We start from the raw sequence: 230,686 nt of genomic DNA on the forward strand, positions 1-230,686 counted from the left end.
TGCAGAAAGGAGAGTGTAAGAGCTTGCAGATGAATGAACGGGGGCAGAACTATACCCGTTATGACTTTTCCGGTTTTATGTTGGATGCCCATGTGCCGGATACAGCATTTCAACTTCCATAAGATATGAAGAAAGAGTTGTTGGACATTTGCCAGGTGCAAGTGAAGTTTAGCGAAATCGATTCGATGCGCCGGGTATGGCATGGTTCTTATGTGACATATTTCGAAGACGGACGAGAGTCTTTCGGCAGGCATTATCCGGGCATCGGATATGCCGATATGCAGCGGGAAGGCATTTATGCGCCTGTATATGATTTACGTGTCCGCTATTATGCTCCGCTTTTGCTGAACGATGGTGTTGAAATACATACCCGCTATGTGTACAAGCCCGGTGCAAGATTGGATTATATGTATCAGGTCTTTCGTGCAAGCGACCATACGCTTTGTGCCGAGGGCACCACGGTGCAGTTGTTTATCGATGCACAGGGGGAACTGATGGTGGAAAAGCCTGCTTATTTCGAAGCTTGGCAGGTGAAGTATTTATAATAAGGAGAATATGAAGGAGAAAATTGTCTGGCTTGTAATGATGTTGTGTTTCTCGGTAGTTTCCTACGGGCAACAGACCGTTATCGAAGGAACCGTGCGCGATTCGGTGACCGGAGAAGTATTGCCATACGCTTCGCTGATGCTCGAAGGTACTTCTGCTGGTACACGTACCGGAGATGACGGGCGTTTCCGCTTGGCTACATCTGTATCGGTCAACCGCCTGCAGGTTTCTTATTTGGGATACGATACCCGTAATATTACGGTTCAGCTGGGGAAAATCAACCGGATTGACATAGCCTTGATACCGAGTGGTGTCACATTGAGCGATATCGTGGTGAAGCCGAAACGTGAACGATACAGGAGAAAGGATAATCCTGCAGTGCGGTTTGCCAGACAAGTGATTGACCGGCGCGAGAGCAATGACCCGCGTAATCAAGATTATTTCAGTTATGACCAATATGAGAAAATGGTCTTTGCTATGAATGATTATAAGCCAAAGCCCAAAAAGAGTGGGAAAATAGGAAAATTTGATTTTCTTGCCGAGTTTATTGATACACTTGAAGTAGGGACTACGGTACTTCCTTTGTCAGAAAAAGAGCGCTTGGAGAAGGTATATTACCGGAAGTCCCCCAAGTCGGAGAAACGTTTGCTGATGGGAAGTAAGTCATCGGGAGTAGATGAAGTGTTTTCGCGTGACGGGGTACAGCAGTTCCTGAGCGAAGCTTTTCAGGAAGTGGATATTTTCCAGAATAATGTTTCATTGTTTCTTCAGCGTTTTGTCAGTCCACTATCTACTTTCGGACCGGGATTTTATAAGTATTATTTGCTCGATACGCTTCAGGTGGAAGGTCGTAAATGTGTAGATTTGGGATTTGTGCCCTTCAATTCCGAGTCGTTCGGTTTTACGGGGCATTTGTTCGTTACGCTTGATTCTACCTATTTTGTCAAGAAAGTGATACTTAATGTTCCGAAAGACATCAACCTGAATTTTGTATCAGGTATGACTATTGAGCAGGTGTTCGAACGGGATTCTGCCAATATCCGTATTTTAAAGAAAGATGATATCCGGGTAAACTTTAAACTGAGTGAGAAATCGAAAGGCATGTATGCCCAGCGGCTGATAGTATACGATCATCATTCATTTCTTCCTCCCGATGACAGACAAAGGCAGATTTTTGCTCAAAGTGCACCGGTTATTACGCAAAAAGAGGCTTATAGCCGTTCGGAGGATTATTGGGAAGAACATCGCCCGCAAGTTGCGCGCAAGAAAAATCCCAATTCAGTAGAACAGTTGATGAAGAGGCTTCGGTCGATTCCTGTTTTTTATGTGACCGAAAAGGTGGTGACAACTTTGGTTTCAGGTTATATTCCTACTAATAAAGATTCCCGGAAGAACCGGTTCGATTTAGGACCGATGAACAGTACCATTAACGGCAATGCCATCGAAGGTGCACGTTTTCGTGTAGGTGGAGGTACGACTCCTGTTTTCGACAAGCATTGGTTCTTTGAAGGCTATGCTGCGTATGGCACGCGCGACAAGAAGATAAAATACGATGCCATGGTGGAATATTCGTTCAATCCTCGCCAGACGTACCGCATGGAATATCCCATGCATTCCCTTCGCTTGGAGTATATGTATGATATCAACAAGCTGGGGCAGAATTACATGTATACCAGCAAAGACAATGTGATGCTTGCTATCCGCCGGAAGAAAGACACGCGTGCCACATACTTGCGGAATGCCGAACTGACTTATACACGCGAACATTACAACGGGTTTTCGTATAACGTGATTCTCCGTAACCGGCGTGAATATGCCACGCCATATGCTCCTTTCGATTGCATCGGGACAGACGGAAGCGTAACGCCACGTAATCATTATGACATGACGGAACTGGAAATCAAATTGCGTTATGGTAAGGACGAGAAATATTACCAGACCCGTACGCAGCGCATTCCGATTACGTTTGATGCCTTGATATTCAATTTGAGTCACGTGATGGCAAAGAAAGGGGTACTGGGGTCGTCGTACACTTATCAGCGTACGGATGTCGGCATGCAGAAACGTTTTTGGTTTTCGGCGTTCGGCTATCTGGATGTCATTCTTAAAGCAGGCAAGGTATGGAACAAGGTGCCTTATCCGCTTCTGATATTGCCTAATGCCAACCTTACTTATACCATCCAACCCGAAACTTATACGAACATGAATGCTATGGAGTTTATAAATGATGAGTATGCTTCGTGGGACATTACTTATTATATGAATGGAAATTTGTTCAACCGCATTCCGCTGATTAAGAAATTGAAGTGGCGTGAGGTGTTTTGCTTTCGTGGATTATGGGGACACTTGACAGATAAGAACAATCCTGTAAAAAATGGTGAAGGTCTGTTCCGTTTTCCGGAAGAGACTTCACAGCTGGGGCGTACTCCTTATATGGAAGCCAGTGTAGGTATAGAGAATATCTTCAAGTTTCTCCGTCTGGATTATGTATGGCGTTTGAATTATCGTGATAATCCCGATATACAGACGCATGGTGTGCGTTGTACAATGCGATTGTCATTCTGATGGGAAAAATCCTGCCATGTAAAGTAGGGATTGCAAAATGATATATTCGGAGGTGGAAAGCAGAGCTTTTAAGGAAGAAGTGGTAAAATGTAACTTGTTTTTTTCTTAATTTTAATACTTTTCGTGCTCAACTTATGAAAGAATTGCTTATTTTTGCAACGCAGTCAGAAAGAAAGAACAGACTTCTTGCTGGGGCAACCGAAAACAGAGAGTGTTTATAACATTATTATAAAACCTTTAAAAATTAAGCAAAATGATTAAAGTAGGTATTAACGGTTTCGGTCGTATCGGCCGTTTCGTATTCCGTGCAGCTCAAAAAAGAAACGATATCCAAATCGTAGGTATTAACGACTTGTGCCCGGTAGATTACTTGGCTTACATGTTGAAGTATGATACTATGCACGGTCAGTTCGACGGTACTATCGAAGCTGACGTTGAAAATAGCAAATTGATTGTTAACGGTAAGGAAATCCGCGTAACTGCAGAAAAGAATCCGGCTGACTTGAAATGGAATGAAGTAGAAGCTGAATACGTTGTTGAATCAACTGGTTTGTTCCTGACTCAGGAAAAAGCTCAAGCTCACATTCAGGCTGGTGCTAAATACGTAGTTATGTCTGCTCCTTCTAAGGATGCTACTCCGATGTTCGTTTGCGGTGTAAACGAAAAGACTTACGTTAAGGGTACTCAGTTCGTTTCTAACGCTTCTTGTACTACTAACTGCTTGGCTCCGATTGCTAAGGTATTGAACGACAAGTTCGGTATTGTAAACGGTTTGATGACTACAGTTCACTCTACTACTGCTACTCAGAAGACTGTTGACGGTCCTTCTATGAAAGACTGGCGCGGTGGCCGTGCTGCTTCTGGCAACATCATCCCGTCTTCTACAGGTGCTGCTAAGGCTGTAGGTAAAGTTATTCCTGAACTGAACGGCAAACTGACTGGTATCTCTATGCGTGTGCCGACTTTGGATGTTTCAGTTGTTGACTTGACTGTAAACTTGGCTAAACCGGCTACTAAAGAAGCTATCTGCGCTGCTATGAAGGAAGCTTCTGAAGGCGAATTGAAAGGTGTTCTGGGTTACACTGAAGATGCAGTTGTATCTTCTGACTTCCTGGGCTGCACGTTGACTTCTATCTTCGATGCAAACGCAGGTGTTTACTTGACTGATACTTTCGTTAAAGTTGTTTCTTGGTATGACAACGAAATCGGTTACTCTAACAAAGTATTGGATCTGATTGCTCACATGGCATCAGTAAACGATTAATCATCGGTCATAAGACGTGTTTTGATTAATAAATGATAACAATGGGAGAAGTCACCTTGTAAGGGTGGCTTCTCTTTTTTATGTTTGGCATGTATGATGGAAAAACCTGTAATTCAGCTTCGTCACCTTTCTACCGGTTATACTGGAAAACACAGTGTGATACGTGTGGCATCGGATATTAATGCATCTGTCTATAATGGTGAACTGACTTGTTTGCTGGGGGCGAACGGGGCTGGAAAGTCTACTTTATTGCGCACTTTGTCGGCTTCCCAACCTCCTTTGGCTGGGGAAGTATGGATAGCAGGCAAACGTTTGTCGGATTATGCAGATAAGGAGCTTGCCAGACTGATAGGCATTGTATTGACAGAACGGTGCGAAGTGACCAATCTGAGTGTGGAAGAACTGGTAGGTTTGGGAAGAAGTCCGTATACAGGTTTTTGGGGAACACTGGGCAAAGAAGATAAGCGTATCGTATCAGAGGCGATACAACAGGTAGGTATTGCCGGATTATCTGACCGTATGATACATACTTTGAGCGATGGAGAACGTCAAAAGGTGATGATAGCCAAGGTTTTGGCACAACAGACTCCGGTCATCTTGTTGGATGAGCCGACCGCCTTTCTTGATTTTCCCAGCAAGGTAGAAATGATGCGTTTGCTGCGCACGCTGGCACATGGTTTGGATAAGACCGTATTTCTTTCTACGCACGACCTTGAGCTGGCACTTCAGATAGCTGATAAGCTTTGGTTGATGGACCGGCAGGGGGTAGTTGTCGGGACTCCCGAAGATCTTTCGTTGGACGGTACATTGGAGACTTTCTTTACCCGCGAGGGTATTGCATTCGATCGCCGGAGCGGATTGTTCCGTATTGCGCCCGAATATGTAAGAAGCATCAGGCTGACAGGAGAGGGGTATCGATATGACATGGTGCAGAAAGCTTTACGCCGTTATGCCATTTGTGCCGACCGTGAAGTGGAATCGGAAGCATATATTGATGCCGGTTCTGGAGAAGCAGATTTATTTGTATGGCATCCCGCAGGTAGAGAGCCTGTGGCCTGTGGAAATATCGAAACGTTGATAGCATTTATAAAAGAAAAGTAGTGAGGTAAGAACGGCATAGGGTGGCAGTATCATGAAAAGCAAATTGCTGCTTGGGAAGAGCCTGAAACCTAAAAAAACAGGAGAAATAAGTGAAAAAATGTCTTGCTATTTTTTAGATTCAAATAAAATTCGTACATTTGCACGCAATAAAATCTAAACATAAACCCTATGTCATTTATTGCAGATAAAGTAGTGATGGACGGATTGACTTACGATGATGTATTGTTGATTCCTGCCTATTCAGAAGTTTTACCAAAAACAGTCGATCTCACGACTAAGTTTTCACGCAACATTGAATTGAAGATTCCGTTTGTGACGGCAGCCATGGATACCGTTACCGAAGCGCAGATGGCAATTGCTATTGCCCGCGAAGGAGGTATTGGTGTTATTCACAAAAATATGCCTATTGAAGAGCAGGCACGTCAGGTGGCTATCGTAAAGCGTGCCGAGAATGGTATGATTTACGATCCGGTGACCATTAAACGTGGTTCCACGGTAAAGAATGCGCTGGATATCATGGCAGAATATAAGATTGGCGGCATTCCGGTAGTGGATGACGAAAACTATCTGGTAGGTATCGTGACCAACCGTGACCTTCGTTTTGAGCGTGACATGAATAAGCGTATCGACGAGGTGATGACCAAGGAGAACATTGTGACTACAGCTCCGGGTACGGATATGGAAACGGCATCGGATATCCTTCAGAAGAATAAAATCGAGAAATTACCGGTAGTAGACGAGAATGGTAAACTGATAGGTCTGATTACGTATAAAGACATTACCAAAGCAAAAGATAAACCGATGGCTTGCAAGGATGCTAAAGGTCGCTTGCGTGTGGCTGCGGGTGTAGGTGTAACCAATGATACGTTGCAACGTATGGAAGCGTTGGTAAAGGCTGGTGCCGATGCTATTGTGATTGATACGGCTCACGGACACTCGAAGTATGTTATCGAAAAGTTGAAAGAAGCCAAGAAGGCTTTCCCTGATATTGATATCGTGGTAGGAAACGTGGCTACGGGTGATGCGGCAAAGATGCTGGTGGAGGCTGGTGCTGATGCTGTGAAGGTAGGTATTGGTCCGGGTTCTATCTGTACTACACGTGTGGTTGCTGGTGTAGGTGTACCTCAGTTGTCTGCTGTTTATGATGTGGCAAAAGCATTGGAAGGTACAGGTGTTCCTTTGATTGCTGACGGTGGCTTGCGCTATTCGGGTGATGTAGTCAAAGCATTGGCTGCAGGTGGTTATTGCGTAATGATTGGCTCATTGGTGGCTGGTACCGAAGAGTCACCGGGCGATACCATTATTTTCAACGGACGTAAATTTAAATCTTATCGCGGCATGGGTTCTTTGGAAGCTATGGAAAATGGTTCGAAAGACCGTTATTTCCAGAGTTCGACCACCGATGTAAAAAAACTGGTTCCGGAAGGCATTTCGGCACGTGTTCCTTACAAAGGTACATTGTATGAGGTGATTTATCAGTTAGTAGGCGGTTTGCGTTCAGGAATGGGGTATTGTGGTGCGCATAACATTATGGAATTGCACAATGCGAAATTCACGCGTATTACCAATGCAGGTGTATTGGAAAGTCATCCTCACGATGTGACGATTACCAGCGAGGCTCCTAACTACAGTCGTCCGCAATAAGGATAAGATATTGTTACACAAAGGCACAGAGACACCAAGTTTTTATTTACTGCTTGTTTACGATTTACAGCGGTTGTACTTCGTAGATAGAACTGTAAATATCTTGTGTCTTTGTGTCTTTCGTTTTTATAAGCATATCGTATGAAATTGTCCAGAATCTTGATTCTTTTCATTTGTTTTTTGAAGGCTGCTTCTTTTCTTTATGCCGATAAATTGGATGATGAATTGTTTCTTCTGAAGGTGGCAGATGCCAAACGTTGTGGCTGGGATACCGTGCCTGCTTTCCGTCACCGTTGTAAGGTGGAACAAGGAAAGGCATTGCGGGCGGTGTTGCTTGATGCAGGTCGCCAGGATTCTATATTGCATGCGCTTTACCGTGAAAGTGTGGAACGTTATTCGGCGAAAGGCTGGGTGAAACTGGAAGAAATTGTCCGGTTGCTTCCGCAACGTGCTACCCGGAACGAAGTAGGGCAGGTTTGCCGGCAAATGGATTCGGTGTATGTTTCGTTGCAGGGCGGAATGCCTTTCGAGATATATCTGGAACAAGGATGCGAAGCACAATGGTGTCCGTCGGTGGCTTTGCTGAAGGAGTTCTCTTGTCGTTTGGATACAATGCGGAAGGGAACCTATACGAAACCGTTTTTGTCGCCGTTGGGCGTGCATATTATCAAATTAGTCGACCGGAAGCCGGCTATCAGCTATGAGGAAGCAAGTCCTTTTCTGGAGATTTATCTGGACCGGTTGGGAGAGAAAAATCCGGCACTTAACCGGTCGCGTTATATGCAATGGCAACACGGTGAAAGAAAAGATGTAGCAGTGGAACGTTGTCTGACGGAGGTAAAGAACTGTATGCTGGCGGCATGGTGGGATGTTCGTCATCCTTTGCCTGATGTTAGCGATGAAAATGAATTGAAGCATTTTTTCGAAGCTAACAAGAAGGCTTATGCATGGGAATTTCCACATTACAAAGGGGCTGTAGTGCTTTGCAAAGATAAAAAAAGCACTTCACGCATTCGCAAATGTTTGAAAAAAGTTCCGATGGAGCAGATGGAAGAAGTGTTTCGGATGTGGCAGGCAGAACATCCCGAGGTGGATGCTGTGATACAGGTAGGATTGTTTCAGATAGGAAAGAATCCGTATATCGATAAGTTGGCTTTCAAGTGTGGAGAGATGCCGCATGACCCACGTTATCCGTATGCTATTGTGGTAGGTAAACGGTTGAAGAAGGGACCGGAAAATTATACAGATGTGTATGGACAAGTGAAAAAGGATTTTGTCAGAACTTTGAAAATGAGACAATTGGAAGAATTAAGGACGCGTGTTGGAAAATGAAGAAAATATCAGCTGAATGTCGGCATTTAGCCACCAGGAAGTTAAAGGGGAGTTGTTATGGAATACACACAGCTGGTGTTATTCCTGTTTTCCAGTGTCATGCTGGATAGCCAATCCGTTTCTTCCGTTACGCCGGCTCACATATCCGGCATGACAAGCAAGCTTTGTTCTCTTCGCCATATAGCTGCATCGTTTGTAAGATTATTAATCTTACAGCGTGAAGATTAATAATCTTTCGGCATGAAGATTAATAATCTTACAAGAAAGGCAGCTATGCGGTTCATAAATGTGTAAGTTTCTTCTATGTTTTTTCTAATCGTAAAATGACGAAAAATTGCGTACTTTGATATATAAAAACCGTTAATTGTAGCGGAAGTAATCGATTAAAACTGTATCTTCGTTCGCTCTTTCAGACGAAAAACGTCACAGATGAATAAAGGATGTTTCTTGACCATAGGATTGCTGGTCTTGACTGCTTGCACCAAGACGCTCAACCATCAGGGGAGAACCCCGCTGGTGGAGGTGGGGGATGCGTTTCTGTACAAAGAAGACGTGGATGCGGCGATGCCGATAGGTGTGAAAGGGAAAGACAGCGTAGAATTTGCCGAGGCGTATATCCGTAATTGGGTGGAAGATAACTTGCTTTACCGTAAGGCAGAGGGGAATATTCCCGACAATGTAAAGATAGACCAGCAGGTGGAGGCTTACCGGCGGGCACTGATTATGCATGCTTATCAGGAAGAACTGGTAAGACAGAAGTTGGGCAACGAGGTGAGTGAGGAAGAAATCAGTGCGTATTATGAGCGGCATGCCGGACAATTTCAAGCAGAGCAACCTTACATACAAGGTGTGTTTGTCAAAGTTCCTTTGCATACGCAAAACTTGAATCTGGTGCGGAAATGGTACAAGCAACATACGCAGGAGGCTGTGGACAGGTTGGAAAAGTTCAGCATTGCCCATGCAGTGAGTTATGATTATTTTTACGACCGTTGGCGTCCGGTGTCGGAATTTTCATTGAAACTTCCCCTTGATGCGTTGGATACAGATCCCGATTATTTGAACCGGAACAAGAATGTGGAGGTACGTGATACGGCTTTCTGTTATTTCCTGCATGTGGAAAAGTTTCTTCCGAAGGGTGACCGCCTGCCGCTGGAATATGCCAAGAATGAGATAAAAGAAATGATAATTAATCTGAAGCGTGTGGAATTTATAAATCAGATGAAGCATGATTTATATAAAGAGGCTTCGGAGGCTAATGACATAATTTATTATAAACCTGACAATGAATAAGTTTAGAGTAATCAGATGGTGTGTATGCATGCTGTTGTTGCTGGCAGGGATTTCTGCTTATGCCCAAGACAATGTAATAGATGAGGTCGTCTGGGTAGTGGGTGACGAGGCTATCTTGAAATCAGATGTAGAAAACGAACGTTTGAACGCACAATACGAAAACAGGCATTTCGACGGTGATCCTTATTGTGTGATTCCAGAAGAACTGGCGGTGCAGAAGCTTTTCTTGCATCAGGCAGAACTGGACAGTGTCGTGGTGTCCGACCAGGATGTGATTCAAGAGGTGGAACGACGCATTTCGTGGCTGACTGAACAAATCGGCTCGCGGGAGAAAATGGAAGAATATTATAATAAGACTTACACGCAGATCCGTGAAATGCTTCGTGAGAATGTCCGCGACGGCAAGACCGTGCAAGAAATGCAGATGAAAATCGTGGGCGACATCAAGCTCACTCCTGCCGAGGTGCGTAACTATTTCAACAAACTGCCTCAAGACAGCATTCCGTTCGTACCTACACAGGTAGAGGTGCAGATTATTACGCAGGAGCCCAAAATTTCGGAGCAAGAGATAGAACGGGTGAAAGCACAGTTGCGTGAATATGCCGACCGGGTAAATAAAGGCGAGACTTCTTTTTCTACCTTGGCACGTTTCTATTCGGAAGACCCTGGTACGGCACGCCGTGGTGGTGAAGGTGGATTTACGGGCCGTGGTGCATTGGTTCCCGAATTTGCCAATGTGGTGTTTAACCTTACAGATACCAAAAAGGTGTCGAAGGTGTTCGAAACGGAATTTGGTTTTCACATTGCACAGTTAATAGAAAAACGAGGCGACCGTGTGAACTACCGTCATATCTTGTTGCGTCCCAAAGTAGACCAAAAAGACATTGATGCTGCTTTGGCGCGTCTGGATTCCATTGCCGATGACATCCGGAAAGAAAAATTCTCGTTTGATGATGCCGCCACGTGGATATCGATGGATAAGGATACCCGAAACAATCATGGTTTGCTTGCCAATCCGCAATCGAATACTTCCCGTTTCGAGATGCAGGAACTTGCCGGACTGGTTTCGCAAGATGTAGCGAAAGTTGTGGAAGGCATGCAGATCGGGGAAATCTCAAAACCTTTTACGATGATTAACTCAAGCGGCAAGCAGGTGTGTGCCATTGTGAAACTGAAGAACCGCATTGACGGACATAAGGCTACCATTACGGAAGACTATCAGCGTCTGAAGGCGATGGTAACTTCAAAGAGGAGCGAAGAGAAGCTTCAGAAATGGATTGTTGACAAGCAGAAGAACACTTATGTGCGTATCAGTCCGAAATGGCGCAATTGCGAATTCAAATATCCGGGATGGATTAAGCGATGAACTGAAAAAGTTATGATGCAAAAAGAAAAGAACAGGAAATATAGGATAAACGGGCATAGGGCGCTTTTGGTGAGTGTCCTATGCCTTTTCGGCTTTTGTCTTTTGGCGCAGAAACCGCTCCGTTCGCAGATAGCCGGGACGCAGGAGGATTCGGTGGCGCAAAAGCGGCAAATGCCTCAGAAACAGACAGCTCCCAAAAAACAGCAACCCAAGAGCAAGGTTTATCTGATACATTCGGACTTGTTGCGGAAAGATTCCCGTCATCCTGATGCACAGGTCGTGGTGGGCAATGTCGTTTTCCGGCACGATAGTGTGTATATGTATTGCGACAGTGCTTATTATTATGACAAGATAAGTTCGTTTGAAGCCTTCAGCAATGTCAAGATGAATCAGGGAGATACGCTTTTTCTGTATGGAGACAGATTGTTTTATGACGGGAATACGCAGATTGCTGAAGTACGTATGAACGTACGGATGGAGAATAAGAATACTACGTTGCTGACTGATAGTCTGAACTATGACCGTGTGTACAATCTCGGCTATTTTTTTGACGGAGGAACACTGATGGACGAACAGAACGTCTTGACTTCGGAATGGGGTGAATACAATCCCAGTACGAAACAATCGGTGTTCAATTATAACGTACAGCTGGTTAACCCGCAGTTTACGCTGACTTCGGATACGCTGGAATATAATACGCTGACGAAGATAGCCAACATCGTGGGGCCGTCGGATATAGACAGTGACAATAACCATATTTATTCCGAGCTGGGTACATATAATACGATGACCGGAAAAGCCTATTTGTACAACCGCTCGATTCTGACCAATGACGGGAAACAGCTGACTGGTGATACCTTGTATTATGACCGTGATGCAGGAACGGGCGAAGCATTCCGCAACATGGTGATGACCGATACCATCAACAAGAATATGATGACCGGCGAATATGGCTTTTATAATGAGAAGACCAAGTTTGCCTTTGCTACCGATAAGGCGGTGGGGATTGATTATTCGCAGGGGGACAGTTTGTTTCTTCACGGTGATACGCTGATGATGCGCACTTTCCATCTGGATACGGATACGATGTTCAGGGAGATGCAGGCTTTTCATAAGGTTCGTTTCTATCGTACGGATGTGCAGGGAGTCGCAGATTCGCTGGTATTCTCTACCAAAGACAGTTGTCTGACAATGTACCAGGATCCTATTTTGTGGAACAAGAATCAACAACTGGTAGGAGAGAAGATATGCATTTATATGAATGACAGCACCATTGACTGGGCTCATATCATCAATCAGGCATTGTCGGTAGAAGAATTGGATTCGACAATGTATAATCAGGTGACGGGAAAGGAGATGAAAGCCTATTTCCGCGATGGGGAAATGCATAAGACTGAAGTTATCGGCTCGGTACGCCTGGTCTATTATCCGATGGATTCGGACAGTACGCTGATTGGTATGAATGTGTCTGAGACGAGTAAACTGGAAATCTATCTGGAGCACCAGAAATTGGAACGGATGGTAATGAGCCCCCAGTCGAACGGTACTTTGTATCCGATGTTGATGATTCCGAAAGGGAAAGACAAATTGGAGAACTTTGTGTGGTTCGATTACATCCGTCCGTTGAATAAGGAGGATATTTTCAACTGGCGTGCCAAGAAAGCAGAAGATCAGTTGAAGAAGAATGTACGTGGCCCGATAGAACTTCCGAACCAGCACTTGTTTGACAAGTTGGCCCAACCAGAAAAGAAAGTGGAAGAAAAGGCTCCGTCGGAAAGTGATGCCGGAAATACAGAGGCTGGAAACCAGGAAAAGGAGAATGTGGAGGAAGCCGATTCTTCCATACCAGATAGTTGACAGATGAAATTTCTTTAGGAGTATAGAATATATGAGCGATGTGATACGTTTGTTGCCCGATTCCGTAGCTAATCAGATTGCGGCGGGCGAAGTGATACAGCGTCCTGCATCCGTGGTAAAGGAATTGGTGGAGAATGCAGTGGATGCAGGTGCGCATCATATAGATGTGCTGATAACGGATGCTGGAAAAACGTGTATACAGGTAATTGATGACGGGAAAGGAATGTCGGAAACAGATGCGCGGCTGGCATTCGAGCGGCATGCGACATCGAAGATTCGTGAGGCATCCGACTTGTTTGCCCTCCACACAATGGGATTCAGAGGAGAAGCCTTGGCGTCTATTGCTGCAGTGGCACAGGTGGAATTGCGTACATGTCAGGAAAGGGACGTGCTGGGAACACTGCTGACTATTTCCGGTTCGAAAGTAGAAGGGCAGGAAGCAGTGGCGTGTCCTTGCGGAAGTAATTTCAGTGTGAAGAATCTTTTTTACAACGTGCCGGCACGGCGCAAATTCTTAAAGTCGAACCAGACAGAACTGAGTAATATCCTGACCGAGTTCGAACGCATCGTGTTGGTGAATCCTGACATTTCGTTCACTTTGCATCATAACGGCACGGAAATGTTGAATCTCCCTGTCTTGCCTTTGCGCCAGCGCATTATGGGCGTGTTTGGCAAAAAACTGAATCAGGAATTGCTTTCACTTGACGTTACTACCAGTATGGTGCAAATACACGGGTTTATCGGTAAGCCTGAAACAGCACGTAAGAAAGGCGCCCGCCAGTTCTTCTTTGTCAACGGACGTTTTATGCGCCACCCTTATTTTCATAAAGCATTGGTGGATGCTTACGAACACTTGATACCCGTGGGCGAACAAGTATCTTATTTCATTTATTTTGAGGTGGAACCGGCCAATATTGACGTCAATATCCATCCTACCAAGACTGAAATCAAGTTTGAAAACGAACAGGCTATCTGGCAAATCCTTTCGGCGGCGGTGAAAGAGACACTGGGACGTTTCAATGCTGTTCCTTCCATTGATTTCGATACCGAAGGGATGCCCGATATTCCGGCATTTGAACCCGACCAGCAAGCTGGGGTTGTGCAGCCGTCACTATCGTATGATCCTTCTTACAATCCGTTTGATGTAAAGACTTCAACGGCTCCTCCCTCTTCGTATTCTCCTTCTTCCTCTTGCCAGAAGCATACGCAATGGGAGCCTTTGTTCGAGGGACTGGAGCGGAAAAGCAATGCCTGGCAGCCTGAAGCGGAAACACCCGCTTCTGAGGATAGCTGGCATACGGAAGAAATACAGCCGGCTTCTCCTACACTCTACGATGCACATCCCGAAGCAACCGTGAAAGAGAGCGTTACACAGCATTACCAGTATAAAGGATGTTATATACTGACTTCCGTAAAATCGGGGCTGATGATTATCGACCAGCAACGGGCGCACATCCGCATCTTGTTTGACCGTTATATGAAGCAGATAGCCGACAAGCGGCACGTATCACAACGCATGTTATTCCCTGAGATGGTACATTTCTCTGTCTCCGAAATACCGGTGTTGGAAACGATTATGGACGATTTGAAAGCTTTGGGATTCGATTTGAGCAATTTGGGTGGAGGCTCGTATGCCATCAATGGTGTACCCGCAGGCATCGAAGGACTGAATCCAGAGCGGTTGGTGACCGACTTGGTTCAGACTGCGATGGAGAAAGGTAAGGACGTGAAAGAAGAAATACAGCAGGCGCTGGCCTTATCGCTGGCAAAAGCTTCGGCCATTGTGCCGGGACAAGTCTTGACGGCAGAAGAGATGAATAATCTGGTGGACGAACTTTTTGCCGTTCCTACCCCTAATTATACTCCCGATGGCAAGACCGTACTGGCTGTGCTGAAAGAGGAAGATATAGAGAAGCTTTTTTAAGACTAAGGAGTTAGAAGGAGTTATTTCACAGAGTTAAAAGGAGTTGAAAACCAATAGGCTTTTAACTCCTTCTAACTAACAGGCTCTTAAAAGGTGGAAAGATATCTTTCTCCTGTGTCAGGTAGAAGCACCACAATGTTTTTACCGGTATAAGCCGGTTGTACAGCAAGCTGAAGGGCAGCGCATACGGCGGCTCCAGATGAGATACCTGTCAGCAGACCTTCGGTTATGACAAGTTCTTTTTCGATACGAAAGGCGTCATCATCCTTGATACGGATAATGCGGTCTACTGTTTCCGGATAATAGTTTTTCGGGACAAATCCGGCACCGATGCCCTGAATGCGGTGGCTTCCGGCTTTTTCTCCCGATAATACAGCCGAACTGTCTGGCTCTACGGCGATGATTTCGATGTGGGGATTATGGGTTTTCAGCCCTTTTCCTACTCCGCTTATCGTGCCTCCAGTTCCTGCTCCGGCTATAAACACGTCCACTTTTCCATCGGTATCCTGCCATATTTCTTCAGCCGTTGTATGCAGGTGGGCAAGTGGGTTGGCAGGGTTCTCAAATTGCTTTAAGATAATAGAATTAGGTAGTTCACGGTGCAGTTCTTCTGCTTTTCGGATGGCTCCGCTCATACCCTCTGCTCCTGGTGTGAGTACCAGTTGTGCTCCCATTGTTTTCAGTAGCATCCGTCGTTCCACGCTCATGGTTTCGGGCATGGTGAGGATGGTTTTATACCCTTTGATATTGGCTATCCATGCCATTCCGATACCAGTGTTTCCGCTGGTCGGTTCGATGAGGGTGGCTCCAGATGCGATAAGCCCTTTCTGTTCGGCATCTTCTATCATGGCAAGCGCGGCGCGGTCTTTCACACTTCCACCCGGATTGAAGTATTCCAGTTTTGCCATAATGGAGGCTTGGACATGATGTGCGTTTCCTAATCGGTTCAGCTTTAGAAGAGGGGTGTTGCCGATAAGTTCGGTCAGTTGGTTGTAGATACGTGCCATAGTGTTCAGTTGAAAATTAGACTTCGGTAGGGAAGCAGTAGGGAAAGAGGGGTTTTTGTTTCTTTAGGCATATTCCTATATCCGTATAAAACAAAAAAGAGAAACTTCCGTTCCTCTCCTGCTTCTGGTTGCGGAGGCCTGACTCGAACAGACGACCTTTGGGTTATGAGCCCAACGAGCTACCAACTGCTCCACTCCGCGATGTTAATCAATATTTTAGTTGCGGAGGCCTGACTCGAACAGACGACCTTTGGGTTATGAGCCCAACGAGCTACCAACTGCTCCACTCCGCGATGTTAATCATTGTTTTCTTAAATCGAGTGCAAAGGTAGAGACTTTTTTTTAAATATGCAAATGATTTGCAGATTTTTTTCGCTTGTTCTTCGGATTTGCAGCAGTTTGCAGCAGATTTTATATGGAGCTTGTTTAACTGTTTTGAATTTCTCCAAAAAGTTTTTCTTGGTTTGATGTATTCGTTTTCGTGTGTGCTTTGAGCGGTTTTTTTGTCCTTTCCGCTTCTGTTCTTCGTCAGATAGTCCGCTATCTTTCTCATCACACAAACGGAAATGCCTCAAAAACTCATTTCAAACCAGCACACGATAAATTCAAAACAGTTTCTTTGCCCAGGTTAATTTTGCGAATTGTTTTCGAGGACTATAAAGAGACAATATGCATGTCTGCATTTTTATTTTCCCTCTGGTTCCTTCTGACTTCTTTTAACTCCAAAAAGACAATAAAAAAAATTTGTGTAGTCGGAAGAAAAACTGTACTTTTGCTCACGTTATGTAGATGTTGTGCAATTTTAAGGATTAACGATGACCGTACTGAAGACCCGAGCAAAATTAGTAGACGTAGCCCGACAGCTTTTTGCCAAGAAAGGAGTGGATGCTACGACAATGAACGATATTGCCGTGGCTTCGAAAAAGGGACGCCGTACGCTGTATACTTATTTTAAAAATAAGGAGCAGATTTATATGGCTGTAGTCAAGTCGGAGTTGGAAATGCTTTCCGATACGATGGAGAAAGTTGCCCAGAAAGATATTCCTCCTGATGAAAAGATTCTTCAACTTATTTCCACCCATTTGGATATTGTCAAGCTGGCGGTATATCGCAACGGTACGCTGCGTGCCAATTTCTTTCGCGATATCTGGCGTGTGGAAGCAATGCGCAAGCATTTTGATGCCAATGAAATGAAGCTTTTCCGTACTGTGCTGAAGGAAGGAAAAGAGCAGGGACTGTTTGATATCGACAATGTGGAGATAACTGCCGACATTCTGCATTATTGCATAAAAGGGATTGAGGTGCCCTACATACGCGGTCAGATAGGCGAAGACCTTGACGATGAAATCGGCTGGCGTTACGTAGCAAAGATTGTCTACGGGGCATTGGGAAGAAAATTGTAAAAATGCCAATGAGGAGTTAGATGTCAATGCTTTTAGCATCGGTTTCAGCAGCAGGATTATTGTCCTTTAATACTTGAACGAAGCGGTAACTTCTGTGAGACATAGCTACGTTATAACTTGAAAAAACTAACAAACTAAAAAACTTACAAACCAAAAAACTAAATAACTTAAAGATTATGGGATTATTAACAGGAAAAACAGCTATCATTACCGGTGCTGCACGCGGTATCGGTAAGGCAATTGCATTGAAATTTGCTTCTGAAGGAGCAAACATCGCATTTACAGATTTGGTTATTGATGAAAATGGAAAGAAGACCGAAGCCGAAATCGCCGCTTTGGGAGTCAAGGCAAAAGGCTATGCCTCAAATGCTGCCAATTTCGAAGATACCGCCAAAGTGGTAGAGCAAATTCACGCCGACTTCGGTTCTATTGATATTTTGGTTAACAATGCCGGTATTACCAAAGACGGTCTGATGATGCGTATGAGCGAAGGGCAATGGGACGCTGTTATTAACGTCAATTTGAAATCGGCTTTCAATTTCATTCATGCCTGCACGCCGATTATGATGCGCCAGCGTAGTGGTAATATCATCAATATGGCTTCGGTGGTAGGTGTACATGGCAATGCCGGACAATGTAATTATTCAGCTTCGAAGGCTGGCTTGATTGGTCTTGCCAAGTCTATTGCTCAGGAATTGGGTTCGCGTGGCATCCGTGCCAATGCCATTGCTCCGGGCTTCATCATCACCGATATGACTGCACAATTGTCAGATGAAGTAAAGGCAGAATGGAACAAACGCATTCCGTTGCGCCGTGGCGGTACGCCCGAGGATGTGGCAAACATCGCTTTGTTCCTGGCATCGGATATGTCGTCGTACGTATCGGGTCAGGTGATTCAGGTAGATGGCGGTATGAACATGTAATGTTGCCCCGACCGAGTGTATGACCGTAGTGTACGAAGATAATCATCTCATTATCGTCAATAAGACTGCTTCTGAAATCGTGCAGGGCGACAAAACGGGGGATGTGCCTCTGTCGGAGACGGTAAAGCAATACCTCAAGGAGAAATATGCCAAGCCCGGCAATGTTTTCTTGGGAGTGACACATCGGCTGGATCGTCCTGTGAGCGGATTGGTGGTCTTTGCCAAGACCAGTAAGGCATTGGCGCGTCTGAATGAGATGTTCCGCAAAGGTGAGGTGCAAAAAACTTACTGGGCAGTTGTCAAGACATGTCCTCAGGTCGAAGAAGGTGAATTGGTGCATTATCTGGTGCGCAACGAAAAACAGAACAAGTCGTATGCTTATGATAAAGAGGTGAATGGCTCGAAAAAGGCGGTACTTCATTACCGCCTTATCGGGCATTCGGAAAATTATTACCTGCTGGAAGTTGACCTGAAGACAGGACGTCATCATCAGATAAGGTGTCAGTTGGCAAAAATAGGATGCCCGATAAAGGGTGACTTGAAGTATGGTTTTCCGCGCTCCAATCCCGACGGAAGTATTTGCCTTCATGCCCGAAAGGTATGTTTTGTTCATCCGGTGTCGAAAGAGCAGATAGTGGTTACGGCTCCCGTGCCCGACGGCAATCTGTGGAAAGCCTTTCAGGGATTATAATTATAAGGTGTTAAAGGGGGTAGAAGCCTATGCTTCTATATTATTACTCCTTTTGAATCATTGAAATAACTCTTTTGTTGTAATGCTTCGCATGAAATAGATGTAAGGTCCCAAGTGCGTATGGTATAGATAAAAGAAGCGAGGCTTGTCTCAGTGTGAATTATCCAGATAAGTCTCGCTTCTTCTTTTTCTTTTATAGCTTTGCAATTTCATCAGGTGTGAGACCTGTTATTTTAGCTATGATTTCAGTTGGAATGCCTTCTGCTTTCATGCCGCGTGCATTTTGGATGTTACTCTGTTTTATGCCTTCTTGCATTCCTTCTTGTCTGCCTTTCTCCATTCCTTTTTCCATGCCTTTTTCCATACCTTCGCGTAAGGCATCGCTTATCAGGGTGTTCTCTACCCGTACAGCATCCCAGAAGTCATCGTACCACCAGAGTTGCGCATCGCTGAAGGCGGATTCTTCGATTTCTGTTACGGCTTTGCTGATTTCCGGATTTTCCAGCAGTTCTTTGGGGGCTTGGCGGGTTTGTTCGTTTATTTCCGTGAGGTAGCGCAGCCAGAGCACCGCCATTTTCTTGCCTTTGAAATTTTGTGGCTTGAATTTGGGAAGCTCCACGAAGATAAACCTCAGTCCTTCGATAATCTTGTCTGTATGCTCCACTTGAACGATTTGATAGTCGTGGTAAGCGTCCGGTACATCCGGTAGGAAAATATCGTTTACCAGGTTGAGTGAATAGACGGGCTGTAGCAGTTCGTATTTGCTTTCCCTTCCTCCTAGCTGGCGCACGTATGCTTTCGAGGCGTTGAAGAGCACGCGTTGCATAAAGGCGGTCGACCAAAGCATCTTCATCTCCACCAAGAATTGCCTGCCCGCTTTGTCTTTGCAGCGCACGTCTACGATGCTGTTTTTCTTCAGCGGTGTCTCCGGCACCAGTTCCGGAGTCAGGTATTCGATTTCCTTTATTTCTTCTTCAGGCTTATCGAAAGGCAGCAATGCGTTGAGCAGGCTGATGACCAGGTCGGGATGTTCGCCGAATACTTTCTTGAAAGTCAGGTCGGCCTTAGGGTCTAAGTATCTCATGGGTGTTGTTTATAGGGTTTGATGCAAAGTTAATAAATCTTTGCCGGTATGGCAATCCTTTGGGGCAGGAATAATTTATATGTGCGGTGCGCATTACCACGTCTATCCGTCCTTTCGAGGTGTGCGCTTCTACGTCTACATAATATCCCGTCAAGGTGAAGATGATGTAAAGCACCTGTTGGTAATACCCTTCGTAATCGGTATTGTCGGTATAAGGCATGGTGGAAAGGAAAGTCTGGAGCTATCATCGGACGCAGGCTACACAAGAAAGCAAAAAGAGGATGCTTCACAGCATCCTCTTTCCTTATTAACACATAGGCATCTTCATTTTATCAAAAGATAGTATGTTGAAATACTAATTTTTGACTTGTTTTATTTATGGGGTTGGGTAATAGTTTAGCCTTTGTTTAGTCCAGTTTCCTTTAATTTTTTCTTGTTTCAATTCTCTCTTACACCCAATGTAGGGCAAATGCCGTGCCAGGTCCGTTGAACTTTCCCAGGATGCTGATAATGAGCCTTGTGCCCGGATTTGGCTTGAAGAGGGATGTGGGGAATGTGTGGAAATCTGTCACAATATTGTGGAATTATTCCACACATATGCGGGCTTCAAGTTCATTCATTATTCATCATGTTATACAGTTTCATTTTGTTGTATAACGTTTTCCGGTCTATGCCCAGCAGTTGTGCCGCCTTGCTTTTGTTGTTTCCGGTACGTTGCAGGGCGTGCAGGATGCGCTGTTTTTCCTGTTCCCCATTGTGCAGGCTGAATGGTGTGTCGTTGGTTTCTGCCGGCGGATTCAGTATGTCTTCCCCCAGTTCCAGTGGAGTGATGAAGTTGCCTTGTGCCAGCAGTGTGGCACGTTTTACTACGTTTTTCAGCTGGCGCAGGTTGCCTGGCCATGGATAGCGTTGGAGTGCTTCGCTTGCCGCCGCGTCAAAACCGGTCAGGTTGCGTTCCAGTTCGCGGTTTGCCTGGTCGAGGAAGAAATTGGCAAAGAGCAGGATGTCTTCCCGGCGTTCTTTCAGGTCGGGCATGCGTAGGGTAAACTCGTTGATGCGGTGGTACAGGTCTTCGCGGAAAGTCCCTTTGGCAATGCCCTCTTTCAGGTTTTCGTTGGTGGCACAGATAAGGCGTACGTCCACTTCGATTTCTTTGGTCGAACCGATGCGGCGGATGCGCCGTTCTTGCAGGGCACGCAGCAACTGTATTTGTACTTCGTAGCTCAGGTTTCCTATTTCGTCCAGAAAGAGTGTGCCTCCGTTTGCTTCTTCGAAAGCACCCGCCTTGTCGGTCAGTGCGCCTGTAAATGAGCCTTTTACGTGTCCGAAAAACTCTGATGCTGCCAGGTCTTTGGGGATTGAGCCGCAATCAATGGCGATAAACGGTTTGCCGTTACGTTTGCTCAGTTCGTGGATGCGGTGTGCCACGTATTCTTTGCCCGTTCCGCTTGCGCCGTTTATCAGCACCGACATTTGCGTGGGAGCTACCAGGCGTACATAGTTGAACAGTTGGTGTGCCGCTTCGCTTTCCCCTTCCAGGAAGTTTTGTGTGACAGGTGGAGCCGTTTTTTCACTTCCCGGGGCGGCAGGCGCTTCCGCATTTTCGACAGCTTCTTTTATTTTCTTCAGCAGTTCGTCGGGTTGTACGGGTTTGGCGATGTAGTCGCTTGCTCCTTGCTTCATGGCCTCTACGGCACTTTGTATTTCCGCATAGCTGGTCATGATGATGAGGGGGGTATGGCAAGACCGGTTCCGCAGCCATGCCAGCAGGTGGATGCCGTCTTGGTCGGGTAGTCTCAGGTCGGACAGAATCAGGTCATACTTGTGTTCGGCAAGCAGCTTCCGTGCCCGTGCATTGGTACTTGCCGTGTCTACTTCGAATCCCTTTTTCGTCAGCCATGTTTTCATCATGGTTGAAAAAACCAAATCATCTTCCACTATCAGTATAGACGATGCCATAGATTATAGTTTGCTTTTTGTGAAAAATAAAGATACCTTGATCTTGTGACAAAGATACTATTTTTTCGGAAAGTGGAGAGTCTTTTGCTTGTTTTTTCGTTACCGGGTTATAGGGTTTGTCATATCGCAAAAGCAAAAATGCCTCGGAAACTTATACTTTAAGCGGCATTAAAATGTGTTTTTTGAAAATTTAGTGTCAATAATATCCGCCTCGTTTTCGCACCGCATACAGGTCCATCCACTGTAAGATTATTAATCTTCAGGCTGCAAGATTATTAATCTTACAAGCGGAAGATTATTAATCTTACACCAGACGAAGTTATCTGCACTGAGAGAAGAAGAAATAACAACAACCTTTTAGAACCTGTTTTGAATTTATCGTGCGGCAAATTCAAAACAGGTTCTGAGTGAAACAGAATTTTAACAGAAATGGTGGATTATAGCAATATTGCGGGATTATGGAAGAAATATTTGTAGAGATTTAGACAAGGAATGCTTGATTACTTTCACAAAGATGCTACTGTCCAACTCTTCAGATGCACATCAATTCCTACGTAAATATTTTGTCCTTTAAAATTTAATGTGTTACTTTGTTTCTGCATAAAGTCATAGGTTTTATTAAGTTATTTCTTTCATTTACAAATTTAATAATTCTCTTGGCTTTATGCTATTTTGCTAGCACATTACAAACATAGGAACTAAAGATTTGGATATGCCTTACCAATTCTTTTCTGCCGACAATGTTCCGGCTACGAACAGTGCTTGGATTTCTGATTGTTGGGCGGCTGTGCGCAGCTTGAAGGAAAGCCGGGGATGGGAGAGCGTAATCCTTGTGATTGATGAAATACAGAAGATTGCCGACTGGAGCGAGGTGGTGAAAAAAGAGTGGGACGATGATACATTTCATGACCGTAACATCAAGGTTTTGCTTTTAGGAAGCAGCCGTGTGTTATTGGAAAAAGGATTGTCTGAGTCATTGGCAGGGCGATTCGAGGAAATACGCATGAGCCATTAGAGTTATCAGGAAATGAAGGAGTGTTTAGGCTTTTCACTCGACCAATATATGTTTTATGGAGGCTATCCCGGTGCGGCTACTTTGATAGACGACGAAGACCGCTTCAGCCAATACATCCAGTTGGCTATCATCGAAGCTACCATCAATAAGGACATTCTGATGGATACGCCGATTAGCAAGCCTGCCTTACTTCGCCAGACCTTCGAGCTGGTGGCGGCTTATTTAGGGGAATTGCTTTCATTGAACAAAATGTTGGGTTCGCTTCAAGATGCCGGGAACACAGTAACATTAGTGGGTTATATCAATCTGTTGGATGAAAGCGGATTGCTTTGCGGACTCTAGAAGTTCAGCGTGGATATGGCAAGGCGATGTGCCAGCATCCCTAAGTTACAGGTATATAACAATGCGTTGAAGATGGTGTATAGCCCGTTAACTTTTGAACAAGCCATTCTCAACCGCAAGGCATGGGGATGAATCTTTGAATCGGGTATCGGTGCCTATCTGGTAAGTCAAGCTTTCGTGCATCGTTTTGAAGTATTTTATTGGCGTGAGCGGGATGATGAAGTAGATTTCGTTTTGCGTAAGAAAGGTTCGGTGGTGGCCATTGAGGTGAAAAGCAATGCGGAGAAACGGACAGATGGGGTGGATAAATTTCGCAAATTGTTCAATCCGCAATCGGCGTTTATTGTAGGTGATGGTGGTATTGGTGCGAAGGATTTCCTTTCGATGGATGTGAGGAAGCTCTTTTGAGGAAGTTGAGTCTTCAAGTCAATGAATTAAGAATAATAAAAAGGAATAACTATGGGTACATTAAGTTTCATAAAAGTAAAATCATTGTTCATCCTAACTTTAATACAAAGAGACGATGGACAAAAGAAACAAACTTTGGAGACGCCAACAAATGGCGCGTGTGTTTAAGGCTCGTATGATTCTTTATGCCGCTTACGAGCATCCTATTATTTATGAGGATGGAAGTGTGAATAATCATCCGCATTGGTTCGAGTTGGCAAAGGAAAAATGGGCAAAGGTTTATCAGTCTACAGGTACTCCTTGTAGCTGCTGGATGTGCAGAGGAGAGGAGTATAACCGAAGGGAATACAAGAAAGAAACTTTGCGCATTATTCGGGAATCAATGGAGTAAAAACAGAGGGCCGTTCTTTGCCAGTTTAAGCAAAGAATGGCTTCTTTGTGTGTTTTAGAGGGATGTGTTATGACACATAAGCTTCTCCGCCAACGGCGCATAATACTCCCGTACTTCTTCCGCCGTAGGTGTGTGCCCACCGGGAAAATGATAGGCGTGCGTATAGTGTTGCAGGAACAACGGTTCAAAATGTGCCAGATGGTCATTCTCCCCAAACAATCCCCAAATGCGGTCGGAGAGTTTTGGGTGTGAATTGTCCCACTGGTGAGCTTGTACTTCGGCAAATTCGTCTATTAACAGTTGGTCTATTACGAGTTTCTGGTGCCCATCTGCCCGTAGCGATTTATATTCATGCGCTCCGATGCGTTCAATGAGAAAGCGAGTCATTTCTAAGTAAGGATTGCCCAATAAGGCAGGTATTCCCAAACGTGATGCCACTATCTGTGCTAAGAATGCTCCATTGCTGTTGCCAATCAGCACACATGGCTTTTCTTGCTTACAGATGTTCTCAATAAATGCCAATGCCTCTTTCGGATGCAAGGGTAGGTCAGGCGTGAGGACTTCTGCCTCGCCCGTAAATGCCTGCCGCAATGCTTGGGCAGGTATACAACTGCCCGAAGCGAAGAAACCATGTAAGAAAAGTATTTTCTTGGTCATCATTGTTCTTTTATAAATTTCCAATGCCCGTCTTTGTCCGATCCGATACGTTTGATTATCGTTCCATTCAATTTTTTGATGTGACGTGCCACTGTAGCCCGACCAATGTTCAGTACTTTGGCGTATTCATCGTAGGTGTATTCCGGATGTGCCTTAATCAGGGTAATGAGTCGCGTTGCAGTATCATTTACAGTATCACTTTCACTGTTTACAGTATCATTTATGCTTTGCTGATACTGTAAAATCCTGCTTTCAAGGTTGGTGATATGCTGGGCAAGCATGACATCTTGAATAATCGTACTGTCTTTTTGCTCACGGCTATCAATCAAAGCCTGGATATATTCACCTTTGGCTTCTTTCGTTACGATGGAAGGGATAAGTCCTAACTGTCTTTGTATGATGTTCATCAGAAGCCTTGTGGTGCGCCCATTGCCATCCACCCACGGATGAATGGTTACCAAACGAAAATGAGCTTCGAAGCTCAGACGATAGCAGGTCGCCATATCATTTCTATCTACAGAAACAAGTGCATCGTTTAACCATTGGCAGAAATCAGCGGTGGCTTGTGGAACTTTCTGAAATGCCATATAACTTCTTCCTCCAATGCCTGCACTTACGTTGCACCGACGCAGCTCACCTTTTGAGGAATCAAAGTTGCCGCCCATTGTGGAGTATTCCGAACCAGTGCGTCGCATGACCTTTGCAGCCAATTCGCACAAAAAATCAACCGTATAGGATTTGGATGTTTTTGCCCATTCAAAACCGAAAAGATAAGCATTTTTAAGGTCCACATTCATCATCTGCTCAACAAGGCTTCTGCCTTTGGCAGCAATACCTTCATCGAACAACAATTGGTTTTCCACCTCTGTTACGGTAGAGCCTTCAATGGCGGTTGAGTGCGTGATAAGCGAATAGAGGTAGAATTTTTCATAATCCACCTGTTGCTCAATCCCCGAAGCCGTGTATCGGCTGATGGTTTCTATCAGTTTTTTATCTATTTCTTTCATTGTGTCTTCACTTATTTTGAAAAGTGTGTCAAAACATATTTGAAGTATCATTTTATCATCTCATCCTAAGCGTAGCGAAGGATCTCCTGCACACACTTACTGTCAGTAGATGCTTCACATTCGTTCAGCATGACAATTTAATACTCAAATATCTATTTTGACACACTTTCATATCCGGCTTTAATTCTCCTGATTCGAATATATTCTTTCTATGCTTTTGTCTGTCCGTCCTCGGCCTGATAAAGGAGAATGTAGCCTTTGGATTGATTTGAAGAATCCATTGTTACTCCTCCTCTTCCAGCTTAAGCCCTAATTGTTGGGCAGACTCTTTGACTACCTTATATATTTGTGCCGATTCATCCAAGGGCTTTGTACCTGTGCTTTTCGCTTTGAATGATACCTCAATATCCAAATTGTTTTGACTGAGTGGGACGACAAAGCTGGTAAAGAGTTGTGTCCATTGGTCCCAAGGAATTTTCCCGGATATTCGAATGGATTTGAAATGGCGAACAGATGGCATACTGGGAACATTCGGGTCGTTATCATTTTTCGTTTGTCCGTTACCGTTATCTTCTCCGCTGTTGTTTGCTGGTTGAGGTGTAGGAGTCGAAGGTTCCTCCAGCATAACCGATTTATCAACAAGCCAGAATTGGTTATCGCTGACGTTCAGTCCCCATATATTTTCTTTATGGTAGATACGTGAATAGTTGCCTTTCTCACCAAAAGCCACGTTGAACTCTCCATTAGAGCAGTATTTCTGAATGGAACTGACAACAGCATCTGGTCCGCTAATCATCGGTTTATCGTCATATTGCAGGAATGCTTCGTATAACGCTGTGACGTTGACGGGATTATCAATAGTCGGATATAAACCATTTGATTTCAATGTCCCTATGCCGATGCTTCCGATTAACCATTCTTCTTCTTTAATGAGCTCCAAAAGTTTCTCTGTAAGCTGACTTTGTATATTCTTTGCAAACTCACGGATTTCTATGGTTTCAAGCCCGTCTGTTGCAGAATAACGCATGGCAATGTTGTACACGGATATAAGCTGCTGGTCGGCTTCTGCAGTGGCAACATTTCTCTTATTGGTGACATCTTGTCGCTGGTCAGTGTCCAATTGTCCTTTATATTCGGTTAGCACACGTTCGCAAGCCAGATATTCAATCAGTTTTGACTGAAGTAATCCGAGTTGATTTTCCGAACAGGTCAGGTAGAATATGGTATTGCGGAATACGCGGGGTGAATTGCCTTTTTGGGTGGCTATTTGTTCCACGTAGTTTTGCACTTTCTTGCTGACGTTATGGCTTTGCGTGGCATATTCCGGTTCTAAGATAATTAGAGTCAACGACTTTTGCTCCGGGATGTCATTGGATGGGTTAATCAATACCTTCAACTGGCTGTTGCTGTTAGTTTGGGAATTGAGTCTTTTCAGGATTTCCGTGTTTACCTCCGGTAGTGAAATCTCCGACTTAGTACTGTTAATCAATATATTGACGTTTGGCTTTGCTTGGAACCAGTAGCTGCGTGTGCCTATGTTGGTGGAATAAAGATAATAAGCTACCTGTTCCAATTTGTTCAAGGCATTATTAATCTCACTGTGTTGGAAAGCGACCGGACGGAGCAGGCATAGTTTGAGTTGCTCGATGTTCATTCCCTTGTTTTGAGCCCCACCCACGCTGCTCATCAAGAGGGTGGTGGCTATACCTTCAGCCAGCTTGTACTTACTAATGTTACTATTGGGATCTTCATTGTCTATTTTGTAAGCATTGCTTGATGTTCCGATGATGTCGGCGTGCATCACGGTTTCCCACTGGCTTCCCATTAGGCTGGTGATGGTTCCTGTCAACGTGGGCAAGTTAGATAGGTTCACATCGGAGGTGTGTATCAAAGCCTGCGAACCAGTCAGTGAGCCACGACGTGCCCAAAGGTCTTTCACGATGGATGCAAGCAAGCGTAATACGCCACGAGTTCGTTGGAACCGGGAATCGTTGCCCCATTTCAATCGGAACATATCTATCAATTCCGGGTGGAAAGGATAGGACTTCCGCATTTTGTTGATGTATTCCGTCCGGTTGGCCTCTGGCGGCAAGTCGCGGTATCGGTTATGATAGGTGTTTTTATAGCGTGTCAAGACTTGTTCTATCACTGTCGTATCGCCGATGTTTTCGAAAAGACGGCGACGGACTACTTCAAAGATTTCTTCGTCTTCTACCGGCTTGATGCCCGATCCTACGCGTACTATCCGGTTTTCTAACGAAGATAGGATTTGTTGTCCAATCTCAGACGAAGCTACTTCGGTGGCACTGGCGGGTAGGGTGGCTATGAGTACGCATTGCGGAATGGCAGCTACTGATTCGGTCAGTGTCTGGATAAAACTCAAAGTCTGTGTGTACAGCGTCCCATTGCCCACCGCATAGCCATTGGCTTTGTTGCAATAGTCCGCCAGCTCGTCTATCAATATCAGCGAAGGGTGATTGGCAGACAAAATGGGCTTAAAAATGGAAGAAGTCGGCGCAATGCGTTTCTCGTCATTCGCTTTGATTTGGTTGTATGCTTCTATGCCGCCCAGCTGATAAGCGAGTTCTCCCCATAAGGTGTATATAGTGATTCCTTCATCGGTTATTCTGCCTTGCTCTACATCGTTGGTATTGTTGGTAAATACGGCTACTTTGGCTTTGTCAAATGTGGGCGTGACACCATCTTGCAGGATATGAGTGGTATAGGCAGAGTCAAATAATGACTTTCCCGCCTTGGCGATATGGTAGAGTGAAATCAGTGTATGTGTTTTACCACCGCCGAATCCGGTTTGTAGCGAAATGACCCGGTTCTCACTCTCTTCGCCATTCAGCGCACGTATTACCCGGTTGGCAATGTCACGCAGTCCGGTGGTGATATAGGTTTTCTCGAAGAACGAGGTCGGATTGCTATATACCTCAGGCCCCACGCCCAAAGCTACTTCACTAAGGTTGGCGGCAAAGACGGATTCGTCCAATGATCCGTTGCGTATATCGTAATGCGGATAAACATTGGTGAACCAAGCCGGAATGGGGGTGTCTTCACTCATCGGAACTTGTGTGGTGACAGGAGTTGCTGGCGCAGTGGTTGGTGCGACAATCGGTGCGATGGTCTGGACTTTCACCTTGTTTATTTCTTCCACCAATTCATCCATTTTCATTAGCTTGGCGGCCTGTTTCATGTAGAGATATGCTCCTTCCACTTCGTCTTCGTCCAATGGGGTGAAATGGCTGCATTTGTTTCGGATGTTCTTCAGTTCTTGCAGGTAGCTGATAAAACTGTTGGTTCGATCCGAACTGCCGAACTCTAAGCCCAATTCGCGCTTGTAAGCGATGGCGAAATCGGTCAGGTTGTTATAATCAATCAATACGGCGCACGACGCATTTTCGCCTTGTGAGCGCAAACCTTGATTCCATGTTTCTTGCCTTTTAGGTTTCAAGATAGAGAAGTAACGACCTTCCCATGGTTCATTGGGAAACCTCTGTTGCAGGAAACTGATTATGAAAGGGCGTATGGCATCGAGGAAAATTCCGAGTGCTTTATGTATCTTGTCATTCATATTCTTAAATTGTTTTACTTTTTAGTTCAAAATAATGTTCCTTGCTGATATTCTACTTTATTATGGCAGTGTTGTATCAAGTCGACCGAGTTGGCGATGAGTTCTACTACTTGTGTACGATCATCGCCATCAGGCAGCAACTCTTTGAGCGAAACCAGTACGCGCCAGAAGTTGTTGTTGGCATCGCTGCCCACCGTCGCAATGTGGCGGAGCATCTTTTCCCGGTTGCCCGTTTTCCAGATTGCCAGAGCACGGTGTACTTGGTCTATCAACGGGTCGGCAGGGCTCGTCCCCAATCTGTTGTCGCCATCGGTACGCTCGGTGTATGTGGCCAGATGTTGTTTGTTGCCGGTACGGATAAGGAGTTTGCGGTCAAAGACTTCTTTGATGTCCACGCTGATGCCTACGCGGGCAAACTTGGCAGCATCATCGAAATCTATCTCGCCCATACCGTTCATTTGAAGCCAGGCAATGTAGAAGCGGCTATATTCATCACCGTCAAACCCATGTAGCAAGGCGTTCAGGGCTGTAGTCCGTGCCAGTTCCAGTAATTCGCTAACTTTTACTTCGCTGCCGTCGGCTTTCTCTACGTTTTCATATTTCCCAAACTCACTGACGGCTTGGCCAAAACAAGCGGTCAGCAAGTCGGCACCGCGGAAACCAAGTTGGTATAGTTCGTTGACTTCGTTTGTTACTTTGGTTTCAATGCCTCGTTTAACCCGTTTGTAACTTTCGAATCCTTGCCGTTCGGATGGACGGCAAGAGACGGTGACAGACGATTCAAGAGCGGCACCTACAAGCCCTAAACTACGATTTGCCATTTCCGTATCCATGGGCCAACTGCCTGTGATGTTCATTCTTGCGTCAAGAATGGAATTGCAAAGCGTAGTCCACGCCTCTGTACTTTGATGAGCAAACATTATGCTCACGATGTCAGAAGTTTGATATTCTATGGCATCAAAAATGGCCGTTAGTTTTCGTTCAAAATGCTGTTTGGCTTCTATTTCGCTATTGTGGTGATGATGCTTCAATGCCGTACATTCTTCTGCTTTGGGTGTTTGAGGCGTGGCGAAATTGATAGGATAAATCTCAGCCAATGTCCTCTTCATCCAAACATAGAAAAAGTCAGAAATGTCAGCATACGCGATGGCATCATAATAGGGAGGGTCTGTTACAACTGCAGTCAAAGCCTTGTGGGCAAACTGGTTTTTCTCGCCACTGGATGCGTTGGCAAAAGTTGCTGAAAAAGGACTACCGCTTTCTGACTCTATATATCGTGTAACCCATTCTAACTGATTGAATGCGCTGCCCGAGCTGTTGCAGAAAGGATTGGACTCGGGATAATCGAAAACCATGGCAATGGCTTGACGGCTGAAGGGGTGTTCCAATTTTTCTCCGCTTGTATGCCATCTTCCTAAAGATGTATTTGCTACGGCTATTCTATCAAACCAAAGAGCCAAATAGGTGAAAATAGCAGTACTGTATGCAGATTGACCAAGCCCAGTTTTTAAGGCTTTGAGATTCTTGACGAAGGTAAGGAGGGTGTGGAGTTGGCGGGAGGAAAATAAATCTCCCCACTTGGTAATTCCCCACGTACAGCATGGCAGAGCTTGGGTATAGGTGACAGACATAGGTTCAGATGGACGCTCTGTTTCTGAATTAAATTTGATCTCATCTATATTGACAGAGTTTGCGATATGATATTCTTTACCATTATTGCTTTCAGAGATAATTGCCAAGAGTCGTTCAGAAGTATTTTTCTCCTTAAACTGTTGTTTCACTTGTTCTACTGTTGTCACACTTCCGCAGCAAGGACAAGTCAGATTGCCACGATGGTTCCATCCTGGCAGCTTCTTCTCGTCATACGTGCCCTCTTTGATTTCAAACTGGATATCCGTTCCATTGATAATAGGATGGAGATACATCTTCTTTGCTTTGGTGTTTGCCAAATAGAACTGTTTCAACAGAGGCACTTCTGCTCGACAGGAAGGATTGGAACAGCGGGCGGTACGTGCCCAATAGTAGGCTATGGGTTTGTTCCCCTTTTCATCTGCAGGATAAAGATGACCCACTTCGGCTTCCGTCATCTTCAGGAGTTTCTTGGCATAATACTCCACATCGAAAGCTAAGCGGTTGGGTATTTTCACATTTGCAGCAGGCATCCCTCCAAATTTCTCCTCACAGAGCTTTACACCTTCTTCTCCATAGAGTGACATGAACGCGTCATGCGTATAGGTGATAGGCTTCCCGTATCGTTGCGGAAACTCTATCGAGCCTTTCTCAATGATGTGCGCCACAGGGTTGATGTCGTTGCCAAACGAACGGCAGCCCAAGCGTGCTGCTTCCAAGGGTATGGCTCCACCACCGGTAAAGGGGTCGAACACGCTGGGCATCCGGCATTGGAAGTTTTCAATGGCTATTTGCAGGGCTGCTTCTTTGGCTTCCACTTCATGAGTGGACAAGTGGCGGTCGGGTAGATTATGCAGTGCTTCTTCCGCTTCCTTGATAGCACGATAAGTTCGGTCGAAATCGGCAGTCAGTTCCGCTAATGAACATTCGGGGTGTAGTTCGGCATTGTATGCTACCCATATCAGTTTGCGTGCTAGATTCATTACCGCTTCATCGTTACGGCTTTCCCACTTGATGAGGCATTTCTCTTGAATCTGGTCCTTAGCGGGTGTGCTTTTTCCCGCTAGCATATTTTTCTGACATTCCGGCGAGAACTTGCCGATGAACATCAGCAGGCGGTTGCGCAGCGTGTCGGACATCGGGTCATAGACCGATGTGTAAGGTATGTCCGGATAAGGTGCATAGAGTGGATCGGACAGCAGCCATGCTTCCACAGCTTCACGAAATGCCGTAGGGCAGTTCTCGTCTAACGGGTCGGGAACTAAACTGGCGAAGACCACTGCGCGGCACACTGGTAAGGGGCGCCGAGCCCACCATAGATGCAGGGTGGATATATGTCCGTGGCGGATGGATTTGTCACGCACACTTTCTGCCGATATTTCTTTAATCGGCAGAGCTACTTCTATGAGTTTCTTTGCTTTCGTCATAATTATTCTTCCGTTTCGTTAATGGCTGTTTCGCCTGCTAATTTTGTAATTTCTTGCTGATAAGCCTTGTCAAAAGCCGTACTTTTCAGCAAATTGTCTATATCAGTTTTGTCAATACCTTGTAGGGTGTTATAGAACCGGATGAAGTTGTCAATGCCTTCATCGAAGTGTTGACGGACAGCCACTTCTACTTTCTGCGGAAAGTTTTCACCTCGCAGACGCAGGTCGTTCCCTTGCTCATAAGCATCTTGCATCCGATGGGTGATATCATCAAATACTTCCTTTTCCCAAGCATAGAAATATCCTGCCAGGTAGTAGGCGCTTTTCCGGAATATGGGCAATTGTGCCGTATAGTTCGCATCATTTTCCTGAATGAGCTTCCGGATGCTTTCCAAGATTTGGTTGGCGACAATTAGTTTGAAGCACAGTTCATGGAATGCCGTTTCTTGTCCTTCATCCAATAGTTCAGGCTTGAAAATCTGTTCATATTCCTTTTTCTGGAACACACGCGATTTGCCCAGTCCGGAGCGCAGTGAACGCGCCATACGCAAATAGACCGCGCGATAGGCCAAAGCCACATTGACCATGCTGATAATTAATTGGTCTTTGCCTGCCTCTTTCCCTTCGCCTTTCCGGTCATAAACGATATTAAACCGTTTCAAGACCTCGGAAATAGCCACCTGAATGGGATCATTGGCTACGAGCGAAAAGCTCTTTACCGCATTTTGGTTATTGGTTGCCTTAATAATGTTCATCTTGAAGTCTGTTTGTGCCGCATCTATTTCATAAATGCGTACCATGACGTTGGCTGCCCGGAAGTTGTCCCGGGTATCTTCTCCATATTTGGCACTGTACAAAGCATTGACAGTCTGGCATCCGTTGATGATTTGCATGTTTTTTAGCAAAAGCGGACGGATATGTTTCTTTTCATTAACGCTTCCTAACGTGAGCTCGTCACAAATGATGCTGATGCCATTGTTCATGTACGGGAACCACAGGCTTTCAGCACTTGTGATGGTCCGGATAATGTCTTTATTCACGTTCCCCCTATCCCCTAAGTAAAGGCGGATATTTTCAGAATATAATTGGTTATGGTGGTACTTGTTTTGCAAGCGGATAAATTCATTGACGTTGCACATACCAATAATCACCTTCTTGGGCAGTCCCAAGCTCTCACGTTTGGAATTGTCTTCCAACCGGTAAGAATACATTTCATCGTTGACCATCTCTAAAGATTCACTACCTATTTGAATCTTCCCGTCTTTTGCTAAATCCATGATATCTTTTAACCCGTAAACCTGAACTGAGAACCCGAGTAATTGCCGGTCTCTTTCAAAACGCCCAATGATTCCTTCAATATCTTTGGCATTATCATTATATATACCTTTGGCATTGTTGATGTAATGTGCAAAGGTGGTGATGGAGCGTCCCCGGCGTTTTCCCAAAAACTCATCACACTTGCTTTTGATTTCTTTTACCACCTCATTGTTGCTTGCTTTGTCTTGCCATTCAGGATGTACAAAGCTATTGTTTACAAAGGTAGAGAATTGGAGCAATTCTACAGGTGAAGCACCATGCCTGTCATTATCGTAGAGCTTGTATTGGAAGATGTGCAGCTGCTTTATATTTGAATTGTCTGTTTCAATTAAAGCGTATGCATCAATAAGCATATCGTCTTTTCCTGAAATTTTCTTATCTGTAATGAAGAAGTTCTCGAAGAAGCCTTCTTCATAGCAGTCCATGACCAAAGAGGCAGACATAGCCATGTAGAGCACGTCATCGCTTGCCGCTTCTACCTTACAAGTGGATTTCCCAGCCTCTATTTCAAAGTTTTCGTTGGATCTTCTGAAAAAATCCAGTTCTTTTCGCAGTTCTTCTGTAATATACATATAATATCTTTGTTTTATTTTTCTGATTCACATTTATTTTGCCATTCCTTCAACGGTAGATAGTATTGTACGCCTTTGCTCAATTTCTCGAACGAGAGGCATCCGGCAGGGTTTTGAATCCGATATAACATGGGAGAAGTCTTGCAATTCACCACAATGTAAAGCCATGCCTTATTGCCCAACTGAGCCAAACGGTTCCACTCGTTTTCAGACAACATGACACCATCGGTTTGGCTACGTCCCTTTACTTCTATGTAGCGTTTCATCTCAAATTTATCGATACTTTTGATGTCATACCCCAGATTTTGAGCGGACACGTCCTCCGGTTTCCGGCCTTGGCTGCTTTCGTAATCCATAGACACCCGCATGGCAATGGCTTCCACATCGTTGTCGCGCTGCATGTTGAAATGATGTTCATATTCCATCTGGGTGAGAGGAACTACATAGGCACAGCCGATGATTTCTGGTTCATTGGGCGACACCTCGGTCATTTGTTTCATTTCGAGGATGCGCACTTCGCGTTTTTTCATCAGCTCTTCCTTGCGTTGGGTTTTATAAAGCAGTTTTTCCTGTATCTTCATGTCGCCCATAAAAGCTTTCATTTGCATTTCGTTGATGGCCACATCCAGATCCATGATGATTTGGCTGAAAGCTGTACGCAGATATTCCGTCCTTTTGGTGGCATCTTCTTCCACTTTTTCCCGTGTCTCGTCAAATAATGGCAAGGTGATATGCTCGAAAGCCCATTCCGTCACTTCACCACTGACCATATTTCCCGGTGGCATGACCTGTTTGGCAAATTGGCTAGGTGCATGCAAGTCAAGGAACTTGGCTGGCGATGTATTATGGAAAGTTCCATCGGGTATTTGATAGATGAAACTCAGTCTCTCGTTGGCGATGCTTTCGTGCTCCTTACAAGGACGGTTGTCCGTAATCTGGTTCCTGACAAAGAAGGCAAAGTATTCTTGCGTATCTTCGGGGGACACCAGAATAGTTCCTTTCAACATATCTTCTTTAAATAATGTACAGATGCAGTCAACCAAGGCATCAAACAATGCATTACCCGGATTGATGTAGTGTACTTTGCCCAAGATAGCTGCCGTATTCTGGTAATCCAGGAAAATCTGCTTGTCAAAGCAGAACAACAGTTTATTTAAGTTGTCGGGCAAGATGTTGTAATTCTCTTTCAACTTTTGCGAAAGCACAGGAGGTATCGCAGTAATTTTATAAATACCGTTTTGAACAGGTTCGTACTGACCACCCAGAAACTTGAAAGCACGCTCGAAGAACAATTGGATATAGATGGGTTGCAGGCGTTTCTCATCAGAATCTTCTTTGAGCAGGCGAGCGTCTTTATAGTCAACAGCACTATGTGCAATGGCTTTTTGCTGTTGCTCTATCTGTTCTTTAAACTCATTTTCTATCTGCCGGTTATCCTGATCCAGAAAATGATTCAGGCTAGACTGTTTACCATCAAATACAGAGGAAATGATGTCTTCCAGCCTGACATCTCTCAATACGTCTTGTATCACGTCGTAAACACGGTCATCGCCCATGCTTTCACGTATGACATCGAGTTTCCGGAGTAATTTGGCAAGCACTTGTCCTTCCCGTGTATTGTTTGCCACCATATTAAAAACAAGGACGTCTTGTTTTTGTCCATAGCGGTGAATTCGTCCCATGCGTTGCTCCAAGCGGTTGGGGTTCCATGGTATGTCCCAATTAATCAACAGCCGGCAAAATTGCAGGTTGATGCCTTCACCGGCTGCATCTGTGGCAATGAGTATCTGCGTTTCGGGAGCCATGAATATCCATTGCGCTTCTCTACGCTCATCAACGGACATACCACCATGGATAACAGCAACCTTGTAGCCGTTGTTGGTAAGTCGTTCTTGTAAATAGAGCAATGTATCTTTGTGTTCAGTAAATATCACCAATTTTTGCCCATCAATGACACCCTCACTCTTCAGAAGCTCTTTCAGTTGGATATACTTCTTTTCTTCTTGGTTCTGTGTGTAAAGTTTGTTGGCAATGTCGTACAAACGTTTCACCTCCTTGGCTTCGTTGGCTATTTCGTCAAGGCTTTTTGAGGTAGTAAAAAGCTTGAACTTTTTCGGGTCAGAGAGAATGTTGTCCAAGGCATCTTTTTCGTCATCTTCCAAGTCGTCATATTGGTCGATGTTGTCCACATCGATGGTTTCCAGTCTTTGCCTTTGTTTCCAAATATTGGGATTTTGCCTCACCTCATCTACTATGCCTTGCAATGCATTCCAACGTTTGAAAAGCGTGTTTTTAATGGCAAATATCGAACTGACCAAACGGCGTTGCATCACGGTTAGGGCAAGAGTTACATGTACATTCTTTTCTTCGGTGGCTTCTTCTTTCCTTTGGGTCAGATAGCCTGTCACTTCATCATAGAGATATTTCTCTTCAGGAGTCAGTTGGTATGATATGGTTTTGGTAAACCGTTTTTTGTAGAGCGGCTTTCCGTCCCAGTCTTTCATGTCTTCCTTCAAACGGCGGATGAAGAATTTATTCAAACCGTCTTTACTGAGTTCTTTTACTCGGTCGGCTGCAATATCGTCAGAAGCAAAAATGTCTTCATCAAGTAATTGTAGTAATTTTTTAAACGTATCTGTACGACCTCGGTGAGGTGTGGCAGTGAGTAAAAGTAGATGTTCGCACTGTTTTGAAAGCGTATATGCAGCCTCATACCTTTTGGATTTATATGTTTTTTGACCATATTCATATGCTGATAACTTGTGAGCCTCGTCAATGATTACCATATCCCAACTGGTGTTACTTAATACAGACATGATGTCATCGCGGCTTATAAAGTCGATAGAAGTGACAACTTTATCCGTGGTACGGAAAACCGTTGGGTCGGCAGTAAATATACTGCGGTTGACTAACGTAAACGGTATATTGAATTTCACGCCCATCTCGTCCTCTTGCCATTGTTTGGTCAAGCCACCTGGAGTAACAATCAAGATACGTTCAACAATACCACGCATTAAAAGCTCTTTAAGAAGGAGTCCGGTCATGATGGTTTTTCCTGCACCAGTATCATCAGCCAGCAGGAAACGAATCTTAGGCTGTGGCAAAAGATACTTGTAAACAGCCTCTACCTGATGGGGGAGAGGATCCACAATACTGCAATTGATAGCAAACAATGGATCAAATTGGTAAGCAGAATGGATACGTTCGGCTTCTGCACAAATAACGAACTTATCCGGATTGCCTTGGAAATTAAATTCTCCTTCAGAGGTGAGTATTTCAAGCCCATCGAATTGTTCTTGGGTTACGACTTTCGTACTGCTTTTATGGGAATTAATTCCCGTGTATTTTATGGAATACATATTCCCCAAAGTCTGTATTTTAATTACTGTTACAGGCTCTGTAGGAATGAGATTCTTTATTATTTGGTTTACTTCTATCATTACCTATATCTATCTTAGTCTGATTGATTGTCGTTTCTGATATACCCTTCGTAATAATACGATTGCTCAATTCCTTTAAAGATAACTTCGCGGTCATTGACCTTGTCGGTCAGTGCAGGTTGGAGCAATACGCGAAGTTCCAAATCGTTGATTGGACTTCGCTCCATAGCTTGCAGATAAAGGTCTTTATCCACGGTTTGCCAGTCAACCACTTTGCCCAGATTCTTTTTTAATATCATGTCGAGCCATATCCGGGTGGCACGACCGTTCCCGTCCATGAACGAATGGGCGATGTTCATTTCCACGTATTTGGCGATGATTTCCTCAAAGGTGCTTTCAGGCATTTTTTCGATAACCGGAAGTATCGCTTCCAAGTACAGGCAATTAGCAAAGCGGAATCCGCCTTTGGCTATGTTCAGGTTGCGTATCTTTCCGGCAAAGTCATAAAGTCCGTCAAAAAGATACTTGTGTATGGCACACAGACCTTTTGTGGTGCCAACCTCTATTTTGTCTATATCACCCGACTCAAACAAACGTTGGGCTTTCAAGAGGCTTTGCTCATCTATTTGGTATTGCTTGTTCATGTTCCTATTCCTATGTATATGTATATTAGCAGAGTTACTAATGCTGTTTTTCAAAGTGCCATTTTGGCTCTTTGAAACCACGAAGAATGGCTCTTTGGAAAAACATATCATTTTAAACTCATCTTTTCATCATTTCTTGTCGTTTATTAAATCCTTTACATCCACATTCAGAATCTCTGCTATCTGAAACAGTACCTCCAGACTTGGCTGCCGCCTGTTGCAAACGTATGAGTTAACCATGCAGAAGCTCTTACCGAGTTTCTCTGCCAGCCATGTCTGTTTGATACCACGTTCTTCGAGCACTTCTTTTATTCGGTTCATGGGTTTGTCCATACTTTCTATCTTAGTTTTGTTTACAAAGGTATAAAATATCATGCTATAAAAAGAGTAAAGAGGAAGAAAACTCTCCTCTTTACTCAAATTCATTCAAGGCGTGATTCTTTTGGGTGAGGAAGTCGATTCGGTCTGGAATGGAATGTTGGGCAGGATTCCTGTAGAGAAATTGCAACTCCTGTATATGCTGAAGGATACATACAATTTATATCTTTTGAGCAATACCAATTCTATACATTGGAACACGTTTTCCAAGAAAAGCTTCGATTATAGAGGATTATAGTAAAACAAAATTGGTTTGCGAAAAATTCTTGATGTATTGTCATCTAAGGGAACGAACGTGAAGGATCTCGTGTACATCCACGTGGGCGCATCCGAGATGCTTCACTTCGTTACCAATGACGAATTTACAATTTGTCATAATCGAATGGGTTTTCCGCAGGAAATAGGCACTCAGCATGACAAATGATTTTTTCGCAATTCATTTCTGATTGACTATAAATTACGAAAAGTATTTTTATGCCGGCCGTTCGCTTGCCTTGGAGTCGGAACAGGATAAGCTGGTGGTGGAAATGATGGTGCGTTTCTGATTCGAGGTATTCTGTACCGTGTATAGAAACGACTGGCTCTTTATAAAAGCAGGGCTTTTTCTACGATGTGATGCATGTCGTAATATTTATATTCTGCCAGCCGTCCGCCGAAGATAACGTTGGTTTCCTTGTCTGCCAGCTCTTTGTATTTCAAGTAGAGTGCATTGTTCTTCTCGTCATTCACCGGATAATAAGGTTCGCTTCCCTCGGTCCATTCCGAACTGTATTCGCGTGACACGACGGTCTTAGGACATTGGTACACTTCCGCACCGAACATTTCGAAATGCTTGTGCTCGATGACGCGTGTGTAGGGCACTTCCCGTTCGGTGTAGTTCACCACCGCATTGCCCTGGTAATTCGGCGTGTCCAACGTTTCCGTCTCAAACCGCACCGTGCGGTATTCCAGTTTGCCGAATCTATATCCGTAATACTCATCGATGGCACCGGTAAATACAATCTTGTCTGCCAGTGCTTCCAGTTCTTGCCTGTGGGCGAAGAAATCGCAGTCCAGGCGGGTGTCAGTTCCTTTCAGCAGCCGTTCTATCAGCACGTTGTATCCGCCGATGGGAATGCCTTGGTATTTGTCGTTGAAATAGTTGTTGTCGAAAACCATGCGCACCGGTAGGCGTTTGATGATGAATGCTGGCAGGTCGGTGCATTTCCGTCCCCATTGTTTTTCGGTATAGCCTTTGATAAGTGTTTCGTAAATGTCTTTTCCTATCAGCAGTTGTGCCTGTTCTTCCAGGTTGCGCGGTTCGCTTATGCCTTGTTCTTTCATCCGTGCTACCGCCTCTGCCCGTTGTTCTTCCAGTTTTTCCTGAGCTTCGGCAGGTGTTGTCACTCCCCACATCTGGTAAAACGTGTTCATGTTGAAAGGCAGGTTATAAAGTTTACCTTTATAGTTTGCCACGGGCGAATTGGTATAACGGTTGAACTCTACGATGGAGTTGACAAAATCCCAGACCCGCTTGTTCGAGGTGTGAAAGATATGTGCTCCATATTTGTGTACATTGATTCCTTCAGTGTTTTCACAATATAAGTTTCCTCCCAAATGCGGTCGGCGGTCGATGACCAGGCATTTCTTTCCTTCTTGTGTAGCTTTGTAGGCAAATACGGAGCCGAATAATCCGGCGCCAACTATCAAGTAATCGTAACGTTGCATGAATGTAAATGTCTTTTATGGTTTTGCAGGCAAACTTACAGAAAATCTATGGAAAAACCTCCAAAATTCGGCAGATTAACGCAATGTAATCTGTAAATTAAGTAGTTAGGAGAAAATCGCGGAAGTTGGATAGAGGGCTGAATAGCGTTTCAAAGCGGATTGGAGAAAGAGAACGGTTTCCTAATCGTTACCCGTCAGAAATGCAGATTTAACACTCTCTGTCCCGTTTGCGCCGTTCTGCGTAGATTTGCTTGTCAGGGTTTAACTCGTTGATTTATAGTTTTGCAACCAAAAAAGAACGAGTATGACAAGGAGCACATTTCGCGTGCTGTTCTATGCGAACGGCAGCAAGGAGAAGAATGGAATTGTCCCCATCATGGGACGGGTTACAATCAACGGAACGGTGGCGCAGTTCAGTTGCAAACGGAGCATCGCAAAGGAGCTTTGGGACGCAAAGGGCAACCGTGCCAAGGGCAAGAGTTTAGAGGCAAGGGAAACGAACCTTGCGCTTGACAATATCAAGGCGCAAATCATCAAGCACTACCAGCGCATATCCGACCGTGAGGCGTTTGTGACGGCAGAAATGGTGCGCAACGCCTATCAAGGCATAGGCGGCGAGTATGAAACGCTGCTCAAAGCCTTCGACCGTGAGAACGAGGTGTTCAAGAAGCGTGTCGGCAAGGACAGGAAATTGGCGACCTATCAGTCAAGGGTAGTGGCAAGGAACTATGTGGCGGCATTCATCAAGTCATTCTACAAGCGCAGCGATATGTCGATGCTGGAACTTACTCCCGACTTCATCAAGGAGTTTGCGGTCTATCTCGCCACGGAAGCGGGATTACGCAACGGCACGATATGGGAAAAGTGCATGTGGCTGAAAGGCGTGGTGATGCGTGCGCACTTCAACGGACTGATACCGAGAAACCCGTTTGCGCAATTCCACATCAGCCCGAATGTCAAGGAGCGTGAGTTTCTGACGGAGGATGAGTTGAAGGTGGTGATGACGCACGAGTTCTCAGATCCGAAACTGGCATATATCCGTGACCTGTTCGTGTTTGCGAGTTTCACCGCCCTTTCTTTCGTGGACATCAAGGAACTGACCAACGACCGAATCGTGGAGGTGAACGGCGAGAAGTGGATTATCTCCAAGCGTCACAAGACGGGCGTACCTTTCCAAGTAAAGCTGCTGGACATCCCCTTGCAGATAATCGAGCGTTACCGACCGTTCCAAGAAAACGACTTCGTATTCCCCAATCTGAACTATTGGTCAATCTGCAAGCCGTTGAAGAAGATTATACGGGAATGCGGCGTGAATAAGGACATCAGCTTCCATTGCGCAAGACATATTACTTTGTCTTACTCATTGAAAACAAGGGACTTACAAAGATTGTCAGCTTGACAGGTAACGATTTGGAAACCAGCGGGCTTCTCTATTCTGCAATGTTCTGCATCAATCAAAAGAACGCTTTTCTCATTTGCAAAAATAATGTTTTTCTTCCTTATAACCAAAGCTATTCCTCTGAAAAATAGAGAAAATCAAACATCTTATCATTATTGTACATTTGTTGCACATCTTGCTGATGAAAATCAGTCGCACTGTCCTGCTTTTAATTCCATACCGTTTCCACATTATATTTGAGCCTGCCCATTTGCGAATAGCCTGTTGGTAGGTTTGCCTGTCTGTGTGCCGGCAGGCAGGCACGCCGGCAGACCGGTCGGCAGGCAAGCAGGACGGCAGGCAGGTTGGAGCGCGGGCATGCTTGCAGGCCAGTGTGTGTATGCCATGCCTATACGCTTTTGTTTATTGCACCATTCCTTTGTTGCTTCATTACTACGTTGATAGACGGATGTATTGTACCACCGATTTATATCATTCAAACTCCACCTCTCTAAAGCCACAATCCATTGCTGATACCTTTATTTGAAGTTTCGCTGTTGTAAACCAGCACAACAACACGACAGCAAACCAGCATATCATTGAAACCATGTTGCTTCCTATCTGCATTGAATTACTTTCTTGGTTGTCGGGTTCTGTTCTTCATTGTTTTAGCAAACCATTGGTTTGCTGAATTTGTAAACAAGCGAGGATGTATTTGCTCAAAATAGCATTTCCTTATTGGTCTAATGTCTGTTTTGGCTGTGATTGGCACATATTGACATCCGAATTGGCACTATTGTCTGTTTCTCAGAAGGATGAAAATCCGGCTTTGTTCCCTGTAATCTCAATAAAGTGCAGGCTTGCACACTGCCCTCATTCCCTTTCTTCTTTTGGGCAGTTTGGGCATCGGGAAACGATGCTTTGAAAGCCGAAATTACAACACTTGTTCAAATCCGTTTGCTGACGGATTATTGATTTCACGAGAAATCAGCAAGGTGTCCTTCGAGTTACCCGAAGGCTTTTCGGTTACTGCCGAAAAGTGGTAGCAGCAAGGTATGTTTCGGGTTACTCCCGAAAACTTTGCCGCCGGGTTGCCTCTCCGAAATCGGGCAACCTGTCTTAACCTGCGGTATTTTTATTCTGTTCCTTGCTGTCTATGCCAAACAATTTCATTCTGCTGTACAGAGTAGTGCGCCCGATACCGAGTAGTTCTGCCGCCAGCTTACTGACAACGGGGTTACAATGGCAAGAAAAGGCTGTGGTTTCAACAAGGCCCTTACCAATAGAGTGTTTTTGTGCCGAAGTGATTTGATGGAACAGCATCATTCCACAGCGCTGCTCACATCCACGTAATAATTCGTCGGGTCGTTGCGGTCCACATACACGCGTACCTTCTTTTTCGGGTTTATTTCGTAGCTGTCATACCAGAAGGAACCGCTGTGGAAGAAGTGTACCCGCCCGTCAGGCGCGGTGTAGCGGCATCTGAGCACGATGGGGTGGCGCCTGTTCATCGATTTGCCCGTGTCCTCGCTGATTTCGGTGATTTCCGCTTCCACCACTTTCCCGGTGGCCAACAGGCGGCGGACTTTCCGCTCATGCCTGCGCTTCACCATCCACACAGCCGCCCCCGACCCCACGAACACAAAGCCAACAAACGCGAAAATCAATACCAGCCAGTTGCTTGAATCCAAGTAACGCACTTCCTGCGGATTGCCCTTCTGGTAATAAACGGTAATCCGATTGCCCGGATGCATGGAAGACGTGGCTACGCTGAGCGTGGACGTATACGTTTTGCCGTCCACCGAATATTCCACGACGGGCGTGCCCAGCGATTCGTGGCTCACCCCGCGCATGGCCAGGATGACGGCCTCCACCGGCTCGGCCTTTTGCCGAAAGGAATGGTCGCTGACACTGACGCCGATGCCTGCGATGAGCAGGATGACACCCACTGAAATGAATGCGCCGCAAAATACGTGGATGAAAGTCTTCTCTCTCCGCTTGCCTTTGGCCAATGCCTTTTCTCTGTCGTAATGCATAATGAATATGTTTAAAAGTGAATAGTCATAGAAGCGTTTTGTCGGTATCATCCTTGTCTTTGATAAACTCGTCCAATCGGTCGCGATAGCTTTCGGGGATGAGTAATACCGGCCGACAGCTTGCATCTTGGTGTCCGAATTCCAAGGATGTGTAGCCAATTTCGAGCGGCTCACGGCATTTGCTGTCAAAACGCCAACGCTTTGTCCGCCTCACGCCAAAATCATCCCCATAGTAGCTCCACTCGTTGGTTTCGGGGAAATACTGGTAGACTTCCGCAGTGCCTATGAGGGAGATGAACGTGCCGAAGGGAAGGTCAATGGGGTCGTGGCGCGTATCCCGCCAGTTGTCATACACAAAGAATCCTATGCCCCCAAAAACCGCGATGATGAAGACGGCCGCGATGGCCTTCAATACGCGCCCGGATTCTTTATACGCCCGATAAAGCTCCTTGCTCCCCAGCTTGTCCAAGTTTTTCCCTTGTTTTGAGAGGTATTGCTCCATGATAAGGCTGTCCATGTCCTGAACGGCGGAACTGTCCATGTCTTGAAAGGTTTGCTCCGTGACCTTTGGCTTCACCGGATAGAAATCGTCTGGATGATTCCCGTCCACAAAAACGGGAAACTTGGCGCCCACCCGTATGGCTCCCAAGACCCCGGCCATCGTGTCGGTTGCGGGCGTCTTGATGCGGTGTTTCCGCCCTCCGGGCAAAGAGAATTCACAGACCGCCATTGTTCTCAACCGGTCATCGTCGGGATCCTCCTTCTCCTCCCTCAGCTCCACCACTTCGGCTTCCGTCAAGATGCCTTGGCTGATTATTCCGAGTTCCTTTTTATGCCTTTTCCGAAAGGCACGGACAAAGCAGCCAATCAGCACGATGAAGAGAAGTCCTATCCCGCAGCCTAAGTAAGGAGAAACCGGAGCCATTGCGAATCCGAAAACCAGCCCCATACCCGACAGTAGCGCGATGATAAGAACCATCTCCCACCGTTGGGCTTTTTTGCAGTCATTGTAAGCGGTCTGGCGCAAGTCTCTTTCTATCATCATCCGAATGGTTTAAGGATTTCATAGCAAAAATAGCGGCTTGTTATTTCATTTCTATAACAACGCTATGAAATCCGGCGAAATCCGGTGCTTGACTACACCATAAGACTGACGGCCATGATTAGACAACCGGAAGTTGTTTGTAGTGGTTTTGATGCAGAAGGGAATAATAAATCGCTTTTCGCACAGGGCGGGACATCAACGCCAATCGCTGCCAAATGCTTCCACGAAACTGCCAACCCATTGTTTGACGCGCGATACCCCTTTACTTTGCAGGCAAAACCGAGTATCAACATTAAAAACAGTATCGACAATGGAAGTTTTGATTATTCAGAAAGAGGCGTTCGAGGAAATGGCGGCGAAGTTCAGCCGTTTCACGGAACGGATGGATGCCATCCTCGCCAAGCAGGGCGGCAGGTCTATGAACAGGTGGATGGACAACCAAGAAGTCTGCCGACAGCTTAACATCAGTCCGCGAACCTTGCAGACGCTGCGCGACAACGGCACGTTGGCCTATTCGCAAATCAACCACAAGGTGTTTTACAAGCCGGAGGATGTGATGCGGATTGTCAAACCCGTAGAACGCAACCGGGAGGACAGAGCCGTTTGATTTTGATTGTACCACTAAATCCAATGTAGCTATGAGCGAAATGATTACCAAGAACCATGCGCTGGTCGCCCGATTCGGCGACACGCTTGACCGTCTGCTGGACGGCATCGAGAACTTCGTGGCGAACAACCGTCCTACTTTGGGCGGTGAACGCTTCCTGACGGACAGGGAGGTGTCGGCACGGTTGAAAGTGAGCCGCCGCACTTTGCAGGACTACCGCAACAACGGAATAATATCCTACTACCAGTTGGGCGGCAAGATTCTCTACAAGGAATCGGACATCGAGCGGATGCTTGCCGCCAATTACCGGGAGGCATTCAGATAGGATAAAGACAATGTTACCCTCGGACGGCATTAGAGGCAGTCTCATACGCCGTCTGAGGGTATCTCTTACGCCGTTTGAGGTCGGCTCAATTTCCCGCTCTCTTTCCACGTGACGGGGAGAGCGAAAAGAAAAGGTTGATTGGTTTGCTGCCGTTTGCATTCAGCCTGCCCATGACAAACCGCCTGAAAGCCATGCTTTCCTTAGTCCGCAGCTTGAAAGCAACGGCAATCACCATTTCAAGACTGTACACGTCATAGCTTATCCCGTTGTCCTGCCTGACATAGCGTATGGTGTCGCTTTCCAACAACTCCATATTCTTGTAAATGGCACGGATTGCCCGACGTATGTCACAGCCGAACACATTGAACGCATCGGACATCTCCTGCTGCGTCATCCAAACGGGAACGGTCGGAATAGTGACCGCACCGTTTTCGCTGATTGTAATTATTCCACGTTCCATAATCATTTCCCAATTTGCTCATTATTAAGGTCTGTTTCTTTTGGCAATCCTTGCCTTTTGTACCATTTGCCTGTTCCGTACATCATTCTGACCGCCATCAGGTTGTCCATGTCCTTGGATATCTTCTTGTCCGTAATCTCCGCATACCGTTGGGTGGTTCTTATACCGGAATGCCCCATCATCTTGGCGATGCTTTCGATGGGTATTCCCTCTGAAATTAAGAACGTTCCGAAGGAGTGCCTGCTTTGATGGTAGGACAAGTTTTCTTTCCGCCCTATCGCAACGCCCAGCTCATGTATCTCAAACCACATCTCGTCACGGCTCGGAAGCGGGAACACGGGCTTGGTGTCGTCCGTGGTGTTGTAGAGGTCGAGTATCTGTTCCGCTATCGGGTGCAGGGGGATGAACGCCTCCACATTGGTTTTCTTGCGGTTGATGCGGATGTAACGTCTGCCGTCCGCCGTCCTGCCGATATGGTGCGGATGGAGCAGCATGATGTCCACATACGCCAAGCCCGTGAAGCTCGAAAACAGGAACGCCCTGCGCCCAAGTTCCTGCAACGGGTCGAGCATCGGGGTTTCGAGGATGGCTTTCAGCTCCGCACGGCTGATGTGCCTGTGCTTCGGCGCGGGCTTCTTCTCGTATTCCATGTCCTCCAACGGGTTGGCTCGGAGTATCTCGTAGTCCACTGCGAGGTACACCAGCTTGCTCAGCCAACAAAGGCACTTGTTGATTTGCTGTGTGCTGAAGTTCTTGTTGCGCTTCATGAACGCCTTGTAGGAACTGCCGAAGTCCTCCGTGATGTCGGTGAAGTCAATGTCCTCCTTGCCCAACGAGGTGAGGTAGTCTTTCAGGTACTTCTGGTAATACCCCGAATGGCGGTAGGTGGACGTGGAGTTTATCTCCTTTGAACGGGCAAGCAGCCGTTCGCGTTCCCTTTCGCCCATCTGCAACAGCTTGGTGGGGATGACCGCCCTTTTCGCCAATGTATTTTTGAGCAGTTCGGCGCTCACCACGTTCTGTTTCTTCAAAATCTCATCGTAGGCAAGCCCGACGGACTTGCGGAACTCCTGCAGGCGGTTGTTCTCTCTGACGGTGCGGATGGTTCCTGTCCTGCTGTTCCAATCCTCCGGACGGCAATAGATGCCCGTCGCCATCGTGGAACTCTTGCCGTCTATGGTGATGCGGCACAGGACGGAGGTCGTGCCGTCCGCCTTCACCTTGTTCCGGTTGATATACGGTAATATGGAAAATGTACTGCGCATAATGGTAATGTTTTTAGGATTAAAGGATTAGTTTCAAGTCTTTGGTCGCTTCTATGTACTTGTCCATGTCCTCAAAGAGCTTCTTCGGGGTGACACGGGCATAAACTTGGGTTGTGGTTATATCGGAATGTCCCAGCATCCGGCTGATGGTTTCAATCGGCACTCCGGCCTCCAGAGTAATCAGCGAGGCGAAGGAGTGACGTGCCTGATGGTAGCACAAGGTGCTGCTCACCCCTGCAAGGACGGCAAGTGATTTCATGTGCCGACGGAGGTTCGGATGGTATATCATCGGGAACAGCGTCGGGCGGTTTTCGTCATGGTACTTCTCAATCAGGGCGAGTGCTTCCGGCAGCAGTTTCACGCTCGCCCGAAGCTCGTTCTTCTGGCGGCGGTATTTCAGCCAAAGGCATCCCTCGTCATCGGTGTACAGATTGTCCCTTGTGACGCTCACCGCATCCGCATAGGCGGTTCCCGTATAACAGGCAAACAGGAAGAGGTCACGCACAAGGATGTGCGTGGTGCGCCATGCGGGTATCTCCACATCGCGTATCTTCTCGAAGTCCTCACGGCTCAACGCCCTCGGTGTACGCTCTGTCTTTTGCGGTAAGGTGAAATTGGCGAAATGACATCTTTCGGCATGCCCCTCCTTGTAGGCGATGCGGCATACCTTTTTCAAGATGGCGAGATAGTGGCGCACGGTGTCCACCGCCAAGCCTTTCACGTCCATCACGAAGTTCTGGTAGTCGTGTATGAACTGTTCGGAAAGTTGCCCAAAAGCGATGTCCTTCGTCTTGAACTGCCACTCGATGAATTCGCCCAATGTCCTTCTCATGTAGTAATAGCCGGGGTAGGTTCCTTTGGCACGGTCGATGCCGATACGTGCCTTCAAGTCCTCGCAGATGCGGTCGGTCATTCTCAGCAGGGTCATCTGCGTATCCATACTGCCTTGGAACAAGTCCTTGACTGCCGTAGCGTCAAAGTCCTGCCCACGCTCCACCAACGTATCAAATGCCGCATTGACCGCAAGCAGCAACTTGTCCAATTTCGCGTTGGCCTCCACCGCCTCGCGGCTCTTGCCGTCCAGACGGCTTTCCCTCGCGTTCCACAACTCCGGCCTGCACGACAGCTTGCAGCCGAACTGCGCCATCGTGCGGTTCACCGTTATCCTTCCCATTATCGGGGCTTTGCCCGACTTGTCCGTTCCGCTCTTTTTCAGGTAGAGCAGCACCTTGAATTTCTCGATTTTCATACGCTCACACTTTTTTGTTGCAAAGTTAAGTTGAGTGCAAGCGTTCCTTGATTTGCAGAACAGTGCGTATCGGCGCAATCGGCACGGGCGCACAACAATTTCATTTTCCGTGCGTTACCTGTCCTTACTTCGGTAACAGGCGGCTAACGGCTTGGTAACTGAAATGCCTCAGTATTCCGCACTCCGTTGCGTTTCCGGCATCCGGCAGAATAATGCGAAACCGCTCATTTCAAACGGGTTGCGTTTTATCATCACTTGTTTGCTGACGGCTGCTTTGGGGGTTCTATTTCATTGCTCACGTCATGGATTCGCAACCCTGGCTCTCTGCAAGGGTATGCCGATAGAAAGCGTAAGCCGCATTTTGGGACATACGAACATCGAAACGACCCAAATCTATGCGAAGATAACCGTGGAGAAGCTGGATAACGACCTCACGATGCTGGGCGACAAGTTGAGCAAGTCATTCGGCAACATCAAGGTGGCAGGGATATGAAACGGGCAACAATCACGATGGACGGAAGCGGCAGGGTTGCCGTACCGTCCGATATAGCCAATGTGTGGATGAGCGAAATGGAGTTGGTAACGCTGTTTGATGTAATCGCCCCGACACTCCGTGCCGCCGTCCGAGCCGTGTATAGGAGCGGAGTGTTGCAATCTTGCGAAGTGGAAAGGCGCATCAGGCTGCCAAACGGTTATTATTTGGAAGTGTATGCGCTGCCAATGGTAATGGCACTGGCTTTCCGTATCAACACATCCAATGCCGCAAGAGTGCGTAATGTCTTGCTGGAAAGGCTGTGCTTGCGAAAAGACAGACAAATGCTTTGGCTTTCGTTAGGTAACAGCATATCGTGTAAGTGTTAGCGAGTGCGGTTGCGTGTCACTACGCCCATGCACTCACACAATCCAAGTCTGCCCGAAGAAGTACCATTTTCCGCTTCTTCGGGCTTTTTCTTTTCGCCTTTTGATGACTGATATTGCCCATCTTACTGCATTTTCTTATCCGTCGGTTTCTTTTGCGCCGTTCTGCATCGTTTTACGTATCAAGGTTTTAACCGTCATGCCGTAGCTTTGCACCCATGTTCAACCCGCCTGCCGACAAGGTGTCGGCGGCACAAAAAACTATATTTGAAACATGGAAAAGAAAGAAGAATTTATCCGTGTAGGCACAACGCTCTACAAAATTGTGGACCAGCCCCGAATTGACGGCGGCTATGTGAGGAAGCGCATCGCATGGAACTCCGAGACCCTGCGGCAGGACTACGGCAAGGACTACATGGCAAGTGTTCCGAAGTATGACGGCTTCTGCACCGTACCCGACCATGTGGGCTACAAGCCAGTAGTCGGCAAGTTCCTCAACCTTTACGAGCCGATAAGCCACGTTCCCCGACAAGGCGACTTCCTTTGTATCCGCTCGTTGGTGGAACACATCTTCGGCGAACAGTATGAGTTGGGGATGGATTACCTGCAACTGCTATATCTTTACCCCGTTCAGAAGCTGCCCATCCTGTTGCTCGTGTCCGAAGAGAGGAACACGGGCAAAAGCACGTTCCTGAACTTCCTGAAAGCCGTATTCCAAAACAACGTGACGTTCAACACCAACGAGGATTTCCGCAGCCAGTTCAATTCAGATTGGGCGGGCAAACTGCTCATCATGGTGGACGAAGTGCTGCTCAACCGCCGTGAGGACAGCGAGCGATTGAAGAATCTCAGCACCACACTGTCCTACAAGGTGGAGGCAAAAGGGAAAGACCGTGACGAGATAGGCTTCTTCGCCAAGTTCGTGCTTTGCTCCAACAACGAACACCTGCCTGTCATCATTGACGCTGGCGAGACACGCTATTGGGTGCGGAAGATTGTGCCGCTACGGAGTGATGACACCGACTTCCTGCAAAAGCTGAAAGCGGAAATCCCCGCTTTCCTGCACTTCCTATGCAACCGTACACTCTCCACCGAGAAAGAAAGCCGTATGTGGTTCAATCCGAAGCGGCTGGAAACGGATGCCCTGCGGAAGATAATCCGAAGCAACCGCAACCGTTTGGAGATAGAGATGGCGGAACTGCTGCTCGACATCATGGCAAGCGTGGGCATCAGTTCTGTTTCTTTTTGCCTCAATGACATTATCCCGTTGCTCGTCTGCTCTCAAGTAAAGGTGGAGAAGTCGCAGGTTCGGAAAGTGGTGCAGGAATGCTGGAAGCTGGCTCCTGCATCCAATTCGCTTTCCTATACCACCTACCAATACGATTACAACCGCGAATGCCGCTATTCACCCGTCAGGAGAATTGGACGCTACTACACGGTAAGCAAATCGCAGTTGGAAATGCTTTGATATTTTGATGAAATGATGAAAGCATATATAAACATAAAGAATAACAGCAACTTACATCCTCATCAAACACTCAACAAAAGGATTTGGCTGATGAAAAGAGAAAGGCAGCACAACGCCATTCATCACTTTTCTTTTGGCGAGCGGTTTGATGAAACGCTGATGAAAGGTTATTCCATTAGCTGTCAGAATATTAGACTATCCAATCATCAATTCATCGGATTTTCACCCCTCATCAAGTCCGCCGGAGAAGCAACAGAGGTGAACATCGCTATTCGCAGACAGGTCGGACGGACTTCCGGTTTGCCGACCGACAAGGGGAAACCGATGTCACTGGCGAAAAGAAAAGGCAACCAATGTCCGCCGACATTACCGCTGACGCCGCCGCAGGCTTTTGGGAAACAAAAAGCCATAGCTCATTAGGGCGTTTTCTTCACGCACCGCTGACGCTAATGCTAAAAACGCCCCAATGAGCCAGCGGGGGCGTACCCCTCTGGACACCCCGTTTGCCCCGTGCGGCTATAACCGCAGGCAGGCGGACACCGACAGACAAGTTTGTATAACCTCTAAAACAAGAAACGAACATGGGATACATAAGCATCCAAATCAACAAGGCGAAAGGTTCGGCTGACACGGGCGCATCCGACCACATCGAACGCAAGACTACGCCCAAGAACGCAGACCCCACACGCACCCACCTCAACCGTGAACTGGTAGAGTTTCCCGACGGTGTGGCTGACCGCACCGAGGCTATAAGCCACCGCATCCGCACGGCTGGCATCAAGAGGAAGATAACGCCCGACCAAGTACGGGCAATCCGCATCGTGCTTTCGGGTACGCACGAGGACATGATAAGAGTGCAGGACGAGGGCAGACTGAACGAATGGTGCGATGACAATCTGCAATGGCTACACCGCACGTTCGGAAAGGAGAACACCGTATCGGCAGTGCTGCACATGGACGAGCACACGCCGCATATTCATGCAACGGTTGTGCCGATAGTAACGGGAGAGCGCAGGAAAGCGAGGAAGAAGCAGGCGGAGGGCAAACGCACCTACCGCAAGAAAGCCAACGCCGTGCGTTTGTGTGCTGACGACCTCATGAGCCGTGAAAGGCTTGTTGCCTATCATGACAGCTATGCCGCAGCGATGGCGAAGTACGGATTGCAGCGTGGCATACGAGGTTCGGAAGCACGGCACACAACCACCGCCCAATACTACCGTGACCTGAAACGGCAGACGGGAGAGCTTGAAGCCAACGTGCAGCAGTTGCAGACCGAATGCCAACAGGCAAAGCAGGAACTTGACGAAGTCAAAAAAGAAATCAAGTCGGAGAAGCTGGAAGCCGCCAAGACCGAGGCGAAAGCGGCACTCGTGGCAAAAGTAGGTTCTCTTTTGGGCAGCGGCAAATTGAAAGAGTTGGAAGCCGACAACCGAACCTTGCAAGGCGAGGTTGCCGCCCGTGACGAGAGCATCGAGTTGTTGCAACAACAGATGCAGCGGCAGCAGGATGAACACAGCCGTCAACTGATGGAACTGCAAGCCAAGCACCGCAGAGAAATGGCGGACAAGGAAGCGGAACACCAAAGGGAAGTGTCATTCCTGAAGTCCATTATCCAAAAAGCCAAGAAGTGGTTTCCGCTGTTCCAAGAGTTGGTGTACATGGAGAGGTTCTGTCTGAAAGTCGGCTTCAACGAAAGGCAGACTGCCACGCTCATCAGCGGCAAACCGCTGTTCTACGAGGGCGAGCTCTATTCGGAAGAGCACAGGCGGAAGTTCACGACCGAGGAAGCAGGCTTCCAAGTGGTAAAAGACCCGAAAGACAAGTCCAAGCTTGCACTTGCCATCAACGGGCAAGTGATTGGAGAGTGGTTCAAGGAGCAGTTTGGCAGGCTGTTCTCATCCGTTAAAAGGACGGTTGAACCGCTTAGGAGAGGCAAGGGCATGGGATTATAAACAATACCAACGGAAAAATAGCAAGTTTGTGTTTGGGGCAGACCAAAACCGCTTGCTATCCTCAGTTGGTTGAAACGTCATTTTATTTGTGCCCGAATCCTACTCAAACTTGCCTGTGTGATGCCTAAATAGGTGGCGATACTTCCTAACGGCAACCGCTGTAACAAATCAGGCTCTTTCTCCAACAACTCGTGATACCGTTCCGAGGCGACGGCTGACAACATGGAAATCAGCCGTTCCTCGGCAGCAAGCAGTTCCATTTCCGCATAACGCCGTCCCCAATTGGCTATGTGCAAATCCTCCAAGAATAACTCTTTCAGTTTTTTCCTTTCCAATACATATTAAGACAGAATTTTCCATCAGCTCCATTGTTTCATACCCCGGTTCGTCATTCACATATCCTTTCATGGAAACAATAGTCGCCCCTTCCTTGCCGACCCAAAAGGTAATTTCTTTCCCCTCTACCGAAGTATAGGCGCGGACAATGCCTTTCTTGATGAAAAAGATGTCTTTTTCTATCTTGCCATATTCCAACACTTGGAATCCTTTTGGGTATGAGACTTCCGTCAGGCATTGCCGCAACTTGTCCAAAGACGCATCCGGCATGGCATATCTCTGGTTGATGATTTCCTTTATATCCATAAGTCATTTTGTCGTGGTACAAAATTATAAAATAGCGCACAGAAACAGCTGCTAACGGCTGTTTTTTTTTGTCAAATGCAAAATCCGTTTTTACCAAATGTAAAAAACGGTTAGAAATTACTTGCTTACTTTTGCACCCGAATTTAATAAATCATAGGTATGAATTGGATAATTTTATTTTTGGCAGGATTGTTTGAGGTAAGCCTTACATTCTGCTTGGGAAAAACGAGAGAGGCATCAGGTATTGGTTTTTATCTGTGGGGAAGCGGTTTCTTGGCTTCCACGGTATTGAGTATGGCATTACTTGCCAAAGCGGTTCAGACTTTGCCTTTGGGCACGGCATACGCCATTTGGACGGGTATCGGAGCGGTCGGCACGGTCTTGATTGGGATATTCGTTTTCAAAGAGCCGGCCACTCCCATACGGCTTTTCTTCCTGTTCACGCTCATTGCCTCCTTGATTGGATTGAAAGTTGTGTCATACTGAAAGGAGGAATAAATGATGAAATATGAATTGAGAGAAAACCATGGCATTCCGGCACCTCTGCTGGCTCTGATGGCAGTCGCTACCGGGCTTTCCGTTGCCAACTGCTACTACAACCAGCCTTTGTTGGGCAGCATGGCAAAGGATTTTGGGGTAAGCGACTTTTCTGCCAGCATGGTTGCGACATTGACCCAGATAGGTTATGTAGTCGGACTTGTGTTTGTCATTCCGCTTGGCGATTTGGTTTCACGAAAGCAGCTGATATTGACCAATTATATCATTTCATCGTGCGCATTGCTTGCCATAGCACTTGCCCCTAACATCTATTGGGTGTGGGGCGCATCCTTGCTTGCCGGAGCATCTTCGGTTATGCCGCAGTTCTTCATCCCGTTGGTGTCTTTCCATTCAGCACCCGCACACAAGGTACGCAACGTGGGGATTATACAGTCCTGTCTGCTCATAGGCATTCTTGGCTCACGGGTGTTAAGTGGTTTCCTGGCTGATATGTGGGGATGGCGTTCCGTCTATTTTGTGGCTTGTGTGTTTATGCTCGGATGCTTTCTTATGATTTACAAGATGCTTCCCGTTCTGCCTGCTCATTCACGTGAAAATTATGCGGGTCTGATGAAATCCTTGTTGCGTCTGCTTGCCAAATACCCGTACTTGCGTATCGCTTCGTTGAGGGCGGCATTGGCTTATGGCTCGTTCTTTGCGTTGTGGAGTTGCCTTGCTTTCCGGATGAAGCAAGAGCCATTCTTTGCGGATGACGATATTATCGGGGCACTCGGTTTGTGCGGATTGGCAGGTGCGTCTACGGTTGTATTCATTAGCGGCTATATCCAGAAGTACGGCGTAAGGTTCTTCTCCATTGTCGGGGGATGTGTTATCTTGGCTGCATGGTTGTTGGCATTTTTTGGAAATGACAGCTACTTGTGGATGATAATCGCCATCCTTTTGATTGATGCAGGAATGCAATGCATCCATTTGTCAAATCAGACCAGCGTGGTCTCCCTTGACGCATCCGCTATCAATCGTGTCAATACCGTTTATATGACCATTTACTTCTTGGGTGGCTCTGCTGGTACATTCGTTTCAGGCCTGTTTTGGCAACATTACGGATGGGCAGGTGTGGTTTGGACGGGAATAGCTTTTACCGTGGCTTCCTTGCTCGTTAATTGCTTCAAGCCCAAAACGGCATAAGGGTGGATGCCAAATATCCAGACTGAAATAATTTTTGGAATGATCCTTTCAGTCTGAATATTTTTCATACCTTTGTACCGTAAGAGTTTCCCGAACAAGCAAAGCGATGCAGACCACGGCAATTAGAACGGTTACCAACTCATTACCCGAAAACGAGGTAATTCTTCTAACTCTCTTGATTTCAAAGAGGTATATTCCTTATACAGATTTACGAAAAATCTGTGGAATATCCGCCGGATTTCGTCAGATTAACGAAAATGTGGATGATGCGGGATTGGATAAAATGAACGGATATTCAATAAAAAAATCAGAGACTACCTCGTGAAAATCCGAGATAGTCTCTTTGGAGAGCGGAAGACGGGACTCAAACCCGCGACCCTCAGCTTGGAAGGCTAATGCTCTATCGACTGAGCTACTTCCGCAAATCAGTGGGCAAGGATGGATTCGAACCACCGAAGGCGTAAGCCAGCAGATTTACAGTCTGCCCCATTTGGCCACTCTGGTACTTGCCCGTTTATAAAAGCACTCTTTTCATAGAGCGGAAGACGGGACTCAAACCCGCGACCCTCAGCTTGGAAGGCTAATGCTCTATCGACTGAGCTACTTCCGCAAATCAGTGGGCAAAGATGGATTCGAACCACCGAAGGCGTAAGCCAGCAGATTTACAGTCTGCCCCATTTGGCCACTCTGGTATTTGCCCTTTTTGAGAGGGAATATTTGGCTTATTCCCTCGTTTTCTCAAATGCGTTGCAAAGGTAATGCTATTTTTTTAATTTGCAAGCAAAATCAATCATTTTTATTGCATCGATGGCACATTCATCGCCTTTATTGCCTAATTTTCCACCTGCGCGGTCTTCTGCCTGTTGCATGGTATCGGTTGTAAGCAGGCCGAAGAGTACCGGGATGTCATGGGTTGCATTCAAACAGGTAATACCTTGGGTGGCTCCCATGCATACATAATCGAAATGAGGCGTATCGCCGCGCACTACGCATCCTAGGGCGATAACTGCATCTACTTTGCCGCTTTTGATGAACTGGGAGCATCCGTATGTCAATTCGAAGCTGCCCGGTACGGTTGCGGTCAGGATGTTTTCATCTTTTGCGCCATGTTTTTTTAAAGTAGTTACGGCTCCTTGCAGCAGGGCACCGGTAATGTTAGAGTTCCATTCGGATACAACGATTCCGAAACGCATGTTTGAAGCATCGGGTACGGCATTGGTGTCGTAATCGGAGAGATTGTGGTAAGCTGTTGACATGGCTTTTGAATTTTTGGGTAGATGGTGAGAATTGGTTTAATGAATATCCGCAAACAATCCATGTTTGCGGATATTCAATTTAGTTTATATAATTTGCGTTGGCCTCATGCTGGTAGGAAGATTCCGCTATGGAATGCTTTTCCCACCTTTATTTAATAGAAGCGCGTTCGATATACTTGTCGATATTCATGGCTTGGTAGGAGTTGCCATATTGGGTCTTGATTTCCTTGTAAGCATCTACAGCTTCGGCGTTTTTGCCTTGTTTTTCCAGAATCTGACCTGCCTGTAGCAGATAGATGGGGCTTAAGGTTGTGCTGTTTGCTTTGTGGGCAGCTTTCAGTAGGGTGGCTGCAGCCTTGTCCAGTTGTCCCATCTGTGCATAGCAGTTACCCAAAGTACCGATGATTGCCGGGGCTACCATATAGTCGTCTGCACTGAATTTGTCGAGATAAGTAGTGGCTTCTTCGTATTTGCCTAATTGTGCGTAGCAAAGTCCGGCATAAACATTAGCCAGATTTCCTGCATCTGTTCCGCTGTACTCGTCTGCTATTTTCAGAAAGCCTGCATATCCCAGGCTGTCCCCTTTCAAGGCGGACTCGAAATCGTTGTTTCCGAAATATTGTTCGCCTTTAAACAGTGCTTCGGATGCTTTTACCTCGTTGGGCTCGCCGATAAAGTGGGTATAAGCCTGAAATCCGCATACGATTACTACGATAGCTACTACGATACCTATCAACAGGTTCTTGTACTTAAACAGGAATGCTTCGGAAGTGCTTAATGCTTCATCCACATTCAATGGGTCATGAGTTTGATTTTGTTTTGACATCTTTCTTATTGTTTTTTATTATTTTCCTCACAATGCAATTTCGGTCAGCAAAAGTAATTTATTTATAGTTATAAATGAAATTTGCGGGCATGTTTTTTTATCAATCGTCCTTTTATTCGTATTTTTGTGACTTAAAAGTGGATGAATTATGTGGTTAAAACGCATTTCTATATTAAATTACAAGAATCTGGAACAGGTAGAACTGGGATTTTCCCGAAAGTTGAATTGCATAATCGGTAAGAATGGCATGGGTAAAACGAACCTGATGGATGCGGTGTATTATCTTTCGTTCTGCAAAAGTGCTACCAACCCTATTGATTCGCAGAATATTTTTCATGACCGTGACTTTTTTGTGATACAAGGATTTTACGAGAATGGCCTGGGCGAACCGGAAGAGGTGTATTGTGGGTTGAAACGTAGGCAGAAGAAGCAGTTCAAACGTAATAAGAAGGAATATTCCCGCCTGTCGGACCATATAGGGTTGATTCCTCTGGTTATGGTGTCGCCTGCCGATTCGTGGTTGATAGCAGGAGGGAGCGAGGAAAGGCGCCGGTTTATGGATGTGGTTATTTCGCAGTTCGACCGTGAATACCTGGATGCCCTGATCAGGTATAACAAGGCTTTGCAGCAGCGTAATGCCTTATTGAAATCGGAAATGGAACCGGAAGATGAACTGATGACCTTGTGGGAAGAAGGAATGGCTGCGATGGGAGAAATCGTTTACCGGAAGCGGAAAAGCTTTGTCGATGAATTTGTACCGGTATTCCAGTCGTATTATGCCTATATTTCGCAGGAACGGGAACAGGTAAGTTTGACCTATGAATCGCATGCGGGAGAGGGAGACTTGTTGCAGCTGCTGAAAGAGAGCCGGCAGCGCGACCGTCTTTTGGGGTATTCTACCAAAGGTATGCATAAGGATGATTTGGTTATGAAACTGGGTGATTTCCCCATCAAGCGTGAAGGTTCGCAAGGGCAGAATAAAACCTATCTTATCGCATTGAAACTGGCGCAGTTCGATTTCTTGAAACGGATAGGAAACCATACTGTTCCCATTGTATTGTTGGATGATATATTTGATAAATTGGATGCATCGCGTGTGGAACAGATTGTCAAACTGGTGGCAGGAGACAATTTCGGTCAGATATTTATAACCGATACCAATCGTGAGCATCTGGATAAGATTCTGCGTGAGGTGGGAGAGGATTATAAACTGTTTGAGGTCGTAGACGGATGTGTGTCGGAACGGAAAGGAGAAGATGACGTATGAAACGGAACAATACAGAGCAGGTAGGGGATGTTATCCGGCGTTTGCTCAGGCAGGAAGGTCTGGAGACTCCACTTAATGAATACCGGTTGATAGAGGCATGGAAAGACGTGGTGGGTCCCGTCATTGCGCGTTATACGATGAATCTGTATATCAAGAACCAGGTCTTGTATGTGCATTTGTCGTCGTCGGTCTTGCGGCAGGAGTTGTCAATGAGCCGGACGTTGCTGATACGTAACTTGAATGCTCAAGTCGGTTCGCAGGTAATAGTCAACATTGTCTTCCGGTAGAGGCAACGTTCCCGTTTTCGGTCCATACTTCGTCCATAGGTATGTCAGAGTCTTCTGTCGGAAGTCCTGGCTCGGTCAGTTGGAACTGGAAGCATATACCTATTTTATATACATTCAGTTTGTTGAGCAGACGGTCATAATATCCTTTGCCTCGTCCTAAACGGTTGCCTCTCCGGTCGAAAGATACGCCTGGAATGATGGCAAGGTCGATGGAGGCAGGTGAAGGAAATGCTGTTCCGAGGGGTTCTTGGATGTGGAAGCTACCTGTCTGCAACTGGTCTGCACCTTTATATGTGCGCAATTCAAGTTCGTTGCCCTTTACTACAGGCAGCACAATTACCTTTTGGGAATACCATTTTTCTATGAATGCATGTGTCTGTACTTCATCGGGAAGAGAGTGATAAAGCAAGACGGTTTTAGCCAGTTGGAAGCGCGGATGTGCTTCCAACTGGCTAAACAACCTGGAAGAAAGATTGTGTAATTCTTCTGTCGTATGCTGTTTTTTTTCTTGTGCTATACGGGTTCTGATATCTTTCTTTGACTGCATGTGCTTGATGTGTTGGGTCAATTGGTTGCTTCTTCCGGTGCTTTAGGGAAAGATTCTCCTTTTTCCAATACTTCCAGAGCTTGCAAGACGGTTTTGTCGGTCTTGTTGCTGTATTCAATGTATGCTTCGATGCCCAGAACATTGTATATGATGTTTCCGTACAGGTTTTCGTCGAACAGTTTTTTGGATTTGTACATCAATATATTCCGGCGTTTCAATCCTTTCTTTTCAGCATACGATGCGAATTTTTCCAGCAGGTTCTGGGTTTTCAGGTAGTCGGCCATGCTGTCGGGAGTCGTATACTTCTGGAGCGTGCTTCGGTTCTTGTCTGTATAATCCAGTGTATATCTGATAATCAGTCCCCGTGCAGCGGCCATGCGGAAGTAAGTCGTAATGCCTGTGGTGTCTTGCGGAACGAAGATATCTGGCATAATGCCTCCGCCTCCATAAACAGTCCGTCCCAACCGGGTATGATAGATTTCCTGGGTATTCTGCTTGATGCTGTCTGCCGAGAAAAATTCGCCATGTTCGTAACGGGTAATCAAGTCCATTTCGTATTCTGAATCGTTTCCTTTTACGTATGGCTTTTGGATACAGCGTCCCGAAGGAGTGTAATAGCGGGCAATGGTCAGGCGGATAGCCGAACCGTCGCTGAACTCGATAGGTTGCTGTACAAGCCCTTTGCCAAACGAGCGGCGTCCGATGATGGTACCCCGGTCATTGTCTTGAATGGCTCCGGCAAATATTTCGCTTGCCGATGCCGATCCTTCGTCCATCAGCACGACAAGCGGAATGCTTTGGCTGCTTCCAGTACCGTTGGATGTGTAGTTTTCGCGTGGGGATTTACGTCCTTCTGTATATACTATCAGGCTGTTTCCAGGCAAGAACTCATTAATCATTTGGATAGCTGATGCCATATATCCTCCGGTGTTTCCACGCAGGTCGATAATCAGTCCTTTGTAGTTGGAACGGTTCAGTTTGGCAAGTGCCACCAGCAGTTCCGGATAAGTGGTTTCTCCGAACTTGTTTACTTTGATATAGCCAAACTGGTCATTGACCATATAGGCGGCATCGATACTTTTTACCGGAATGTCGCCACGGACAACTGTAAAGTGTAGTATTTCTTCTTCACCAGGGCGGTAGACACCCAGTTTGACGGTGCTTCCTTTTTCGCCTTTCAAGCGTCGCATGGCTTCGGTATTGGTTACTATTTCACCCACGAAAGCCGAGTCGTCTACTTCAATGATACGGTCGCCTGCCAGCATACCTACTTTTTCCGAAGGTCCACCGGGGATTACATTGTTCACGTGGATGGTATCGTCTTGGATGGTGAACTGTATGCCTACACCGCTGAAGCTGCCTTTCAGGTCGGAATTGACAGTTTCTAAATCTTTGGCAGGGATGTATGCCGAGTGCGGGTCCAATTCGCCGAGTATTTGAGGCATGGCTTCTTCTACCAGGTCGTACATATTTACAGTGTCTACGTACTGGTCATCTATGATACGCAACAGAGCGTTCAGCTTGTTGGATGAAGTGTTGATGATGCCCAGTTTGTTGCCTGAAAAATGGTTGGCATAAAATGTTCCGATTAAGATTCCTATCACTACACAAAAGGCAAGCAGGAAAGGCATCAGCCGGTTTTTGTTGTTATTTGTCATACGCTTCTTCGTTTAAATAAATCACTTCTATATTTGCACGTTTCAAGAGTTCGATACCATCTTCCAACCGGTATTTTTCGGCATACACTACCCGTTTGATGCCGGCTTGGATAATCAGCTTGGCACATTCGATGCAAGGGGATGCGGTGACATAAAGTGTTGCTCCTTCGCTGCTGTTGTTCGAACGGGCTATTTTGGTGATGGCATTAGCTTCGGCATGCAATACGTACGGTTTGGTCAGTCCGTGTTCGTCTTCGCATACGTTTTCAAATCCGGCAGGTGTCCCGTTGTAGCCATCCGAGATTATCATCTTGTTTTTGACAATCAGTGCCCCTACTTTTCTTCGGTTGCAGTAAGAGTTTTCTGCCCAGATAGTAGCCATGCGCATGTATCGCCTGTCTAATGTTTCTTGTTTGGTGTCGCTTGGTTCCATATATATAATAAGGTGTTATTTTAGTTTCTGAATCCGACGGGGTAAAATTGTATATAGTGGTTCTTGTCTGCATTAAATAGTTTAATGAGTTGTGAATCTCCCCGATAAAAATGTGCGTTGCTGATTTCATCATAGAACGTCTTGTCTCGTCCGCTAGGGGTATGGTTGGGAGTCAGCCTCACCGAAAAACTCCGGTCATTTCCGTCTGCACTCCATGTGCCGGTAAACGTAAACGATTCGCCTTGTCCTGTTACGCTCCCGTCTTCAGCAAATTGGATGATGAACTTGTCCGGGTCTTTGTTGATTTGCTCCAAGTCATCTTTCGAGGTTGTCAAGGTGTAGTTATTGTCATCTTGCCAGTTTGTCGTGTCATACGAACCGCTCCAATGCCATGTCTGTCCGCTGGCGAATATTTCAAACACATCATCTTCCTGGTTGCATCCGCAAAGCAGCGTTGCCATGCACAGCCAGATGTATAATCCGTATTTTCTCATTGTTTTTTCATTTTATGATTCCATTCCGTTTCAGTAAAGCATCGATGGCAGGCTCTTGCCCTCGGAAGCGCTTGTATAGTACCATCGGATGCTCAGTTCCTCCTTTCGACAAGATATTGTCGCGGAACGATTGTGCCACTTCGGTATTGAAAATGCCTTTTTCCTTGAATACAGAAAAAGCATCAGCGTCCAGCACTTCTGCCCATTTATAACTATAATATCCGGCGGCATAGCCTCCCGACATAATGTGCCCGAACTGTACGCTCATGCACGTGCCGGCTATTTGCGGCAAGATTTGTGCGCGTTTCCACGCTTCTTTTTCGTATGCACGGACATCTCCGTCGAATGCGGTATGACGTGTATACCATGCCATATCCAGCAATCCGAAGCTGACTTGACGCAGGCAGGCGTAGGCAACGTTGAAATTGGCTGCGTCTATAATTCGCTTAACCAGTTCTTCGGGCAGTGGTTCATGAGTCTGGTAATGACGTGCAAAGGTATTAAGAAATTCTTTTTCAATGGCAAAATTTTCCATGATTTGCGAGGGAAGTTCTACAAAATCCCAATAAACATTTGTTCCGCTCATGCTTTTGAACCGTGTATTGGCGAATGTGCCGTGCAATGCGTGTCCGAATTCATGCAGGAATGTGGTTACTTCCGAGAATGTCAGCAGTGCCGGTTTGTCGGGGGTCGGCTTTGTGAAATTCATCGTGACGGAGACATGTGGACGGCTGTTGGTACCATTGTCGTCTATCCATTGTTCCTTGTAGCTGGTCATCCATGCTCCTGATTTTTTCCCAGCACGTGGATGGAAATCGGTGTAAAGTACGGCCAGAAAACTTCCGTCTTTATCGTATACTTCATATGCTTTGACGTCCGGATGATATACGGGGATGTCTTTGTTTTCTTTAAAAGTTATGCCATACAGGCGTGTAGCCAATCCGAATACACCGCTTTTCACCTGGCTCAGTTCGAAATAAGGCCGGAGGGCTTCTTCGTCAAGGTCGAATTTTTCCTTGCGCAGTTTTTCTGAGTAATACGAGAAATCCCAGGGCATCAGTTCGAAGTGTTTTCCTTCGAGGGCATGTGCCAAGGCTGTAACTTCTTCTATTTCTTTATGGGCTGTAGGGGTATAGGCTTCCAGCAGTTGGTCGAGCAGGCGATAAACGTGCTGGCTGTCTTCTGCCATGCGTTTCCTGAGTACATAGTCGGCAAAGTCGGCGAATCCTAGCAGCTGGGCTATCTGCATGCGCAGGTTTACCAACCGTTTGACGATATCAAGGTTGTTTTGCTCATTATCGTGTGTACATTGGGTATTGTAGGCAAGATATAGCTGACGGCGTAATTGGCGGTTGTCGCAATATTTCATAAACGGCACATAGCTGGGTGCTTGCAGCGTAAATATCCATCCGTTTTTCCCTCTTTCTTTTGCTGTATGTGCAGCTGCTTCGACGGCACTTTCGGGAAGCCCTTTCAGGTCTTCTTCTTGGGTCAGTTGCAATTCGTAATTGTTGGTTTCTTTCAAGTGGTTTTGTGAAAAACGAAGAGTAAGGGTACTCAGCTCTGTACTGAGTTTGCGGAAAGTCTCTTTGTCCGTATCCGAGAGGTTGGCACCGTTGCGCACAAATCCATCATACGTTTTTTCCAGTAACCGGTATTCTTCGTGTGTAAGGTTGATCCGGTCACGTTTTTCATACACATGTTTGATACGTTGGAAAAGCCTTGCGTTCAGATTGATGTCGTTGCTGTGTTCCGACAATTCGGGCATCAGTTTTTCAGCAATGGCTTCCAGGTCATCACTTGTTTCGGCACTCATCAGGTTGAATAGCACCGTGGTGACTCGGTCAAGCAGTTCGCCAGACTGTTCCAATGCTTTTACCGTATTATCGAAGGTAGGTTCTTGTGGATTATCGGTAATGGCTTTGATTTCTTCGTTTTCACGGCGCATGCCTTCGCGGATGGCAGGCTCATAGTCGGCGAGCGTGATTCGGTCGAATGGCACGGTAGCGTGCGGTGTATGGTAGGGGGTGAAAAATGGATTTTCCATAAATGTCATTTTGTTTGTTTATTGGTTTGGTTGTAGGCTATAAGTGCATTCATGTCGGGGATTTCTATTTCTCTCCGGCTGAGTGATACCAGGCCTTCTTGTTTTAGTTCATTTAATATTTTCGAGACGTTGATGCGTGTGTCATCTATCAGGTCGGCAAGGTCCTCCATCCGGATATGCAGCCTTTTGAAGCCGTTGGTGGTGGTGCATCGCAGCAACAGGAAATTGATGATTTTGCTTTGTGTGTCGCCGATGTGGGCGTTCCACAGGCGGCGGTAAATGGTTTGTGCCCGGTTGCTAAGCAGATTCATGAAATTCAGCTGGAAGATGGCATATTTGTTCAGTTCTGTCAGAATGTATGATTTGTCGATACTGATGATGTTTGCGGGCGTCAGGGTGTGATATGACGCATTGTATTGCGGATACATTCCGAACAATGAATAAGGCTCTATTACATACGGTGCTTCCAATGTTTCGTAGAGTGTATAATTATGGGTTGGGTCTGCTGATTCTGACTGTATTTTGCCTTGCAAGACAAAAAACAGGCCCTCGCAAGCATTGTTTTGGCGCACGATGCAACTACCTGCGGGAAGCTTTTGAAAATGTAGTTTTACTTTTTCCAGTATGGCTGTAAAGTCTTCTTTACATAGCCCTTGGAACAAGGGAAGTAGCAAAAGCTTATTGTACATACTATTCTCTTCCATCTGTCTTTAACTTTATTAAGTTATAATTTAACATACAAAATTAAGCAATATTCTGATACATAACATGGCTTTTACCTTTTTTATTGTTTCTTACCGTCTGGTAATGCTTGCTGGGGCAGAGGACGGTTTCGGTCAACATAGATGATACCGGTTGGTCATATAACTAGTCTGGCTTGTGCAGGTATATCCTTTTGTCTTTGAAGATATATTCGGAGAGCGATGGAAATATGTTTTCCGGCTGGGTGGTTCTGTCTTTATTTTTGTGAAATTTGGAGGAATATTGCTTGGTATGCATCTTCATTTCGTTTTTTTATGTTATATTTGTGAACAAAAATTAAACTTATGAGGCTATGGGAGTATTTAGTTTGCAAGAATTGGTAAGTGCGTTTATTGTACTGTTTGCGGTAATTGATATCATTGGTGCTGTTCCCATTATTCTGGATTTGAAGCAAAAGGGACGTTCTGTCAATGCGATAGAGGCTACTTTGATATCGGCTGGACTGTTGCTGGCTTTCTTTTTTGCCGGTGACATGATTCTGAAGCTTTTTCAGGTGGATATCGCTTCGTTCGCGGTGGCGGGTGCGTTTGTCATTTTTTTGATGTCGCTCGAAATGATACTGGACATCGAGATATTCAAGAATATCGGTCCTATCAAGGAGGCTACGTTGGTGCCGTTGGTTTTCCCGTTGCTTGCCGGGGCTGGGTCGTTTACTACTTTGTTGTCTTTGCGGGCGGAATATGCAACGGTTAACATTTTATTGGCTTTGTTGCTGAACATGGTATGGGTGTTTATTGTTTTAAAGATGACCGACCGTATCGAACGCATGCTGGGGAAAGGGGGAATTTATATTATCCGTAAGTTTTTCGGCATTATTTTGCTTGCCATTTCTGCCCGGTTGTTTACGGCAAACCTTACATTGCTGATAGAACAGTTCCAGCACGGTGGCTGATACAGGGTAATTTTTCATTCTTAAATTTTTAATTCTTCATTTAAAAGATGCTTGTAACACTTGTTATTTTGGTCCTGTCTGCCGTTTTCTTTGTTTCGGGAAGGGTGCGGTCGGATATAGTAGCGTTGTGTGCGCTGATAGGCTTGCTGGTTTTTCACGTCTTGACTCCAGAAGAGGCTTTGTCGGGTTTTTCTAATTCTGTAGTGATTATGATGGTAGGACTGTTTGTCGTAGGAGGGGCTATCTTCCAGACCGGATTGGCCAAGATGATCAGTTCACGTATTTTGAAGTTGGCAGGTAAAAGCGAGTTGCGTTTGTTTTTGCTGGTCATGCTGGTGACTTCTGCCATCGGGGCTTTTGTAAGCAATACAGGTACTGTAGCTTTGATGCTGCCTATTGTGGTAAGTCTTGCCAACAACGCTGGTATGAATCCGGCACGTTTGTTGATGCCGTTGGCCTTTGCCAGCAGTATGGGAGGTATGATGACGCTGATTGGTACCCCGCCTAATCTGGTGATACAAGACACACTGGTACATGCGGGATTTGAATCCTTGTCGTTCTTTTCGTTCCTCCCGGTAGGGTTGGTTTGTGTGGCAACAGGCATCGTGGTGTTGTTGCCTCTTACGAAATGGTTTCTATCGAAGAAACGTGAAAAAAACAATGGTGAATCTTCCGGAAAGTCTTTGAATGAACTGGTCAGAGAATATGGTTTGGCACATAACCTGTTTCGTTTACGGGTGGATGCAGCTTCGGGTATTGTCGGTCAAACGGTACAGACATTGGATGTGAGACGGCGCTACGGACTGAATATTCTGGAAGTACGTCGGGGAGAAGCTTCACAGCATCGTTTCCTGAAGACAGTTACGCAAAAGTTGGCATCGGCAGATACGGTTATCCAGGCAAATGATGTCTTGTATGTAAATGGGGATATTTCATCCGTAAACCGTTTTGTCGGGGAATGTAGGTTGGAGATGATGGACGGGCACATTACCGAAGAAGCCGTCAATGGCGAACGTTCGTTGGGATTTTATGATATCGGCATTGCAGAAATAGTGTTGATGCCCACTTCCAACATCCTCAATCAGCGGGTAAAAGAAGCAGGTTTCCGTGATAAGTTCAATGTGAATGTGCTGGGGATACGCCGGAAAAAAGAGTATATATTGCAAGACCTTGGCAATGAACGGATGCACAATGGTGATGTGTTGCTTGTGCAGGGCCAATGGCATGATATAGCCCGGTTGACTAAAGAAGATACCGACTGGGTGGTATTGGGACAACCTTTAGCTGAGGCCGCCAAGGTGACGCTCGACTACAAGGCGCCGGTGGCTGCTGTTATTATGCTATTGATGGTGGCGATGATGGTTTTCGACTTTATTCCGGTGGCTCCGGTTACGGCGGTGATGATTGCCGCTATGCTGATGGTGCTTACGGGATGCTTCCGTAATGTAGAGGCTGCCTATAAGACCATTAATTGGGAAACTATCGTATTGTTTGCAGGTATGCTGCCTATGTCGTTGGCATTGGAGAAGACAGGAGCGTCCGATTATATATCCGGTTCTTTGGTGAACGGGTTGGGGGCATACGGACCATTGGTTTTGATGGCAGGCATTTATTTTACCACTTCTTTGATGACCATGTTTATCAGCAATACGGTGACGGCTGTGTTGATGGCTCCTATAGCCTTGCAGAGTGCTATGCAGATTGGGGTAAGCCCGGTGCCTTTTCTCTTTGCCGTAACAGTAGCTGCAAGTATGTGTTTTGCTTCACCTTTCTCTACTCCTCCTAATGCCTTGGTAATGCCTGCCGGACAGTATACGTTTATGGATTATGTCAAGGTAGGTTTGCCATTGCAGATACTTATGGGGGTAGTGATGATAGTTGTATTGCCGCTATTGTTCCCGTTTTAGTCCTGCAGTTTTTTGTGGGTATGGTTAATTCTTTTCAGTCAAGAATTTCCAATAGCGGACAGGCATGTCTTTTTTATGTTTGACAGGGTTAAGGCGTTCGCGGATACAGATGGAGTGAAAGTAGTTTTTCCAAAGTGTCTGGTATAGTCTTTCTTCCCTGTCAAGTAGATTTTCATCAACTTTTCCGGTCACTAAAGCAGGCTGATGGACATTTGTAAAAGCGATTTCGTTCACTTGTATGCCATCGTAATAGTAACCGAAATGCCGGCGTGCGTCATAGATAATCCAGTGTTGGTCGGCAAAACGGTCTTGAAAATGCCTGATGGTTAATGATAGCACATTATACAGAGGTTCTATTATGCCGAAATATGTGCCATCGGCAAGTTTTTGAAAGCGTATGAATTGTAGGATGCGGTGACGTTCACCGCTTACTTTTCTTCCAAGTTGTGTAACAGCTAATGTTACAGGGTTGGTGAAATCGGTAGTAATGGAGTGTTTTGAATCGAATATTTGTTTCATATATTTCATCAAGAGCATAGGAGCCTCGGAGGATTCAGACAACCAACAGTAGGTGATGAGTGCTGTAGCTTGTTTCGATAGTTTTCTACACAAGGCTTTCCATACCCGTTCCGCTTTTTCAGTACAGGTGGTGACGCGGTAAAGTTCATTATAAAATAAAGGAAGAGGCTCTGTTTCATGCAAAAGTTTGTCGGGAAATGTCCGGCGCACGTATGCATCAAACAAAGCCGTAAGCAAGCCTTCGAATGTATGGTCGTAAACGAAGATAATCATTATAATAAAGAAAAATTTTGATTACTTTATATCTTCCAGTACGATGGAATAGCTGGCATCGAAACTCTTGTCAGGTTCCAGGGTCTGCATCCATTCACGGTCTTTAAACTCTCCTTTGTATCCGACAGAATCACAACGTCCGTACCATGGCTCAATGCAGACAAAAGGAACATCGGGATGGGATACAGAAGGCGACCAGATGGCTACCAGTGGGCTGTCGAATTCTACGCTAAGGTAAGGAGTCTTGGATTTGTCTGTCAGTGTGATTTTTTTCAGTTGGCTATTATCAAACATGTAGGTATCACATTGGAAAGTGGCAGGAGTTAGTTCCAGCATTCCATTGTTTAGTGTCAGGCTTTGTCGTTCGTTTGATGTACAGCCTTTTTCTGTTGGCGAGATATATTCTAATATTTTTTTGTCTTTACCGAAGTCGAGAAACCCTTTTTCTTTGGTAACTGTGTCGAAGTCACGGTAATAAAAAGCAGGGTGTGCGCCTATTTGGAAATACATGTTTTCGTTTCCTGTATTTTGAACACTCCACATTACTTCGATGCGATTCCCTTTTAGCCGGTAGCCAATTTCCAGTACAAATGTGAAGGGGTATTTCTTCAGTGTTTCTTCATTGCTTTCCAGACTGTAAATGAGGGCGTTCTCTTCTTCGTATGTCAGCTGGAAATCCATGTCCCGTGCAAATCCATGCTGCCCTAATTCGTATGATTTTCCCTTGTGGCGGTAAGAATTGTTCCATACCCGTCCTACAATAGGGAATAATATAGGCGAATGACGTCCCCAGAACCGAGGATCTGCCTGCCACAAATATTCTGTTTCATTAGCAACGATGCTTACCAGTTCGGCCCCATGATCGGCTACTTGGATACTGATTTTGTCGTTAGATAGTGTTTTCATATTTCCCGTTATTTATGATGTTTGGATTTTTATTCCAAAAATACGAAATTCCTTGTTTGCTCGTGTAATTTATGCAACTTATTTTTGCTATGTATACTTTTTTTACATACATTTGTCTTGGCAAGACAAGAAAAGATATGAATCGTGAAATAGTGATAGTTTTGATAATAAGTTGCCTTTGGGGAGGATTGGCAGGAAGTTGTGTCAGGAAGAAAAAGGTGGAAAATGTAGATTGCTATGCGCCTTTGTTTGCGCAATGGGAAGATACGTTAAGTGATAATCCTGTTTTTGTATGTGAAAAAGTCGATAGTATCTTGCCTTTGCTGAAGGACAGCATTACGTATTATCAAATGCTTACCCTTAAGGCAAAGGCAAAGATGTTTATATCGGAAACAGATTCGGTAGAATGCCTGTTGCGTTTAGCTACGGATTTCTGCAAAAAAACGAATGTGTCCAGTAAGCGGCATTGGATTTTATCGGCAGAAGTCGCAAATATGAAGGGCAACTTGTATGCACGTACGACTGTTTTTGACTCAGCACGAATGGCGTTTCGGAGAGCGTATGATTTTTGCGAGCGTGTGGATGAGCCTTATAAACTGCTGAATGTTGCGTTGAATTTGGCAGATGCATATAGTGGCGAAGGCAGATATGACTGGAGTTCGTATTGGTACAGAAGGGCTTTGGCATTGGCTGATTCGTTGCGCATGCCCGATGAGGAACGTTTCCCGATTTATTATGGGCTTGCTCAAGTCAATATGAATTTGCGGGATTTCGACCGTTGCGACTATTATTTCGATTTGGCAGGAAAATATTTCGCTCAAATGAAACCTTATGAGAAGCATATTTATTTGAATAACCGGGGAAATTCTTATTATTATCGGCAGGACTATCCGAAAGCATTGGATTATTTCCGCCGGTTGTTGGTGTTTGTCAACCAGTATCCGGATATGAAATTTGAACGGAATATGACAATGGTGAATTTAGGAGAGGTTTTTTTGCTGATGAATCAGACGGATTCGGCAACTTATTACCTGAATCAGTGCTATGCTTATTTCAAGGAGATGGAAAACACTTCCGCTCTTTATTATATAGATACCCAGCTGATTGAACTGGCTTTGAAAAGAGGAGATTTGCCTTTGGCAAGGAAACGTTTGCAAGAAGCTGTAAAACCTGATGTTATCGACCCTAATATGTTGCATATACGGAACCGTTACTTGCAGCATTATTTTGAGGAAAGCGGTAATTTCAGGCAAGCATATTATTATTTGAAGGAAAATAACCGAATAGACGATTCTACCCGTAATGAACGCATCCGGATGAGGGTTGCATCTATAGCATTGCGTTATCAGCGCGATAGTACACTGATGAAGAAAGAAATGTTTATTCAACAAAAAGAAAATGAAGTGTTGCGCCTGAACCAATGGCTTTATGGTGGTTCGCTGGTGGTGCTGCTAGCAGGTATGTGCGGCTTTTTTATTTTCTTGCATCGTAAAAAGAAACGTGCCAAAGTAGAAAGCAACTTGCGTACGGCCATCACTTCGTTGCGTTTGGCGAATATTCGCAACCGTATTTCTCCACATTTTATTTTCAACGTGTTGAATCGGGAAGTGAAGGCGAATCGGGTTGCGGAGTCGGATACTAACCTGAACGGGTTGATTAAACTGATACGTCGTAATTTGGAATTGGCAGATAGCCTTTCTGTTACATTACGTGACGAGTTGGATTTTGTGCAGACTTATGTGGAGTTGGAAAGCAAGACTTTGCAGCCCGATTTTGTCTATACCGTCGAAGTGGATCCCCAAATCAATCAGACCAATGTGAAGATACCTGCTATGCTGCTGCAGATTCCAATAGAAAATGCCATCAAACATGGCTTGCGTACAAAGGTGGGGCCAAAGCGGTTAAGCATACATATTTGTCAACACACCGATGAAATAGAAATATTTATCCGTGACAATGGAGGAGGGTATCGTATCGGAAGTGGTGCCTCTGGAACAGGGACCGGTATGAAAGTTATTACCAGGACACTCCAATTGTTGAACGCTTACAATCGTCGTCCGATTGTGATGCATATAAATAATGTAGAGATGGCATCGCATGAAACCGGATGTGAAGTTTATTTTCGGTTGCCAGTAGATTATTCATTTGAATTGAAGAAACAAAAGAAACCCTTTTATGGAACAGATATTTAGAACAGTCATTGTAGACGATGAGGAAAGTGCCATTGATAATTTGTCGTTCGAATTGCAGCGTTATTCTTACGTGTCGGTAGAAGGGACTGCACGAACGGGAAGTCTCGGATTGAAAGTAATAGAAAAGACAAAACCCGATTTGTTGTTCCTGGATGTGGAATTGCCAGATATGACCGGGATGGATGTACTTGCCCGCTTGCGTGACCGGATTACATGGAATATGCGTGTCGTATTTTATACGGCATATAATAAATATGTGATTGACGCATTGCGTAGTGCTGCTTTTGATTTTCTGCAAAAACCGGTTGATTCGAGTGAATTGCAGATGGTTATGTCACGATTATATGAGCAAAATGTGAAAAGTGATGTAGGCAATGTTGCCGCTTTATTAAAAGACAGGCCGTTTATGGTAATGACTCCTACTGGGGACTTGCGTTTTTTGCGTGCATCCGAAATCGGGTATTTCCGTTATTTATCGAACCGTAAGATATGGGAAGCAGCCTTGACCGATGGTACATTCCTGGCGTTGCGTCGGAGTACGACGGCAGAACAGTTATGTGCTTACGATTCGGTTTTCATACAGATTCATCAATCGTATATCATCAATATGCATTACCTGATTATGGTGCAGGATAACCGTTGTATCATGTATCCGCCTTTTAATGCTGCCGAGGAGTTATTAATATCCCGAAAATATAAGAAAATAATGATCGAACGATTTTATCAGCTATAAGTTTTGACCATATAGTGGCTAATTTTGTGCATTTAGCTCACGAAACAGATAGGATAGTTGTAAAATCCCGTTTTTGTGAAATTGTTGGTAATGGCTATTTTTTTATTTTTGTAGAAACATTTAACGATAGAGCATATTTATGAAGGGATTTTTAAACAGAAGAGTTTGGTTGGTGGCAGGTGGTCTTTTATTGGGTATGACGGTGCATGCCCAGTATTTGCGGACATCCTATTTTATGGAAGGTACTAGCTCAAGGTTGGAATTGAATCCAGGATTACAACCAATGAGAGGATATTTTAATATACCGGTTTTAGGGTCATTCAATGTCGGTACGTCTTCCAATGTGTTGGGCATCAACGATATTATCGATGTACTTGATTCGGGAGAAGATATATTTCTAAATGATGACTTGTACAGCCGGTTGAAATCAGACAACCGTCTGAATGTAAACCTCAAAACCGATGTCCTTTCTTTTGGTTGGTATGCGGGGAAGGGCTTCTGGAATGTAAATGTCGGTTTACGTGCTGATGTAGGAGCATCTATTCCCCAGTCTATGTTTGAATACTTGCGTAGGGTAAATAATACAGAAGATATCAATGGTAGCTTCTCGAATATGAACTTCAATTTGAATGCTTATGCCGAAATCGGCTTGGGATATTCCCGTCAGATAACCGAGAAACTTTCTGTGGGTGGACGTGTGAAAGTGCTGTTGGGGATAGCACGTGCCGAAATGGCTGTTGACAATTTCGATATTTATGTGGATGACGCACTGACAAACGGTGATTATACGGAACTGAATCCTTATCAGACGTATGGTAGTGCCACGGTTAATGCACGTGTCTCCACGACAATGAAAGGTGGAGGCTTGAGTTTTGATGAAACTACGGGGCAGATTGATGGGTTCGATATAGACGGAAGCAATTTTGGCATAGCGGGTGCAGGATTCGGTATTGACCTGGGAGCCAGTTACAAGGTATGGGATAACTTGACCGTATCAGCGGCTGTACTTGATTTAGGATTCATTAAATGGAAAGAAGGCGAAACTACAGTAGCTGCACCTGCTAACGGCTCTTTTGAAGTGACAGGCAGCAATTATCAGGATTTTCTGGATGGAGACTTCTTGAGTATGGATCGTTTCAATTTTGTGCAAGACAAAGAGGCTGCAGAAGATACCAAGACTACGTTGGCGTCTACTATCCTGTTGGCAGGTGAGTATGGTTTGCTGGATAATAAGTTGAGTGTTGGTGCTATATATACCGCACGCTTTGCTGAACCTAAGACCTTGAATGAACTGACATTCTCGGCCACCTACCGGCCGAAAAACTGGTTTAATATTGCTACCAGTTATTCTCCGATTCAGGCGGGAGGAAAGTCTTTTGGTCTTGCCTTGAAATTGGGAGCATTGTTCTTAGGTACTGACTATATGTATTTTGGGAATAGCTCGAAAGCGGTAAATGCCTTCATCGGGTTGTCTATTCCATTGGGAAAGAGCAGAGACTAGAAGATTCTTACGTAAGAATGTTTGTTCGTAATGTGTGTAGGGTGAAATGAATATACTTGCTTTGCTGTTGTAATATATATGCGTTGACAACTACAGATATATAAGCGTTATAAAATATATTAAAGAAAGACTCTCTTACAGAGAAGCAGCATATTTTGTCTTGTCTGTCTTTATTTTCAATGCTGCTCGGTAAGAGATGTCTTTCTTGTCTTTTTCAGATTTCCAGTGATTTTAGTTTTGTACCGTCAAGATGATAGAGAGTGATGACTCCATTTTCATAAGTGGCGAATGTGGGTTGATTCCCTCCTTTGGGGAAGGTTATAGAACCAGTATTGCATATTGTTATGCCATTTTGTTTTTCCAGTCGCCACAGATGGGTGTGCCCGTAGAACAAAGCATCATATTTCCCTTTAGGCAAACGGTTTTCATTGTATAGATGTCCGTGTGTCAGAAGCAGGAATTTTCCGTTGTCTGCTACTAAGGCATAGTCGGAAAGTATCGGAAAATCAAGTAGCATTTGGTCTACTTCCGAATCACAATTGCCTCGGACGGCAATGATTGACCCCGAAAAATGATTGAGGCATTCAGCAATGCCTTTAGGGTCCAGCCCTTCGGGAATCCTGTTGCGTGGACCATAGTTCAGTATGTCACCTAAGATGCAAAGTACGTCGCATTGGTTTGCGTCATAGAATTTCATTACTTGTTGCAGGCAGGGCAAAGAGCCGTGGATGTCGGATACGATTACATATTTCATAAAGTTGGTGTTAATAGTTTGTTATTCGCCTGCAAAAATAGAAAGAATTGGAGAATATTTCTCATTCTCTGGTGAATCCTTCATTCGATTCAAAAAAAATCAATCTGTCTCTCTGTCCGTCAACATACGCTCCTGGTGTTTTATTGGTAGACTGTTGTTACTTTTTTTTTACAGCATAAGTCTGCTTTTCGTCCGTTTGGACTTCTTTTTTGTGTATATAGTGATAAAAGCTGGAAATGAAGGTTTGTATAATATCTTGAATCTCTCTATATTTATAAAAATTATAAAAAGAGAAAGATATGATGAGCAGAAAATTTTTGTTTTTGGCAGTGTTTTCTATCCTAGGCTTATCGGCGTTTTCTCAAATGTCGGCCGATCGGATTTATTTCGGTGTAAAAGGAGGAATGGGGCTTTCGTGGGCTAAGTATTCCGAGTTGAAAAATCGTGACCCGAAAATGCTATTTGGTGGTGTAGGAGGGGTTTTTGCTGAATTTGAGTTCGGTGAGAACCGTTTGTTTTCTATCCGTCCAGAAGTGGACTGGCTTTCGCGAGGGACTAAAATCAGCGACAGTGATTTGGATTATAAATTGAAGGCGAAATATGTAGACGTGCGTCTGCCTTTGATTTTTAATTTTGGTGATTATCAAAGCGTACGTCCGTATGTGTATGTGGCTCCGGTTGTCGGCTTTGTGCGTGGCGGTGATATATCGCTCACCGAACATGGTATGGATTATAAAGTGGATGTTTCTGAAGCCAATATGGCAAACACTTATTTTGCCGGTGCAGTAGGAGCCGGAGTGAAAATACCCATTCATTTGAACGGAGGCAAACGTTTGCAGTTTGCTTTGGAAGCCAATTATCAGTATGGGTTTACCGATACCTACAGTGATATGGAAAAGAGTGGAGAGGCTATTGCTGTTAATCGTTTCTGGTATGACATCCGTGGTAACCGGAAATTGCAGGGACTTGAGATAACCGCTTCGCTTTCTGTGCCGTTGAGTATCTTTAAACGGACACCTAAAAAGAAAGTCGTAGAACCTGTATATGTACCCGAACCGGTAGTAGTGGAAGAAAAACCGGTGGTGGAAGAAAAGCCTTGCTATACATTGGAGGAAATTATGGAATTGCTGGGTAAGGGCGAGTCTATTACAGGTAAGACCATTTGTGCGATAGACATCATTAATTTTGAATTTGATAAGAGTACCATCAAGAAAGAGTCGTATCCGTATCTTGACAAAATTGTGCGCTTGATGAAGAATACGCCGATTCATGTGGTTGTAAGAGGGCATACGGACAATGTTGGTGATGCCGATTACAATATGGAACTTTCGAAAAAACGTGCGGAGGCCGTTTACAATTATTTGTTGAAAGCGGGTGTAGAACCCAGTCATTTGTCGTATGAATATTACGGAATGACGCGTCCTATTTCGACCAATGATACTCCGGAAGGTCGTTTGATGAACCGTCGTGTAGAATTTGAAATTACCGAATAATAAGTTAAGGAGGAAAGATTATGAAAAAGAAAAATGCAATAATAAATAGCTTTGCGTTTTTATTGCTGGCTGTATTGATGTCTGCGTGTAATAAAGACGGCATTGAAACCATTGTGATAGAAGACGGACAGCCGAGCGTGGCACAAATGCTGATTGGTCGTTGGAATCCCACAGGAGGTGAAATGGCAAATCCCAGTACGGGGGAAGTGACAGAAGATATAAATATAAGTGATGTTCCATGGCTGGATTTTGGAGAAAACGGAATAGGTTCATGGGGTAATGGAGGAAGCGGAACCGGTGGAAGTGCCGGAGAAAGCTTCGATTGGAATGCAGATGAGGGGAGTGGACCCATTATCGGCGGTGGAAGCGGTTATGACGGTGAAGGTCCTTCTGTTACTTTGGGAGGCGAACGTTGGTATATCTTCCAGCTTACCGAGCGTATCTTGATCATTTACCGATTTTATGGCGATTATATTATCATTTATTATTATTATCGTGTAGGTGATTATAATGAGCCGGAACCTGAACCGACACCGGAACCGGGAAACGATTGTCCATATCAGCCGCAGTTCTCTGACAATCAACGTATCGTACGGATAGAAGAAACAGGTAATGTCGCAGGGTATCGATTTGAAAATGTTTATCTTTATGAATATGATGATTTGGGACGCATATCTTCTTTTTCTTATGGAGTGAATGAAAATGAATTATATTGGACTTGGAATTATCAATATGATGCGGAGAAAGTTTCTGTAGCTCTTAATGATGCTTCGGATTGGTGTTTTGAAGGTTATTTCAATGAAGATGGTTATATTACACGGACACGTAATGTGTTGGATGATGAAGATTTCGTGTGGTATGATTATAACGATGAGGGTTATCTTATAGGTGGTAAAACGATGGATGATTATATAGATGTGGAATATGATAATAATTGGAATCCTCTTTCTATTCATTATCCTAATGGAATGATTTGGCAGTATACCTATACGCGTGATGATATAAATTCGTATAGTGTGGATTTGAATAAGGTCGTATGTTCTTCCGGCTTCCAATTGGATGCAACACAAACCGATTTCAATGGTTTTTTTGCACAATTTGATTTCTTGGGACATCGTGCTCCATGTTTAGTTGCAACAGAAAACACGTATGGAACTGCTTCAGGAATGGGGGATGTATCTGAATTTAACTATGAGATGGCAAATGGTCGTATAGACCAAATAACTCGTTATCGAGGAAATTATATTTATACGTATAAAATTATTTATGCGAATTAGTTCTCTCTTTCATACATAGATTGTAGTTAATCCAAGGGAAGCGAGGTTGTTTGATAAGCAGCCTCGCTTTAGCTTTCTTATTCATTCTCCTCTTTCAGATCTTGCAGCTGCTGTTTTATATCATCTACAAAATCATTTGCCTGTTCCATAATATCATCGAACTGCTTTTTCAGTTCCTCATGATTGAACTCGGCAGCTTTGTCCGACATCTCTTCTGAGAATTTTTCCAGTTCTTTCCGTTGGTCTTCGGTCATGTTTTCCAGTACTTTTTTGCCTTTTTCATTGATGCTGCGGTATTCTTCGCCTACCCGTTTCCAGTCTTCTTCCGTATAGGTAGATGCATTTTTGAGAGTTTCTTCGGTCAGGTTTTTCATGTCGTTCACGTAATCTTGGGCACTGTAGCTGGTGCATGCGGTGAGGCATATACCGGCAAAGCCGATGGCAAGGGCAAGGTGAGATAGTTTTTTCATAAATAGAAGTTTTTTGATGTGAGTAAATACAAAGGTAAACAAATTCTTGAAATCTGGCGGATATTTTCTTTATTTTTGCAACAGATTCAGAAACCAAAATTGATACCCATGAAAAAACAGATTCTTATGTATGCATTGCTGGTGCTGTGCCTTTCGGTGTCGGCATCTTCCGGAAAACAATTGTTCAATAATGGCTGGCGTTTCCGTTTAGGTGATATCGCAGAAGCAAAAAACGAAGTATTTGATGACGGAGTGTGGAGGGAACTGACGCTTCCGCACGACTGGAGCATCGAAGGACGTTTTGACAAGGATGCACCAGCCGGTAATGATGGAGGCTATTTACCTGCCGGCATCGGATGGTACCGCAAGACGTTTGAACTACCCAAGGCTATTGAGGGCAGGAAATACCAACTTTATTTCGAAGGAATCTATATGAACTCGGAGGTCTATGTCAACGGGCAGCGTGCAGGTGGGCATCCGTATGGCTATTCTTCGTTTTTTGTAGATATTACATCGTATGTGAAAACGGGAAAGAATACGGTGGCGGTCAGAGTTGATAATTCGCAGCAGAAGAATTGCCGTTGGTATACAGGTTCGGGAATTTACCGTAATGTGTGGCTGGTTGAAAGTGAACTGGTGCACATCGCAAATTGGGGTATCCAGGTAACAACTCCCGATTTGCATACAGCAGTCATTAAGACTGACATAGAGAACGAAACGGATGAAAAGAGGACAGTTGAAGTAAAAACAGAAGTATCCGGACAGCATCAGACTGAAACAATCGTGCTGGAGCCGGGTGAGCGGATTGGTGTAACGCATACCTTGGCATTATCCGATGCAAAGCCTTGGTCGCCCGATACCCCGAACTTGTATACCGCCCGCATCACCGTGACCGAAGAAGGGGAAACGGTAGATTGTAAAGAAGAACGCTTCGGTTTCCGTACTTTGGCCTATTCAGCCGAAAAAGGTTTTCTGTTGAATGGAAAGGCTGTCTTATTGAATGGCGGATGCCTGCATCACGACAACGGCATTTTGGGGGCGGCTGCCTACGACCGTGCCGAATGGAGGAAAGCAGAGCTGATGAAACAGGCTGGTTTCAATGCCGTACGTACTTCACACAACATTCCTTCGGAAATTTTTCTTCATGCTTGCGACGAGTTGGGGCTGTTGGTTATCGATGAAGCTTTCGACGGTTGGCGTGATGCCAAAAATACGTATGATTATCATACGTTGTTTGACGAATGGTGGAAACGTGATATTGAAGCGATGGTGCTCCGCGACCGCAATCATCCCAGCATCTTCTGCTGGAGCATCGGTAATGAGGTCATTGAGCGGAAGAAGATAGAGGTCGTGACTACGGCACGCAAACTGGCAGGCCTTTGCCGCAAACTGGATCCGACACGTCCGGTGACATCGGCGCTTGCCGCATGGGACAAAGACTGGGAGATATACGACCCGTTGGCTGAAGCACACGATATTGTAGGATATAATTATATGATTCATAAATCAGAAAGTGATCACCGGCGTGTTCCATCCCGTATCATGATGCAGACCGAATCGTATCCCAACGACGCTTGGAAGAATTTTCGTAAAGTAAAAGACCATGCATACATTATCGGTGATTTTGTATGGACGGCGGTAGACTATATCGGTGAGTCGGGCATTGGACGCTGGTATTACGAAGGCGATGTGCCGGGTGAGCATTACCACCGTCCGCTTTATCCGTGGCATGCTGCTTATTGTGGCGATATCGACCTGACGGGACTGCGCAAACCTATCAGCCATAACCGCTCTATGTTGTGGAATGATGCGGGAGACGAGCATTTGTACATCGCCGTAAAAGAGCCTGATGGCTACAAAGGAAAAATACAGACTACGCAGTGGGGGACGTGGCCTACTTTTGCTTCATGGAATTGGGAAGGGCATGAAGGTAAACCGATAGAAGTGGAAGTATATTCACATTATCCTATGGTACGGCTCTACTTGAATGACCAACTGATAGAGGAAAAGCCGGTAGCGGAAATGAAAGCTGTATTTTCCTTGGCATATACACCGGGTGTGCTGAAAGCTGAAGGCATCCGCAATGGAGAAACTATCGAAACACAGACCTTGCGAACAGCAGGAAAACCTGTTGCTCTGCGCCTTACAGCGGACCGAAGTAAGCTCAATGCCGACGGGCAGGACCTTTCGTTTATAGTAATAGAGGCAATCGATGCGGAAGGGCAGACCGTACCGGTGGCTGATAACCGGTTATCGGTATCTGTCGAGGGGGCGGCTACGTTGCTTGCTTTAGGCAATGCCGACATCAAAGACGAAGACCCGTATTTCGATTCTACGCATCGCTTATGGAAAGGACGTGCATTGCTGGTGGTGCGTTCCAATAAGAAGAGCGGTAAAGCAAGCATACAGGTATCTGTCGGGGATATCGGCGGAAAGGATATGAAGCAGCGTCTTTCTCTTTCGTTCAGGTGACGTTGAAGCATTGGGGGCAGCACACAGAGACTGGCATCATCCGTGTGCTGCCGGTTGGTATTGTTTATTATGAATGTCCACGGTTAGCCAATCCGGCAGAGTTGAAAACGCAGTATATATTCATAGACGTATGCAGTATATATTCAAATGCGTATGCAGTATATATTCATAGACGTATGCAGTATATATTCAAATGCGTATGCAGTATATATTCAACCGCGTATGCAGTATATATTCATTTTTCAGGACTATATATTGGCTGTGGGCGGACATTCATTTTGTCTTATTTGCATCAGAAGGGGTGGCAGGTTTGAACAATTGCTTTTTCAGCCATTCACGTACTGGCAGGTCGTAGAGGCGGTAAGCTCCGTATGCTATCAGAATAGCAAGCAGGAAAGTGCTGACTGCAACGAATATGTGTGTGCCTGTGGGGGCATCTTTGTGGCTGTTTGCCCATGCCATTTGCATATAAATAAGCGGGTAATGGGTGATGTATAGTGGAAAAGATATGTCGCCGAGGAACTTATTGATGCTTCCCGAGGTGCTTCCCTTTACGCTGCTTCCGGCGCCTATGGATACGATAAGCGGAAAGAAAACCAGGATACAGGTAGCTTCGTAAAGCCCGTTTGTCCAGCGTGCGTTTCCTTCCGGACCTAATCCCATCCAGGGCATGCACAGTAATACGACAATCATTGCCGAGCACCACCAGAATCCTCCTTTTACCTTGATAAGTTTTCCGGTGCGCGACAACAGCAGTCCACAGAAGAAAGGATAGAGCAGGCGTGTCAATCCTATCTGTAATTGGTCGGGAGAAAGACACCAGCCTCCTATTACCGTATAGGAAGCCGAAGAGCGTGCAGCCAGGAAACCGAAAATGTCAATGTTCAGGCAAAGCACGAGGGTCATGATACCGAAGAGTACCACACAGCACCCAATGCTTTTCGTGAAAAGTGCCTGAAAAGGACGGCATATAAGAAATTGGCAAGATATTCCCATTGCAATGACCATGCCGGACCGTTCAGGGGATTGGTTTCTCCCCATCCACGGATGTCCATCGATGTGGGTATGGGAATCATGGTAAATGCCCATAGCATAATCAGGGCTGTTTTATACCAAGGCTTGTCTCCGATAAGCGGAAAGCTGGAGCAATCACCGAAATAGAACAGGGCGGCTCCAAACAATGAACCGAATATCACCATCGGATGCAGGCGGATAAGCCGCCGTTTGACAAATCCCCATGTCGACATACGGTCCCATCGGTCATCGTAAGCATACCCTATGACAAATCCCGACAAGACAAAAAAGAAGTCTACAGCAAGATAGCCGTGATTGATGGGCTGGCTGGTACCGCCGTGGTAATAGGTTTCAAACAAATGGTAGGCTACGACAAGCACAGCGGCTACACCGCGTAGTCCGTCCAGTATTTCGTAGCGTGGCTTAGAGGCAAGATATACATTGCTTTTCATGCGTAAAATATTTTAATTTGTGAAACTTACAGGAGGTAAGAAGTCAAGTAGAAGCCAACACCTTTTAGGCTGATAGCATAAGCAGTGCCATTGCCCTTTATTCTTCATTCTTTACTTTCTCTACCTTCTTGTAGTATATGCAAAGATAATGGATAATGCTTGTTTTCGATATTCCGCTATAAAAGTAAAGTCTTCATTAAAAAACTGTTTTGAATTTCTACAAAAAGTTTTTTCTCGTCTTGATGTGTTCGTTTTCGTGTGTGCTTTGGCAGTTTTTGGGGTCTTCAAAACTCATCCTAAATCAGCATACGATAAATTCAAAACAGTTCCTAAAAAAATATTTTATTTTTTGATATAATCTGTGAGGAAAGCGGAATGCCTTTGCGGGAATTGTGCTAATTTTGTCAACGTATTAATAAAACGATAAGTATGAAACAAAGATTATGGATGCTGGCGGCGGGATGCCTGTTCGCACTCGCTGCCCAATCGCAAGAGACCGTTGCGGTAAACACAGGGAACATCGTTTCGCCGGAAGTGGATACGGCGGCGCAGACAGTCACATTCCGCCTGTTGGCACCGGCGGCAAAAGAAGTGACGGTAGAAGCCGACTATTTCGGCAAGGTGCAGAAACAAACTCCGCTGGGGGCGGTAGAGATGCCTCTCCGTCAGGCGATGACGCGCGACACAGCAGGCGTGTGGACGCTGGAGACTCCGATGCCTGCGCCCGAATTGCACACGTATTGTTTCTACGTAGACGGGTTGCGGATGGTGGATCCCAGCAACGTATATATGCTCCGCGACATAGCCACGTATACCAATTATTTTCTGGTCGACGGTGAGCTGTCTGCCAACTATTTTGTGCGCGAAGTGCCTCACGGCACGGTGTCGAAGGTGTGGTATCCCAGTCCGAAGCTGGGGATGGAGCGCCGCCGCATGACGGTTTATACTCCGGCAGGTTACGAGGACGGTACGGAGCGTTACCCTGTGCTCTACCTGCTTCACGGTGCCGGGGGCGACGAGAATGCGTGGAGCGAACTGGGGCGTGCCGTGCAGATACTCGACAACCTGATAGCGCAAGGCAAGGCGAAACCGATGATTGTGGTGATGCCGAACGGGAACGGCGGGCAGGAAGCTGCTCCGGGCGAGTACCCGAACAGCATGTACAAGCCTTCGTTTATGAATCCGAAGACGATGGAAGGTTCGTTCGAGGTGGCATTCCCCGATATCGTGTCGTATGTGGAGTCGCATTACCGCACGGTGGACGACAAGGCGCACCGTGCCATTGCGGGCCTGTCGATGGGCGGATTCCATTCGCTTTACATCTCTGCCAACTATCCCGACCTGTTCGATTATGTAGGTTTGTTTTCGGCAGCCGTCAACCGTGAGGCAAAGGGAGACAATGCTTTTGTCTATGCCGACCTTGACACGAAGCTTGCCCGCCAGTTTGCCGAGGCTCCGAAACTGTATTTCATCGCCATCGGAACTGCCGATTTCCTGTATCAGGACAATGTGGGGCTCCGCAAACGGTTCGATGCCCAGGGCTACCGTTATGAGTACATGGAAACGGATGGCGGGCATATCTGGAGCAACTGGCGCAAGTACCTGAATCATTTCTTGCCGGAGCTGTTCCGGTAGTTTTTCACCACAGATTACACAGATTTTCAATTAAAATTATTTGAATATCCGCAAACAGCCAATGTAGGGGCGTATCGCATACGCCCCTACAGGTTGATTGGCAAGATGCGGGCATTCATATAAAATTATTTTAATCTGTGTAATCTGTGGTGAAAGACAACCTACACGCGGTCGGCTTCCACGTATCCGTGCATCACGGCGTAGATGGCGAGGGCGGACACCGACTTGATGCCCAGCTTTTCGGTAATGTTCTTGCGGTGTGAGATGACCGTGGTGAGGCTGATGTTGAGCCGTTCGGCTATTTCCTTGTTGATGCAGCCTTTGGTAAGGAGCACCAGCACTTCGATTTCGCGGGGCGAAAGGTCGTGCGCGGTGGCGTGCAGGGGAGGTAAGGAGTGATGCCCGTACTGGCGCAGGCGCACGATGGCTTTCAGCAGTTCGTCTTGTGCAAGGGTGCAGTTCAGCGTGGGTACGCCGTTCAGCTGCGGATGTTCCCCGTTCGAAAGCACGATGGTTTTCGGTTGCCGTTCAAGGAAGAATGCGGTATGCATGAAGTAGATTTGTGCCGACACGAAGTAGTGGGCATACATGTCGGGCGTGTCGTCTATCAGTTGTCCGAAAGACGAGAACATACGGATTACGGCATTGGGTATCAGCTCTTCGAGGATGGTCCGCAATCCGAGTGCAGCCAGCGTGTTTTGTTCGAGGATGGCAATTTCAGGTGTATGTGGCATGGTTGATTGATTTTTGAAACGCAGATTAACGCAGATTTTCGCAGATTATTTTATTAGATGATTTACGATTTCATACCAAACCGTTATTGTCAATCGAAAAATTGCGAATAAAAACAATCTGCGAAAATCTGCGTTAATCTGCGTTTAAATTGATAATACATATTCAGCAGCAGCTTCGGCACACCGCTCTCCGTCGATGCCTGCCGAGACGATGCCGCCTGCATAGCCTGCCCCTTCTCCGCAGGGGAAAAGGCCCTTTACGGTTACGTGCTGGAGCGTTTCGGCATCACGCACGATGCGTACGGGGGCGGAAGTGCGGGTCTCTACGGCTATCATCACGGCATCGTTGGTAAGGAAGCCGCGCGAACTTTTCCCGAAAAGCTGGAAACCTTTGCTCAGGCGGTCTCCGATAAACCTCGGGAGCCAGAAGTGCAGGGGCGACGAAATCAGTCCGGGGCTGTACGACGTGGGGGGCAGGTCGAAGCTCAGTTTCTTGCGGGTAAAGTCTGCCATCCGTTGTGCGGGAGCCGTCTGCCGCATGTTTCCCTGTTGCCAGCAGATTTGTTCCAGCTTTTCCTGGAAACGCATCATCGCCAGCGGGTGTACTGTTCCTTCTTCCGTCTTTGCCTGTGCTATCAGGGTTTCGGTCTGTGCTTCCGCCGAGTTGGGGAAAGCTTCGCATGCCTGCAGTTGCAGGTCGGGATGGGCGAGGTCTTCCGTGCGGAGTTCCACCACCATCCCCGAGTTGCTCCATTTCGTACCCCGGTTGCTGGGGCTCATTCCGTTCACCACTATCTGGTGCGGACCGCTTGCCGCCGGCACCACGAATCCTCCGGGGCACATGCAGAAGCTGTATACGCCCCGTCCGTCTACCTGTTGCACGAAGCTGTATTCCGCCGCGGGCAGGTATTTTCCCCGTCCCGCCTTGTTGTGGTATTGGATTTGGTCGATGAGCATCGACGGGTGTTCCAACCTTACTCCTACAGCGATGCCTTTCGGCTCGATGTGTACGTCGTGGGTATAAAGCCAGCGGTACACGTCGCGTGCCGAATGTCCTGTGGCAAGGATGACGGGACCGCGGAACGTCTTGCCTGTATTCGTTTCGATGCCCGCCACTTCATTGTGTTCGATGATGAGCGCGTCCATGCGTGTCTGGAAGTGCACCTCCCCTCCGCAGGCAAGGATGGTGTTGCGCATGTTCTCGATGACGCGCGGCAGTTTGTCCGTCCCGATGTGCGGGTGTGCGTCAATGAGGATGGAGGTGTCCGCTCCGTGCTGGCAGAACACGTTCAGTATCTTTTCCACGTTTCCCCGCTTCTTGCTCCGGGTATAGAGCTTTCCGTCCGAGTAGGCACCTGCTCCGCCTTCGCCGAAGCTGTAGTTCGATTCGGCGTCCACTTTGTGCTCACGGCTGATGCGTGCCAGGTCTTCCTTGCGTTCTCGTACGTTTTTCCCTCGTTCTACCACGATGGGACGCAGTCCCAGTTCTATCAGTTTCAGTGCCGCGAACAGTCCTCCCGGTCCGGCTCCCACGACGATGACGGCAGGTTTCCCGTCCACGTTGCGGTATTCGGTATGTGTAAAAGCTTCTTCTTCGGGCATTTCGTTGATGAACACCCGTACTTTCAGGTTGACGAAGATGGTTCGTTGGCGTGCGTCGATGCTTCGTTTCAGTATGCGTATCGCCTTGATGGTCCGTGCGTCCAGCCCCTTCTCCCGGCTGATGTATTGCTTGATGTTGTCATCGCTTGCTGCCTGTTTGGGCAGTACTCGTAATTGAAGTTCTTGTATCATAGGTATCTTTTTTTCTCACCACAGATTACACAGATTAAACAATTTATTTTACATATCGTTTAATACCGTTCTGTAAGTTTGTGGTATTGAAATTTATTAATAATCCAACGTGTTTGTTCGCAAGTTTCAAGTAAGTGAGCAATTGAGCGGTATGGATAGGCAACAGGTTTTCTACCGATTTTAACTCTACAATGACTTGATTTTCTACGGAAATATCTATTTTGTAAGCATTGGGAATGATTATGCCATTGTAATTGATGTCAATTCCTTTTTGTCGTTCATAATGTAATCCTTTTTGTCCCAGTTCATAGCATAAACACGTTTCGTAAGTGCTTTCAAGAAGTCCGGGGCCCAATGCTTTATGTACTTGATAGGCACAGCCTATAATGTTATATGATAATTGGTTTAATTCTATCGTGTTCATCGGCATGAGAAATAATAAATTAAAATAATCTGTGTAATCTGTGGTGAAGAGAAACACATCATCCGAAGAGCTCCCGGAAGGCTTCTTCTACCTTCCTCACCGGTACCAGTTCGATTTTGATTTTCTTCCGGTCCAGACCTTGCAGATTATGTTTGGGGATGAGCATGCGCTTGAAGCCCAGTTTTTCCGCTTCGCCGATGCGCTGCTCGATGCGGTTCACCGGACGGATTTCACCGCTCAGGCCCACTTCGCCCGCCATGCACACGCCGGTTTCTATTTCCGTGTCCATATTGCTCGAAAGGATGGCGCTGATGACCGCCAGGTCGATGGCAGGGTCGTTCACTTTCAGTCCTCCGGCTATGTTGAGGAACACGTCCTTCTGCGCCAGCTTGAAGCCTACCCGTTTCTCCAGCACGGCGAGCAGCATGTTCATCCGCCGCAGGTCGAATCCCGTGGCGGAACGCTGGGGCATGCCATAGGCTGCCGTGCTCACCAGTGCCTGCACTTCGATGAGGAACGGGCGTATGCCTTCTACGGCGCAGGCGATAGCCACTCCGCTCATTCCCTCGTGGTCTTGCGTGAGCAACAGTTCCGACGGGTTGCTCACTTGCCTCAGCCCGTCCTGCCTCATCTCGTAGATGCCCAGCTCCGCCGTGCTCCCGAAGCGGTTCTTGATGCTCCGCAGGATGCGGTACATGTAGTGCTGGTCGCCCTCGAACTGCAGTACCGTGTCTACGATGTGTTCCAGCACCTTCGGTCCGGCGATGCTTCCTTCCTTGTTGATATGTCCGATGAGGATGACGGGCGTGCCTGTCTCTTTGGCGAACTTGAGGATGGCTGCCGAACATTCGCGCACTTGCACGATGCTTCCCGGCGAAGAATCGATGGTTTCGGTCGATATGGTCTGTATGGAGTCGATGATGACCAGGGCGGGGGCTGTGTTCTTGATGTGGGTGAAGATTTGTTCCAATGACGTTTCGCAGGCTATCAGCAGCTGCGTCGTTTCGGGATGCGGGATGCGGTCGGCACGCAGTTTCAGTTGGCGGGCACTCTCTTCGCCCGAGATGTAAAGCACTTTCAGGCCGGGCAGGCGCAATACCGTCTGAAGGATAAGCGTTGACTTGCCGATGCCCGGCTCGCCTCCTATCAGGGTGAGCGAGCCTTCTACCAGCCCGCCTCCCAGTACCCGGTTCAGCTCGTCATCTCCCATGTCGATGCGCAACTCTTCGCTCGAAGTGATTTCGTGCAGTTGTTGTGGTTTCGAGCGCACGCTTTCGATGCCGTGCGCCGCGTGTTTTGCCACCGGTGTTTCCTTGCGTACCACCTCTTCCGTAAATGTGTTCCATTGTCCGCACGAAGGGCATTTGCCTGCCCATTTGGGCGATTCGTATCCGCAATGGGTGCATACATACACCGTTTTTTCTTTAGCCATATCTTTCCCTTTTCAGTTTCTTTCGGCAAACTTAGGCAAAAATCTGCGAAATTCATGTGTTGAAGAGGTGAAAAAATATGTCGGGTAAGGAATGGGGGACTTCCTTACCCTCTTTGTCTTTATTCTTCCCGTGAGCGATAATCGAATTCAGTCGACTTCTCGCCGCTATATGATTGCCAGATCAGTTTCAGTTTGACGGTATTGCCTTGGGTGTCGGGCAGTGCATCGAGTCTGAATGCCACCATTCCGTCTCCTTGTTCTCCGTAAGTGTCCCCATATGCATTGTGGCGTAGTTCCACTTCATACGGGTTTTCTGGATTATTTGTTGGCAGGAGGCTGACCATGTGTTTGGTTCCAACGTTGCCGAATACCGTCCTGAAATGTAGTGTGAGGTATCCGTCTTCGGCTATGTTCACCCAATCGCGTACGATTTCGATAGGGTCGGTGCCGTACACCGAGTCATTTTTTTCTTCCAGATCGGTTGCCATTGGTTTGGTCAAGACACTGTCCATCCAATAGACTGTGACGGCTTGGTCGTATTTGCCGGCAGATTCTTCCGAAAAATCAAAGTTCATCAGTGCTCTTACTTCCTTGTCGCCGAATGGAGATGTAGCGATGTTGACCGGAAGTACGGTTGTGCTGTCGTCCAACTGCAGGTAGAATGTGCCGTCGGTATCTGTTTTGGCAGTAACGATTGCACCGTTGTAGGCTGTGTAGTAATTGTCATCATCGTCTAGGCACGATGAAAAAGCGAGTGTGCCGCCCATTGCTGTGGCTAGCAGTAACGTCCTGGTCCATTTGTTCATTGCATTCATATTCGTAGGTTCTAATGTGTTACTTTTGTCTATGAAATGCAAGGTAAGCATAAATCATGCATCTTTAGATGTTAAAAATATTGAAACAAATAATGGGCACTTATTTAATGAATATTCTCATTTTTCCCAATAGCCATGTAAGGGCTGACTCCGTCCCTACATAGTACATGGGATGTTTGTAGGATTCATAAAAACTTATCCTAAATCATCGTACGACAAATTCAAAACAGTTACTTATTCAAAAAAGTTCTTTCCATAAATGCACAAGTGCGGAAACAGGGTGATAAAGTAACATCCTTGGTCCGGCATAACGCATGACGGTTCGCATCTGCCCGCGCATCCGAGGGCTGTAACAATGGATGGGGCATTGCTTGCAGGTGGGTTTCTGTTCGCCGTAGCGGCAATGCGAGAGGCGGGCATGGGCATATTCCAAAAGTGCCTGGCAGGCGGGGCAAAGCGTGGCGTTTCCTTCTTTATGGCGGCAATAGAGCCTGATCATTTGCGTTACTACGCGCTTCTCTCGTTCAATGTGTGAGGGGGTGCGGCTCATGGTTTTGATGATGATTTCTTTGATTTGGTATCCGGAAAAGTGTGAATTTTGAAAAGCGAAGATAACGAAAAGCCCGGAAAGCTCAAAATGCTTTTGGGAAAGAGATGTGATTTTACGGCATTTTAAATATTTTATACTTACAGATTGCGCGTTTCGTTATGAATGTCTTACATTTGGGGTGCATTTCCGTAAGGGAAGGCATCAGATTTAACTAACTAACAGATAAGACGGTATGAAACAAATTAAATGTATTGGAATCTTGACTTCGGGAGGTGATGCTTCGGGCATGAATGCGGCTATCCGTGCGGTGACACGCAGCGCTATTTTCAACGGGTATACGGTGAAAGGCATTTACCGAGGTTATGAAGGTTTGATTCGGAATGAAATCAAGGAGTTTACCACGCAAGATGTGAGCAGCATTATCCAGCGTGGAGGTACGATATTGAAAACGGCACGTTCGAAGGACTTCATGACTCCGGAAGGCCGTAAGGTGGCGTATGATAACATGGTGGCGGCAGGCATTGATGCGTTGATTGTCATCGGCGGGAATGGTTCGTTGACGGGTGCGCTGACTTTTGCGCAAGAGTTTAATGTGCCGTGTATCGGTTTGCCCGGAACGATTGACAATGACTTGTACGGAACCGACTCGACCATCGGTTATGACACGGCACTGAATACCATCGTGGAATGTGTGGACAAGATACGTGACACCGCGACTTCGCACGACCGCATCTTCTTTGTGGAAGTAATGGGGCGTGACGCCGGATTCCTTGCCCAGAACAGTGCGATAGCTTCGGGAGCCGAAGCTGCCATTATCCCGGAAGACCAGACCGACGTAGACCAGCTGGAGCAGTTTATCGGGCGCGGCTTCCGCAAGTCGAAGAACAGCAGTATCGTGATTGTGTCCGAATCGCCCAAGGACGGAGGAGCCATGCACTATGCCGAGCGTGTGAAGAAAGAATATCCGCAATACGACGTGCGTGTCACCATTTTGGGGCACTTGCAGCGGGGAGGTTCTCCGAGCGCGTACGACCGTATTTTGGCAAGCCGCCTGGGGGTAGGCGCTATCGAGGCGCTGAAAGAAGACCAGCGGAACGTGATGATAGGTATCCGCAATGATAAGGTGGTGTATGTGCCTTTCTCGGAAGCCATCAAGAAAGACAAGCCGCTCGACAAGTCGCTTATCCAGGTGCTTGACGAGTTGTCTATTTAAGCTTTTAGGGACTAGGAACCAGTTGACTAGGTACTAGGTTTTAAATAGTTTTACTAAGGTATTCAGAACCTAGTCCCTAGCCAACTGGTTCCTAGTTACCTAAAAAAGACAGCAATTCTTCGGGTGTATCGGCGATGAATGCCGGATGGTAGGCTTCCAGTTCGGTGCGCGGACGGAACCCCCAACTTACACCAATGGTTTCTGTTCCGGCATTGATGCCCGTCTGCATGTCTACGCCTGAATCTCCGATGTAAGCTGTGTCTTGAGGAGATACTCCTGCAGCCTGCATGATTTCGAATACTACGGCAGGGTCGGGCTTGGCCGGCACGCCTTCCCGTTGTCCGAAAATACGGACAAAAGAGAGGGTAGGGAAGTATTGGGTGATAAGCTTGGTGGTGGCTTCCTGGTATTTGTTCGATGCTACGGCAAGCTGGCATCCTTTAGCCTGGAGAGTTTCCAATGCGTGTGTGATTCCTGCGTATGGCAGGCTCAGGTCGGCATTGTGCTTATTATAATAAGGTATAAAAACGGAACGGATTTTCATGATATTCGTTTCGTTTCGTTCTGTTTCGGGTAAAGCCCGTTCGAAAAGTTTGTTGATGCCGTTTCCTACGAAGAACCGGTAAGCGTCTGTCTCGTGAATGGGATAACCATAAGTGGCAAGTGCATGGTTAGTGGCTCCAGCCAGGTCGGCTATGGTGTCGAGTAAAGTGCCGTCAAGGTCGAATATAATCAGTTTTTTCATTTCCATGTCATTTTTTGTGTTTCTGCCTGCAAAGATACGATAATTGGCAGAAAAAATGGCATGTCTTCATCGGATAAACAGAAAAGTAACATCATATACATCATATTGTAATATGAAAAGGAGACTTTTGGGAAGTTTAAAAAAATGACGATTATGAATATAGGTACTCCTTTTTCTGAAAATTATGTGTTGGAATGCACAGCCGATGGCGGTTATTATGCTTATCTGTCAGACTATGACCAATGCTGTGCTTACGGCGAGACAGAAGATGACGCGCTTGAAAATCTGATGGAAGTGGCCGAAGAATATTTCCGGGAAATATCCTTGATATACACGCTGGAAGATGTAAGTTGATAAATTATTTTAGTTTTATCTTTTGGATTGTAATAAAAAAGTACTTTCTTTGTATTGATTTAAATCGGACTATATGATGAACATAAGACCTCATTACCGTACGGTAGTGCTTTCGGATATCCATTTGGGTACTTCTCATTCGAAAGTGAATCAGGTGAGTGATTTTTTGAGTGCGGTAGATTGCGACCGTCTTATCCTGAACGGCGATATTATCGATGGCTGGAGTCTGCAGAAGTCGGGTGTGCGGAAATGGAAAGCCGAACATACGCGTTTTTTCAAGATTCTGATGAAGATGATGGAGAATTGGGGGACGGAGATTGTATATGTGAGGGGCAATCACGATGATTTTCTGGAGAGTCTTATCCCTTTGCAGTTTGCCAACCTGACCCTTGTGAAAGACTATGTGCTGGAAAGCAACGGCAAGCATTATTTCGTAACCCATGGGGATGTGTTCGACAAAGTGACATCGGGGATGAAATGGCTGGCGAAGCTGGGTGACATCGGCTATACCTTGTTGCTGGAGATGAACAGTCTTTACAATAAGTACCGCATCAGGCGGGGTAAGCCTTATTACTCGTTGTCGCAGGCTATCAAGCAAAAAGTCAAGCAGGCCGTGAATTATATATCCGATTTCGAAACGGTGCTGGTGGATTTTGCACGCACCCGGAAATGCGATGGGGTGATTTGCGGGCATATTCACCATCCGGAGAACCGGATGATAGATGGCATCCATTACCTGAATTCGGGCGACTGGGTAGAGACGATGTCTGCCTTGACCGAAGACAAGGAAGGCAATTGGAATGTGGTTTATTACACGGAGATGGTTAAACAGAAGGAAATGGAAGAAAAAAAGTCCGTATTATCAATTATACCTGTAGCATCATGAGAGTATTATTCGTAGTCCAAGGAGAGGGAAGGGGACACTTGACCCAAGCGATTTCGCTGGAAAAACTGTTACGTGAGAACGGCCACGATGTGGTGGAAGTGCTGGTAGGCAAGAGTGAGTCACGCCGTTTGCCGGGGTTTTTCATTCGGAACATTCAGGCACCTATCAAACATATTATCAGCCCCAATTTTCTGCCTACGCGCGCCAACAGGCGTGCCAATCTGAGCCGGAGTTTTATGTACAGCTTGCTGAAATTGCCCGAATACTATGAAAGTATGTGCTACGTCAACCGGCGTATCCGTGAAACGGGAGCCGACCTGGTCATCAATTTTTACGAACTGATGACGGGGCTTACTTATTTCTTCTTCCGCCCGTCTGTTCCGATGGTATGTATCGGACATCAGTATCTGTTCCTGCATAAGGATTTCCGGATGCCTAGAAAGAACCGGTGCAGTTCGTTTCTGATGAACCTCTTCACCCGTCTCACTTCGTTAGGTGCATCGCGCAGGCTGGCACTTTCGTTTCGTGCGATGAAAGACGATGAGAAGCATCGTATCAGCATCATTCCTCCCCTGTTGCGTCAGGAAGTGTTCGAGCAGGAGCCGGTGAAAGGCGATTATATTCACGGGTATATGGTCAATTCTGGATTTTCTGATTATGTGCGCCGCTGGCACGAAGAACATCCTCAGGTACCTTTGCGCTTCTTTTGGGACCATTGGGAAGAAGAACCGGTGAAAAAGATAGACGAAACCTTGTCGTTTTATCAGTTGGACGACCGGGAGTTCCTGCGCCAGATGGCAGGTTGCAAGGCATACGCCAGTACGGCAGGTTTCGAGTCGATATGCGAGGCGATGTATCTGGGTAAGCCTATCCTGATGGTACCGGCACATATCGAGCAGGAGTGTAATGCGTACGATGCCACTTTGGACGGAAGTGGGATTGTAGACGAAGGATTCAACCTGGACAAACTGTTGGCATTTGCTGGGACTTACCAGCCTGACCCGACGTTCGGGACATGGGTGCGCTCTTCGCGTTACATCATCCTGAACGAATTGGAAAAACATATCTCGCACGATTACATGCAAGGAATGTATATGGTGGAGGAGTATGTGTGAGGACTTTGTGAGGACTTGTCGCCTTTTTTTTGAGCTGATTAGAATTATTTAGGGATTCTTTTTGGTTTTGCAATCGTAATGTAACAAGAATTGTCTTTCTTTGCAGAAAAATGTTTAGTTATGTTACAGAAGAAAAAGAAGTTCCCCTATTTGGATCGGGATATTAGTTGGATGTTCTTTAATCGGCGTATTCTGCAGGAAGCATGCCGTCCGCATGTGCCTTTGTTGGAGCGTATGTCTTTCTTAGGCATTTATTCGAATAATCTGGATGAGTTTTTCCGTGTGCGCATGGCTTCGCAGAGCCGGATAGCCGAATGTGCGGATAAGTCGGCGGCTTCGGAAAGCGAACATGCTAAGAAACTTATCAAGCAGATATCCCGCCTCAATTCGCGTTATGTGAAGGAGTATGGCGAAGCTGTGGTAGGCATTACCGAAGAGTTGCGCAAAGAAAATATCTTCCTGCTTTCCGATACCGAAATATCTCCCGAACAGAAGGCATTCATATATTCTTTTTATAAGTCGAAGTTGAGCGGCCAGGTTATTCCGATTTGGTTTTCGGAGGTGCGTTCACTCGATTTCGGAAACGATGAAAACATTTACCTCGCCGTAAAGGTGAGCAAAGAGGAAAGCACACGAGTGGCAGATTATGCATTCCTGGAACTGCCGGTAAGCGTATGCGGGCGGTTTGTCCGTCTTCCTAACGAAGGCGAGAAGCGATATCTGATGTATTTGGACGATGTGATCCGGTGCTGCCTCCCTCTGGTGTTCGAGGGATTGGGATATACTCATTTCGAGGCTTATACTTACAAGTTTACCCGTGATGCGGAAATGGAAATCGACAACGATGCCAATAGCGGTACCTTGCAGAAGATATTGAAAGGGGTGAAGAGCCGTAAGCACGGCGAGCCTTTGCGTGTGCTTTACGATAGCAGTATGCCGAAGGACCTGCTGAAACGCGTGCTGAAAAAACTGGATGTGGACAAGAACGATACGGTGATGGCAAGCGGACGTTATCAGAACCATAAGGATTTTATGCGTTTTCCCGATTGCGACCGTGCCGACCTGAAATATCCCGCATGGCCTTGTATCTTGCGTAAGAGCCTGGACGGTCCGGATAGCCTGCTTCAGAAAATACAGAAGAAAGACCGTTTTATCCATGTGCCTTATCATAGCTTTGATTCGTTTATCCGTGTGTTGCAGGAAGCTGCCGTAAGCAAGCAGGTGACCAGTGTAAAGATTACCCTTTACCGTCTGGCAAAAGAGTCGAAAGTGGTAAAGGCGTTGATAGCTGCCGCACGCAACGGAAAGAAGGTGACCGTAGTCATCGAGTTGCTGGCACGCTTTGACGAGGCTTCCAATGTCAACTGGTCGAAGAAGATGCAGGATGCGGGTATCCGCGTTATTTTTGGTGTGGAGGGCTTGAAAGTGCATTCCAAGATTACCCACATCGGGATGAAGACCGGTCCGGACATCGCTTGCATCAGCACCGGAAACTTCCACGAGGGTAACGCCCGTATGTACACCGATTGTATGTTGATGACGGCTTCGCCCAGGCTGGTGAAGGACGTGAATGCCGTATTCGACTTTATCGAGCGTCCGTATGTTCCAATTAAGTTCAAGGAATTGCTGGTTTCGCCCAATGAGATGAAAAACAAGTTCATCGCTTTGATTCGTGATGAAATCAAGAACAAGAAAGCGGGAAAGCCGGCTTATATCAAAATCAAGGTCAATCACATTACCGACCCTATGATGGTGGACAAACTGTATGAAGCTTCTCAAACCGGTGTAGATATCGATTTGGTGGTGCGGGGCAATTGCTCGCTGGTCACTGATGTGCCCGGAGTGAGTGATCATATACGAATTAACGCAATTATTGACCGTTATTTGGAACATTCTCGTATCTTTGTATTCGCTGCGGGCGGTACGGAGAAAGTGTTCATCGGCTCGGCCGACTGGATGCCCCGTAACCTGGATAATCGGGTAGAAGTGGTGACACCTGTTTACGACCCCGATATCAAAGAGGAAATGAAACGTATCGTGGAGTATGGACTGAAGGATACGCTTCAGGGACGTATTGTCGATGGTACGGGCGATAATGAGTTTCACGCCATTGTCGACGAACAACCTTTCCGTTCGCAAGAAGCATTGTATAATTACTATGTAGCTAAAAACGAGAAAGAAGAATGACAGAGATGAATTATGCGGCAATCGACATCGGTTCGAATGCCGCCCGTTTGCTGGTGAAACGGATTGAAGAAAATGAAGGACAGGCGAAGTTCACGAAGGAATTGCTGCTGCGTGTGCCTCTCCGCCTGGGTTTTGATGTGTTCGGCAAGGGAAAGATTTCGGAAAAGCGTGAAAAGAACATGATGCGCCTGATGAAATCGTATGCCTATCTGATGAAGATTTACGATGTACAGAAGTACCGCGCGTGTGCCACTTCGGCAATGCGCGATGCCAAGAACGGTATGGACATCATCAAGGAAATCGAGAAGAAAACCGGTATTCACATTGAGATTATCGGCGGACAGGAAGAGGCGCAAATCGTCTATAACAACCACATTGAATATATGAAAGACCGCACGGGCAATTACCTGTATGTGGATGTAGGGGGAGGTTCGACCGAAATCAACCTGCTTTCGCAAGGAGAATTGCAGTGCAGCCGTTCGTACAACATCGGTACCGTGCGTTTGCTGAACAAGGCGGTAAAGGAAAGCGAGTGGACGCGCCTGAAAGAGGATATGGCGGAACTTGCCCGCCAATATCCCGATACCAACATCATCGGTTCGGGAGGAAACATCAACAAGCTTTACCGGCTGGCGGAGAAGAAAGACAAGAAAGCCCAGCGGATGACGGTAGAAACCCTGCGTGGCTTGTACGACGAATTGAGTGTCTTGTCGGTGGAAGAGCGTATGGATAAGTTTAGCCTGAAGCCCGACCGTGCAGATGTTATCGTGCCTGCAGGCAACATCTTCCTGACTATAGCCGGCATTTTAGGTTCGAAATATGTCTATGTGCCAACCATTGGTCTTGCCGACGGTATCATCGATGGACTTTATGCCGGAAGCAAGGAAGAGCGCGAACACGGGAAATCATTGAAGTCGCTCGATGCGGAAAAATGAGGCTTTTTTTAATGAAGAATGAAGAATTAAGAATGAAGAATTTTCATCCAGCGTGATGAGTTCTTCATTCTTAATTCTTCATTCTTCATTTAATGCTTTTTAATCGTAATCAGCATTACGCCGTTCTTACCTTTTTCCCCGTAGGGAGCAATCTTTTCAGGGTCTTTTATGATTTCTACTTTTTCAACTGTATTCGGGTCAATCGTGAACAAGTCTTTTGTAGGGAATTCTTTCCCATCAACGAGAATCAATACACCTTGCGGTTCAAAAGAAATTATCGTGCTATCGCTTGCTGCACCTTCCTTATCCAGCTTGAACATTACCGGAACCGTATAGAGGGTCGCTACGGCTTTCCCGTTCTGCATGCCCGGTTCCCATTTGGGCATATCCGAAAGCACCCGCACGGCTTCGGCATCGAGGCTGGGGCTTACGCCACGTACGATATTCACGTCTCCGATGCTTCCGTCTTTTTTTACCGTAAAACGGGCGATGACCCTTCCTTCCGTCTTCTGCTGCTTGGCGTCTTCAGGATAGCGCAGGTTTGTGCTGATATACTCCATCAATGCTTTCATGCCGCCCGGGAATTGGGGCATCTGTTCTACCGCCGTATAAGGTTCTTCCTCATTGTCCGGATTGTTTTTGTCCCCCACGATGACTATCGTTTGGGGCTTTCCTTTAAGTGTATCGGCTTTTTCGATACTTTCACTTGTTACGGCATCGGATATTGCCGGAAATTCCGTAACTTTGACACGTGAAATCTCATTCAGCGGTTTCGAGATTTCGGGACGGGCAAAAGCGGCTACAGCTACTGCAGCCAGCGGAAGTACGTAGAGGTACTTGGCGCGTGCCCACGGGTTCGATTTTTTTCTCATCATCATAGTGATACGTTTTTTAAGTGAACTGTGATTTAAGCTGTTGGCGAGAGAGTAGAGCCTTGAGCCAACGGCTTTCTTTATTAATAACAATTGATATTCCTTGGCGTTGACACCGGATGCCAGTACGGCTTCGTCGGCTTCGTATTCGTGGATGTTCTGCAATTCTTGCTTCACCAGCCATGCCGCCGGATTGAACCATTGCACAACGATGCACGCTTGGGCAAGCAGCAGGTCCCACGAGTGCCGGAGGCGGATGTGGGCTTGCTCGTGTGCCACTATCGCCCTGTTGTCTTCTTGCAGGTCTGTGTCCGGCATCACGATGTAATGCATCCAGCTGAACGGGGCGATTTTCCCCGGATAACGTACCAGGATGCTCCCGTCTGCCAGCTTTTCTTTCCGGTTCCTGCGGATGACGGTACATATCCGCCCGATTCCGATAAGGCTCTTGATGCAGCAGCAGAAAGCTCCTATCAGGTAAATGCTTACCATTGTTTCTTGCCATCCGAACCGGGAAACCGTTTCCGCGGCTTCTGTTCCTGCACGAAGTTCAGCCAGCATCAGCAGGCTTTCCAAGTCCGATACGGTCTGGTTCAATGCCGTAGGTTCGCTGATGGCAATCTTCACCGCAGGCAGGAGGCACGACAAGACCAATATGCCCAGCAATGCCAGCCGGTTGAACCGATGAAACGTTTCCTTGCTCAGCAATACCTTATAAAAAAGGTAGAACAAAGCCAGGCAGACCGATGCTTTCAGTATATAGATAAAAAATAGTCCCATATCTTTTTGAGTTTTTAAGTTTTTGAGTTCTTAAGTTTTTAAGTATGTCCGCAGATAGCCAATGTAGGGGCGTATCGCATACGCCCTGAAAAACATCCACGTGGATTAGTTGATGCATTCGGGCGTATGCGATACGCCCCTACAGGCAATTTGGCAAAATGAGGACATTCATATTGAGTTTTTAAGTTTGTTGGTTTTTAAGTTCTTGAGTTTATCTTTTAGTAATTCAATAACTCCAAACTGACAAACTAAAAAACTCAAAAACTAAAAAACTCAAAAACTAACACAACCTTATTTCCCTTCCTCCACTTGCTTGATAAGCTCTTTCAGCTCCTCTATCGAAATCTCCTCTTCCTTTACCAGCGAAGAGACCACCCCTAAGTAGGAATTGTTGAAATACTTGCTGATGACGCTTTTCAGCGTCCCGCGCTTGAACTCGTCTTTCGACACGGCGGCACGGTATTGGTACGTATTGCCGAATGCCGTATGCGCCAGATAGCCTTTCTCTTCCAGTCCGCGCACAATGGTGGAAAGCGTATTGAAGTGCGGACGCGGCTCGGAATAGAACTCCAGCAGCTGCTTGACGAACAAAGGACCTTTCTCCCAGAAAAATCCCATTACTTCTTCTTCTTTTGCGGTCAGTCTTTTCATGCTATTTCCGTTTGTTTTCCGCAAAGTAACTAAAAGTTTTAGTTATTCAACTAATCTTTATAGTTAATAATAGTGAACAGTGGCGAAAGTCTGTGGAGGAAATAGAAAAAAGCATATTTGCGGAAAGCGTATGTTGTAATGCCAATGCTTTTGCGGTAATATAGCAATTTATATCAGTAAGTTTTATGGTTTCCAATTCAAAACCGTACGTTCTCGATATGGAAACCGTACGTTCTCGATATGGAAACCATACGGTTTTGATATGGAAACCATAAAATCTATTTATTTGACTGCATAAAAGAAGTAGTGCTTAAAAGCAAATACAGGCTTGTCTGTTTGATAAGTTACCGTTTCGTTTATTTTTAATGAATTCCGCATTTTGCCCAATTGCTGTAGGGGCGTATCGCATACGCCCTAAAGACATTCGCGTGGATAGGTAGACGTATACGCCCGGAAAACATCCGTATGGATAAGTGGACGCATTCGGGCGTATGCGATACGCCCCTACATGGGATGTTTGCGGAATTCAATTTATTTTTTATTTATTGGGTAGGCTTGGAATGATGTTTTATTTTTATCTTTGCAAAACGAACTTAATAGACTGGCTATGAAATATAAACTCATCTTTTTTGCGGCTTGTTTCTTGTATGCTTTATCGGGCATGGCAGGCGTTATGGAGCTTGACGTGACCCGTCATGGAGCCGTAGGCGACGGGAAGACATTGAACACCGGTAGCCTGCAAGGTGCCATTGACGGACTTCATGCCCGTGGAGGAGGGGTTTTGCGTTTCCCCGCAGGGCGTTATCTGACGGGAAGCTTGCGGCTGAAGTCGGGCGTGACGCTGTATCTGGAAGAGGGGGCTGTGCTGCTGGGGAGCACTTCGCCTTACGATTATCCGAAGTTCAGTACGGAAAAAGAACTGAAGGTGAACAATGACCATTTCGATCAGGCGCTGATTTATGCCGACGGGGCTGAAAATATCGGCATTACAGGAGGCGGATGCGTAGACGGGCAGGGCAGGGAACTGGCTCTGACCATTGATAGCCTGCACCATACGGGGGAGCTGGTCGACCCGCATTACAATACGTATCGCAAGCGTCCCAATACACGTCCCAAGCTGTTGTTCGTCAGGGGATGCCGGAATGTGCGCATACATCGTGCCAGCTTCAGGAGCAGTGCGGCATGGGGGCTTTCGTTCTCGTTGTGTACCGATGTGACGCTGGATAGCCTGCACATCGAAAACCGGGCGTATTGGAACAACGACGGCATAGACATCAGCGATTGCAAGGACGTGCGCATCGCCAATTGTGATGTAAATTCGGCGGACGACGGCATTTGCCTGAAGTCGCACAACCGGGATGCGTGCAACGACCGTGTGTCTATTGCCCATTGCCGGATTATCAGCAGTGCCAGCGCCATTAAGTTCGGGACTGAGTCGGGTGGAGGCTTCAAGAATGTGACGATAGACGATATCCGTGTCAAGGACACCTACCGTTCGGCTATCGCCATTGAATCTGTAGACGGAGCGGCGATAGAGAATATCCGGGTGAGCAACATACATGCTGTCAATACGGGCAATGCCATTTTCATTCGCTTGGGGCACCGGTCTGGCGAGGCGCCGGGCTATGTGCGGAATGTAAGCATCCGCAACCTGTATGCCGAGATTCCTTTCGGGCGTCCGGATATCGATTACGACCTGCGCGGTCCTGCCTTGCCTTTCTTCCACAATCCTTTTCCTGCTTCCATTTCGGGCATACCGGGACATGACGTTGAGAATGTGACGTTGGAGAATATCGAAATCGTTTATCCGGGACGCGCGTCGAAAGGCATGGCGTATATCTCGTTGAGCCGGCTGGCGGATGTGCCCGAAAACGTAGACGGCTATCCCGAGTTCAGCATGTTCGAGGAATTGCCGGCGTGGGGATTTTATGTGCGTCACGTGTCCGGTTTGACCATGAAAGACATTACGTTGCGTTTGCGCGAGGACGATTACCGTCCGGCATTTGTGTTCGACCGCGTAAGCAGGTTGAGCCTTTCGGATATCGTTTTGCCCGAAGGCAAGCAGGCGGGGCAGGTGGTGCTGAGGCAGACCGGCTTGCAACGGAAAGCGAGAGTGCCCGAAAGATGGATTTTTTCAATTGACAATTAACAATTGATAATTGGAAAAACTTTATTATCTTTGCGCCCGAAAAATCAGTTCATTATGGACAGGCAATCACGTTACAAAGACTTTTCGGCTTTTCTGGCAGCACATTTTCCGTTCAAAGTGCAGAAGTTGTCGGTAAATGCAGGATTTACGTGTCCTAATCGTGATGGCACGAAGGGATACGGTGGTTGTACGTACTGCAATAACCAGACATTCAATCCCGAATATTGCCGGACGGAAAAACCAATAGCAGTGCAGTTGGAAGAAGGGAAACAGTTCTTTTCCCGTAAATATCCACAGATGAAATATTTGGCTTATTTTCAGGCATATACCAACACTTATGCCGGATTGGAGCAGCTGGTGCAGATGTACGAGGAAGCTTTGGCTGTGCCGGATGTGGTGGGATTGGTAATCGGGACGCGTCCGGATTGTATGCCGGAGGAATTGTTGGACTATCTGTCTGAATTGAATGAACGGACATTTTTGTTGGTTGAGTATGGGATAGAAAGTACAAACGATGTAATTTTGCAGCGTATCAATCGTGGACATACCTTTGCTTGTACCCAAGAAACTGTACGGCGTACAGCGGAAAGGGGGATACGGACAGGAGGTCATGTCATAGTAGGTCTTCCGGGAGAAGATGGAAAACAAGCACTGCTGGAGCAGACCAAGGCTTTGTCGTTGTTGCCGCTGACTACCTTGAAACTGCACCAGTTGCAGTTGATAAAAGGAACACGGATGGCATACGAGTATGAAAGAAATCCCAGCGATTTTCATTTGTATTCGGTCGATGAATACATCGATGTGGTGATAGATTATGTGGAACATCTGCGTCCAGACCTGGTGTTGGAGCGTTTCATTTCCCAATCTCCCAAAGAGCTGTTGCTTGCTCCCGACTGGGGATTGAAAAATCACGAGTTTACCGCCCGCTTGCAGAAACGTATGTGCGAGCGTGATGCCTGGCAAGGAAAATATTACATATAATAATAGGTAAAAAGGTTAAAGTTTAAAAAGTCACTAATTTGAAACAATCATGAAACTGAAAGGGAATGTACATTATGTAGGTGTGAACGACCGCTCGAAAGCGTTGTTCGAAAATTTATGGCCATTACCATACGGAGTGTCTTATAACTCTTATTTGATAGCCGATGACGAGATGGTGGCATTGGTAGATACGGTTGATGTGGCTTTCTTCGAAGTATATCTGAAGAAAATCAAGTCGGTAATAGGTGACCGTAAAATCAATTACTTGATTATTAACCATATGGAGCCTGACCATTCTGGTTCTATCGCCTTGATCAAGCAATATTATCCCGATATCGTATTGGTGGGCAACAAGAAAACATTCGATATGGTGGAAGGTTTCTATGGTATTGGAGGCGACCGTTATGTAGTGGGTGAAGGTGATTTCCTGAAACTGGGACATCACAATTTGCGTTTCTACTTGATACCAATGGTACATTGGCCCGAGACGATGGTTACGTTCGATGAAACCGAAGGTATCTTGTTTTCGGGAGATGCGTTTGGTTGCTTTGGTGCATTGAACGGTGGCTGTATCGATAAGGATATCAATACCGAAATCTACGAAGGTGAGATGCGTCGGTATTACTCGAACATTGTCGGTAAATTCGGCAATCCGGTACAGAAGGCTTTGCAGAAATGCAAGGGACTTGATATTCAGATGATTTGTTCTACCCACGGACCGGTATGGACGGAGAAGATTCCGCAAGTAGTTGACTTGTATGACCGCCTGAGCCGGTACGAAGGAGAGGAAGGTGTGGTCATTGCATACGGAACGATGTATGGCAATACCGAAGAACTGGCGGAAACCATTGCCGAGGAACTGAGCGCACAGGGTATCAAGAACATCGTGATGCACAACGTATCGAAGACACCGCATTCGTATATTTTGGCAGATATTTTCCGCTACAAAGGTCTGATAGTGGGATGTACTACCTATAATATGCATCTTTATCCCGAAATGGAAGCTTTGCTCAGTAAGGTAGCTGCCCGCGAGATGAAGAACCGTGTGATGGGCTATTTCGGTTCGTATACCTGGGCAAGTGCAGCTGTAAAGAAACTTGCCGAATATGCCGAAAAGTTGAAGTTCGAAATTGTAGGCAATCCGGTTGAGATGAAGCAGAGCATGGGGCAGGACACCGCCCGTCAGGCGAAAGAACTGGCGAAGGCGATGGCAGAACGGCTGAAAGCTGACCGCAAGTGATGTTTTTTTCACCACAGATTACACAGATTAAAAATAAATAAAATAATCTGTGTAATCTGTGGTGAATTTTTAAGAAGCCTATGATACAGAAACTGTACGACAAGCACAATGATCCCGATGTGTTGCAGCATATCGTGGATATCTTGAATGACGGAGGAATTATCATTTATCCTACCGACACGATGTATGCGATGGGATGCCACGCTTTGAAAGAACGTCCTATCGAAAAGATTTGCCGACTGAAGAACCTGAATCCGAAGAAGAACAACCTTTCTATCATTTGCTACGATTTAAGCAATATCAGCGAATATGCGCAAGTAGGGAATGCCACTTTTAAGCTGATGAAACGTAATCTTCCCGGTCCCTTTACCTTTATCTTAAAAGCTGACAGCCGTCTGCCCAAGATATTTCGCAACCGAAAAGAAGTGGGTATCCGTGTGCCCGATAATACTATCATCCGTGAAATTTGCCGTTTGCTTGAAGCTCCGATTCTGACCACTACCTTGCCTTTGCGGGAAGGTGAGGATATAGAATATATAACCGATCCTGAGTTGATTGATGAAAAATTCGGCGAAGAAGTCGATTTGATTATTGACGGAGGTATAGGAGGCATCGAACCTTCTACCGTCATTAATTGTTGTGAAGATATACCCGAAATTGTCCGCCAGGGAAAAGGTGAACTGGAGGTATAAGAAAGAAAATTGAATTCCGCAAAACATCCTATGTAGGGGCAATTAGGTGAAATGCGGACATTCATTAAAAGAAATGTGCAAATAAACGAAGTAATTATGGTATTATCAACTTTATTGAATGTGGTTTTGCTGGCTGCAGAATCGGGAACGAAATTAGTTAATGTAGAAGATTTGCTTGACAAACTGTTGAATTGGAGTATTGATGCAGGAAAAAGTATTTTGGCTGCCTTGATAATCTTCATTATAGGGCGTTTTGTCATCAAGCAGATTAATCGTCTGTTCCGGAAAATACTGGAACGGAGGAAGTTGGAAGTGAGCGTACGGACTTTTTTGGAAAGTCTGGTCAGTTTGTTGCTAAATATTGTACTTGCTTTTGCTGTTATCAGCAAGTTAGGAGTGGAAACTACCAGTCTGGCTGCTTTGCTGGCTTCGGCAGGTGTGGCTATTGGTATGGCATTATCAGGTAATCTGTCTAATTTTGCCGGTGGTCTGATAATTCTGGTGTTCAAGCCTTTTAAGGTGGGAGACTATATTGATGGCCCTGACGATGAAAGCGGCACCGTGAAAGAAATTCAGATATTCCATACAGTGTTGACCACTGTGGATAATCGGATTATTTATGTACCGAATGGATTATTGAGCAGTAATGCCATCACCAATTACAGTAAGCAGGAGACACGTCGTGCCGAATGGGTTTTCGGTGTAGAATATGGTGAAGATTTTGAGCGGGTAAAAGAAGTGCTTCAACGCATTATTGATAATGATCCGCGTATCTTAAAGACTCCGGCACCGATGATTGCTTTAGGGGCTTTGTCTGCAAGTAGTGTGGACATTAAGGTACGTGCATGGGCAAAAACGGCAGACTATTGGGATGTTTATTTCGATATGAACAAGACGGTATATGAAACCTTTAATAAGGAAGGTATCGGTTTCCCATTCCCACAATTGACCGTACATCAGGCGAAAGACTGATAGAGGCGAAACGATGATAAGCCAAGGGGCGAGGCTGTTTTTATAATCTTATCACAGCCTCGCCTTGTTTTTTACATGGGATAAATTCCTGTGGCGTAATGTGTGATATCGGAAATGCAGCGCGTAGCCTGCGTACGGTCTGAGTTCAGGTCGTATATCAGGACATTAGACTGCGGAATGACATTTTCAAAGCATTCTGAATGTGTGGAGATGTAGAGTTTGCCGTTTTGTGCATCAATGGTCATACAGTCGAAACCATTGGCATTCGGGGCATCTTTCCGGATGTCGATGTACGGTTCTATTTTTCCGTTATCGGCTGACAGGCGTGAAATACGAGTTTCACTTTCCGGGAAGTAGATATTGTTTTTATACGAAAAAATACTTGACGAGGCGGTGTTGAAATAATCTGGTGAGATGGTTGTCCTGATTTCTGTTTCTTTTGCGATGTCCCATGATTCGAGGTCGATATAATAAAGGTAGGTTACGTTGTTTCCACGTGTGTATGTGGCTGCTACCAACGTACCGTCGTCTAACAGGCATAGTCCACAGATGAGATTCCCCTTTCCCAAAGCCAACGTGCGGTTAATCTGGTTGCTGTCTTTGCTGAATTCTACCAGTTTTGTCTCCGACCAAAATCCGCCGGCTCCTGCATAGATATGGCCGTCAATAGCCATCATACCGTTGGGAGAGATAATGGATTCGATGGTAACACCTTGATTGCCTAAGGCATAGCTTCCTTCTATCAAATGCAGTTCATCGGTTGTACTGTCGAAACGATATGCAGCTTGTGCGTCTGTGATAAATACATTGTGTTCGTCCAATACGATGATGTTCGATAAATTGGCTTCCACTTCAAGGCGTTCGTTTTCTTGCAAGCAACCCTCCGGTCTGGCAAATGTCATCATTTCACGGGGATAGGCTTTTTCTTTTCTCATGGTTTCTGCATCGGCGATAATCAGGAGTCCGTCTCCTTGTGGGACTTCGTCAAGGTCCAGATAGTCGTCACACAAAATATAAAGTTTGTTACCATGACGGTAGAGGGCATCTGCCTGGTTGCCCAGTTCGGTTCCATTTACTTTTTTGTATACATTTGTTTCTACAGTACCATCAGGAGCAATGTAGGATAAAGAGCCGTTCTCTAGCATGCGTGCCCCTCCGTTCAGTATTAATATGCCGTTTGGTGAAGCATATCCTTCAAGGGTAGGTTGGGATATGCTGTCGGTAGGCTCAGATTCAGGATGGAGAGTTTTGATGTTGTCCGAGCTGCAGGCTGTAAAGCATAAGTAGCCTGCCAATAGGAAGAACGTTGTTTTTCTCATAAAATGTAATTTCTTTTTTATTTCAGTTAGTAATGTCAATCAGGAGTTAAGAAGGAGTTGGAAGAAGTTATCGTCCGCCAGGCGGACTGGAAGTTAGATGCCAATACCTTTTTGTCTCTTTGTGAATGCTATCATAGAACACAGAATGCACAAATCTATACTGCGCATGGTATAAAGAAGAAACCTGCCGGGAAGCGGGTATAGTTTTCAAACTTGAACAGAGGAGTACCGGTGCTTCCTGCAAAGTCGAATACCCAAAGTTGATTGGTGGTATAGAACGGTCCCACTCCTTTCAGGGTATTGGCATATACATATCCTGTGGTGGGATTTACCCCTAGGCCATTGTACATTATTTGGGCTTTTTCATCCAGCAAAGACAAGTCTGTCAATATTTCATCTTGTGGTGTTTTGTTGCCTTGGTCTATGTCTGGACGGAAGTCAAGGCGATAAATAGTTGTTCCACTGGCATAATAAATTGTGTTGCCATGTGTGGCAAAGGCACATCCTGATGACCCGACTGACGGGACTTCGCTGATGTAATTTCGCTCCAGGTCTTCTTGAGTCGCAGGGTTGTACCGGTTCATGGAGATTTCACCTCCAAATTTAGTACTCATTATCCACAGGCAGTTGTCGGGAGCTGAAGCTATGCCTGTAATACCATATAACGAATAGAACGGTACTGAAATGTTTGTAATTTGGTCATTACCTGGAGTGATTTCGTAAAGTCCTGTCATGAAGTTTTGGTTGTAATAGGTGTACACCTTTCCATTGACAATGGCAAACGGTGCTTTGGGGGCTTCTTCCGAACCTTTGATAAAGGTCAGCGATGCATCGTTTTCGTTCATTCGCCATATACCGGCATTGTCACGGATATAAATGTGTTCTTCATCGATAACGGCAATGTGTGTAGGCCAGTCTAGCGGGCTGAGCGTCTCTTTCGGATAACTTTTCAGTTTCTTTAGTGTACGTGTGTCGGTTATGACCAACATGCCGTCATTATCCGATTCTGCTCCCATCGCATTGCCGTTCCCGTTTTGGGAAATGATGTAGGTTTTTCCGTTGTATTGACACATGTCTTGGGGTACATTGCCCAGTTCTGTACCATTTACTCGTTTGTATACATTGTCTACGATGTATCCTTCGGCGGTAATGTAAAGAAGTGAGCCGTTTTCGGAGGTCATATTTCCTTCGTTCAGAACAAATGTTCCTTTCGGGTCATCGAATGTGACAAGATAGAAGTTTATGCTGAGTGTAACGGTTTGTCTGTTTTCACCTTGTGCAGTCAATTGCAAGCTGAAGGTCTTGGAAACATTTTCCGAAGCCGATGGGGCAGTGATACCAATGCAGGTCGTTTCTTCGTTTATATTGACTTGCCATCCCTCGGGTACGTTGTCGGCTGTAATGCTGTTTATATGTTCGGCTAGGTATTTTATCTGGCAGGTCTCTCCCGGAACCACGATGACAGGTTGGTCTTGCCCTATGCTGTCGGTCAATTCGAATACCGGCGCTTGGAGTTCTACTGGAGTGTTGTCGTCTTTACATGCTGTGGTACCGATTAAAATCAGTATCAGCAGCCAATTGCATAAGTTCTTCATTTCCTTTTGGTTTTTTGTTTTGTATATCAATTTGTTATTTATGCGGATCAGGGGAGTTATACTATTATACTATGCGCGGTATGGATTTGTGTATTTTGTTAATGCCACAGTTCCGGCATGCTGTCTACGTTCTGTCCGCTTCGCATTACTGTACTTCATCATACCCAGATTAGTTAAAAAGGATAGCTTCGTCTGGTGTAAGATTAATAATCTTACAGCGAATGACCTATATTTTCACATTAGCATATTGTTTATTGACCTATTCTTCTGTGTATTCTTATGTAGTCTGTGTTCTATATAGCATCAACAAAAATGCACAATTGCATACCGCGATGGTATAACTTCTGATTAGCATTATCAGGCAGTTCTTAAGAAGCTGTTTTGAATTTATCGCCCAAAGCACACACGAAAACAGATACATCAAGCCAAGAAAAACTTTTTGGAGAAATTCAAAACAGCTTCTAAGTTAGCGTGTAGGAATTTCCTCACCCAGCATGTGCAGGTCTTCCACGCCACTCACTTCTGTAGAGCATTCGCCTATCCATCCGTTTTCCTGATTGATTCCGGTATATATTTTAATGAGGTCCACACCAGGTAAATCGACTTTATTACCGTCGCTGTCGGTTGCCCAGTCAATGTCAATAGCAGATTCATCGTTGGTATTCATGGCATTGTCGGCATATCCGTATGTAAACGGATAAAGGACAAAGTAGGTACCGTTTCCACTCTGGTCTATTCCATTTTGCGGAAGTCGTGAACCTTCGAAGCGTAACTCCTTGTCACTAATCCATTGTGGATAATAAGACTGGGTGTTATGGACGTTTTTCCGGATGTATCCTGTTTGTCCTTTGTTGTCTGTCCAGCAGATGTACGTTCGTTGTTCTTCTTCGGTGGCCGGTTCTTCTTCGGGAGCTTGGTAAACAATTTCATAATCGTTGTAAAAAGCCATGTCGCAACCGGCGTTCAGGGCTGTTTCATACCATGTTTCCTGTTGAGGGTCGTGATGGGCACTTCCGGCTATTTCATACCATTGTCCATCGTCTGGCTGTCCGTCTTGATTTTCGTCTAATGCAACTTGGATGATACCCGGTTCGTAACTGCCTCCGCTTGCAGCAGTAGAAGCTCCTTGAAAAGCATTGCCCAGAATACGGAAATCCCGTAGTCCTGCTTTGTTTTCAATCCGATGGTCGAAGCCTACGATGACATAACCTCCATATCCTCCTAGCGAAATCATGCCACGATTGTTATTCCCGATAGCTTCCAAGGCTTTCCGGTTCATGTCTTCCTGTGTGTCGCCTTCTTCGTATTCAGGCATAGCATTGACAAACTGGCCTGGAGCTGGCATGTATTCGATTACTTGGGTGATGTATGCCGAACTGGTTGTTTCTTCCGGAGCATCGTTGTAATAGAAAGGTTCTGTAGCAAAGGCGAAATGTGCCGGAATATCGCCTGTACGTACGCTCCATTGTTTTTTGCCTTCGGAGGTGAAGCAGTAAAGATACCCCGGTGTTACGTAGTCGGTAGCATCGCTTACATAGATTTCCTTGGTTTCAGGGTTGACTGCAATGCCGTATGGAAGTCGGATATCGGCTTCTGTGCCATCGGTAATGAATTTGTCGGAAATCATTTTGCCTTGTGCCGTATCGTAGATGCGGTAACCTACTTCGTTGTTTCCGGCTGTGTAGCTCCATTCGGAAGAGATGATGTAAAGCAGGTCGTCATCCATCCACATTTGGTTGGCAGAGATTCCCAGGTTTCCGGTTACGGTTTCGGTAGTAGGGTCTATGACGTAGATATCCGAGCTTTCTCCATAATAGTCTCCCCGTGAAATAACATACAGGTTTCCTTTCGAGTCTTTTTCCATCTGGTGCAGGTTGATGGCTACATCAATGGTGTTGACCACTTGAAAACTCTCTAAGTCGATGACCGAAATGGTACGGTCATAATTCGGGTAACGGTAACCGCCCGAGTTGGCTACATACAGTCTTCCGTTAACGATAGCCATATCTTCAGGCTGATAACCTACTACCACTTCGCGGGTTATCTGGAAAGTATTCGTATCAAATTCTACCACTTTGCCGGGGCGTGCTTCTGGATCTATCTGAACCGGTCCGGCATACGAACTGACATAGGCTTTGTCATCTTCGAAGGTTATGTAGCGGCAATTAGTAATGTTGACGCTTCCCAGATGTTTGGCTGTGCATGCGTCCATCACTTCTACAAAGTGTGAACAGTTGACCACTACATATAGTTTTCCGTCGTGTATCTGAATGTCGTTGCCTACATCTCCCAGTTCTTTTACGATGTCGGGGTTGCTTTCCGGATAAATGTTGCGAAGGTAATATCCTCCCCGTGCATTGAAAAAGTCAATTGTACATTTGTTGCTTCCCATGTTTCCTTCGTTGAGAAGAAAAAAGCCTTCAATGTCCTTAGGGTCGGTAGGGTAGGTAATGATTTCCTGCTCCGAGTCGAGCACAGGCAGTTCTTCCCTGCATCCCGACAGCAATGCCAGCAGGAGCAGGACAAGCGGATATCTTCTGATTTTCATAAGAGGTATATTTTAAAACATATATTGCACGATGAATTTGAAATTGATGCCGGGCATCGGGTAGCACGATACTACTTCGTATTGTTGGTTCAGCAGATTGTTCACTTCCAAAGTCAGTTTCAACTCTTGCGAACGGATGCGTTGCCGTTTCGAAAGAGAACAGTCGCTGGTGTACCACGACGGTTGATAGTTGACGGGCAGGTTGGCTTGTGAAGAATACCGTTCGCCGGTATAGATAAAACTGTAACTGGCTTCCCACGAACGCCAATTGAAGTTAACCGCTGCCGATCCGCTGTGCCAGGGTATGTAGGGTATTTGTCCGCCATAAAATTCATTATCGGGATCGGTAAAGTCTTGTGCTTTCTGATAAGTGTAATTCAGGCGTCCGCTTAGCAAGGCTTCTTTACCCACTTGCCAGTCGGTTTGTACAGCTACATCTATGCCCCGGATTTCCACTTCACCCAGATTGACCATGGTCCAGCGGAAGAAGTTGGAAGTAGGGGTTGCTACTATCTTGTTCTTTACTTCGTTGTAATATACATCAGCTTGTAGCTCGATGTGTTTCATCCACAGGTTTTTGAAGTCTTTTCTGTAAGTTACACCTATATTATATTGGTGAGTATATTCAGGGTCAAGGTAAGCATTGCCTACGAATGTGTAGTACAGGTCATTCAGGGTAGGCATGCGAAATATCTGTTTGTAGAAGGCACGGAAATTCAGGTCTATCTTTTTAAACGGTCGGTAGCTCAGTATAACCGATGGTGTCCATTCCAGCTTGTCGGATGCCGGTTGTCCGTTTTCTTTCAGACGGTCGGATACAAACGTGCCCAGTACACTTGCCTGCAATTGTATACAGTCGAAATGAAAGGCTGTGGCTGCAGCAAAAAGTCCTGTGTTCCGCCGTGGATAGACAAAGTCTTTCAAGTTTGCATTCAGCAGGTTGAATTGCCAGTCTGCCGACAGGTTCAGGCTCCAGTACGGTGTCAGGTCAAAGCAATTGGCAGTCGAAACATAAAGTTCCTGCTGCCGGTAACGGTTGTTGATGTACATCAACGATTCATCTTTGTTCGGGTCGGCAAGGTAATGCAGGTAATCGTAGGCATACTTGGCACTGGCAAGAAAATGGTAACGTTCCGAGAAATCTTTCCGGAACAGTGCTTGGGCAAAGAAATTGGCATCGTTCTGGCGGTCTTCGTGTGTAAACTTGTTACGCACAATGGCTCCTGGATAACCTCTGTCGGAAAAGTAAGCATACAGTTTGGTACGCCAGTAGCCGTTTTTGATGTTACCGTATAACCCATGCTCGATGCGCAGGGCGTTTACGTCACCATTCTGGCGCACAGCAGTGGTGTCATAGCCTCCTTCAGTGGCATAGCGGAATTTATATTTACCTGTGGTGTACAAATACTCGGCACTGAAGGAACTGCTTAACTTTTCGTTGATTTGCTGTTCCCAAAGGATGGCAGGGTTTACTACTCCGAACGAACCGGTCTTGAATGTAGCCTTGACATTATATTTCTTGTTGTCTTCAAACTTGGGAATACGCGTCTGGAGATAGATGGTACCTGCCGAACCAAAGTCCTTAGCCGACTGGAAAATGGCACTTTTCTGTCCGTTGTAGAGTGTGACGCTTTCCATATTGTCGAGCGAGAAACGCCCCAGGTCTACAGTCCCGTTTTGTGCATTTCCCAGTTCGATGCCATCGTAGAATACCCCTACGTGGTTGGTACCCATACTTCGGATATTGACCGTTTTCAATCCTCCGATGCCTCCATAATCTTTCAGTTGTACACCAGAGAAATAGCGTAACGCGTCAGCAACGTTGTGCGAACCTAGCCTTTGGAGTTGTTCTCCCGACAAGCTCTGTACGGGAATGATGTCTTTCTGCAAGGCACGTGCGGTGACCAGCACTTCATTCAAGTGTTGCAGGCTGTCGGTCGAGTTCTGGGCATACAAAATGCAGGCATGGTTCCATACAGCCCAAAACGATAACAGCCAGACAAGCCGGCTTTTTTGTTTAACCATAAATAAAAAGTGTATTCAATAAACCAATTAACCGTGTTGTCCTCGCACACGGATAACATAAACTCTTGGCAGGTCTTCTGACTGACTTCTCTTCCGGAACCTTCCCAATACGTTTTTCAGATACAACGCATCAGTGGTAATAGCCTTTACCGGAAGATTATTGAAGCTTCACAGCAGCGGGACTGTCCGGGATTTTCACCCGATTCCCTTTTAATCCGCTTGTCTGAACAGACAGGCAGAACCAATTACGATGCAAAAGTAAGGTTTTTATTTTAAATGTGCAATAGGTCTGCAATAAAGCCATCGTGCCTAAATGCTTTCGGAATCAGATTCGCAATGAGAATAAAGAATACTTTTTCTGTCAAAATTACCATAGGCATTTCTTTCGTTTATTTTTTCTTGTTCATCTTGAATTTGTTCTCATTTCATTAAACAGAATTATGGGCATTTTCTTAACATCATTAAACAGATATATTTTCACGACACCCTTCTGTCATTATAAGGAAATCAAACTGATAGGGATCCTTGGTCATTTCTTGCGCCAGTTCGCTTAGCGGAGAAGGAAGTGAAGCCTTGAAGTTACTGATAGCTTTTCCCTGTCGCTCGTACAGGTTTGTATCCATGAAATTCAGCAGAACATTCCTGCTCCACCCGTTCTCCAATGTCTTTTGCACAAAGAACATTGCCTTCTCCGGTTCGTTAAAGAATCTGTCGATGATGTATTTGTGATGTCCCCAAGGGATGTCCCAAATCGCATTCTCCTGAAATTCACCCCCAACTTGGGGTGAATTGTAAAATACTCATTATAAAGCAGATAAAATCTCTTGGCATACCCAATGCTGGTTTCGGATAACCCTTTGATGCCGGGAAGCTTTGCTTTTAAGTCTGCACTTAAATTAGAGATGAACTTATCTCCCCAACGGCTTTCCGCATGGAGCGTTACAATATCACGTCCCAGCGACCAATAGAATTGCAGTATCTCACTGTTTACATGAGTTGTCGCCTTAATCTGGCTCTTTCTATATCTCTGGCTAAGCTCTTCAATCCATGAGGCGTAGTTTTCAACTTCATATTTTAGCCATTGTATTTCTTGAAATTCTCCGCTTGTTCCAAAATCTCCTTAAACACCTCGTCATTCGTTACCGGTGGATAGCCATATTCAGCTAAAACCAAAATCAAATCCATTTTCAGTTCTGCCTTTATGTCATCACGGGTGGACCAGTCTGTGTACTTGGACTTGTCTGCTACAATCTTCTTGATTTCAGCAGCGAGTTTAAGTAGCTTATCTTCAGGATATTCAAAGCCAAACTGTTTGGCGATTGATTTCAGAATATCGTAAAAGGCTTTTTCTTCGTAGCTAATGCCTAAATCAAGGAAAGATTTCTTCTCCTTGTTTAGCTCTTTCAACAAATTAGCCATCTGATTAGCCACTTCCGTCAAGACCTCATCCGCAAAGATAGCACTATCTCTGCGTTCGTTGTATTTGTCAACCAAAGTGCTCAAGCGTTTGGAGAAGTCTACGCCTTTCGCCTTGTTCACCTTCTTGAACTCTGTGATGACGGTTTTCAGCAGGCGTTCCATGAGTTTTACTTTCGTATTGGGCAGTTTCAGTTTGCCAAGGCGTTCCATGTATTCTTCGCTCAGCACATCCAAGTTTTCTTTGTCATTGCCTATCTGGATGATTTCTTCCACGCCTTCTGATTGGATGGCTTCTTCTATCATTTCACTGACACGACGGTTCATCTGAGAGATGTCCGGAGTATCACCTATTGTCAATTTATAAATAATGGAACGTACGCCACAGAAATAATGAATTTCTTCACGCTCGTCGTCGCTTATCTCTTCACTATTGCTGCACAAGTTAAATGCCGATTTTAGTTTCTTGGCGTGTCCCATGAATAAGTTTTCCTGTTCCTTGGTGCGTTGCATAAACTCGGCACCCTTGTTCAGGCAGTCTAATTGTTCCAATGGCGTACCCGTAGAAAATTTTGTATAGTCAAACTCGCCGAACATCCGCCGGATAATATCCAGTTCGTCTTTCACCATCGCAACGGACTGCTCAATGCTTTCCACCGAGTCCAAGTTGGCATCACCTTGCGCATAACGCTTCAATGCCACATTCATGTTGCTTTTGATGCCGATATAATCCACGACCAAGCCTTTCTCCTTTCCCGGATAAACACGGTTCACCCGTGAAATGGTCTGCACCAACGTGTGTTGCTGCAAAGGTTTGTCAATGTACATCGTGTCTAGACAGTCCACATCGAAACCGGTTGTCCACATATCGACCACAATGGCAATCTTGAAGTTTGATTTCGGCTTTTTAAACTCTTCTGCCCAAGCACGGCGGTCTTCATCCGTTCCCAGCAAGTTGTAAAGTTCTGGTTCATCGTCCTTGCTTCGGGTCATTATCAGTTTTATCTTCTCGATAGGTAGTTCCTGATTCCCATATGGGACACGTGGCTCCGCTGCCATCATATAATGGTCCTCATGCGCTTCTTCGCCGGGTATTTTTGCCCATTCGGGACGCAAGGCGATAATCTTTTTATAAAGGTTGAAAGCAATGGTTCGGTTGGAACAAACGAACATTGCCTTGCCCTCTACCGTACTCCCTTCTTCCACCCGTTTCTCATAGTGGGTAATGAAGTCTTCGGCTACAGCTTGCAAGCGGTCGGAGTCTCCCAAAATGCGCTCCATTTTGGTAACGGCTTTCTTGCTTTCCTCTATCTGGTATTCATTGGCACCTTCTTCTGCACATTGCTTATAATAATTTTCTATTTCTTGCAATTTCTTATTGTCAAGCAAAACCTTGGCAGCACGTCCTTCGTACACAATACGCCGTGTGATGCCATCTTCCACCGATTCGGTCATCGTATAGGCATCCACCACCTCACCGAATACGTCAATCGTGGCATCAATCGGAGTACCCGTAAAACCAACATACGTGGCATTGGGCAATGAATCATGCAGGTATTTGGCAAAGCCGTAGTTGCGTTTCACTCCCTTGTCGGTCTGCTTGACTTGCAAAGCTAAGTTCGTTTGGGAGCGGTGTGCCTCGTCGGATATGCAGATGATGTTTGCCCGTTCAGACAATAGCCGTGTGTCTTCGGTAAACTTATGTATGGTGGTCAGGAACACGCCGCCGCTGGTTCGCCCTGCCAAATGTTCCCGAAGTTTATCCCTGCTTTCCACCTCTACTACACATTCATCGCCGATGAACTTCTTAGCCGTTCCAAAAAGTTTGGAAAGTTGGTCATCCAAATCGGTACGGTCAGTTATCAGGACAATCGTAGGGCTGGCAAACTCCCGGCTTCGCATCAACATACGAGTAAGGAACAGCATCGTGATACTTTTGCCACAACCTGTCGCCCCGAAGTAAGTACCTCCTTTTCCATCGCCACCTGCTTGGAGTTTGGAGTGCAGACGGATATTCTTGAACAGCTTATGCGTGGCAAAGAATTGCGGATAGCGGCAAACCACTTTCTTCTCGTTCTTCGACGAATCGGGGAAGAACACGAAATCCTTTATCACGCTCAGCAGCTTCTCTTTCCGGAACAAACCTTTGACCATTGTCAGGAGGGAATTGATACCGTCTGTAGCCTTATCGTTCGCCTCTACTTTCCGCCACGCATAAAAGAAATCGTAAGGCGAAAACAGAGAGCCATACTTGTTGTTCACCCCATCGCTAATCACCACAAAAGCGTTGTATTTGAACAGGTCGGGAATATCACGGCGGTAACGTACGGTGAGTTGGGTATAAGCATCCATGATGGTAGTCTCTTCCTTTACGGCACTCTTGAACTCCAACACCACTACGGGCAGACCATTCACATAAACAATGCCATCGGGAATACGTCGCTCCGCACCTTGTATCTCCAACTGATTGACAATGCGAAACAGATTGTTTTTTATGCCTTCTTTGCTGAAATCTATCGGTTCGATAAACAAATCTGGCAAAGCCGCATCCTCACGCTTCAATGAAAAGCCTTCTGTTATCAGTCGATAGGTATGACGGTTCTCTTCATACAAAGAGAAGCCTGCATTGGCGGTCAGTGTGGCAAGAATTCGCTCTATTTCTAACGGCGTAATGCTTTCGATTTTGTATCGGTTGCGCAGGTATAGGCGCATATCGTCCCGAAGCAAGACGTCGCTTACTTCCTTGTGGATTTCTTCTCCGCTTGTGTATGTGTAACCCTCTTGTTGAAACAGTTCCATGATGGATAGTTCGAGGGCGTGTTCGTTGAAGTGTGGCATAACTATTTCCTTTTTCTCATTCGTTGATTTTTTTCTTTCGTTTCTCTTATGTACTTTTTGTATTTTTCCGTACATTCATTAAGAAATGCCTCTTTTCCGCGTTGCTCCATGAGTTTTTGCACTACAGAAACAACAGATTTTGAATATTTGTGTATGCCATTAGATTTTTCTCCTTGCATTATCAACGTATGCCTTTTGGGTTTGCTCTTTAAGTCCAATGAATATATTACAGCTTGCATTTCATATTGATTTAATCCTAATTCTTTCTGAAGTAATCCTGTTGTTAATGGATATGCAACATTCTGGTCAATAATTGCATTATCAACATCTACTAATCCATCTATTGTTCCAACTAATTTTAATGTAGGCAAGCCTTCACCTTCTTTTTCTGTAAAGTGTCCTTCCTTAATGAACTTAAGTTGGTCAATTAAAGACTTGTCCAATAGTATTTTGCTATCGCCATAAGTGATTTCTCCATTGTATCTATCAAGAAGGTGTATATTTTGCGGACCAACCATTGCTATTTTTTCAATATGCTTAATCCATAATATACGTTCTTTTTCTCGTTCTTTGTCCAAGATCTTTTTTAATTCTGGATATTCAATTTCTTTTGTCTCTCCTCGATAGCGATAATAAATAGCCCCTTCTCGCAATATATCATCTTTGTTTTTCTTACATACCACAGGCTTTTCTTCTGCTTCTTCAACAGATAGTACACCAAACTTTTTACCTTCAAATTCTTGAATTGCAGATTGCCATCTAATATCAGGAGAAAAGTATTCTCTAACCTTAATATCAATAACTTTGGGGTCTGTTTCGGATAATTTGTTGTTAGACATACCTAATAGTATATGAGGAGAATCTTTTATTCCAAATACTATTTGTCCTCCTTTGTTGTTAGCCATTCCAACTAAAGTCTTAATGTATTTGAGCAAATTATCTCCCAACTGGAAATTTTGTTTGTATTCCAGATTGAAACTTTCTCGTTTCTTTATATATCCTTTACTATCTGTTTCAAAAGAAAAAGCCATATATTTTTGTTTTATCTCCCCATCCTCGCTAAAAGCAAAGACTGTAATTCTTTTAATTTATATATTTCTTTAAAATGCAATTCTAGTAGTTTATTAACTGGAGATACTTTTTTGTCAAAACCCACCGTCAAGTTAGAAGTGCAACTCCGCCACCGCCTTCCTCCGTCCTTGGAGCGTAGCGGAAAGGGCGGAGGAAGGCGGTGGAAGCCCGGAATCAGGGTCATCCGGCAATACAAAATAAAAAAGGGAGACCTCTGTCTCCCACGGATTAATTACTTTTGTATTGTCTATGAAGTATAAGCACTTAACCCGTGAGCAAAGGTACGCAATTTACCTGGGACGACAAAAGGGTGAGACTCTGGAAATGATTGCTCGTTCCATAGGAGTCCACAAATCGACGGTAAGCCGTGAGATAAAGCGTAACTCCACGCCGAGCGGCAAGTATGTATGGAACAAGGCGCATGACATGGCAGAATCCCGCCGGTGTCATACGCCCGGCAACAGGGGGCTGGATGATGTGCTGCAATGGCGCATCATTGAGTTCATAAAAAACGAGCAGTGGTCTCCCCGGCAGATATCCGGACGTTTGAAGCTGGAGGGTATAAACGTCTCCCATGAAGCCATTTACGCCCTCATCCGCAAGGACGAAAGCGGGGAACTGGCTTCCCATTGCCGGCATAAGATGAAATACAAGCGCAAGGCCTCACACCGTCATGAGACTAAGGCCACGAACATCCGTAACCGTGTGAGCATACACGAGCGTCCGGCGGAAGCCGACGGCAAACGTTTCGGGGACTGGGAGATGGACCTCATCGTGGACAAGGACAGCAACGCCATCCTCACGCTGACGGAAAGGAGCACGAACTTCCTGTTGATGGAAAGGCTCAAGCACGGGAAGAAAGCGAAGCCTGTGGCAAGAACCGTGTGGAGGTTGCTGCTGCCATACAAGGGAGAGGCCTTGAAGTCCATCACCACGGACAACGGCAGTGAGTTCGCCGAGCATGAATGGATAACCAAGAAGCTCAACGTGCCCGTGTATTTTGCCGATTCCTATTGCGCATGGCAGAAAGGAGCCATAGAAAACGGCAACAAGCTGATACGGCAATATATCCCGAAAGGAACCGACATCAGTACGGTTACAGAAGGAAAAATAACCAAGATCAGGAAGAAAATTAATGCCAGACCGAGAGAAAAACTCAATTTCTTGACTCCGGCTGAGGTCTTTTTCAAAAATATTTCGTAATGTTGCACTCGCTGGTTGACTCTGCCCTTTTTTGTCAAAATCATAAAGACTGTCATTTGCAGGTATTACAATCGCAATTTTCTCAAAATCACTTTTATTTAATAGAGGCATCGTAGAACTACCTAATGCCATTCCTTTTAATTCCTCTTTCATATTTGACAAATAGTAGTACAAATAATTAGAGTAAAACTTTTCTTTAACTACAATTGAGTTCATCTGTTGGTTGGTAACACATTGTTCTGATGCAATAACGACTTTTCCCATATCAGAACCTATACACGTAACAATCACACTTCCATTGGGAAGTATTTTATTCTTTAGACGTTCATATCCAATCGTAGACAACTTCCTTTCTGAACCAATAGCAAATTTATTATAATATTGAAAATCTCCAGGTGTTATAAAAGGCATATCATTCCCAAAATCTTCAGGAGCTTCACTTGATGGAGTTTTTCCCGTAATGACATTACCGAAATCAGAAATTATTCCCATTCTCCACCCTTCCGGCAAATTCTCCTTATCAATCCCATCCACAAACATCTTGCGATAGAGGGTTTGCGCCGTTTCTTCCAGCTTGGCAATGATTTGCTCATTAAGGCGAATGCGACGAGTAACCGTTTCATATTCAGACACAATCTTTTGTTGCAGTTCTATGGGAGGTAAGTATATTGGTGTATCACAAAGTTCTTCCCAATTATAACCACCCCTAACGGCTGCATCTGATTTAAAATCCGCATATCGATCAAATTCGTCACGTGAGAACCACATCATCAAATAGTTAGGATTTAAAATATTTGAATCCTTGCATTCAAACGTAATATAAGCAGGAGAAACTATTATTGGACTCTTTGATAAATTTATTGCAATAGGTACTTTATGAACACGAATAACAGACATTGTATCAAAAGCAAAAACATCTTTATGTACTATCTTGTATTTGCTTAAATCGACACCAACAATATTAGAAGTTGATGGACGGAATTGTTTTGTCATGCTTAGACCTAACAAATTCGTCACCTCCAAATCCCGATTCCTTACATCCACCTCGCAGATATAATCGCCCAATCGTTTCATTTCTCCCTTATTCATAGTTGTTCTTGTTTATCAGGTTCACAACTACTTTTACCATCACATCTTTTTCTTCTGTACGGCTTTCGGCTATCATCAGTGTAAGGGCAACAAGAGTGTTGTCGGCTATACGTTTCGAGCCGTCTGTATTATAAAGGATACCGTTGCCTGCCATAAACCATAAGAATAGCGTGGCGGCTATGCGCTTGTTGCCATCGCTGAACGAATGATTCTTGGTTACGAGATAAAGCAACATGGTAGCTTTTTCTTCTACTGACGGATAGAGGTCTTGTCCGCCGAATGTCTGGTATATCTGCCCGATGGAACTCTTGAATGAATCGTCTTTCTCATGGGCAAACCATTGGCTTCCACCGAACTTGGCTTTCAGTTCATCAATAGCTTGCATGGCTCCTTCGTAGGTGGCATGAAACTTTGCTTCGTTCGTAGTCTGATCTACCGTCAGTTGTTGATAATCGTACTTATCCAATGTATCGAGGGCATAAGCATAATCGGAAACCACTTCTACCAGATTGAGGGCATCATCGGAAGTTAATGCCTCTTGTGCCTTGACAGTCCTGCCCAAGACGGCGACTAACTGTTTCAGTTCCGTGTAGCGTTGTTCTGTCAAAGCCTTATTGACGGCATAACCTTTCACCAGATATTCTTTCAGCACTTTGTTAGCCCACCGACGGAATTCAACACCATTTTTAGACTTCACACGATACCCCACGGATATAATTACATCCAGATTATAGAAGTTCACATCATGAGTTTGGCTTTTTCCAGCTATAGCACCGTGTTGAGTGGTTGTCGCAAATTTTGCGACAACCACTTCGTCAGCCAATTCTTCACGAATAGCGTTGTCGATATGTTTTCGAATGGTCTTAGAATCCCTTCCGAATAACTCCGCCATTTGGCTAACATTCAACCAAACCGTTTCTTTGTCTACCTTAACATCTAATCGCGTTTCTCCATCGGCAGAACGATAGATGGCTATTTTATTCTTCAAGTCCATATCCCAACTCTTTAAAGAGGTTCAACAGTTCCTTTTTGCTTTCATCTTCCTTACGAAGCAGTTCTTGCATCTCACTTTGCAGTTGCGTCATCTTCGTATCGAAGTCGATGCCCTCATCCCGGTTCTTGAACTCGATGTATTTGCTGGGCACGAGCGACCAACCTTTTGCTTCGATTTCTTCAAGCGTAGCGGAATAGCAGTATTCGGGTACGTTGCGATAAGTCTGTTCATGACCTTCGCGTTGCCAGTTATGAAAGTTTTCGGCTATTTGCGTAATCTGTTCCCCAGAGAATTGGATGTATTTCTTCTCGAACGGTTCACCCCATTGACGCAGGTCAATAAACAAAACCTCATTTTCCCGGTTACGGTAGTTCACCAATTCACCGTTCTGTTCTACAGTACGGGCTTTGCGGTTGCCAGCCAATATCCAAAGTGTAACGCTGATATCCGTAGAGTAGAACATATTACGAGGGAGGATTACAATGGCTTCCACCAAATGGTTCTTCAATAGTTGGCGACGTATGTTCAACTCTGTACCATCGCCGCTCAACGCACCGTTGGCAAGCAGAAAGCCTGCCATGCCATTGGCAGACAATTTGGAAACGATGTTCAGAATCCATCCATAGTTGGCGTTACTTGTAGGCGGAACTTCATATCCGTGCCAACGCGGGTCGTTGGTCAGTTCGTTTTCTGCCCGCCATGCCTTCTGATTGAAAGGCGGATTTGCCATGATGAAGTCCGCTTTCAAGTCCTTGTGTTGGTCGTCATGGAACGTATCGGCAGCCTTTTCGCCTAAATTGCAGGCAATGCCACGGATGGCAAGGTTCATCTTCGCTAACTTATACGTGGTGTTGGTATATTCTTGTCCATATACGGAAATGTCTTTCTTGTTGCCGTGGTGTGCTTCAATGAATTTTATGCTTTGCACGAACATGCCGCCGGAACCGCAACAAGGGTCGTAAATCTTGCCCCGGTAAGGCTGTATCATTTCCGCTATCAGGTTGACAATCGTTTTGGGCGTATAATACTCCCCTTTACCTTTTCCTTCGGCTATGGCAAACTTGCCCAAGAAATATTCGTAGACACGTCCAATTAAGTCGTGTTCCTTGTCTTTCTGTGTATCAATCTTGCCGATGACGTCCAGCAGGCTTGCCAATTTGGTGCGGTCAAGCCCCAAGCCGGAATAATAATTGCTTGGCAAAGCTCCTTTCAGTGTCGGGTTGTCTTTCTCCACCTGAGCCAAAGCCGCATCTATCTTGATGGCAATGTCGTTCTGTTTGGCATTTTCTATCAGATAGCCCCAGCGGCTTATTTCGTTTAAATAGAAAACATTCTTGGCGTTATAGAATACAGCCTGTTCGACAAATGCTTCTTTGCCGTCTGCTATCAGCTCGTTGCGGCGTTCCACAAAGCGGTCGTAGGCATATTTCAGGAATATCAGACTCAATACCACATGCTTGTATTCCGAAGGTTCAACCGACCCTCGTAATTTATTCGCCGAATCCCAAAGGGTTTCTTCTATGCTCTTTTCTTTCAGCTGTTTCTTTACCATGTTATTATGTCATTATAAATCATTTTTTTATTTGTTTCTTAAATCTACACTTGACACTTAGCTGTGTTCAACAAAAATAAGCATAATAAACGGAAAAATACAACCTTCTTGAAAGAGAAATGCAGTTAATTGTTTTTGGTCATTAAGTTCATCACTGCTTTCATGTCTTTTATATCGTGCGTTGTATCATGTGTTCCATTAAAATGCACAATTTCATACTGTTCAACGTATCGAGGGCATAGGTATAGTCGGAAACCACTTTCACCAGATACTCTTTCAAAATTCGATTCACTCATATACGAAACTGCGTGCCGCGCTGGCTTTTTACACGATAGCCTACGGAAATGATAACATCAAGAGAATAAAAAGCGACCGGCTGCTTCACTCCATCAACACGCAAAAAATGCGTGTTGTTCTTTTTCTCCAACTCATTTTCAGAAAATGCATTATTGATATGCTTTCTTATGGTCTTTTCATCCCTATCGAATAATGCTGCCATTTGATTGGCAGATAACCATACGGTATCATTTTCTAATTTCACATCAATGGATGTCTTTCCATCTTTCGTCTGGTAGATTACAATCTTATCACTCAAGTTCATAGCTTGATCTTTTTATAGGGGTTAACAATTTTATTTCTTCTTCTTTTTCCGTATTTCTTCCGCCAGCCGGTAATGTATCGCCGCTTCTATCTCTTTGCCGGCTTGCGAAAGGGCATCGGCGAAACATTCTTGGGCACCGGCGTGCTGGGGTTTTAGCGAGGTTGCTTTGTCCAGGTCGGTCATGGCACCCTCGATGTCGCCTGTGTGCAGGCGCAGTTTGCCCCGATTGTATATGGCTTTGAACTCGTTGGGGCGTAGCTTGACGGCTTGGTTCAGGCATTCGCGTGCTTCACTTATCCGGTTGGCATTGAAAAGCGTGACGCCTTTGCGCACCCAGGCATCGACGTATTCGGGGTACAGTTCGATGGCTTTGTCGTAGTTTGCCAGGGCGGCACGTGTGTCGTGGGCTTGGGTGATGCATTCGTTTCCCATCAGGTAATATTCTTCGGCATATTTCTGCAGGCTTTTCTTCGATTTCCGCATTTCTTCTTTCAGGCGGAGATTTTCTGCCTTTAGCCGGTTGATGATGCCTAACTTTTTACGGATAAAGCGTTGTTGCAAGGGCTTTTCGATGTCGTATCGGGCATGGATGGCCTTGAAGAAATGGTCGAGGCAAGTTTCGAAGTCACCTTTGTCGAATGCCTTGACGGCAGCGGTATATTCGATGTCGGCTTGCGCCTGCTTCATGGCACGCTCGATAGCCTGCTGGTCGTTGAAATGGTGGGCGAAGGAAACGATTTCGGGACGTACGAAGATGTCGGCACGACTTATCTCCCGCTTCAGGCAGATGCCGTCCAGTGAGGTGCACCGGCTTAATGCCACGTAGGTTTGTCCTCCGGCAAATACTCCTCCGGTAAAGTCTATGATGGCGCGGCTGAAGGTCAGTCCCTGGCTTTTGTGTACCGTTATTGCCCAGGCAAGCCGGATGGGATATTGCGTGAAGGTGCCCAGTTCTTCCTCTTCTATCTTATTCTCTTCTTCATTATACCGGTAGCGGATGTTGCTCCAGCTTTCGCGGCGCACGTCGAGTTCTTTTCCTTCTTCGGTGGTTACGTAAAGGATACCTTCGGCATCGATGCCTGAAAGGATGCCGATGGTGCCGTTTACCCATCGTTTCTCCGGGTCGTTCTTGATGAAGATGATTTGTGCACCGGGTTTCACGGTCAGTTCCATCAGTGTGGGGAGGCTGCTTTCGGGAAATTCGCCATGGATTTCACCTTTCAGCGTGACAGCATCGCCGGGCAGAGCGGCAAGGCGTTGTTCGTTGATGAAGTCTACGTTGTCGCGCCGGGTAGCCAATGTGATGTAAAGGTCGTTCTCGCCCGAGCCCAGTGGTGCCTGATAACGGGTGTTGAGCAGTTGTAAGTCGGCAGAGCCGACGGTATTGGTGCGGATGTGGTCGAGCACGTTGACAAATACGCGGTCGGTCTGCCTGTAGACCTTGGTCAGCTCTACCGATACCAGTTCCATTTGCTGGAACACCCGTGCCGAGAAGAAATAGGGGTTGGGGTAGAAACGGTTGATGATTTCGCGCTCGTCGTTTTTCACTACCGGTTCCAGCTGGTACACATCGCCTACCAGCAGCAGCTGTTTGCCTCCGAAAGGTTCGCGCATGTTTTGTGAGTATACACGCAATACCTTGTCGATGAAGTCGATGATGTCGGCTCGCACCATCGAAATCTCGTCGATGATGACCAGTTCGATGTTCTTTATCAGCTTGCGCCGGTTGGCGGTATATTTCAGGAAGCTTTGCAGTTTGTTTCCTCTTAGGCTGAAGTTGGGGTCATCGGGCAGCAACGGATGAAAAGGCAGCTTGAAGAAACTGTGCAGGGTGCTGCCTCCGGCGTTGATGGCGGCGATGCCCGTAGGAGCCAGTACCACGTATTTCTTCTTCGTGGTCTGGCAGATGTATTTCAGGAAGGTAGACTTACCTGTTCCTGCTTTTCCCGTAAGGAATACGGATTGGCGGGTATACTGGATGAGTTTCAATGCATTTTGGAACTCGGCGTTGGCGGTATCTATTGTGATATGTCCGGTCATGGCAGCATTTTCTTGTTCGGGTTTCCTTTTCTGGCAAAGGTACGAAAAGCGGAAGAAATATAAAAGTATACTTGGGAAAGACCTCTTCAGGATGAATCATTTTTGTCAGTCAATAGGATTGTAAAACGAATATAACTTCGATGGCAGTTTCATATATACTGAAACTGCTGATGAATATATACTTCATCGGCAAAGTAAGTATATATTCGTTTCTCCAGATGCTATATGACTTTTTGTTGACCCTATATTGGCAAGTGGAAGAATATGATTTTTTTGCCGGAGGGCTTGCATGTTTCACGATAAATACATACTTTTGTAGTGTATTAGTTAAGTAGTACACTATGATACACTGATTATCAGGCAAAGATTTCTGTTGAGGGCCCTGACGGGAAATTTGGCTGAAGATAAAAACACTGATAGATTATGTTGGAAATAAAGAATCTTTCGTTTAATTATGGCAGGCGCAAAAAAGAGGTGCTGAGCCATTTTTCTCTTTCGCTTCGGCAAGGGGGAATCTACGGGTTATTAGGGAAGAACGGAACCGGAAAATCTACTTTACTTGCTTTGATAAGCGGACTGCTTACCCCTTGTCAGGGAGAGATAATATATAAAGGTAAGGATGTGCGCCGCCGTTTGCCCGATACGTTGTGCGACTTGTTTTTAGTGCCCGAAGAGTTTGAATTGCCTTCGCTCACATTGGCACGTTACATAAAGTTGAACAGCTGCTTTTATCCCCGGTTCAGTACAGAAGACATGAGGCGCTATCTCGACCTTTTCGAACTGGATGCCGACCTTAACTTGGGAACCCTTTCGATGGGGCAGAAGAAGAAGGTGTTTATGAGTTTTGCACTGGCGGCAAATACTTCTTTGCTATTGATGGACGAACCTACGAATGGGTTGGATATTCCCGGCAAGAGTCAGTTCCGTAAACTGATAGCTTCGGGAATGAGCGATGAGAAGTGTGTGCTAATTTCTACGCACCAGGTGCGTGATATAGACCGTATGCTCGATCATGTGGTGATTATTGACGGAAGTCGTGTGTTGCTCGACCAGTCGGTGGCGGATATCTGCCGTACTTTGGTTTTCCGGGAGAGCAGTAGCCGCGAACTGGTGGGGCAGGCACTTTATGCTTTGCCTTCGGTAGAGGGGAACAGTCTGATACTGCCTAATGCTGGTGGTGAAGAGACTGAAATCAATTTGGAACTTTTGTTTGGAGCCGTGCTTGCCGAACCCGACAAAATAGCGGCGATGTTTCATGCTTAAAAAGAAAAAGATGAGGACAAATCAGTTTTTTGATGTGCGGCGGTTTGGGATGATGTGCCGCAGGGAGTTACTGGAACCGTGGAAAACACATTTGCTCCGGTTTGTAGCTTGTTATGCCGTATTGGCAGTTATACTGGTAGGATATGGAATGGAGACGTACAACCATTTGTCGCCTGGCACCCCCTTGGAATACAGTCATGCTTTGATGCAGTTTTTTATGGTGATTTTTTATGCGATGGGGATGCTGTTTGCTTCTTCTTTTATGGAGCGGATGAAGACAAAGACAGGCCGTATTGCTTTTTTGATAACTCCGGCTTCGGCTTTCGAGAAGTATCTTTCGCGCTGGTTGCTGGTGACGGTGGTTTTTATCGTTGCATTTGCAATAGCGTTCGGGCTTGCCGACCTGACGAAAGTGTTGGTTTGCAGGATGTTGTACAGCAATGTGGCAGAGCAGATAACCTTTGTTCCCTGGAGTGAAGTGTTTACTCATCCTTATGCTGGCTGGAGGCTGGGCGTAGTGGCAAGTAGTTTCTGCTTTTTACAGTCGTTGTTCGTGTTGGGCAGTGTGATTTGGCCCAAGAATGCGTGGATCAAGACATGTGCTGCCTTGATTGTCATCTTGTTGTTGCATGTGCAGGCAGTTATGGTAGTTTATCAGGTAAGAGGCAGTTTTCACCGCGGATTTTATCTGACGGACGAGGATATGAATCGTCTGGTTATCGGAGTAGGGATTGTCTGGGCAGTGTTCAACTGGACGTTGGCTTATTTTCGGTTTAAAGAGTCGGAAATCATTAATCGCTGGTAACTTATGGATTTTAAGGAAAGTAAAGCCATTTATCTGCAGATTGCCGACCGTATTTGTGATGAAATTCTTCTCGGCGTATATCCCGAAGAAGGGCGTATCCCTTCTGTGCGCGAATATGCGGGCATGGTGGAAGTGAATGCCAATACGGTGGTGCGCTCGTTCGATTACCTGCAGCAGCAGGGCATTATCTACAACAAGCGGGGCATCGGTTATTTTGTGGCTGCAGGTGCCCATCGGGTGATATACGACCTGCGCAAAGAACATTTCTTGCAAGAGGAGTGTGGATATTTTTTCAAACAATGTGTCATGTTGCATATTTCGGCGGATGAACTTGCCGGAATGTACCAGGACTTTATAACTGAATCAGAAAAAAACAAAAGTATATGAAACGTACTACCTATATCATGATAGCCTTGTTGGTAGCTGGATTGCTGCTGACAAGTGGGTTTGCCTTTTATTTGACTCTTGAAACTCCTTCTCCCGAACGGACGGAATTGGGCGAATCGGGTATGGAACAAGTCCGTCCTTTGCCGGTTTGTAAATCGGTTAGGCTGGTGCTGGAGGAAATCGGAGAGCGTCCTGTTGTTATGCCGTTGGAAATATGTCCGGCCGATTCGGCAGGCGGCAGTCTTTCGTATGTTTCAGGTATGGAAAACTGTATGAAGGTTGAAGCACTGGAAGACAGTACATTGTTGCTCAGTTTCAACTTTTCTGAGGATAGCTTTCCGGCTGCGCTTGCATCTGCGTCTGATGGAAGGGTGTATACGCTTTCTTCCATGCGTCTGAAGCTTCCCGATGCGGTAAAGGCTGTAAGTATCGATATGCCATGTGCAGACGTTTCATTCAGAGGTATCGGGCGGGACACTTTTTCCATCCGGACGCAAAGTCCGACGAAACTGGAAGAGTGTACGTTTGATATGCTTTCGGTATCGGGTAATGGACTGGAACTGAGAAGCGGCCGCGCCGAGCATCTGCATGTAGATTTGGATGAAACTTACAACTGGCAGGTTCATGTAGGGTCATTTCATATCGGTACAGAGCATCTCTTTGGTAGTAACAGTCATACTTGTGTGTGGCAAAAGGGTGAAAGCAAGGAGCTGTTATGGGAACCGAAGACAGACTATGCCAAGCTGAATGTGATGCTGGAAGAGGCAAGCCGGATAGTGAAAGAGGAATGAAAGATATTGTCCTCCTTACACTTCCTTGTTTTCCCCTTCCTGCTGGATGCACCAGAACTTAACGCCTTTGGCATCTGCAAATTCTTTCATCCGTCCTGCCGACTGGAATCCGCTGGCTACGAAATGCATAGGTACGAGCAAGCCTACCTGGAAGCGGTCGATGAACTGGCGGGCTCCGCGTGTATAGCCGTTCCCGATACGTCCGTCTATGGGAAACATTACGAGGTCGAAGCCGGCGGTAAGCTTGCGGATGTCTTTCAGTTCGCCCAAGTATTGTTTTTCTTCTTTCTCCGGGTTGATTTCCATACCAAATTCGGGGCTGTATATGGTTCCGCCTGTATAGTCATCGGTCAGGAAGCGGGCGTACCAGTTATTCAGATCGCCTGCGTGGAAGAGGGTTTTGCCTTCGGTGCGCACTATCCACGACACACCGCTATCGTTGCTTCCGGTAGCGGTGACATGGATATGTCTGTCTTGCCAGCTTCCTCCTTTGGCAAGCCAGGCATCGGCTTCGTCACGTCTGGCTCTACGGTGTTTCAAGATGTCTTTCGAAAGGAGATAAGTGATGTCCGCTTTTATTGATTTCCAAGTGAAGATGTCGCGGTTGAAATGGTCTTCGTGGAAATGGCTGGCAAACACGTACATTGGTTTGTTGCATTTCAGCAATCCGTCGATAACATGTGCCGGATCCAGCCAATAGTCGAAGACCAGCATGCAATTTTCGGTTTCTAAGGCAAATCCGCTATGGAAAATGTAGGTTAGTTTCATATATCTTTTGTTATCTTCTATATTTGTTTCGATACTCGGCAGGCGTGATGCCGTATTCTTTCTTGAAACAGCGGTTGAAATAGGGGATGTCGGCAAACCCTACTGAATAAGCTATTTCGGAGATGTTTTGGTCAGTACGGTTGAGCAATGTGGTTGCCATCTGCAGACGGAAATGGTTGAGATATACCGTAAACGGTTCGTTGGTGGACTTTTTGAAGAACAGGCAAAAGGCGTTTTTGTTCATGGCAATGTAGTCTGCTATTTCGTCCAGTGTAATTTTCCGGTGGTAGTTTTCGATGATATATCTGTAGACGGTCTGCAGGCGCTGTTTGTTTTTATGAATGGGCATGCCATTGAAGGCATGATGGCCGATGTATCTGCTGTAGCCTGGGCGGAAAGCAAGTGCAAGGATTTGCAACAATCCTAAAAGTCGTTGTTGTTCGTTGTAATTGTCGAAATCCAGCAGGATGTGACGTATTTCTTTCGCTCCTTCCCCTTGTATCGACAAACATTGTTTCAGATTGGTGTAGAACGAGGCGATATCTTGAAATTCTTTGGCAAAGCTGGCAAGTCGGTTCAGAAAAGCTTGTGGAAACTGGATGAATGCCTCTTCTATCCTTTCGTCTGCCGGACACGCCAGTTTGTCGTATATCCAGCAATGGGGGATGTTGGCAGGTACGATGATGATGTCACCTTCCCGAAAGTTTTCGATGAAATCGTCCGTAATGCGTTGTCCTCCGCCTTTGATGACGAATCCGATTTCCAGTTCCGGATGCTGGTGATAGCCTATCGCACTTTTGTACCACGATGTACAACGGCGGTAGAAGAATGAGTTTTCTGTATTTTGCGCTACTTGTTCGTAAATGACATTGTTCATGGTTTTCTCCCGTTAGCTTTGCGAATATATACAATATTATGGGCAGGTGTATGCTAAAGGGGGAAAAATTTAGATACTTTTGTGAATATACGACAATAGTGCGTGTGTTTTGTTCAATTTTTTTGTAAAAATATCCATTACCTTTGCTATCATAAATTAATAGTTAAGGTTACATTGTCGGTCGGGATGTAGAGAGTACATGTACCGGCCGTTTTTTACCGCTTTAAAACGGAAAAAAGCGATTGCACAATGGTGTAACCGCTTTTTCGATTATTTACAAAAAGCCTTTCGGCATTTATCAGATTCTTTACTAAAAGCTTCTGCTTTTCGGGCTTTAGCTTAATTTGTTTTTTACTTGCTGAGTTTGTCATTCAGCATTACATAACCCCAGATCATCGGATCTGCATTGGCAATCTTGTGAAAAATGTTTTTTACCTTTTTCATAATTGTTATCCTTTCTTTGTTTAGTTAATAATACCTGAAAACTTAATTACTTGTAATACCTAAATCTTGTTATCCTTTCAATCTCGGGCGAACCTCACGGCTGGCCTTTGATGTTTTTTTCTTTTCCAATCTTTACCTTAAAATTACTAGTTAGTTAAGTTCTAGAACTTGTTGTTCTTTAATTACACTGCAAAGATACGACCTTTTTTGATACAAAATATGTTTTATAGCATATATTTTTAGGTTTTGCTTGTTTTGTTGACCTATATCAAAAAAACGGTATGCCTGTAATATCTTTGTCATGCGATGTGAACAATTGTCAGTCGGAGGCTGACAACACGTCATGCCGTTCATTCTGCAACCGAATACTTGAGAAACTGTTTTGAGAAGCTGTTTTGAATTTCTCCAAAAAGTTTTTCTTGGTTTGATGTGTTCGTTTTCAAAACAGTTTCTTCTTGATGTATTGCATGATTTCTTCTTGTTGGTCGGGATGAAACCATTTGATGTCGGTGTCACGTTTGAACCACGTCATTTGCTTGCGTGAGTAGATACGCGAGTTTTGCTTGATTTTTTCAATAGCAAAAGGCAGTTCCCACTCTCCATCGAAGTATTTGAAGAGTTCTTTATAGCCTACGGTATTGAGTGAGTTGAGGTGACGGTAAGGATAGACTTTGCGTGCTTCTTCCAATAATCCTTCTTCCATCATCTGGTCTACACGGTGGTTGATGCGTTCGTAAAGTTCTTCCCGGTCACGTGTTAAACCTATTTTCACGATGTTGAAGGGGCGTTTCTTGCACGTCCGGGTGCGAAAAGATGTGTAGGTCTTTCCTGTCATATAGCAGATTTCGAGAGCATGGATGACCCGTTTGGGGTTTTTGCGGTCTACTATTGCATAATATTCGGGGTCTAAGACTTTCAGTTCGGCACACAATTGCTCCAATCCTTCTTGTTCGTATCTTTCTATCATCAGTTGGCGTGTTTCGGCATCTATCGTGGGGATGTCATCGATACCTTTGCATACGGCATCGACGTACATCATCGAGCCTCCGGTCAGTACTACCACATCGTGTGCTTTAAAAAGTTCGTCCAGTTTTTTGAGCGCATCTGCTTCGTACTGTGCCGCACTGTAATAATCGGTGAGTTGTAATGTGCCTACAAAATAATGAGGAACCCGTGCCAGTTGGTTGGGGGTAGGAGCTGCCGTACCTATTTTCAAATCGGCATAAAGTTGGCGGGAGTCTGCAGAGAGAATAGAAGTATGATAGGTTTCGGCGATGGACAGGCTTAATTCGGTTTTGCCTACGCCGGTAGGACCAATGAGGACGATAAGGGTCATAAAAATGAAGAATTAAAGAATGAAGAATGAAGAATGAAGAATGAGTAAGGTGTTCAACCGATTCTTCATTCTTATTTCTTCATTCTTCATTAAAAAATTAGTATTTATCTTCGTCGTATGGATTTCCTCCGCTTCCTATGTCATAGCCGTCGGGGTCGAAATCCTCCATGTCGTATTCCTGATCACCATAAAAGTTTTCGTCAAGGTCGAGCGATGAATCTGCTTTCATCTGTTCGTCGAAGTCTACGGTTTGTTTGGGTGGATTTCCTTCCTTGCGCGAACAAACTGCATGTTCCAAGTCCTTGCCGGTGATGATTTCCGACAGTTCGATAAAGAATACTCGTTCGGTCAGCGGGTCAAACACGTAAATCAGTTTTTGTTTTTCGTCTTCCAGCAATTCGCTCAGACGGGTATCTTTCATGACGAAAGTGTCTTCTTCCGAACTTCCTGTTCCCATATCTTCGAGGGTGATTTCGATTTCTTTTTCCCAGTCATCATCGCAGATAAAAAAGGAAGTCATCTGGTCGTTCTTGTAGTTTGTACATTTTAATATCGCTTCATGCAGGTCGTAGAATGAAGCATCTGAGTCAATTTTGATTTCTCTTAAGAAATCATCCACTTCATCTGATATGATTCTAAATTTGTATACCATAATTCTGTCGTTAATCTTAGATTGATGCGGTAAAGGTACAAAAATTTTTTATCGGATGATGCCTCTTTCCGAATTTTCGATAAAAGAAACGATGTATTCAATTTCGGGACTCATCGGGACTTCCTCTCTTACCTGTTGCAAGGCATCGGTCACGTTCTTTCCGTTATTGTAGATGATGCGGTAGGCGTTGTGGATATTTTCTATCAGTTCGTTCGAGAATCCGCGCCGGCGCAGGCCTACGATGTTGATGCCACTGTAGGCAATGGGTTCGCGTCCTGCGATAATATAAGGAGGGATGTCTTTGCTGAACCGGCATCCGCCCTGTATCATGACGTATCCTCCCACCCGGCAGAACTGGTGCATCAGTACGTTGGCGCTTACAATGGCATTGTCGTCGATGATGACTTCACCTGCCATTTTCGTGGAGTTTCCGATGATGCATCCGCTTCCGACATGGGTGTCGTGTGCCACATGTACGCCTTCCATGAGGAGGTTGTTGTTTCCTACGATGGTTTTCCCTTTGGCTGCGGTGCCCCGGTTGATAGTCACATTCTCGCGTATGGTGTTGTTGTCGCCTATTTCGGCTGTGGTCTCTTCTCCCCGGAATTTCAGGTCTTGCGGAATAGCTCCGATGACGGCTCCCGGAAAGATACGGTTGTTGTTGCCTATGCGTGAACCGTATAAGATGTTCGCATTAGGCATAATGGTATTGTTGTCGCCAATGACCACGTTCTTGTCGATGTAGACAAAGGGGCCGATTTCTACGTTCTCTCCGATGATTGCTTCGGGGTGTATGTATGCTAATGGACTGATCATGTTATTTGTTTTTTACTATTTGTGCCATAAATTCGGCTTCGCAAACGATTTTTTCTCCTACGAAGATATATCCTTTCATGGTAGAGATGCCGCGCCGAATCGGTGCCAGTAGTTCTACACGGAAGACAAGGGTATCGCCTGGCACTACTTTTTGGCGGAACTTCACATTGTCTATCTTCAGGAAGTAAGTGGAATATCTTTCCGGCTCTGCCAATGAATTGAGCACTAACAAGCCTCCCACTTGTGCCATGGCTTCTACTTGAAGCACGCCCGGCATGACCGGCTCTTGCGGGAAATGCCCTTGGAAGAAAGGTTCGTTCGATGTGACATTCTTCACGCCTACGATGTGGTTGGCTCCGATAGCGATGACCTTATCCACCAATTGGAACGGATAGCGGTGAGGAAGGAGCTCGCGGATGCGGTTCACGTCCATCAAAGGCGGTTCGTTGCAATTATAGATAGGAGCCTGAATCTCGTGCAGGCGGATTTCCTTGCGCAATTGGCGTGCGAATTTATTGTTGATGGTATGTCCCGGACGGGTGGCGATGATGCGTCCTTTGATGGGTTTCCCAATCAGGGCAAGGTCGCCGATGATATCGAGCAACTTATGGCGTGCTGGCTCGTTGGGCCATACCAAAGGGATGTGATTGATATATCCTAAATGGCTTGCGTCCATGTGCGGGACTCCCATGACATCCGCTAATTTATCGAAGTTTTCTTGGGTCATCTGCTTTTCGTAGATAACGATGGCATTGTCCAAATCTCCTCCCTTGATAAGCCCGGCATTCAGCAGAGGTTCGATTTCCCTCACGAATACGAAGGTGCGTGCCGATGCGATTTCGGTAGGAAAGTCTTCCATGTTCTCCAATGTGGCGTATTGGTTGGTCAGAATCTTGGAATCGTAAGAGATTAATACGTTTAAGCTGAATTTATCATCCGGCAAGACGATGATGGAAGACCCTGTTTCTTCATCGCGCACTTCGATTTTCGATTTGATGATGTAATAATCTTTCGGAGCGGTTTGTTCCTCAATGCCTACCCGCTGGATGCATTCTACGTATGCTTTCGAGCTTCCGTCTAAAATCGGAAGTTCGGGACCGTTTACCTGAATCAGGCAATTATCGATACCGGCTGCATAGAGGGCAGCCATGGCGTGCTCTACGGTACTTACTTTTACCCCGTTCTTAGCCAAAACAGTACCACGTGTGGTGTCTACCACATTATCCGCTATGGCATCGATGATGGGCTGGTCATCCAGGTCGATGCGTTGGATTTTATATCCGTGGTGTTCGGGGGCAGGATTGAATGTCACGGTCAGCTTGACTCCGGTATGGAGACCCTTACCGTTCAGTGTAAAACTGCCTTTTAATGTTTTTTGTTTCAACATGGGCTTTATTTATTAAGTTGTTTCTTCAATTCTTCCAGTTCTTTTTGCATGCGTCTCATGTCTTCGTACATGTCGGGCAACTTCTTGTATATAACAGCTGAACGCGCAAAAAGTTTCGGGTCGATGGCGGGATATCCCATCAGGGTGCTGCCCGACTTGGTATTGCCCGGTATGCCCGATTGGGCTCCGATAGTCACGCGGTCGCCCACTTTGATATGTCCGGCTACACCTACTTGTCCGGCAAATACGCACCATTCGCCTATCTTGGCGGAACCCGCCACGCCTCCTTGCGAAGCCATCACCGTGTGGCTTCCTATCTCTACATTGTGGGCAATCTGAATCAGGTTGTCCAGCTTTACGCCCTTATGGATGATGGTGGCGCCCATCGTGGCACGGTCTACGCACGTATTGGCACCGATTTCCACATTGTCCTCAATAACGACGATACCGATTTGGGGAATCTTGTCATAGCCTTCGGCGGAGGGGGCAAACCCGAATCCGTCCGCACCGATGACACATCCGGCATGCAGGATGCAATTGTTTCCCACCCGGCAATCCTGATAAATCGTGACATGGGGATAGAGCGTTGTGTTATTTCCTATTTTGGCATGGCTTCCTACGGTCGCATGCGGGTGGATGCAAGCGTTATCGCCTATCTCCACACCTTCTTCGATGCAGGCAAAGGGACCGATATAGACATCTTTCCCGATTTTAGCGGTCGGAGCAATGGATGCTAACGGGTCGATGCCCGTCTTTTTCGGCTTGCTTTGTTCGTATAAAGTCAGGAGTTGAGCCAGGCTTTCGTATGCGTTGTCTACTTTAATCAAGGTTGCACTTACCGGTTGTTCCGGTTCGAAATCTTTATTGACCAGTACAATCGTTGATTGGGTTGTATATATGTAATGTGTATATTTCGGGTTTGAAAGAAAAGAAATGGCACCCGGCACGCCTTCTTCTATCTTGGCGAATGTATGTACGGTTGCATTCTCATTCCCTACTATTTCTCCGTGGATATATTCCGCAATTTGTTTAGCTGAAAACTCCATAACTTATCGTATCTTTTGGTTTTTCTATTAGTGTCTTTTAGTACGCTCCTTGTTTAATTATGCAAATTACGTATTTTTTTTTTATATAACCGTGCAAAATGTCAATTATTTATCTTTTTAGTGGTCTAAAACTGGTTAACCGATGTTTTTTTTGCTTTAGTCCTGCGGAACACGGCAGGTCTCGGAGGCGTATGCAACCGCTTGCGCATGCCGGTGCAAACGCTTGAGTCGGGGGATGCAGACGCTTGAGTGAGCCGATGCAAGTACATGCGTTTCGAGATGCATAAGCCCTCTCATTGTACCGCACGGGGCAGGTGCAATGAGAGGATGCGTGAGCCGGTTTACTCCTTATTATATTATATGGGCGGCTTTCAATTGTTCCGCCATTTGTTTCTGAACCTTTTCGGCTTCATTCTTGGCGGCTTGGGCGAAGGCTTCGCTCTTGTCGGCATAGATGATGGCACGGCTGGAGTTGACGATAAGTCCGCATTCGGGAGTCATGCCGTAGCGGCACACTTCTTCCAGCGAGCCTCCTTGTGCACCGATGCCCGGAACAAGCAGGAAATGGTTGGGTACAATCTTTCGGATGTCTTCGAACATTTTACCTTGGGTAGCACCCACCACATACATCATGTTCTGGTCGTTTGCCCATTCTTGTGACTTACGCAAGACTTTCTCGAAAAGCCGTTCACCTTCCTTGTCCTCCGTCAGCTGAAAATCGTGCGAACCTTTGTTCGAGGTCAGCGCCAGCAGGATGACCCATTTCTTTTCATAAGTAAGGAAGGGGGTCACACTGTCCTCACCCATGTAAGGAGCCACGGTCACGGCATCAATATCCAGTTCTTCGAAGAAGGTGCGGGCATACATGGCGGAGGTGTTTCCGATGTCACCACGTTTGGCATCGGCGATGATGAACTGGTCGGGATAGTTCTTCTTGATGTATTCCACGGTCTTTTCGAAGGCTATCCAGCCTTTTACGCCCATGCTTTCGTAGAAAGCCAGGTTGGGTTTATAGGCGATGCAATAGGGGGCTGTAGCGTCTATGATGGCTTTGTTGAACGCGAAAATCGGGTCTTCTTCCTTCAACAGGTGTTCAGGGATTTTCTTGATGTCGGTGTCCAGTCCTACGCAGAGGAAGGATTGTTTGCGTTTGATGTTCTCTAAAAGTTGTTGTTTGTTCATGTTGTGATTAAGTTTAGAGTTATTTTATTTTATAAATAAATATCCGTTGAAACTTAGATACGTATCATCAGGCTCTTGCTCGCTGTAGTTCAATGAGAAACGGGTCAGAATGAATGATTTCTCTGGTGAACTGCATCGGAGGACGGTTGGAGGCATTGGCTCTGTTTCGTACTGATTCAGCTCTTTTAGGATACTGAGGTCGAAGTAGAGGGTGTCGTTTGTCCCTTCTATCAATACGGGCAATGTTCCGTTTTTCCACCATGTTTCGGGCAATGCGTTGTCTGTGCCGGAGAATTGTTGTTCGATAGCCGTCAGTTTGTTGTATCCTTGCGGTATATTGACAGAAACTGGCGAAGACGTTTGTCCTCGGTAGGAATGGGATTCCGGTTCGGTTTCGGGTAATGTATAGAGTGAAACGTTTGAGGCAACCAGGTCCTGCAAGCTTTCCCATCCGAACCAGTCGCGCATGTAGCGGATACGGTCGTTCAGGTTTGCTGCCTGCGCATGGGGCATTTCTTTCAGGCAGGTTTCGTAGATGTCTTTCGATAAGGGAAGCGGGTGTGTGGTGGCCTGTTTCAGACTGGTTTCGATGTCCTTGTGTATTTTGTTGCGGGTGATGCTGGCATAATTGACCGGAAGTATCGATACCAGCAAGAAAATGCATGCAAACGATATTGGAATCCAACTGATACGCCGAGCCCGGTTGGTTAGCAGGCCGATGCATACCAGATAGCACCAGAGGTTGAATGTGAGCAGGTAAAGGCGGTTGATGGTGATGCCATAATCCTGCAGGCGGCGTCCGATGCTGACCGTCATCAGTATCAGCAGTGGCAGTGCCAATATGGGTAACCAGCGTGCAATCAGCCGGTCTGCCCGTTTCTCTTTTTCCATGCGTGCAGGATAAAGTCCGAACTCGATGATGATGCATCCTCCCATCATGATGGTCACGAGCCACGACACCCATCCGATAGGCAATTCCCAATTTGCGAGTATGTTGCCTGCATAGATGTACAATACAATCATGTAACCTATTTCCAATGGAAGAAACAGGTAATGGATGATGCTATTGAGGAATGCGTTGGGCAACGGGCGGTCGTTATGTTTTTCTTTCCCTTGGGGTAAAAGTCCCAGGAAGAGGAATAAGGCAAGGCATACGTTGCACAAGGTGAGAATGTAAAGGTAACATTTGTAGCTTACGTCTATGCCGAACAATGTATGAAGGGATAATATCAGCAAGCTGATGCCTCCACTCATGATGCTCCCGATAACCAGCGAAGTGGCTAGTGCGCCAATGCTGGATGTGGCAAAGTTCCAACTGGGAATGTCATTTTTTGCTTGGGTGAATGAGAGAAAAAATACCGATAGTCCCAATGCAAAAAGAGCCGCTGCATGGGCAATGCCGATTTCTGTAAGCGAACGTTCGGGCGAGAGGGAATACAAGAACCATGTGTCAGCAATGAGTAATGCATGCATGGTTATTTGTATCATCCATTTGCGTGAGTTTCGCTTGACCTCTTCACACCACAGATGCAAGGTGAGTGATAAAAGGGTGCCTGTAGAGAGATAATATCCTGTTACCCAAAATAATTTTTCATCACCTTTTGCTTCAATCGAAATAAGATGAAAGAGGTATAAGGTCAAGGCAAGAACAAACACTACCGTGACGGGGAAACGCTTCAAGGTCGTTTGAAACGTTCCGCCCATAGTTTGTAGTGCTTGTCGGAGCCATTGTCGGTTCATTGTTCTGGATAAATATAGATAAAGTTATAGTTCGCTTTCTTTCAATCTTTCGGCGTTTTCCGCCACTATCAGGTGGTCGATACAATCTTGGATGTCACCGTCCATAAAGGCGGCAAGGTTGTAGATGGTATAATTGATGCGGTGGTCGGTGATGCGTCCCTGCGGGTAATTGTAGGTACGGATTTTTGCCGAACGGTCTCCGGTGCTCACCATGGTTTTCCGCTTCGAGGCGATATCGTCGATGTACTTCTGGTGTTCCTTGTCATATATAAAGGTACGCAGGCGCGCGAGAGCCCGTTCCTTGTTTTTCGGCTGGTCGCGCGTTTCGGTACATTCTATCAGGATTTCTTCTACCACGCCCGTATTGGGGTTTTTCCAGTTATAGCGCAGGCGTACGCCCGATTCCACTTTGTTCACATTCTGACCTCCGGCACCAGAGCTTCGGAACGTATCCCATTTGATTTCTCCTTCGTTGATTTCCACATCGAAGGGTTCGGCTTCGGGCAATACGGCGACAGATGCCGCCGAGGTATGTACGCGTCCTTGTGTTTCGGTTGCAGGTACACGCTGTACGCGGTGTACGCCCGATTCGTATTTCAGTGTTCCGTAGACTTTTTCTCCCGTGACGGAGCAGATGATTTCCTTGAATCCGCCCGATGCGCCTTCGCTGGCACTCGATACTTCCAGCTTCCAACCTTTGCGCTCGCAATATTTCGAATACATGCGGAAAAGGTCTCCGGCGAAGATGGCGGCTTCGTCCCCTCCGGTTCCTCCTCGGATTTCGAGGATGGCATTACGGTCGTCCTGCGGGTCGGCAGGGATGAGCAGAAGCTTGATTTCCTCTTCCAGTTCCGGTATGCGTGCCTCGCATGCGGCGGCTTCCTCACGTGCCATTTCCTTCATTTCGGGGTCGCTTTCGTTCATCATCGCTTTGGCTTCCTCCAGCCCGGCAAGGCATTGCATGTATTCCTTGCGTGCCTTCATCAGGTCGCCCAGCTCTTTGTATTCCTTGGTGAGCTTCACGTAGCGTTTCTGGTCGGCAATGACGGACGGGTCGGTTATCAGGGTCGATACTTCTTCAAACCGTGCCACCAGTCCGTCCAGTTTTTCTAATAATGTATTGTTATTCTCTGACATATAAATTAACCTTCAATCAAATTGATGTATGTTTGTAAAGCTTCTATCTCTTTTTCTTCTACCAGTTGGCGGAAAAGAGCCGGATTCTTGTCTACATGCGATGCTTCAAGCGCCTGATAATATGCCAGTTTGCTTTCGGCATCTCCTTTTAGTAACACAAATACATAGCCGTGGCGCAACAGGTAAAGGTTCATCAGCAAACGCGAAGTCCGTCCGTTTCCGTCTATAAAAGGATGGATGCGTACCAACTCGTCATGCAGATAGGCGGCAATGTCTACCGGATGCACGCCTTGGGCTTCCATTTCATGGAAACGGAGCAGGAAGTCTTCCATTTGCTTTTCTATCAAATAAGGTTGGGGAGGAACGTGCCGGCTTCCTGAAATCAGTACAGGCACTGTGCGGTAACGTCCTGCGTTTTGCCGGTCGATACCTCGCAAGATAAGTGCATGAATCTGGAGGATGATACGTTCGGTCAGAGGTTCTTCTTTTTGCGCCAGTTCTTTGATAAATGCGATGGCTTCTTGATGGTTGATGGCTTCCAAGTGTTCGCGCATACTTTTTCCGCTTATCGTGAGCCCTTCTTCTACCACAAGTGCGGTTTCCTGCAAGGTCAACGTATTGCCTTCTATCCGGTTGCTTTCGTAGGTATATTCTATGTCGAGGGCTTCCCTTATTTTTTCCAATGCTTCTTTGGGAAGGGGGCGCAACGAGCCTAAACGCGATTTCATCGCATCCAGTTTCGCTAATAATGTATTGTTCTCTGACATCATAATAGGATTTTATCTCTGTTTCTTTTTTCGGGTTGGCACGTGTCGTGCATTATTCCCAAAGCTTTCTTGAAAAGTCTATTTGCCGGAAGACGATACCCCAACAGATGAGCCACCATACTATGCAGAACAGCAGCTCTTGGAACATTTTTTCCGAGAACGTGTGGTTCATGATGAGGGCAATGCAGGTCAGGGTAGAATCTATGGCTACGATGACACACGCCACGCTGATTAAAATAAAATATCCTCTCCGCACACATTGGTTTACACTGGCTAAACCTTTCCAACGGCTGACAAGGAATGCGGAGAGTATGATAATCAAACAGACTAACCGGATGTATGCCATATCAATACTTGAACTCCCCGAACTCACTCCGGATAATCAGTTCCTTATGGTCGCTTTCCTCGATGCGTCCTACTACTTGCGCGTCGATGTTGAACGATTTCGAGATGGCGATGACTTCTTCGGCATGTTCGGGCGAGAGGTAAACCTCCAGACGGTGTCCCATGTTGAATACCTTGTACATTTCGTCCCAATCTGTTCCGCTCTGTTCCTTGATGGTGCGGAAGAGGGGAGGAACGGGGAAGAGGTTGTCTTTGATTACCCGGCAATTGTCGCCTACGAAGTGGAGCACCTTCGTCTGTGCGCCTCCCGAGCAATGCACCATGCCGTGTATTTCCGGACGGAGTGCATCGAGCAGCTTCTTGACCACCGGCGCATACGTGCGGGTAGGAGAGAGCACCAGCTTGCCAGCATCGATGGGCGAGCCTTCTACCGGGTCGGTCAGCTTCAGGTTTCCGCTGTATACCAGGTCTTCGGGCACGGCGTGGTCGTAGCTTTCAGGATATTTCTCCGCCAGGTATTTGGCGAACACATCGTGGCGTGCCGAGGTCAGCCCGTTGCTTCCCATGCCGCCGTTGTATTCTTTTTCATACGTGGCTTGTCCGTAGGAGGCAAGTCCTACGATGACATCGCCCGGACGGATATTGGCATTGTCTATCACGTCGGCACGCTTCATGCGGCAGGTCACGGTAGAGTCTACGATGATGGTGCGCACCAGGTCGCCCACATCGGCGGTTTCGCCTCCTGTGGCATATACGCCTACACCCATGCCGCGCAGTTCGGCAAGCAGTTCATCCGTACCGTTGATGATGGCGGAGATAACCTCGCCCGGTACCAGCAGTTTGTTGCGTCCGATGGTGGAGGATACCAGTATGTTGTCTACCGCTCCCACACAGAGCAGGTCGTCGATGTTCATAATCAGCGCGTCTTGCGCGATGCCTTTCCATACCGACAAGTCGCCGGTCTCTTTCCAGTACAGGTATGCCAATGACGATTTGGTGCCTGCCCCATCGGCGTGCATGATGTTGCAATATTCAGGGTCACCGCCCAAGATGTCGGGTATGATTTTGCAGAATGCTTTCGGGAAAATACCTTTGTCGATGTTCTTGATGGCGTTGTGTACATCTTCTTTCGATGCCGACACGCCGCGTTGCATATATCGTTGGTTGCTCATAAGAATTTATGTTATGAATTTTGATTTACAAATGCTATAATATTGATTTGCAAAAATAGTGAATATTTCGGAGAATAGGAAACGCAAAGGCGTAAAAACGATGCCGGTAAGCAACTATTCATAATTTGGGCTATTCATAATTTGTCAATTGGAAAAATTCCAGCGGTTCGCTTTCGTTCCCGCACCGGTCTACGGCGGTCACCGCCCAATAGAGGTATTCTTGCCAAGGCACTTCGGGCACATAGGTGTAGCGGGTGTCCTCGATGCGTGGGGCAATCAGGTTGAGGGGGTTCCGCGTGTCTACCGGATAAGTGTCCGACGCATAGAGGCGGTAATATACCGGCGAGAGGTTATCGGTAGAGGCTTCCCAGCGGAAACGGATGCCTCGGTCTAAAAGCGTGAAAGACGGCTCTTGGGGCTTGGCAGGTGCGATGCTGTCCGTCCATGTCATGGGCGGGACGAGTGCTGGAAGCGGGTAGAAATGTTGCCTCAGCTCGTCGAATACGCTTTTGGTATTGTCGAGCAGGAAGCGGGTACGGAAGTAAGCCTGTCCGTCCAGCCCGATGGAACGGATGAAATAGATTTGCCGGATGACTTCGTCCAGTTGCCAGTCCTGTTCTTTGGGGTGCAGGAAGTAGATGCCCAGTCCGGGCACAATCCACCGCCCGTATGCATTCTCTTTCCAGTCGAGGGCAAACGGGTAAAAGTGGTTTCCTTGGAAATACATCATGGGGAAAAGTGCGTCGTGGATGCCTTCTTTCAGCCATTGCTGGGCGTCCTGATACACCTCTTCATAGGCGTTCCAGCCGTGCGAAGAATAGCGTTCCGTATCGCGGTATTTGCCGATGGGCGAGCTGCTTACCTTTACCCACGGTTTCATTGACTTGACTTCGGTATATATCCGGCGCACGATGCGTGTGATGTTGTCCCGCCGCCATTGTGTCAGGCCTTGCCGTTTCCCATACTTGCGGTATGTGTTTTGGTCGGGGAAGCGTTCCCCCTGCTCGGGGTACCGGATGTAATCGAGATGGATGCCGTCCACATCGTATCCGGATACGATTTCGCGCACGATGTTTGCCAGATATTCATCTGTTCCGGGATTGCCCGGGTCCAGGTACCAGCTTCCCTTGAATTGCCTGCAGAGCGAGGGGTGTTTGCGGGTCAGGGCGTTTTTCCCAAGCATCCGTATCTGGCGGGTGTTCCCGATGGGGATAGCCACGAGCCAGGCATGCAGTTCCATGCCCCGCCGGTGGCATTCTTCTATGGCAAATTTCAATGGGTCGTAGCCGGGATGCTTGCCTTCGGTACCCGTCAGCGATTCGGCGAAAGGCTCGAATGCCGAGGGGTAGATTACGTCTCCCCGCAGGCGGGTTTGGAAAAGTACCGTATTGAAGTTGGCTTGTTTCAGCTGGTCAAGGATATGGCATAGTTCGGCCTTCTGGCGTTCGATGCCTTGGGGAGAGACGGCTTTATGGCTAGGCCAGTCCATACCGCCCAGCGTAGTGAGCCACGTGGCGCGTATCTCGTATTTCGGGGCTGTTTGCGCGAAAGCGGTGAGGAAGGGGAAGAGCAGCAGGGCGAGAATCGTATATCGTAGCTTTTGTCTCATGTCGTGATGTTTTTAGGCGGGCAAAGATACAAACATTTTTCTTTTTTATTACTTTTGCGGGCGATGTTTATAAATGTGTTTTTGTTTGAAACGCGGATTAACGCAGATTATTTGATGTATTCTGTAGTCCCAGTGGGGTCGTGGATATTTATTAAATATAATTTGTGTTAATCTGCGCTAATCTGCGTTTCAAAAACGATAAGGATAAGTATGAAAAAGCAAGTTGTATTATTGGCAGCTCTGCTGGGAGGTACACTGGCAGGCAATGCGCAGAAGAAAGGATTCGACTATAAATTTTATGGTCAGGTGCGTACCGATTTGTTCTATAACAGCCGGTCGAATTCGGAAACGGTGGACGGACTGTTCTATATGTATCCGCTGGATAAAGTGGAAGACCCTAACGGAAAAGACCTGAACGACAACGGGAACAGCGATTTCTATACCCTTTATACCCGTTTGGGCGTGGACGTGACGGGACCGATGCTGGGCAAGGCAAAGACTTCGGCAAAGGTGGAAGTGGACTTCCGCGGTTCGGGCACAACGTATTCGCTCTTCCGCATCCGCCACGTGTATTTCAATCTTGACTGGGGCAAGTCGGCGTTGCTGGTGGGGCAGACCTGGCATCCGCTCTATGGCGATGTGGCTCCCGAAATACTGAACCTCAACATGGGTGCTCCTTACCAGCCCTTCAGCCGCGCTCCGCAAATCCGGTACCGCTTCACTTCGGAAAACTTCCGCCTGACCGCCGCCGCTATCTGGCAATCGCAATACCTCTCGGTAGGTCCCAGTTCCAACGAGCCGGGCGCTACCGCTACCCGCAAGCACCAGGATTTCATCAAGTGGAGCAGCATCCCCGAGGTGTATGTGGGCGTGGATTACAAGCGGCCGGGCTTGATAGCCGGTGCCGGCGTACATGTCAGCTCCATTACGCCCCGTACCCAGTCGGAAACCGGGAGCGGCACGTATAAGGTGGACGAACGCATCACCGGCATTTCGGGCGAGGCGCATGTGAAATACACGCGTAACAATTGGCTGGTAGCCGCCAAAACCGTATTGGGCACCAACCTGACGCAAGCCAGCACCGTAGGCGGATACGGCATCCGGAGCATCGACCCCGTGACCGGCGAGCAGGAGTATGCGCCGCTCCGCACTTCTACTACGTGGGTGAACGTGGCATACGGCAAGACGTGGCGTCCGGCATTGTTCTTCGGTTACCTGAAAGGCTTGGGGGCTACGGAAGAAGTGCCCTACGGCACGTTAGGCACAGGAACCACCCTCGACCAGCTTTTCACCGGCACCGCCGAACTGACTTATAACCGCCCGCACTGGAAGTTCGGTGCCGAATATTCGGTGTGCAACGCCTGGTACGGTGATGAATTCGATGCGAAAGCCAAGGCGCTTTCTTCGCATACCGTCTTGAACCACCGCTTGGTAGTGACGGCTATTTTCCAGTTTTAAGGGGAAAAGTGTACCCGATTCCATGGCATCCCCGAAATGCCTATCGGTGACATTACGCCGAAGCATGTCTGTATCCGTGCATGCGAGGACGCTGAGTTCCGCTATTGCAAGAACGTACACCAGGAGGATGTGGAAGTTCAGGTAGTGAAGTAATCGGTTGGTTTCCATAGCGTTTTGTGATTTTGGTTCGAAGGCAAAGGTACGTCTTTTTTCCCGTCCGGCAATGGATTTGAAACGGGTGGGTGTGAAAATCTGTTAACGCTATGCGGCGATTGTTTGTATGATGCTGTAAATGAGTTGTATATGAATTATAAAAAATGAATATCCGCAAACATCCCATGTAGGGGCGTATCGCATACGCCCGAATGCGTCCACTTATCCACGTGGATGTCTTCAGGGCGTATGCGATACGCCCCTACAGCTTGTTTGGCGAAATGCGGTATTCACATAGGGTAATTTGAAATCACGTTATCCTACATTTTTCGCAAGCACAACAAACAATCTAACAGTTCTAACAGATAACAGTTATCTAAATTGAAAATTGAATCGCAGAAAGTGCGCATATAAATATAATATATTATATATATTTATTAACATTCTCTCTACTCGTCGCTCGCTTGCCGTTTTCAAAAAAAAAGAACTGTTATCTGTTAGAACTGTTAGATTTATTGACGGATTGCAAATTCGGCGTAGCAAATTTATATGTTATGCGCATATATATGCATAAGCTATTCCAGTTAAGTGCAGGAGGGGTAGCATATAGCTGCGCCGCGCCCCGGAAAAACTTGCATGATTCAAAACTTTTTCGTAACTTTGTAGCGTAACCAAAACCTGATGCTATGCCGTTTCTACCTTTGTTTTTGCCCTTGTATTTTGCCTCTTGTGTATGTTTTTCCATGTTGATTTTGAGTAAGAAGCCTTATCTTCGCAGCATCAAGATAATCAACGGAAACATTTATTTTAAAAAAGAAAAACGATACATGAAGAAACAGTTACTTTATTCGTTGGCTGCCCTTACGCTGGCAGCATGTGGCGCGGAGAAGCAGGAACCCATCGACCGCCGGGCGTTGGTGGAGCGCAACAATCCGCAAGTGGCGGCGATGGATTCGCTATCGTCGCTCTCGGTGGGGAACGGCGAGTTTGCCTATACCGTAGACGCGACCGGGCTTCAGACTTTCCCCGAAGTGTATAAGAACGGAGTGCCTCTGGGCACACAGAGCCAATGGGGCTGGCACAGCTTTGCCAATACGGGCAACTACAAGCCCGAAGACGCCCAGAAGGAATACGATTTCGGGCGCGGGCACAAGGAGGTGTATGCGTGCCAGTTCAAGGAAGAAGGCCGTCAGAAAGACGCTTCCAACTGGCTTCGCGTCAATCCGCACCGCCTGCATCTGGGCATTGTGGGCCTGGAGCTGGACGAGTCGGTTACGCCCGGCCAGGTGAAGGATATCCGTCAGACGCTGGATATGTGGGACGGAGAAATCACCAGCAGCTTTTCGCTGGACGGAACCCCTTACCGGGTACAGACCGTTTGCCATCCTGAACGCGACATGATAGCCGCACGGGTGTCTTCCACTGCTCCTGCGGGCATCAAGCTCCGTTTCCCTTACCCTACGGGCAAGCATTGCGACGATGCGTGCGACTGGGAAGCGAACGACAAGCATTCGACTACGGTGGTGGAACAAGACGGGCAGAGCGCCGTGCTGAAACGCCAGCTGGACGCCACGACCTATTATGTGACGGTGCGTTGGGAAGGCGATGCTACCCTGAAGGAGAAAGAAAAGAACTATTTCGTCCTGACTCCGGCAGACACGGCTTTTGCCTTTACCTGCCAGTTTACGCCCGAGCCGTCTGACGCGCCTGCCGTGACGTTTGCCCAGTCGGAACAGGCTGCATCGGCGTATTGGAACACGTATTGGACGAAAGGCGGGGCGGTGGACTTCTCGCTTTGCACCGACCCGCGCGCCAAGGAACTGGAACGCCGCGTGGTGCTGAGCCAGTACCTGATGGCTATCCAGTGCGCAGGCTCTACGCCTCCGCAGGAAACGGGCCTGACGTATAACTCGTGGTTCGGAAAGTTCCATTTGGAAATGATTTGGTGGCATCAGGCGCATTTCGCCTTGTGGGGACACCCCGAAATGATGGGACGCACCTTGGGCTGGTATGAAAAGGCGGAACCCGTAGCCCGCCAGATTGCCGAACGTCAGGGATTCGAAGGCGTGCGCTGGATGAAGATGACCGACCCGAGCGGCATCGAGGCACCGTCGAACGTGGGAAGCTTCCTCATCTGGCAGCAGCCCCACCTGATTTACCTTGCCGAACTGCTTTACCGTGCCGAGCCGTCGGACTCGATTATTCAGAAATATAACAAGCTGGTACAGGAAACCGCCGAGTTTATGTACTCGTTCGCTACCTACGACAAGGAAAACGACCGCTATATCCTGAAGGGCGCCATTCCGGCTCAGGAAACCTTGCGTGCCGCCGATACGGTAAATCCTCCTTTCGAGCTTTCTTACTGGCATTATGCCATGGGCGTGGCTCAGGAGTGGCGCGAACGTGCCGGCATGGAGCGTGTGCCCGAATGGGACGTGCTGATAGAGAAACTCTCTCCGCTGGCATACAACGAAGACCACCTGTATCTTGCCGCCGAGACCGCTACGGATACGTATAAGGACATCCGTTTCACCTCCGACCACATGGCGGTGCTGGGTGCCGTGGGCATTCTTCCGATGAACAAGCTCATCCATGCCGACTATATGCGCAACACTCTCGACTGGGTATGGGACAACTGGAACTGGAACAAGACCTGGGGCTGGGATTACCCGATGACCGCCATGGACGCGGCACGCCTGGGCGAGCCTGAAAAGGCGGTGGGAGCCTTGCTGATGGACAAGCGCACCAACACGTATCTGGTGAACGGGCACAACTATCAGGACGGACGCCTGCGCGTGTACCTGCCGGGTAATGGCGGCTTGCTTACCGCCGTGGCGATGATGTGTGCAGGCTGGGACGGTTCGGAAGGCGTGAACCCCGGATTCCCGAAAGACGGTACGTGGAACGTGCGTTGGAAAGGCTTGAAGCCGATGCCGTGAGTGTGATTTACGATTTGGCGATTTACTATTTTACTATTTTGGTAGAGACGTCACATTTATGAGGGGGTATCAAAATAAAAACACTATCAAAAAAGTAATGTCATCCTAGACAAAGTGCAGGATCTCGTATGCATAGTTTTCTGTTTCCGGGATCCTGCGCTCATGCTAGGATGACAAAATGAGGGTTGATTTCAATTTCAATTTCAATACACCCTCAGGTTATTTCTTTATTGGAAATTTAAACGGCTCTAAATATTCCTATTCGCTCAGGCTCAATGTGAGTGCTTCCTGCTGGGGTACATAGTCGTTCTGGAAGAAACGGCTTGCACGGAGCAAGTGGCGCCAGATGCTTACTAACTCTTGTGTTTCCTGTAAGATATTCAGGTACACCATGGCAGCTTTCAGGTTTGTGTTGTCTGTCTCCTGCAGGCGGTTCATCTGTGCCTTACGCAGAGCTGAAATCTTGTTTTTCAAGGCATCACCTTTCACCAGAATTTCATCAGTGTCGGCGTAGTTGTTATTCTCGATATCGGCCCGGGTACTTTCCATCAGTTTGCAGAGTTCTTCCCGGATGGGCAGGAAGTCGGCTATGCTTTCTTTCGAGATGGGGTTGAAGTTGTTGTCAACGTGTTCCTTGCAAGGCTCGCAGATACGCTTCAGGCAGTAAAGCATCTGTTCGCAGCTGTTGCTTCCAAGGTGGAACCATGTGTTTTTTTCGATGGCAATGGCGATGGGGATGCGGCGCAGGCCGAGGATTTCCTTGCGGCGGCGTTTTTTCAGCATCTTGCGTTTTTCTTCTGCCGAGTTCATTCCCTTCTTCAAGCTCTTCAGGTCTTCGTTGATGAAACCATCGGTTACCTGTACGTAGGTTTTCTCTGTATAGTCGATGTATTCCGACAACGTTTCTCTGACGTGCTGGCGCAGGAGGGTAAAGGTTTCGTTTTTATCTTTGGTAGACATCATGCGCTTGAAGATGTCATCTTGTTTTTCTGCTTTTTGCTTTTCGCTGAACTTGATGTTGCTTCTTACCAGCAGGAATACAGCCACGCAGATGAAAATGAACATGCCCACAAAGCTGGTGTAATACATCAAGACGGTGACGATGGCACAGATAGTAAATGCCACAAACGCGGTGATGAACCATCCGCCGATGACGGAGAACATTCCGGTGATGCGATAGACTGCACTTTCGCGTCCCCAAGCGCGGTCGGCTAATGATGAGCCCATGGCTACAATGAAAGTGACGTAAGTGGTAGAAAGGGGTAATTTCATCGTAGTACCGATGATGATGAGCAATCCCGAGAGAACAAGGTTGACCGAAGCACGCACCATATCAAATGCTGCGCCGTTTGCCAGAATTACTTCATCTTTGTTGAAACGGCTGTCAATCCACTTGCGTACGTTGGCAGGGATGACACGTACAAGGAACTCATTGGTAGCGGTAGCACGGCGTACGATGGTTCTCGCTATGGCCGATGAGCCGAACATTTCGTCGCCTTCTTCCTGACGCGAGAGGTCGACCGAAGTCTTGATAACGTTTTGTGCTTTCTTCGAAGTGGCAAGTGCGTAAACCATTACCAATCCCGATAGAAAAAGGAAGATCATTGGTGTTTTGGCGGATGACATCAGCGAGTTCATCATGAAATCGTGTATGCCCGCTCCGTTGGCATTTGCCACATAGTCCATATAGGAAGAATAACCTGCGAGTGGCACACCGATGAAGTTCACCAGGTCATTGCCTGCAAAGGCGAGTGCCAGTGAGAAAGTACCTAACAAGACAATGATGCGGAACACATTCACCTTGCACCAGTGCAGGATTTGCATCAGCAGGGTGAAGAAGACGAAACATCCTAAAATCAGCATGGAATTATGGTTGTTGATCCACTCAAGCGTTTCGGGAGAAATATAAGGTGAACTTTTCAGTCCTTGAATAAGGATGAAGTAGGCAAGTGCCGTAGTAGAGAGGCCACCGAAAATGCCGATGGTCCACGAGAGGTTTTTCTTGTAGTTGAAGCTGAAAATGAGTCGGGAGATGTATTGCACCACCGTACCGGCTATGAAGGCGATGGCAACGGAGAGGAAGATTGCCATGATGACCGAGAATGCTTTTTCGGTGTTCATCATGTCTCCTAATGAATACATGCCTGTTTCATCGCCTATGATTTTCAGTATTGCCAGAATGAACGTACCTCCCAGCAGTTCGAACACCATGGAAACTGTGGTGGAAGTGGGAAGCCCTAACGTGTTGAACACATCGAGCAGCACCACGTCGGTGACCATTACCGCCAGCAAGATGCACATGATTTCGTAAAAACTGAAATTGGAAGGTTGGAAGATACCGTGTCGGGCGATATCCATCATGCCATTACTCATAATGGCTCCTAAGAAGACTCCTGCGGCTGCTACGATAATGATAGTGCGAAACTTGGCGACTTTTGCGCCTACAGCCGAATTCATAAAGTTCACGGCGTCGTTGCTGACACCCACCAGCAAGTCAAATACCGCCAGCATGAAAAGGAATATTACAATTCCTAGATAAACAGTTTCCATATTGTTGTTAGCTTGTTTTTCGGGTACAAAATTAGGTAAAATTCGCTTAATACATATTACAAAACTGTTACAAAATAAAAGAAAGATAATTTCATGCCCGGTTATTATGTTTATAAACAGATATTTCGTACCTTTGTACCCAAATACAGAAATATTCACTTTTTAAAAAGTAGTAGTATGTCAGAAGTAAAGAAGATAAAAAGAGCTTTGGTGTCCGTTTACCATAAAGACGGACTGGACGAGATAATCCGCCTGTTGGCGAATGACGGTGTGGAATTCCTTTCTACGGGCGGTACGCGCCATTTTATCGAAGGATTGGGATATAAGTGTGAAGCTGTGGAAGATGTGACGGGATATCCTTCCATTTTAGGCGGCCGTGTGAAGACTTTGCATCCGAAAGTATTCGGAGGTATCTTATGCCGTCGTAGCCTGGAAGACGACCAGAAGCAGGTACAGCAATATGAAATACCGGAAATCGACCTTGTGATTGTTGATTTGTATCCATTCGAGGATACCGTGGCATCGGGTGCCGGTGAACAAGATATTATTGAGAAAATCGATATAGGCGGCATCTCGTTGATTCGTGCTGCAGCAAAAAATTTCAATGATGTGGTTATCGTGGCGAGCAAGGCACAATACGCGACCTTACTGGATATTTTGAAGCAGAGAGGTGCGGAGACCACGCGTGAGGAACGCCGTCAGTTGGCTTGTGAAGCGTTTGGGGTGTCTTCTTCGTATGATACTGCTATCCATAATTGGTTTGAGGGTAAATAATCGGAAGCGGTTCCGGCTTGGAGTGTCCGACATTTCAATCTTGAATTTTTAATTTTGAATTTTAACCATGGGACTGTTCTCTTTTACACAGGAAATAGCGATGGATTTGGGTACGGCGAACACCATCATCCTGAGCAATGATAAAATAGTAGTAGACGAGCCGTCGGTAGTGGCGCTGGACCGCCGTACGGACAAGATGATAGCTGTGGGCGAGCGTGCGAAGCTGATGTACGAGAAAGAAAACCCGAATATCCGCACTGTGCGTCCGCTACGCGATGGAGTGATAGCCGACTTTAATGCATGTGAGCAAATGATGCGCGGGCTGATAAAGAAGGTGAATCCGGGACGCCGTCTGTTTACCCCCTCGTTGCGGATGGTGATTGGAGTTCCTTCAGGTTCTACCGAGGTGGAACTGCGTGCTGTGCGTGATAGTGCCGAACATGCAGGAGGGCGCGATGTTTATTTGATTTTTGAACCGATGGCGGCTGCTATCGGCATCGGGCTGGACGTGGAGGCACCCGAAGGCAATATGATTGTGGATATAGGTGGTGGCTCAACCGAAATTGCCGTTATTTCATTGGGAGGTATCGTATCGAATAATTCCATTCGTATTGCAGGCGATGACCTGACAGCAGACATTCAGGAGTATATGAGCCGTCAGCATAACGTGAAAGTGAGCGAGCGTATGGCTGAACGTATCAAGATACACGTGGGAGCGGCATTGACCGACTTGGGTGACGATGCTCCGGAGGATTACGTTGTACGGGGTCCTAATCGCATTACGGCTTTGCCGATGGAGGTACCGGTCTGCTATCAGGAAATAGCCCATTGTCTGGAAAAGAGCATTGCCAAGATAGAAACCGCCGTGCTGAATGCACTGGAGAACACTCCGCCGGAATTGTATGCCGATATCGTGAGCAACGGCATTTATTTGGCGGGTGGAGGAGCTTTGTTGCGTGGGCTTGACAAGCGTCTGACCGACAAGATAAACATTCCGTTCCACATTGCCGAGGATCCTTTACTGAGTGTGGCAAAGGGTACGGGCATCGCATTGAAGAATGTAGATCGCTTTTCGTTCCTGATGCGATGACGGGGGTATGCGGAACCTGCTGAATTTTTTGCTGAAATATGATTACTGGCTGCTTTTCATTGTATTGGAAGTAGTCAGTTTCACTTTGTTGTTCCGTTTTAACAATTACCAGGGAAGCGTGTATTTCACATCTGCTAACGGGATTGTGACATGGGTAGACAAGGCGGTGAGCAGCATCACGTCTTATTTTGGTCTGCGGGAAACGAATCAGGATCTGACTCGCCGCAACGTGGAACTGGAATTGGAGGTGGAACGTTTGAGCCGTGAGCTGGATGCCTATATGAAAGACAGTATGGCGGTGGTGCGGATGCGGCAAAGTGCTCCGGATGCTTATTGGGTAACCTCGGCACGTGTAGTGAACAACAGTTTGACGCGTAGTGACAATTATGTTACGATTGATAAAGGTACGGCGGACAGTGTGTATGCTGAGATGGGAGTGCTGAGCGGGAATAGTGTAGTGGGGGTGGTGTACCGTGCTTCGGCGCATTACGCGCTGGTGCTTCCGGTGTTGAATTCGAAAAGTAACATCAGTTGCAAGATACGTCGTACCGATTATTTTGGCGTGCTGAAATGGGAAGGTGGTTCATCGCAATATGCATGGCTGCAGGATATTCCCCGTCATGCCGAGTTTTCATTGGGCGATACAGTGGTGACCAGTGGGCATAGTGCCATTTTTCCGGAAGGTGTGCCGGTGGGGATGGTGGATGACCGCAAGGATAGCCATGACGGGCTTTCGTATTTGTTGAAAGTGCGTTTGTTCACCGATTTTGCACGGTTGACGGATGTTAGTGTGATTTGTTACGACGGACGTGCCGAACAGGTATCATTAGAGGATAGTATTAAATAAGGTATAAAGGATAATTTATGGTTCAGGCGTTGCATCGTGTTGTGTGGTTCGTGGTTTTGGTATTGGTTCAGACCCAGATTCTGAACCATGTACATATCATGGGTTATGCTACGCCGATGGTATTCATATATTATATCTTGGTGCTTAACTCGGAAATCTCGCGTAAGACCATTTTATTGCAAGCTTTCGTATTGGGATTGTGTGTGGATATATTCAGTAACACGCCGGGGGTGAATGCAGCATCTGCTACTTTACTGGCATTTGCCCGGCGTTTTTTGTTACAGATGCAGATGCTTCGCGAAACTACCGATGACTATGAACCTGGAATACGTAGTATGGGAGTGGGAGCCTTCTTGCGCTATGTGTCGAGTGCAACGCTATTGTTTATCATTGCCGTGCGCCTGACAGATGTGTTTAATTTTCAGCATGCAACAGGGCTGGCATTGCGCATCGTGACGGATACCGTAATGACAGTCATTTGCATCATGTGTGTAGATGCGATGAGGAGGAAAAGGTAGTGGACCGGATTTATCGTTTGGCAAGAAGGAGGTATGTGATAGGCGGTGTGGTGCTGGTTGTGGTCATACTTTTTATCTTGCGTCTGTTCGTCTTGCAAATCTTGAGTGACGATTATAAAAAGAATGCCGAAAGCAATGCTCTGCTCAGAAGGGTGCAGTATCCAAGTCGGGGAGTGATGTACGACCGTACAGGAAAATTGTTGGTATACAATCAGCCTGCCTACGACATTACGGTCATTATGAAAGAAATCACTCAGCTTGATACAATGGACTTGTGCCGTACGCTGAAAGTTACACCCGAATTTGTGCGCCGCCGTTTCCAGGACTTGAAGAACCGTCGCCTTAATCCGGGTTATTCGCCCTATACGCATCAGGTGTTTCTTACGCAACTTTCGGCAGAGGATTGTGGTGTGTTTCAGGAAAAGATGTTTATGTTCCCTGGTTTTTACATCCAACGCCGTACCATCCGCCAATATACGTATCCAGCAGGAGCACATATCTTGGGAGACATTTCTGAAGTGTCTAAAAGCGATATTGAAAAGGATGAGTATTATGCTCCGGGTGACTTTATCGGAAGTCTGGGTGTCGAGCGTTCGTACGAAAAACAGTTGCGGGGAGAAAAGGGAGTAGAAATCTTGTTGCGTGATGCTCACGGACGTATACAAGGCAACTACATGGACCGGAAATTCGATAAGTCTCCGGTTCCTGGTAAAAATCTGACATTGAGCCTTGATATCGAACTCCAGATGTTGGGTGAACGGTTGTTGGAAGGAAAAATCGGGAGCATCGTGGCGATAGAGCCTTCTACGGGTGAAGTGTTATGTTTGGTATCGTCTCCTACTTATGATCCTAGTTTGATGATTGGGCGTAACCGTGGAAAAAATCACCTGAAAATGGCCCGTGACCCTTGGAAACCCTTGTTGAACCGTGCTATTATGGGAACGTATCCGCCTGGTTCTACTTTCAAGACTACTCAAGCTCTGACTTTTTTGCAGGAAGGTATCATTGTTCCGGGTACGATGTATCCGTGTGTGAAAGGATTTTCGTTCCGTGGGCTTCATGTAGGTTGCCATGCCCATCCTTCGCCTTTATCCTTGGTGCCGGCGATAGCTACTTCGTGCAACGGTTATTTTTGCTGGGGCTTGTATCACATGATTGGGGCACGGCAGAAGTACGGCACTGTACAGAAGGCGATGAACACGTGGCGCGACTATATGGTTTCGATGGGATTCGGATATACACTGGGTATAGATTTACCGGGCGAGAAACGCGGTATGATTCCCAATGCTCAGTTTTACGACAAGGCATACCGTGGTTCGTGGAATGGTCTGACCGTTATCAGTATTGCCATCGGCCAGGGGGAAGTTACGGCTACTCCGTTGCAAATAGCAAATCTGGGGGCTACGATAGCCAACCGTGGATATTTTGTTACGCCTCATGTGGTGAAAGGCATTGAAGGGGAGCAGCTTGATTCTTTGTATCGCGAACGCCGGTACACGAAGGTGTCAGAAATGCATTACGAAGAAGTAGTGCAAGGTATGCGTTCGGCGGTGTTGGGAGGTACATGCCGGATGGCAAATCTGCCGGATATCGAAGTATGTGGAAAGACAGGTACGGCACAGAACCATGGAAAAGACCATTCAGCCTTTATGGGGTTTGCTCCGATGGACAATCCGAAGATAGCGATAGCTGTTTATGTAGAAAACGGTGGATGGGGTGCAACTTATGGTGTGCCCATTGGCCGTTTGATGATAGAACAATACCTTACGGGAAAACTGACGGAAGCTGATGAGGCTTTGGCTTCCGACATTCAACACAGAAGGATAGATTATGGCATACAGGAAAGATAGTTGGTGGAAATCGGTGGACTGGTGGACCGTGTCGCTTTATTTGATTCTGGTGACGTGTGGATGGTTCAGCGTATGTGGGGCAAGCTATGATTATGGTGAGCCCAATTTTTTCGATTTGACTACGCGGGCAGGTAAACAATTGATGTGGATAGGGTGTTCACTGGTCTTAGGCTTTGTATTGCTGATGTTGGAAGATCGGCTTTATGATACGTATGCTTATCTGATATATGGGATTCTGTTGCTTTTACTGTTTGGCACCATTTTTAATCCACACGAGATAAAGGGTTCACGTTCATGGATTGTGCTGGGACCGGTCAGTCTTCAGCCGGCTGAGTTTGCCAAATTTGCCACAGCACTTGCTCTTGCCAAGTTTATGGGCGAATATACTTTTTCTATCGACCGGTGGAAGGACATGGTAGTGGCACTAGCCATTATCTTGGTACCGATGATATTGATTGTATGCCAGAAAGAAACGGGGTCTGCACTTGTTTATTTGTCTTTTTTCCTTGTGTTGTATCGCGAAGGCATGACTGGGTCTATATTATTTGCCGGCGTTTGTGCTGTAATTTATTTCATTGTGGGGATACGTTTCAGTGGCGACTTGATGGGGGATGAATTGACTTCATGGGGGGAGTTTTCCGTGATGGCTTTGATTATAGCATTCTCCGCTTTGCTTGTAAGTTCGTATTGTCGTGAAAGTCGTAAGCCGGTAATTTTTATATTGTCATTCGGCTTGGGACTCATGTTGCTCAGTCTGTTGTTTTCGCTTTATGTCATTCCGTTTAATGTGGCATACGTCCAGCGTATTGTATGTGTGTGTTTGTGTTTATACCTGCTTTATTTGGGCTTGCATGAGCGGATTCGGAATTATTTTTATATTTTTTTATTCACCATCGGTTCGGTAGGCTTTTTCTTTTCCACAGAATATGTATTCAACAATGTGCTTGAAGCGCATCAACAGATTCGTATAAAAGTGTTGTTAGGAATGGAAGATGATCCTACAGGGGCTGGTTATAATGTGAATCAAAGCAAGATTGCCATTGGTTCGGGAGGATTTTTAGGAAAAGGATTCCTGAACGGTACGCAGACAAAATTGAAATATGTACCCGAACAAGATACCGATTTCATCTTCTGTACGGTAGGTGAAGAACAGGGTTTTGTCGGTTCGGTTACAGTCATTCTTTTGTTTGCTGTTTTTATTTGGCGTTTGATTCATCTGGCTGAGCGGCAAAGTACCCGGTTCGGCAGAGTGTATGGTTATAGTGTCTTGAGCATCTTTTTCTTCCATCTCTTTGTTAATGTAGGAATGGTATTAGGGCTGACTCCCGTTATTGGCATACCGTTGCCTTTTTTCAGTTATGGAGGTTCATCGCTTTGGGGATTTACTATCCTGTTGTTTGTCTTTTTGCGTATTGATGCGGCTCGTGAACGATAGGCGGATACCTGCATCGGTAATTCCTTGCAGGCAGGAGTCTTTCATTACCTGGACCAGTTGAAGCAAGGTGTCGGCAGAAGTTAGCGTAATATTTCCTACGCTTAAAGCATACTGATATAGGCTACCCGCATTTCCTTTTCCTTTCCAGTCGCCTTTTGATGAGGCAAGTTCAACATGGAATGTATCTGGCGGAAAGGAATCAAGCGGGTGGATTAAAGCAATCCAAAGATCCCGGTAGGGGTACATTTCGGTATGTCGCAATCCGATTTCCAATTCGTACCGGTTCCCGGTAAGTGTGTCGGGGATGGTGAACGAAAGGGTGTCTTTTCGTTTCCAACCTTGTATAGGAATCGCTTGGTAGCGGTGGAATACTGTAGGATTGTTTTCGCATCCTGTAAGTAAAACGGTTATGATAGACAGGGAAAACAATTTAAGTAGTTTCATATTTTGAGTTCGGTTTAGACACAGAGACACGGGGTAATGCCTGCGTCTCTGTGTGGAAAATCACGGATGATTTGTATCGTTTGTTTACATTTGCGGCTGCTGGGGGGCGTTTCCTCCTTCATCAGCGTTTCCTTTGTTCTTAGGGCGACGGTTGTTGTTCCGGTTTGGTTTTCCTCCATTATTGTTGGCAGAAGCAGGGTGATTCGTGTTTTCTGCTTTTGCTCCTTCTTTGGTTTGGGCGGTTACAGCGGGCAGTTTTTTAGTATTTTGTTTGACAGGTCCTGCCGGCAATTGTTTGTTTACACCTGCTTCTCCTTGCTGTTCATTATTTTTGTTTTTGGGGCGTTCAACTTTATTTTTTTGTTTTTTGCTATGTGGCGCAGAGTTTTTTGTTTCTGTTGCATTGCCTCCATTCGGTTTAGTGTTATTTTGCATTTCCTGTGCGTTGGCGTTGCGTTGTTTCTCCGGATTCTTTTTCTTCTTTTTGTTTTTGCCACTCTTGTTTTTATCAAATCTGGTAACACTTTCTTGTTCCAGCAAATCTTTTGATTTCGGGTCTTCGGCATCATTGTCTGCCGCAAGTTTGACCGGTTTTTCCCCTTGCTTGTTCATGTTAATGATTTCGAATGCGCGTTTGGGTGAAATGGTCACTTCGTTGGCAAGGAAATTCTTATCGGTAGAGTAAGTGATGGCTCCTCTTAATATATCTGCTTTGAAATAATAATAGGTGGAATCAGCGGTTTCCAGGGTAATTTCTTTGCTGGGCAGCCTTTTCTGACATTCCACGTAAGCATCCACTTCGTAATTGAGACAACATTTCAATTTGGCGCACTGACCGGCAAGCTTTTGTGGGTTGAGTGAAATATCTTGATAGCGTGCGGCACTGGTGGAGACAGAGACAAAGTTGGTCATCCACGTAGCGCAGCATAATTCGCGTCCGCAAGGTCCGATACCACCGATACGTCCAGCTTCCTGACGGGCTCCGATTTGTTTCATTTCGATACGCACGCGGAACACTTCAGCCAGTACTTTGATAAGTTGGCGGAAATCTACACGTTCATCGGCGATGTAATAAAATATAGCCTTGTTTCCATCTCCTTGGTATTCTACGTCACCGATTTTCATTTGTAGTCCTAATTGCAAGGCTATTTGCCTTGAGCGAATCATAGTGTCATGTTCGCGGCTTTTGGCTTCACGGTATTTTTCCAGGTCCACAGGTTTGGCTTTGCGGTAGATACGGCGTATTTCAGCATCAGGTTTAATGTTTGCCTTGCGCATCTGTAACGGTACCAGACGTCCTGTCAAGGTCACTACACCAATGTCGTGTCCAGGACTGGCTTCTACGGCTACGGTGTCCCCTTTTTCCAGTTTCAGGCGGTTACTGTTTTTGTAATATCCTTTTCGTGTATTCTTGAATTGGATTTCCACCATGTCTTCCAGTTCGGCATTGCCTGGAATATCGGCAAGCCAGTCGTACGTATTCAGTTTGTTATCTTGTTTTCCGCAGCCCTTGCAGCACAAGGAGCCGCTTCCGTTTTTTAATATAAATTTATTCTCCATATAAGTATTCTGTTCTTGAGTTTTTAAGTTCTTAAGTTCTTGAGTTTTTAAGTTCTTGAGTTCTTGAGTTTTTAACTAATCAACTGATTAACTTAAGAACTTACAAACTAACCGTTTATTTTTTCACTAACCATACAATTATTTTCAGCACGAAATCAAAGAACACGAATTTCGGATTCGCGTTTTGTTCGATATGCCGGGCTGCTTCTTGCAATTCACCAAAAATGCCCATAACGTTTCGTTCATTGATATACGGGGCAAAACGAGTGGCAAACTGTTTTTCTTCACGCGCCATGTAGTTCATTTCCGGATGATGGAAGTTGTAGATAAAATTTTCGCGTAGCATCCGTTCGCTATAGTCTAAAAAGCTTTTTTGCCGTTCACGTCCCAGTGCAGCTACTTGTTCGCTCCATGCTTTCAGTTCTTTTAATCGCCGGGCGTATGCAAGGCGCATCAATGAAGTGAACAGGTCGAAAAACAAACGTCGTTCTTCACTTAGCCGGATGTTTCCTATCGCTGCAATGATACTTCCTTCCGATAAGTGGGCTATTTCGTAGCTGTCTTCAGGGGTGAGCATATAGCGTGAAGCCAGCATCGAGGCAATTTCTTCTTCGGGCAAGGGGGGGAGTCGAAAACGCTGCATACGACTGACTAGCGTAGGCATAAGGGCATCGGGCATTTCACTTACCATCAGGAATACCGTGTGAGCCGGCGGCTCTTCCAATAGTTTGAGTAGCTTGTTGCCGCATTCGGCATTCATCTTTTCAGGCAGCCAGATAATCATTATTTTGTATTTGCTGCGAGAGGGTTTGAGTGCAAGACTTCGTTGGATTTCGTCACTTTCGCTCACAAATATTTGTGCTTGTTGGTTTTCGGTTCCCATTCGTTCCAGCCACATTTGCAGGTTAAAGTAAGGAGTGTCAAGCAATTGTTGACGCCATGCATCCAGATAATCTGCTGATACAGTGTCACGTCCGCTTTTTTTCTTTACTACCGGAAAAGCAAAATGCACGTCAGGGTGTGCCAGTTTGTTCATCATCAGACATGAAGGACAGTGTCCGCATGCGTCGTCTGACCCCGGATTATCACAGGTCAGGTATCGGGCAAAAGCTATGGCAAGGGGGAGTTTTCCACTTCCCGGCGGACCGTAAAGCAACATGGCATGAGGCACACGTGTTTCATGCACCAATGTCAGAAGGTGTTGTTTGGCTTCGGTTTGTCCTATGATGTCTTTCAGATACATGTCAGTATATGGCTTTGGCTACACGGCTCACACTTTGTGCGGCGCCTACGGTATAAAAATGGATACTTGGAACTCCATGTCTCATTAATTCCCGGCATTGATTGATGCACCATTCCACACCCAGTTCGGCAGCTTCTGCATCGGTATGGCATTTCATAGCTTCTGCTACCAGTGTCTGTGGCAGGTCTACTTTAAAGGTTTTCGGAATGACAGACAGTTGCGAAAGTTTTCCGAAAGGCTTGATGCCTGGAATGATGGGGACGTTTATCCCTTCGGCACGGAGGCGGTCGACAAATGCAAAGTATTTTGCATTGTCATAGAATAGTTGCGTTACAGCATATTGTGCACCTGATTCTATTTTTTGTTTCAGCCAGTAGATGTCCTGTTCCATATTGGGGGCTTCTTCGTGCTTTTCGGGATAACATGCTACTCCGTAACCGAACGGATGTACCGGTTCCTTAATGGGTGAACCATCGATGAAAATTCCACGGTTGAAGTCATTTATCTGATTTTCCAGTTCGATGGCATGGCTATATCCGCCAGGTTCGGGGGTAAATACAGATTGGTGTTTTGCCTTGTCACCTCGTAGCACCAGCAGGTCAGTGATACCTAAGAATTGCAGGTCAAGCAGCATGTATTCGATATCTTCGCGTGTGAACCCACTGCATAATACGTGAGGAACTACCGGGATGCCATATTTGTTCTGGATAGCGGCTGCAACGGCTACGGTTCCCGGACGGCGCCGCACACGTTTTCGCTCGAACAATCCATTACCCAGTTCGGTGTAGACGTATTCGCTTCGGTGAGTAGTTATGTTGATGTATTTCGGGTCGAACTCGCGGAGAAGGTCGATGGTTTCATATACTTTTTCAATGCCTGTCCCTTTAAGCGGAGGCAGAATCTCGAACGAAAATGCGGTCTTTTCCGAGGATTTTATCAAATTGATTACTTTCATTCTTTTGTCTGTTATAATGCTATATAATGACAAAAATAAGAAAAATCTTGCATTCGCACCATAGATTTCATTAAATTTTATACTTTTTCGAGGCTGTTCTTGCATTTGCCGGAACCTGCTTGGCATTCCGGATTTCAAAGTACCGGTGTAAACAGATGGGCAAACCAGCCTATGAAGCGTTTCCAGGGTGTACGGTCTTTATAGACATCTTTGGTCATCACTGTGCTGTTCCGTTTGTCCTGATTGAAAATTTGCACCAATTGGTCGGTAATGGGCAGATCGAATAGGAAAGCATTGATTTCATAGTCGTAGCGCAGGCTCCGGCTGTTCAGGTTGGTGCTTCCTATCGTGCAGAAACGGTCGTCTACCATCATTACTTTCGAATGGTGAAACCCTCCGTTGTAAATATAAATGCGTGCACCTTTCTTGCGTAACTTGTTGGCAAAATAAAATCCGGCATCGGGGGTAAATGAGATGTCCGATTTACCTGGAATCATAATTTCCACTTTTACTCCTCGTTCTAAAGCCCGTTCGATGGCACGTCTTACACTTATCGTGGGGGTAAAATAAGGATTGATGAGTTGTATCTTATATTGGGCGGCATCAATGGCGGCAATATAAGCGTGCCGCATAGCTTCGGGATGAGTCTTGGGGATGCGTTGCACGATTGCCACTTGTCCTCCGGCGTGTCGGGGTGGGGCATTAAGTGAGTCGGTATTGAAAGGGAAATAGGTTTGTCCTTTGATTTCTTGTCCGGTTTCTTTTTCCCATGTGTCTACAAATGCATGTTGTAATTCGTTTACGGCAGGGCCTTTGATGCAGAGGTGCATGTCTCGCCACGCTCCGATTTTAGGTAGTCCGTTGATGTAATAGTCGGCAATGTTCATTCCGCCGGTATAACCGGTTTTGCCGTCGATGACCACGATTTTTTGGTGGTCACGGCTGGCGATATGGTTGAAGTAGGGGAAGGTAATGGGGTCAAACGTGACGATATCGATACCTTTTTCCCTCAATGCATTCAAATGGCGTTTGCGTAATGGCCGGTTGTTCGACATATTTCCGAAAGCATCAAACATGGCACGTACCTCGACTCCCTCTTTTGTTTTTAGGGCAAGCAAGTCGAATAGGGCATTGGCTATGGAATCATTCCGGAAATTGAAATACTCTAAATGGATATGTTGTTTTGCTTTGCGTATTTCGGCAAATAAATGGTCAAACTTTTCCCGTCCACTGGGTAAAAGGGTAAATTGGTTGTTGTTGATAATTTTATATCCTTTGTTTTGCAGGTAATGTGCGAAAAGTGAATCGGATGGAAGCCATTTTTGAGCTTGCATATACAAAGTGCCGGCAGCTATAAAGGTAAGCAGCAACCACAGATTGAGGTATGGGAAACAATAACAGGCTCTTTTCATCTTCATTTAGTTTTTGGGCGACAAAAATAACCAATAAAACAATAGGGTGTGATTTTTTGTACTTCGTTTTTCTTAAAAGGTGAAGTATCGACCGTAAATAGTGTGAATCGGACAAGAAACAGTGACGTTATATAGGGGTGTCTTTTCCTTGAATATTTTGTATTGTCTCTACCATGTGGCATAAAAAGGCTGCCACAAGAATAAAAACGATTTATGAATATCCTTTAGCCAATATCTGCTCCTAAAATGACTGCATCGGCAAATCTAAAGGACATTCATAAAACGATTTGTATGCTTGCGGCAGTTTAGAGTCTGTTTTAAATTAATCTGGTAGAATCTTGCTTTATTGGGATTTTTAAACAGGCTCTTAGAGACAGATGACTTCGTCTGGTGTAAGATTAATAATCTTCCGCTTGTAAGATTAATAATCTTGCAGCCTGAAGATTATTAATCTTACAGCGATAGACCTATATTTTGTAGAAATCCAAAACAGTTCCTTATTCTTTCGTAATGTGGAACCAGTCTATGTCTGCCCATCCTCCGTCATTGGTGACGATAGCAGGACGGGTGCAGAAAGTACCCACCTTGGCACCTATCCATTTGCCTTCTTTTACTTGGAAAGGTTTGCCTAATTTTTGGAATTTCTTTCCATTCGTGCTATAACTCATCTGGCACATTACGACAAGGTCGTGTCCGCCTTCGCTTTTGCTTATCTTTTCACCGGTAGAAATGATTTCGGCACGCAGGTAGATTTCGTTTTCTTTCAGAGGCACACTGGCATTGACGGTTTCTGTTCCTCCACGGTCTGCCTTCTTGCATTCCACTTGCGAGAGCACCAGTCCGCTTTCCGTGTTCTCGAGAATGATTCCGGCATAGTCCATACCCATCACCACCAGTCCGGTGCGTTCGCCCTTGTATTTAGCGATAGGAGCGAACTTCAGTTTCATGGTTGCCTTGAAACTCGGTGCAGGGAACTTCTGGAGCAGCATATTGGGCACATCCCACAAGCTCTTGTAGTTTTCTGTTACTGGGTAAGAATAGAGGCGCAGGCACCCGTGTTCCTCATCGCAAAAGTGCCACTTATCGTTGATATTTGCGTTCCATTGCCATTGCAAGCCAAGAATATTGGTGTTGAATTCATCACTTTCCTGCGGAGTGCAAATCGGATACGTTTTGCCCACATCCGGTTTTTTCCAAGTCAATACAGGGTCACCGCATCCGTCTCCGTCTTTATCTTCACCGATAACGGGCCAATCGTTCACCCATTTCATCGGCTGGAGGTGTACAAGGCGTCCGGCTGCGCCTACATCCTGAAAATGCATGAACCAGTCTTCGCCTGTAGGTGTGTCTACCCATCCGCCTTGGTGAGGACCGTTGACAGGGCTGTCGCCTTGTGCCATCACGGTACGCCATTCGTAAGGGCCATATACGTTTTTCGAGCGTGCTACTACCTGCCAGCCCGTCGGTACTCCACCGGCAGGGAAAAACATGTAATAATATCCATTGCGTTTGTAGAACTTGGGACCTTCGCAGGTTTCGTGCGCTTCGTGTCCGTCGAATACGATTCGTGAGGGTCCGATGGTACGGGTGGCATCGGCGCTCAATTCGCATACGGCAATGACGCTCTTCAGTCCGGCACGGCTTCCGGCGTAAGCGTGAGCAAGATACACACGTCCGTCTTCGTCCCAAAGCGGAGTGGTGTCAATAATTCCCTTGGCTGCTTTCACCAATACCGGTTCGCACCACGGTCCTTTCACATCCTTGGCTTTCACCATAAAGATACCTTGATCGGGGTCTCCCCAAAAGATATAAAACTCTCCGTTATGATGACGGATGCAGGGAGCCCATACACGGTTTCCGTGCTGAGGGGCAGTATCGGTTACAGGAGGCAAGGCATGAGGCACTGCAACACCTGCGAAACTCCAGTTCACCAAGTCTTTGGAATGAAGCACCTGAAGTCCGGGCAAACATCCGAAACTGGATGAAGTGAGGTAATAATCTTCGCCCACACGGATAACATCGGGGTCGGAATAGTCGGCATAAAGAACCGGATTTTTATACGTTCCGTCACCTTGGTCGGCCACCCATACTTCCGAAACATAGTTATCTTGGGCGTGTAGCGCAGGAAGCGCACAGCCTCCCAGCAGGATTGAGAGTAGAAGTTGTTTCATCTTGTACATTTACAATTTACGGTTTACAATTTAGATTTCACTTTTTGCCTATTACGATTGAGATATGCGGTTTACCTGCCCTGCCGGTCATATTTTATGATTTTTTATACTTTAGGTCAAATGCCGGAGTATGGGCAGCACACCGCAACTTTGCTTACTCAATGACTTGTATCTTAACAGGCTGTTCCAAATACTTCTTCCATTCTTGCACGTAGGCAAACCATTTTTCTTTGGTCGGATATCCAAAAGTTTCCTTGCACGATGTAAACGACGTGTAATAACGGAATGAACTTTCGCCGGGAGCGCTCACGGTATAAAGGAAGTTCTCCTTGTCGGCGGTTTCTTTTACGACCAGTTTTTTAGGGATATACGTAGCAAGACCTACCGTTTCCTTTTTATACTTCACCGTATCGTTTACGGGCCAATCGGTTCCCCAGCTTGCTACGAGTCCTTCATGGTCGGAATACATTGCGGCATGTCCGGTTATGTTTTGCACACCGGTAGCAAACACTTCATCGGTCAGCGGAGCATCAAAAATCACATCCACCTGTGCATCACGGTGTCCGGCATAGAGGGTGTAACGGTTTATCATATTCAGTTCTTTACCCTGATATTGCCAGCCTTTCACTTCGGCATCTACTACGGTACGTACCGGACCGTCGGCAAGAATCCGCTGGCCACGGATGTCAACGGGCTGAATCATGGTAGTCTGCGTGCCGTCCCATCCCCGGAGCGTTCCGGCTCCGCAACTATTGTTCACCTTGATGATGTCATCCCCGAATCCCCGCTTCAATTGCTCATCGGTAGGATAAAACTGGCTTTCCTCGATTTCCAGTCCTTTGCGGAATTTGCCATAAAGGTCTGTGGTCTGCTTTTCGTTGAAATAAATGCGGTATGCTACCAGCTCGCTTTCGAAAGCGATGCCGTGATGTTGCTGAATGGTATACGTATAAGCGTTTCCATCGGCATAAATGGCATACCCTTTGGCATATTGGTTTTTCTTGGAAGTACGGAACAACATTTCGGCAAAAACACGTGCGGGATATACCTTATCGCTCTTTTTCGGAGAAAGCGTGACGGTCAGTGTCTTTTTGCCTTGTGCAGGTACGTCGATGACAAATGCCAGCTCGTCGGCACGGGTATCGCCATTCATATCGTCCAACTGGGAGGGTATTTCAGAAGTTCCGTCGGATACAACTGCTGATTTTACTGTAAACCCTGTTTTCAACGTATGAAGGTCTATCACGACAGGTTCATCGGTTTTTTCTGTTTGCCAAGGGTTCTCCACAACCACTTGAAATGTTTTCTCTGAGTCTTGTGCGGAAGCAGAGATACTTCCTGCCAGCAATGCTAAGCCAATGATAGCAAATGTTTTCATAAATATGTATACAAAATTAATCGATATCTCACTACAGAGACCACAGAGGTATACAGAGACTTTAAATTTATTTCCTCTGTGCTACTCTGTGCCCTCTATGGTGTATAAGCTAATTATGAAAGTTATTTAAGAATCAAACAATCAGAATTTATAAGACTCGGCTTTATTTCCGATTTTTTCGTACTTCTTATCTCCTACGGTAATGTTGGTTACCCCCATCATCTTCAGGTTATCGCCACCTTTTGTCGTAATAACTTTCACATTCTTCAGGGTCGCGTTTTCGGCACGGTTCAATGTCACGCCGTCCTTTGCATCGGAAATGGTTACATTCTCCAGGAAAATGTTCTTGATAGGCATTTCGGGAAGTCCGTTGAACAGTACAGCACGTCCTACATTCTTTGCGGTGACATTCTTGATGAAGATATCACGGAATGCCGGAGTCTCCTCGGTTACCGGAGGCACAACTTCCTCTTTCGGAGCACCCGAAGCATTTCCTTCACCCGGTGCATTACCACCATAGAACAAGTCGAAGATAAGTGCCTCGTTCGGGATATTAATCATGTTGATGTTATTGATGTGGATGTTTTCCACTACCCCGCCACGGCCGCGTGTACTCTTGAAACGCAAGCCAACATCGGTACCAAGGAAAGAGCAGTTGTCTACATAAATGTTTTTTACTCCTCCAGACATTTCACTACCTACTACAAATCCGCCGTGTCCGTGCAGTACCACGTTGTTGCGGATAATTACGTTTTGACAAGGTTCGCCGCGCAGGCGTCCGCTTTCGTCCTTACCCGACTTGATGCAGATACCGTCGTCTCCCGCGTCAAAGCTGCTGCCGAGTACCAGTACACGATTGCACGATTCAATGTCGAGTGCATCTCCGTTTTGTGAGTACCAGGGATTGGATACGCTGATTCCTGTAATGGTCAGGTCTTCGCATGAGAGGGGATGCAGACACCAGCTGGGTGAGTTTTTGAAGGTTACTCCTTCGAGCATTACTTTCTTGCACTTGATGAGGCTCAGCAGCACGGGGCGTAACCAGTCGCGGATACTGGCCCATTCCTCATCGGATTCGATACCTTCGGGCACATTGAAGTCTTTACACGCATTGGCTCCTTTAATAGAACCTTCGCTTGGGTACCATATATCTCCTTTTTCATTGAGTACGCCTCCCGAAGCGACCAGTTTATTCCATTGTGATGAAGTCATTTTGCTTTTCTTTACGGGGCGCCAAGTGTCTCCGTTCCCGTCTATTACACCTTTGCCTGTGATGGCTATGTTTTCAGCACCGTTGGCAGATATGGGCGATTGGCACCGTCGTGTCTCCAGTCCTTCGAATGAAGTTTTGATAATGGGATATTGTGTGTGGTCGGCTGTAAAGAGCACCAGAGCATTTTCTTCCAAGTGCAGGTTGATATTGCTTTTCAGTACGATAGGTCCGGTAAGCCACAAACCTGCCGGTACTATCACGGTACCTCCTCCTTGTCGGGATACGGCTTCGATGGTTTGAGCAAATGCTTCCGTGTTGAGCGTGGTCCCGTCGGCAGTAGCACCGAACTCAGTTATCGAACGGGAATAGGCGGGAAACACGGGTTGTTGCACTTTGGTCATTTGGAATGGCAGGTTGCTATACACATCATCCGGGATAATGGGCGTATTTGCCTGTGCCTTTGTGGTTCCAGTACCAATAAAAGTTGCTATTCCTACAGAAAGCAAGTAATGTCGTAACGTGTTAAATTTAATCATATTCTTATGTTTTTTTGAGTTTTGCATCAAGGTATGATAATATTCACAAATGTAGTGCTTTTCGTTTAGACTCATGTGAATATTTTGACTGAATAGGTAAAAAAAATGGGCGGATGTGGAACTTTTATGCGCAAAAATTGGTAGGAGAATGGATAATTTAATCACTTGGCAGGTAAAATTGTTCATATTTGCTATTTCGTTTGTTGAAAATAGTTCGATTAATGGAAATGTTTGTATCTTTGTCCCGAATTTATAGTTTAAGACGTATGAGTTATAATTTATTAAAAGGAAAAAGAGGTATTGTATTCGGTGCCTTGAACGAGCAGTCTATCGCATGGAAAGTAGCAGAAAAGGCTGTAGAGGAAGGGGCTGTGATAACATTGTCCAATACTCCGGTAGCAGTCCGTATGGGAGAAATATCAGCTTTGGCTGAAAAACTGAATTGTGAGGTAATACCGGCTGATGCAACGAGTGTGGAAGATTTGGAAAACGTGTTCAAACGTTCGATGGAAATATTGGGCGGTAAAATAGACTTTGTATTGCACTCTATCGGCATGTCGCCCAACGTGCGTAAGAAACGTACATACGATGATCTGGATTACGACATGTTGAACAAGACGCTGGATATTTCAGCTATTTCGTTCCACAAGATGATTCAGAGCGCGAAAAAACTGAATGCCATCAACGAGTACGGTTCGATTGTAGCCTTGAGTTATGTAGCTGCACAACGCACATTCTACGGCTATAACGACATGGCAGACGCAAAGGCATTGCTGGAATCTATCGCACGCAGCTTCGGATACATTTACGGACGCGAGCACAACGTACGTATCAATACGATTTCCCAGTCGCCGACGATGACTACCGCAGGTTCGGGAGTGAAAGGCATGGACAAACTGTTCGACTTTGCCAACCGCATGTCTCCGCTGGGCAACGCTTCGGCAGACGAATGTGCAGACTATTGCATCGTGATGTTCTCTGACCTGACCCGTAAGGTGACCATGCAGAACCTGTATCACGACGGAGGTTTTTCAAGTGTAGGCATGAGTTTGCGTGCAATGGCAACTTATGAAAAAGGCCTCGATGAATATAAGGACGAAAATGGAAATATCATTTACGGATAAATAATCATTTCTGAATGAAAAAACTTTTATTCATATTATTAAGCGTCATTGCCTTTGCATCCTGTCAGTCAGATATGCAAAGCGGTGACGCTTTGTCTGACAGAAGGATAAAAGTTTTTCGTTATGACCGTTTACAATATGAGGCGACCGTCATGAATAGCATCTCAGCTATTCAGAAAATGAATATGGATTATCCGCAGGCTACGCGCATCCTTATTGAAGATGTGCTGATGTTGGGCAGCGTGGATGCACCAGACATTAACGAACGTTTGTGTACTTATTATTCCGATTCGGTCTTGCTTCGTTTGATGGAAGAGGCGGAAGAGAAGTTCAGTGATATGACACCGATAGAGGAGCGGCTGACCGAGGGGTTCAAGCGTTTGAAGAAAGAAATTCCTTCGCTCCCGGTTCCGCAGGTGTATGCTCAAATTTCTGCTTTGAACCAGTCGGTGGTAGTAGGGGACAGTTTGTTGGGAATCAGTCTGGATAAGTATATGGGCGAGGATTATCCTTTGTACAAACGTTATTATTATGCATACCAGCGCCGCTCGATGACCCCCGAACGTATACTTCCCGATTGTTTTACTTTTTATTTGGTAAGTCTGTATCCGTTTGGATGGGAAACAGGTCATCGTACTCTTTTCGATGTGATGATGCATCAAGGAAAAATCAATTGGCTGGTGCGAAAAATCCTGGGGTATTCTTCGGATGCAGAAATGCTGGGTTATACCAAGGCTGAAACAGACTGGTGTAAGAAGAATGGGAAGAAACTGTGGGACTGGATGGTACGCCGGGGACATTTGTCGAGTACCGACCCGATGGTAATTCGTGCTTACACGCATCCTGACCCTAATATTATTTTAAAAGGAGAGCCTATACCTCCTATTGTAGGAGTATGGTTGGGGATGCAATTGACGGATAAGTACATGAAAGAGCATCCGGATGTATCTGTCGAAGCTTTGCTGGAGTGTGAAGATTTCAGAGAGCTGACACTCGAATAAGGGACGGATTTACCTAATTAGTTTTTTAAAGTATGGATACAGCATTATATTTATTGCCGGTTACATTGGGTGACACGGCTATCGAACGTGTTCTTCCTTCCTATAACAAAGAAATCATTTTACAAATCAAGCATTTTATTGTAGAAGACGTGCGCTCGGCACGGCGTTTCCTGAAGAAAGTAGACCGGGACATCGATATCGACGGGCTGGCTTTTTATCCACTGAACAAGCACACCGCTCCGGAAGTGGTGTCGGGCTATCTCCGCCCTTTGGAAGAAGGACATCCGATGGGGGTAATTTCAGAAGCAGGATGCCCTGCCGTAGCCGACCCGGGAGCCGATGTCGTGGCTATTGCCCAGCGCAAGAACCTAAAGGTCGTTCCGCTGGTAGGCCCTTCTTCTATCATCCTGTCGGTAATGGGCTCGGGATTCAACGGACAAAGTTTTGCTTTCCACGGTTATTTACCCATCGACCCTTCCGAGCGCATAAAACGTATAAAAGAACTGGAACAGCGCATTTACGGCGAATCCCAGACCCAATTGTTCATCGAGACTCCGTACCGGAACAATAAAATGGCAGAGGATATCTTAAAGACCTGCCGCCCGCAAACCAAGCTTTGCATAGCCGCCAACATCACGTGTGAAGGCGAATACATCAAGACAAAGACCATCCGGGAATGGAAGGGGCATTTGCCCGATTTGTCTAAAATCCCCTGCATCTTCTTAATTTATAAATGAGGCTTTTCGCCTCGGATGACGGAACGGATAAACGCATGCGGAACGCATCCGTATGTATTGCCCTACGCAAGCGGCTGCATCGGACATCCCAACCGCTTGCATCAGCCATCGCAGGCGGTTGCGTTTATCAAGTGAACCGGATGTGTTTTTCCGCATGATACGAGGAGCGGACCAACGGACCGCTCTCTACGGTAGAGAATCCTTTTTCTTCGCCTATCTCTTTATACTTCTGGAATTGCCCGGGAGTGATGTATGCCGCTACGGGATAATGCTTCCGGCTTGGCTGGAGATATTGACCGATAGTCAGAATCTTGCATCCGCATGCAAGCAGGTCATCCATCGTCTGTTCTACTTCTTCCGGTGTCTCTCCTAAACCGACCATTATGCCCGACTTTGCCGTAATTCCGCTTTCGGCTATCATCCGTATCACTTGCAGGCTCCGTTCGTATGTAGCTACACTCCGCACCAGTGGGGTGATGCGCCTTACGGTTTCCAGATTGTGTGAAATGATATCGGGACACGCATGGATGACAAGCCGGATAAGTTCGGCACGCCCCTGAAAATCCGGAATAAGTGTTTCAAGGGTGGTATCAGGGTTCATTTCCTTAATGCATCGGATGGTCTCTGCCCAATGTGCGGCTCCCAAGTCGGGCAAATCGTCTCTGTCTACCGAGGTTATGACTGCATGGTCCAGCTTCATCAGACGGATAGACTCCGCTACGTGCCGGGGTTCTTCCGGGTCGAGCGGAAGTGGCTTTCCGCTTTGGGTATTGCAGAACTTGCACGAACGGGTACAGATGGCTCCGCCAATCATGAAGGTAGCGGTTCCTTTTCCCCAACATTCACCCAGATTCGGGCAGCGTCCGCTGGAGCAAATGGTGTGCAGCTTGTGTGTATCTACGATGCGTTTGGTATCGGCATAACGGGCATTGGCACCGATTTGTATCTTGAGCCATTCAGGCTTTCTTACGTGTTCCATAGTATATGTTATTTCACCACAGATTACACAGATTAAGAAGCTGTTTTGAATTTCTCCAAAAAGTTTTTCTTGGCTTGATGTGTTCGTTTTCGTGTGTGCTTTGGGCGATTTTTTGGTCCTTTTCGCTCCTGTTCTTCGTCAGATAGCCCGCTATCTTCCTCATCACAGAAGCGAAAATGCCTCAAAAACTCATCCCAAATCAGCGCACGATAAATTCAAAACAGCTTCTAAAAAATATTTTTCTCTGTATTCTCTCTGTGGCAAGTTCTTAATCCTTTTTTATCTGTGTAATCTGTGGTGAAAATCACATTACAGGTTTTCAATAAAGAAATTCGCTACGCGGTTCATCAGGTGTGTCCGGGTGTTTCCTCCTGATATGCCGTGGTTGCGGTTGGTATAGATTTGCATATCAAACTGGATGCCCGCCTGTACCAGCGCCTCGCTGTATTCGGCACAATTCTGATAATGCACGTTATCGTCTGCCGTACCGTGTATCAGAAGCAGGTTTCCGTGAAGCTTCGGTGCCCGGAGAATGGCAGAACCGGCACGGTATCCGTCGCCGTTCTCTTTCGGAGTGCGCATAAAGCGTTCGGTATATACCGTATCGTAAAAATGCCAGTCGCTGGGAGCGGCTATTGCCACACCAGCCTTGAAGACCGGCGTACCTTCGCTCATTGACATCAATGTCGTATATCCTCCGTAGCTCCAGCCCCAGATTCCGATACGGTTGGCGTCTACATAAGGCAAGGTGCCGAGATAACGAGCCGTTTCTACTTGGTCGTGCGATTCCTTTACACCGAGGAAAAGATACGTGCATTTCTCGAATGCAGCCCCTCGTCCGCCTGTACCGCGTCCGTCCACGCATACGCTGATGTAACCGTGGTCTGCCATGTAGGCTTCGAACATGCCTCCGTCACTAAAGCTTCCGATGCCCCATTCGTCTAACACCTGTTGCGAGCCGGGACCGCTGTACTGGTGCATGATGACCGGATACTTCTTGTTCGGGTCGAAGCCGGCAGGTTTCATCATCCAGCCGTTCAGCTCTACGCCTTCCGTAGTGCGGAAGGTGAAGAATTCTTTCTGGGGCATATTCAGGGTAGCAAGCTGCCCCTTCAGTTTACTATTATCAAGCAAGGTGGTCAGTTCCCGTCCCCGGTTGTCATTGATTGTGATGAGGGTCGGGGTATCCTTGCTGGAATATTTGTTGATGTAATAGGTCAAGTTTGTATTGAAAATAGCGGTATTGGTTCCCGTCCGCGTGGAAAGCTTCGTTTTCTTTCCTTTGCGGTCTATTTTGTAAACGGCACTCCGGAGCGGGCTTTCCTCGTTGCTGGTGTAATAGAACACATCGTTCTTCTGGTCCCAGCCCAAGAAGTCTTTTACTTCAAACTCGCCTTTGGTCACCTGACGCACCAGGTTTCCGCCGATTGTATATAAATAGAGGTGATTGTATCCGTCGCGCTCACTCATCAGCACGATGTTTTCGGGATAGAAACGGATGTTGCTGTATGCCTGTTCCTTAACGTACTGCTCCGATTCGTCGCGGATGATGCTCTTGCAGATGGCACTCCGCGGATTTGCCATGTACACGTTGAACCGGTTCTGGTGGCGGTTTAAGGTCATAATGGCAAGTTTCTCAGGGTCTGACGTGAATTTGATGCGGGGAATATAGCCGTCCGCATCAAGCGGAAGGTCCATTTTACGGGTCACATGGCTCTTGATATCGAAAGTATGTACGCTCACTTTCGAATTCACTTCGCCGGCTTTGGGGTATTTATACGTATAAGCGCCGGGATATGTGGCATACTCCGTGCGTTCGGGTGCCATACCTTTGTACCACGGGAAGCTGAACATCGGCACTTGGCTTTCATCAAAGCGGATGTAAGCAATCATCTTGCTATCGGCACTGAAGTCGAAAGCACGGTTAAAGCCGAACTCTTCCTCGTATACCCAATCGGGAATACCATTTAATACCTTATTATATTCTCCGTCCTTTGTCACTTGCGACTCGCTATTGCCGAAGAGCAATTTGACAAGGAAGATGTTATTGTCGCGTACAAAAGCGATTTGGAATCCGTCGGGCGAGAAGAGCGGTACTTGTTGTGGCCCGTTCTTCGAAAGCGGTTCTATGGTATTGTTCCTTATATTATAAATGTAATATTCTGCCGTGAACGAACGGCGGTAGATAGGCTTTGTCTCGGTCTGGATGAGAATCAGCTTTTCATCGGGCGACATGATGTAATCATCAAACGACTTGATGGGGCAATCGCGCGCGGTTTCCACATCGAATATGCTTTCCACTTCTTTTCCGGTTTTAAACGAATACTTCACAATCCGTTTCCGGTCGGCACTGATTTGTGTGTAATGCTCACCGTCCAGCATCGGCTTGATGCCATAAATGTTTTGGGGGCGGTATGTTCCGTTAGCCACGTCTTGCAGCGTTACCTTCTGCTGTGCGAATGCACATACGAACGCCACGAGCAGGCAGCTTAATGCAAGTAGTCTTTTCATTGTAGTTGATAGTTTATATGGTTGTAATATCGGCAAAGGTATGAAAAAATACTTATATTTGCATAACCCGTTGTCAATGTTTGTATCGGAGCATGGAAATGCATGCTATTTATTTTACATTTTTAGAAACAGTTTTGAATTTATCGTGTGCAGATTTAGACCGATAAATTTAAAACAGTTTTTTATGGTTTGATGGGCTTGTATTCAGGAACGAGTGCTTTCATGATAATCCATCCGATGAGGTATGCCACCGAGCAGATGCAGAAGATGATAAAATATCCTGCCGGCTTTCCTGTAAAGCCCATAAAGGCGAGCTGGGTGTTGGCGGCATAGTCGAACAGGACTCCCGAACCCATATTGATGAGCGAGGAGCCGATGCCTCCCGCCATGCCTCCGAAGCCGATGATAGTGGCGATGGCGTTTTGCGGGAACATGTCGCTCACGGTACAATAAATATTGGAGGACCATGCCTGGTGGGCTGCTCCGGCTATACCTATAATAATTATCGGGTACCAATATGAATAGGCTCCCAGCGGTTGGGCTAGCAAGGTGATGATTGGGAAAAAGGCAAAGATAAGCATGGCGCGCATACGTCCCTTATAAGGGTTCATTCCTTTCTTTTCCACGAAATAGGTAGGAAGCCAGCCTCCGATGATGGAGAGCATCGTGATGGCATAGAGGACGAAGATGAGCAATTGTGCCATCGGGTCGTTAGAGGGCAGATGGTAGACATCGCTCAAATAAGCGGGAGTCCAGAACAGGAAGAACCACCAGATGCCGTCGGTCAGGAATTTGCCTACGGCGAATGCCCATGCCTGTTTGTAGCGGATGCATTGCAGGAAAGACATCTTGGGTAGGTTTTCTCCCTCTGAGGAGGCTTGTGGCTCTTCTTCTTCTTCATTTTGTTCGATGTATGCCAGTTCGGCTTCGTTCACCCAACGGCTTTCGCGTGGGCGTTTGTAGAGGAACACCCAGAATCCCATCCATACGAAGCCTAACGCACCGATGATGACGAATGCCATTTCCCAACCGTTTCCTACGCCTAAATCGCGGAAATAGCTTGCCAGGGTAGGGATGCTGACCGGAGCGACAAGTGCACCGATTGCAGCTCCACTATTGTAGATACTGGTTGGGAAAGCACGGTCTTTCTTTGGAAAATACTCGGCGGCGACCTTGGTGGCCACAGGAAAATTGCCTGCTTCGCCGATGGCTAAAATACATCGTGCGGCAATGAAGAAATAAACGCTCACTGTGGCGATGCTTAGTGCCAATGCCGAACCGGTTTCGGCTTGTTTCAGGGCTTCTACATTATCTACGCCTACCCACCATTCGGTAGCGATGCCGCAAAAGGCATGGAGGCAGGCACCTAATGACCAGATTCCGATTGTCCAAAGATATCCTTTGCGTGTGCCCATCCAGTCGATGACCCGTCCGGCAAAAAGCATTCCAAGGGCATAGACGATGGCGAACACGCCGGCTATGAATCCGTAGTCGGTGTCAGTCCAATGGAATTCGGGTGCGATAAAGTCTTTCCATGTGAGCGAAAGAACTTGCCGGTCCATGTAGTTGATGGTGGTTGCCATAAAAAGCATAAAGCAGATGGTCCAGCGGAAGTTGGTCATCTTGTTTGGTCGTGTTTTCATAAGGGTTTATAGAAATTAATATGCAGAGCGGTATTTGCCTTCTTCACGGTCTTCCAGTATATTCAGGTAAGAGGCATAACGTGACTCACTGATGTAATGGTTCTCTACGGCTTCGCGTACGGCGCAGCCCGGTTCGTGCCGGTGGGTGCAGTTCCCGTACTTGCAATGCGCGGAGAATTCGAAAATCTCTTTGAAGTAATGGCTAACTTCTTCGTCTTTCATGTCGAAGGTGCCGAATCCTTTGATGCCCGGTGTGTCGATGATATATCCTTCGCCTTCTACGGGGAACATTTCAGAAAAAGTTGTGGTGTGCATGCCTTTGTTATGGGCTGTGGATATTTCTCCGGTTTTCAGGTGTGCTTCGGGCAGGATGGCATTGATAAGCGTTGATTTCCCTACGCCCGAATGTCCTGAAAAGAGGGTGATTTTCCCTTTCAGTTCTTCCTTTATTTCATTGATGCCTTCATTATTGAGGGCAGAAATGCGGAAGCAAGGATATCCGATATGGGTGTAAAGGTGAATAAGCCCTTCCAAATAGCGCAATTCGTCTTCCGAATAGAGGTCGGTCTTGTTGAATACCAGTGCTACCGGTACCCGATAGGCTTCGGCAGAGGCAAGGAAGCGGTCGATGAAGATGGTGGATGTCTCGGGATAATTGACGGTTACTACCAACATGCACAAGTCGAGGTTGGCTGCAATGATATGCGATTGCTTGGAGAGGTTCGAAGCCCGGCGGATGATGTAGTTCTTGCGGTCTTCTATTTCGGTGATGAAGGCGGTCCCTTCGGGGTTCAAGGCGATTTGTACACGGTCGCCTACCGCAATGGGATTGGTGCTGCGTATTCCCTTCAGGCGGAAGTTCCCTTTTATCTTGCATTCAATCTGCCTTCCGTCTTCGGTCTTTACCACATACCAGCTTCCGGTGTTCTTGATGACTAATCCTTTTTCCAATGTTTTATTTAGTTGACTAGTTGACCAGGTACCAGGCACTAGGTCTTAGATACTCAAGTCGTATCAAGTAACCTGGTCAACTAGTATCTACAACCTAGTCAACTAGTACCTTGTAACCTAGTCAGCTATAAAATTATACAGTCATGATTTCTTTGTCTTTAGCCGCCAGCATGTCATCTATTTGCTTGATGTACTTGTCATGCGATTTCTGGAGCTTGGCTTCCGAATTCTTCTGCTCGTCTTCGGGCATACCGTCTTTTACGGCTTTCTTCAAGGAGTCGATGGCATCGCGGCGTGCATTTCGTACGCTTACTTTTGCCGTTTCACCTTCTGCCTTGCATTGCTTGGCGAGTTGTTTACGGCGCTCTTCTGTCAGTGGAGGGATGCCGATGCGGATGATTTCGCCGTTGTTTTCGGGCATGATACCCAGGTCGGAGTCGATAATCGCTTTTTCGATGATGCGGAACATGCTCTTGTCCCACGGTTTGATGGCGATGCTCCGTGCATCGGGGGTAGTGACCGCCGCTACATTATTAATAGGAACCATGCTTCCATATGAATCTACACGGATGCCGTCAAGCAGACGTACATCGGCTTTTCCGGCGCGGATATGTGCCAAAGCATCTTCCAGATACATGATTGCCATATCCATTTTTTCTTCAGCGCTGCTGAGGATAGTTTTAGAATCTGCCATATTCTTGTTGCTTTAAATATTTTGTCGATAAGTTTATGTGAACAAAAATAGGGGATTTTTTATTCTCTTGCAATAGTTTGTGAAGATTTTCGCTGGAAAGTGTGCAATCATCCGTCCTTTGACGCTTGTTTTCGGCTTCGCGGGCATGAACTTTGACGGATTATTCCAAAAAAAACGCCGAATATGTTTGTTTATGGAAAAATGTTACTATATTTGCGAACGATAAAACAATTATACATGAACCGGAACAATCTACATATCATTCTGATGTGTGCCACGGGGCGTATGTCCCTCTATACATCTGCCACTGGGATGACCCCTCGGGGTTGAGCGGTTGTATAATGGTGTTTCTACGTGATACACGCCTGTGGACGCAGGCATTTCTTCATTTTTATGATTCAATAATAAGTGTTTATAATTCATCGCACACAGATGAAACGGATTTTTTAAGGGTTCATCGTGTGCCATCAATTAGTTTTATCGAACAATCGTATGAAAGTATTGAAATTCGGCGGAACGTCGGTAGGTTCCGTCAACAGTATGTTGAATGTAAAGAAAATAGTTGAGGCGATAGATGATAAGGTAATCGTAGTGGTTTCGGCGTTGGGAGGCATCACCGACAAGTTGATAAAGACTTCGAACATGGCGGCATCGGGCGATTCGGGATACGAGAAAGAGATGAAGGAAATCGTGAACCGCCACATCGAAATGGTTTATACGGTGATTCCTGCGGGCGAGAAACGGGAGTTGCTCCTCGATTGTGTGAATGAGCTGCTGAGCGAATTGAAGGATATCTTTCAAGGCATTTACCTGATACGCGACCTTTCGCCCAAGACCTCGTCGACCATCGTGAGCTATGGCGAGCGTTTGTCTTCCATCATCGTGGCTACGCTTATCGAGGGGGCGCAATGGTTCGATTCGCGCCAGTTCATCAAGACCGAGAAGAAACATAACAAGCATATTCTCGACTCGGAACTGACCAATCGCTTGGTACGTGAAACGTTCCGCGAAATTCCGCGTGTGTCTTTGGTGCCGGGATTTATCTCGACTGATAAGGAGACGGGTGAGGTGACCAATTTGGGACGGGGCGGTTCTGATTATACCGCTTCTATCATTGCCGCGGCACTGGATGCCGATGTGTTGGAAATCTGGACCGATGTGGACGGATTTATGACCGCCGACCCACGTGTCATCAGCACCGCTTATCCCATTACCGAACTGAGTTATGTAGAGGCGATGGAGCTTTGCAACTTCGGCGCGAAGGTGGTTTATCCGCCTACTATCTATCCGGTGTGCCATAAGAATATACCTATATTAATAAAGAATACATTCAATCCCGACGCTCCGGGCACTATCGTGAAGCAGGAGGCAGACCATTCTTCGAAAGCCATCAAGGGCATTTCCTCTATCAACGACACGTGCCTCATTACGATGACCGGACTGGGTATGGTAGGCGTTATCGGCGTGAACTACCGCATCTTCAAGACCCTGGCGGAGAACGGCATCAGTGTGTTCCTCGTATCGCAGGCTTCTTCGGAAAACTCTACTTCTATCGGCGTGCGCAATGAAGATGCGGCACTTGCCTGCAAGGTGCTCGATGAAGAGTTCGCCAAGGAAATCGAAATGGGCGAAATCAGCCCGATGAAAGCCGAGGGAGGGCTTGCTACGGTAGCTATTGTGGGTGAAAACATGAAGCATACGCCGGGCATTGCCGGAAAGCTTTTCGGTACACTGGGACGGAACGGCATCAATGTGATAGCCTGTGCGCAAGGCGCATCGGAAACGAATATCTCCTTTGTGGTAGAAGGCGGTTCGTTGCGTAAGACCTTGAACGTGATACACGACTCGTTTTTTCTTTCCGAATACCAGGTGTTGAACCTTTTCATTTGCGGCATCGGTACGGTAGGACATAGCCTGATAGACCAGATACACAGCCAGCAGGAACGCTTGAAACAGGAGCGGGGGCTGAACCTGAAAGTGGTGGGAATCGCCAACGGGCACAAGGCAATGTTCACCCGTGCGGGAATCGACCTTGCCCATTACCGTGAGGAACTGGAAGAAAAGGGCATGCCTTCATCGGTGCAGGTATTGCACGATGAGATTATCGGGATGAATATCTTCAACTCGGTGTTTGTGGATTGTACAGCCAGCCCCGAAATCGCTTCCTTGTATAAGGATTTCCTGGGGCATAACATTTCGGTGGTGGCGGCGAACAAGATTGCGGCTTCTTCGGATTATGAGATTTATGCCGAACTGAAGCGCATAGCCCGCCATCGTGGCGTGAAGTTCCTCTTCGAGACCAATGTGGGAGCAGGGCTTCCGGTCATCAATACCATCAATGACTTGATTAACAGTGGAGACAAGATATTGAAAATCGAAGCCGTGTTGAGCGGTACGCTGAATTACATTTTCAATGAAATCAGTGCCGACGTGCCTTTGAGCCAGACCATCCGGAACGCGAAGGAGCAGGGGTATTCCGAACCCGACCCGCGCATCGACCTGAGCGGGACCGATGTGGTGCGCAAGCTGGTCATCCTGGCACGCGAGGCGGGATATTGCCTGAATCAGGAAGATGTGGAGAAACACTTGTTCATTCCCGACAGCTTCTTCGAAGGGTCGCTGGATGACTTCTGGCGCAAGATACCTTCGCTGGATGCCGATTTCGAGGCACGCCGCAAGGTGTTGGAGCGTGAAGGCAAGCGCTGGCGGTTCGTGGCACGCTTCGAAGGCGGAAAGGGAGTGGTAGAACTGGTAGAGGTAGACCGCCATCATCCGTTCTACGAACTGGCGGGAAGCAATAATATCATCTTGCTTACCACCGAGCGCTATAACGAATATCCGATGCTTATCCAAGGCTATGGAGCCGGTGCGAGCGTGACCGCCGCCGGAGTGTTTGCGGATATTATGAGCATTGCGAATATTTAAGTTTAGGTACCAGGTGACTAGGTACTAGGGACTAGGTTTTGAATAGTCCGATTCTTAAAGTACCTAAAACCTAGTACCTAGTCAACTAGTACCTAGTTACCCGGTCAACTAAAAAGAAAACGAAATGAAACATCTGATTATATTAGGAGACGGGATGGCGGATTGGGCTGTCCCCTCTCTGGGAAACAAGACTTTATTGCAATATGCCCATACGCCCTGCATGGATATGCTGGCACGCATGGGACGCACCGGAATGCTGAAGACCGTAGCCGACGGGTTTCATCCGGGAAGCGAGGTGGCGAACATGTCGGTAATGGGGTATGACCTGCCTACGGTATACGAGGGACGCGGGGTGCTGGAAGCCGCCAGCATCGGAGTCGATTTGGAGCCGGATGACATGGCGATGCGCTGCAACCTGGTATGCATAGAGGGCGATATCCTGAAGAACCATTCGGCAGGGCACATCACCACCGAAGAAGCCGACGAGCTGATTCGTGCCTTGGAAGAACGCTTAGGCTCCGACCGTATCCATTTCTATACCGGCGTGCAATACCGGCATTTGCTGGTGGTGAAAGGCGGAAACAAACACGTGGCTTGCGTGCCTCCGCACGACATCCCGTTGCAGCCCTTCCGCCCGAATCTGGTGAAGGCGTTGGTTCCCGAAGCGCAAGAAACCGCCGATTTGCTGAACGGGCTGATTATGGCTTCGCAAGACTTGCTGGCTTCGCATCCGCTTAACCTGAAACGGATGAGCGAGGGCAAAGACCCGGCGAACAGCATCTGGCCCTGGAGCCCGGGCTATCGTCCGAAGATGGAGCCGTTGGCGAATAAATACCCCTCCATCCGCAAGGGCTCGGTGATTACGGCGGTCGACCTCATCCGGGGCATCGGACGCTATGCCGGACTCCGGTGCATCGATGTGGAAGGTGCTACGGGACTTTATACCACCAATTACGAAGGCAAGGCACAAGCCGCCATCGATGCCCTGAAGACCGATGATTTCGTTTACCTGCACATCGAAGCAAGCGATGAGGCAGGACATGAGGGCGATGTGGACTTGAAGTTGAAGACCATCGAATATCTGGACCAGCGTGCCGTTAAACCCATTTGGGAAGCGGTAAAAGACTGGGACGAACCGGTGGCGATAGCCGTGCTTCCCGACCATCCGACCCCGTGCGAATTGCGCACGCATACCGCCGAGCCGATACCTTTCTTGATTTATTATCCGGGCATTGAGCCGGATGCGGTGCAGGCATACGATGAGGTGTCGTGCCGGGAAGGCGGATACGGCATGTTGGAAAAAGACGAGTTTATGAATTTATTTATGAATAGCTGAAACTTTCACCACAGATTATGAAATATTACAGTACCAATAAGCAGGCTTCCGACGCTACACTGGAAGAAGCCGTAGTGCGCGGACTGGCAGGTGACAAAGGGCTTTACATGCCCCGTGAAATCAAGCCTTTGCCCGCATCGTTTTACGATGAGATAGAAAACCTTTCGTTTCAGGAAATCGCTTACCGCGTGGCGGACGCTTTCTTCGGAGAAGATGTGCCGGCGGATGTCTTGAAGCAGATTGTATATGACACCTTGAGCTTTGATGCGCCGGTGGTGAAGGTGAAAGACAATATCTATTCGCTGGAGCTCTTCCACGGGCCTACGCTGGCGTTCAAGGACGTGGGCGGACGCTTTATGGCACGCCTCTTGGGCTATTTCATCCGCAAGGAAGGAAAGAAGCAGGTCAATGTACTGGTAGCTACGTCGGGCGATACGGGAAGTGCCGTGGCAAACGGTTTCCTGGGTGTGGAAGGCATTCATGTGTATGTGCTTTACCCGAAAGGGAAGGTGAGCGAGATACAGGAAAAGCAGTTCACCACGCTGGGGCAGAACATCACCGCCATTGAGGTGGACGGCACGTTCGACGATTGCCAGGCACTGGTGAAAAACGCATTTATGGACGAAGAGCTGAAGGCGCACATGCAGCTGACCTCTGCCAATTCCATCAATGTGGCGCGCTTCTTGCCTCAGGCTTTCTATTATTTTTACGCTTATGCCCAGATGAAGAAGCAGGGCAAGGCGGACAATCTGGTCATCTGCGTGCCCAGCGGGAACTTCGGAAACATTACGGCAGGGCTTTTCGGCAAGCGGATGGGGCTTCCGGTAAAACGCTTTATCGCCGCCAATAACCGCAATGATATTTTCTATCAATACTTGAAGACGGGTGTCTATACGCCGCGTCCTTCGGTAGCGACCATTGCCAATGCCATGGATGTGGGCGACCCCAGCAACTTCGCCCGTATCCTCGACTTATACGGAGGAAGCCACGAGGCTATCTCCGGCGAAATCAGTGGCGAGACTTATACCGATGAGCAGATTCGCGAAACCGTGCAGAAGGCTTACGAGGAAACCGGATACCTGCTCGACCCTCACGGGGCGTGCGGCTATCGTGCGCTGGCGGAAGGCTTGAAGCCGGGCGAAACGGGAGTGTTCCTCGAAACAGCCCATCCGGCAAAGTTCTTGCAGACGGTGGAAGCCATTATCGGAACCAAGGTGGATATCCCCGAAAAGCTTCAGGCGTTTATGCGCGGTACGAAGCAAAGCGTCCCGATGCCGAAAGACTTCGCTTCGTTCAAGGCATACTTGATGAATGAAAAATGAAGAATTAAGGATGAAGAATGAGGTGAAACATCACTCATTCTTCATCCTTAGAAGCTGTTTTGAATTTATCGTGCGATGATTTGGGATGAGTTTTTGAAGCATTTTCGCTTTTGTGATGAGGAAGATAGCGGGCTATCTGACGAAGAACAGGAGCGGAAAGGACCAAAAAATCGCCCAAAGCACGCACGAAAACGGATACATCAAGCCAAGAAAAACTTTTTGGAGAAATTCAAAACAGCTTCTTAATACAGTCAATTTGTAGAAAATGGATAAATGTCCGCCAACAGCCAATGCATATCCTTAAAAAATGCATATATACTGCATTCGCGGTTGAATATATACTTCATCGGCTTACGAATATATCTTCATCGGCAGATGCAGTACTACTGCGTTTTCAACTCAGACGGATTGGCTAATGGCGGACATTTATTTGTAGAATCCCCCGGTTTGAAAATTCTATTTATTTTTGTACATATTTTCGTAATAGTTCTGGTAATCTCCGCTTGTTACGTTTTTTACCCATTCCTGATTGTCCAGATACCATTTCACGGTTTTGACAATGCCGTCTTCAAATTTGGTTTCGGGCACCCACCCCAAGTCATGAGTTATTTTTGATGGATCGATGGCGTAACGTTGGTCATGCCCCAGACGGTCTTTGACAAAAGTAATCAGTGATTCGTTTATCCAATCAATTTTGATTTGTCCGTTTTCGTTCGTTTCTTTTTTCTTCAGCATCTTCCGGTAGTCGGGTTCTTTTTCCATTATCTGGTAAATAGTGCCAATGATTAATCGGACAATTTCGATGTTTTGTTTTTCATTGTGTCCTCCTACGTTGTATATTTCTCCGTTTTTCCCGTGACATACTACGAGGTCAATGGCTTTGCAATGGTCTTCTACATACAGCCAGTCACGTACATTCGTACCTTTTCCATATACCGGCAGTCTCTTGCCTTCGAGTATGTTCTTTATTACCAATGGAATCAGTTTTTCTGGAAATTGGTAAGGACCGTAGTTGTTCGAGCATCGTGTAATGGTTACAGGCATTTTGTAAGTGTCACGATAGGCAAGGACGATGAAGTCTGCACTGGCTTTTGATGCACTATACGGGCTGTGCGGACATAATGGGGTATCTTCGGTAAAGAAGCCTTCATCTCCCAATGAACCATATACTTCATCGGTGGACACCTGATGGAAACGTACATCGCGCCTCCACGTCGGATAGCCTTGTTCGTCTTTACCGGTCACCCATGCACAGCGGGCTGCATCCAGTAGGTTTTGTGTTCCTAAAATGTTGGTCTGTAGAAAAAGTTGTGGGTTTTCGATGCTTCGGTCCACGTGGCTCTCTGCTGCAAAATTGATGATATAGTCAAATTTGTATTCAGAAAACAACTGGTCGGCAAGATTGCGGTCGCAGATATTTCCTTTGATGAAATAGCAACGATCGTCGTCTATATCTTTGGCAATAGTGCCTAAGTTGCCGGCGTATGTCAGAGCATCCAATACGACTACCCGTATATCTTCATGTTTAGCAAGAATGTATTTTATATAATTAGCACCGATAAATCCGGCTGCTCCTGTAACTAAATAGGTTTTCATAATGTTACTTTGTTTAAGCGGTGCAAATTTCGGAAAGATTTTTCAATCAAGCAAGCATTATTCGTTTAATTCTATTACTTCCAGGTCAGAAAAATTACCTTTATCGATACGGAAGCGTACCAAAGTGCGTACTGTATGGAAGCCATACTTGCCGGCAGCACCCGGATTGATGTGCAGCAGTCCCAGCTTGGAATCATATTTCACTTTCAGGATGTGCGAGTGGCCGCTGATGAACAACCGGGGAGGATGGGTTGATAAAATATTCCGTACCGACGGGTCATATTTCCCGGGATATCCTCCGATGTGCTTGATGAGTACATCTGTTTCATCTATGGTAAACCGGTTGATTTCGGGGAAGCGCAGACGGATGTCTTGTCCGTCGATGTTGCCATACACGGCACGTAACGGACGGAAAGCTTCCAGTTTTTGTATGATTTCCAGAGAACCGATGTCTCCTGCATGCCATATTTCGTCACACGGTTCGAAATATTTCAGGTAACGTCCGTCCCAATAGCCGTGTGTGTCTGATAAGAGTCCGATGGTGGTCATTGTTATTTATGGGAGTTGCAGTTTCAGCTTGACGAATTGCCTGATGAAATCGACTGTTCCGTCGATTCCCAGTACTGACGAGTCGATGCAAAGGTGGTATGTCGCGGCGGCTCCCCATGTGTTGTAGCTATAATAATTATAGTAGGAAGAGCGTTTTTTGTCGGCTTTTTCCATAATTTCTTCTGCTTTTTCTTCGCTGATGTTCAGTCGTTTGGTCAGGCGCTCGATGCGTGCTTGGGGGGAGGCTGATACAAAGACGTTGGCACATCGCGGATGGTCACGCAATACATAGTCGGCACATCGTCCTACAAAGAGGCATGATTGTTTTTCAGCAAGGTGGCGGATGACATCGCTTTGGATTTTGAACAGAGAGTCATTGCTCAAGTACGAATTATAAGGATAAGCTCCTTCGGTAATGAAGGGGAACCGTGTTCCGAACAGTCCTCCTAACAGGCTTTGCGAAGCCTTTTCGTCGGCTTTCTCGAAAAACTCTTTACATAATCCGCTTTCTTTTGATGCGAGGTTTATCAGTTCTTTGTCGTAAAAGGCGATGCCAAGGTCTTTTGCCAGTTTTTCTCCGATTTCTTTTCCGCCGCTCCCTAATTGTCGACCAAGATTGATTACAAAATGCTCGTTCATAACGCTTTTGTTTGAATTATTGTTAATGTATAGAGCAAATGTAAATAAAAAAAAGGAAATAAGGAAATAAAACCGTAAGAGAATCGGGGCAAATGTATCTAAATTATGCAGATTATCTTCAATGACGGAGAGGATTATCTTCTAATCGGGGCATTTGTGTGATTGTAATCAGATGCATCCTTTTATTGACAGAAAGAAAAATATTCCCGTAGCTATCATTAACAGGCCGATAGCGGCATAAAACAAGCGTGCCCGCTTCCTTCCGGCATTGGCCACGATGAAACGGGTATTGTGTGCGGTGAAGAACCAATCCCAGTTGAACAATGCTGCCAGCAGGGCGAGCATACCCACCAGCACAAACAAGGCTTGTATGATATAATGTACGGCCATTGTGATGTCGATATTATGCTTCGGCGTCGATGCTGACCGTTCGGCTTCCGTCTTCCAATTCGTCGATTCGGACTTTCACTGCATCACCCGGGAGCAAGTCGTCTATCAGTTCAGGCCATTCGATGAAACACAAGGCACCGCTGTAGAAATAGTCTTCATAACCCATATCGTATACTTCTTCCAGCTTTTTGATACGGTAGAAGTCGAAGTGGTAAATCAGTTCGCCTGTGGTGTCCGAACGGTATTCGTTTACGATGGCGAATGTGGGTGAGTTGATGACATCAGTCACGCCCAGTTCTTCGCAAACAGCTTTGATAAATGTGGTCTTTCCGGCTCCCATTTTGCCGTAGAAAGCAAACACAGTGTTGTCACCCATAGCGGCGATGAAAGCTTTTGCCGCTTCATGGATATGCTCGAGGTCTGTAATCGTTATTTTCATATACTTGTTGGATAAATTTTTTGCAAAGTTAATGATTTTTTCGTAGCTTGTATCTCATACGGCTCAACTTTGCGAGTGCATAGAATAAGATGGACACAAAAATGATGGATGCTCCTGATGGTATCTGATAGTGGTAGGAGAGGATTAGCCCTCCCAGGCAACTGATATATCCTATGCCGATGGAAAGCCAAATGATGTGCTTGAATCTGTATGTGAACAGGTTAGCGGTCATCTGGGGTAAGGTGAGGAGTGAGATTGCCAGCACGATGCCCACCATACGCAAGCAAGATACGATGGTAAGGGCGATGAACATCATCAGAATGTATTCGAAGCATGTGACGGGCATCCGCTGTGAACGGGCAAATTCAGGATCGAACGCAATGGCTACGATGGGGCGCAGGAAAAGGGCGAAAAATAGGGTAAGCACACAGCTTAGTATGCCTAGCAAAAGGATATCTCCTTGTGTGATGGTCAGGATGTTCCCGAAAAGAAACGATGAAAGGTCGGGCGTGAATCCTGGGGCAAGGAAGCTGAAAATGATGCCGATAGCCATTCCGAATGTCCAGAATACGGCAATGGCAGAATCTTCGCGCATATCGCTTCGCTTGCTGAGCCATTCTACTCCGAATGCAGAGAGTACTGAGAAAATGGCGGCGGCAAGTATGGGCGGGATACCGGTGTAAAGTCCGATGCCGATGCCTCCGAACGAAGCGTGAGTGATACCTCCGCTGATGAATACCAGCCGGCGTGTGACAATGTAGGTGCCGATGATACCGCAGGCAATGCTGGCAAACAGGCTTCCCAACAAGGCATGTTGGAAAAAAGTGTATTGTAGTAAATCCATCATAAGCAAATGAGTTTGTTCGTCCGTAAGTCTTTGAGTCTTTAGGCGAAGCATACCTGTAGCTTATAAACTTACCAACTCAAAAACAAAAGAACCCGGTACTTGATTTTAGTTGTTTATTGCATTGTTTCTTCTTTCTCCCACAATGAGAAACAATTCATCTTTCAGTTCGTCGGGTAGATTGATACCCCTTAATTGCAAGCTACGGCTCCATCCCGCTACATCTTCTTCCTGCATTGAGTAAAGAATATCGCGAAACTCGTCCGTTTCGTCTGCCGTGTATTGGTCTGCCGGACGTCCTTTGAAGCGGTCCAGCTCTTCGTCATCGTAATATTCTATTTGTCGGCTTACGGCGGCCAGGAGGCTTTCTTTTTCACATACGGCGTGTTGTCCGCAGCATTCGCTATCCATCGTAACCACAGGTGGGGCTTCTTTCAGTTCTCCTCGTGCAATTTTCCGGTGTAGATTCCGGTTATAGAAATATCCGGCTACCAGTCCAAACAGGATGACGCCTGCCAATATAATAAGGAGTATTCCCATAGTCAGTTTTTCCCGTTGATGGTGAATCCAGTCGCCTGCAGGTCGTCCCAGAAGTGAGGATATGATTTACTCACTACCTGCGGGTTGTTGATGGATAATTTCCCTAGTGGAATGCAGGCAGGAGCAAAAGCCATTGCCATCCGGTGGTCCTCGTATGTATCGATGCAGGGGGATGTGTCGGAAGGGCACCGTTCTCCGTTCCATTCCAAGATACAGCCGTCAGTTTCGGTCAGCTCATAGCCCAGTTTCTTCATTTCTTTCATCAGGGCGGCTATACGGTCGGTTTCTTTGATTTTCAAGCTTTGCAGTCCACTGAACCGGAAAGGGATATTCAGTAAAGCGCAGGTCACCACAAACGTCTGTGCCAAGTCAGGCTGGTTGATGAAATTGTATGTCATCTGCGATACCGGTTTGCCTTCTTTTTGTAGCACTACTTTGTGGTCAAGGTATTGTGTCTTGACACCCAGCGACGAGAAAAGGTGTGCTACGTATGCATCCCCTTGCGGGCTTTGCCGGAACAGCCCCGGAAGTTCTATTTGTGCTTCGGGCGCGAGGGCACAGATTTCATACCAATATGATGCAGCGCTCCAGTCGCTTTCCACGTAATACGATGAGGGTGCTTCGTAAGGATGAGGTTCGACATAGAGTTGTTTTTCATTTGCCCATCCGGCTTTTGCACCGAAACTTTTCATCAAGTGCAGGGTAAGGTCAATATACGGACGGGAAATGATTTCTCCTGTCAGGTTGAGTGTGAGTCCGTTTTTCAGGGCAGGGCCAATCATCAGTAGGGCAGAAATGTATTGCGAACTGACGTTGCCCGGTAGCGTAACATCATGGTTTATCAGTTGGCGTCCCGTAATGCGCAAAGGTGGATAGCCTTCGTTCCCGCTATATTCCACGTCTGCTCCCAGTGTACGTAAGGCATTGACCAGTAAGCCGATGGGCCGTTGCTGCATACGTTGGGTTCCGGTCAGTATGTGTGTGCCCGGATGTACAGACAGGAAAGCGGTCAGGAAGCGCATGGCAGTGCCTGCAGCCCCGATATCGATAACCGGAGGCATTTCTTGCAGGGCATGTATCATCACGCGTGTGTCATCGCAATCAGAAAGGTTTTCCGGTTTCGAAAAAGCTTGTGCCAGTGCATTGATAATGAGTGCACGGTTGCAGATGCTTTTCGAGGAAGGCAACGTGATGTTGCCGTATATCTTGTCGGGGGAAGTTAAAATGATTCGCTTCATACGATGTGTGTTGTTGTTCCGGCGACAAAGATAAGATAAAAAAATGAGATACCGGATACATCTTGGAAATATGATTCGGTCTGCGATGTTAATCTCTGCGGATTTGGGATTTTTCTCGCCGGCGTGTCCGTTTCCACCATAAATAATATCCGCTTAAAGGGAGGATACCTCCAAAGAGCGCGGCAAGAAAATAAAGTATTTTGGTGGTTATTCCTCCCCAGCTTCCGGTATGGAAGGCATAAAACCATCCTTTCAGGCTTTGTGGGGCGGAGGCGTTTGCATCTTTCCAAGTGATTTTCACTTCGTCTTTGCGGGACCTGTCTTTGCCTTTGTCTGTGTGACGTACTTGTGTGGAAGAGGGCGTTTCGCCGAAGAGCGAATAAGCAGCCGTGCGGTACCAGCCGAAAGACCACGTGAGTCCGGTGAGTGCCATTACAAGCAGGAAAAGAGTGCTATAAAATCCTATTGCTACATGACTATCGTACCAGAAACGGCGCCAACCTTTGGTGCACGACACGCTGAGGCGGTTTTTCAGTGCCTTGCGTGTGCGAGGTATCCAGATGATGAGTCCGCTTATCAGGATAAATACCATCACTAGTGTGGTGATTCCTACAATGATTTTTCCTACCGACTTTTCGCCTTTCGAGGCAGGTGGGTCCAGCAGCCAACGGTGTAGTTTACGCATGGTCTGGAAGAAGGGATACGATTGGGTCCAGCCCAGTACTTCCCCTGTATAGGGATTGACACTAAGCTGTTTCCGGCCTGTTTCGCGGAATGAGGCAAAAGCTGTTTCGTGCGGATTGGCTGAAAGCAGAAGTGAAGAAAGGTGGAGCGAGTCGGACACTTGTGCTTGGATGTGCGTTGCCAGTTGGGAAGGAGAGAGAGGCTGGGTATCTTCTGAAGGAGGAACAACGGTATAAAGCGAACGTTGAAGTGCCTGGGTAATATCCCGTTCGAATACCAAGGCTGCTCCCGATAAACAAATGATACTGATGATGATGCCTAAAGGGAGCGAGAGCCAAAGGTGGAGTTTTGCAAAAAGTTTTCTCATTGTGTACAGATGTTTAGATCGCTACAGGGATGAATTACAATGTGCCTATTGTAGATGTCATCATAATAGAATAGAGAGTTGATTCAAGCATGCGTTTTGATGAACATAAGTGCGTTGGCCGTTTCACATAAGTGACTCGGGCGTTTCACATAAGTAAGTCAGTCGTATCACTTATCTTAATCACAGAGGCGCACAGAGCTTTTCATTTTTTTGTGTTACTCTGTGTCTCCTCTGTGGTGAAAAGGTTTATTCCGTTATTTTGAGAGCTTTCCTAATGCCGATACAGATATGACATCATTTACTTGCAGGCCGGTTGTAGCCACGCCTGTAGTGGGGTCGATGCGGTAAATGGTCTGGCTGTTTTCGGAACTGGTCGTTACGATGGGGATATAGGCGTATCCATTGTCGCTACACGGGGTGCCGATGCTGGAAAGTGTATTGGCATCGGGTAAGCCGGTTACTACGGTCAGTGTGCCTTCTTCGCCTTTGAATACAGCCAATTCATTGCGTGGAGCACTGGTTCCACTCATATTTTCGGCTCCTTCGCTATACATTTGAAGCAGGAAATAATCGTCTGTGATGTGCCAGCAACGGAACATTGGGTTTTTGTTTCCCAGCATTTCCAGATTTACGTAATAGTTATCATCGAATACGGTTTCGCCTGCTTTGATACGCACTACTCCCGAAGGCAGCTGACCTTGCACGCGGTTGAACTGGGTACCGTCGTTATTGGTTACCGGTGTGGTGGTAGTACGTCCGTAACCCGGTGAGAATACATAAAGGTCGCCATTGTCTGCTGCCCAAATTGTCTGGTAGTATTGAGAGCGCATACGTCCGCTGGCAAAACCGATTTTACCGGTACGGGCAATGACAGGAGTCTCGTTGAAATCGTCTCCACTATAAATGGCGACGAAAGCACTGTCCGGATACTGGGTTGTGGGAATCATTCCAGCGGTATATTGTCCCGAACCGCTTCCTCCGCTTCCATTTGCCACATACGATGGGTCTACGATATATTCGGGATAGGTATTTACGCCATAGTGGCTCATCCCCATGGGAACTACTGATGTGTAAAGGCGGTTGTTTGCTTCTACAAAGCCAGCAAAACTTACCCGTTCACCATTACCCAGGAAGTTTTCGGCAATACGGCTTCCGGTAACGGTACTTCCGTCCAATACGCTCAGGTAATTGAATTGCAGATAATAGGCATAATTGCCTTCGTTGTCTTGTTCGGCGGTGCCGGCATTGGTAGAGGCGGTTATTACATTGTCTCCCCACGTGCCGTATGTTGTCGTACGGTTGAATGTGTACTGGCGGTCTTCCACTACATTGCCGGCATCGTTCAGCTTAAAGGAGAAACCGGTTCCGTTATTTCCATCGTTGTATTGGAAGCTGAACAGGTAGTTTTCGCGATAGAATATCCAGTTGGAGGCTGTTTCGGTCTCGTATCCGTTGCCCAAAGCCGTCACTTGACCTTCGTCCAGCGATTCGGACGTTACGAGGTAAGTTGCTGTGTTGGAGCCTTGACCTGCTTCTGCCACAATTACGAAACGGCTAAGGGTTTCGTCTGTAGGGGTATCGGGATTAGGGTCGGGCGTAGGATCCGGTTCTTCGGTTTGTACGGTTTCGTCATCACTGCAAGCTGTAGTACAGATACAGCCGAAAGAGAGGGCAGCCATCAGTGCCCATGAGAAATGTTTTTTCTTCATCCTTGTTTGTATTTAAGTTTAATAATTTCTGTTCCAGTCATTATCCTCCGAAGTATACGCGGAATTTGCCGTAAAAGGCACGGCCGGCTTTTTGGAGGCTGAAGTTATCGTAAAGTTTTTCGTCCGTCAGGTTCCGGCATTCCAGTGAGAGGTTGTACCGTCCGTTTTTTATCGAATAGCCGATGCTCAGGTTATGTGAGAGCTGTTCGGGTACTCGACTCTTGGTAGAAGGGTCGCCAAAGCGTTCCCAATATAAAGGGAATTCGTGTTGGTAGTATCCATCGTACGATATGGTAAGTACATTGCCTTCGGCGAAAAGGTCGTGCCATGTGAAGGTGGCATCGAAGTTGGCAAAAACATATGGGAGGTTCGGCATACGTTGGCCGTACGTGGCACTTTGCTGCTGGGTATTTTCCGCAGTGTAACGTTCATCATCACGTACGTTGATGTTGTTGTATGTGCCTCCCAATGAGAACCAGCGGGAGTAATTGTAACGTGCCGATATGTTGAAACCTTTCGTCTTCACCCGTCCGTGATTTTCGTAGATGCCGTAACTCATTCCACTTACGGTGCTCAGTCCGCGTTGGATATAATCTTTCGTGTCGCGGTAAATCAGCGTACCTTCCACATAGATGCCGTGCTTGCCGAACTGGCGGTTATAGCTGAGGTTGAAGTTCACGTTGTCACTTTTTTCGGGACGCAGATCGGTTTTACCGGCTTCCAGGTCTTCATCGCCGAATAGCTCATCGGTGGTAGGCAGACGGTATGCTTTTTCATACGAAAGCTTTGCCTGGAGTCCTTTGATGATGAAGTATGTGCCGGCGGCTCCGTATCCGAATGCGCTGGTATGCCTGTGCATGTCGATGTAATTGCCTACACCGTCTTCGCTTTGCGATACCGGGCCTTGGTTATACTGGTTGTAATATTTCCCGAAAGCTGAGAAGTTCCATTTTTCTGTAGGCATCAGGCGGTATGAGAGGCCCGTGATATTCTTGCGTGTGATTTTAGGTATGCTGAAGTCGGAAATCTTCGAACTCCCGTCTACATACGAACGGGTGGTGCGCCGGAAGGTGCTCAAGACGTGATTCAACGTAAATGTATGTGCCGTTCCGATGCGGTAGTTGGCGGTAAAGGTTCCGTTCCAGTTGGTATTCTTTGATTCGTTGTCTTGATACGACTGTTCGCCATGACTTCCGGTAAACTTGCGCTCTCCCAGCCAGTTGTATTTATATGTGGCGGTGTCGATGTTATTTGTAATGTTATGATTATAGTTGGCGGTCAGCATCACATCCAGTCCTTTGGTGAAGAGATTGCGTTTGCTGTATTCCAGTGAAGGAACGAACGAGTGTCCCTTGCGGTGTTTCTCACCAAAGACGATATACTGGTATACACCTGTCTGTATTTCTTTGTAGAAATTAGAGAAGGTGAAACCCAGCATCAGGCGGTCTGCCCATTTTTTGTCTACAAGACCCACTTTCCCGATGATGGCTTCGTTATGAAACTGGTCGTTGAAGCGGCGTATGTGATAGATTTTATTGCGGTCGGTATTTTCTGTTATGCCATCATCGCCGAATTCGGTAATATAGTTGTCGATGTAGTAATCGTTGTCCGAGAAGTTTTGGAAAGCGTTTATTTCATACATCAGTCCGTTGCGGAAGGTTTGTCCGAAGTTGATGTATGATTTGTGCGTATTGAATGATCCATACGAGTACGAAGCGTCCAGATGCCAGCTACGGCGACGCTTGTTGGTCACAATATTGATGACTCCTCCCAAAGCATCGGTACCGAAGCCTACGGGGACCACACCTTTATATACTTCAATACGTTCGGCAAAGTTTACCGGTATGTTGTTGATGTCGAATGCTGTACCAGCACCCTCCTGAGGTACTCCGTCGATGAATATTTTTACATGCTTGCCCGAGAAACCGTCCAGCATCAGTTGCATGTCTGAGCCTACGCCTCCCGATTCGCGCAGTTTCAGTCCGGGCAGTTGGGTCAGTGCATCGCTCAGGCTTTTGGTGGAGTTGTGTAGCTCCCGTGTGTCCAGTGCTACGGCGTTGAATGCCGATTTCTGCACACGGCTCACCCCGTTGGATACTACTACCACTTCATCCAGTTGGTGTGTAGCAGTCTTTAGCACGATGGTCTGCCGGGTACGCTCTTCATTTTTCAAGGTGATTTGTTCTTCGAATGTCTCAAATCCGATGGCGGAAACTACCAATGTATAGGTACCTGCGGGAGCTTTCAGATGATAGATGCCCCGTTCGTTGGTGGTACATCCATAACTGGTGCCTTTCAGATAAACGGTGGCGAAGTCGATGATGCTTTTATCTTCTGCCGAAATGATTTTTCCCGACAGCATGGCTCGTTTTTGTGCCGAAACAGTGAGAGAACACATTAATAAGCAAATTAATGTGAGGACGCAGTGTTTTGTCATTTTTTTATTGTTATTTTTAATGATTCTAATTACGATGCAAAGGTACGGAGTCTGCTTTTGTGCTGCAATCCCCAAAAGTAGGTATTCCGCCTTTGTAATTTGCGTTTGTTTTTACCTATTTTGGGGGATATTGGTTTTATGAATTTGTTTTTTGTGGGCGAATTTTGGGTCATCTTCGCTTCTGCTTTTCGTCAGATAATCCGCTATTTTCTTCACCATACCAGCTAAAACGCCTCAAAAGCTCATTCTAAATCAGCACACGATAAATTCAAAGTAGTTTTCAGGATAGGAGTTTGTATTTGTTGGTGCTTTTGTTAAAACTATTTAATACTTTGGTTTCTCTTTCTCTATCATTGAACATTCCACTATATTTGCCGCCCGGAAACACTTTTATATTTTTATGGACGAAATTCTTATAATTGTCGGGTTGATAGTACTTAACGGTATTTTTTCCATGTCCGAGGTGGCATTAATATCAGCCCGAAAAACTCGGCTTTCTACAGATGCGAAAAAGGGAAGCAAGGCTGCCGGTGTAGCGCTCAAGCTGGCAAACGACCCCGACCGTTTCCTTTCGACGGTACAAATCGGCATCACCCTCATCGGTATTCTTACTGGTATTTATTCGGGTAATAAAATAGCGAGCGATTTTTCGGATATTTTGGTTTCGTGGGGTATACCTGTGAACTATTCTGCTACTTTGGCGCAGGGAATCATTGTAGTGATTGTCACGTATCTGACCATTATTTTTGGTGAGCTGGTTCCTAAGCGCATCGGGTTAAGCATTGCCGAACAGGCTGCAAAGACTGTTTCGCGTCCGATGAATTTGCTTTCTACGCTGGCATTGCCTTTTGTATGGCTTCTTTCGAAAAGTACGGAACTGATATTTAACCTGTCGGGTATTAAGGAAGCAGACAACAAGGTGACCGAGGAAGAGATAAAATCCATCATTCAGGAGGGAACTGAAGATGGTGAGGTGCAGCCGGTGGAACAGGATATCATGCAACGTGTGTTCTTGTTGGGCGACCTGAAAGTAAGTTCGATTATGACGCACAAGAGTGATATCGTATGGTTGGATACTGATATGGGAGCCGATGAGGTGAAGAAGTTGCTGAGCCAGAAGCTGTACGAATTTTATCCGATAGCCGAAGGCGACCTGGATCACGTGAAAGGCATAGTAAACCTGAAGGACTTGGTATTGCACCTTTACGAGCCTGATTTTAAGTTGGAAGCGCTTATTCACGAGGCTGTTTTTTTCCACGAAAGTATGAATGTATACAAGGCACTTGAGCAGATGAAAGCACGGAAAATCAGCCGTGCGCTGGTGTGTGACGAGTTCGGTGTGTGCACAGGTATCATTACCTTGCGCGATATTCTGGAAGGTCTGGTAGGGACGATGGATGCTCCAGGTGAGGAACCGGATATTATAAAACGTGTATCAGGTGATGGATGGCTGGTTGACGGACAATGTGCATTGTATGACTTTTTGTGTTATTTCGACCGTCAGGACTTGTTTGAGAATGCCGAATATCATACGCTGGGCGGATTGATTCTCCAGCAGTTGCAACATATTCCTACCAGTGGCGAAACGTTGCAATGGAACGGCTTCCATCTTGAAATTGTGGATATGGACGGTGCACGCATTGACAAAGTGCTGGTTACGGTCTCACCACAGGGTACACAAAATAAATAATCATAATCGGGGCAGAGAAGAAATACAAGAAAAATATTTTCCAGTTGTATATTATCTGTGGTGAAAAAGAAGATGAAAAGGAAACGGAAATACATAACACATTGGTTTTTGTTAGTCTGCATGGTGATGCAGATAGCTTCCGTTTTCCCTCATCATCACCATTCGGAGCTTTTTTGCTTGCATGCCGACCTGGCTACTTGTGCGGGTGAGGATTGTAATACGGCTGGCATGCACCACGAAGGCGATGGTGACCGCCATACATGTACGGTGGGATGTGTTACGCATTTCCAGTGTGCCACGACCGGACATCATCAGGATACAGTGGCTCCCGACTATACATTTTATTCTATTCTTTATACTTTCACGTATCTGTTGCACTTGGTGTACATGCCCGAAGCGGCTTTGCTTTCCGACGGGATGTACATCGAGAACCTGCACACGCAGGATGTAGCCTGCAATACGGGCTTGCGTGCTCCCCCTGTTTGCTGATTTTATTATAGTAGAACAAATGCAACTTAGTTGCCTTAGGGATGCGGTATCTTTGCCGCGTAAAAACAAACGGATAAAATCAGAAACAGATATGAACAGAACAAAAAGTTTATGGATGGGAGCCTTTGCCTTGCTGGCACTGGCTTCGTGTGGGGGAGGAGAGAAGCACGCCCACGGACACGAGGAAGAAACACATCAGGAAGAAGCCGCACACGGAGCTTCGGGAGAGATTGTATTGGCTCCGGAGAAAGCGAAGGCGGCAGGAGTGAAAGTAGAAACCGTAAAGGCAGGCACGTTCCGCCAAGTTATCCCTGCCAGCGGACAGATACTTGCCGTGCAGGGCGATGAGGCGGCGGTAGTGGCAAGTACGGCGGGAGTCGTCTCGTTTGTGCGCCCGCTTACGGAAGGCATGCGTGTAGCAGCCGGAAATGCCGTGCTGAACGTGTCGGGAAGTCGTATTCAGGACGGGGATGCCGTCAACCGTGCACGCATCGCTTACGAAACCGCCAAGGACGAATACGAACGTGCCTCTAAACTGGTAGATAGCCAGATAGTTTCGAGAAAAGACTTTAATGTGCTGAAAGAAGCTTATGAAAATGCCCGTGTTGCTTACGAAGCTCTTTCGCCCAGCCATGACGGAAAGGGCGTATCGGTGCAGGCACCCATTTCGGGCTATGTGAAGTCTTGCCTGGTGAAAGAGGGGGATTATGTGACCGTAGGCCAGCCCTTGCTGACGATTACCCAGACACGCCGGTTGAGGTTGCGTGCCGATGTATCGGAGCGTTATTATCCGGCATTGCGCAAGGTGTCTTCCGCCAATTTCCGTACTTCGTATGATGAGCGTGTCTATCGGCTCGATTCGCTGGGCGGACGTCTGCTTTCGTATGGCAAGTCCACCGGCGACACTTCTTATTATATCCCCGTCACGTTCGAGTTTGACAACCGTGGCGAGATGCTTCCCGGAGCCTTTGTCGAAGTCTGGCTATTGTCGGACGGGCGTGAAGGGGTGATCAGTGTCCCTCTTTCGGCACTTACCGAAGAACAGGGCGTAAAGTTCGTTTACGTGCAGATGGATGACGAGTGCTATCGGAAACAGGAGGTAAAGACGGGGCTGGACGACGGCACGCATGTAGAAATCCTTTCGGGGCTGAAAGAAGGCGACCGGCTGGTGACTGAAGGTGCCATTCATGTGAAACTGGCTTCGGCAAGCAATGCCATCCCCGCACATACGCACAATCATTGATTTTATTTTTACTACCACAGATTACACAGATTTTAATTAACAATTAATAGTGAATCTGTGTAATCTGTGGTGAGGCTAAAAACATAACAAATTTTTTTATGCTGAACAAAATCATTCATTTTTCATTGCAGAACCGCTTGCTGGTGCTGGTGGCATCGGTGCTTCTGCTCATAGGAGGAACCTACACCGCTTTCCATACCGAGGTGGATGTGTTCCCCGACCTGAACGCGCCCACGGTGGTGGTGATGACCGAAGCCGGGGGAATGGCGGCGGAAGAAGTGGAACAACTCGTCACCTTCCCCATCGAGACCGCGGTGAACGGTGCTACGGGTGTACGCCGGGTGCGCTCTTCTTCTACCACCGGTTTCTCGGTGGTATGGGTAGAGTTCGACTGGGATACCGATATCTACCTTGCCCGCCAGATTGTATCCGAAAAACTTGCTACGGTGGGCGAGAGCCTGCCTGAGAATGTGGGCAATCCTACACTGGGTCCCCAGTCGTCCATTCTGGGTGAACTGCTGATTGTAGGGCTTACTGCCGACAGCACTTCGATGCTCGACCTGCGTACGCTTGCCGACTGGACCATCCGCCCGCGCCTGCTCTCTACCGGAGGCGTGGCACAGGTGGCGGTATTGGGAGGCGATATCAAAGAATACCAGATTCTGCTTCATCCCGAGCGGATGAGACATTACGGCGTTACGCTGGGCGAGGTGATGGAAGTGACCCGCGGGATGAACCAGAATACCAACGGAGGTGTCATTTATGAATATGGCAACGAGTATATTGTGCGCGGAGTGGTGTCTACCGAAGATGTACAGGAAATGGCACGTGCGGTGATTAAGACCGCAGGAGGTGTTCCCATTGTGCTGGAAGATGTGGCGGATGTGCGCATCGGTGCCCAGCAGCCCAAGCTGGGACTGGCATCGGAGAAAGGGAAACCTGCCGTACTGATTACCGTGACCAAGCAACCCAATACGGGTACCATCGAACTGACCGAAAAGCTGGAAGCCGCCCTGAAAGACCTGCAAAAGAACCTTCCGCCCGATGTGCGTGTGTCTACCGATACGTTCCGCCAGTCACGCTTTATCGAGAGTTCCATCAGCAACGTGCAGCATTCGCTCTACGAAGGGGCGATATTCGTAGTTATCGTGCTCTTCCTTTTCCTTGCCAATGTGCGCACCACGGTGATTTCGCTCGTCACGCTTCCCTTGTCTTTGGTGGTAGCTGTTTTGGTGTTGCATTACATGGGGCTGAGCATCAACACCATGAGTCTGGGCGGTATGGCGATAGCCATCGGTTCGCTGGTAGACGATGCCATCGTAGACGTGGAGAATGTATGGAAGCATTTGCGCCAGAACCGGATGCTCCCGGCAGGCGAACGCCGCCCGGTGCGGGAAGTGGTGTTCAACGCCTCGCGCGAGGTGCGTATGCCCATTCTCAACTCTACGTTGATTATCATTGTGAGCTTTGTTCCTCTGTTCTTCCTGAGTGGCATGGAGGGGCGGATGCTGGTGCCGTTGGGCATCGCTTTCATCGTAGCCTTGTTTGCTTCTACGGTGGTGGCACTTACCCTTACGCCGGTACTTTGCAGTTATTTGCTGGGAGGCGGAAAGAAGGAAGGATTGCCTCGCGAAGCTTTCCTTGCCGTGTGGCTCCGTACGTATTACGCACGGGCACTGGAGTGGGCATTGGCTCACAAGCGGAGCGTACTGACGGGTACCGTTGCTCTTTTTGTGGTGGCACTGGGCTTGTTCTTTACCTTGGGGCACAGCTTTCTGCCCTCGTTCAACGAAGGTTCGTTCACCATCAATGTCAGTTCCTTGCCGGGCATTTCGTTGGAAGAGTCCGACAAGATAGGGCGGCAGGCGGAAGAAATCCTGCTTTCCATTCCCGAAATACAGACCGTGGCACGCAAGACGGGGCGTGCCGAGCTGGACGAACATGCGCTGGGCGTGAACGTGTCCGAGCTGGAAGCTCCCTTCGAGTTGAAAGACCGCTCGCACCGGGAATTGCTCGACGAGGTACGCCGCAAGCTTTCGGTCATTACCGGAGCCAACATCGAGATAGGCCAGCCCATCAGCCACCGCATCGATGCCATGCTGAGCGGCACGCAGGCGAGCATCGCCATCAAGCTCTTCGGGGATGACCTGAACCGTATGTTCGCTTTGGGAAATCAGATTAAAGATGCCGTGAAAGACGTAGAGGGCATTGCCGACCTGAACGTGGAGCAACAGATTGAGCGTCCGGAGCTGAAAATCGTCCCCCGGCGTGAAATGTTGGCGAAGTACGGCATCTCGCTGGCACAGTTCAATGAGTTTGTCACGGTGAATATGGCGGGCGAGACCGTGTCGCAAGTGTACGATAACGGCAAGGCATTCAACCTTGTGGTGCGTGCCAGCGAAGACAACCGTGGCTCTATCGAACGCATCCGTGACCTGATGATAGACGATGCCGAAGGACGGAAAGTGCCCTTGAGCTATGTGGCGGATGTGGTGTCGTCAATGGGTCCCAACACCATCAACCGGGAGAACGTGAAACGTAAAATCGTCATCTCCGCCAATACCAGCGGGCGCGACCTGCGTAGTGTGGTAGACGATATCCGCAAGCGGGTAGACGATGAAATCCGCCTGCCCGAAGGGTATCATATCGAGTATGGCGGGCAGTTCGAAAGCGAGCAAGCCGCCAGCCGTACCTTATTGCTTGCTTCGTTGATGAGCATTGTGGTGATATTCCTGCTGCTCTATGTCCAGTTCAAGAACGGGGTGCAGAGTGCCATTATCCTGCTCAACCTGCCGCTGGCATTGATAGGAGGCGTGTTTGTGCTGCTTTGCACCACGGGCGAGCTGAGCATCCCTGCCATCATCGGGTTCATCTCGCTCTTCGGCATTGCCACCCGCAACGGTATGTTGCTTATCAGCCATTACAACTTGTTGCGCGAAGAGCAGGGCATGGGCTTGCGCGAGTGCATTGTCCACGGTTCACTGGACCGTTTGAATCCGATTCTGATGACCGCCCTGTCATCGGCATTGGCATTGATTCCGCTTGCCTTGCGCGGCGATTTGCCGGGCAACGAAATACAGAGTCCGATGGCGAAAGTCATCTTGGGAGGCTTGCTCACATCGACCTTCCTCAATGCCTTCATCGTCCCCATCGTGTACGAACTGATGCACCGGTCTTCCACCACAGATTACACGGATTAAAAAAGATAAACAATCAACCACAGAAAGCATAGAAAAAATAATTTTATGAATCTGTGTAATCTGTGGTGAAAAAAAGCATACAGCAATGAAATACATTACATTAGCCATAGCCTGCCTTGCGATAGCGCCGATGCAGGCACAAACCATAGACGAAGTGCTCCGGCAGGTGGAGCAGAACAACAAGGAGCTTCAGGCACAACGGCAAAGCACGCTCGCCTCGAAACTCGAAGTGCAGGCGGAAAACAACCTCGAAGACCCTTCGGTGGAATACAGCCCGTTCTACACCCGGGGCATCACCGGCATGTCCAGCTCCGAACTGGTCGTGACACAAGGCTTCGATTTCCCTACGCTTTACGGTGCACGCCGCCAGTCGGGCAAGTGGAAGCAGGCGGCTCTCGACCGCAGGCAACAGGCGGCACGCCGCGATATCCTGCTCAGTGCCAAGAACCTTTGCCTCGACCTGATAATGCTCAACCAGCAACACGCCTTGCTGGAGGAGCGGGCGAAGAATGCCGGCGAGCTGCTTGCCCTCTTCGAGAAACGCCTGGAGGAAGGCGATGCGGGCATCCTCGAAGTGAACAAAATCAAAATGGAACGGATGAGCGTGCAGACCGAAGTGGCGCAAAACAATGCCGCCCACCGCACCGCGCTCCAGCAGTTGCTGGCAATGAACGGAAACATGCCCTTGGAATTTACAGCAGACACCTATCCCCACGTGGAGGAACTGAAAGACTGCAATGCCTTTTACGATGAGGTGATGGCTACCGATGCCGGTTTATTGGCGGCAGATGCCGATGTGCGTGCCGCCGAGAAGGAGCTGAAGGTGAACCGCCAGAGCTGGTTGCCCAAAATAGAGGTCGGCTACAGGCGCAACACGTCGCTTGACGAGAAAAGCAACGGTTTCCTGATAGGTGGAAGCCTGCCCTTGTTTTCCAACCGGAAAAAAGGGAAAATAGCCCGCCTGCAAGTGGAGAGTACCCGCCTGGCGCTGGACAATGCCCGCCTGCAAGCGGCGGCAGACGTGCATGCCCGTTTCAACGAAATGCAGCAGTTGCGCGAGGCGATGCAGGCGTACGATGTCGTCCTGATGCACCGCACCCTGGCTTTGCTCAACGAAGCCGTAAAGGCGGGTCAGCTCTCCATCATCGAATTTTATACCGAGGCAGACAACATCTACCGCAACCTTCAGGCATACATCGAGCTGGAGAACCGGTACCAGAAGCTGATGGCGGAGATTTACAAGAACTGGCTTTGAGAATGAAGAATCTTTTTTGAATGAAGAATGAAGAAACAACGTTCGGCGTAAGCCAATTCCATGCGGGCGAAGCGATTCTTCATTCTTCATTCTTAATTCTTCATTTTTACGCCTTGAACTTCAGTTTTTGATAATTGTTATTTGTAACAATTGTAACGTAACGGCGGAATACCCATTGCCTCAGCATGCTGCTGGTGCCCTTCTCGCTCATGCCTGCTGTCCGGCGCGCACGTACCGCATCGGCATGCGTAAACTCATCGGGAAGCAGCTCCAGCAGGTTGCGCCTGCCCGGACGGTGCCTGCCGTACAGTGGGCGCTTGTCTTCGTCCATCGCTTCCTTTATCGCTTCCCCGAAAAACTCCAGCTTGCACCACATGTCGTAGTGGAACGACCAGCGCACGAAGTCTTCTATCGACTTTTCCCATTTCTCCCCGTTCGCCACGTAGAGCACGCATGCCTTCAAGTAGGCTATCACGTTGGCTCGGAACGAAAGGTTCTCGTACACACGGTCTTGCGAGAGCACGGCCCATTCCGCGTTTTCGGCGCTCATCTCCTGGGCGAGCTTGTACGCCTGCGGGCAATCAATCAGTCCCGTGGCACGGTTCAGGTTCTCGATGTACGGGCGAAGCTCCTCGTCGAAAGCCGCGTCATACTTGCCATACACCGGCATGTCCGCCCCGATTTCGCGTTCGGGAATGGTGCAGAAGTTGATGCGCGAGATAGGTCCGTCGGTCAGTACCCGTGCGAAGTATTTCTTCCCTTTCTGGATGGTGGTCGAAGCGTTCCAGTTGAAACGGATGGTGACCTTTTCCGTCACGGCCTGTGCGCTGGCGCGTGTCTGCCCGTAGCGGTTTCCGGGGTCGAACGCAAGGCACATGATTTGGAACTGCTGGCGTCCCCTTACCGACCCTTTCAGGGCATCGAACTGGTCTATCTCGTTCATTTTCGTGTAGAGGAAATGTCCTTCCGCCTCGGCGGTGCGCATCACGAATGCCGGATTGGTCATGTCTGCATCAATCTCCTGGATGATAAGCCCTTCGGGGCGCTGGCGTTTGTCCTTGTTCGCTCCTTTCGAGTTCACCTCTTCCTTCCATTCGCGCTCTCTGCGCAGGTTCACCTCATCCCTGCGCCGGATGTCTGCCATGATGCGGTTTATCGGCTCCGAAATGCAGTCTTTTCCGGCACCCGTCCCCGCCATGAGCACGTTCATAAGGGTCGCCTCATGCTCCACATTGTCAATATACTTGAAGCGCACTTGATGCAAATGGGTTGCCAACGAAGGGAATACCGCATGCGCCACGGCAGGCCTGTACACTTCGGGTGTGCGGCTCACAAGAAGGCGGATAAGCTTGGGAAGACGTTTGGGCATCGGAGGCACTGTAGGGGCGTATTGCATACGCCCGGAAACATCCGCACACACATCCTCATTGGTGCCCTCGTTGGCGCATTCGGGCGTATGCGATACGCCCCTACAAGCCTCTTGCATCAGCTTCGGCACCGAATACCATTTCGCCGAGCACGCCGAATGAATCAGCCCCTTCATTTCCTTTTCCGGAAGCCCGTAACGCGGCATAATCTGCAAAAGGGTTTCTTCGTTGTTGTCCGTGATGTAGCGCAGGTGCGAAGCCAGGCGGTGCAGCTTGTCGTTGCGTTCTCCTTCTACAGGTTCGCCTCCGGCGAGCGAAAACCAGCGGTTGATAATGTCAGAATAGGGGATGCCCTTGAAACTCAGCGGGCAAGGTGTGATTGATTGGTCGGTCATAGCTATTACATTTAAAGTTTTATAATGCAAAGATATGCATTTTTTGTGAATAATCGGCAGAATAAAAAACGGTATGTGTAAAAATCTGTTAATAAAAAATAGATATTTTGTGTTTTCTATTGAAAATCAAATAGTTGCAGTGATAGAAATCTTTCTCTTTTATGCAAGGAATCTTATAGGTGCTGTCTGTACTACCCGTTACAATTGTTACAATTACAGTTAATTGAAATCGCTTTTTCAATCCCGTTGTCCGGAAGAGAGAAAAATCATTTAGAATATTATATTATATATATTATATAATAATATATATAATATAAATTTTTAATTCACTTTTTTTTTCGTCTAAAAAGTCATTTCAAATTACTGTAATTGTAACAATTGTAACGCCATAGCCTCTCTCTTTTCACCCGTAAGGCAATTATATTGCATAATTCATTGATATATATGCAAAGCTTCCTGCAAGCGTATGCATATGCCTGTGCATATAATAATGTGAACCTGTGTAATCTGCGGTGAAAATATTCATCACTCGTTCAGCGCGCCGCAATGGGGGCAGATGCCCTTGGTACGCAGCTTGGCACCGCATGCGCCGCATACGTAGGGGTAGCGTTCTGGCTTGCACAGCCAGCGGATGCAGCCGGCGGCATACGCCACGAGGCATACATAGGCGATATAAACATTGACGTAGGTGAAAAACACATAGATGAAGATGCAGCATGATACCAGCCCCACGAGGTAGAAGAACGCTACTTCCGCTTTGGTCTGGTGAAAAAGGTCGTCGAGCATCGCCACACCCACCAGCAATGCCAGGGCAACGCACACGATGAAAAAGCCGAGAATAAAGGGCACATCAAAGGGGTTGAGCGTGGGGGCATAATAGTAGCGTTCCCACGTCTCGGGCACGAAGTGCTGGATGCTGTTGTAGGTAGTGGCGGCTATTGCCATCAGCAAGGACAAGAGGATGGGGAAGCCGCTATCGATATCGTTCAGCCAGATGAGCTTGATTTGCTTGCGCCGCACCGCCCGGTAGACGAACCACAGGAAAAACACCGCCAGTACAAGGAAGAAAGGCAGGGTGTGGGCGTTGCTGAAGAAATGGATGAAGCGCGAGATAGGGTCGACCGGCACGATATTGTCCAGCAGGCGGTGTTCCTGAATCCACCCGATGGTCTCCTGGTCGCGTGCCACTTTCACCCACACCGAGTCGACGGAATCTTGCGGATGTACATCAAACTCCGCCACCACCACTTCATCGCCCCGGAGCAGCGGTACCGTATCCATAAACGGAAGCACATGCAGCCATAGTGTGTCTGCCTCTATCTGAAAATTGCTGTTCAGGGCATACATCCGCGAATAGAAACGGACGGAGTCGCCTCCCTCTGCTGCGGAAGAAGGCACCAAAGGCTGATAGCGGCAAGCCGTAGCAAGCACCAGCAGCAACAGGAACGGTACGAAATACTTACTCTTCAACATTTTTCACCACAGATTACACAGATTATAAAGTTCATTAGCAAATAAGTTCATCATCGGATTACACAGAAAAAAATCTATTTATTCAATCTGTGTAATCTGTGGTGAAAAAACTTTCATCTGGCACGCCTTGCAATCGAATTCCAGCCGGAAACGCTTGCCATCGCTGCTCACCAGGTAATAAGGCTCGCGGTAGGGCGAACGCTTTTTCTGATACACCGGACACCAGCCCAGGCTATATCGGATGCAATGCTTGCAAAACATCAGCGCCACTCCTGCCGGCGCTTCCCGCTCGAAAGCAGGAGCTATCTGCTCTACACCGTGGCGGCGGTAGAAAGCCTCGGCAAGCGTATTCATCACATTGCCGCGATAATCCAACTCTTTTTCGGGATAAGGATGCGCGGTCTGCTCCCATAGCCTGCGCTCTTGCGGATAGGTGATGCGGCGTGCCTGAAGCAGGAGTTCCACCGCCCGGCGGCGCAAGTCCGAAAGTCCGGATGCGGGGATAAACCAGTCTTCGGCAAAACCGATGGCAATCTCACGGGCTTCGAAAGGCGTGGTGCCCAACTTGCCCAGCTGCGCCTTCAGGTTCTCGGCTTGCGGGGTACGTGCCCGTTCTTTTTCCCGTTCCAGCACCACGCTCACCCTTGTCCCGTCTTCATCGGAAAGGTCGAGGGTGAAGCCGGAAGGATTTGCTTCCAGACGCATGTCCACCGCTATCTTCCTTATGGCGGATTTCTTCTGCATCACGCGCTCGAACTCTTGGTCGAAATTGCGGTACAGCATTGTTTTCGGACGTATGCCGCGAGGCATTTCCAACGGGAACAGCTTATTGCCTTCCACACGGTTCACCCGGAAACCGTGCAACTTGCCTTGTCCGTCGAGGTAACACAATCCGTCTCCATTGGCGAAGGACTTCACGCCCGCCACGGTCAGGCAGTTGCCCCGTACTTCTTTCACCGTGCCTACCTCTTCGCCCAACGATTTCGGAGTATTCAGGTTGAAGATGCCCGGATTGCGTCCGTGGGCGAAATAGTCGGTAAACCCGCGGCTGAAACTCTTGTCCAATTGGGGACGGAAAGCCAGATGCACCGTGCCCGATGATGCCCGCATGTATTCTTTCCGGTGGCGGAAAATGGCATCCAGTTGCTGGCGGTAATATGCCGTGACGTTTTTCACATACGACACGTCTTTCAGCCTTCCTTCTATCTTGAGCGATGAAGCCCCCGCATCGAGCAGGGCTTCGAGGTTCGCACTTTGGTTCATATCCTTGAGCGAGAGCAGGTGCCTGTCGTTTACGATGGTCTTCCCGTCGGCATCCACAAGGTCGAATCCCAGGCGGCAAAACTGGGCGCATTCGCCGCGGTTGGCGCTCCGCCCATAACACGCCTGACTGACGTAACACTGCCCGCTATAACTCACGCACAACGCCCCGTGGACGAAGACCTCGAGCAACGTGCCGGGGCACCGGCGGTGGATACGGCCGATTTCGTCAAGGCTCAACTCACGGGCGAGCACCACCTGGCGGAATCCGGCTTCGGCAAGAAACTGCACCTTCTCCGGCGTGCGGTTGTCCATCTGCGTGCTGGCATGCAGGGGGATAGGCGGCAGGTCCAGTTGTGTGATGCCCATATCCTGTACGATAAGCGCATCCACCCCGATGCGGTACAAGTCCCATATCATCGCCTCGGTGGCTTTCAGTTCGTCTTCTTTCAGGATGGTATTCACCGTAACGTAAATGCGCACACGGTACAGATGGGCATAACGCACCAGTGCCGCGATGTCGTCCAACGAGTTTCCGGCAGCAGCACGTGCTCCGAAACGGGGTGCCCCGATATACACGGCATCCGCTCCGTGGTTGATGGCTTCGATTCCACACTCCAGGTTCTTGGCAGGGGCCAGCAGTTCGATAGCCCTCACCGGGGAGACGGAAAGGGGGTTACTTGATTTCATTGATATCATACGGTGTTTCCTGATATACGTAATAGTTCAGCCAGTTGGAGAACAAGAGGTTGGCAGTACTGCGCCAGCGCACCAGCGGTCCCTTTTCCGGGTCATCTCCGCGATAATAATTCTTCGGCATATCGATGGGCAAGCCTTTCGCCAAGTCGCGCCGGTATTCAGTATCCAGTGTATAAGGGGCATATTCCGAATGGCCCGTCACATAAAACTCGCGTCCTCCGCGCGCCATCACGATATGTACGCCCGAGTCTTCCGATTCCGAAATAATCTGTAGCTCGGGGCAGCGTTCGATGTCCTTGCGGCGCACTTCCGTATGCCTGCTGTGCGGCACGAAGAACACATCGTCGAACCCGCGGAAGATAGGCAGCTTCCCGAACCCCTCGCACACATGATGCTCGAAGATGCCGAACATCTTTTTCTCCAGCGGATACTTGGGCACCCCATAGAAATGATACAGCCCAGCCTGTGCCGCCCAGCAGATGTAAAGGGTAGAAGTGACGTGCGTACGCGTCCAATTGAATATATCCTGTATCTCGCTCCAGTAGTTCACGTCTTCGAAATCGAGATGCTCCACCGGTGCGCCGGTGATAATCATCCCGTCGAACTTCTCGTCGCGCATCAGGTCGAAGTCACGGTAAAACGCCTTCATGTGCTCGATGGGCGTGTTCTTCGAGGTATGGCTCTTCAGTTTCATAAAGCTCACCTCTATCTGGAGGGGCGAGTTCGAGAGCAACCGTATCAGGTCGGTCTCGGTAGTAATCTTTATCGGCATCAGGTTGAGGATGACGATTTTCAACGGACGTATGTCTTGTGTACTTGCCCGCGATGTATCGATAACGAAGATATTCTCTTCCTTCAGCAAGTCGATGGCAGGCAATTTATCAGGTAAATTCAGTGGCATAGAAACATTTGTTTTTTTTCAGCCACAAAGATAAGTTTTTTTAATGAAGAATGATGAATGAAGAATGAAGAATTCCATGCGGGCGAAGCGATTCTTCATTCATCATTCATGCTTTTTAATTTTGAATCAGGAAGTCTGTTCCTGATTCGCATTATTGAATAAAAAGCTTTGTGCTATCTGTGGTGAAACCCAATCAGAAGTTACACCGCAGGTCGATTCCTACTTGCAGGGGGCGTCCTTGTTGCTCGAAACCACGGTTCATCGATTCGAAGTAGAACGCCTGGTAACGCTTGTTGAGGGCGTTTGTTATCCAGAGTGCCACCTGCCCGTTCCCTTTGTTGAAGCTGAGGCGCCCGTCCAGTGTGCCGTAGAAGGGCTGGCTGGCATTGTTCTGTTCGGTCCAGTAGATGCGCCCTGCCGCACGATAGTTGGCATCTACGGTGATGTTGTCGAGGATGGCGTTCTTTCGCAAGACGAAACGGTATTGCCCGCCGATGTGGAACGTGTGTTTGGGCACGAAGGGCACGTAGCGTCCGTTGTAGTTCTCCGTATCGCTCACCACATAGTCGGTGAAGGTAGCGTAGGTGTAGCCATAGCTTCCGTTCAGGAGGAAATTATCGGTCAGGCGGGCACGCAACGATGCTTCCGCTCCGATGCTTCGGCTTTTCCCGGCATTGACGGTGATGCGCCCCAATCCTGTTTCGGCGAAGCGCGAAATCTGCTGGTCGCGCGTGTCCATGTAGAAGAAGGCAAGGTCGGTCTGCAGCTTTCCACCTGCCGCGGTGAGGTGTGCGCCCGCCTCGTAGTTCCATGCATATTCGGGCTTGTAGAGGGTGGCATCTGTTACGTCCACGTCCGAAGAGGGGAAGTCGGGAATCATTCCGGCGAAGTTGCCGAACACTTCATCTTGCTTCACGGCATCAATCATCGCGGTGCGCAAGTCGGCTTGTATCAGGTCGGAGAACATCTGGATGTTGTATCCGCCCGAACGGTATCCTCGGCTCACGGTGGCGTAGACGTTGTTTTCGGGGTTCCACGCATATTGCAGGGTGAACTTGGGGAGGAGTTGCAGGTAGTCGGTGTGCTCTTTGCCGGCGAAGCGCACCGATGCCGCCAGCGAGCGGGAGATGGGCTGGGGCAGGAAAGGGGCTGATACGCCGAAGTCGAAGCCCATGTCGCAGCGGGAGTCATAGTCCAGCCAGAGTTTTTCATAGTCCAGCCGTAGTCCTACGGTAAGCGAGAGTCCCTCGGTGAAAAGGTCGTTCAATGTCGACTGGTGGTAAATGGCACCGTTCAGTACAGGTGTCTTGAAGTGTCCGGGTACAAGGAGAGGCCGGGTGGTGACGCTTGCCGAGAGGGTAGGGGCACCTGCGGGGAGTTGTGCCAGTCCGGCATTGATGTTGTCTTCTATCAGGCTGCTGATGCCCTCATCGTGGAAGGTGACGGGTGCGCCGGTGTCCAGCCATTGGTAGAATCCGCTCACGCCGGTGGTCCATTGCCAGCGCGTGCCGGGGTTCGACTTCAGTACGATTTCCTGGCTCAGGGTTTTTGCGTCTTGTTTCTGCACCAGGGTATAGATGTCGGCTTCGGTGAAGTCCTGGTCCAAGGTCATCCGGTCGTGCAGGTACTGGAATCCGGTGACGCTGCTCAGGATGAAGTTCCTTGCGTGGTGTTCGATGCTCAGTCCGCCGTTTGCCAGGTTGCGCCTGTATCCGCTGGGGCGGTTGTACGAGATGGTGCCGATGTATTCGGCGCGGTCTTCCTCTTCGCCGTCGGTGCGTCCGGTATAGGCGTAGGGGTATCCGCCTTGGTTGGTGTACTCGTAATTGGCGGTGAAGTCCAGTTTCAGGTTGGCATTGGGAAGCCAGATGGCACGGATGCGTCCTCCTGCCTCGTCATCGGTGTCGATGCGCTTGCCGTCGAAAGCGTTCTTGAAGAATCCTCCTTTGTGTTCGTAGAAGGTTCCTACCGAGAAGGCGAATTGTTCGGATATACGGTGGTAGTGCTTCAGCATCACCTTGTAATCGTTGTAGGTGGCGGCACTGAGTTGCACGTCCGTCCCCTGATAGGTGAAGGGCGACTTGGTGAACACACGTATCAGCCCGCCCATCGTGTTGCGCCCGTACAGCGTGCCCTGCGGTCCGCGCATCACGTCGATGCGTTCGATGTCGGAGTAGTTGAAGTCGAACGCCGACTTGTCGATGAAGGGCACGTTGTCAACATACAACCCTACGGCAGGCGTGTTGATGCGCGACCCGATGCCCCGTACGTAGACCGAGGTGGTGAGCTTCGACCCATAGTCGGGGATGAACAGGTTGGGCACCAACCCAGAGAGCGATTTTACCGATGCGATTTGCCGGCTCCGTATGTCCGCTTGCGAGAGCGAGGTGGCGGAGAGTGCCTGTTGGCGCAGGCGGGTGTTTTCCTTAGGGGTGGCGATGACCACTACCTCTTCGATGTCGATCACCCGTGTGGTGTCGCGCAAGGTGTCGTGTGTTGTGGCGGATGCCGCGGCGGTGGCGGCAAGTGCCAGCGTTGTAAAGATAAGTCTTGTTTTCATATATGTGCTTTGTTTTTTTTGAAACGCAGATTTTCGCAGATTAACACAGATTATTTTATTTACAATTTTTCGATTGACAACGTACGGTTTAGGGCAAAATAGTAAATCTAAATAGTCCAATAGTCAATAAAAATAATCCGCGGAAATCTGCGTTAATCTGCGTTTTTTCCAATCGCCTGCAAAGTAACGCCAAATCTCCGACACATGCAATCCTCATAAATGAGGAAATTTTTGTATATGGAATATCGAAAACGATGAATGTACGTTCTATCTCTTTGCCATTTCTGACCACTTATGATGGCAGGTAGAATCCGATAGCATGGTTATACCTTAATTAGGATTGAACTTCATGCACAATATTGGGAAAGGGTTTCCTTGGCTGTCGGTTTCATTGCGGCGGAAGACTTCGAAACCGAGGTGGCGGTAAATGTCTGTAGCTTGTGTATTCTGCTCGTTTACGTCGATGTAGAAAGCTTTGTATCGATTGATAGCCAACCGGATGAGCCGTTTTCCGATTCCTTTTCCGATATGTCCGGGAGCAAGGAATAGGGCTTCTATTTTCTGGTCTTGGATGCACATAAAGCCAACAGGTTTGTTGGCGGAAAACGCTATAATCAAGGTATCGATGGTGCGCAATGCTTCTTTGGTCATGGGACGAAGGTTGCAGATGTCTTGTTCGCTCAGAAAGTGATGGGTGGCGCGGACGGATGATTCCCATACCTGCGTCAGTTGGCTGATGAGTTCCGTTGACCGGGCATCTTTGTTTATTTCTCGAATTTGTTGAAGCGCCTTCCACTCTTCTGCCGTAATCCGCATGAAATGTTCCGTGCGTATATCGCCCAAAGGAGATGTGTTGCCGCTCTCCGTGTGATGATAGGTAAGTCCGCATTTCTCCATTACGCGGCGCGATTGGGTATTCCCATCGTAATATCCACACCACACCGCCGACACGCCTAAGTCGGTAAAGCACCGCTGCAATAGGCATCTTACAGCTTCGGGTATCAATCCCTGCCCCCAGTATGGCACACCTATCCAATAACCGATTTCAGCTTCATCAGCCTGCATGGCAGCACTGTGCATGCCGTCGCCAAACATAATGCCGGCACTTCCTACTGGTTCATTTGTTTCTTTCAGTACCACGGCGTAGGTCTCGGGAGCAGTAAAGACGGTGCGGATGATTTCCAGGCTGTGTGCTATGGAGGTGTGGGGTGGCCATCCGGCTATAGGCCCGATAGCAGGGTCTTTCGCATACTTGTACAAGGCTTCCGCATCAGCTTCTTGCCAAGGGCGGAGAATAAGTCGGGAGGTTTCTAAAAATGTATTCATAGGTTGAGGGAAAATATATTATGCATAAATAAAAATTTGAATCTCCGCATTTCACCCAATTGCCATGTAGGGGCGTATCGCATACGCCCGAATACGTCAACTAATCCACGTGGATGTCTTCAAGGCGTATGCGATACGCCCCTACATGGGATGTTTGGTAAAAGTATTGGCTTCTAACTCCCTTTGACTCCTTGAAATAACTCCTTATTGGTGAAATGCGGACATTCATATAAATAAATGTCGCGGGAAGTATAAAAAACAGCCGGTCCGAATGTTCAGACCGGCTGTTCTTAATATTTGTCAGCGATTGATTATTCAGCTTTTTCTTCGCTCCAGTCCATTGCTGCCATACGTTTGTAAGAATCGTAACGTTTCTTCGCCATCTTTTCGCAAGCTGCGAACAAGTCGGCTGCTTCTGTCGGATATTGTTTCATTACAGAAGCGAAACGTACTTCACCTTTCAGGTAATCCTGGAAGTTAGCCCAGTTCGGTTCTTTCGAGTCGAGCGAGAACGGATTCTTGCCTTCGTCTTCCAAAGCCGGGTTGAAACGCCACAAGTGCCAGTAACCGCATTCTACGGCCTTAGCCTCTTCTGCCTGGCTCTTACCCATACCTGCTTTCAATCCGTGGTTGATACACGGAGCGTATGCGATAACCAATGACGGACCAGGATATGCTTCTGCTTCGCGGATGGCTTTCAATGTCTGAGCCTGGTCGGCACCCATCGCAATCTGAGCTACATATACATAACCGTAAGTAGTGGCAATCAGACCAAGGTCTTTCTTGCGTACACGCTTACCGGAAGCGGCAAACTTGGCGATAGCGCCCAGCGGAGTAGCCTTAGATGACTGGCCACCGGTATTCGAGTAAACTTCGGTATCCAATACGAGGATGTTTACGTCTTCGCCCGAAGCGATTACATGGTCGAGACCTCCGTAACCGATATCGTAAGAAGCACCGTCACCGCCGATAATCCATTGAGAACGTTTGATGAGGTAATCTCTGAACTCGTAGATTGTAGCGCAGTTTGCACACTTGTCTTTAGCGGCTTCTACCATCGGGATAATCTTTTCGGCAGCAGCTTTGCTCTTGTCTGCATCGTTGCGTCCGTCAATCCATTCCTGGAATGCTTCCTTGTATTCAGCCGGAGTTTCATCCGAAGCGATAGCTGCCTTCATGGCATCTTCGATACGGTTGCGCAGCTTCTTGTTAGCCAATTCCATACCCAGACCGAATTCGCAGAAGTCTTCGAACAAAGAGTTTGCCCATGCCGGACCCTGGCCTTTTTCGTTCGTAGTGTACGGAGTAGAAGGAACAGAACCTGAGTAGATTGAAGAACATCCGGTAGCGTTAGAAACCATTTCGCGGTCGCCGAACAACTGAGAAATCAGTTTCACATACGGAGTTTCACCACAGCCTGAGCAAGCACCCGAGAACTCAAAGAGCGGAGTAGCGAACTGAGAGTTCTTCACGTTCGACTTGATGTCTACCAAGTGCTGTTTGCTTGATACGTGTTCCGTGCAGTAAGTCCAGTTGTCTGCTTCTGCCAATTGGCTTTCCAGGTGTTTCATGGTCAGCGCCTTGCCACCCTTCTTCGGATTGCCCGGACAAACATCGGCACAGTTGCCGCAACCCAAGCAGTCGAGTACGTCTACCTGCATGCGGAAGGTCATGCCGTCGAATTGCTTGCCCACAGCCTTCAGGGTAGTGAAGTTTGCACCCTTCTGTTCTTCTGCATCGAGTACGAACGGACGGATGGCAGCGTGAGGACAAACGTATGCACACTTGTTACACTGGATACAGTTTTCAGGATTCCATTCCGGAACGAAAGCAGCCACACCACGTTTTTCGTATTTGGCTGTTCCCTGATACCAAGTACCGTCTTCGATGCCCTTGAATGCAGATACCGGCAGCAAGTCGCCGTCTTGTGCGTTGATCGGACGAACTACTTCGTTGATGAATGCCGGGTCGTTGTTTGCTGCGGCAGGTTCAACTTCCAGGTTAGCCCAAGCCGGGTCAACGGTCAGTTGCTTGTATTCGCCGCCGCGGTCAACGGCTGCATAGTTCTTGTTGACAACGTCTTCACCCTTCTTGCCGTAAGATTTCACGATGAACTTCTTCATCTGTTCTACCGCCAAGTCTACAGGGATAACGCCTGTGATGCGGAAGAATGCAGACTGCAGGATGGTATTGGTACGGTTGCCCAAACCGATTTCCTGTGCAATCTGGGTCGCGTTGATGTAGTAAACGGTGATGTTGTTTTCAGCAAAGTATTTCTTTACCTTGTTCGGCAGGTTCTTAGCCAGTTCATCGCCTTCCCAGATGGTGTTCAGCAGGAACGTACCGTTCTTGCGCAGACCGCGGGTTACATCGTACATGTGCAGGTAAGCCTGAACGTGGCAAGCCACGAAGTTCGGGGTAGTTACCAGATAGGTAGAGTGAATCGGGTGGTCGCCGAAACGCAGGTGAGAGCAGGTGAAACCTCCCGACTTCTTCGAGTCGTAAGAGAAGTAAGCCTGGCAATACTTGTCGGTATTGTCACCGATAATCTTTACAGAGTTCTTGTTGGCACCTACCGTACCGTCTGCACCCAAACCGTAGAATTTAGCTTCGAATACGCCTTCTGCACCGAGAGCGATTTCTTCTTTCTGAGGCAGAGAAGTAAAGGTAACGTCATCCACAATACCGATAGTGAAGTGGTCTTTCGGCATCGGGAGTTCCAGATTTTCGTATACCGACAAGATTTGAGCCGGAGTAGTGTCTTTTGAACCCAGGCCATAGCGTCCGCCTACGATAAGCGGGGCATTTTCCTGTCCGTAGAATACGTCCTTGATGTCCAGATACAACGGTTCGCCGTTTGAGCCCGGTTCTTTGGTACGGTCGAGCACTGCGATACGTTTCACCGTCTTAGGCATCTTTGCCAGGAAGTGTTTAGCCGAGAACGGACGATACAAGTGAACGGCAATCATACCTACCTTCTTGCCTTGAGCGGTCAGGTAGTCGATTGCTTCACGCGTAGCTTCTGTTACCGAGCCCATGGCGATGATGATGTTTTCCGCATCTTCCGCACCATAGTAATCGAACAGGCCGTAGTTGCGTCCCGTAATCTTGTTGATTTCGTTCATGTATTCTTCTACGATAGCCGGAACTGCTTCATAGTAAGGATTGCATGATTCTCTGTGTTGGAAGAAGTGGTCGGGGTTTTCAGCCATACCGCGTGCAACCGGTTTGTTCGGGGTCAGTGCGCGTTCACGGAACTCTGCCAAAGCTTTCTGGTCGATAAGCGGAGCGAGGTCTTCGTTATCCAGCTTTTCGATTTTCTGGATTTCGTGAGAGGTACGGAAGCCATCGAAGAAGTTCACGAACGGAACGCGAGACTTGATGGTAGCCAAGTGAGCCACACCTGCCAAGTCCATAACTTCCTGTACAGAACCTTCGCACAACATCGCGAAACCGGTCTGGCGGGTAGACATTACATCTTGGTGGTCGCCGAAGATACACAATGCGTGAGAAGCCAGCGTACGTGCCGATACATGGAATACGCAAGGAAGCAATTCACCTGCGATTTTGTACATGTTCGGAATCATCAGCAACAGACCCTGAGATGCAGTATAAGTAGTAGTCAATGCACCAGCCTGAAGCGAGCCGTGTACTGCACCGGCAGCACCGCCTTCAGATTGCATTTCCTGTACCAAAACAGTTTCGCCGAAGATGTTTTTACGACCTGCGGCAGCCCATTCGTCTACGTGCTCAGCCATGGTAGACGACGGAGTGATGGGGTAGATGGCAGCTACTTCCGTAAACATATACGAAATGTGAGCAGCAGCTTCATTACCATCACATGTGATAAATTTTTTTTGTTTAGTCATACAATTACTAATTATATTGTTAGGTAAATATATCGTTTCTTTTCTCTTTGTTGTCTAATACAGGAAACCGAACAACCACAGCGGAATCTGGTTGCCGTGTCCCAGTTCAGTCCTGTGCATGGCATAATAAACTCCAGGGTTGCTTTTTATCTTGTAGCCTTCTCCGCAGATACGGAAGTTCAAATTGCCGTCTACCAGAAAAGAAGTGCCTTTTTCTCCTTTGTTCACCTTGTGGTCTTTCCACAATGAGTTGACAAAGAAAGTCTCCAGCACGTCTTGTTCCTCCACCTTTACCGGATAGATGCTGTACATCAGGTTGGTGTTGTGCATCATGATTTTAGCCGGTTTTTTCGGGAAGACTTCTCCCTTCGGATATACCATGTTTATCAGCCGTGCGTCGGCAAGGTATTTGATGTAATTCATTACCGTAGCACGTGACGTCTGTATATCGGAAGCAAGCTGGCTGATGTTGGGCGCAACCGGTCCGTCTACCGCCAACAAATATAATAATTTTTTTATTCTTGAGAGATATTTCAGTTCAATTTGTTTGATAAGAAGAATATCCACTTCTATCATCATGTTCATGGTCTTCAGCAAATTCTCCGAAAAGTTACGTTTTTCAAGGAAGAATGGATAAAACCCATGGTGGATATAGTCTTGAAAATAATTGAGCGGATTGATGTGCGGAAGGATGGTTTTCGCAATATGTTCGTGTCCTGTCAGGATTTCGTCCAGAGTGTATGCAGAAAAGTGGTTACCCGTCTGCAAGTTCAGAAATTCACGGAATGAAAAGCCACGCAGGTTATACGATTGTACGATGCCGTTCAGTTCGGGGTTTTCTTCTTTCAGGCGCATTACAGAAGAGCCTGTAAATACGATCTTCAAGTTTGGGTAGCGCTCATAGCACGTGCGCAGGTCGTGGCTCCATTGCGGAAGTTTGAACACTTGGTCAATGAGAAGCACTTTGCCGCCACGCTTCACAAACTCACCTGCAAAATTAACCAGACTATATTGCGAAAAATAGAAATTGTTCATGTTTACAAACAGACACGAACGGTCATAGCCGAATTTTTCCTTCGCATATTGTAGTAGGAATGTGGTTTTCCCTACCCCGCGTGTGCCTTTGATGCCGATAAGGCGGGCGTTCCAGTCTATTTCGTCCATCAAGTCGCGTCGCACGGGGGCGTTGGTATGCTCAACCAGGTAATTATGTGTTCTGTAGAATGCTTCCATGAATTTCGATTTCTTCGGTGCAAATATACTAATAGTTCATTAATTTGCAAACTGGGGTTATCAAAATAATTAATTTTTTCATGTAACTTTGTGTATTATTTACCGTAGAGGGCACAGAAATACACGGAGGTTCTTTGTAATGTCTTGGGTTCTCTGTAAAGAATCGGATTAGGTCATGAAGAAAACGGTTTTTTTATTCAATCCGGAGAATGATATGGCACTTGCCAATTTTACTCCTTATTATAAGGTGCCAGCCGAAATACAGCGTATGGCTGCCGATTTGTCGGTGCTTCCTGCCTGGTATGCTCCTGCAGGCAGTATAGTAAAACTTCCTTCTATCGGGCGAATGCCTCATTGGGAAGAAGATGGTAATGGGGGGATGTTTTTTCCAGAAGTGGAATGGACGGCTGCATATCCTTCTGTAGCTTGGTCGCCTTGGGGCTGGAGTCCGGCATTGGTGCATACATTGAGGCAGGAGGAAGTAGACGAAGTGTATCTTCCTTCCGCCGGAATCTTGGCAGATATACGTGCCTTGTCGGGCAGGACAAGTGCTGTCCCAATCTTGCAGAGTTTTGCTGGTATGAAAGGAATATGTGGAGAGGCGTGTGCCTGTTTCACGTTGGAAGAGGTGCGTACGATAGTGGCAGGCTGGGGAAGATGTGTCTTGAAAGCTCCATGGTCGGGGAGTGGACGCGGATTGGCTTTTGTTTCCAACGAAACTTGGACAGCTTCAGTAGAAGGTTGGACTGCCCGTATCCTTCGTACACAAGGGGCGGTTATGGCAGAACCTATATATAATAAGGTGTGTGATTTCGCTATGGAGTTCCGTGCTGATGAGGATGGAAAGGTGTCGTTTGCCGGTTATTCGTTGTTCGAGACCGATGCTTTCGGCAATTACAAAGGCAATCTGCTGGCTTCTGATGGGACGATAGAGCATTGGCTTGAAGCATACATTTCACTTGAGACTTTATACGAAGTGCGGCAGCATCTGCTTGTAGTCTTGCCCCAATGGTTGGGTAGACGATATACTGGCTATTTAGGTATCGACATGATGGTTTGTCATGAAAAGGACTATATGCTCCATCCGTGTGTCGAAATCAACTTGCGGATGAATATGGGTGTACTTTCACGCCTTTTCTTCGACCGTTATGTATGTCCCACCGCCTGTGGGCGTTTCGTTATCGAGCATTATCCTGCTTCGGGCGAAGCCTTGAGGTTTCACGCATATATGCAAGATGCATATCCTGTCAGGTTGGTTGGGGGAAGGTTGGAAAGTGGTTATGTATCACTTACTCCCGTAGGCGAAGACACACGTTATCAGGCATACGTCCTGTTCCCTATTACCGAAATCGTATAGTCGGTCAGATATGAAATGCATCCAATTCTGATATACCCCCTGTGTTACAGGCGATACGCTTAAAATAAAATTAGAATCCGGTTGATTCTTAGAAACTGTTTTGGAATTTATTGTGCGATGATTTGGGATGACTAAAAAACTAAAGCACATACGAAAACGGATGCATTAAGCCGAGAAAGCTTTTTGGAGAATCTATATCCGTAATACTCATCGATGGCACCGGTAAATACAATCTTGTCTGCCAGTGCTCACAATATAAGTTTCCTCCCAAATGCGGTCGGCGGTCGATGACCAGACATTTCTTTCCTTCTTGTGTAGCTTTATAGGCAAATACGGAGCCGAATAATTCGGCACCTACTATCAAGTAATCGTAACGTTGCATGGATAATATCTAAAGTGTCTTGTATTTAATTTTGTTGACTTATGAGTATTTATAACTTTTCGATTTCGTCTTGGGTAAATCCTGTATATTTCATGATGATTTCCATTGGCATACCATCCATTTTCATTTGTTTAGCTATGTCGGCTTTCGTTTTTCTCGCGTCAATATTTATTCCTTCAGTACGCCCCTCTGCGCGTCCCTCTAAACGTTCCTCGTCTCTTGCTGTTACAATGTTATCACGTAAGATGACCACATTGTCTAAATGGCGGTAATACGCATTCGGTTCTGCCTTGCTCATGCGTTCAAGCCGCAGTTTCTCACGGGCTTCTTTTAATCCGGGCGCAGTGGCATCGAAAGGGATATCTCCTGTGTTGAGGAAATATATGAATTTTGTGGAACAGATTTTTCTTCTGGTTTCTTTATCTCCATTGGATTCGCCATTGTAACAAAATTGGTTTGCGAAGAATATCAAGAATATACAGAAAGTAGAGACTTTAATTTGCTTAGCAGTGTCTCTGTTTGTGGAAACAAAGGAGCAACTTCTTCTTCTGTCCAGTCAAATAAATCATCGTAATCACCAGCTTGTCTCATATTCAATAAGCGGGAGGCCAAACGGGCATCTTCTTTACTAAGTAGTCCTTTCATCACAAATTCTTGTCCTAAAATGCAGATTACACCACTATGGGTTTTAGAAGAAAAGCCTTTATCTATCAACAATGCGGTAGCTGCATGAAAAACCGCATAATATAAACGGTTTGCAACAAGATTCCAGTGCTTTAATTGCGCATTGTCCCGTGCTTCCACCATTGCTTGTTCCGATTTTTGCAGGCGATAGGCTATGATTGCCCTTTTTTCTTCCAACGTCAGTGCCATAATACGATTCCCTCTTGTTCTACATTTTTATAAAAAGGAGTGAAATGCCTTTTTCCCCATTCGGCATATGTATATACCAAAGGATTAATCTCTGCATTGATTTTCCATCCCAACTCCACCAACGGAAAAGCGATGTTGTTGTAATCATCATGGCTCACTTTGTCTTGTTCTAGCAAGATAAGAAGATCCCAGTCCGAATCTTCTCGCGCATCTCCACGTGCCCGTGACCCGAACAAAATCATTTGTGCTCCAATAGGCAATACCTTCGAAGCTGTTTCTTGTATAGAATGCATTATTTTAGATGGCACTTCCATAGTGTTCCTAAGTTTTCTACAAAGAAACGAATTAATTTCGAGAAAGGCAAACGGGAGATGTTTTTATTTGCTTATAACACATGCTTCTTCATAAACGGAATTTTCATCAGAATATATGTGCTGGCTAATGACAAAAGTGTGAATAGCAGGAAGAAGCCGATAAAATTGTAAATAGGTACAACCACTTCTTCATCTACATTCAAAAGCTTATAGGCGAAATTGATGAATACAGGATGCACCAGATAAATGCCAAAGCAGTAAGGTGCCAGTTGGTTTGCCAACTTCCAATTCACATTCAGCGACCTGAATAGCAGAAACAAGGCTGAAGCCAAGCAGATTACAACAGGGGTAGCATAGCCGTAAACGTCAAAACCATAATAACATTTTGTGACGATAATCCCGATACATAGGATAATGATTGCAGTCAAAAGTATTTTGTTTCCATAAATTTTTTGCGGTGCTTTCCAACATAGCCAGTACCCCAACAAATAAATAGAGTTTATGTAAATTAGTTATGATAGTTCCAAGGGTTGATTTTAATTCTGAGATTATGCAGTGCCATACATGTGGAAAAGATGTTTTCTACAAAGTTGTTTGCCCTGAGCCTGCACTCGTCTTTGACGATGCGCATGACTTTCGCGCTTCCTATGACATGTTCTATACGCACCCTGATGGCGGAAACTTTCTTGTTGTATTCCTTGTCCTGCCTGGAAAGCTCTTTCCCTTTGGGCTTCTTGACCGGCTGTATGATTTCCACCCCCTCAGGCTCATAGCCTTGGTATCCCGTATCTTGATACAAGGTGCAAGGCACAGGAAAAGAATACATTGTGTCAGCCATCTTCTTGTCGTGGGTCTTGCCCGAAACGGTCTGACTGACAAATATGACCAGACAAGCCATCGTTACAATGACGGCGTTCTTGACCGTGTGCCGTTTTTTCTTGCCGCTGTAACGCTCCTTTTGCATGTCCCGGTCTGCCGGACGGGGAATCTCCCGTTCCGTCCCGTCATGAAGAAGCACCGGCTTGTCCCCCTCCTTGGAAAGTTCCGCCAGCCGTTCGGCAAGCTCCTTGTCGGTTTCTGCGGGGACAAGACCTTTCGCTTTAAGGGACAGACGAAGGATTTTAGTCAGGCAATGGATGAATATGTTGCAGTGCTTCTGGTTCATTCCGAAACAGGCCGCATGATATTCCTGCAACGGGTTGTTTTTCAAATAAACCAAAATGAAGAACAGGCGGTCGGATATGCTGGGAAGGGGGCTGTTCTTGTAGATGGAAGGACTGCGGCGTTTTCCGCTACGGCGTTCCCCGGTCATTTCATACTCGGACAAATAGTCCTCATGCGCAGCCTCGAAATAAGGGAGAAGCGCACAAAACTGTTCATGGCTAACTCCCGTCAAGGCACGGAAACTTTTGCTGTTGTCTTTATGGTTGTGGTAATTCATGTTGCAAAGGTACGCGTATGCGCGATATATAACAAATCTAAATTACATAAACTCTAATAATCTTTTTCATTTTATCAATTGTTTTTACTCATAAAACTTAGAGAAACTGATATAATAATCTATCTTGGAATTTGGCAATGTAAAATGCAGATAATTACCGAAATATACATCAGGGCATCCTGTTTCTCCTTTCACTCTCGCGATACCTAACCTCTTCATCGTATGGGCCAAAGTGGATGCACCAGAGTAAGTCTTGTTATTCACAAGAATAGTTGTTTTACCATGATATAGATTAGCTTCTTTCAAATTACTCTTGACGGGAGTAGCTTCTATAACAAAAAGTCCTCCATCCGGCAAATTGCAGATTTGACTGTATATTTCCGGATGCCTGTCTTTATTATAGGCTTTGGAATATGCACTGACCTTCAACTGACTCTTAGAATATAGCGAATAGTCCGGATGTGGAAAATAGGAAATAAGCCTATCCACACACTTGCTTGAACCCCCTGTGTTATTTCGTAAGTCAATAATTATATCCTTTATTTTTCTCCGGTTTATTTCCTTAAAGACTGAATCACAAAATACCTTTAGTTCAGTTTCCTGAAATACATTGCGAATGGTGAGAGTTGCCTTTGTGAAATCGGAAGAGAAACAACAACTGAAACTTTCAGGCTTTTTCTGGGATTGTCTTTCTTTGATGACCTTTATAGCCACACTTTGCGGAACTCCTTCCAAACGTATCTCTTCCATTTTATCACCACGTTTTATCGTAAACTCATACGACTCGCCCCATCTGTACATGTACCACAACAATGGAGACCAATAGGCGTTTACACTGCCTTCCTTAATGCCATTACCTTTCTCCGAACCCCAAAGGCTATACATCCGTCCAAGTATATCTTTTGAATGGATTCCGTTAATTCCGAGAATCGTATCACCTTCACAAACCATGGAATTATCAATCACCGGATAATCTACAATAAAGAAATCTCCGGATACTTTTATTCTCAATGGCATTGTCTTGCCATCTTTCTTTGCATTCGCAATCAGGTCGTTGGTAATAGGCGGCAGCATCATACTATGACCATCCTTTATATTAGCCATAAAAGGGGCTATTTTCAGATAGAAGTCGGATATGCTGATAGAATCAGTCATGGAGGACTTAATCTTGATTTTGTTGTTTTCATACTCTTCTCTTGACTGATAGAGATAAAGGTCGGGGTGTACATATTCTAATTTTGTACATAAAGTGTCAAAATCGGCCATTTGCTGGGCAGGACTTAATTTTTGCCCAAAAGAAACACTACAAAACAAAAGAAGTGAGCAATTTATTATAATTCTTTTATTCATTCTATGATTTGTTTGGTTGATACTAATTTTAACTTGCTAATATTATAATAGTCTACCCTTAAAAATCACTTTATAGGTTGATATTCAATCAATTTTATCCCACGGATGCGAAGCTGCATAACTGGTAGAGGTCATATACCTCCTGGTAGTTTACTTTTTCTTTTGCCATAATCATTGTTGTTAAAGGTTACGGCGCAAAGATAGGTTAGGCTATGATGTGTGTCAAGGCGGAAAATAGAATGCTTACAAGATAAATCAAGGAAGCGCATGTACGGCATCTTCCTTACTGCATATTGTATGTGTCTCGAGGTCGAACCATAGGATGCAAACTCACCGATTTTTGATTCGATAGTTTGGTTACCTATATAAATATGCTTGGTGTAGCGTTCAAATAGTCAACCTTTTTAAAGTTAAGACAATCTTTAATTTCTAGGAGGAAGGCGTATTGGTAACATTTTATTTTGTTGTTTATTATCTTTTATACTTCTTACAATTTCGTATAATATACCTCCAATATCAATTCCTAAATCAAACTTTTCAAATTTATAATAGGGTATGAAAATTGGGACTGTTTTCCAACCGTTCTGAGCATCGTAATATCTTTGTACTCCAACTTCTATACCGACTCGCTCTGAAAATTCATAACCTATTGTAGTACCATAATATGAATTATTAAAATTGTATATATTGTTAGGAGTATAACAACCAAAAATACTGATGTGTAGTTTTTCTGTAGGTAAATATGTAGCAGAACCCAATAGGCCAAAAGATTGTCCGCTTTGTTTTAAGTTGGGTAAATGGTATTTTATAGCATTAATTCCTATCTTAATATTAAAATACGAATTAAAATTTTTCTGATATATTAATGATGCTTGATTAATAATGCCAATACCAGGAAGTGTATTTTGAGAACTTTGACCATACATATAAGATGCAATTTTTCCCCATCTATTATAATCATAGGAAAAAGTATTGGAATGATTTATGAAATTTGGAAAGGCATCATACTTATAGCATTTCATATCAAATATTTTATTCATGTATGTATTCTTTCTTATTCCAAAATCTGTATGATTATTATAATGAATTAGGGAAATAGGACGTTTATAATAATTTTCAAAATAGTGAACATTATTATTTATCCTTAATTTAATAATACTATCATTTTGTGAATAGATATTTAATGTAAGTAAACATAAAATCAGTAATGTGATATTTTTATACATGTCACGATTGTTTTAATTTATGTGTCTAAAAATGTATTCTTTTATAAGAAACTGTTTTTGAATTGATTCAAGAATAATGTTATAAGCATCTTCAGATCTCAAATCAGCCGGTCAATTGGAAAAATGTTATATCTTTAAAGGTACCAAACAATAAAGTTATGACACAGTATCCAACCGACCTGACTGAAAAACAGTGGCAAGTTATAAAAAATATTTTAGAGCCGCAAGCGAGGAACCGAAAACATCCGCTTAAAGAGATAATGAATGCCATCCTTTATATCAACAAGACCGGCTGCCAGTGGCGTATGCTTCCTTCTGACTTCGCCCCTTGGCAAACCGTCTATTACTACTTCCGCAAGTGGAAGCTTGAAGGTGTGTTTGAAGAGGTGATGGATGCCTTGCACTCCCTTATCCGTAAACAGGCGGGACGGGAGGAAAGTCCCAGTCTTGGCATCATGGATTCCAGAAGCGTAAAGACTTCCCATCATGTTGATTCTGACCGTGGTATAGACGGGAACAAGAAAATCAAGGGACGGAAAGAGCACATCATAGTCGATACGCTTGGCCTTCCGTTAGCCGTCACAATCCATGAAGCCAACCTGCATGACAGCAAGGGCGCCCCACAAGCCATAGAAAAACTCGCTTATAAATTTCCGCGCTTGGTTAAAATATTGGCGGATGGAGGCTACAGGGGAGATTTGGCTGATTGGGTCAAGAAGAAATTCGGATGGATATTGGAGGTCGTACTCAGACCGGACGAATGTCCATCCAAATTTCAAGTACTGCCCAAACGCTGGATTGTGGAACGCTCTTTCTCATGGCTGGAAAACTTCAGAAGGCTGACCATCGATTATGAATTCCTTGCTGAAACCGCAGAAGCTATGGTACAGATTGCATTCATACAAATCATGCTTAACAAATTTATCGAATGAAATCAAAACAGCTTCTTAAACCATTTCTGGAAAATGTTATAAGGGACTTTGTTCTTGACACAAAACGACTGGAGAGATTCTCCATGAGGCAAAGCCTCGGTCTGGTACTGAAAGTAAAACCTTTCAAGATCTTCACTGCTATACATAATTCTATAAATTTGGTTGGCAGCGAAGTTACCCATTTCAATCAATAGCCATTTTTTGACTACTTACAGAAATATCTTGCTAAAAAATCATCTGGTGTCATAACCGGAAGTTTAGACAAGGAAAAGTCTTTAACATTTCGGGTAACAATGACACTTACGTTTTCTTTTATAGCTGAACAATACTGCAACGCATCCTCAAAATCATCAAAACCGGAAGACAGCGCATTGTCAACAGTTTGTTCATCAGCTAAAGTTACATGCGAAAGTTTACGCAAATTAGATAAGAGTATACGTAATTCTTCAATAGGATGTTTTCGAAGGACATAAGCTGCTGTGGCATAAGTCAAAGGAGAGATATATAAAGACAATTCCCTTTTATAGACCAACGTAAACAATTTTACAGCAGCAGGATAGAACCTTTCACGCTTATCCAGCAAATCTATTACAACATTTGTATCAAGAAATGCCCTTTTCATTGATGCTTCTGTTCTAAATGACCATAATAGGCTTTCCGTCCGTTGATGTCGTCATCATCTACCGGAGCCCCAGCTCCTAACAGACTCAATACAATATCCGGAATTTCTTCCGTCTCTTCTCTTGAAGAGGTGAGACGCGAAAGAAAATCTTCAATAATGGAAGAAAGGCTTTTCCCTTCTGCTGTAGCGTATGCTTGCGCCTTGTCTACCAATTCCTTGTTCAGTCTGATTGCTGTCGTTGCCATAGCTTTATCCCTTTTCTGCAAAAATAAAAATTATTTTTGTTATAAGCAAGGAGTATATTTCAAAATCAGTCTCTTCCAAACAAATCCCTCGTATAAACCTTTTCCTGTACATCATCCAGACAAGCGTCATAGCGGTTGGCGATAATCGCCTGGCTCTGCGCCTTGAAAACATCCAGGTCATTCACCACCTTGCTGCCGAAAAACGTACTGCCATTCTCCAGCGTAGGCTCGTAGATTATCACTTCCGCACCTTTGGCTTTCACCCGTTTCATTACACCTTGGATGCTTGACTGACGGAAGTTGTCCGAGTTTGATTTCATTGTCAAGCGGTAAACACCGATGACGCACTTTTTTTCTTCTGATGGATTGAAATCGCCACGGTTATAATAATTATAGTAACCAGCTTTGTGAAGTACACGGTCAGCAATAAAATCTTTTCTTGTTCGGTTGCTTTCCACGATAGCTTGAATCAGGTTTTCGGGCACATCGGCATAGTTGGCAAGTAGCTGTTTCGTGTCCTTAGGAAGACAATAACCACCATAACCGAAACTCGGATTGTTGTAATGAGTGCCGATTCGTGGGTCAAGACAAACACCGTTGATTATAGCCTGTGTATTGAGTCCTTTCATTTCTGCGTAGGTATCCAGTTCGTTGAAATAGCTTACACGCAAGGCAAGATAGGTATTGGCAAAAAGTTTCACCGCTTCGGCTTCCGTTGTACCCATGAACAAGGTGTCAATGTTTTCCTTTATTGCTCCTTCCTGCAATAATTCCGCGAATGTGTGGGCTGCTTCATCCAGCCGTTTATCCCCTTCGGGTCTGCCTACGATGATGCGGCTGGGATAGAGGTTGTCATACAATGCCTTGCTTTCGCGCAGGAATTCGGGTGAAAAAATGATGTTGTCGCACTGCATTTTCTTGCGGATGCTTTCGGTATAGCCTACGGGAATGGTGCTCTTAATCACCATGATGGTGTGCGGATTGACACTCTTTACCAGTTCAATGACTTCTTCTACATGGCTGGTATCGAAATAATTCTTTACCGGGTCGTAATTAGTAGGTGCTGCAATCACCACAAAATCTGCATCACTGTATGCCTTTGCTCCGTCCAAGGTTGCGGTCAGGTTCAAATCTTTCCCGGCAAGATACTTTTCAATGTATTCGTCCTGGATGGGTGACTTGCGTTGGTTGATCAAGTCTACCTTTTCGGGTATCACGTCTACAGCCGTTACCTGATGGTGTTGTGCCAAGAGCGTGGCAATGGAAAGTCCTACGTAACCTGTTCCGGCTACGGCTATTTTTATATTCTTCATATCGGTAAGTTTATGTTGTTCTATTGTGGTTGTAGGCAATCGCTCATGCTTTTTAGGGATATATACTGCATCGGCAGTTGCAGTATATATTCATCAGCAGTTGCAGTATATATTCATCAGCAGTTGCAGTATATATTCATTTTTCGTGGATACTATCCTGTATGGTCTGTTCTGCCTGCCGCGCGTTCGGGGCGATGAGGTTCTTGCCGCCGTTGATGATGCAGGCAGACTTGGAGTCTTCCTACCCGTGTAGCTTGTCTGGCTCATCGTGATACTCCTTGAGCATTATCCGACGGTTTCAGCCATTCCAGGAAATCGAAGATGTTGGGTTCGTCCAGGTAGATGCCCATGCCGGCATAGCTGGCTTCATCAGGGTCTTCCGGGATGGTATACAGGTCTTCGTAAAGGCTGATCCGTCTGCCGAACGGTGTGGTGAAGTAGACCTGCCTTGCTGCCTCATGCTCCTTTTTAAAGATGTCGCTCCAGATGGTCTCCCCGTTCCAGCCGGCTGCGGCGTCATCCGTAAGCCGGACAGCAGGGCCGCTGATGTATGCCTTGTCCTTATAAAAGACGAGCTGGGCGGCGAGACAGCCGGTCCGGACATCCTCTGGGACAGGGCTACGGGACGTTACGTCCTTGAACAGCCTGCCGTCCCTGTGGCGCAAAGTGAATGTACGTCCGTCTTTTACGCCAATGACCGTATAGGTATCCAGCCGTTCGGAACGGACGGTATCGAGAAGGCCTGCCGCTTCCTGCAGCGGGAGCCTTTCCCACTCCTCCATTAAAGGAGCCGTCAGACGGCACTGCCTTGCCAAAGTAGCCGGCAGGGAATTGCCGTGTTTGTCCTGCCAGTTGAAGGCAAGGTCCGCCCATAACATCTGCCGGGCTGCCTGCTTTTCTCCGGCGAGCCGCAGGAACATCGGCTTGCGGCAGCGCAAGTCCGGATAGACATGCCGCAGGACCCTGTCTTCCCGTGCAAAATAGGTCAGCACATCGCTCAGACGCTGGAAGTCGCATGACAGCACGCTTTCCGTTATCCATTGCCTGAGGGCGCTGCAGGGGGCATCCGCCACAGCCTGTGACACAAGGTCGTGGACCTGTGAGGTGGCATTGGCACTCATGCCGGATCCGTCGCACCACCGGAACACCACATTGCCCAGGCTGCGGTACATGTCTTCGTAAACGCCGTCAAGCCCGATGGCGACGGTATTTTCCGTATAAAGCAGCAGGGAAAGGATAAGCCGCCCATCGAATGCCCGTGCATCCTGTTCCGCCAGATGGTGCAGCCTGACATAGATCCCATAAAAGAAAGTCACGTCGCCGTCCACGTTCATGGACGGATGGTGAAGGCGTTTCCATCGGGACTTGAACTGGTCTATCGTATGCATTTTATTTCAGGTGACAAGTTAACGGGTTGACAAGTTGACGAGGTTTTAGATGCCATTAGTGTAATCAGAACCTTGTTGCCTTGTCAACTGATACCTTGTCAACTATAAAAACAGGATGTATTCCGGCTGTACCTCAACGGAAGCGGTCAGGAGGTTGGGGAGTCCGACGAACAGACGCCTGATGCGTGAACCCTGCAGTTTTTGCAGATATCCTTCATAACCGTCCAGGAAACCGCCGATAATACGTACTTTCCTGCCTATCATGTCGGAGGATATTTCATCCGGCGTGTAATAACGTGGACTCTCGGAGGACTCTACGGCGTGGATGAAACGCTGCATGTCGGCATCCCTTACCGTCATGGGGATCCTGTAGCCGCCACGCACATAGCGGTACTGGATGGTGTTGTACGATTCAACGACTGAGTCGATGGAATGCCGGGTGTCATGCACGAAAAGCAGGTCCTGCATGAAAGGGACTTTCTCACGGCACCGTTTGCCATGCCTTACCGAAAGTTTCCACACCATCGGTGTAAAAGCCTCTATCCCCAGCTCCTTGAACAGCCTGTATGCCGGTAGCCTGGCGTTGCATCTTTTAAGGTCGCGCATGACGAACCATTTCAAACGGCCGTGTTCATCGGGCAAAGCGGCGTCTGCCGCCGGGATACCGTCCTGTATGTTAGGGTAAGATTCATTCATGGTTCAGGCAGGGACATTTCTTCTAATCCTGCAAGCTATTGTGAAATACTCAATAACAAGCAGTTATACGCGCCGGACTGTTGGCTTCTCTTTATTTTCATAAGATTGTTCCAGCTCCGTCACTGCTCCCAACAACGCCTGCATCGGTGTTGGTTTCCATGACGGATTCCATCCGTCTCATAATAGGAGATGTTCATTTTTCCCCTGGTTGAATTGTTATATATTATGCGTGATACAGATTTGTGCATTTCTCACCACTGACACTAAAGGAGGTACACAGAGTCTTTTAAATTTTTCCTCTGTGGTACTCTGTGGCCTCTGTGGTGAATAGTTATGTTTCATTAAAATACATAGTCTATACCGCATATAGTATAAACTATTGTCCGTGCTAATCTGGGTTAATCCGCGTTTCAAAACAAATTCTGAATGGATAAAAAACAAGGAAGGTGTGCCGAAAAGTTAGTTTTCATTTCGGCACACCTTCCTTGTTTGAATGGGGTAGTTGTCGTTAGAAGTATAAATAACGCTGGTCGGTTACTTTACCTTTTTCACGCAGTTCGGAGATGCATTGATTTGCATAGGCTGAACTCATGGATGAGAGTGCAGATTCTTCTTTTTTAGCATCAAA

At 46.6% G+C, this 230,686-nt stretch carries 181 protein-coding genes, 6 tRNA genes, 11 pseudogenes and 1 riboswitch (2 of these 199 cut by a window edge); of the genes and pseudogenes, 75 read left to right on the forward strand and 123 right to left on the reverse strand.

Going from position 1 to position 230,686, the window contains the following annotated elements:
* The 11 genes and pseudogenes from B5G04_RS06765 to mutL all read left to right on the forward strand — a co-directional run.
* Positions 1-122 carry the 3' end of an outer membrane lipoprotein carrier protein LolA gene (locus B5G04_RS06765; protein ID WP_087207437.1) on the forward strand. The gene continues 511 nt to the left of window position 1, outside the view, so 122 of the gene's 633 nt are visible here — the last part of the coding sequence; its start codon lies beyond the left edge, outside the window; it ends in the stop codon at positions 120-122.
* Between the two features lie 3 nt (positions 123-125).
* A complete protein-coding gene (locus tag B5G04_RS06770; RefSeq protein ID WP_022041023.1) occupies positions 126-545 on the forward strand; it encodes an acyl-CoA thioesterase in 420 nt (139 codons plus the stop codon).
* Positions 546-555: 10 nt separating this feature from the next.
* Positions 556-3,111: a DUF5686 and carboxypeptidase-like regulatory domain-containing protein gene (locus tag B5G04_RS06775; RefSeq protein WP_087396435.1), complete on the forward strand. Its 2,556-nt coding sequence runs from the start codon at positions 556-558 to the stop codon at positions 3,109-3,111.
* Positions 3,112-3,364: 253 nt separating this feature from the next.
* The gene (gene gap, locus B5G04_RS06780) at positions 3,365-4,375 is read left to right on the forward strand and encodes a type I glyceraldehyde-3-phosphate dehydrogenase (RefSeq protein ID WP_013617444.1); all 1,011 of its coding nucleotides are present in this window, start codon (positions 3,365-3,367) and stop codon (positions 4,373-4,375) included.
* 96 nt (positions 4,376-4,471) lie between these two features.
* Positions 4,472-5,476 carry an ABC transporter ATP-binding protein gene (locus B5G04_RS06785; RefSeq protein ID WP_087247231.1) on the forward strand — a complete coding sequence of 335 codons (1,005 nt, stop codon included), beginning with the start codon at positions 4,472-4,474 and terminating at the stop codon, positions 5,474-5,476.
* Positions 5,477-5,644: 168 nt separating this feature from the next.
* Positions 5,645-7,120, forward strand: coding sequence for an IMP dehydrogenase (guaB, locus tag B5G04_RS06790; RefSeq protein ID WP_022041027.1), 1,476 nt, complete (start codon positions 5,645-5,647; stop codon positions 7,118-7,120).
* A 141-nt stretch (positions 7,121-7,261) separates the two neighbouring features.
* Positions 7,262-8,452 (forward strand): peptidylprolyl isomerase, encoded by a 1,191-nt coding sequence (locus B5G04_RS06795; protein ID WP_087396437.1) that lies wholly within the window; start codon positions 7,262-7,264, stop codon positions 8,450-8,452.
* A 429-nt stretch (positions 8,453-8,881) separates the two neighbouring features.
* Positions 8,882-9,742, forward strand: a complete 861-nt coding sequence (locus tag B5G04_RS06800; protein ID WP_087396438.1) for a peptidylprolyl isomerase — start codon at positions 8,882-8,884, stop codon at positions 9,740-9,742.
* Positions 9,735-11,108, forward strand: coding sequence for a peptidylprolyl isomerase (locus B5G04_RS06805; protein ID WP_087207431.1), 1,374 nt, complete (start codon positions 9,735-9,737; stop codon positions 11,106-11,108). The genes B5G04_RS06800 and B5G04_RS06805 overlap by 8 nt, the downstream gene beginning before the upstream one ends.
* A gap of 12 nt (positions 11,109-11,120) precedes the next feature.
* A pseudogene (locus tag B5G04_RS06810) lies at positions 11,121-12,839 on the forward strand (OstA-like protein); the annotation flags it as partial.
* Between the two features lie 157 nt (positions 12,840-12,996).
* Entirely contained in the window at positions 12,997-14,889 is a 1,893-nt protein-coding gene (gene mutL / locus B5G04_RS06815) for a DNA mismatch repair endonuclease MutL (RefSeq protein WP_087396442.1), read from the forward strand.
* 86 nt (positions 14,890-14,975) lie between these two features.
* Here mutL and cysK read toward each other — a convergent pair whose 3' ends face one another.
* The 3 genes from cysK to B5G04_RS06830 all read right to left on the reverse strand — a co-directional run bounded on the left by cysK (position 14,976) and on the right by B5G04_RS06830 (position 16,189).
* The gene (cysK, locus tag B5G04_RS06820; protein WP_087396444.1) at positions 14,976-15,896 is read right to left on the reverse strand and encodes a cysteine synthase A; all 921 of its coding nucleotides are present in this window, start codon (positions 15,894-15,896) and stop codon (positions 14,976-14,978) included.
* A gap of 125 nt (positions 15,897-16,021) precedes the next feature.
* Positions 16,022-16,097 (reverse strand) — tRNA-Met (locus B5G04_RS06825).
* A 19-nt stretch (positions 16,098-16,116) separates the two neighbouring features.
* Positions 16,117-16,189, reverse strand: a tRNA-Met gene (locus B5G04_RS06830).
* Positions 16,190-16,711: 522 nt separating this feature from the next.
* Between B5G04_RS06830 and B5G04_RS06840 the strand changes: the two genes are divergently transcribed.
* From B5G04_RS06840 to B5G04_RS06850, 3 genes are all read left to right on the forward strand, one after another.
* Complete coding sequence (locus tag B5G04_RS06840; RefSeq protein ID WP_022041035.1) at positions 16,712-17,299, forward strand: TetR/AcrR family transcriptional regulator; 588 nt, start codon at positions 16,712-16,714, stop codon at positions 17,297-17,299.
* Between the two features lie 176 nt (positions 17,300-17,475).
* Positions 17,476-18,222: a 3-oxoacyl-[acyl-carrier-protein] reductase gene (gene fabG, locus B5G04_RS06845; RefSeq protein ID WP_087207423.1), complete on the forward strand. Its 747-nt coding sequence runs from the start codon at positions 17,476-17,478 to the stop codon at positions 18,220-18,222.
* A 19-nt stretch (positions 18,223-18,241) separates the two neighbouring features.
* Positions 18,242-18,913 carry an RNA pseudouridine synthase gene (locus B5G04_RS06850; RefSeq protein ID WP_087396448.1) on the forward strand — a complete coding sequence of 224 codons (672 nt, stop codon included), beginning with the start codon at positions 18,242-18,244 and terminating at the stop codon, positions 18,911-18,913.
* A 193-nt stretch (positions 18,914-19,106) separates the two neighbouring features.
* On the opposite strand, the gene B5G04_RS06855 is transcribed toward B5G04_RS06850, so the two are convergent.
* The 3 genes and pseudogenes from B5G04_RS06855 to B5G04_RS06865 all read right to left on the reverse strand — a co-directional run bounded on the left by B5G04_RS06855 (position 19,107) and on the right by B5G04_RS06865 (position 21,956).
* A complete protein-coding gene (locus B5G04_RS06855; protein WP_087396450.1) occupies positions 19,107-19,997 on the reverse strand; it encodes an Rpn family recombination-promoting nuclease/putative transposase in 891 nt (296 codons plus the stop codon).
* An 85-nt stretch (positions 19,998-20,082) separates the two neighbouring features.
* Positions 20,083-20,238: pseudogene (locus B5G04_RS20425) on the reverse strand (PD-(D/E)XK nuclease domain-containing protein); the annotation flags it as partial.
* Positions 20,239-20,609: 371 nt separating this feature from the next.
* Positions 20,610-21,956 carry a sigma-54 dependent transcriptional regulator gene (locus B5G04_RS06865; RefSeq protein ID WP_087396452.1) on the reverse strand — a complete coding sequence of 449 codons (1,347 nt, stop codon included), beginning with the start codon at positions 21,954-21,956 and terminating at the stop codon, positions 20,610-20,612.
* A 712-nt stretch (positions 21,957-22,668) separates the two neighbouring features.
* Between B5G04_RS06865 and B5G04_RS20715 the strand changes: the two are divergent.
* Together B5G04_RS20715 and B5G04_RS06875 are read left to right on the forward strand one after the other, a co-directional pair.
* A pseudogene (locus B5G04_RS20715) lies at positions 22,669-23,721 on the forward strand (DUF4143 domain-containing protein).
* A 115-nt stretch (positions 23,722-23,836) separates the two neighbouring features.
* On the forward strand, positions 23,837-24,112 hold the full coding sequence (locus tag B5G04_RS06875; protein ID WP_087396455.1) for a hypothetical protein: 276 nt from the start codon (positions 23,837-23,839) through the stop codon (positions 24,110-24,112).
* Positions 24,113-24,166: 54 nt separating this feature from the next.
* Here the strand turns inward: B5G04_RS06875 and B5G04_RS06880 are convergent, their stop codons facing one another.
* The 9 genes from B5G04_RS06880 to glf form a co-directional block, all read right to left on the reverse strand.
* Positions 24,167-24,772, reverse strand: coding sequence for a YqiA/YcfP family alpha/beta fold hydrolase (locus B5G04_RS06880; protein ID WP_239414047.1), 606 nt, complete (start codon positions 24,770-24,772; stop codon positions 24,167-24,169).
* Complete coding sequence (locus B5G04_RS06885) at positions 24,769-25,776, reverse strand: Fic family protein (RefSeq protein ID WP_087396457.1); 1,008 nt, start codon at positions 25,774-25,776, stop codon at positions 24,769-24,771. Before B5G04_RS06885 ends, B5G04_RS06880 begins: the two co-directional genes overlap by 4 nt.
* Before the next feature lie 283 nt (positions 25,777-26,059).
* Positions 26,060-29,353, reverse strand: a complete 3,294-nt coding sequence (locus B5G04_RS06890; RefSeq protein ID WP_087396459.1) for a DUF499 domain-containing protein — start codon at positions 29,351-29,353, stop codon at positions 26,060-26,062.
* A 26-nt stretch (positions 29,354-29,379) separates the two neighbouring features.
* On the reverse strand, positions 29,380-32,409 hold the full coding sequence (locus tag B5G04_RS06895) for a DUF1156 domain-containing protein (RefSeq protein WP_087396461.1): 3,030 nt from the start codon (positions 32,407-32,409) through the stop codon (positions 29,380-29,382).
* Positions 32,410-32,411: 2 nt separating this feature from the next.
* Positions 32,412-34,298: an AIPR family protein gene (locus B5G04_RS06900; RefSeq protein WP_087396463.1), complete on the reverse strand. Its 1,887-nt coding sequence runs from the start codon at positions 34,296-34,298 to the stop codon at positions 32,412-32,414.
* Between the two features lie 14 nt (positions 34,299-34,312).
* Positions 34,313-37,657 (reverse strand): helicase-related protein, encoded by a 3,345-nt coding sequence (locus tag B5G04_RS06905; protein WP_239414048.1) that lies wholly within the window; start codon positions 37,655-37,657, stop codon positions 34,313-34,315.
* A gap of 95 nt (positions 37,658-37,752) precedes the next feature.
* The gene (locus tag B5G04_RS06910; RefSeq protein ID WP_087396467.1) at positions 37,753-38,322 is read right to left on the reverse strand and encodes a Fic/DOC family protein; all 570 of its coding nucleotides are present in this window, start codon (positions 38,320-38,322) and stop codon (positions 37,753-37,755) included.
* Between the two features lie 129 nt (positions 38,323-38,451).
* Positions 38,452-38,655, reverse strand: a complete 204-nt coding sequence (locus tag B5G04_RS06915; protein ID WP_087396703.1) for a helix-turn-helix transcriptional regulator — start codon at positions 38,653-38,655, stop codon at positions 38,452-38,454.
* Between the two features lie 630 nt (positions 38,656-39,285).
* Complete coding sequence (gene glf, locus B5G04_RS06925) at positions 39,286-40,407, reverse strand: UDP-galactopyranose mutase (protein WP_022041053.1); 1,122 nt, start codon at positions 40,405-40,407, stop codon at positions 39,286-39,288.
* Between the two features lie 304 nt (positions 40,408-40,711).
* Between glf and B5G04_RS06930 the strand changes: the two are divergent.
* Positions 40,712-41,752: pseudogene (locus B5G04_RS06930) on the forward strand (phage integrase SAM-like domain-containing protein); the annotation flags it as partial.
* A gap of 284 nt (positions 41,753-42,036) precedes the next feature.
* On the opposite strand, the gene B5G04_RS19740 reads toward B5G04_RS06930, so the two are convergent.
* The 3 genes from B5G04_RS19740 to B5G04_RS06945 all read right to left on the reverse strand — a co-directional run bounded on the left by B5G04_RS19740 (position 42,037) and on the right by B5G04_RS06945 (position 44,866).
* Entirely contained in the window at positions 42,037-42,192 is a 156-nt protein-coding gene (locus B5G04_RS19740; protein WP_158100068.1) for a hypothetical protein, read from the reverse strand.
* 915 nt (positions 42,193-43,107) lie between these two features.
* The gene (locus B5G04_RS06940) at positions 43,108-43,821 is read right to left on the reverse strand and encodes a DUF3592 domain-containing protein (RefSeq protein ID WP_158100069.1); all 714 of its coding nucleotides are present in this window, start codon (positions 43,819-43,821) and stop codon (positions 43,108-43,110) included.
* A 25-nt stretch (positions 43,822-43,846) separates the two neighbouring features.
* Positions 43,847-44,866 carry a DUF3592 domain-containing protein gene (locus B5G04_RS06945; RefSeq protein WP_143270439.1) on the reverse strand — a complete coding sequence of 340 codons (1,020 nt, stop codon included), beginning with the start codon at positions 44,864-44,866 and terminating at the stop codon, positions 43,847-43,849.
* Between the two features lie 310 nt (positions 44,867-45,176).
* Here B5G04_RS06945 and B5G04_RS06950 point away from each other — a divergent pair, with 310 nt between their 5' ends.
* A complete protein-coding gene (locus B5G04_RS06950; protein ID WP_087396477.1) occupies positions 45,177-45,473 on the forward strand; it encodes a helix-turn-helix domain-containing protein in 297 nt (98 codons plus the stop codon).
* 31 nt (positions 45,474-45,504) lie between these two features.
* Complete coding sequence (locus B5G04_RS06955; RefSeq protein WP_087396479.1) at positions 45,505-45,798, forward strand: helix-turn-helix domain-containing protein; 294 nt, start codon at positions 45,505-45,507, stop codon at positions 45,796-45,798.
* An 85-nt stretch (positions 45,799-45,883) separates the two neighbouring features.
* Here B5G04_RS06955 and B5G04_RS06960 read toward each other — a convergent pair whose 3' ends face one another.
* From B5G04_RS06960 to B5G04_RS06970, 3 genes are read right to left on the reverse strand one after another with little or no spacing between them, the layout of a single operon-like run.
* Positions 45,884-46,258, reverse strand: a complete 375-nt coding sequence (locus B5G04_RS06960; protein WP_087396705.1) for a transporter — start codon at positions 46,256-46,258, stop codon at positions 45,884-45,886.
* 2 nt (positions 46,259-46,260) lie between these two features.
* Positions 46,261-47,523 (reverse strand): site-specific integrase, encoded by a 1,263-nt coding sequence (locus B5G04_RS06965; protein ID WP_087396481.1) that lies wholly within the window; start codon positions 47,521-47,523, stop codon positions 46,261-46,263.
* A 19-nt stretch (positions 47,524-47,542) separates the two neighbouring features.
* The gene (locus tag B5G04_RS06970) at positions 47,543-48,772 is read right to left on the reverse strand and encodes a site-specific integrase (RefSeq protein ID WP_087396483.1); all 1,230 of its coding nucleotides are present in this window, start codon (positions 48,770-48,772) and stop codon (positions 47,543-47,545) included.
* A 286-nt stretch (positions 48,773-49,058) separates the two neighbouring features.
* Between B5G04_RS06970 and B5G04_RS19305 the strand changes: the two are divergent.
* The 5 genes and pseudogenes from B5G04_RS19305 to mobV all read left to right on the forward strand — a co-directional run.
* Positions 49,059-49,265, forward strand: a pseudogene (locus B5G04_RS19305) (tyrosine-type recombinase/integrase); the annotation flags it as partial.
* Positions 49,262-49,633 (forward strand): hypothetical protein, encoded by a 372-nt coding sequence (locus B5G04_RS06980; RefSeq protein WP_072546079.1) that lies wholly within the window; start codon positions 49,262-49,264, stop codon positions 49,631-49,633. The pseudogene B5G04_RS19305 and the gene B5G04_RS06980, both read left to right, overlap by 4 nt.
* A 271-nt stretch (positions 49,634-49,904) precedes the next feature.
* On the forward strand, positions 49,905-51,098 hold the full coding sequence (locus B5G04_RS06985) for a DUF5906 domain-containing protein (RefSeq protein ID WP_087396489.1): 1,194 nt from the start codon (positions 49,905-49,907) through the stop codon (positions 51,096-51,098).
* Positions 51,099-51,188: 90 nt separating this feature from the next.
* Positions 51,189-51,518: a hypothetical protein gene (locus tag B5G04_RS06990; RefSeq protein ID WP_143270440.1), complete on the forward strand. Its 330-nt coding sequence runs from the start codon at positions 51,189-51,191 to the stop codon at positions 51,516-51,518.
* A gap of 161 nt (positions 51,519-51,679) precedes the next feature.
* Positions 51,680-53,050 carry a MobV family relaxase gene (gene mobV, locus B5G04_RS06995; protein WP_087396494.1) on the forward strand — a complete coding sequence of 457 codons (1,371 nt, stop codon included), beginning with the start codon at positions 51,680-51,682 and terminating at the stop codon, positions 53,048-53,050.
* 77 nt (positions 53,051-53,127) lie between these two features.
* Here the strand turns inward: mobV and B5G04_RS07000 are convergent.
* Positions 53,128-53,692: pseudogene (locus B5G04_RS07000) on the reverse strand (cyclic nucleotide-binding domain-containing protein).
* Positions 53,693-53,851: 159 nt separating this feature from the next.
* Between B5G04_RS07000 and B5G04_RS07005 the strand changes: the two are divergent.
* Both B5G04_RS07005 and B5G04_RS07010 read left to right on the forward strand, forming a co-directional pair.
* Positions 53,852-54,178, forward strand: a complete 327-nt coding sequence (locus B5G04_RS07005) for a multidrug efflux SMR transporter (protein WP_021928755.1) — start codon at positions 53,852-53,854, stop codon at positions 54,176-54,178.
* A 15-nt stretch (positions 54,179-54,193) separates the two neighbouring features.
* Positions 54,194-55,375, forward strand: a complete 1,182-nt coding sequence (locus B5G04_RS07010) for an MFS transporter (protein WP_087396708.1) — start codon at positions 54,194-54,196, stop codon at positions 55,373-55,375.
* Between the two features lie 349 nt (positions 55,376-55,724).
* Here B5G04_RS07010 and B5G04_RS07020 read toward each other — a convergent pair.
* From B5G04_RS07020 to B5G04_RS07045, 6 genes are all read right to left on the reverse strand, one after another.
* A tRNA-Gly gene (locus B5G04_RS07020) sits at positions 55,725-55,797 on the reverse strand.
* Positions 55,798-55,804: 7 nt separating this feature from the next.
* A tRNA-Tyr gene (locus B5G04_RS07025) sits at positions 55,805-55,887 on the reverse strand.
* A 25-nt stretch (positions 55,888-55,912) separates the two neighbouring features.
* Positions 55,913-55,985, reverse strand: a tRNA-Gly gene (locus tag B5G04_RS07030).
* Positions 55,986-55,992: 7 nt separating this feature from the next.
* Positions 55,993-56,075: transfer RNA gene (locus B5G04_RS07035), tRNA-Tyr, on the reverse strand.
* A 61-nt stretch (positions 56,076-56,136) separates the two neighbouring features.
* Entirely contained in the window at positions 56,137-56,631 is a 495-nt protein-coding gene (gene ribH / locus B5G04_RS07040) for a 6,7-dimethyl-8-ribityllumazine synthase (protein WP_022040055.1), read from the reverse strand.
* 148 nt (positions 56,632-56,779) lie between these two features.
* Positions 56,780-57,457, reverse strand: a complete 678-nt coding sequence (locus B5G04_RS07045; RefSeq protein WP_022040054.1) for a tetratricopeptide repeat protein — start codon at positions 57,455-57,457, stop codon at positions 56,780-56,782.
* 148 nt (positions 57,458-57,605) lie between these two features.
* Here B5G04_RS07045 and recF point away from each other — a divergent pair, with 148 nt between their 5' ends.
* Both recF and B5G04_RS07055 read left to right on the forward strand, forming a co-directional pair.
* Complete coding sequence (recF, locus tag B5G04_RS07050; RefSeq protein ID WP_022040053.1) at positions 57,606-58,724, forward strand: DNA replication and repair protein RecF; 1,119 nt, start codon at positions 57,606-57,608, stop codon at positions 58,722-58,724.
* A complete protein-coding gene (locus B5G04_RS07055) occupies positions 58,721-59,011 on the forward strand; it encodes a DUF721 domain-containing protein (RefSeq protein WP_022040052.1) in 291 nt (96 codons plus the stop codon). Before recF ends, B5G04_RS07055 begins: the two co-directional genes overlap by 4 nt.
* Here B5G04_RS07055 and B5G04_RS07060 read toward each other — a convergent pair.
* The 6 genes from B5G04_RS07060 to B5G04_RS07085 are packed head-to-tail and all read right to left on the reverse strand — an operon-like array spanning position 58,992 to position 64,894.
* Complete coding sequence (locus tag B5G04_RS07060; protein ID WP_087207449.1) at positions 58,992-59,558, reverse strand: 5-formyltetrahydrofolate cyclo-ligase; 567 nt, start codon at positions 59,556-59,558, stop codon at positions 58,992-58,994. The two genes, B5G04_RS07055 and B5G04_RS07060, sit on opposite strands and share 20 nt — an antisense overlap.
* 17 nt (positions 59,559-59,575) lie before the next feature.
* The gene (locus tag B5G04_RS07065; protein ID WP_087396498.1) at positions 59,576-61,216 is read right to left on the reverse strand and encodes a S41 family peptidase; all 1,641 of its coding nucleotides are present in this window, start codon (positions 61,214-61,216) and stop codon (positions 59,576-59,578) included.
* A complete protein-coding gene (locus B5G04_RS07070; RefSeq protein ID WP_022040050.1) occupies positions 61,206-61,649 on the reverse strand; it encodes a dCMP deaminase family protein in 444 nt (147 codons plus the stop codon). The genes B5G04_RS07065 and B5G04_RS07070 overlap by 11 nt, the downstream gene beginning before the upstream one ends.
* 20 nt (positions 61,650-61,669) lie before the next feature.
* Positions 61,670-62,143: a DUF4847 family protein gene (locus B5G04_RS07075; RefSeq protein ID WP_022040049.1), complete on the reverse strand. Its 474-nt coding sequence runs from the start codon at positions 62,141-62,143 to the stop codon at positions 61,670-61,672.
* 7 nt (positions 62,144-62,150) lie between these two features.
* Entirely contained in the window at positions 62,151-64,199 is a 2,049-nt protein-coding gene (locus B5G04_RS07080; RefSeq protein ID WP_162612719.1) for a M3 family metallopeptidase, read from the reverse strand.
* Positions 64,196-64,894, reverse strand: a complete 699-nt coding sequence (locus B5G04_RS07085; protein ID WP_087396500.1) for a Crp/Fnr family transcriptional regulator — start codon at positions 64,892-64,894, stop codon at positions 64,196-64,198. Before B5G04_RS07085 ends, B5G04_RS07080 begins: the two co-directional genes overlap by 4 nt.
* 350 nt (positions 64,895-65,244) lie before the next feature.
* On the opposite strand from B5G04_RS07085, the gene B5G04_RS07090 reads away from it, so the two are divergent.
* Complete coding sequence (locus B5G04_RS07090) at positions 65,245-65,844, forward strand: MarC family protein (protein ID WP_087207392.1); 600 nt, start codon at positions 65,245-65,247, stop codon at positions 65,842-65,844.
* A 47-nt stretch (positions 65,845-65,891) separates the two neighbouring features.
* The gene (locus B5G04_RS07095) at positions 65,892-67,751 is read left to right on the forward strand and encodes an SLC13 family permease (protein ID WP_022040044.1); all 1,860 of its coding nucleotides are present in this window, start codon (positions 65,892-65,894) and stop codon (positions 67,749-67,751) included.
* Positions 67,752-67,775: 24 nt separating this feature from the next.
* Here B5G04_RS07095 and B5G04_RS07100 read toward each other — a convergent pair whose 3' ends face one another.
* Entirely contained in the window at positions 67,776-68,543 is a 768-nt protein-coding gene (locus tag B5G04_RS07100; protein ID WP_087247179.1) for a TIGR03915 family putative DNA repair protein, read from the reverse strand.
* 21 nt (positions 68,544-68,564) lie between these two features.
* A complete protein-coding gene (locus B5G04_RS07105) occupies positions 68,565-69,449 on the reverse strand; it encodes an aldose 1-epimerase family protein (RefSeq protein ID WP_087247181.1) in 885 nt (294 codons plus the stop codon).
* Positions 69,450-69,586: 137 nt separating this feature from the next.
* On the opposite strand from B5G04_RS07105, the gene B5G04_RS07110 reads away from it, so the two are divergent.
* The 3 genes from B5G04_RS07110 (at position 69,587) to B5G04_RS07120 (ending at position 73,875) form a co-directional block, all read left to right on the forward strand.
* Positions 69,587-71,641, forward strand: a complete 2,055-nt coding sequence (locus tag B5G04_RS07110; protein ID WP_087247182.1) for a tetratricopeptide repeat protein — start codon at positions 69,587-69,589, stop codon at positions 71,639-71,641.
* Positions 71,625-72,374, forward strand: a complete 750-nt coding sequence (locus B5G04_RS07115; RefSeq protein WP_087207385.1) for a LytTR family DNA-binding domain-containing protein — start codon at positions 71,625-71,627, stop codon at positions 72,372-72,374. Before B5G04_RS07110 ends, B5G04_RS07115 begins: the two co-directional genes overlap by 17 nt.
* 139 nt (positions 72,375-72,513) lie before the next feature.
* Complete coding sequence (locus B5G04_RS07120; protein WP_087247184.1) at positions 72,514-73,875, forward strand: DUF5723 family protein; 1,362 nt, start codon at positions 72,514-72,516, stop codon at positions 73,873-73,875.
* A gap of 214 nt (positions 73,876-74,089) precedes the next feature.
* Here B5G04_RS07120 and yfcE read toward each other — a convergent pair whose 3' ends face one another.
* Positions 74,090-74,629, reverse strand: coding sequence for a phosphodiesterase (gene yfcE / locus B5G04_RS07125; RefSeq protein WP_087247186.1), 540 nt, complete (start codon positions 74,627-74,629; stop codon positions 74,090-74,092).
* A 299-nt stretch (positions 74,630-74,928) separates the two neighbouring features.
* On the opposite strand from yfcE, the gene B5G04_RS07130 reads away from it, so the two are divergent.
* Positions 74,929-76,122: an OmpA family protein gene (locus B5G04_RS07130; protein ID WP_087207382.1), complete on the forward strand. Its 1,194-nt coding sequence runs from the start codon at positions 74,929-74,931 to the stop codon at positions 76,120-76,122.
* A gap of 20 nt (positions 76,123-76,142) precedes the next feature.
* Entirely contained in the window at positions 76,143-77,399 is a 1,257-nt protein-coding gene (locus tag B5G04_RS07135) for a DUF4595 domain-containing protein (protein WP_087247188.1), read from the forward strand.
* A 77-nt stretch (positions 77,400-77,476) separates the two neighbouring features.
* Here the strand turns inward: B5G04_RS07135 and B5G04_RS07140 are convergent, their stop codons facing one another.
* Entirely contained in the window at positions 77,477-77,869 is a 393-nt protein-coding gene (locus B5G04_RS07140; protein ID WP_013616231.1) for a hypothetical protein, read from the reverse strand.
* Between the two features lie 126 nt (positions 77,870-77,995).
* Here B5G04_RS07140 and B5G04_RS07145 point away from each other — a divergent pair, with 126 nt between their 5' ends.
* Positions 77,996-80,341 (forward strand): sugar-binding domain-containing protein, encoded by a 2,346-nt coding sequence (locus B5G04_RS07145; RefSeq protein ID WP_239414058.1) that lies wholly within the window; start codon positions 77,996-77,998, stop codon positions 80,339-80,341.
* A 273-nt stretch (positions 80,342-80,614) separates the two neighbouring features.
* On the opposite strand, the pseudogene B5G04_RS07150 reads toward B5G04_RS07145, so the two are convergent.
* Positions 80,615-81,807: pseudogene (locus B5G04_RS07150) on the reverse strand (acyltransferase).
* 429 nt (positions 81,808-82,236) lie between these two features.
* Here B5G04_RS07150 and B5G04_RS07155 point away from each other — a divergent pair.
* Positions 82,237-83,442, forward strand: coding sequence for an esterase (locus tag B5G04_RS07155; protein ID WP_087247192.1), 1,206 nt, complete (start codon positions 82,237-82,239; stop codon positions 83,440-83,442).
* Between the two features lie 161 nt (positions 83,443-83,603).
* On the opposite strand, the gene B5G04_RS07160 is transcribed toward B5G04_RS07155, so the two are convergent.
* The 6 genes from B5G04_RS07160 to B5G04_RS07185 all read right to left on the reverse strand — a co-directional run bounded on the left by B5G04_RS07160 (position 83,604) and on the right by B5G04_RS07185 (position 89,191).
* The gene (locus B5G04_RS07160) at positions 83,604-84,176 is read right to left on the reverse strand and encodes a LuxR C-terminal-related transcriptional regulator (RefSeq protein WP_013617292.1); all 573 of its coding nucleotides are present in this window, start codon (positions 84,174-84,176) and stop codon (positions 83,604-83,606) included.
* A gap of 144 nt (positions 84,177-84,320) precedes the next feature.
* The gene (locus B5G04_RS07165) at positions 84,321-85,970 is read right to left on the reverse strand and encodes an FAD-dependent protein (RefSeq protein ID WP_087396502.1); all 1,650 of its coding nucleotides are present in this window, start codon (positions 85,968-85,970) and stop codon (positions 84,321-84,323) included.
* A 43-nt stretch (positions 85,971-86,013) separates the two neighbouring features.
* Positions 86,014-86,394 carry a GxxExxY protein gene (locus tag B5G04_RS07170; RefSeq protein ID WP_087396714.1) on the reverse strand — a complete coding sequence of 127 codons (381 nt, stop codon included), beginning with the start codon at positions 86,392-86,394 and terminating at the stop codon, positions 86,014-86,016.
* A gap of 58 nt (positions 86,395-86,452) precedes the next feature.
* On the reverse strand, positions 86,453-87,826 hold the full coding sequence (gene radA / locus B5G04_RS07175) for a DNA repair protein RadA (protein ID WP_013617289.1): 1,374 nt from the start codon (positions 87,824-87,826) through the stop codon (positions 86,453-86,455).
* A gap of 119 nt (positions 87,827-87,945) precedes the next feature.
* Entirely contained in the window at positions 87,946-88,641 is a 696-nt protein-coding gene (locus B5G04_RS07180; RefSeq protein WP_087396716.1) for a NigD-like protein, read from the reverse strand.
* A gap of 238 nt (positions 88,642-88,879) precedes the next feature.
* Positions 88,880-89,191, reverse strand: coding sequence for a nitrous oxide-stimulated promoter family protein (locus B5G04_RS07185; protein ID WP_022039721.1), 312 nt, complete (start codon positions 89,189-89,191; stop codon positions 88,880-88,882).
* A gap of 232 nt (positions 89,192-89,423) precedes the next feature.
* Between B5G04_RS07185 and pfkA the strand changes: the two genes are divergently transcribed.
* Positions 89,424-90,404 (forward strand): 6-phosphofructokinase, encoded by a 981-nt coding sequence (gene pfkA, locus B5G04_RS07190; protein ID WP_013619179.1) that lies wholly within the window; start codon positions 89,424-89,426, stop codon positions 90,402-90,404.
* A gap of 91 nt (positions 90,405-90,495) precedes the next feature.
* Here the strand turns inward: pfkA and B5G04_RS07195 are convergent, their stop codons facing one another.
* Positions 90,496-91,149, reverse strand: coding sequence for an HAD family hydrolase (locus B5G04_RS07195; protein ID WP_087396718.1), 654 nt, complete (start codon positions 91,147-91,149; stop codon positions 90,496-90,498).
* A 153-nt stretch (positions 91,150-91,302) separates the two neighbouring features.
* Here B5G04_RS07195 and B5G04_RS07200 point away from each other — a divergent pair, with 153 nt between their 5' ends.
* From B5G04_RS07200 to B5G04_RS07220, 5 genes are all read left to right on the forward strand, one after another.
* Positions 91,303-91,503 carry a type II toxin-antitoxin system HicB family antitoxin gene (locus B5G04_RS07200; protein ID WP_022039723.1) on the forward strand — a complete coding sequence of 67 codons (201 nt, stop codon included), beginning with the start codon at positions 91,303-91,305 and terminating at the stop codon, positions 91,501-91,503.
* Positions 91,504-91,579: 76 nt separating this feature from the next.
* Entirely contained in the window at positions 91,580-92,389 is an 810-nt protein-coding gene (locus B5G04_RS07205) for a UDP-2,3-diacylglucosamine diphosphatase (RefSeq protein ID WP_022039724.1), read from the forward strand.
* Positions 92,386-93,504 carry a glycosyltransferase family protein gene (locus tag B5G04_RS07210; protein ID WP_087211478.1) on the forward strand — a complete coding sequence of 373 codons (1,119 nt, stop codon included), beginning with the start codon at positions 92,386-92,388 and terminating at the stop codon, positions 93,502-93,504. The genes B5G04_RS07205 and B5G04_RS07210 overlap by 4 nt, the downstream gene beginning before the upstream one ends.
* A 120-nt stretch (positions 93,505-93,624) precedes the next feature.
* On the forward strand, positions 93,625-95,691 hold the full coding sequence (locus B5G04_RS07215; protein WP_087247208.1) for an RNA degradosome polyphosphate kinase: 2,067 nt from the start codon (positions 93,625-93,627) through the stop codon (positions 95,689-95,691).
* Positions 95,688-96,626 (forward strand): exopolyphosphatase, encoded by a 939-nt coding sequence (locus B5G04_RS07220; RefSeq protein WP_087396503.1) that lies wholly within the window; start codon positions 95,688-95,690, stop codon positions 96,624-96,626. Before B5G04_RS07215 ends, B5G04_RS07220 begins: the two co-directional genes overlap by 4 nt.
* A gap of 89 nt (positions 96,627-96,715) precedes the next feature.
* Here the strand turns inward: B5G04_RS07220 and B5G04_RS07225 are convergent, their stop codons facing one another.
* Both B5G04_RS07225 and B5G04_RS07230 read right to left on the reverse strand, forming a co-directional pair.
* Positions 96,716-98,278, reverse strand: a complete 1,563-nt coding sequence (locus B5G04_RS07225; RefSeq protein WP_087247210.1) for a M56 family metallopeptidase — start codon at positions 98,276-98,278, stop codon at positions 96,716-96,718.
* A 291-nt stretch (positions 98,279-98,569) separates the two neighbouring features.
* Positions 98,570-98,929, reverse strand: coding sequence for a BlaI/MecI/CopY family transcriptional regulator (locus B5G04_RS07230; protein ID WP_087247212.1), 360 nt, complete (start codon positions 98,927-98,929; stop codon positions 98,570-98,572).
* A 607-nt stretch (positions 98,930-99,536) separates the two neighbouring features.
* On the opposite strand from B5G04_RS07230, the gene B5G04_RS07235 reads away from it, so the two are divergent.
* The 5 genes from B5G04_RS07235 (at position 99,537) to B5G04_RS07255 (ending at position 104,963) form a co-directional block, all read left to right on the forward strand.
* The gene (locus B5G04_RS07235; protein WP_087247214.1) at positions 99,537-101,078 is read left to right on the forward strand and encodes a glycoside hydrolase family 28 protein; all 1,542 of its coding nucleotides are present in this window, start codon (positions 99,537-99,539) and stop codon (positions 101,076-101,078) included.
* Positions 101,079-101,132: 54 nt separating this feature from the next.
* Entirely contained in the window at positions 101,133-102,059 is a 927-nt protein-coding gene (locus B5G04_RS07240; RefSeq protein ID WP_087247216.1) for a TIGR01212 family radical SAM protein, read from the forward strand.
* Positions 102,060-102,108: 49 nt separating this feature from the next.
* Positions 102,109-103,299, forward strand: coding sequence for an FprA family A-type flavoprotein (locus B5G04_RS07245; protein WP_022039731.1), 1,191 nt, complete (start codon positions 102,109-102,111; stop codon positions 103,297-103,299).
* 80 nt (positions 103,300-103,379) lie between these two features.
* Positions 103,380-103,991: an L-threonylcarbamoyladenylate synthase gene (locus B5G04_RS07250; RefSeq protein ID WP_022039732.1), complete on the forward strand. Its 612-nt coding sequence runs from the start codon at positions 103,380-103,382 to the stop codon at positions 103,989-103,991.
* A gap of 96 nt (positions 103,992-104,087) precedes the next feature.
* Positions 104,088-104,963, forward strand: a complete 876-nt coding sequence (locus B5G04_RS07255) for a mechanosensitive ion channel domain-containing protein (RefSeq protein ID WP_022039733.1) — start codon at positions 104,088-104,090, stop codon at positions 104,961-104,963.
* 71 nt (positions 104,964-105,034) lie between these two features.
* Here the strand turns inward: B5G04_RS07255 and B5G04_RS07260 are convergent, their stop codons facing one another.
* From B5G04_RS07260 to B5G04_RS07295, 7 genes and pseudogenes are all read right to left on the reverse strand, one after another.
* Positions 105,035-106,282 (reverse strand): DUF5074 domain-containing protein, encoded by a 1,248-nt coding sequence (locus B5G04_RS07260; protein ID WP_140406840.1) that lies wholly within the window; start codon positions 106,280-106,282, stop codon positions 105,035-105,037.
* Positions 106,283-106,437: 155 nt separating this feature from the next.
* On the reverse strand, positions 106,438-107,877 hold the full coding sequence (locus B5G04_RS07265; protein ID WP_087247221.1) for a DUF5074 domain-containing protein: 1,440 nt from the start codon (positions 107,875-107,877) through the stop codon (positions 106,438-106,440).
* Between the two features lie 1,414 nt (positions 107,878-109,291).
* Positions 109,292-110,425, reverse strand: a pseudogene (locus tag B5G04_RS20720) (YncE family protein); the annotation flags it as partial.
* A gap of 12 nt (positions 110,426-110,437) precedes the next feature.
* Positions 110,438-112,450 (reverse strand): TonB-dependent receptor, encoded by a 2,013-nt coding sequence (locus B5G04_RS07275; RefSeq protein ID WP_087396505.1) that lies wholly within the window; start codon positions 112,448-112,450, stop codon positions 110,438-110,440.
* 49 nt (positions 112,451-112,499) lie between these two features.
* Positions 112,500-112,711: riboswitch (cobalamin riboswitch) on the reverse strand.
* A 200-nt stretch (positions 112,712-112,911) separates the two neighbouring features.
* Positions 112,912-113,202 carry a DUF1016 N-terminal domain-containing protein gene (locus B5G04_RS20670; protein ID WP_087396507.1) on the reverse strand — a complete coding sequence of 97 codons (291 nt, stop codon included), beginning with the start codon at positions 113,200-113,202 and terminating at the stop codon, positions 112,912-112,914.
* Positions 113,203-113,524: 322 nt separating this feature from the next.
* Complete coding sequence (locus B5G04_RS07290; protein WP_087396509.1) at positions 113,525-116,704, reverse strand: type I restriction endonuclease subunit R; 3,180 nt, start codon at positions 116,702-116,704, stop codon at positions 113,525-113,527.
* Between the two features lie 2 nt (positions 116,705-116,706).
* Positions 116,707-117,735, reverse strand: a complete 1,029-nt coding sequence (locus tag B5G04_RS07295) for an ATP-binding protein (protein WP_087396511.1) — start codon at positions 117,733-117,735, stop codon at positions 116,707-116,709.
* A gap of 289 nt (positions 117,736-118,024) precedes the next feature.
* Between B5G04_RS07295 and B5G04_RS07300 the strand changes: the two genes are divergently transcribed.
* Positions 118,025-118,978 carry an IS30 family transposase gene (locus B5G04_RS07300; protein WP_087395476.1) on the forward strand — a complete coding sequence of 318 codons (954 nt, stop codon included), beginning with the start codon at positions 118,025-118,027 and terminating at the stop codon, positions 118,976-118,978.
* Positions 118,979-119,460: 482 nt separating this feature from the next.
* Here B5G04_RS07300 and B5G04_RS20195 read toward each other — a convergent pair whose 3' ends face one another.
* The 5 genes from B5G04_RS20195 to B5G04_RS07330 all read right to left on the reverse strand — a co-directional run bounded on the left by B5G04_RS20195 (position 119,461) and on the right by B5G04_RS07330 (position 125,254).
* Positions 119,461-119,601, reverse strand: a complete 141-nt coding sequence (locus B5G04_RS20195; RefSeq protein WP_204247002.1) for a hypothetical protein — start codon at positions 119,599-119,601, stop codon at positions 119,461-119,463.
* Positions 119,602-120,059: 458 nt separating this feature from the next.
* Positions 120,060-121,061 (reverse strand): Fic family protein, encoded by a 1,002-nt coding sequence (locus B5G04_RS07315; protein ID WP_087396514.1) that lies wholly within the window; start codon positions 121,059-121,061, stop codon positions 120,060-120,062.
* Positions 121,045-122,613: a class I SAM-dependent DNA methyltransferase gene (locus tag B5G04_RS07320; RefSeq protein WP_087396516.1), complete on the reverse strand. Its 1,569-nt coding sequence runs from the start codon at positions 122,611-122,613 to the stop codon at positions 121,045-121,047. The genes B5G04_RS07315 and B5G04_RS07320 overlap by 17 nt, the downstream gene beginning before the upstream one ends.
* 292 nt (positions 122,614-122,905) lie before the next feature.
* The gene (gene rhuM / locus B5G04_RS07325) at positions 122,906-123,214 is read right to left on the reverse strand and encodes a RhuM family protein (protein ID WP_239414050.1); all 309 of its coding nucleotides are present in this window, start codon (positions 123,212-123,214) and stop codon (positions 122,906-122,908) included.
* Positions 123,215-123,244: 30 nt separating this feature from the next.
* A complete protein-coding gene (locus B5G04_RS07330) occupies positions 123,245-125,254 on the reverse strand; it encodes a tetratricopeptide repeat protein (protein WP_087396518.1) in 2,010 nt (669 codons plus the stop codon).
* Between the two features lie 423 nt (positions 125,255-125,677).
* Here B5G04_RS07330 and B5G04_RS07340 point away from each other — a divergent pair, with 423 nt between their 5' ends.
* Genes B5G04_RS07340 through B5G04_RS07355 form a run of 4 tightly spaced genes read left to right on the forward strand, consistent with a single transcriptional unit; the run spans position 125,678 to position 128,500 of the window.
* Positions 125,678-126,517 carry an ABC transporter ATP-binding protein gene (locus tag B5G04_RS07340; RefSeq protein WP_087396523.1) on the forward strand — a complete coding sequence of 280 codons (840 nt, stop codon included), beginning with the start codon at positions 125,678-125,680 and terminating at the stop codon, positions 126,515-126,517.
* 10 nt (positions 126,518-126,527) lie between these two features.
* Entirely contained in the window at positions 126,528-127,322 is a 795-nt protein-coding gene (locus tag B5G04_RS07345) for a hypothetical protein (protein ID WP_143270441.1), read from the forward strand.
* Between the two features lie 3 nt (positions 127,323-127,325).
* Complete coding sequence (locus B5G04_RS07350; protein ID WP_087210827.1) at positions 127,326-127,709, forward strand: GntR family transcriptional regulator; 384 nt, start codon at positions 127,326-127,328, stop codon at positions 127,707-127,709.
* Positions 127,706-128,500, forward strand: coding sequence for a hypothetical protein (locus B5G04_RS07355; RefSeq protein ID WP_087396527.1), 795 nt, complete (start codon positions 127,706-127,708; stop codon positions 128,498-128,500). Before B5G04_RS07350 ends, B5G04_RS07355 begins: the two co-directional genes overlap by 4 nt.
* A 15-nt stretch (positions 128,501-128,515) precedes the next feature.
* Here B5G04_RS07355 and B5G04_RS07360 read toward each other — a convergent pair whose 3' ends face one another.
* The 14 genes from B5G04_RS07360 to B5G04_RS07425 all read right to left on the reverse strand — a co-directional run bounded on the left by B5G04_RS07360 (position 128,516) and on the right by B5G04_RS07425 (position 143,778).
* Complete coding sequence (locus B5G04_RS07360) at positions 128,516-129,268, reverse strand: MBL fold metallo-hydrolase (RefSeq protein ID WP_087251413.1); 753 nt, start codon at positions 129,266-129,268, stop codon at positions 128,516-128,518.
* Positions 129,269-129,278: 10 nt separating this feature from the next.
* Complete coding sequence (locus B5G04_RS07365; RefSeq protein ID WP_087210817.1) at positions 129,279-130,145, reverse strand: AraC family transcriptional regulator; 867 nt, start codon at positions 130,143-130,145, stop codon at positions 129,279-129,281.
* An 883-nt stretch (positions 130,146-131,028) separates the two neighbouring features.
* A complete protein-coding gene (miaA, locus tag B5G04_RS07370) occupies positions 131,029-131,931 on the reverse strand; it encodes a tRNA (adenosine(37)-N6)-dimethylallyltransferase MiaA (RefSeq protein WP_087396529.1) in 903 nt (300 codons plus the stop codon).
* Positions 131,932-132,022: 91 nt separating this feature from the next.
* A complete protein-coding gene (locus B5G04_RS07375; RefSeq protein WP_022039758.1) occupies positions 132,023-132,577 on the reverse strand; it encodes a hypothetical protein in 555 nt (184 codons plus the stop codon).
* A 48-nt stretch (positions 132,578-132,625) separates the two neighbouring features.
* Positions 132,626-133,393: an acyl-ACP--UDP-N-acetylglucosamine O-acyltransferase gene (lpxA, locus tag B5G04_RS07380; RefSeq protein WP_022039759.1), complete on the reverse strand. Its 768-nt coding sequence runs from the start codon at positions 133,391-133,393 to the stop codon at positions 132,626-132,628.
* Position 133,394: 1 nt separating this feature from the next.
* Positions 133,395-134,780, reverse strand: coding sequence for a bifunctional UDP-3-O-[3-hydroxymyristoyl] N-acetylglucosamine deacetylase/3-hydroxyacyl-ACP dehydratase (locus B5G04_RS07385; protein ID WP_022039760.1), 1,386 nt, complete (start codon positions 134,778-134,780; stop codon positions 133,395-133,397).
* 5 nt (positions 134,781-134,785) lie between these two features.
* Positions 134,786-135,826 (reverse strand): UDP-3-O-(3-hydroxymyristoyl)glucosamine N-acyltransferase, encoded by a 1,041-nt coding sequence (lpxD, locus tag B5G04_RS07390; RefSeq protein WP_022039761.1) that lies wholly within the window; start codon positions 135,824-135,826, stop codon positions 134,786-134,788.
* Positions 135,827-136,177: 351 nt separating this feature from the next.
* Positions 136,178-137,008: an orotidine-5'-phosphate decarboxylase gene (pyrF, locus tag B5G04_RS07395; RefSeq protein WP_022039762.1), complete on the reverse strand. Its 831-nt coding sequence runs from the start codon at positions 137,006-137,008 to the stop codon at positions 136,178-136,180.
* A 24-nt stretch (positions 137,009-137,032) separates the two neighbouring features.
* Positions 137,033-138,712 (reverse strand): DUF4153 domain-containing protein, encoded by a 1,680-nt coding sequence (locus B5G04_RS07400; protein ID WP_239414051.1) that lies wholly within the window; start codon positions 138,710-138,712, stop codon positions 137,033-137,035.
* 60 nt (positions 138,713-138,772) lie between these two features.
* On the reverse strand, positions 138,773-139,885 hold the full coding sequence (prfA, locus tag B5G04_RS07405; protein WP_087396533.1) for a peptide chain release factor 1: 1,113 nt from the start codon (positions 139,883-139,885) through the stop codon (positions 138,773-138,775).
* Positions 139,886-139,890: 5 nt separating this feature from the next.
* Positions 139,891-140,652 carry a Fic family protein gene (locus B5G04_RS07410; protein ID WP_087396535.1) on the reverse strand — a complete coding sequence of 254 codons (762 nt, stop codon included), beginning with the start codon at positions 140,650-140,652 and terminating at the stop codon, positions 139,891-139,893.
* 52 nt (positions 140,653-140,704) lie between these two features.
* The gene (locus tag B5G04_RS07415) at positions 140,705-140,998 is read right to left on the reverse strand and encodes a hypothetical protein (RefSeq protein ID WP_087396537.1); all 294 of its coding nucleotides are present in this window, start codon (positions 140,996-140,998) and stop codon (positions 140,705-140,707) included.
* Between the two features lies 1 nt (position 140,999).
* Positions 141,000-142,169 carry an AIR synthase-related protein gene (locus B5G04_RS07420; protein ID WP_013619275.1) on the reverse strand — a complete coding sequence of 390 codons (1,170 nt, stop codon included), beginning with the start codon at positions 142,167-142,169 and terminating at the stop codon, positions 141,000-141,002.
* 130 nt (positions 142,170-142,299) lie between these two features.
* Positions 142,300-143,778 (reverse strand): family 10 glycosylhydrolase, encoded by a 1,479-nt coding sequence (locus B5G04_RS07425; protein WP_087396540.1) that lies wholly within the window; start codon positions 143,776-143,778, stop codon positions 142,300-142,302.
* A gap of 210 nt (positions 143,779-143,988) precedes the next feature.
* Here B5G04_RS07425 and B5G04_RS07430 point away from each other — a divergent pair, with 210 nt between their 5' ends.
* Complete coding sequence (locus tag B5G04_RS07430; RefSeq protein WP_087396542.1) at positions 143,989-145,236, forward strand: DcaP family trimeric outer membrane transporter; 1,248 nt, start codon at positions 143,989-143,991, stop codon at positions 145,234-145,236.
* 980 nt (positions 145,237-146,216) lie between these two features.
* Entirely contained in the window at positions 146,217-148,328 is a 2,112-nt protein-coding gene (locus B5G04_RS07435) for a glycoside hydrolase N-terminal domain-containing protein (RefSeq protein WP_087396720.1), read from the forward strand.
* A gap of 258 nt (positions 148,329-148,586) precedes the next feature.
* Here the strand turns inward: B5G04_RS07435 and B5G04_RS07440 are convergent, their stop codons facing one another.
* Positions 148,587-150,878, reverse strand: coding sequence for an inorganic phosphate transporter (locus B5G04_RS07440; protein ID WP_022039772.1), 2,292 nt, complete (start codon positions 150,876-150,878; stop codon positions 148,587-148,589).
* Between the two features lie 177 nt (positions 150,879-151,055).
* Here B5G04_RS07440 and B5G04_RS07445 point away from each other — a divergent pair.
* The 6 genes and pseudogenes from B5G04_RS07445 to rodA form a co-directional block, all read left to right on the forward strand.
* A pseudogene (locus B5G04_RS07445) lies at positions 151,056-151,643 on the forward strand (IMP cyclohydrolase); the annotation flags it as partial.
* A 76-nt stretch (positions 151,644-151,719) separates the two neighbouring features.
* A complete protein-coding gene (locus B5G04_RS07450) occupies positions 151,720-152,742 on the forward strand; it encodes a rod shape-determining protein (protein WP_022039774.1) in 1,023 nt (340 codons plus the stop codon).
* A gap of 7 nt (positions 152,743-152,749) precedes the next feature.
* On the forward strand, positions 152,750-153,589 hold the full coding sequence (gene mreC, locus B5G04_RS07455; RefSeq protein WP_022039775.1) for a rod shape-determining protein MreC: 840 nt from the start codon (positions 152,750-152,752) through the stop codon (positions 153,587-153,589).
* Between the two features lie 17 nt (positions 153,590-153,606).
* A complete protein-coding gene (mreD, locus tag B5G04_RS07460) occupies positions 153,607-154,107 on the forward strand; it encodes a rod shape-determining protein MreD (RefSeq protein ID WP_022039776.1) in 501 nt (166 codons plus the stop codon).
* Positions 154,107-155,957 (forward strand): penicillin-binding protein 2, encoded by a 1,851-nt coding sequence (gene mrdA / locus B5G04_RS07465; protein WP_022039777.1) that lies wholly within the window; start codon positions 154,107-154,109, stop codon positions 155,955-155,957. The genes mreD and mrdA overlap by 1 nt, the downstream gene beginning before the upstream one ends.
* Positions 155,938-157,392 (forward strand): rod shape-determining protein RodA, encoded by a 1,455-nt coding sequence (gene rodA, locus B5G04_RS07470; protein ID WP_022039778.1) that lies wholly within the window; start codon positions 155,938-155,940, stop codon positions 157,390-157,392. Before mrdA ends, rodA begins: the two co-directional genes overlap by 20 nt.
* On the opposite strand, the gene B5G04_RS07475 is transcribed toward rodA, so the two are convergent.
* The 8 genes from B5G04_RS07475 to B5G04_RS07510 form a co-directional block, all read right to left on the reverse strand.
* Complete coding sequence (locus B5G04_RS07475; RefSeq protein ID WP_022039779.1) at positions 157,324-157,836, reverse strand: gliding motility lipoprotein GldH; 513 nt, start codon at positions 157,834-157,836, stop codon at positions 157,324-157,326. The two genes, rodA and B5G04_RS07475, sit on opposite strands and share 69 nt — an antisense overlap.
* An 84-nt stretch (positions 157,837-157,920) precedes the next feature.
* Positions 157,921-159,396 (reverse strand): regulatory iron-sulfur-containing complex subunit RicT, encoded by a 1,476-nt coding sequence (gene ricT / locus B5G04_RS07480; protein WP_087249693.1) that lies wholly within the window; start codon positions 159,394-159,396, stop codon positions 157,921-157,923.
* Positions 159,397-159,511: 115 nt separating this feature from the next.
* Positions 159,512-160,639 carry a DNA polymerase III subunit delta gene (locus B5G04_RS07485; protein WP_087396546.1) on the reverse strand — a complete coding sequence of 376 codons (1,128 nt, stop codon included), beginning with the start codon at positions 160,637-160,639 and terminating at the stop codon, positions 159,512-159,514.
* Position 160,640: 1 nt separating this feature from the next.
* Complete coding sequence (gene metF, locus B5G04_RS07490; RefSeq protein ID WP_022039782.1) at positions 160,641-161,594, reverse strand: methylenetetrahydrofolate reductase [NAD(P)H]; 954 nt, start codon at positions 161,592-161,594, stop codon at positions 160,641-160,643.
* Positions 161,595-161,728: 134 nt separating this feature from the next.
* Positions 161,729-162,928 carry a cardiolipin synthase gene (gene cls, locus B5G04_RS07495; RefSeq protein WP_225226492.1) on the reverse strand — a complete coding sequence of 400 codons (1,200 nt, stop codon included), beginning with the start codon at positions 162,926-162,928 and terminating at the stop codon, positions 161,729-161,731.
* Positions 162,929-163,503: 575 nt separating this feature from the next.
* Positions 163,504-165,177 (reverse strand): glycoside hydrolase 43 family protein, encoded by a 1,674-nt coding sequence (locus B5G04_RS07500; protein ID WP_087396722.1) that lies wholly within the window; start codon positions 165,175-165,177, stop codon positions 163,504-163,506.
* 154 nt (positions 165,178-165,331) lie between these two features.
* The gene (locus B5G04_RS07505) at positions 165,332-166,555 is read right to left on the reverse strand and encodes a DUF4861 domain-containing protein (protein WP_087396548.1); all 1,224 of its coding nucleotides are present in this window, start codon (positions 166,553-166,555) and stop codon (positions 165,332-165,334) included.
* Between the two features lie 141 nt (positions 166,556-166,696).
* Entirely contained in the window at positions 166,697-168,304 is a 1,608-nt protein-coding gene (locus tag B5G04_RS07510) for a glycoside hydrolase family 28 protein (protein WP_087396724.1), read from the reverse strand.
* Positions 168,305-168,570: 266 nt separating this feature from the next.
* Between B5G04_RS07510 and B5G04_RS07515 the strand changes: the two genes are divergently transcribed.
* Genes B5G04_RS07515 through B5G04_RS07525 form a run of 3 tightly spaced genes read left to right on the forward strand, consistent with a single transcriptional unit; the run spans position 168,571 to position 171,166 of the window.
* Entirely contained in the window at positions 168,571-169,428 is an 858-nt protein-coding gene (locus tag B5G04_RS07515; protein WP_087396550.1) for an enoyl-ACP reductase, read from the forward strand.
* Between the two features lie 14 nt (positions 169,429-169,442).
* Positions 169,443-170,429 carry a gliding motility lipoprotein GldB gene (locus B5G04_RS07520; protein ID WP_087209837.1) on the forward strand — a complete coding sequence of 329 codons (987 nt, stop codon included), beginning with the start codon at positions 169,443-169,445 and terminating at the stop codon, positions 170,427-170,429.
* A 32-nt stretch (positions 170,430-170,461) separates the two neighbouring features.
* Complete coding sequence (locus B5G04_RS07525; RefSeq protein ID WP_013617660.1) at positions 170,462-171,166, forward strand: SAM-dependent methyltransferase; 705 nt, start codon at positions 170,462-170,464, stop codon at positions 171,164-171,166.
* 127 nt (positions 171,167-171,293) lie between these two features.
* On the opposite strand, the gene lipA is transcribed toward B5G04_RS07525, so the two are convergent.
* From lipA to frr, 6 genes are all read right to left on the reverse strand, one after another.
* Positions 171,294-172,145 carry a lipoyl synthase gene (gene lipA, locus B5G04_RS07530; RefSeq protein WP_087249683.1) on the reverse strand — a complete coding sequence of 284 codons (852 nt, stop codon included), beginning with the start codon at positions 172,143-172,145 and terminating at the stop codon, positions 171,294-171,296.
* A gap of 32 nt (positions 172,146-172,177) precedes the next feature.
* On the reverse strand, positions 172,178-172,330 hold the full coding sequence (locus tag B5G04_RS19745) for a hypothetical protein (protein WP_158100070.1): 153 nt from the start codon (positions 172,328-172,330) through the stop codon (positions 172,178-172,180).
* Positions 172,331-172,454: 124 nt separating this feature from the next.
* Positions 172,455-174,656 carry a S9 family peptidase gene (locus B5G04_RS07535; protein ID WP_022038890.1) on the reverse strand — a complete coding sequence of 734 codons (2,202 nt, stop codon included), beginning with the start codon at positions 174,654-174,656 and terminating at the stop codon, positions 172,455-172,457.
* A gap of 182 nt (positions 174,657-174,838) precedes the next feature.
* Complete coding sequence (locus tag B5G04_RS07540) at positions 174,839-176,299, reverse strand: MFS transporter (protein WP_087396552.1); 1,461 nt, start codon at positions 176,297-176,299, stop codon at positions 174,839-174,841.
* Between the two features lie 15 nt (positions 176,300-176,314).
* A complete protein-coding gene (rsgA, locus tag B5G04_RS07545; RefSeq protein WP_087211701.1) occupies positions 176,315-177,250 on the reverse strand; it encodes a ribosome small subunit-dependent GTPase A in 936 nt (311 codons plus the stop codon).
* Between the two features lie 133 nt (positions 177,251-177,383).
* Positions 177,384-177,944 carry a ribosome recycling factor gene (frr, locus tag B5G04_RS07550; RefSeq protein ID WP_022038887.1) on the reverse strand — a complete coding sequence of 187 codons (561 nt, stop codon included), beginning with the start codon at positions 177,942-177,944 and terminating at the stop codon, positions 177,384-177,386.
* Between the two features lie 492 nt (positions 177,945-178,436).
* Here frr and thrA point away from each other — a divergent pair, with 492 nt between their 5' ends.
* From thrA to B5G04_RS19750, 4 genes are all read left to right on the forward strand, one after another.
* Positions 178,437-180,869 carry a bifunctional aspartate kinase/homoserine dehydrogenase I gene (gene thrA, locus B5G04_RS07555; protein ID WP_087396554.1) on the forward strand — a complete coding sequence of 811 codons (2,433 nt, stop codon included), beginning with the start codon at positions 178,437-178,439 and terminating at the stop codon, positions 180,867-180,869.
* A gap of 124 nt (positions 180,870-180,993) precedes the next feature.
* Positions 180,994-182,205, forward strand: a complete 1,212-nt coding sequence (locus B5G04_RS07560) for a cofactor-independent phosphoglycerate mutase (RefSeq protein ID WP_087396556.1) — start codon at positions 180,994-180,996, stop codon at positions 182,203-182,205.
* A gap of 17 nt (positions 182,206-182,222) precedes the next feature.
* On the forward strand, positions 182,223-183,527 hold the full coding sequence (thrC, locus tag B5G04_RS07565; protein WP_022038883.1) for a threonine synthase: 1,305 nt from the start codon (positions 182,223-182,225) through the stop codon (positions 183,525-183,527).
* Positions 183,528-183,602: 75 nt separating this feature from the next.
* Positions 183,603-183,773 carry a hypothetical protein gene (locus B5G04_RS19750; protein ID WP_158100071.1) on the forward strand — a complete coding sequence of 57 codons (171 nt, stop codon included), beginning with the start codon at positions 183,603-183,605 and terminating at the stop codon, positions 183,771-183,773.
* Positions 183,774-183,983: 210 nt separating this feature from the next.
* Here the strand turns inward: B5G04_RS19750 and rfbB are convergent, their stop codons facing one another.
* The 11 genes from rfbB to B5G04_RS07620 form a co-directional block, all read right to left on the reverse strand.
* Positions 183,984-185,123: a dTDP-glucose 4,6-dehydratase gene (gene rfbB / locus B5G04_RS07570; RefSeq protein ID WP_022038882.1), complete on the reverse strand. Its 1,140-nt coding sequence runs from the start codon at positions 185,121-185,123 to the stop codon at positions 183,984-183,986.
* 57 nt (positions 185,124-185,180) lie between these two features.
* A complete protein-coding gene (locus B5G04_RS07575; protein WP_022038881.1) occupies positions 185,181-185,672 on the reverse strand; it encodes a metallophosphoesterase family protein in 492 nt (163 codons plus the stop codon).
* Positions 185,673-185,678: 6 nt separating this feature from the next.
* Positions 185,679-186,311, reverse strand: coding sequence for a cytidylate kinase-like family protein (locus B5G04_RS07580; RefSeq protein ID WP_087211689.1), 633 nt, complete (start codon positions 186,309-186,311; stop codon positions 185,679-185,681).
* Between the two features lie 168 nt (positions 186,312-186,479).
* Entirely contained in the window at positions 186,480-186,701 is a 222-nt protein-coding gene (locus B5G04_RS07585) for an immunity 17 family protein (RefSeq protein ID WP_022038879.1), read from the reverse strand.
* A 13-nt stretch (positions 186,702-186,714) separates the two neighbouring features.
* Complete coding sequence (tsaE, locus tag B5G04_RS07590) at positions 186,715-187,140, reverse strand: tRNA (adenosine(37)-N6)-threonylcarbamoyltransferase complex ATPase subunit type 1 TsaE (protein WP_022038878.1); 426 nt, start codon at positions 187,138-187,140, stop codon at positions 186,715-186,717.
* Positions 187,141-187,168: 28 nt separating this feature from the next.
* Positions 187,169-187,984 (reverse strand): metal ABC transporter permease, encoded by an 816-nt coding sequence (locus B5G04_RS07595; RefSeq protein WP_087396726.1) that lies wholly within the window; start codon positions 187,982-187,984, stop codon positions 187,169-187,171.
* Positions 187,985-188,092: 108 nt separating this feature from the next.
* Positions 188,093-188,524: a phospholipase gene (locus tag B5G04_RS07600; RefSeq protein ID WP_087396558.1), complete on the reverse strand. Its 432-nt coding sequence runs from the start codon at positions 188,522-188,524 to the stop codon at positions 188,093-188,095.
* Between the two features lie 2 nt (positions 188,525-188,526).
* Positions 188,527-189,762, reverse strand: coding sequence for a 3-phosphoshikimate 1-carboxyvinyltransferase (locus B5G04_RS07605; RefSeq protein ID WP_087396560.1), 1,236 nt, complete (start codon positions 189,760-189,762; stop codon positions 188,527-188,529).
* 88 nt (positions 189,763-189,850) lie between these two features.
* Positions 189,851-190,813, reverse strand: coding sequence for a PepSY-associated TM helix domain-containing protein (locus B5G04_RS07610; protein ID WP_087211681.1), 963 nt, complete (start codon positions 190,811-190,813; stop codon positions 189,851-189,853).
* A 254-nt stretch (positions 190,814-191,067) separates the two neighbouring features.
* Positions 191,068-192,522, reverse strand: a complete 1,455-nt coding sequence (locus B5G04_RS07615; RefSeq protein WP_087209953.1) for a DUF4374 domain-containing protein — start codon at positions 192,520-192,522, stop codon at positions 191,068-191,070.
* Between the two features lie 40 nt (positions 192,523-192,562).
* Positions 192,563-194,884, reverse strand: a complete 2,322-nt coding sequence (locus tag B5G04_RS07620; protein WP_087396562.1) for a TonB-dependent receptor — start codon at positions 194,882-194,884, stop codon at positions 192,563-192,565.
* 475 nt (positions 194,885-195,359) lie between these two features.
* Here B5G04_RS07620 and B5G04_RS07625 point away from each other — a divergent pair, with 475 nt between their 5' ends.
* The 5 genes from B5G04_RS07625 to B5G04_RS07645 all read left to right on the forward strand — a co-directional run bounded on the left by B5G04_RS07625 (position 195,360) and on the right by B5G04_RS07645 (position 202,836).
* Positions 195,360-196,649, forward strand: coding sequence for a hemolysin family protein (locus B5G04_RS07625; protein WP_022038871.1), 1,290 nt, complete (start codon positions 195,360-195,362; stop codon positions 196,647-196,649).
* Between the two features lie 72 nt (positions 196,650-196,721).
* Positions 196,722-197,138 carry a DUF6769 family protein gene (locus B5G04_RS07630; RefSeq protein ID WP_239414052.1) on the forward strand — a complete coding sequence of 139 codons (417 nt, stop codon included), beginning with the start codon at positions 196,722-196,724 and terminating at the stop codon, positions 197,136-197,138.
* Positions 197,139-197,253: 115 nt separating this feature from the next.
* On the forward strand, positions 197,254-198,381 hold the full coding sequence (locus B5G04_RS07635; protein ID WP_087251101.1) for an efflux RND transporter periplasmic adaptor subunit: 1,128 nt from the start codon (positions 197,254-197,256) through the stop codon (positions 198,379-198,381).
* A gap of 98 nt (positions 198,382-198,479) precedes the next feature.
* On the forward strand, positions 198,480-201,581 hold the full coding sequence (locus tag B5G04_RS07640) for an efflux RND transporter permease subunit (RefSeq protein ID WP_087396566.1): 3,102 nt from the start codon (positions 198,480-198,482) through the stop codon (positions 201,579-201,581).
* Between the two features lie 85 nt (positions 201,582-201,666).
* Entirely contained in the window at positions 201,667-202,836 is a 1,170-nt protein-coding gene (locus tag B5G04_RS07645) for a TolC family protein (protein ID WP_087396568.1), read from the forward strand.
* A gap of 106 nt (positions 202,837-202,942) precedes the next feature.
* Here the strand turns inward: B5G04_RS07645 and B5G04_RS07650 are convergent, their stop codons facing one another.
* From B5G04_RS07650 to B5G04_RS07685, 9 genes and pseudogenes are all read right to left on the reverse strand, one after another.
* Positions 202,943-204,598 carry a hypothetical protein gene (locus B5G04_RS07650; protein ID WP_087396570.1) on the reverse strand — a complete coding sequence of 552 codons (1,656 nt, stop codon included), beginning with the start codon at positions 204,596-204,598 and terminating at the stop codon, positions 202,943-202,945.
* A 525-nt stretch (positions 204,599-205,123) separates the two neighbouring features.
* Positions 205,124-206,071 carry a hypothetical protein gene (locus B5G04_RS07655; RefSeq protein WP_013617317.1) on the reverse strand — a complete coding sequence of 316 codons (948 nt, stop codon included), beginning with the start codon at positions 206,069-206,071 and terminating at the stop codon, positions 205,124-205,126.
* 78 nt (positions 206,072-206,149) lie between these two features.
* Positions 206,150-208,021, reverse strand: coding sequence for a U32 family peptidase (locus B5G04_RS07660; protein ID WP_087396571.1), 1,872 nt, complete (start codon positions 208,019-208,021; stop codon positions 206,150-206,152).
* Entirely contained in the window at positions 208,008-208,931 is a 924-nt protein-coding gene (metA, locus tag B5G04_RS07665) for a homoserine O-succinyltransferase (protein ID WP_087396573.1), read from the reverse strand. Before metA ends, B5G04_RS07660 begins: the two co-directional genes overlap by 14 nt.
* Positions 208,932-209,124: 193 nt before the next feature.
* Positions 209,125-211,491, reverse strand: a complete 2,367-nt coding sequence (locus B5G04_RS07670) for a TonB-dependent receptor (protein WP_087396575.1) — start codon at positions 211,489-211,491, stop codon at positions 209,125-209,127.
* Positions 211,492-211,821: 330 nt separating this feature from the next.
* Positions 211,822-212,307 (reverse strand): GNAT family N-acetyltransferase, encoded by a 486-nt coding sequence (locus B5G04_RS20200; RefSeq protein WP_204247004.1) that lies wholly within the window; start codon positions 212,305-212,307, stop codon positions 211,822-211,824.
* Positions 212,281-212,817 (reverse strand): annotated as a pseudogene (locus B5G04_RS20205) (GNAT family N-acetyltransferase); the annotation flags it as partial. The pseudogene B5G04_RS20205 and the gene B5G04_RS20200, both read right to left, overlap by 27 nt.
* Positions 212,818-213,128: 311 nt before the next feature.
* Complete coding sequence (nifJ, locus tag B5G04_RS07680; protein WP_087396578.1) at positions 213,129-216,686, reverse strand: pyruvate:ferredoxin (flavodoxin) oxidoreductase; 3,558 nt, start codon at positions 216,684-216,686, stop codon at positions 213,129-213,131.
* Positions 216,687-216,740: 54 nt separating this feature from the next.
* A complete protein-coding gene (locus tag B5G04_RS07685; protein WP_022039072.1) occupies positions 216,741-217,919 on the reverse strand; it encodes an AAA family ATPase in 1,179 nt (392 codons plus the stop codon).
* A 175-nt stretch (positions 217,920-218,094) separates the two neighbouring features.
* Here B5G04_RS07685 and B5G04_RS07690 point away from each other — a divergent pair, with 175 nt between their 5' ends.
* The gene (locus tag B5G04_RS07690) at positions 218,095-219,276 is read left to right on the forward strand and encodes a hypothetical protein (protein ID WP_087251115.1); all 1,182 of its coding nucleotides are present in this window, start codon (positions 218,095-218,097) and stop codon (positions 219,274-219,276) included.
* A gap of 247 nt (positions 219,277-219,523) precedes the next feature.
* Here the strand turns inward: B5G04_RS07690 and B5G04_RS19310 are convergent.
* The 8 genes and pseudogenes from B5G04_RS19310 to B5G04_RS07730 form a co-directional block, all read right to left on the reverse strand.
* Positions 219,524-219,658: pseudogene (locus tag B5G04_RS19310) on the reverse strand (NAD(P)-binding protein); the annotation flags it as partial.
* Between the two features lie 49 nt (positions 219,659-219,707).
* Complete coding sequence (locus tag B5G04_RS19315) at positions 219,708-219,956, reverse strand: hypothetical protein (protein WP_140406973.1); 249 nt, start codon at positions 219,954-219,956, stop codon at positions 219,708-219,710.
* A gap of 170 nt (positions 219,957-220,126) precedes the next feature.
* The gene (locus B5G04_RS07705) at positions 220,127-220,531 is read right to left on the reverse strand and encodes a HEPN domain-containing protein (RefSeq protein WP_087213579.1); all 405 of its coding nucleotides are present in this window, start codon (positions 220,529-220,531) and stop codon (positions 220,127-220,129) included.
* The gene (locus tag B5G04_RS07710; protein ID WP_225226352.1) at positions 220,522-220,824 is read right to left on the reverse strand and encodes a nucleotidyltransferase domain-containing protein; all 303 of its coding nucleotides are present in this window, start codon (positions 220,822-220,824) and stop codon (positions 220,522-220,524) included. The genes B5G04_RS07705 and B5G04_RS07710 overlap by 10 nt, the downstream gene beginning before the upstream one ends.
* 92 nt (positions 220,825-220,916) lie before the next feature.
* The gene (locus tag B5G04_RS07715; RefSeq protein ID WP_337959696.1) at positions 220,917-221,333 is read right to left on the reverse strand and encodes an acyltransferase family protein; all 417 of its coding nucleotides are present in this window, start codon (positions 221,331-221,333) and stop codon (positions 220,917-220,919) included.
* A 20-nt stretch (positions 221,334-221,353) separates the two neighbouring features.
* Positions 221,354-222,286, reverse strand: coding sequence for a transposase family protein (locus B5G04_RS07720; RefSeq protein ID WP_087396583.1), 933 nt, complete (start codon positions 222,284-222,286; stop codon positions 221,354-221,356).
* 84 nt (positions 222,287-222,370) lie between these two features.
* Positions 222,371-223,636: a S41 family peptidase gene (locus B5G04_RS20140; RefSeq protein ID WP_162608586.1), complete on the reverse strand. Its 1,266-nt coding sequence runs from the start codon at positions 223,634-223,636 to the stop codon at positions 222,371-222,373.
* Between the two features lie 422 nt (positions 223,637-224,058).
* Positions 224,059-224,862 carry a hypothetical protein gene (locus tag B5G04_RS07730; RefSeq protein WP_087396586.1) on the reverse strand — a complete coding sequence of 268 codons (804 nt, stop codon included), beginning with the start codon at positions 224,860-224,862 and terminating at the stop codon, positions 224,059-224,061.
* A gap of 158 nt (positions 224,863-225,020) precedes the next feature.
* On the opposite strand from B5G04_RS07730, the gene B5G04_RS07735 reads away from it, so the two are divergent.
* Positions 225,021-225,794, forward strand: a complete 774-nt coding sequence (locus B5G04_RS07735) for an IS5 family transposase (protein ID WP_087396588.1) — start codon at positions 225,021-225,023, stop codon at positions 225,792-225,794.
* A 205-nt stretch (positions 225,795-225,999) separates the two neighbouring features.
* On the opposite strand, the gene B5G04_RS07745 is transcribed toward B5G04_RS07735, so the two are convergent.
* From B5G04_RS07745 to B5G04_RS07770, 6 genes are all read right to left on the reverse strand, one after another.
* Complete coding sequence (locus B5G04_RS07745) at positions 226,000-226,416, reverse strand: PIN domain-containing protein (RefSeq protein ID WP_087249418.1); 417 nt, start codon at positions 226,414-226,416, stop codon at positions 226,000-226,002.
* Complete coding sequence (locus B5G04_RS07750) at positions 226,413-226,661, reverse strand: DUF6364 family protein (protein ID WP_087249420.1); 249 nt, start codon at positions 226,659-226,661, stop codon at positions 226,413-226,415. The genes B5G04_RS07745 and B5G04_RS07750 overlap by 4 nt, the downstream gene beginning before the upstream one ends.
* A gap of 65 nt (positions 226,662-226,726) precedes the next feature.
* Positions 226,727-227,974: a nucleotide sugar dehydrogenase gene (locus tag B5G04_RS07755; protein WP_087249454.1), complete on the reverse strand. Its 1,248-nt coding sequence runs from the start codon at positions 227,972-227,974 to the stop codon at positions 226,727-226,729.
* A gap of 263 nt (positions 227,975-228,237) precedes the next feature.
* On the reverse strand, positions 228,238-229,362 hold the full coding sequence (locus B5G04_RS07760) for a hypothetical protein (protein ID WP_087249422.1): 1,125 nt from the start codon (positions 229,360-229,362) through the stop codon (positions 228,238-228,240).
* Between the two features lie 102 nt (positions 229,363-229,464).
* The gene (locus B5G04_RS07765; protein WP_225226456.1) at positions 229,465-229,968 is read right to left on the reverse strand and encodes a UpxY family transcription antiterminator; all 504 of its coding nucleotides are present in this window, start codon (positions 229,966-229,968) and stop codon (positions 229,465-229,467) included.
* Between the two features lie 598 nt (positions 229,969-230,566).
* Positions 230,567-230,686: the final stretch of a peptidylprolyl isomerase gene (locus tag B5G04_RS07770; RefSeq protein ID WP_087211000.1), read on the reverse strand. The gene runs 2,016 nt beyond the window's last position; the window shows 120 of its 2,136 coding nt (coding positions 2,017-2,136); the start codon falls outside the window, past its right edge; the stop codon is at positions 230,567-230,569.

Source organism: Bacteroides sp. An51A, from assembly GCF_002161565.1.
Classification (GTDB): Bacteria; Bacteroidota; Bacteroidia; order Bacteroidales; family Bacteroidaceae; genus Phocaeicola; species Phocaeicola intestinalis.

Excerpts from the sequence above, each read along its gene's own strand:
- B5G04_RS06770 (WP_022041023.1), top strand. The coding sequence starts at position 126 with ATGAAGAAAGAGTTGTTGGACATTTGCCAGGTGCAAGTGAAGTTTAGC.
- B5G04_RS06775 (WP_087396435.1), top strand. The coding sequence starts at position 556 with ATGAAGGAGAAAATTGTCTGGCTTGTAATGATGTTGTGTTTCTCGGTA.
- gap (WP_013617444.1), top strand. The coding sequence starts at position 3,365 with ATGATTAAAGTAGGTATTAACGGTTTCGGTCGTATCGGCCGTTTCGTA.
- B5G04_RS06785 (WP_087247231.1), top strand. The coding sequence starts at position 4,472 with ATGGAAAAACCTGTAATTCAGCTTCGTCACCTTTCTACCGGTTATACT.
- guaB (WP_022041027.1), top strand. The coding sequence starts at position 5,645 with ATGTCATTTATTGCAGATAAAGTAGTGATGGACGGATTGACTTACGAT.
- B5G04_RS06795 (WP_087396437.1), top strand. The coding sequence starts at position 7,262 with ATGAAATTGTCCAGAATCTTGATTCTTTTCATTTGTTTTTTGAAGGCT.
- B5G04_RS06800 (WP_087396438.1), top strand. The coding sequence starts at position 8,882 with ATGAATAAAGGATGTTTCTTGACCATAGGATTGCTGGTCTTGACTGCT.
- B5G04_RS06805 (WP_087207431.1), top strand. The coding sequence starts at position 9,735 with ATGAATAAGTTTAGAGTAATCAGATGGTGTGTATGCATGCTGTTGTTG.
- mutL (WP_087396442.1), top strand. The coding sequence starts at position 12,997 with ATGAGCGATGTGATACGTTTGTTGCCCGATTCCGTAGCTAATCAGATT.
- cysK (WP_087396444.1), bottom strand. The coding sequence starts at position 15,896 with ATGGCACGTATCTACAACCAACTGACCGAACTTATCGGCAACACCCCT.
- B5G04_RS06840 (WP_022041035.1), top strand. The coding sequence starts at position 16,712 with ATGACCGTACTGAAGACCCGAGCAAAATTAGTAGACGTAGCCCGACAG.
- fabG (WP_087207423.1), top strand. The coding sequence starts at position 17,476 with ATGGGATTATTAACAGGAAAAACAGCTATCATTACCGGTGCTGCACGC.
- B5G04_RS06850 (WP_087396448.1), top strand. The coding sequence starts at position 18,242 with ATGACCGTAGTGTACGAAGATAATCATCTCATTATCGTCAATAAGACT.
- B5G04_RS06855 (WP_087396450.1), bottom strand. The coding sequence starts at position 19,997 with ATGAGATACTTAGACCCTAAGGCCGACCTGACTTTCAAGAAAGTATTC.
- B5G04_RS06865 (WP_087396452.1), bottom strand. The coding sequence starts at position 21,956 with ATGGCATCGTCTATACTGATAGTGGAAGATGATTTGGTTTTTTCAACC.
- B5G04_RS06875 (WP_087396455.1), top strand. The coding sequence starts at position 23,837 with ATGGACAAAAGAAACAAACTTTGGAGACGCCAACAAATGGCGCGTGTG.
- B5G04_RS06880 (WP_239414047.1), bottom strand. The coding sequence starts at position 24,772 with ATGATGACCAAGAAAATACTTTTCTTACATGGTTTCTTCGCTTCGGGC.
- B5G04_RS06885 (WP_087396457.1), bottom strand. The coding sequence starts at position 25,776 with ATGAAAGAAATAGATAAAAAACTGATAGAAACCATCAGCCGATACACG.
- B5G04_RS06890 (WP_087396459.1), bottom strand. The coding sequence starts at position 29,353 with ATGAATGACAAGATACATAAAGCACTCGGAATTTTCCTCGATGCCATA.
- B5G04_RS06895 (WP_087396461.1), bottom strand. The coding sequence starts at position 32,409 with ATGACGAAAGCAAAGAAACTCATAGAAGTAGCTCTGCCGATTAAAGAA.
- B5G04_RS06900 (WP_087396463.1), bottom strand. The coding sequence starts at position 34,298 with ATGTATATTACAGAAGAACTGCGAAAAGAACTGGATTTTTTCAGAAGA.
- B5G04_RS06905 (WP_239414048.1), bottom strand. The coding sequence starts at position 37,657 with ATGTATTCCATAAAATACACGGGAATTAATTCCCATAAAAGCAGTACG.
- B5G04_RS06910 (WP_087396467.1), bottom strand. The coding sequence starts at position 38,322 with ATGAACAAGCAATACCAAATAGATGAGCAAAGCCTCTTGAAAGCCCAA.
- B5G04_RS06915 (WP_087396703.1), bottom strand. The coding sequence starts at position 38,655 with ATGGACAAACCCATGAACCGAATAAAAGAAGTGCTCGAAGAACGTGGT.
- glf (WP_022041053.1), bottom strand. The coding sequence starts at position 40,407 with ATGCAACGTTACGATTACTTGATAGTTGGCGCCGGATTATTCGGCTCC.
- B5G04_RS19740 (WP_158100068.1), bottom strand. The coding sequence starts at position 42,192 with ATGGCATACACACACTGGCCTGCAAGCATGCCCGCGCTCCAACCTGCC.
- B5G04_RS06940 (WP_158100069.1), bottom strand. The coding sequence starts at position 43,821 with ATGCATTACGACAGAGAAAAGGCATTGGCCAAAGGCAAGCGGAGAGAG.
- B5G04_RS06945 (WP_143270439.1), bottom strand. The coding sequence starts at position 44,866 with ATGATGATAGAAAGAGACTTGCGCCAGACCGCTTACAATGACTGCAAA.
- B5G04_RS06950 (WP_087396477.1), top strand. The coding sequence starts at position 45,177 with ATGGAAGTTTTGATTATTCAGAAAGAGGCGTTCGAGGAAATGGCGGCG.
- B5G04_RS06955 (WP_087396479.1), top strand. The coding sequence starts at position 45,505 with ATGAGCGAAATGATTACCAAGAACCATGCGCTGGTCGCCCGATTCGGC.
- B5G04_RS06960 (WP_087396705.1), bottom strand. The coding sequence starts at position 46,258 with ATGGAACGTGGAATAATTACAATCAGCGAAAACGGTGCGGTCACTATT.
- B5G04_RS06965 (WP_087396481.1), bottom strand. The coding sequence starts at position 47,523 with ATGCGCAGTACATTTTCCATATTACCGTATATCAACCGGAACAAGGTG.
- B5G04_RS06970 (WP_087396483.1), bottom strand. The coding sequence starts at position 48,772 with ATGAAAATCGAGAAATTCAAGGTGCTGCTCTACCTGAAAAAGAGCGGA.
- B5G04_RS06980 (WP_072546079.1), top strand. The coding sequence starts at position 49,262 with ATGAAACGGGCAACAATCACGATGGACGGAAGCGGCAGGGTTGCCGTA.
- B5G04_RS06985 (WP_087396489.1), top strand. The coding sequence starts at position 49,905 with ATGGAAAAGAAAGAAGAATTTATCCGTGTAGGCACAACGCTCTACAAA.
- B5G04_RS06990 (WP_143270440.1), top strand. The coding sequence starts at position 51,189 with ATGAAAAGAGAAAGGCAGCACAACGCCATTCATCACTTTTCTTTTGGC.
- mobV (WP_087396494.1), top strand. The coding sequence starts at position 51,680 with ATGGGATACATAAGCATCCAAATCAACAAGGCGAAAGGTTCGGCTGAC.
- B5G04_RS07005 (WP_021928755.1), top strand. The coding sequence starts at position 53,852 with ATGAATTGGATAATTTTATTTTTGGCAGGATTGTTTGAGGTAAGCCTT.
- B5G04_RS07010 (WP_087396708.1), top strand. The coding sequence starts at position 54,194 with ATGAAATATGAATTGAGAGAAAACCATGGCATTCCGGCACCTCTGCTG.
- ribH (WP_022040055.1), bottom strand. The coding sequence starts at position 56,631 with ATGTCAACAGCTTACCACAATCTCTCCGATTACGACACCAATGCCGTA.
- B5G04_RS07045 (WP_022040054.1), bottom strand. The coding sequence starts at position 57,457 with ATGTCAAAACAAAATCAAACTCATGACCCATTGAATGTGGATGAAGCA.
- recF (WP_022040053.1), top strand. The coding sequence starts at position 57,606 with ATGTGGTTAAAACGCATTTCTATATTAAATTACAAGAATCTGGAACAG.
- B5G04_RS07055 (WP_022040052.1), top strand. The coding sequence starts at position 58,721 with ATGAAACGGAACAATACAGAGCAGGTAGGGGATGTTATCCGGCGTTTG.
- B5G04_RS07060 (WP_087207449.1), bottom strand. The coding sequence starts at position 59,558 with ATGCAGTCAAAGAAAGATATCAGAACCCGTATAGCACAAGAAAAAAAA.
- B5G04_RS07065 (WP_087396498.1), bottom strand. The coding sequence starts at position 61,216 with ATGACAAATAACAACAAAAACCGGCTGATGCCTTTCCTGCTTGCCTTT.
- B5G04_RS07070 (WP_022040050.1), bottom strand. The coding sequence starts at position 61,649 with ATGGAACCAAGCGACACCAAACAAGAAACATTAGACAGGCGATACATG.
- B5G04_RS07075 (WP_022040049.1), bottom strand. The coding sequence starts at position 62,143 with ATGAGAAAATACGGATTATACATCTGGCTGTGCATGGCAACGCTGCTT.
- B5G04_RS07080 (WP_162612719.1), bottom strand. The coding sequence starts at position 64,199 with ATGACATTTATGGAAAATCCATTTTTCACCCCCTACCATACACCGCAC.
- B5G04_RS07085 (WP_087396500.1), bottom strand. The coding sequence starts at position 64,894 with ATGGAAGAGAATAGTATGTACAATAAGCTTTTGCTACTTCCCTTGTTC.
- B5G04_RS07090 (WP_087207392.1), top strand. The coding sequence starts at position 65,245 with ATGGGAGTATTTAGTTTGCAAGAATTGGTAAGTGCGTTTATTGTACTG.
- B5G04_RS07095 (WP_022040044.1), top strand. The coding sequence starts at position 65,892 with ATGCTTGTAACACTTGTTATTTTGGTCCTGTCTGCCGTTTTCTTTGTT.
- B5G04_RS07100 (WP_087247179.1), bottom strand. The coding sequence starts at position 68,543 with ATGATTATCTTCGTTTACGACCATACATTCGAAGGCTTGCTTACGGCT.
- B5G04_RS07105 (WP_087247181.1), bottom strand. The coding sequence starts at position 69,449 with ATGAAAACACTATCTAACGACAAAATCAGTATCCAAGTAGCCGATCAT.
- B5G04_RS07110 (WP_087247182.1), top strand. The coding sequence starts at position 69,587 with ATGAATCGTGAAATAGTGATAGTTTTGATAATAAGTTGCCTTTGGGGA.
- B5G04_RS07115 (WP_087207385.1), top strand. The coding sequence starts at position 71,625 with ATGGAACAGATATTTAGAACAGTCATTGTAGACGATGAGGAAAGTGCC.
- B5G04_RS07120 (WP_087247184.1), top strand. The coding sequence starts at position 72,514 with ATGAAGGGATTTTTAAACAGAAGAGTTTGGTTGGTGGCAGGTGGTCTT.
- yfcE (WP_087247186.1), bottom strand. The coding sequence starts at position 74,629 with ATGAAATATGTAATCGTATCCGACATCCACGGCTCTTTGCCCTGCCTG.
- B5G04_RS07130 (WP_087207382.1), top strand. The coding sequence starts at position 74,929 with ATGATGAGCAGAAAATTTTTGTTTTTGGCAGTGTTTTCTATCCTAGGC.
- B5G04_RS07135 (WP_087247188.1), top strand. The coding sequence starts at position 76,143 with ATGAAAAAGAAAAATGCAATAATAAATAGCTTTGCGTTTTTATTGCTG.
- B5G04_RS07140 (WP_013616231.1), bottom strand. The coding sequence starts at position 77,869 with ATGAAAAAACTATCTCACCTTGCCCTTGCCATCGGCTTTGCCGGTATA.
- B5G04_RS07145 (WP_239414058.1), top strand. The coding sequence starts at position 77,996 with ATGTATGCATTGCTGGTGCTGTGCCTTTCGGTGTCGGCATCTTCCGGA.
- B5G04_RS07155 (WP_087247192.1), top strand. The coding sequence starts at position 82,237 with ATGAAACAAAGATTATGGATGCTGGCGGCGGGATGCCTGTTCGCACTC.
- B5G04_RS07160 (WP_013617292.1), bottom strand. The coding sequence starts at position 84,176 with ATGCCACATACACCTGAAATTGCCATCCTCGAACAAAACACGCTGGCT.
- B5G04_RS07165 (WP_087396502.1), bottom strand. The coding sequence starts at position 85,970 with ATGATACAAGAACTTCAATTACGAGTACTGCCCAAACAGGCAGCAAGC.
- B5G04_RS07170 (WP_087396714.1), bottom strand. The coding sequence starts at position 86,394 with ATGAACACGATAGAATTAAACCAATTATCATATAACATTATAGGCTGT.
- radA (WP_013617289.1), bottom strand. The coding sequence starts at position 87,826 with ATGGCTAAAGAAAAAACGGTGTATGTATGCACCCATTGCGGATACGAA.
- B5G04_RS07180 (WP_087396716.1), bottom strand. The coding sequence starts at position 88,641 with ATGAATGCAATGAACAAATGGACCAGGACGTTACTGCTAGCCACAGCA.
- B5G04_RS07185 (WP_022039721.1), bottom strand. The coding sequence starts at position 89,191 with ATGAGCCGCACCCCCTCACACATTGAACGAGAGAAGCGCGTAGTAACG.
- pfkA (WP_013619179.1), top strand. The coding sequence starts at position 89,424 with ATGAAACAAATTAAATGTATTGGAATCTTGACTTCGGGAGGTGATGCT.
- B5G04_RS07195 (WP_087396718.1), bottom strand. The coding sequence starts at position 91,149 with ATGAAAAAACTGATTATATTCGACCTTGACGGCACTTTACTCGACACC.
- B5G04_RS07200 (WP_022039723.1), top strand. The coding sequence starts at position 91,303 with ATGAATATAGGTACTCCTTTTTCTGAAAATTATGTGTTGGAATGCACA.
- B5G04_RS07205 (WP_022039724.1), top strand. The coding sequence starts at position 91,580 with ATGAACATAAGACCTCATTACCGTACGGTAGTGCTTTCGGATATCCAT.
- B5G04_RS07210 (WP_087211478.1), top strand. The coding sequence starts at position 92,386 with ATGAGAGTATTATTCGTAGTCCAAGGAGAGGGAAGGGGACACTTGACC.
- B5G04_RS07215 (WP_087247208.1), top strand. The coding sequence starts at position 93,625 with ATGTTACAGAAGAAAAAGAAGTTCCCCTATTTGGATCGGGATATTAGT.
- B5G04_RS07220 (WP_087396503.1), top strand. The coding sequence starts at position 95,688 with ATGACAGAGATGAATTATGCGGCAATCGACATCGGTTCGAATGCCGCC.
- B5G04_RS07225 (WP_087247210.1), bottom strand. The coding sequence starts at position 98,278 with ATGGGACTATTTTTTATCTATATACTGAAAGCATCGGTCTGCCTGGCT.
- B5G04_RS07230 (WP_087247212.1), bottom strand. The coding sequence starts at position 98,929 with ATGAAAAGACTGACCGCAAAAGAAGAAGAAGTAATGGGATTTTTCTGG.
- B5G04_RS07235 (WP_087247214.1), top strand. The coding sequence starts at position 99,537 with ATGAAATATAAACTCATCTTTTTTGCGGCTTGTTTCTTGTATGCTTTA.
- B5G04_RS07240 (WP_087247216.1), top strand. The coding sequence starts at position 101,133 with ATGGACAGGCAATCACGTTACAAAGACTTTTCGGCTTTTCTGGCAGCA.
- B5G04_RS07245 (WP_022039731.1), top strand. The coding sequence starts at position 102,109 with ATGAAACTGAAAGGGAATGTACATTATGTAGGTGTGAACGACCGCTCG.
- B5G04_RS07250 (WP_022039732.1), top strand. The coding sequence starts at position 103,380 with ATGATACAGAAACTGTACGACAAGCACAATGATCCCGATGTGTTGCAG.
- B5G04_RS07255 (WP_022039733.1), top strand. The coding sequence starts at position 104,088 with ATGGTATTATCAACTTTATTGAATGTGGTTTTGCTGGCTGCAGAATCG.
- B5G04_RS07260 (WP_140406840.1), bottom strand. The coding sequence starts at position 106,282 with ATGAGAAAAACAACGTTCTTCCTATTGGCAGGCTACTTATGCTTTACA.
- B5G04_RS07265 (WP_087247221.1), bottom strand. The coding sequence starts at position 107,877 with ATGAAGAACTTATGCAATTGGCTGCTGATACTGATTTTAATCGGTACC.
- B5G04_RS07275 (WP_087396505.1), bottom strand. The coding sequence starts at position 112,450 with ATGGTTAAACAAAAAAGCCGGCTTGTCTGGCTGTTATCGTTTTGGGCT.
- B5G04_RS07290 (WP_087396509.1), bottom strand. The coding sequence starts at position 116,704 with ATGCCACACTTCAACGAACACGCCCTCGAACTATCCATCATGGAACTG.
- B5G04_RS07295 (WP_087396511.1), bottom strand. The coding sequence starts at position 117,735 with ATGGCTTTTTCTTTTGAAACAGATAGTAAAGGATATATAAAGAAACGA.
- B5G04_RS07300 (WP_087395476.1), top strand. The coding sequence starts at position 118,025 with ATGAAGTATAAGCACTTAACCCGTGAGCAAAGGTACGCAATTTACCTG.
- B5G04_RS20195 (WP_204247002.1), bottom strand. The coding sequence starts at position 119,601 with ATGAAACGGTTACTCGTCGCATTCGCCTTAATGAGCAAATCATTGCCA.
- B5G04_RS07315 (WP_087396514.1), bottom strand. The coding sequence starts at position 121,061 with ATGGACTTGAAGAATAAAATAGCCATCTATCGTTCTGCCGATGGAGAA.
- B5G04_RS07320 (WP_087396516.1), bottom strand. The coding sequence starts at position 122,613 with ATGGTAAAGAAACAGCTGAAAGAAAAGAGCATAGAAGAAACCCTTTGG.
- rhuM (WP_239414050.1), bottom strand. The coding sequence starts at position 123,214 with ATGAACTTGAGTGATAAGATTGTAATCTACCAGACGAAAGATGGAAAG.
- B5G04_RS07330 (WP_087396518.1), bottom strand. The coding sequence starts at position 125,254 with ATGACCGGACATATCACAATAGATACCGCCAACGCCGAGTTCCAAAAT.
- B5G04_RS07340 (WP_087396523.1), top strand. The coding sequence starts at position 125,678 with ATGTTGGAAATAAAGAATCTTTCGTTTAATTATGGCAGGCGCAAAAAA.
- B5G04_RS07345 (WP_143270441.1), top strand. The coding sequence starts at position 126,528 with ATGAGGACAAATCAGTTTTTTGATGTGCGGCGGTTTGGGATGATGTGC.
- B5G04_RS07350 (WP_087210827.1), top strand. The coding sequence starts at position 127,326 with ATGGATTTTAAGGAAAGTAAAGCCATTTATCTGCAGATTGCCGACCGT.
- B5G04_RS07355 (WP_087396527.1), top strand. The coding sequence starts at position 127,706 with ATGAAACGTACTACCTATATCATGATAGCCTTGTTGGTAGCTGGATTG.
- B5G04_RS07360 (WP_087251413.1), bottom strand. The coding sequence starts at position 129,268 with ATGAAACTAACCTACATTTTCCATAGCGGATTTGCCTTAGAAACCGAA.
- B5G04_RS07365 (WP_087210817.1), bottom strand. The coding sequence starts at position 130,145 with ATGAACAATGTCATTTACGAACAAGTAGCGCAAAATACAGAAAACTCA.
- B5G04_RS07375 (WP_022039758.1), bottom strand. The coding sequence starts at position 132,577 with ATGGTATACAAATTTAGAATCATATCAGATGAAGTGGATGATTTCTTA.
- lpxA (WP_022039759.1), bottom strand. The coding sequence starts at position 133,393 with ATGATCAGTCCATTAGCATACATACACCCCGAAGCAATCATCGGAGAG.
- B5G04_RS07385 (WP_022039760.1), bottom strand. The coding sequence starts at position 134,780 with ATGTTGAAACAAAAAACATTAAAAGGCAGTTTTACACTGAACGGTAAG.
- lpxD (WP_022039761.1), bottom strand. The coding sequence starts at position 135,826 with ATGGAGTTTTCAGCTAAACAAATTGCGGAATATATCCACGGAGAAATA.
- pyrF (WP_022039762.1), bottom strand. The coding sequence starts at position 137,008 with ATGAACAAACAACAACTTTTAGAGAACATCAAACGCAAACAATCCTTC.
- B5G04_RS07400 (WP_239414051.1), bottom strand. The coding sequence starts at position 138,712 with ATGGGCGGAACGTTTCAAACGACCTTGAAGCGTTTCCCCGTCACGGTA.
- prfA (WP_087396533.1), bottom strand. The coding sequence starts at position 139,885 with ATGTCAGAGAATAACAATACATTATTAGAAAAACTGGACGGACTGGTG.
- B5G04_RS07410 (WP_087396535.1), bottom strand. The coding sequence starts at position 140,652 with ATGTCAGAGAACAATACATTATTAGCGAAACTGGATGCGATGAAATCG.
- B5G04_RS07415 (WP_087396537.1), bottom strand. The coding sequence starts at position 140,998 with ATGGCATACATCCGGTTAGTCTGTTTGATTATCATACTCTCCGCATTC.
- B5G04_RS07420 (WP_013619275.1), bottom strand. The coding sequence starts at position 142,169 with ATGAGCAACCAACGATATATGCAACGCGGCGTGTCGGCATCGAAAGAA.
- B5G04_RS07425 (WP_087396540.1), bottom strand. The coding sequence starts at position 143,778 with ATGAGACAAAAGCTACGATATACGATTCTCGCCCTGCTGCTCTTCCCC.
- B5G04_RS07430 (WP_087396542.1), top strand. The coding sequence starts at position 143,989 with ATGAAAAAGCAAGTTGTATTATTGGCAGCTCTGCTGGGAGGTACACTG.
- B5G04_RS07435 (WP_087396720.1), top strand. The coding sequence starts at position 146,217 with ATGAAGAAACAGTTACTTTATTCGTTGGCTGCCCTTACGCTGGCAGCA.
- B5G04_RS07440 (WP_022039772.1), bottom strand. The coding sequence starts at position 150,878 with ATGGAAACTGTTTATCTAGGAATTGTAATATTCCTTTTCATGCTGGCG.
- B5G04_RS07450 (WP_022039774.1), top strand. The coding sequence starts at position 151,720 with ATGGGACTGTTCTCTTTTACACAGGAAATAGCGATGGATTTGGGTACG.
- mreC (WP_022039775.1), top strand. The coding sequence starts at position 152,750 with ATGCGGAACCTGCTGAATTTTTTGCTGAAATATGATTACTGGCTGCTT.
- mreD (WP_022039776.1), top strand. The coding sequence starts at position 153,607 with ATGGTTCAGGCGTTGCATCGTGTTGTGTGGTTCGTGGTTTTGGTATTG.
- rodA (WP_022039778.1), top strand. The coding sequence starts at position 155,938 with ATGGCATACAGGAAAGATAGTTGGTGGAAATCGGTGGACTGGTGGACC.
- B5G04_RS07475 (WP_022039779.1), bottom strand. The coding sequence starts at position 157,836 with ATGAAACTACTTAAATTGTTTTCCCTGTCTATCATAACCGTTTTACTT.
- ricT (WP_087249693.1), bottom strand. The coding sequence starts at position 159,396 with ATGGAGAATAAATTTATATTAAAAAACGGAAGCGGCTCCTTGTGCTGC.
- B5G04_RS07485 (WP_087396546.1), bottom strand. The coding sequence starts at position 160,639 with ATGTATCTGAAAGACATCATAGGACAAACCGAAGCCAAACAACACCTT.
- metF (WP_022039782.1), bottom strand. The coding sequence starts at position 161,594 with ATGAAAGTAATCAATTTGATAAAATCCTCGGAAAAGACCGCATTTTCG.
- cls (WP_225226492.1), bottom strand. The coding sequence starts at position 162,928 with ATGCAAGCTCAAAAATGGCTTCCATCCGATTCACTTTTCGCACATTAC.
- B5G04_RS07500 (WP_087396722.1), bottom strand. The coding sequence starts at position 165,177 with ATGAAACAACTTCTACTCTCAATCCTGCTGGGAGGCTGTGCGCTTCCT.
- B5G04_RS07505 (WP_087396548.1), bottom strand. The coding sequence starts at position 166,555 with ATGAAAACATTTGCTATCATTGGCTTAGCATTGCTGGCAGGAAGTATC.
- B5G04_RS07510 (WP_087396724.1), bottom strand. The coding sequence starts at position 168,304 with ATGATTAAATTTAACACGTTACGACATTACTTGCTTTCTGTAGGAATA.
- B5G04_RS07515 (WP_087396550.1), top strand. The coding sequence starts at position 168,571 with ATGAGTTATAATTTATTAAAAGGAAAAAGAGGTATTGTATTCGGTGCC.
- B5G04_RS07520 (WP_087209837.1), top strand. The coding sequence starts at position 169,443 with ATGAAAAAACTTTTATTCATATTATTAAGCGTCATTGCCTTTGCATCC.
- B5G04_RS07525 (WP_013617660.1), top strand. The coding sequence starts at position 170,462 with ATGGATACAGCATTATATTTATTGCCGGTTACATTGGGTGACACGGCT.
- lipA (WP_087249683.1), bottom strand. The coding sequence starts at position 172,145 with ATGGAACACGTAAGAAAGCCTGAATGGCTCAAGATACAAATCGGTGCC.
- B5G04_RS07535 (WP_022038890.1), bottom strand. The coding sequence starts at position 174,656 with ATGAAAAGACTACTTGCATTAAGCTGCCTGCTCGTGGCGTTCGTATGT.
- B5G04_RS07540 (WP_087396552.1), bottom strand. The coding sequence starts at position 176,299 with ATGAAAACACGACCAAACAAGATGACCAACTTCCGCTGGACCATCTGC.
- frr (WP_022038887.1), bottom strand. The coding sequence starts at position 177,944 with ATGGCAGATTCTAAAACTATCCTCAGCAGCGCTGAAGAAAAAATGGAT.
- thrA (WP_087396554.1), top strand. The coding sequence starts at position 178,437 with ATGAAAGTATTGAAATTCGGCGGAACGTCGGTAGGTTCCGTCAACAGT.
- B5G04_RS07560 (WP_087396556.1), top strand. The coding sequence starts at position 180,994 with ATGAAACATCTGATTATATTAGGAGACGGGATGGCGGATTGGGCTGTC.
- thrC (WP_022038883.1), top strand. The coding sequence starts at position 182,223 with ATGAAATATTACAGTACCAATAAGCAGGCTTCCGACGCTACACTGGAA.
- B5G04_RS19750 (WP_158100071.1), top strand. The coding sequence starts at position 183,603 with ATGATTTGGGATGAGTTTTTGAAGCATTTTCGCTTTTGTGATGAGGAA.
- rfbB (WP_022038882.1), bottom strand. The coding sequence starts at position 185,123 with ATGAAAACCTATTTAGTTACAGGAGCAGCCGGATTTATCGGTGCTAAT.
- B5G04_RS07575 (WP_022038881.1), bottom strand. The coding sequence starts at position 185,672 with ATGACCACCATCGGACTCTTATCAGACACACACGGCTATTGGGACGGA.
- B5G04_RS07580 (WP_087211689.1), bottom strand. The coding sequence starts at position 186,311 with ATGAACGAGCATTTTGTAATCAATCTTGGTCGACAATTAGGGAGCGGC.
- B5G04_RS07585 (WP_022038879.1), bottom strand. The coding sequence starts at position 186,701 with ATGGCCGTACATTATATCATACAAGCCTTGTTTGTGCTGGTGGGTATG.
- tsaE (WP_022038878.1), bottom strand. The coding sequence starts at position 187,140 with ATGAAAATAACGATTACAGACCTCGAGCATATCCATGAAGCGGCAAAA.
- B5G04_RS07595 (WP_087396726.1), bottom strand. The coding sequence starts at position 187,984 with ATGGATTTACTACAATACACTTTTTTCCAACATGCCTTGTTGGGAAGC.
- B5G04_RS07600 (WP_087396558.1), bottom strand. The coding sequence starts at position 188,524 with ATGGGAATACTCCTTATTATATTGGCAGGCGTCATCCTGTTTGGACTG.
- B5G04_RS07605 (WP_087396560.1), bottom strand. The coding sequence starts at position 189,762 with ATGAAGCGAATCATTTTAACTTCCCCCGACAAGATATACGGCAACATC.
- B5G04_RS07610 (WP_087211681.1), bottom strand. The coding sequence starts at position 190,813 with ATGAGAAAACTTTTTGCAAAACTCCACCTTTGGCTCTCGCTCCCTTTA.
- B5G04_RS07615 (WP_087209953.1), bottom strand. The coding sequence starts at position 192,522 with ATGAAGAAAAAACATTTCTCATGGGCACTGATGGCTGCCCTCTCTTTC.
- B5G04_RS07620 (WP_087396562.1), bottom strand. The coding sequence starts at position 194,884 with ATGCTGTCGGGAAAAATCATTTCGGCAGAAGATAAAAGCATCATCGAC.
- B5G04_RS07625 (WP_022038871.1), top strand. The coding sequence starts at position 195,360 with ATGGACGAAATTCTTATAATTGTCGGGTTGATAGTACTTAACGGTATT.
- B5G04_RS07630 (WP_239414052.1), top strand. The coding sequence starts at position 196,722 with ATGAAAAGGAAACGGAAATACATAACACATTGGTTTTTGTTAGTCTGC.
- B5G04_RS07635 (WP_087251101.1), top strand. The coding sequence starts at position 197,254 with ATGGGAGCCTTTGCCTTGCTGGCACTGGCTTCGTGTGGGGGAGGAGAG.
- B5G04_RS07640 (WP_087396566.1), top strand. The coding sequence starts at position 198,480 with ATGCTGAACAAAATCATTCATTTTTCATTGCAGAACCGCTTGCTGGTG.
- B5G04_RS07645 (WP_087396568.1), top strand. The coding sequence starts at position 201,667 with ATGAAATACATTACATTAGCCATAGCCTGCCTTGCGATAGCGCCGATG.
- B5G04_RS07650 (WP_087396570.1), bottom strand. The coding sequence starts at position 204,598 with ATGACCGACCAATCAATCACACCTTGCCCGCTGAGTTTCAAGGGCATC.
- B5G04_RS07655 (WP_013617317.1), bottom strand. The coding sequence starts at position 206,071 with ATGTTGAAGAGTAAGTATTTCGTACCGTTCCTGTTGCTGCTGGTGCTT.
- B5G04_RS07660 (WP_087396571.1), bottom strand. The coding sequence starts at position 208,021 with ATGAAATCAAGTAACCCCCTTTCCGTCTCCCCGGTGAGGGCTATCGAA.
- metA (WP_087396573.1), bottom strand. The coding sequence starts at position 208,931 with ATGCCACTGAATTTACCTGATAAATTGCCTGCCATCGACTTGCTGAAG.
- B5G04_RS07670 (WP_087396575.1), bottom strand. The coding sequence starts at position 211,491 with ATGAAAACAAGACTTATCTTTACAACGCTGGCACTTGCCGCCACCGCC.
- B5G04_RS20200 (WP_204247004.1), bottom strand. The coding sequence starts at position 212,307 with ATGCGGATTACGGCAGAAGAGTGGAAGGCGCTTCAACAAATTCGAGAA.
- nifJ (WP_087396578.1), bottom strand. The coding sequence starts at position 216,686 with ATGACTAAACAAAAAAAATTTATCACATGTGATGGTAATGAAGCTGCT.
- B5G04_RS07685 (WP_022039072.1), bottom strand. The coding sequence starts at position 217,919 with ATGGAAGCATTCTACAGAACACATAATTACCTGGTTGAGCATACCAAC.
- B5G04_RS07690 (WP_087251115.1), top strand. The coding sequence starts at position 218,095 with ATGAAGAAAACGGTTTTTTTATTCAATCCGGAGAATGATATGGCACTT.
- B5G04_RS19315 (WP_140406973.1), bottom strand. The coding sequence starts at position 219,956 with ATGAGCAAGGCAGAACCGAATGCGTATTACCGCCATTTAGACAATGTG.
- B5G04_RS07705 (WP_087213579.1), bottom strand. The coding sequence starts at position 220,531 with ATGGCACTGACGTTGGAAGAAAAAAGGGCAATCATAGCCTATCGCCTG.
- B5G04_RS07710 (WP_225226352.1), bottom strand. The coding sequence starts at position 220,824 with ATGCATTCTATACAAGAAACAGCTTCGAAGGTATTGCCTATTGGAGCA.
- B5G04_RS07720 (WP_087396583.1), bottom strand. The coding sequence starts at position 222,286 with ATGAATTACCACAACCATAAAGACAACAGCAAAAGTTTCCGTGCCTTG.
- B5G04_RS20140 (WP_162608586.1), bottom strand. The coding sequence starts at position 223,636 with ATGAATAAAAGAATTATAATAAATTGCTCACTTCTTTTGTTTTGTAGT.
- B5G04_RS07730 (WP_087396586.1), bottom strand. The coding sequence starts at position 224,862 with ATGTATAAAAATATCACATTACTGATTTTATGTTTACTTACATTAAAT.
- B5G04_RS07735 (WP_087396588.1), top strand. The coding sequence starts at position 225,021 with ATGACACAGTATCCAACCGACCTGACTGAAAAACAGTGGCAAGTTATA.
- B5G04_RS07745 (WP_087249418.1), bottom strand. The coding sequence starts at position 226,416 with ATGAAAAGGGCATTTCTTGATACAAATGTTGTAATAGATTTGCTGGAT.
- B5G04_RS07750 (WP_087249420.1), bottom strand. The coding sequence starts at position 226,661 with ATGGCAACGACAGCAATCAGACTGAACAAGGAATTGGTAGACAAGGCG.
- B5G04_RS07755 (WP_087249454.1), bottom strand. The coding sequence starts at position 227,974 with ATGAAGAATATAAAAATAGCCGTAGCCGGAACAGGTTACGTAGGACTT.
- B5G04_RS07760 (WP_087249422.1), bottom strand. The coding sequence starts at position 229,362 with ATGCATACGATAGACCAGTTCAAGTCCCGATGGAAACGCCTTCACCAT.
- B5G04_RS07765 (WP_225226456.1), bottom strand. The coding sequence starts at position 229,968 with ATGCGCGACCTTAAAAGATGCAACGCCAGGCTACCGGCATACAGGCTG.